The 230,686-nt window shown below is 53.5% G+C and carries 196 protein-coding genes, 5 tRNA genes, 5 pseudogenes, 1 riboswitch and 1 other annotated feature (1 of these 208 cut by a window edge); of the genes and pseudogenes, 136 read left to right on the top strand and 70 right to left on the bottom strand.

The features are described from left to right. Both ABD796_RS08515 and ABD796_RS08510 read right to left on the bottom strand, forming a co-directional pair. A protein-coding gene (locus ABD796_RS08515) for a DUF58 domain-containing protein (RefSeq protein ID WP_344905852.1) crosses the window boundary here: on the bottom strand, positions 1-722 show its 5' portion. It extends 484 nt beyond the left edge of the window; 722 of the gene's 1,206 nt are visible here — the first part of the coding sequence; it begins with the start codon at positions 720-722; the stop codon falls past the left edge of the window. Between the two features lie 5 nt (positions 723-727). Then, on the bottom strand, positions 728-1,693 hold the full coding sequence (locus ABD796_RS08510; RefSeq protein ID WP_344905849.1) for an AAA family ATPase: 966 nt from the start codon (positions 1,691-1,693) through the stop codon (positions 728-730). Positions 1,694-1,871: 178 nt separating this feature from the next. Between ABD796_RS08510 and ABD796_RS08505 the strand changes: the two genes are divergently transcribed. The 3 genes from ABD796_RS08505 to ABD796_RS08495 all read left to right on the top strand — a co-directional run bounded on the left by ABD796_RS08505 (position 1,872) and on the right by ABD796_RS08495 (position 5,556). Beyond that, positions 1,872-2,768 (top strand): CPBP family intramembrane glutamic endopeptidase, encoded by an 897-nt coding sequence (locus ABD796_RS08505; RefSeq protein WP_344905846.1) that lies wholly within the window; start codon positions 1,872-1,874, stop codon positions 2,766-2,768. 204 nt (positions 2,769-2,972) lie between these two features. Then, complete coding sequence (cls, locus tag ABD796_RS08500; RefSeq protein ID WP_344905843.1) at positions 2,973-4,403, top strand: cardiolipin synthase; 1,431 nt, start codon at positions 2,973-2,975, stop codon at positions 4,401-4,403. A gap of 142 nt (positions 4,404-4,545) precedes the next feature. Beyond that, positions 4,546-5,556, top strand: a complete 1,011-nt coding sequence (locus ABD796_RS08495; RefSeq protein ID WP_344905840.1) for a protoglobin domain-containing protein — start codon at positions 4,546-4,548, stop codon at positions 5,554-5,556. A 76-nt stretch (positions 5,557-5,632) separates the two neighbouring features. Here ABD796_RS08495 and ABD796_RS08490 read toward each other — a convergent pair whose 3' ends face one another. The 3 genes from ABD796_RS08490 to ku are packed head-to-tail and all read right to left on the bottom strand — an operon-like array spanning position 5,633 to position 8,397. Further along, entirely contained in the window at positions 5,633-6,523 is an 891-nt protein-coding gene (locus ABD796_RS08490; protein WP_344905837.1) for a DNA polymerase domain-containing protein, read from the bottom strand. Between the two features lie 13 nt (positions 6,524-6,536). After that, positions 6,537-7,502, bottom strand: a complete 966-nt coding sequence (locus ABD796_RS08485; protein ID WP_344905834.1) for an ATP-dependent DNA ligase — start codon at positions 7,500-7,502, stop codon at positions 6,537-6,539. A gap of 40 nt (positions 7,503-7,542) precedes the next feature. Further along, positions 7,543-8,397, bottom strand: a complete 855-nt coding sequence (ku, locus tag ABD796_RS08480; protein WP_344905831.1) for a non-homologous end joining protein Ku — start codon at positions 8,395-8,397, stop codon at positions 7,543-7,545. Between the two features lie 225 nt (positions 8,398-8,622). On the opposite strand from ku, the gene ABD796_RS08475 reads away from it, so the two are divergent. Further along, positions 8,623-8,787: a hypothetical protein gene (locus ABD796_RS08475; RefSeq protein ID WP_344905829.1), complete on the top strand. Its 165-nt coding sequence runs from the start codon at positions 8,623-8,625 to the stop codon at positions 8,785-8,787. A gap of 147 nt (positions 8,788-8,934) precedes the next feature. Here the strand turns inward: ABD796_RS08475 and ABD796_RS08470 are convergent, their stop codons facing one another. Together ABD796_RS08470 and ABD796_RS08465 are read right to left on the bottom strand one after the other, a co-directional pair. Then, complete coding sequence (locus ABD796_RS08470) at positions 8,935-9,642, bottom strand: AIM24 family protein (RefSeq protein ID WP_344905827.1); 708 nt, start codon at positions 9,640-9,642, stop codon at positions 8,935-8,937. Between the two features lie 28 nt (positions 9,643-9,670). After that, positions 9,671-10,201, bottom strand: coding sequence for a hypothetical protein (locus tag ABD796_RS08465; protein ID WP_344905825.1), 531 nt, complete (start codon positions 10,199-10,201; stop codon positions 9,671-9,673). Positions 10,202-10,402: 201 nt separating this feature from the next. On the opposite strand from ABD796_RS08465, the gene thiL reads away from it, so the two are divergent. The 8 genes from thiL to ABD796_RS08425 all read left to right on the top strand — a co-directional run bounded on the left by thiL (position 10,403) and on the right by ABD796_RS08425 (position 19,829). Beyond that, positions 10,403-11,458 (top strand): thiamine-phosphate kinase, encoded by a 1,056-nt coding sequence (thiL, locus tag ABD796_RS08460; RefSeq protein WP_344905811.1) that lies wholly within the window; start codon positions 10,403-10,405, stop codon positions 11,456-11,458. Beyond that, positions 11,448-11,945, top strand: a complete 498-nt coding sequence (gene tsaE / locus ABD796_RS08455; protein ID WP_344906314.1) for a tRNA (adenosine(37)-N6)-threonylcarbamoyltransferase complex ATPase subunit type 1 TsaE — start codon at positions 11,448-11,450, stop codon at positions 11,943-11,945. The genes thiL and tsaE overlap by 11 nt, the downstream gene beginning before the upstream one ends. Next, positions 11,942-12,766 carry a tRNA (adenosine(37)-N6)-threonylcarbamoyltransferase complex dimerization subunit type 1 TsaB gene (tsaB, locus tag ABD796_RS08450; protein WP_344905809.1) on the top strand — a complete coding sequence of 275 codons (825 nt, stop codon included), beginning with the start codon at positions 11,942-11,944 and terminating at the stop codon, positions 12,764-12,766. Before tsaE ends, tsaB begins: the two co-directional genes overlap by 4 nt. A 34-nt stretch (positions 12,767-12,800) precedes the next feature. Then, positions 12,801-13,259, top strand: coding sequence for a ribosomal protein S18-alanine N-acetyltransferase (gene rimI, locus ABD796_RS08445; protein WP_344906311.1), 459 nt, complete (start codon positions 12,801-12,803; stop codon positions 13,257-13,259). Beyond that, positions 13,256-14,317 (top strand): tRNA (adenosine(37)-N6)-threonylcarbamoyltransferase complex transferase subunit TsaD, encoded by a 1,062-nt coding sequence (tsaD, locus tag ABD796_RS08440; protein ID WP_344905807.1) that lies wholly within the window; start codon positions 13,256-13,258, stop codon positions 14,315-14,317. The genes rimI and tsaD overlap by 4 nt, the downstream gene beginning before the upstream one ends. A 450-nt stretch (positions 14,318-14,767) precedes the next feature. Beyond that, the gene (locus ABD796_RS08435) at positions 14,768-15,265 is read left to right on the top strand and encodes a hypothetical protein (RefSeq protein ID WP_344905804.1); all 498 of its coding nucleotides are present in this window, start codon (positions 14,768-14,770) and stop codon (positions 15,263-15,265) included. A 253-nt stretch (positions 15,266-15,518) separates the two neighbouring features. Then, on the top strand, positions 15,519-17,096 hold the full coding sequence (locus ABD796_RS08430) for a 2-isopropylmalate synthase (RefSeq protein WP_344906308.1): 1,578 nt from the start codon (positions 15,519-15,521) through the stop codon (positions 17,094-17,096). A 306-nt stretch (positions 17,097-17,402) separates the two neighbouring features. Next, entirely contained in the window at positions 17,403-19,829 is a 2,427-nt protein-coding gene (locus ABD796_RS08425; RefSeq protein ID WP_344905803.1) for a hypothetical protein, read from the top strand. Here ABD796_RS08425 and ABD796_RS08420 read toward each other — a convergent pair. Next, a complete protein-coding gene (locus ABD796_RS08420) occupies positions 19,799-21,799 on the bottom strand; it encodes an ABC-F family ATP-binding cassette domain-containing protein (protein WP_344905800.1) in 2,001 nt (666 codons plus the stop codon). The genes ABD796_RS08425 and ABD796_RS08420 overlap by 31 nt on opposite strands. 294 nt (positions 21,800-22,093) lie before the next feature. On the opposite strand from ABD796_RS08420, the gene ABD796_RS08415 reads away from it, so the two are divergent. The 7 genes from ABD796_RS08415 to ABD796_RS08385 all read left to right on the top strand — a co-directional run bounded on the left by ABD796_RS08415 (position 22,094) and on the right by ABD796_RS08385 (position 29,645). After that, entirely contained in the window at positions 22,094-22,723 is a 630-nt protein-coding gene (locus ABD796_RS08415; RefSeq protein WP_344905797.1) for a 5-formyltetrahydrofolate cyclo-ligase, read from the top strand. 249 nt (positions 22,724-22,972) lie between these two features. After that, on the top strand, positions 22,973-23,461 hold the full coding sequence (locus ABD796_RS08410; RefSeq protein WP_344905795.1) for a MogA/MoaB family molybdenum cofactor biosynthesis protein: 489 nt from the start codon (positions 22,973-22,975) through the stop codon (positions 23,459-23,461). Between the two features lie 633 nt (positions 23,462-24,094). After that, positions 24,095-24,358, top strand: a complete 264-nt coding sequence (locus ABD796_RS08405) for a twin-arginine translocase TatA/TatE family subunit (protein ID WP_344906305.1) — start codon at positions 24,095-24,097, stop codon at positions 24,356-24,358. 93 nt (positions 24,359-24,451) lie between these two features. After that, positions 24,452-25,246 (top strand): twin-arginine translocase subunit TatC, encoded by a 795-nt coding sequence (gene tatC / locus ABD796_RS08400; protein WP_379116454.1) that lies wholly within the window; start codon positions 24,452-24,454, stop codon positions 25,244-25,246. A gap of 322 nt (positions 25,247-25,568) precedes the next feature. Beyond that, a complete protein-coding gene (gene groES / locus ABD796_RS08395) occupies positions 25,569-25,850 on the top strand; it encodes a co-chaperone GroES (protein ID WP_190930411.1) in 282 nt (93 codons plus the stop codon). Positions 25,851-25,964: 114 nt separating this feature from the next. Next, on the top strand, positions 25,965-27,596 hold the full coding sequence (gene groL / locus ABD796_RS08390) for a chaperonin GroEL (RefSeq protein WP_344905785.1): 1,632 nt from the start codon (positions 25,965-25,967) through the stop codon (positions 27,594-27,596). 972 nt (positions 27,597-28,568) lie between these two features. Then, a complete protein-coding gene (locus ABD796_RS08385) occupies positions 28,569-29,645 on the top strand; it encodes an acyltransferase family protein (RefSeq protein ID WP_344906299.1) in 1,077 nt (358 codons plus the stop codon). A gap of 490 nt (positions 29,646-30,135) precedes the next feature. On the opposite strand, the gene ABD796_RS08380 is transcribed toward ABD796_RS08385, so the two are convergent. The 6 genes from ABD796_RS08380 to ABD796_RS08355 all read right to left on the bottom strand — a co-directional run bounded on the left by ABD796_RS08380 (position 30,136) and on the right by ABD796_RS08355 (position 41,282). Further along, a complete protein-coding gene (locus tag ABD796_RS08380; RefSeq protein ID WP_344905783.1) occupies positions 30,136-31,815 on the bottom strand; it encodes an S-layer homology domain-containing protein in 1,680 nt (559 codons plus the stop codon). A 177-nt stretch (positions 31,816-31,992) separates the two neighbouring features. After that, positions 31,993-33,591 (bottom strand): S-layer homology domain-containing protein, encoded by a 1,599-nt coding sequence (locus tag ABD796_RS08375; protein ID WP_344905780.1) that lies wholly within the window; start codon positions 33,589-33,591, stop codon positions 31,993-31,995. Positions 33,592-33,898: 307 nt separating this feature from the next. After that, positions 33,899-36,298, bottom strand: coding sequence for an S-layer homology domain-containing protein (locus ABD796_RS08370; RefSeq protein WP_344905776.1), 2,400 nt, complete (start codon positions 36,296-36,298; stop codon positions 33,899-33,901). A 144-nt stretch (positions 36,299-36,442) separates the two neighbouring features. Beyond that, positions 36,443-38,926 carry an O-antigen ligase family protein gene (locus tag ABD796_RS08365; protein WP_344905772.1) on the bottom strand — a complete coding sequence of 828 codons (2,484 nt, stop codon included), beginning with the start codon at positions 38,924-38,926 and terminating at the stop codon, positions 36,443-36,445. A 103-nt stretch (positions 38,927-39,029) separates the two neighbouring features. Then, entirely contained in the window at positions 39,030-40,115 is a 1,086-nt protein-coding gene (locus tag ABD796_RS08360; protein ID WP_344905769.1) for a glycosyltransferase, read from the bottom strand. A gap of 24 nt (positions 40,116-40,139) precedes the next feature. Then, positions 40,140-41,282 (bottom strand): glycosyltransferase family 4 protein, encoded by a 1,143-nt coding sequence (locus ABD796_RS08355; protein WP_344905766.1) that lies wholly within the window; start codon positions 41,280-41,282, stop codon positions 40,140-40,142. 740 nt (positions 41,283-42,022) lie between these two features. Here ABD796_RS08355 and ABD796_RS08350 point away from each other — a divergent pair. The 9 genes from ABD796_RS08350 to ABD796_RS08310 all read left to right on the top strand — a co-directional run bounded on the left by ABD796_RS08350 (position 42,023) and on the right by ABD796_RS08310 (position 51,984). Further along, entirely contained in the window at positions 42,023-43,099 is a 1,077-nt protein-coding gene (locus ABD796_RS08350; protein ID WP_344905763.1) for a mannose-1-phosphate guanylyltransferase, read from the top strand. 23 nt (positions 43,100-43,122) lie between these two features. After that, entirely contained in the window at positions 43,123-43,908 is a 786-nt protein-coding gene (locus ABD796_RS08345; RefSeq protein ID WP_344905760.1) for an ABC transporter permease, read from the top strand. Beyond that, positions 43,905-45,134: an ABC transporter ATP-binding protein gene (locus ABD796_RS08340; RefSeq protein ID WP_344905757.1), complete on the top strand. Its 1,230-nt coding sequence runs from the start codon at positions 43,905-43,907 to the stop codon at positions 45,132-45,134. The genes ABD796_RS08345 and ABD796_RS08340 overlap by 4 nt, the downstream gene beginning before the upstream one ends. A 12-nt stretch (positions 45,135-45,146) precedes the next feature. After that, positions 45,147-46,715, top strand: coding sequence for a methyltransferase domain-containing protein (locus ABD796_RS08335; protein WP_344905754.1), 1,569 nt, complete (start codon positions 45,147-45,149; stop codon positions 46,713-46,715). An 18-nt stretch (positions 46,716-46,733) separates the two neighbouring features. Beyond that, positions 46,734-47,933, top strand: a complete 1,200-nt coding sequence (locus ABD796_RS08330; protein ID WP_344905751.1) for a glycosyltransferase family 4 protein — start codon at positions 46,734-46,736, stop codon at positions 47,931-47,933. After that, complete coding sequence (locus tag ABD796_RS08325) at positions 47,930-48,988, top strand: glycosyltransferase family 4 protein (RefSeq protein ID WP_344905748.1); 1,059 nt, start codon at positions 47,930-47,932, stop codon at positions 48,986-48,988. The genes ABD796_RS08330 and ABD796_RS08325 overlap by 4 nt, the downstream gene beginning before the upstream one ends. 17 nt (positions 48,989-49,005) lie before the next feature. Beyond that, on the top strand, positions 49,006-50,196 hold the full coding sequence (locus tag ABD796_RS08320; protein WP_344905745.1) for a glycosyltransferase family 4 protein: 1,191 nt from the start codon (positions 49,006-49,008) through the stop codon (positions 50,194-50,196). A 61-nt stretch (positions 50,197-50,257) separates the two neighbouring features. Next, complete coding sequence (locus ABD796_RS08315; RefSeq protein ID WP_344905743.1) at positions 50,258-51,373, top strand: hypothetical protein; 1,116 nt, start codon at positions 50,258-50,260, stop codon at positions 51,371-51,373. 11 nt (positions 51,374-51,384) lie between these two features. Then, positions 51,385-51,984, top strand: coding sequence for a DUF7024 domain-containing protein (locus ABD796_RS08310; protein WP_344905740.1), 600 nt, complete (start codon positions 51,385-51,387; stop codon positions 51,982-51,984). A 262-nt stretch (positions 51,985-52,246) separates the two neighbouring features. On the opposite strand, the gene ABD796_RS35635 is transcribed toward ABD796_RS08310, so the two are convergent. The 3 genes and pseudogenes from ABD796_RS35635 to ABD796_RS35625 all read right to left on the bottom strand — a co-directional run. Beyond that, positions 52,247-52,528 carry a transposase gene (locus ABD796_RS35635; protein WP_425566855.1) on the bottom strand — a complete coding sequence of 94 codons (282 nt, stop codon included), beginning with the start codon at positions 52,526-52,528 and terminating at the stop codon, positions 52,247-52,249. Between the two features lie 4 nt (positions 52,529-52,532). Next, a complete protein-coding gene (locus tag ABD796_RS35630; RefSeq protein ID WP_425566861.1) occupies positions 52,533-53,057 on the bottom strand; it encodes an IS256 family transposase in 525 nt (174 codons plus the stop codon). Between the two features lie 19 nt (positions 53,058-53,076). Further along, positions 53,077-53,208: pseudogene (locus ABD796_RS35625) on the bottom strand (transposase); the annotation flags it as partial. Between the two features lie 413 nt (positions 53,209-53,621). Here ABD796_RS35625 and ABD796_RS08300 point away from each other — a divergent pair. The 10 genes and pseudogenes from ABD796_RS08300 (at position 53,622) to rffA (ending at position 64,091) form a co-directional block, all read left to right on the top strand. Further along, complete coding sequence (locus ABD796_RS08300; protein WP_344905737.1) at positions 53,622-55,094, top strand: hypothetical protein; 1,473 nt, start codon at positions 53,622-53,624, stop codon at positions 55,092-55,094. Between the two features lie 160 nt (positions 55,095-55,254). Then, positions 55,255-55,533: pseudogene (locus tag ABD796_RS35620) on the top strand (hypothetical protein); the annotation flags it as partial. A gap of 819 nt (positions 55,534-56,352) precedes the next feature. Continuing rightward, positions 56,353-57,246 carry a glucose-1-phosphate thymidylyltransferase RfbA gene (gene rfbA, locus ABD796_RS08295; RefSeq protein ID WP_344905735.1) on the top strand — a complete coding sequence of 298 codons (894 nt, stop codon included), beginning with the start codon at positions 56,353-56,355 and terminating at the stop codon, positions 57,244-57,246. Between the two features lie 35 nt (positions 57,247-57,281). Next, positions 57,282-58,313, top strand: coding sequence for a dTDP-glucose 4,6-dehydratase (gene rfbB / locus ABD796_RS08290; RefSeq protein ID WP_344905732.1), 1,032 nt, complete (start codon positions 57,282-57,284; stop codon positions 58,311-58,313). Beyond that, positions 58,300-59,268 (top strand): glycosyltransferase family 2 protein, encoded by a 969-nt coding sequence (locus tag ABD796_RS08285; RefSeq protein WP_344905729.1) that lies wholly within the window; start codon positions 58,300-58,302, stop codon positions 59,266-59,268. The genes rfbB and ABD796_RS08285 overlap by 14 nt, the downstream gene beginning before the upstream one ends. Next, positions 59,268-60,179, top strand: a complete 912-nt coding sequence (locus ABD796_RS08280) for a methionyl-tRNA formyltransferase (protein WP_344905725.1) — start codon at positions 59,268-59,270, stop codon at positions 60,177-60,179. Before ABD796_RS08285 ends, ABD796_RS08280 begins: the two co-directional genes overlap by 1 nt. A 13-nt stretch (positions 60,180-60,192) precedes the next feature. After that, positions 60,193-60,558, top strand: a complete 366-nt coding sequence (locus tag ABD796_RS08275; RefSeq protein WP_344905722.1) for a DMT family transporter — start codon at positions 60,193-60,195, stop codon at positions 60,556-60,558. A gap of 15 nt (positions 60,559-60,573) precedes the next feature. Continuing rightward, the gene (locus ABD796_RS08270; RefSeq protein WP_344905719.1) at positions 60,574-61,989 is read left to right on the top strand and encodes an NDP-hexose 2,3-dehydratase family protein; all 1,416 of its coding nucleotides are present in this window, start codon (positions 60,574-60,576) and stop codon (positions 61,987-61,989) included. Next, positions 61,986-62,957, top strand: a complete 972-nt coding sequence (locus ABD796_RS08265; RefSeq protein ID WP_344905716.1) for a Gfo/Idh/MocA family protein — start codon at positions 61,986-61,988, stop codon at positions 62,955-62,957. The genes ABD796_RS08270 and ABD796_RS08265 overlap by 4 nt, the downstream gene beginning before the upstream one ends. Next, positions 62,958-64,091, top strand: coding sequence for a dTDP-4-amino-4,6-dideoxygalactose transaminase (gene rffA / locus ABD796_RS08260; RefSeq protein WP_344905713.1), 1,134 nt, complete (start codon positions 62,958-62,960; stop codon positions 64,089-64,091). A 23-nt stretch (positions 64,092-64,114) separates the two neighbouring features. Here the strand turns inward: rffA and ABD796_RS08255 are convergent, their stop codons facing one another. From ABD796_RS08255 to ABD796_RS08215, 9 genes and pseudogenes are all read right to left on the bottom strand, one after another. Further along, positions 64,115-64,471 (bottom strand): IS3 family transposase, encoded by a 357-nt coding sequence (locus ABD796_RS08255; protein ID WP_344905710.1) that lies wholly within the window; start codon positions 64,469-64,471, stop codon positions 64,115-64,117. A 257-nt stretch (positions 64,472-64,728) separates the two neighbouring features. Beyond that, positions 64,729-65,314, bottom strand: a pseudogene (locus ABD796_RS35615) (IS1634 family transposase); the annotation flags it as partial. Between the two features lie 108 nt (positions 65,315-65,422). Beyond that, entirely contained in the window at positions 65,423-66,166 is a 744-nt protein-coding gene (gene istB / locus ABD796_RS08245; RefSeq protein ID WP_344905704.1) for an IS21-like element helper ATPase IstB, read from the bottom strand. 2 nt (positions 66,167-66,168) lie between these two features. Then, positions 66,169-67,242 carry a Mu transposase domain-containing protein gene (locus ABD796_RS08240; RefSeq protein WP_344905701.1) on the bottom strand — a complete coding sequence of 358 codons (1,074 nt, stop codon included), beginning with the start codon at positions 67,240-67,242 and terminating at the stop codon, positions 66,169-66,171. Between the two features lie 51 nt (positions 67,243-67,293). Further along, positions 67,294-67,719, bottom strand: coding sequence for a helix-turn-helix domain-containing protein (locus ABD796_RS08235; RefSeq protein ID WP_344905698.1), 426 nt, complete (start codon positions 67,717-67,719; stop codon positions 67,294-67,296). Between the two features lie 144 nt (positions 67,720-67,863). Continuing rightward, positions 67,864-68,019: a hypothetical protein gene (locus ABD796_RS08230; protein ID WP_344905695.1), complete on the bottom strand. Its 156-nt coding sequence runs from the start codon at positions 68,017-68,019 to the stop codon at positions 67,864-67,866. 107 nt (positions 68,020-68,126) lie between these two features. Then, positions 68,127-68,406 (bottom strand): annotated as a pseudogene (locus ABD796_RS08225) (hypothetical protein); the annotation flags it as partial. Positions 68,407-68,410: 4 nt separating this feature from the next. After that, positions 68,411-68,542, bottom strand: a complete 132-nt coding sequence (locus tag ABD796_RS08220; RefSeq protein ID WP_344905690.1) for a hypothetical protein — start codon at positions 68,540-68,542, stop codon at positions 68,411-68,413. Next, a complete protein-coding gene (locus tag ABD796_RS08215; RefSeq protein WP_344905688.1) occupies positions 68,539-68,787 on the bottom strand; it encodes a DUF4277 domain-containing protein in 249 nt (82 codons plus the stop codon). Before ABD796_RS08215 ends, ABD796_RS08220 begins: the two co-directional genes overlap by 4 nt. Positions 68,788-69,559: 772 nt before the next feature. Between ABD796_RS08215 and ABD796_RS08210 the strand changes: the two genes are divergently transcribed. Continuing rightward, the gene (locus ABD796_RS08210) at positions 69,560-70,621 is read left to right on the top strand and encodes an acyltransferase family protein (protein ID WP_344905685.1); all 1,062 of its coding nucleotides are present in this window, start codon (positions 69,560-69,562) and stop codon (positions 70,619-70,621) included. Positions 70,622-70,709: 88 nt separating this feature from the next. On the opposite strand, the gene ABD796_RS08205 is transcribed toward ABD796_RS08210, so the two are convergent. Then, on the bottom strand, positions 70,710-72,215 hold the full coding sequence (locus tag ABD796_RS08205; RefSeq protein WP_344905683.1) for a sugar transferase: 1,506 nt from the start codon (positions 72,213-72,215) through the stop codon (positions 70,710-70,712). 181 nt (positions 72,216-72,396) lie between these two features. Between ABD796_RS08205 and ABD796_RS08200 the strand changes: the two genes are divergently transcribed. From ABD796_RS08200 to ABD796_RS08180, 5 genes are all read left to right on the top strand, one after another. Beyond that, positions 72,397-73,617: an outer membrane lipoprotein-sorting protein gene (locus ABD796_RS08200; protein WP_344905681.1), complete on the top strand. Its 1,221-nt coding sequence runs from the start codon at positions 72,397-72,399 to the stop codon at positions 73,615-73,617. Between the two features lie 341 nt (positions 73,618-73,958). Beyond that, a complete protein-coding gene (gene alr, locus ABD796_RS08195; protein WP_344906295.1) occupies positions 73,959-75,119 on the top strand; it encodes an alanine racemase in 1,161 nt (386 codons plus the stop codon). A gap of 773 nt (positions 75,120-75,892) precedes the next feature. Next, positions 75,893-76,174, top strand: coding sequence for a CopG family ribbon-helix-helix protein (locus tag ABD796_RS08190; protein WP_344905678.1), 282 nt, complete (start codon positions 75,893-75,895; stop codon positions 76,172-76,174). A 3-nt stretch (positions 76,175-76,177) separates the two neighbouring features. Beyond that, a complete protein-coding gene (locus ABD796_RS08185; RefSeq protein WP_344905675.1) occupies positions 76,178-76,528 on the top strand; it encodes a type II toxin-antitoxin system PemK/MazF family toxin in 351 nt (116 codons plus the stop codon). 518 nt (positions 76,529-77,046) lie between these two features. After that, positions 77,047-79,290: a Tex family protein gene (locus tag ABD796_RS08180; protein ID WP_344905672.1), complete on the top strand. Its 2,244-nt coding sequence runs from the start codon at positions 77,047-77,049 to the stop codon at positions 79,288-79,290. Between the two features lie 98 nt (positions 79,291-79,388). Here ABD796_RS08180 and cmpA read toward each other — a convergent pair whose 3' ends face one another. Further along, positions 79,389-79,532: a cortex morphogenetic protein CmpA gene (gene cmpA / locus ABD796_RS08175; RefSeq protein WP_332090748.1), complete on the bottom strand. Its 144-nt coding sequence runs from the start codon at positions 79,530-79,532 to the stop codon at positions 79,389-79,391. A 534-nt stretch (positions 79,533-80,066) separates the two neighbouring features. Then, positions 80,067-80,420 carry a hydrolase/acyltransferase gene (locus tag ABD796_RS08170; RefSeq protein WP_344905667.1) on the bottom strand — a complete coding sequence of 118 codons (354 nt, stop codon included), beginning with the start codon at positions 80,418-80,420 and terminating at the stop codon, positions 80,067-80,069. A 142-nt stretch (positions 80,421-80,562) separates the two neighbouring features. Here ABD796_RS08170 and ABD796_RS08165 point away from each other — a divergent pair, with 142 nt between their 5' ends. From ABD796_RS08165 to ABD796_RS08155, 3 genes are all read left to right on the top strand, one after another. Further along, on the top strand, positions 80,563-81,036 hold the full coding sequence (locus tag ABD796_RS08165) for a SprT family protein (protein ID WP_344905665.1): 474 nt from the start codon (positions 80,563-80,565) through the stop codon (positions 81,034-81,036). Between the two features lie 17 nt (positions 81,037-81,053). After that, positions 81,054-81,126: transfer RNA gene (locus ABD796_RS08160), tRNA-Asn, on the top strand. 4 nt (positions 81,127-81,130) lie between these two features. Then, positions 81,131-81,216: transfer RNA gene (locus ABD796_RS08155), tRNA-Ser, on the top strand. Positions 81,217-81,423: 207 nt separating this feature from the next. On the opposite strand, the gene corA is transcribed toward ABD796_RS08155, so the two are convergent. Further along, positions 81,424-82,353 (bottom strand): magnesium/cobalt transporter CorA, encoded by a 930-nt coding sequence (corA, locus tag ABD796_RS08150; RefSeq protein WP_344905662.1) that lies wholly within the window; start codon positions 82,351-82,353, stop codon positions 81,424-81,426. 173 nt (positions 82,354-82,526) lie between these two features. Here corA and ABD796_RS08145 point away from each other — a divergent pair. The 7 genes from ABD796_RS08145 to ABD796_RS08115 all read left to right on the top strand — a co-directional run bounded on the left by ABD796_RS08145 (position 82,527) and on the right by ABD796_RS08115 (position 86,934). Continuing rightward, positions 82,527-82,598 (top strand) — tRNA-Glu (locus ABD796_RS08145). Positions 82,599-82,627: 29 nt separating this feature from the next. Next, positions 82,628-82,700: transfer RNA gene (locus tag ABD796_RS08140), tRNA-Lys, on the top strand. 32 nt (positions 82,701-82,732) lie between these two features. Next, positions 82,733-82,815 (top strand) — tRNA-Leu (locus tag ABD796_RS08135). 90 nt (positions 82,816-82,905) lie between these two features. After that, entirely contained in the window at positions 82,906-84,003 is a 1,098-nt protein-coding gene (locus tag ABD796_RS08130) for a lactonase family protein (protein ID WP_344905659.1), read from the top strand. Between the two features lie 177 nt (positions 84,004-84,180). Then, the gene (locus tag ABD796_RS08125; protein ID WP_344905656.1) at positions 84,181-85,545 is read left to right on the top strand and encodes a sensor histidine kinase; all 1,365 of its coding nucleotides are present in this window, start codon (positions 84,181-84,183) and stop codon (positions 85,543-85,545) included. Positions 85,546-85,562: 17 nt separating this feature from the next. Continuing rightward, a complete protein-coding gene (locus ABD796_RS08120; RefSeq protein WP_344905653.1) occupies positions 85,563-86,240 on the top strand; it encodes a response regulator transcription factor in 678 nt (225 codons plus the stop codon). Positions 86,241-86,391: 151 nt separating this feature from the next. Next, complete coding sequence (locus ABD796_RS08115; RefSeq protein WP_344905651.1) at positions 86,392-86,934, top strand: thiol-disulfide oxidoreductase DCC family protein; 543 nt, start codon at positions 86,392-86,394, stop codon at positions 86,932-86,934. 156 nt (positions 86,935-87,090) lie between these two features. Here ABD796_RS08115 and ABD796_RS08110 read toward each other — a convergent pair whose 3' ends face one another. The 3 genes from ABD796_RS08110 to ABD796_RS08100 all read right to left on the bottom strand — a co-directional run bounded on the left by ABD796_RS08110 (position 87,091) and on the right by ABD796_RS08100 (position 89,627). Further along, positions 87,091-87,630, bottom strand: coding sequence for a DinB family protein (locus tag ABD796_RS08110; protein ID WP_344905648.1), 540 nt, complete (start codon positions 87,628-87,630; stop codon positions 87,091-87,093). Positions 87,631-87,693: 63 nt separating this feature from the next. Continuing rightward, positions 87,694-88,650: a helix-turn-helix transcriptional regulator gene (locus ABD796_RS08105; RefSeq protein WP_344905645.1), complete on the bottom strand. Its 957-nt coding sequence runs from the start codon at positions 88,648-88,650 to the stop codon at positions 87,694-87,696. A gap of 35 nt (positions 88,651-88,685) precedes the next feature. After that, positions 88,686-89,627, bottom strand: coding sequence for a helix-turn-helix domain-containing protein (locus ABD796_RS08100; protein ID WP_344905642.1), 942 nt, complete (start codon positions 89,625-89,627; stop codon positions 88,686-88,688). Between the two features lie 133 nt (positions 89,628-89,760). Between ABD796_RS08100 and ABD796_RS08095 the strand changes: the two genes are divergently transcribed. Further along, positions 89,761-92,025: an FAD-dependent oxidoreductase gene (locus tag ABD796_RS08095; RefSeq protein ID WP_344905640.1), complete on the top strand. Its 2,265-nt coding sequence runs from the start codon at positions 89,761-89,763 to the stop codon at positions 92,023-92,025. 118 nt (positions 92,026-92,143) lie between these two features. Beyond that, positions 92,144-92,761 (top strand): DUF1697 domain-containing protein, encoded by a 618-nt coding sequence (locus ABD796_RS08090; RefSeq protein ID WP_344905637.1) that lies wholly within the window; start codon positions 92,144-92,146, stop codon positions 92,759-92,761. Positions 92,762-92,915: 154 nt separating this feature from the next. On the opposite strand, the gene ABD796_RS08085 is transcribed toward ABD796_RS08090, so the two are convergent. The 3 genes from ABD796_RS08085 to ABD796_RS08075 all read right to left on the bottom strand — a co-directional run bounded on the left by ABD796_RS08085 (position 92,916) and on the right by ABD796_RS08075 (position 96,809). Continuing rightward, entirely contained in the window at positions 92,916-93,908 is a 993-nt protein-coding gene (locus tag ABD796_RS08085; RefSeq protein WP_344905634.1) for an ABC transporter substrate-binding protein, read from the bottom strand. Between the two features lie 115 nt (positions 93,909-94,023). After that, the gene (locus tag ABD796_RS08080) at positions 94,024-95,766 is read right to left on the bottom strand and encodes an AraC family transcriptional regulator (protein ID WP_344905631.1); all 1,743 of its coding nucleotides are present in this window, start codon (positions 95,764-95,766) and stop codon (positions 94,024-94,026) included. Between the two features lie 140 nt (positions 95,767-95,906). Beyond that, entirely contained in the window at positions 95,907-96,809 is a 903-nt protein-coding gene (locus ABD796_RS08075; RefSeq protein WP_344905628.1) for a helix-turn-helix domain-containing protein, read from the bottom strand. A gap of 252 nt (positions 96,810-97,061) precedes the next feature. Between ABD796_RS08075 and ABD796_RS08070 the strand changes: the two genes are divergently transcribed. Then, entirely contained in the window at positions 97,062-98,387 is a 1,326-nt protein-coding gene (locus ABD796_RS08070) for an ABC transporter substrate-binding protein (RefSeq protein WP_344905625.1), read from the top strand. Positions 98,388-98,591: 204 nt separating this feature from the next. Beyond that, positions 98,592-101,297 (top strand): hypothetical protein, encoded by a 2,706-nt coding sequence (locus tag ABD796_RS08065; protein ID WP_344905622.1) that lies wholly within the window; start codon positions 98,592-98,594, stop codon positions 101,295-101,297. 95 nt (positions 101,298-101,392) lie between these two features. Here the strand turns inward: ABD796_RS08065 and ABD796_RS08060 are convergent, their stop codons facing one another. Further along, the gene (locus ABD796_RS08060) at positions 101,393-101,821 is read right to left on the bottom strand and encodes a DUF2621 domain-containing protein (protein ID WP_344905619.1); all 429 of its coding nucleotides are present in this window, start codon (positions 101,819-101,821) and stop codon (positions 101,393-101,395) included. A gap of 110 nt (positions 101,822-101,931) precedes the next feature. On the opposite strand from ABD796_RS08060, the gene ABD796_RS08055 reads away from it, so the two are divergent. The 5 genes from ABD796_RS08055 (at position 101,932) to ppnP (ending at position 107,912) form a co-directional block, all read left to right on the top strand. Continuing rightward, complete coding sequence (locus ABD796_RS08055; protein WP_344905616.1) at positions 101,932-103,059, top strand: deoxyribonuclease IV; 1,128 nt, start codon at positions 101,932-101,934, stop codon at positions 103,057-103,059. Positions 103,060-103,118: 59 nt separating this feature from the next. Continuing rightward, positions 103,119-104,018, top strand: a complete 900-nt coding sequence (purU, locus tag ABD796_RS08050) for a formyltetrahydrofolate deformylase (RefSeq protein ID WP_344905613.1) — start codon at positions 103,119-103,121, stop codon at positions 104,016-104,018. Between the two features lie 201 nt (positions 104,019-104,219). Next, positions 104,220-104,353: riboswitch (cyclic di-AMP (ydaO/yuaA leader) on the top strand. A 7-nt stretch (positions 104,354-104,360) separates the two neighbouring features. Then, positions 104,361-105,218 carry a CAP domain-containing protein gene (locus ABD796_RS08045; protein WP_344905609.1) on the top strand — a complete coding sequence of 286 codons (858 nt, stop codon included), beginning with the start codon at positions 104,361-104,363 and terminating at the stop codon, positions 105,216-105,218. 222 nt (positions 105,219-105,440) lie between these two features. Further along, on the top strand, positions 105,441-107,456 hold the full coding sequence (gene tkt / locus ABD796_RS08040; RefSeq protein WP_344905606.1) for a transketolase: 2,016 nt from the start codon (positions 105,441-105,443) through the stop codon (positions 107,454-107,456). 135 nt (positions 107,457-107,591) lie between these two features. Further along, positions 107,592-107,912 (top strand): pyrimidine/purine nucleoside phosphorylase, encoded by a 321-nt coding sequence (gene ppnP, locus ABD796_RS08035; RefSeq protein ID WP_344905603.1) that lies wholly within the window; start codon positions 107,592-107,594, stop codon positions 107,910-107,912. Here ppnP and ABD796_RS08030 read toward each other — a convergent pair. Continuing rightward, entirely contained in the window at positions 107,882-109,423 is a 1,542-nt protein-coding gene (locus ABD796_RS08030) for an NAD(P)-binding domain-containing protein (RefSeq protein WP_344905600.1), read from the bottom strand. The genes ppnP and ABD796_RS08030 overlap by 31 nt on opposite strands. Here ABD796_RS08030 and ABD796_RS08025 point away from each other — a divergent pair. The 3 genes from ABD796_RS08025 (at position 109,411) to ABD796_RS08015 (ending at position 113,794) form a co-directional block, all read left to right on the top strand. Beyond that, positions 109,411-110,766 carry a glucose-6-phosphate isomerase gene (locus ABD796_RS08025; RefSeq protein ID WP_344905597.1) on the top strand — a complete coding sequence of 452 codons (1,356 nt, stop codon included), beginning with the start codon at positions 109,411-109,413 and terminating at the stop codon, positions 110,764-110,766. The genes ABD796_RS08030 and ABD796_RS08025 overlap by 13 nt on opposite strands. A 137-nt stretch (positions 110,767-110,903) precedes the next feature. Beyond that, positions 110,904-111,533 (top strand): YigZ family protein, encoded by a 630-nt coding sequence (locus tag ABD796_RS08020; RefSeq protein ID WP_344905594.1) that lies wholly within the window; start codon positions 110,904-110,906, stop codon positions 111,531-111,533. 383 nt (positions 111,534-111,916) lie between these two features. Further along, the gene (locus tag ABD796_RS08015; protein ID WP_344905591.1) at positions 111,917-113,794 is read left to right on the top strand and encodes a NosD domain-containing protein; all 1,878 of its coding nucleotides are present in this window, start codon (positions 111,917-111,919) and stop codon (positions 113,792-113,794) included. Here ABD796_RS08015 and ABD796_RS08010 read toward each other — a convergent pair. The 5 genes from ABD796_RS08010 to ABD796_RS07990 all read right to left on the bottom strand — a co-directional run bounded on the left by ABD796_RS08010 (position 113,745) and on the right by ABD796_RS07990 (position 118,291). Beyond that, positions 113,745-114,686, bottom strand: coding sequence for an AraC family transcriptional regulator (locus tag ABD796_RS08010; RefSeq protein ID WP_344905589.1), 942 nt, complete (start codon positions 114,684-114,686; stop codon positions 113,745-113,747). The two genes, ABD796_RS08015 and ABD796_RS08010, sit on opposite strands and share 50 nt — an antisense overlap. Positions 114,687-114,855: 169 nt before the next feature. Next, positions 114,856-115,119 (bottom strand): hypothetical protein, encoded by a 264-nt coding sequence (locus tag ABD796_RS08005; RefSeq protein WP_344905586.1) that lies wholly within the window; start codon positions 115,117-115,119, stop codon positions 114,856-114,858. 271 nt (positions 115,120-115,390) lie between these two features. Beyond that, entirely contained in the window at positions 115,391-116,605 is a 1,215-nt protein-coding gene (dnaN, locus tag ABD796_RS08000) for a DNA polymerase III subunit beta (RefSeq protein ID WP_344905583.1), read from the bottom strand. Continuing rightward, the gene (locus tag ABD796_RS07995; protein WP_344905580.1) at positions 116,602-116,856 is read right to left on the bottom strand and encodes a ribbon-helix-helix protein, CopG family; all 255 of its coding nucleotides are present in this window, start codon (positions 116,854-116,856) and stop codon (positions 116,602-116,604) included. The genes dnaN and ABD796_RS07995 overlap by 4 nt, the downstream gene beginning before the upstream one ends. A 373-nt stretch (positions 116,857-117,229) precedes the next feature. Further along, positions 117,230-118,291 carry an acyltransferase gene (locus ABD796_RS07990; protein WP_344905577.1) on the bottom strand — a complete coding sequence of 354 codons (1,062 nt, stop codon included), beginning with the start codon at positions 118,289-118,291 and terminating at the stop codon, positions 117,230-117,232. 153 nt (positions 118,292-118,444) lie between these two features. Between ABD796_RS07990 and map the strand changes: the two genes are divergently transcribed. From map to ABD796_RS07975, 3 genes are all read left to right on the top strand, one after another. Then, positions 118,445-119,212, top strand: a complete 768-nt coding sequence (gene map / locus ABD796_RS07985; RefSeq protein WP_344905574.1) for a type I methionyl aminopeptidase — start codon at positions 118,445-118,447, stop codon at positions 119,210-119,212. A 127-nt stretch (positions 119,213-119,339) separates the two neighbouring features. Beyond that, positions 119,340-120,305 carry a D-2-hydroxyacid dehydrogenase gene (locus tag ABD796_RS07980; protein WP_344905571.1) on the top strand — a complete coding sequence of 322 codons (966 nt, stop codon included), beginning with the start codon at positions 119,340-119,342 and terminating at the stop codon, positions 120,303-120,305. Positions 120,306-120,325: 20 nt separating this feature from the next. Then, positions 120,326-121,519 carry a glycerate kinase gene (locus ABD796_RS07975; RefSeq protein ID WP_344905568.1) on the top strand — a complete coding sequence of 398 codons (1,194 nt, stop codon included), beginning with the start codon at positions 120,326-120,328 and terminating at the stop codon, positions 121,517-121,519. A gap of 74 nt (positions 121,520-121,593) precedes the next feature. Here ABD796_RS07975 and ABD796_RS07970 read toward each other — a convergent pair whose 3' ends face one another. Next, positions 121,594-121,752 carry a hypothetical protein gene (locus tag ABD796_RS07970; RefSeq protein ID WP_344905565.1) on the bottom strand — a complete coding sequence of 53 codons (159 nt, stop codon included), beginning with the start codon at positions 121,750-121,752 and terminating at the stop codon, positions 121,594-121,596. A gap of 300 nt (positions 121,753-122,052) precedes the next feature. On the opposite strand from ABD796_RS07970, the gene ABD796_RS07965 reads away from it, so the two are divergent. After that, positions 122,053-122,274 carry a DUF1128 domain-containing protein gene (locus ABD796_RS07965; protein WP_344905562.1) on the top strand — a complete coding sequence of 74 codons (222 nt, stop codon included), beginning with the start codon at positions 122,053-122,055 and terminating at the stop codon, positions 122,272-122,274. 52 nt (positions 122,275-122,326) lie between these two features. On the opposite strand, the gene ABD796_RS07960 is transcribed toward ABD796_RS07965, so the two are convergent. After that, the gene (locus ABD796_RS07960; RefSeq protein ID WP_344905559.1) at positions 122,327-123,517 is read right to left on the bottom strand and encodes a glycosyltransferase family 2 protein; all 1,191 of its coding nucleotides are present in this window, start codon (positions 123,515-123,517) and stop codon (positions 122,327-122,329) included. Positions 123,518-123,668: 151 nt separating this feature from the next. Between ABD796_RS07960 and yyaC the strand changes: the two genes are divergently transcribed. Continuing rightward, positions 123,669-124,226, top strand: a complete 558-nt coding sequence (yyaC, locus tag ABD796_RS07955; protein ID WP_344905556.1) for a spore protease YyaC — start codon at positions 123,669-123,671, stop codon at positions 124,224-124,226. Positions 124,227-124,296: 70 nt separating this feature from the next. On the opposite strand, the gene ABD796_RS07950 is transcribed toward yyaC, so the two are convergent. Continuing rightward, a complete protein-coding gene (locus tag ABD796_RS07950; protein ID WP_344905554.1) occupies positions 124,297-124,542 on the bottom strand; it encodes a hypothetical protein in 246 nt (81 codons plus the stop codon). Between the two features lie 255 nt (positions 124,543-124,797). On the opposite strand from ABD796_RS07950, the gene ABD796_RS07945 reads away from it, so the two are divergent. Further along, a complete protein-coding gene (locus ABD796_RS07945) occupies positions 124,798-126,552 on the top strand; it encodes a methyl-accepting chemotaxis protein (RefSeq protein WP_344905551.1) in 1,755 nt (584 codons plus the stop codon). Positions 126,553-126,636: 84 nt separating this feature from the next. On the opposite strand, the gene ABD796_RS07940 is transcribed toward ABD796_RS07945, so the two are convergent. The 3 genes from ABD796_RS07940 to ABD796_RS07930 all read right to left on the bottom strand — a co-directional run bounded on the left by ABD796_RS07940 (position 126,637) and on the right by ABD796_RS07930 (position 128,849). Continuing rightward, positions 126,637-126,963: a winged helix-turn-helix transcriptional regulator gene (locus ABD796_RS07940; RefSeq protein WP_344905548.1), complete on the bottom strand. Its 327-nt coding sequence runs from the start codon at positions 126,961-126,963 to the stop codon at positions 126,637-126,639. Between the two features lie 130 nt (positions 126,964-127,093). Further along, positions 127,094-127,618: a signal peptidase I gene (gene lepB / locus ABD796_RS07935; RefSeq protein WP_344905545.1), complete on the bottom strand. Its 525-nt coding sequence runs from the start codon at positions 127,616-127,618 to the stop codon at positions 127,094-127,096. 28 nt (positions 127,619-127,646) lie between these two features. Next, positions 127,647-128,849 (bottom strand): glycoside hydrolase family protein, encoded by a 1,203-nt coding sequence (locus tag ABD796_RS07930; protein WP_344905542.1) that lies wholly within the window; start codon positions 128,847-128,849, stop codon positions 127,647-127,649. 197 nt (positions 128,850-129,046) lie between these two features. Here ABD796_RS07930 and ABD796_RS07925 point away from each other — a divergent pair, with 197 nt between their 5' ends. Continuing rightward, on the top strand, positions 129,047-130,093 hold the full coding sequence (locus ABD796_RS07925; protein WP_344905539.1) for a sensor histidine kinase: 1,047 nt from the start codon (positions 129,047-129,049) through the stop codon (positions 130,091-130,093). A 29-nt stretch (positions 130,094-130,122) separates the two neighbouring features. On the opposite strand, the gene ABD796_RS07920 is transcribed toward ABD796_RS07925, so the two are convergent. The 4 genes from ABD796_RS07920 to ABD796_RS07905 form a co-directional block, all read right to left on the bottom strand. Continuing rightward, positions 130,123-130,890, bottom strand: coding sequence for a sulfite exporter TauE/SafE family protein (locus tag ABD796_RS07920; RefSeq protein WP_344905536.1), 768 nt, complete (start codon positions 130,888-130,890; stop codon positions 130,123-130,125). Between the two features lie 78 nt (positions 130,891-130,968). Further along, the gene (locus ABD796_RS07915; protein WP_344905533.1) at positions 130,969-131,934 is read right to left on the bottom strand and encodes a type I phosphomannose isomerase catalytic subunit; all 966 of its coding nucleotides are present in this window, start codon (positions 131,932-131,934) and stop codon (positions 130,969-130,971) included. 39 nt (positions 131,935-131,973) lie between these two features. After that, a complete protein-coding gene (gene mnmM / locus ABD796_RS07910) occupies positions 131,974-132,561 on the bottom strand; it encodes a tRNA 5-(aminomethyl)-2-thiouridylate-methyltransferase MnmM (protein WP_344905530.1) in 588 nt (195 codons plus the stop codon). A 201-nt stretch (positions 132,562-132,762) separates the two neighbouring features. After that, complete coding sequence (locus tag ABD796_RS07905) at positions 132,763-133,992, bottom strand: Gfo/Idh/MocA family protein (RefSeq protein WP_344906292.1); 1,230 nt, start codon at positions 133,990-133,992, stop codon at positions 132,763-132,765. A gap of 213 nt (positions 133,993-134,205) precedes the next feature. Between ABD796_RS07905 and ABD796_RS07900 the strand changes: the two genes are divergently transcribed. Continuing rightward, positions 134,206-135,081 (top strand): AraC family transcriptional regulator, encoded by an 876-nt coding sequence (locus ABD796_RS07900; protein ID WP_344905528.1) that lies wholly within the window; start codon positions 134,206-134,208, stop codon positions 135,079-135,081. A gap of 62 nt (positions 135,082-135,143) precedes the next feature. On the opposite strand, the gene mnmL is transcribed toward ABD796_RS07900, so the two are convergent. Continuing rightward, positions 135,144-136,109: a tRNA modification radical SAM protein MnmL/YtqA gene (gene mnmL, locus ABD796_RS07895; protein ID WP_344905525.1), complete on the bottom strand. Its 966-nt coding sequence runs from the start codon at positions 136,107-136,109 to the stop codon at positions 135,144-135,146. A gap of 136 nt (positions 136,110-136,245) precedes the next feature. Continuing rightward, positions 136,246-137,547, bottom strand: a complete 1,302-nt coding sequence (locus ABD796_RS07890; RefSeq protein ID WP_344905522.1) for a DUF6612 family protein — start codon at positions 137,545-137,547, stop codon at positions 136,246-136,248. 88 nt (positions 137,548-137,635) lie between these two features. Here ABD796_RS07890 and ABD796_RS07885 point away from each other — a divergent pair, with 88 nt between their 5' ends. Together ABD796_RS07885 and trmB are read left to right on the top strand one after the other, a co-directional pair. Further along, a complete protein-coding gene (locus tag ABD796_RS07885) occupies positions 137,636-138,112 on the top strand; it encodes a hypothetical protein (RefSeq protein WP_344905519.1) in 477 nt (158 codons plus the stop codon). Positions 138,113-138,274: 162 nt separating this feature from the next. Then, entirely contained in the window at positions 138,275-139,018 is a 744-nt protein-coding gene (gene trmB, locus ABD796_RS07880) for a tRNA (guanosine(46)-N7)-methyltransferase TrmB (RefSeq protein WP_344905516.1), read from the top strand. An 82-nt stretch (positions 139,019-139,100) separates the two neighbouring features. Here the strand turns inward: trmB and ABD796_RS07875 are convergent, their stop codons facing one another. The 3 genes from ABD796_RS07875 to ABD796_RS07865 all read right to left on the bottom strand — a co-directional run bounded on the left by ABD796_RS07875 (position 139,101) and on the right by ABD796_RS07865 (position 141,792). Beyond that, complete coding sequence (locus tag ABD796_RS07875; RefSeq protein WP_344905514.1) at positions 139,101-139,844, bottom strand: sulfite exporter TauE/SafE family protein; 744 nt, start codon at positions 139,842-139,844, stop codon at positions 139,101-139,103. 246 nt (positions 139,845-140,090) lie between these two features. After that, positions 140,091-141,206 carry an MGDG synthase family glycosyltransferase gene (locus ABD796_RS07870; protein ID WP_344905511.1) on the bottom strand — a complete coding sequence of 372 codons (1,116 nt, stop codon included), beginning with the start codon at positions 141,204-141,206 and terminating at the stop codon, positions 140,091-140,093. Between the two features lie 58 nt (positions 141,207-141,264). Then, the gene (locus ABD796_RS07865) at positions 141,265-141,792 is read right to left on the bottom strand and encodes a phosphatase PAP2 family protein (RefSeq protein ID WP_344905508.1); all 528 of its coding nucleotides are present in this window, start codon (positions 141,790-141,792) and stop codon (positions 141,265-141,267) included. Positions 141,793-142,499: 707 nt separating this feature from the next. On the opposite strand from ABD796_RS07865, the gene ABD796_RS07860 reads away from it, so the two are divergent. The 9 genes from ABD796_RS07860 (at position 142,500) to ABD796_RS07820 (ending at position 153,914) form a co-directional block, all read left to right on the top strand. Next, positions 142,500-143,738 carry a glycosyltransferase family 2 protein gene (locus ABD796_RS07860; RefSeq protein WP_344905505.1) on the top strand — a complete coding sequence of 413 codons (1,239 nt, stop codon included), beginning with the start codon at positions 142,500-142,502 and terminating at the stop codon, positions 143,736-143,738. A gap of 60 nt (positions 143,739-143,798) precedes the next feature. Next, positions 143,799-143,932, top strand: a sequence feature (ribosomal protein L20 leader region). A 223-nt stretch (positions 143,933-144,155) separates the two neighbouring features. Beyond that, the gene (gene infC, locus ABD796_RS07855; RefSeq protein WP_344905502.1) at positions 144,156-144,656 is read left to right on the top strand and encodes a translation initiation factor IF-3; all 501 of its coding nucleotides are present in this window, start codon (positions 144,156-144,158) and stop codon (positions 144,654-144,656) included. A 22-nt stretch (positions 144,657-144,678) separates the two neighbouring features. After that, positions 144,679-144,879, top strand: a complete 201-nt coding sequence (gene rpmI / locus ABD796_RS07850) for a 50S ribosomal protein L35 (RefSeq protein WP_344905499.1) — start codon at positions 144,679-144,681, stop codon at positions 144,877-144,879. A gap of 71 nt (positions 144,880-144,950) precedes the next feature. Continuing rightward, on the top strand, positions 144,951-145,310 hold the full coding sequence (gene rplT, locus ABD796_RS07845) for a 50S ribosomal protein L20 (protein ID WP_344905496.1): 360 nt from the start codon (positions 144,951-144,953) through the stop codon (positions 145,308-145,310). Positions 145,311-146,046: 736 nt separating this feature from the next. Next, positions 146,047-147,792, top strand: a complete 1,746-nt coding sequence (gene ilvB, locus ABD796_RS07840) for a biosynthetic-type acetolactate synthase large subunit (protein WP_344905493.1) — start codon at positions 146,047-146,049, stop codon at positions 147,790-147,792. Then, entirely contained in the window at positions 147,789-148,280 is a 492-nt protein-coding gene (ilvN, locus tag ABD796_RS07835) for an acetolactate synthase small subunit (protein ID WP_344905490.1), read from the top strand. The genes ilvB and ilvN overlap by 4 nt, the downstream gene beginning before the upstream one ends. Before the next feature lie 147 nt (positions 148,281-148,427). Beyond that, a complete protein-coding gene (gene ilvC, locus ABD796_RS07830) occupies positions 148,428-149,420 on the top strand; it encodes a ketol-acid reductoisomerase (RefSeq protein ID WP_344905487.1) in 993 nt (330 codons plus the stop codon). Positions 149,421-149,674: 254 nt separating this feature from the next. Next, positions 149,675-153,064, top strand: a complete 3,390-nt coding sequence (locus tag ABD796_RS07825; RefSeq protein ID WP_344905484.1) for an Ig-like domain-containing protein — start codon at positions 149,675-149,677, stop codon at positions 153,062-153,064. Between the two features lie 70 nt (positions 153,065-153,134). After that, positions 153,135-153,914, top strand: a complete 780-nt coding sequence (locus tag ABD796_RS07820) for a GNAT family N-acetyltransferase (RefSeq protein WP_344905481.1) — start codon at positions 153,135-153,137, stop codon at positions 153,912-153,914. A 204-nt stretch (positions 153,915-154,118) separates the two neighbouring features. Here the strand turns inward: ABD796_RS07820 and ABD796_RS07815 are convergent. Continuing rightward, positions 154,119-155,304, bottom strand: a pseudogene (locus ABD796_RS07815) (aminotransferase-like domain-containing protein). A 338-nt stretch (positions 155,305-155,642) separates the two neighbouring features. On the opposite strand from ABD796_RS07815, the gene ABD796_RS07810 reads away from it, so the two are divergent. From ABD796_RS07810 to ABD796_RS07765, 10 genes are all read left to right on the top strand, one after another. After that, the gene (locus ABD796_RS07810; RefSeq protein ID WP_344905478.1) at positions 155,643-156,665 is read left to right on the top strand and encodes a stalk domain-containing protein; all 1,023 of its coding nucleotides are present in this window, start codon (positions 155,643-155,645) and stop codon (positions 156,663-156,665) included. A 213-nt stretch (positions 156,666-156,878) separates the two neighbouring features. Then, on the top strand, positions 156,879-157,958 hold the full coding sequence (gene leuB / locus ABD796_RS07805) for a 3-isopropylmalate dehydrogenase (protein WP_344905475.1): 1,080 nt from the start codon (positions 156,879-156,881) through the stop codon (positions 157,956-157,958). A 260-nt stretch (positions 157,959-158,218) separates the two neighbouring features. Further along, entirely contained in the window at positions 158,219-158,767 is a 549-nt protein-coding gene (locus ABD796_RS07800; protein WP_344905472.1) for a peroxiredoxin, read from the top strand. A 116-nt stretch (positions 158,768-158,883) separates the two neighbouring features. Beyond that, positions 158,884-159,339 (top strand): redoxin domain-containing protein, encoded by a 456-nt coding sequence (locus ABD796_RS07795; RefSeq protein WP_344906289.1) that lies wholly within the window; start codon positions 158,884-158,886, stop codon positions 159,337-159,339. Positions 159,340-159,407: 68 nt separating this feature from the next. Further along, positions 159,408-159,791, top strand: a complete 384-nt coding sequence (gene gcvH / locus ABD796_RS07790; RefSeq protein ID WP_344905469.1) for a glycine cleavage system protein GcvH — start codon at positions 159,408-159,410, stop codon at positions 159,789-159,791. Positions 159,792-160,012: 221 nt separating this feature from the next. Continuing rightward, positions 160,013-160,447 (top strand): hypothetical protein, encoded by a 435-nt coding sequence (locus ABD796_RS07785; RefSeq protein WP_344905466.1) that lies wholly within the window; start codon positions 160,013-160,015, stop codon positions 160,445-160,447. A gap of 206 nt (positions 160,448-160,653) precedes the next feature. Beyond that, a complete protein-coding gene (gene sigI / locus ABD796_RS07780; protein WP_344905463.1) occupies positions 160,654-161,448 on the top strand; it encodes an RNA polymerase sigma factor SigI in 795 nt (264 codons plus the stop codon). A gap of 6 nt (positions 161,449-161,454) precedes the next feature. Beyond that, positions 161,455-163,062, top strand: a complete 1,608-nt coding sequence (locus ABD796_RS07775) for an anti-sigma-I factor RsgI family protein (protein WP_344905460.1) — start codon at positions 161,455-161,457, stop codon at positions 163,060-163,062. 241 nt (positions 163,063-163,303) lie between these two features. Beyond that, complete coding sequence (locus ABD796_RS07770) at positions 163,304-164,674, top strand: two-component system sensor histidine kinase NtrB (RefSeq protein ID WP_344905457.1); 1,371 nt, start codon at positions 163,304-163,306, stop codon at positions 164,672-164,674. Positions 164,675-164,731: 57 nt separating this feature from the next. Next, on the top strand, positions 164,732-165,745 hold the full coding sequence (locus ABD796_RS07765; RefSeq protein ID WP_344905455.1) for an aldo/keto reductase: 1,014 nt from the start codon (positions 164,732-164,734) through the stop codon (positions 165,743-165,745). Positions 165,746-165,801: 56 nt separating this feature from the next. Here the strand turns inward: ABD796_RS07765 and ABD796_RS07760 are convergent, their stop codons facing one another. Next, positions 165,802-166,347, bottom strand: a complete 546-nt coding sequence (locus tag ABD796_RS07760; RefSeq protein WP_344905453.1) for a hypothetical protein — start codon at positions 166,345-166,347, stop codon at positions 165,802-165,804. 136 nt (positions 166,348-166,483) lie between these two features. On the opposite strand from ABD796_RS07760, the gene ABD796_RS07755 reads away from it, so the two are divergent. From ABD796_RS07755 to ABD796_RS07745, 3 genes are all read left to right on the top strand, one after another. Next, positions 166,484-167,791 carry an MFS transporter gene (locus ABD796_RS07755; protein WP_344905451.1) on the top strand — a complete coding sequence of 436 codons (1,308 nt, stop codon included), beginning with the start codon at positions 166,484-166,486 and terminating at the stop codon, positions 167,789-167,791. Next, complete coding sequence (locus ABD796_RS07750) at positions 167,788-168,729, top strand: Gfo/Idh/MocA family protein (protein ID WP_344905449.1); 942 nt, start codon at positions 167,788-167,790, stop codon at positions 168,727-168,729. The genes ABD796_RS07755 and ABD796_RS07750 overlap by 4 nt, the downstream gene beginning before the upstream one ends. Before the next feature lie 207 nt (positions 168,730-168,936). Then, on the top strand, positions 168,937-170,391 hold the full coding sequence (locus ABD796_RS07745) for a SulP family inorganic anion transporter (RefSeq protein ID WP_344905446.1): 1,455 nt from the start codon (positions 168,937-168,939) through the stop codon (positions 170,389-170,391). 127 nt (positions 170,392-170,518) lie between these two features. On the opposite strand, the gene ABD796_RS07740 is transcribed toward ABD796_RS07745, so the two are convergent. Further along, on the bottom strand, positions 170,519-171,607 hold the full coding sequence (locus ABD796_RS07740; protein WP_344905443.1) for an acyltransferase family protein: 1,089 nt from the start codon (positions 171,605-171,607) through the stop codon (positions 170,519-170,521). 247 nt (positions 171,608-171,854) lie between these two features. Between ABD796_RS07740 and ABD796_RS07735 the strand changes: the two genes are divergently transcribed. From ABD796_RS07735 to ABD796_RS07685, 11 genes are all read left to right on the top strand, one after another. Continuing rightward, on the top strand, positions 171,855-173,006 hold the full coding sequence (locus ABD796_RS07735; protein WP_344905440.1) for a metallophosphoesterase: 1,152 nt from the start codon (positions 171,855-171,857) through the stop codon (positions 173,004-173,006). 260 nt (positions 173,007-173,266) lie between these two features. Next, positions 173,267-175,498, top strand: a complete 2,232-nt coding sequence (locus tag ABD796_RS07730; RefSeq protein WP_344905437.1) for a helix-turn-helix domain-containing protein — start codon at positions 173,267-173,269, stop codon at positions 175,496-175,498. A 228-nt stretch (positions 175,499-175,726) separates the two neighbouring features. Next, entirely contained in the window at positions 175,727-177,295 is a 1,569-nt protein-coding gene (locus ABD796_RS07725; RefSeq protein ID WP_344905434.1) for a type 2 periplasmic-binding domain-containing protein, read from the top strand. Between the two features lie 196 nt (positions 177,296-177,491). Further along, on the top strand, positions 177,492-178,355 hold the full coding sequence (locus ABD796_RS07720; protein ID WP_344906286.1) for an ABC transporter permease: 864 nt from the start codon (positions 177,492-177,494) through the stop codon (positions 178,353-178,355). A gap of 25 nt (positions 178,356-178,380) precedes the next feature. Then, complete coding sequence (locus ABD796_RS07715; RefSeq protein ID WP_344905431.1) at positions 178,381-179,265, top strand: carbohydrate ABC transporter permease; 885 nt, start codon at positions 178,381-178,383, stop codon at positions 179,263-179,265. A gap of 107 nt (positions 179,266-179,372) precedes the next feature. Continuing rightward, on the top strand, positions 179,373-180,455 hold the full coding sequence (locus ABD796_RS07710) for an enolase C-terminal domain-like protein (RefSeq protein WP_344905428.1): 1,083 nt from the start codon (positions 179,373-179,375) through the stop codon (positions 180,453-180,455). A gap of 151 nt (positions 180,456-180,606) precedes the next feature. Next, the gene (locus ABD796_RS07705) at positions 180,607-181,509 is read left to right on the top strand and encodes an aldo/keto reductase (RefSeq protein WP_344905425.1); all 903 of its coding nucleotides are present in this window, start codon (positions 180,607-180,609) and stop codon (positions 181,507-181,509) included. A gap of 17 nt (positions 181,510-181,526) precedes the next feature. Beyond that, positions 181,527-184,223 (top strand): right-handed parallel beta-helix repeat-containing protein, encoded by a 2,697-nt coding sequence (locus tag ABD796_RS07700; RefSeq protein WP_344905422.1) that lies wholly within the window; start codon positions 181,527-181,529, stop codon positions 184,221-184,223. Next, complete coding sequence (locus ABD796_RS07695; RefSeq protein ID WP_344905419.1) at positions 184,220-185,659, top strand: hypothetical protein; 1,440 nt, start codon at positions 184,220-184,222, stop codon at positions 185,657-185,659. The genes ABD796_RS07700 and ABD796_RS07695 overlap by 4 nt, the downstream gene beginning before the upstream one ends. Positions 185,660-185,687: 28 nt before the next feature. Then, entirely contained in the window at positions 185,688-187,427 is a 1,740-nt protein-coding gene (locus ABD796_RS07690) for a DUF5107 domain-containing protein (protein ID WP_344905416.1), read from the top strand. A 105-nt stretch (positions 187,428-187,532) separates the two neighbouring features. Next, the gene (locus tag ABD796_RS07685; RefSeq protein WP_344905413.1) at positions 187,533-188,327 is read left to right on the top strand and encodes a 3D domain-containing protein; all 795 of its coding nucleotides are present in this window, start codon (positions 187,533-187,535) and stop codon (positions 188,325-188,327) included. Between the two features lie 64 nt (positions 188,328-188,391). On the opposite strand, the gene ABD796_RS07680 is transcribed toward ABD796_RS07685, so the two are convergent. After that, a complete protein-coding gene (locus tag ABD796_RS07680) occupies positions 188,392-188,916 on the bottom strand; it encodes a hypothetical protein (protein WP_344905410.1) in 525 nt (174 codons plus the stop codon). Between the two features lie 291 nt (positions 188,917-189,207). Further along, positions 189,208-191,625, bottom strand: a complete 2,418-nt coding sequence (locus tag ABD796_RS07675) for a type IA DNA topoisomerase (protein ID WP_344905407.1) — start codon at positions 191,623-191,625, stop codon at positions 189,208-189,210. Between the two features lie 212 nt (positions 191,626-191,837). Between ABD796_RS07675 and ABD796_RS07670 the strand changes: the two genes are divergently transcribed. After that, entirely contained in the window at positions 191,838-194,168 is a 2,331-nt protein-coding gene (locus ABD796_RS07670; protein WP_344905404.1) for a helix-turn-helix domain-containing protein, read from the top strand. Between the two features lie 31 nt (positions 194,169-194,199). Here ABD796_RS07670 and ABD796_RS07665 read toward each other — a convergent pair whose 3' ends face one another. Then, positions 194,200-195,081, bottom strand: a complete 882-nt coding sequence (locus tag ABD796_RS07665) for a helix-turn-helix domain-containing protein (RefSeq protein WP_344905401.1) — start codon at positions 195,079-195,081, stop codon at positions 194,200-194,202. Positions 195,082-195,644: 563 nt separating this feature from the next. Between ABD796_RS07665 and ABD796_RS07660 the strand changes: the two genes are divergently transcribed. From ABD796_RS07660 to ABD796_RS07640, 5 genes are read left to right on the top strand one after another with little or no spacing between them, the layout of a single operon-like run. Beyond that, positions 195,645-196,859: a hypothetical protein gene (locus ABD796_RS07660; protein WP_344905398.1), complete on the top strand. Its 1,215-nt coding sequence runs from the start codon at positions 195,645-195,647 to the stop codon at positions 196,857-196,859. Positions 196,860-196,885: 26 nt separating this feature from the next. Next, on the top strand, positions 196,886-198,187 hold the full coding sequence (locus ABD796_RS07655) for an ABC transporter substrate-binding protein (protein ID WP_344905395.1): 1,302 nt from the start codon (positions 196,886-196,888) through the stop codon (positions 198,185-198,187). Further along, a complete protein-coding gene (locus ABD796_RS07650) occupies positions 198,188-198,955 on the top strand; it encodes an RraA family protein (RefSeq protein ID WP_344905392.1) in 768 nt (255 codons plus the stop codon). Between the two features lie 36 nt (positions 198,956-198,991). After that, positions 198,992-199,915, top strand: a complete 924-nt coding sequence (locus tag ABD796_RS07645) for an N-acetylneuraminate lyase (protein ID WP_344905389.1) — start codon at positions 198,992-198,994, stop codon at positions 199,913-199,915. A 30-nt stretch (positions 199,916-199,945) separates the two neighbouring features. After that, positions 199,946-201,016: a sialidase family protein gene (locus ABD796_RS07640; protein ID WP_344905386.1), complete on the top strand. Its 1,071-nt coding sequence runs from the start codon at positions 199,946-199,948 to the stop codon at positions 201,014-201,016. A 132-nt stretch (positions 201,017-201,148) separates the two neighbouring features. Here ABD796_RS07640 and ABD796_RS07635 read toward each other — a convergent pair whose 3' ends face one another. Then, complete coding sequence (locus ABD796_RS07635; protein WP_344905383.1) at positions 201,149-201,352, bottom strand: helix-turn-helix transcriptional regulator; 204 nt, start codon at positions 201,350-201,352, stop codon at positions 201,149-201,151. 94 nt (positions 201,353-201,446) lie between these two features. Beyond that, positions 201,447-201,803: a hypothetical protein gene (locus ABD796_RS07630; RefSeq protein WP_344905380.1), complete on the bottom strand. Its 357-nt coding sequence runs from the start codon at positions 201,801-201,803 to the stop codon at positions 201,447-201,449. 309 nt (positions 201,804-202,112) lie between these two features. On the opposite strand from ABD796_RS07630, the gene ABD796_RS07625 reads away from it, so the two are divergent. The 5 genes from ABD796_RS07625 (at position 202,113) to phnE (ending at position 208,124) form a co-directional block, all read left to right on the top strand. Beyond that, complete coding sequence (locus ABD796_RS07625; protein WP_344906284.1) at positions 202,113-203,006, top strand: ABC transporter permease; 894 nt, start codon at positions 202,113-202,115, stop codon at positions 203,004-203,006. Between the two features lie 24 nt (positions 203,007-203,030). Then, on the top strand, positions 203,031-203,903 hold the full coding sequence (locus tag ABD796_RS07620; RefSeq protein ID WP_344905377.1) for a carbohydrate ABC transporter permease: 873 nt from the start codon (positions 203,031-203,033) through the stop codon (positions 203,901-203,903). Between the two features lie 23 nt (positions 203,904-203,926). Beyond that, positions 203,927-205,453, top strand: coding sequence for an extracellular solute-binding protein (locus ABD796_RS07615; RefSeq protein WP_344905374.1), 1,527 nt, complete (start codon positions 203,927-203,929; stop codon positions 205,451-205,453). Between the two features lie 323 nt (positions 205,454-205,776). Then, positions 205,777-206,550, top strand: a complete 774-nt coding sequence (gene phnC / locus ABD796_RS07610) for a phosphonate ABC transporter ATP-binding protein (protein ID WP_344905371.1) — start codon at positions 205,777-205,779, stop codon at positions 206,548-206,550. A gap of 32 nt (positions 206,551-206,582) precedes the next feature. Beyond that, the gene (gene phnE / locus ABD796_RS35610) at positions 206,583-208,124 is read left to right on the top strand and encodes a phosphonate ABC transporter, permease protein PhnE (protein ID WP_379116579.1); all 1,542 of its coding nucleotides are present in this window, start codon (positions 206,583-206,585) and stop codon (positions 208,122-208,124) included. Between the two features lie 124 nt (positions 208,125-208,248). On the opposite strand, the gene ABD796_RS07595 is transcribed toward phnE, so the two are convergent. Beyond that, on the bottom strand, positions 208,249-209,196 hold the full coding sequence (locus ABD796_RS07595) for a phosphate/phosphite/phosphonate ABC transporter substrate-binding protein (RefSeq protein ID WP_344905368.1): 948 nt from the start codon (positions 209,194-209,196) through the stop codon (positions 208,249-208,251). 210 nt (positions 209,197-209,406) lie between these two features. Between ABD796_RS07595 and ABD796_RS07590 the strand changes: the two genes are divergently transcribed. The 13 genes from ABD796_RS07590 (at position 209,407) to ABD796_RS07530 (ending at position 225,859) form a co-directional block, all read left to right on the top strand. Further along, positions 209,407-210,972, top strand: coding sequence for a bifunctional metallophosphatase/5'-nucleotidase (locus tag ABD796_RS07590; protein WP_344906278.1), 1,566 nt, complete (start codon positions 209,407-209,409; stop codon positions 210,970-210,972). Positions 210,973-211,262: 290 nt separating this feature from the next. Then, a complete protein-coding gene (locus ABD796_RS07585) occupies positions 211,263-212,996 on the top strand; it encodes a dihydroxy-acid dehydratase (RefSeq protein ID WP_344905365.1) in 1,734 nt (577 codons plus the stop codon). Positions 212,997-213,088: 92 nt separating this feature from the next. Further along, positions 213,089-214,255, top strand: coding sequence for a M20 family metallopeptidase (locus tag ABD796_RS07580; protein ID WP_344905362.1), 1,167 nt, complete (start codon positions 213,089-213,091; stop codon positions 214,253-214,255). A 505-nt stretch (positions 214,256-214,760) separates the two neighbouring features. After that, on the top strand, positions 214,761-215,051 hold the full coding sequence (locus tag ABD796_RS07575) for a CD3324 family protein (RefSeq protein ID WP_344905359.1): 291 nt from the start codon (positions 214,761-214,763) through the stop codon (positions 215,049-215,051). A gap of 143 nt (positions 215,052-215,194) precedes the next feature. Then, a complete protein-coding gene (locus tag ABD796_RS07570; RefSeq protein WP_344905356.1) occupies positions 215,195-215,572 on the top strand; it encodes a response regulator in 378 nt (125 codons plus the stop codon). Positions 215,573-215,586: 14 nt separating this feature from the next. Then, positions 215,587-218,616 carry an ATP-binding protein gene (locus tag ABD796_RS07565; RefSeq protein WP_344905353.1) on the top strand — a complete coding sequence of 1,010 codons (3,030 nt, stop codon included), beginning with the start codon at positions 215,587-215,589 and terminating at the stop codon, positions 218,614-218,616. Beyond that, a complete protein-coding gene (locus ABD796_RS07560) occupies positions 218,609-220,324 on the top strand; it encodes a response regulator (RefSeq protein ID WP_344905350.1) in 1,716 nt (571 codons plus the stop codon). Before ABD796_RS07565 ends, ABD796_RS07560 begins: the two co-directional genes overlap by 8 nt. 264 nt (positions 220,325-220,588) lie before the next feature. Beyond that, positions 220,589-221,398 (top strand): metallophosphoesterase, encoded by an 810-nt coding sequence (locus ABD796_RS07555; protein WP_344905347.1) that lies wholly within the window; start codon positions 220,589-220,591, stop codon positions 221,396-221,398. A 78-nt stretch (positions 221,399-221,476) separates the two neighbouring features. After that, positions 221,477-221,893, top strand: a complete 417-nt coding sequence (locus tag ABD796_RS07550) for a DUF2203 domain-containing protein (RefSeq protein ID WP_344905344.1) — start codon at positions 221,477-221,479, stop codon at positions 221,891-221,893. Continuing rightward, positions 221,890-223,545: a copper resistance CopC/CopD family protein gene (locus ABD796_RS07545; protein ID WP_344905342.1), complete on the top strand. Its 1,656-nt coding sequence runs from the start codon at positions 221,890-221,892 to the stop codon at positions 223,543-223,545. Before ABD796_RS07550 ends, ABD796_RS07545 begins: the two co-directional genes overlap by 4 nt. Positions 223,546-223,674: 129 nt before the next feature. After that, positions 223,675-224,484, top strand: a complete 810-nt coding sequence (locus ABD796_RS07540; protein WP_344905339.1) for a sensor histidine kinase — start codon at positions 223,675-223,677, stop codon at positions 224,482-224,484. Further along, positions 224,481-225,158 (top strand): response regulator, encoded by a 678-nt coding sequence (locus ABD796_RS07535; protein WP_344905337.1) that lies wholly within the window; start codon positions 224,481-224,483, stop codon positions 225,156-225,158. The genes ABD796_RS07540 and ABD796_RS07535 overlap by 4 nt, the downstream gene beginning before the upstream one ends. A gap of 80 nt (positions 225,159-225,238) precedes the next feature. Further along, positions 225,239-225,859 (top strand): YcnI family copper-binding membrane protein, encoded by a 621-nt coding sequence (locus ABD796_RS07530; RefSeq protein WP_344905334.1) that lies wholly within the window; start codon positions 225,239-225,241, stop codon positions 225,857-225,859. A gap of 111 nt (positions 225,860-225,970) precedes the next feature. Here the strand turns inward: ABD796_RS07530 and ABD796_RS07525 are convergent, their stop codons facing one another. Then, complete coding sequence (locus tag ABD796_RS07525) at positions 225,971-226,327, bottom strand: Rpn family recombination-promoting nuclease/putative transposase (protein WP_344905332.1); 357 nt, start codon at positions 226,325-226,327, stop codon at positions 225,971-225,973. 23 nt (positions 226,328-226,350) lie between these two features. Further along, positions 226,351-227,163 carry an AraC family transcriptional regulator gene (locus ABD796_RS07520; protein ID WP_344905330.1) on the bottom strand — a complete coding sequence of 271 codons (813 nt, stop codon included), beginning with the start codon at positions 227,161-227,163 and terminating at the stop codon, positions 226,351-226,353. Positions 227,164-227,353: 190 nt separating this feature from the next. Here ABD796_RS07520 and ABD796_RS07515 point away from each other — a divergent pair, with 190 nt between their 5' ends. From ABD796_RS07515 to ABD796_RS07505, 3 genes are all read left to right on the top strand, one after another. After that, positions 227,354-228,535, top strand: coding sequence for an MFS transporter (locus ABD796_RS07515; RefSeq protein WP_379116576.1), 1,182 nt, complete (start codon positions 227,354-227,356; stop codon positions 228,533-228,535). 156 nt (positions 228,536-228,691) lie between these two features. Continuing rightward, the gene (locus ABD796_RS07510) at positions 228,692-228,865 is read left to right on the top strand and encodes a hypothetical protein (RefSeq protein ID WP_344905325.1); all 174 of its coding nucleotides are present in this window, start codon (positions 228,692-228,694) and stop codon (positions 228,863-228,865) included. Between the two features lie 474 nt (positions 228,866-229,339). Then, positions 229,340-229,570, top strand: coding sequence for a hypothetical protein (locus tag ABD796_RS07505; RefSeq protein WP_344905323.1), 231 nt, complete (start codon positions 229,340-229,342; stop codon positions 229,568-229,570). A gap of 93 nt (positions 229,571-229,663) precedes the next feature. Here the strand turns inward: ABD796_RS07505 and ABD796_RS07500 are convergent, their stop codons facing one another. Beyond that, the gene (locus ABD796_RS07500; protein ID WP_344905320.1) at positions 229,664-230,584 is read right to left on the bottom strand and encodes a DMT family transporter; all 921 of its coding nucleotides are present in this window, start codon (positions 230,582-230,584) and stop codon (positions 229,664-229,666) included. Positions 230,585-230,686: the final 102 nt, after the last annotated feature.

The raw sequence follows: 230,686 nt of genomic DNA, 5'->3' as shown, positions 1-230,686 counted from the left end.
ATCGTCACAGCCCCCCACATCGTTTCCGTAATTTCCATATTGAGCACGATCATAATCCGGTGGTCGGCGGTGAAATCCCGCCGGTGCACCTGAAGCGAGCCTGCCCGAGCAGTAGCGCTCCAGTTGATCATATTCATCGTGTCCCCGTAGCGGTATGGCCGCACCCCGGCGATCCGGAACGGATCGTCGACGATCCAGCGCTGCACCGAAACGTCGCCCTGCCAGCTATGAGAGGGCAACGGGATGTCGCCGAGCGGGATTCTCGGCGGATAGACGAGCAGACGCGTCTGTCGTTCGAACGACAACATCCGGTACGTCGTGAACAGACCGAGCAGATCGCCGCTCGTCATCGTCGCCGATTGCAGGTCGTAGCAGCCTCGTTTCAGGCAGAGGATGCGGTGACGGCGCGTAATTTGCGTATAGGGCATCAGACTGAACAAGCTCCGGTGATTTTGAAACAGTTCCCCGCTCGAAATATCCAGATTCGCTTGGCTGTGAAAACGCAGGCCGGACTGCATCAGCGATTCCAGCCGCAGCCACGGAAGCGGCAGCAGCTTGCGGTTGGCAATAACCTCGATCAGCTGCACTTCTTCCCCCTGAAAACAGGCGGGAACATCGAAGCGACGACTGTAACGGACATGACGCAGACCGAGCCATTGGTACAGTTTCCCTTGCGCAAACAGCACGAGCGCGGTGACGAGCAGCAGCCAATGTACGCTCATACGGATCAACCCGGCTTTTCCGAGAGATCTTCCGCCGGTACGGGAAGCTCGCGCAGCAGCTGATCGAGGACCGCTTCGGCCGCATGCTCCTTCAGCCGCGTCGCATGCCGGAGCAGCAGACGGTGGGCGAGCACCGGCTTGGCCATCGCCTTAATATCATCAGGCAGCACGTATTCGCGTCCTTGCAGAATAGCACGCACTTGCACGGCTTTGAGCAGCGATTGGCTGCCGCGCGGGCTTACGCCCAAAGCGACGTCGGCATGGCTGCGCGTCTTCTCCACCAACTGTACGATGTAAGCGAGCAGCTCGTCGTGGACAATGACTTGCGAGTACGCCTGCTGGGCTTCCGCTATCGTCTCGCCGTCGGCTACGCTCTCCAGCGCATCGAGGGGATTGTCCTGCTTGAACCGTTTCAAAATATCGATGCCGTCCTCGCGCGTCGGGTATCCCATGCGCACTTTCAGCAGGAAACGGTCCAGCTGCGCCTCCGGCAGCGGAAACGTCCCCTGATTTTCCACCGGATTTTGCGTGGCGATGACCATAAAGGGCCGACTTAGGCTGCGCGTCTCGCCGTCGATGCTCACCTGCCGTTCCTCCATGCATTCCAGCAGGCTCGATTGCGTGCGCGGCGTTGCCCGGTTAATCTCGTCGGCCAGCAAAATGTTCGTAAAGACAGGCCCGGGACGGAACTGAAACTCCCCTTCCTTCTGATTGAAATAGTTGATCCCGCTCAAGTCGGAGGGCAGCAGGTCCGGGGTAAACTGGATGCGTTTGCACGAGCAGCGCAGCGATTTGGCCATCGCTTTGGCCAGCATCGTCTTGCCGGTGCCCGGCACATCCTCGAGCAGCACGTGCCCGGAGGCGATCAGCGCGATCAGCAGATGTTCGATAACCTCCTCCTTGCCGACGATCACTTTGCCGATATTGCGCTTCACGTCTTGCGCCAACAGGCGAATATCCGCTACTTGCATAGAAGGGCACGCTCCTTTGGTGGGCAGGTATGTAAACTGCGGCTGAATCGCGGTCGTTCCCCCTTAAATGACGCCGATAAAGGTTTTTCTTATTTTACCATACATTCAGTGGTGTGTATAAAATCAAACAGGTACAATGGGATGGATAATGCTTGAAAGAAAGGGAGGGATTTGTCCTATGGAGAAAACCGTGCAGGCCGCCGTCGTAGTGGGCAAAATCGGGTTGGCGTTCGTGATGGCCTTCGTGCTGACGCTGATCGGAATGATCCCGGTGGTGGCGATGCTTGCCGTCGGCCAGGGAGACGGAGCGGACGGGACGCTTACGATCGAAAAGCTCGTTTCCGATCCAACCTTTGTATACGGCTCGACGATCGCACAGGCTGTCGGCTTTATCGCCGCCGTCCCCCTGATGTACGCGCTGTTCGAGCGCCGGAATCGCTGGCCGATCGGCTGGAAGAAACGGGGGGCAACGGCCGATCTGCTGCGGGGAGCGATGATGGGTATCGTGCTGATGTCGGCGATATTTGCGGTTATGTGGATCGGCGGCGCGGTACGGATCGTGTCGTTCAGTCTGGATGCTCCGATAGGGAGAGAGCTTGCCGCATATGTGCTGTTTTTTGCCCTCGTCTCACTGAACGAAGAGCTGTTCAGCCGTGGCTACGTGCAGGGACTCATCCGTCATCGCTTCGGTGCGATCGCGGCCGTGGGCTGCTCCTCCCTGTTTTTTGCGCTCATGCATGCGTTCAACCCTGGTGCGCTGGCGCATCCGCTGCCCTTATTCAATATATGGGTCGCGGGCATTTTGCTTGGCATATGCCGGGAGGTGTCGGGATCGCTCTGGCTGCCGATCGGACTGCACTGGACATGGAATTACGTACAGGGCAACATATTCGGCTTCGAAGTATCCGGTACGAAGGTGATAGCTCCGTTGAAGCTGGAGCCGTTGGGCTCAAGCGTATGGTCCGGCGGTTCGTTCGGGGCGGAGGGAAGCCTGATCGCGACGGTAGTCATGGCGACGGCTATTTGGTATTTGTGGATAAGGAGCAGCAAGCGGCGCGGCATCGAAGCGAAATAAGCGTCAGGGATAGTGGGGGGGCCTTCAGGGACAAAAGAGATGTCGATCGAAACGCGCGCGGTGACCGGAACGGAGGCGAATAACGGAACGTCTGCCGGCGAATGCTAGTATACAAAGGGACCGCTAAGGACATGACGGTTGAGGTATGGCTTGGTTCGCATGGCATTTATCGACTGATCGATAGGCCGGGAGGTGAAGGCGGTTTTGCTCTGGGTAAGCATTGCATTGGGATTGTTTATATTCCAAATCGCTACCATTCTCGTGCTCGATTTCCGCAATCCGTCCAAAGCGGTAGCCTGGCTATCGATTTTGTTCATTTTTCCGGTGATCGGCTTTTTCATGTATTATTTCTTGGCCAAGGAGTATAAGCAGCGTAAAAAAATGCAACGGAAAGACCGCAGAGTGATCAGCGAAATCCGCCGCGCTCACCGGGTGAAGGCGGAAAAAGCGGCTGCGGGAGACGCTGCGCGCCGTTGCGAAATATTCGGCGAGCACCGGCTGCTCGGTCTGCTCAGCAACATTCCTGGCTCGCCGATAATCTCGGGCAACCGAATCGAGCTTTATGATAAAGCGGAAGAGCTGTATACGGACTTGTTGAAGGGGATGGAACTTGCCCGCTCCTTCATCCATGTCCAATTTTATATTGTGCGGGACGACAAGGTCGGCGAACGGTTCAAGCAAATGATGATCCGCAAAGCCCGGGAAGGGGTTGCCGTCCGGCTGCTGTACGACGGCGTCGGCAGCTACAAGCTCGGGCGACGTTATATCGAGGAATTAAAGCGGGCCGGCGTGGAGGTGCACGTCTTCCTGCCGCCTTTGATCGCGTTCTTCGACAAGCGGATCAATTACCGCAATCACCGCAAAATTGTCGTCATCGACGGCAAGGCGGGCTACCTGGGCGGCATCAATATCGGGAACGAGTATATCGGGGGCGATCCGAAGCTCGGCTATTGGAGAGATACGCACATCCGCATCGAGGGGGGCAGCGTTTACTACATGCAGCATACGTTCGCCGCGGACTGGGCGTTTGCAAGCGGTAAAACGTTGATCGATCCGAAATATTTCCCCGAGCAGGAGCAGGTAGGCGACGAGACGGTGCAACTGATCGCAAGCGGCCCGGACGCACCGTGGGATGCCGTTCTCGAAGTGTTTTTCGGAGCTATGGCGGTGGCGCGCAACCGCATTTACATAACGACACCGTACTTCATTCCCGATTCGAGCATTGCGATGGCGCTCAAGACGGCTGCCGTCAGCGGAGTAGACGTGCGTATTATTTTGCCCGGCGTGCCCGATGCGCGCATCGTTCATTGGGCGTCGTTGTCCTACGTGCCGGAGCTGCTGCAGGCGGGGGTACGCTTTTATCAATACCAGAAAGGGTTTATTCACGCCAAGACGCTAATTATCGACCGGATGCTGGCGACGGTCGGCACGGCCAATATGGATATGCGCAGCTTCTTCAGCAATTTCGAGATTATGGCCGTCCTGTACGACCGCAGCACGATCATCCGGTTGGAGCGGCAGTTTTTGACCGATGTGGCCGACAGCAAGGAGATCAAGCCGGCCGAGTTCGAGAGCCGCTCGAAGTACCAAAGGGCGAAGGAAGCGGCCGCTCGCATGCTGGCTCCGTTGTTCTAACGGGACTTGGGGCATATCCGGCAGGCGCAGTTAGATTAAGATTTTGCGAAAATTGTCGCTTTCCCTCCGAAAATGGAAGGATAACCCTGCCTTCATGTCGAATGATGACTTTTAGGCAGCTGCCATCATCAGGGGGGACATTATGATTTCATTATCGGAAGCAAGGAAGAAGCAGGTCGATTTTATCGGACTGACCGATGCCGACCTGAACCGGCTGCAAGCGAAGCAGCCGCAATTCGAGCGGGTGGTCCAGGCGCTGGTGGACGAGTTGTACGAGCGCATCTCGGCGCAGCCGGAGCTGCTAGAGATCATACGGACGCACAGTACGCTGGAGCGGTTGAAGCAAACCCAGCAATGGTACTTTTTATCCATTGCCTCCGGGGTGTTGGACGAGGAATACATAGGCAGAAGGATACAGATCGGGGAAATTCATTCCCGCATCGGTTTGACCAGCGAGTGGTATCTGGGTACGTACATGCTTTATTTGAATTTGGCCACCGCCCATTTCCAGCAAGTCATGCCCGACGATTGGCAGCAGGTCGTCTTTTCCGTATCCAAAATGTTCAACCTCGATTCGCAATTGGTTCTGGAGGCGTACGAGCGATCGGAGAAGAATAAAGTCGAGCGCCTTGTCGAGGAGCAGCAGGACATATTGCAGGTCGTGACGACGGCGGTACAGGAGCTGGCGGCGATGATGGTGGAGCTCGGTGAAAGCAGTCAGGCGGTTGCCGACACGGCGGAACGGACGGCGGCCTCTCAGGAGAACGCCAACGAGCTCGTGCGGGAGCTGACCGACGAGATCGCGCAAATTCACGGGATGGGCGAGCTGATGCAGGAAATATCCGATCAGACGCACTTGCTTGGTCTGAATGCGGCGATAGAGGCGGCGCGGGCTGGCGAGCACGGACGGGGCTTCGAAGTAGTGGCCAACGAGGTACGCAAGCTGGCGTCCCGCTCCAAGGATGCACTCGTTCAGGTCGAGGATAAGCTGGGGGCGATTGCCGCCAAGCTGGAGCGGGTCCGTTCGGAGTCGGAGCAGACGGCGTCCCATGCCCGGATGCAGGCCAGCAGCTCGAAGGAATTGTCCTCTTTCGTGCTGATGATCGAGCGGGTGACGGCGGAGCTGGAAGGCTTGAAGAAGACGGCGGATTAACCTTGAATCCGACAACAGAAAGGAACGGCAAGCGGCGAAGCTTCGGGGCTTCGGCGACTGCCGTTCTTTTTTCTTGTCAGCTGTTGGGAATGAATGAGAGCACCCGGTCCAGCGTCTGCGGAGGCGTGCGGGCAATCAGATCGCCTTTGGCACGCAGCCGTTCCTCCATATTGAGCAGATGGAAGTCGCGCGGATCGGCATTGCCTTCGACCTCGCTCCACTCCAGCGGAGCCGATACCGAGGCGGCTTCGCGGGCGCGCGGCGTATAGGGACTGGACAGTGTTTTGCCGTACCAATGCTGAAGGTAGTCCACGTAAATCAGGTCGCCGCGATTTTTTTTCAACCGTTCGATCGTGAACAGCTTGGGATATTGCTGCACCAAATATTGCCCGAGGAAATGCCCGATGCTTCGCAGCTGCTCGAAGGTGTAAGGCTTGGCAAGCGGAATGTACAGCTGGATGCCTGTAGCGCCGGACGTCTTCGGCACCGCACGGATTCCCATCCGGTCGAGCGCTTCGCCGATCAGCAAGGCGGCCTTCATTAGGCGGGGTTCTCGCTCCAAGGTCGGATCAACGTCGATCAGCCATTCGGCCGGCAGCATCGAGCCGATTCGGTGGAACGAGGCGTGGAATTCCAGACAGGCGAGATTGCCGAGCCAGAGCAGCGTTGGCAGCGAGTCCAAATGCACGTATTGGATGCCGTCCAGCGGTGCGGTGCGAACGAACTCCGGCGTAGGCTCGGGGCAGTTTTTCTGGTAAAACGATTTTCCGTGCACGCCGTTCGGGTAGCGGATCGTCGTCAGATGCCGGTCCCGGCAATAGGGCAGCAGGTAAGGAGCGAGTCCGATCAGCTTCTCCAAATAAACGAGCTTCGTAATCCCTCGCTCCGACCAAAGCATTTTATGCGGATTCGTTACCGTAATCTCGTGCCCCTCCACCGTGATGGAGCCCTTCGTGGCCGTCGCCATTTTCGTTCCTCCTTCAACCGTCCGTATCGCTTAGCTGCCGTGTCGTGCACAGAAGTTCAAGATGATCCGCATCGAGCAAAGACTGGATCGTCGGATGGCGCATGACGCCATCGGCAGTCCAGTTCAAAAATTGTACCTTCACGGCAATTTCGGGGCGCACCCATATGGCATCCTTGCTTCTTTCCGGTTTATTGGCGAACGGGCGCTCCTCGGCTCTTATCGTCTCGATGCGCCGGGTAAGCCGCTCCCAATCCGCTCCGGTTAGCTTGGCCGATCCGGCATGACCGATATACACCAAGGCTCCCCGCTCGTCGTAAACACCGAGCAGCAGCGCATTGACGATGTTGTCCCGGAAGGTAACGCCTCCGATGACGGCGTACAAATCCCGAAACAGCTTTATTTTTTGCCAACGCCGGTCTTTGCCGCCCCAAGGATACAGGCTCGTCAAGTCTTTGCAGACGATGCCCTCCATGCCGTAGCCGCGCATGACGCCGAGCAGCACCTCCCCGTCCTGCGCATTGCTTACGAGCTGCACCAGTCCGTTCGGCACCACGATCCGTTCCAGAAGCTGCTGGCGTTCGGAAAGCGGCCGGTTGTTGCACCAATTACCGTCGCAGTACAACACATCGAACACCATATACGAAACGGGAATGCGGTTGAGCGCCAAGCGGATTTTTCCGTCCGAACGCAGCTGATCCCGCTTCATGATCTGCTGGAAGGAAGGTTTGCCGTTCTCCAGCGCGATCAATTCCCCGTCCAGAATAACCGACCCGGCGCGGCAGTAAGAACCGACGTCGGCCAATTCGGGGTACTGCATCGTCCGGTCGTTGCCGCTGCGGTTCCACAGCTTGACGTTCGTTCCGTCATAATAGACAAGCATGCGCACCCCGTCCCACTTGACTTGGGATATCCATTCCGGGCCGCTGGGCACCCGTTCGACGCGAATCGGCTCGAACGGTACAATCGGCTTTAGCTCCATTATTTCCTCCTGTAATCAGTTGAACCAACTTATCAGCGGATCAGGAGACGGTTTCTTTTTTCGTCTTTTTGCTTGCTTTCGGTTTTGCGGCCGGTTTGGTCGGCTCTGCGGCTTGGGTCGGCACGTTAGCCGGCTTTGCGGCTTCCAGGCTGGCCTGCAGTGCGGCCATTAGATCGACCACATTCGTCTGCGGTGCTTCCGGCGATATCCGGATCTCTTCCCCGGCGATTTTTTGCTGAATCATCTCCAGCACCTTGTCCCGGTAATCGTCCTTGTACGATTCCGGCGCGAACGGAGTGGACAACTGCTCAATGAGCATCTTGGCCATCGTCAGCTCTTTTTCGTTCACCGACGGATTTTCCGGCAAGTTGGGCACTTGGGAGATCGAACGGATTTCGTCGGGATAGAAGATCGTCTCCATGGCAATGCAGTCCTCGATGATGCGGATTGCCGCCAAGCTGCTTTTGGAGCGGATCGATACTTTGGCGATGCCAATCTTGCCGGTCTGGCGCATGGCTTCCAGCAGCAGGCTGTAAGCGTTCGTTCCGGTATCGCTGGGGGCGAGATAGTACGTTTTTTGAAAATAAATCGGGTCGATTTCCTGCAAATCGACGAAATCCAATATTTTGATTTCTTTGTTCGCTTCCGACAAGCTGTCCAGCTCTTCCTTCTCGAACAGCACGAACTTGCCGGGCTCGTACTCGTAGCCGCGCGATATTTGCTCCCACTCTACGGCTTTCTCGCAATGCTGGCACGTGCGGACATACGACAGCGGCGTTCCGCACTCCTTATGGATGTATTTCATCGCAATGTCCTTGTCTTCCGTGGCGGTAAACATTTTGACCGGCACATGGACCAGACCGAAGCTGATCGCGCCCTTCCATACCGTATGCATGCCGTTTTTCCTCCTCTGCCTGACGCCTGCTCCAAGCGGATTCATGCGCCGGTTTATTCCAATTTCCGTTTTGGTTATCCTGCTTATCAGTGTTCACCAAAAACGACCGTTCTACACCCTGCCCTCCCATCTAACAGCATATGAGCGGCGCGTTTGCCGTATGCCCCCGGCCGGTTTGGGCAACCTAAGCTCGCATGCCATAACCGTTTCGGGAGGAGGGAGCGAATGGACGAGCGGCAGCAGAGCGATGCCGATCACGAAGGTCGCGAGCAATACGATATGGACGTCGACCGGATGATCAACGAAGGCTTGGGCGGCGGCAATGTAACGCTGCATAACGGACTGATAGAGGAAACGTCGACCGACACGATGACAGACGGCGAATCCTGAGTCGAAGCAAGCCGTCGGGGTTGCAAGGAGCCATCATCGTATAAGTAACGGAAGCGGGCAGCCTTTGACTGGTGCCCGGAAAACCAACAAAAAAGAACGAAAAAGAACGAGATCCGAGGGGAGCTTTCCCCAAAGATGCTCGTTCTTCTATTTAAACCAAACTCCGCCGAACGGCACGATCTCGCGCAGCAGCCGCTTCATCAAGCTATCCTGCTCGACGAACTGCTCCAGCCGGGCGTCGGGCCTGCCGACCTGCAGCAGAGCGCTACCCGCTCCGGTCATTTTCCATTGGAAGCTCATATGCTGGCTGGCGAGATGGTTGCCGTACACGCTCAGATCGATGGAGGCGTTGTGCGGATAGGCAATCAGCGAATGCGTATCGATGTAGGAAGGCTTCTCGGGGTCCAGCTTCCATTCGCGAAGCGGTCCGGCGGAGATGATGCCGATCGTGCCTTGTCCAGAAAATTTCATGCGCATGACGTCCTTGGTAGCTATCATATTTTTGAAGCTTTGCAGAACGCTTTTCATCTGGACGCCTTCGGAGTAAAAAAGCAGATGGCGAAATTCGAACAGCAAATCCTCGTTGCCGGCAAGCGACAGGCAGTGCAGCGAATAGCCGCCGGGGAGCGCCAGCATCAGCCGCGCCGGTCCGCTGAGCCGGGAACGGATCAGCTTTTTTTTGCGATACATGCCTTGCAAATTCATCAACTTGTCCTCGCGCTGCGCCGACTCGCCCTCGAAGGCGATAATTTGCTGCGGATGCAGCACGTGCAGCGCTTCGCCCCGCTCCAGCGCAAGCTCGGCGAAAGAGGCGTGGGGGACGGTCCCGGACATGCTGTCGGAGCGGATCTCCATAGGTCAAGCCCCCTTCGTCATGACAAAATTACAAATGTCTGCTCCTGAGCAGCAGCCGGAACAGCCGGGACGAGACGAAATAAAGAAAGACAAGAATAACGGCGGTCCATATGAGCGTCCAGGTTCGTTTGGAGCGCTCTGTTCTTGTTTGCTCGGCCTGTTGCAGCCCATTGACGGCTTGCGTCAAATGCTCGTTTTGCAACGCGAGCTGTTCGTTTTGTTTAGCCAGCCGTTCGTTATCGAGACGTAGCTGCTGCTCGGCTTGGCGGTACTGCTCGACCGTCTCCTGCGATTTACGCATCGCCTCGTCGATTTGCTTGGAGGCATCCTCCAACTGCTGCTTGGTCGTATCGTACTGATCGCGCAGTTCGTCCACCTGACCGGGCAGCTGCATCCAGCCCTTCACCTTGTCGATGACGTTGGCCTGGGCCGGAAGCGGGGCAAGCGCAGTCATCAGTAAGGCGGCAATCGACAGCGCGAGCAATCGAACGCCGGCTGCCCATCGGACGCCCGTCCGTGCCGGGAGGCTTGCTTTATCTGGAATTCGCTGTTGTCGCATACTGTCGAACACCTCCGAATCTTTTTACTCCGTTCTATGTCTTCATCTATCATTATACGAAAAAAATGTCGATTCGTTTCTTTGAATCTGCCATTTTTGCAGAAAAACCGCCTACTTCGACCCCTGGTCGCGCGGGCGAGTTGTTGCGGCGTTCCGGCCGTACCGATATAATAGGTACAAGTTGAAACGGGAGGACGTCGTGTGGCGGGCGTGGACGAATTTGCATTGATCCGCATGCTGAACCAGAGCGGAATGAAAGGTGTGCCCGGCCCTGCGGGCTCGGGCGTAAGCGTAGGCATCGGCGACGATGCGGCGGTGCTGCGCTCCGCCGGAGGGACCGAGCTGGTCGTCTCCTGCGACACGATGGTCGAATCGGTCCATTTCAAGCCGGAAACGATGACATACCGGGATATCGGGTATAAAGCGATGGCGTCAAGCTTGAGCGACCTGGCGGCGATGGGAGCCAAGCCGCGCTGGGCGCTTGTTGCCTTGGCTTCCTCGCGCGGACTGTCTGCTGCCCGGCTCGGGGAGCTGTACGACGGATTGTACGCCTGCGCCAACCGTTATGGCGCGACGATAGTCGGCGGGGATACGACATCGTCTCCGGGCGGATTAACCGTCACGGTCACGGTCATCGGCGAAGCCGCCGTAGGGCGGGCGCTGTTGCGTTCCTCCGCCAAGCCGGGGGATGCGGTATTCGTCACCGGCCCGCTCGGGGCGTCGGCCGCCGGGCTGCGGTATTTGCTTGCGCAGGGCGAAGCCGCTCCGCTTCTGGAGGCGCTGCCGGACGCGATTCGTCCGCTCGCCCGCGCCCATCGGATGCCGGAGCCGCGCATCGTTGCCGGTCTGCTGCTGGGTGAAGCCCGCACCGGATTGTGCGGGGCGCTGAACGATATTAGCGACGGCTTGGCTAGCGAGGCGTGGGAAATCGCCGAAGCGTCGGATGCGCATATCCGGCTATTCGGACATTGTATCCCGCAGCTGGACGAGCTTCGCGCTTATGCCGCCGAGACCGGACTCGACCCGCTCGATTTGGCTTTGTATGGCGGAGAGGACTACGAGCTGGTCGGGACGGTGCGGGCCGACGGCGTGGACGAGCTGAGCGGGATTTTTGCACAGGCGGGGCTGCGGTTCTGGGTTGTCGGCGAAGTCGCCGAAGCTTCTCCGTACGGGAGTCCGGCCGGAGTCACCTTTATTCGGGAGCCGGGCGGCGAACCGGTTCTTCTGGGCAAAAAAGGCTACAATCATTTCGCATAAGGGGGAGACGGCTACGAGCACGTATACGTATGCCTCGAACGGGGAAGAGCAGACGACCAGACTGGCCGAAGCGTTGGCCGGCCTTATGGGCGCCGGTTCGGTCATTGCGCTGGACGGCGACCTGGGGGCGGGCAAAACCCGGTTTTCCCAGGCTGTAGCCAAGTCGCTCGGCGTGCCTGGCATCGTGAACAGTCCGACGTTTACGATCATCAAGGAATACGAGGGAGTGCGTTTTCCCCTTTATCATATGGACGTTTACCGGATTACCGGGAGGGAGGCCGCCGACCTCGGGCTGGACGATTATTTTTACGGCGGCGGGGTGACGCTCGTCGAATGGGCGGAGCGCATTGCTGATCTGCTCCCCCCCGACTTTCTGGAAATCCGCATTCGCCACACGGGCGAACGGGAGAGGGATATCGAGCTGACGCCCCACGGGGAGCCTTATGAGACGTGGTGCAGGCATATGAAGGAGAACGGAACGCTATGAAGACGGAACATAATCGGGCAGCGGGCATTAGCCGGCTGCTCGCTATCGATACATCGACCGCGATGCTGACGGTCGCGCTTTCCATTGAAGGGGAGCTGATCGCCGAACGCAGCTCGATGGCGGAGCGCAATCATTCGATCCAATTGCTGCCGGAGATCGAGACGCTGCTTGGGGAAGCGGGCCTTGCGCCGTCCGAGCTGGACGCGGTGGCGGTCGGGACGGGTCCGGGCTCGTATACCGGCGTGCGCATCGGCGTTACGGTGGCGAAGACGTTCGCCTGGGCGCTCGGTATACCGGTCGTTGGCGTTTCGGGACTCGAGGCGCTGGCGCTCGGAGACTCTGTTCTGACCGGTCGGGATGCTGCTGCGGGCGAGGAGGAATGTTGGTTCATTCCGCTGCTGGACGCCAGACGCAAGCAAGCGTATTGCGCCGTATATGCATCGGCTGGAGAGGTCTGGCATACGGTGGTGAAAGACGGGATTCGGATACTGGAAGATTGGCTGGAATCGCTTGCGGATGGTATCGACGGCCGCGGTCGCGACGGAGGCATCCCTCTTCGCCTCGTGTTCGGAGGCGAAACGGCCGGATTCCGCGAAACGATTGAAAGCTGGAGCAGCCGGAGCGTTCCCGGAGTACGTCTCGACATTCGCGCCAGCGAGATTGGGGCCGCATCTGTCGCGAAGCTCGCTTGGCGGCGTCTTGCGAATGGGGATACCGACGACATGCACGGACTGGTGCCGAATTATACGCAGCTGGCCGAAGCTGAAGTGAAGCTGCTGCTGAAGGAGAAGCGGGGAGGCGAACCGTTTGGAGCCAATTGAGCGGGTCGGAGGCCGGGAGCTGCAGTTTCGTTCGATGCGCGTCGAGGATATCGATTCGATCTGCGACATCGAACGGGAGTCATTTACCACGCCGTGGTCGGCGGGGGCTTTTCACAACGAGCTGACGAACAACCATTTCGCCCATTATCTGGTTATGCAGCTAGACGGGGAAATTGTCGGCTATGGCGGCATGTGGATGATCGTGGACGAAGCCCATGTCACCAATATTGCTGTCCGAACGGCCTATCGCGGCAGGAAGCTTGGCGAGCGTCTGCTGATTCAGCTGCAGTCCGCCGCCGTGTTTCTGGGGGCCGAGCGCATTACGCTTGAAGTGCGGGCGTCCAATACGATTGCCCAAAGGCTGTACGCCAAGCTGGGCTTCATTCCCGCCGGTCTGCGCAGAGGCTATTATACCGACAACGGGGAAGACGCGATCATTATGTGGGCGCATTTGCGCCGGATCGCCGAGGAAGGAGCGGAGGCAGACGAATGACAGCGGGACAGAACGAACATAGGGAACCGCGGCCGGGGCTCATTCTCGCTGTGGAAACAAGCTGCGACGAAACGTCGGTAGCCATCGTGGAGAACGGCATGATTGTCCGCTCGAACGTCGTATCGAGCCAGGTCGAGACGCACAAGCGGTACGGCGGAGTCGTCCCCGAGATTGCATCGCGCCAGCATGTCGAAAGCATCACGCTCATACTGGAGCAAGCGGTAGAAGAAGCCGGCGTCCGTCTGACGGATTTGTCGGCCGTAGCCGTGACGCAGGGACCGGGGCTTGTCGGAGCGCTGCTCGTCGGCGTCGTGGCGGCGAAGACGCTTGCCAGCGCTCTGCGGATTCCATTGATCGGCGTTCATCATATCGCCGGACATATTTACGCCAATGCGCTCGTACATCGGCTGGAGTACCCGTTCGTGGCGCTTGTCGTGTCCGGAGGGCATACGGAGCTGGTCGAAGTGACTTCGCCGGGCGTATTTCGCATTCTCGGCCAAACCCGGGACGATGCCGCCGGGGAAGCGTACGATAAGGTGGCTCGCGCCATGGGGCTGCCATACCCGGGGGGCCCGCACGTGGACAAGCTGGCCGGAGAGGCTGGCGAAGGAATCGTTCTGCCGCGCGCCTGGCTGGAAGCGGACAGCTTCGATTTCAGCTTCAGCGGGCTGAAGTCGGCGGTGCTGGCTGTACTGAATCAGGCTTCGATGAAGGGCGAGACGATTGAACCGCAGCGAATCGCCAAAGGGTTTCAGGAATCGGTCGTCGAGGTGCTGGTCGAGAAGGCGATCCGGGCGGCGAAAGCGCGCGGCGCCAGACAACTGCTGCTCGCCGGAGGCGTAGCCGCCAATCGCGGCTTGCGCGCCGCGCTGGAGGAACGGTGCGGGAGGGAACGGCTGCCTTTGCTTGCGCCGCCGCTGTCGTTGTGCACCGATAATGCGGCGATGATTGCCGCAGCCGCTTACCTGAAATGGGAGCGCGGCGAGCTTTCGTCGCTCGACCTGAAGGCGGAGCCGGTGCTGTCGCTGGAAGCATGGTCGGTCCAATCGGGAGCTTAAAGCTTACCGGAGTTGGCTTTTTTGGAAGAGGCGGGTGCTTAGGCACGCCGCCTTTTTGCGGACCATTGCGCCGATTTTGCCGCCGATTTGTTTCACGGGATTGCTCTGCGGATTTTGAGAAGACGTGTTGACAAGGCCAATATGGCGTGCTATATTCTTAACCAATATCTGAAACGCAAAGAACGGGAACAGTAAGGAAAACCATTCGACCAGAGAGCTGCGGTCGCGTACAATGCCTGATAACGGCGTTGATGACGCTCGGTGCAACGCAGCCGGATGCTATCCTGAAGCTCGCCCGGGAGCGGCGGAACGGAAGGCTCGGAGCGTGCCCGACAGCAGCAAAGGTCAAGGGAATCGATCGATTCCACTACCGGCGATCGTCGAGCATATACCGTAGCGGTACGTTTCGACGGCTAACCCTCGTGATCGGGTTCATGCGAAGCAAGGAAGATGCGTCCTTTCGTCATAGCCCCGGAGCGGCAAGTTCCGGACGGGTTGCAGACGATCGGCGTTCGGAAGGCGCGCATGGTGGAGCGGGTTCGACGCTCGGTAACGGGCATACGTCGAACCAACGAGAGTGGTACCGCGACAGCACAGCCTGTCGTCTCTTCTGGAGACGGCAGGCTTTTTGTTTTACCCGCCGCCACTCGAATGAACCATATCAACAAGGCAATGAACGGGAGCAGTAGGATACGCGACTTCGTACAGAGAGCTGCGGGAGCGGGACATATCGCCGAATTCGGCGATTGGCTTGCCAGGTGCGACGCAGTCGAAGGCCGTAACCGAACTCGCCCGGGAGCAGCAGGACGGAAAGCCGGTGCCGCATGCACGCCGGGGTTGACGTCCGCCGGTCTGGCCCCCGATATCGGGCTGACGCGGCTGTATTCGCCTGTCCCTTTCAGCAAGCGAGCCCGACCGGCGGCAACGACCGGCAGGCATTGCGGATGAAGGCGGCGACGGCGGAGGACGGACGCGCGCGAGGTGGATCCGAGCTTTATCGGCCGGGTCAAGCGGAGTGGTACCGCGACGGGCTTGCAAGCCTGTCGTCTCCTGCATAGGGGGCGGCAGGCTTTTTGGCATGCTTTTCGCCGAACATTCGTTCCTGTCGGTTTGTCGCTCCCAGCTTAACGTGACTAACGTTTAACCCCATCAACCAAATTCATATTCGGAGGGATTCCCCATGACCGATTCCAATATTGCGATGAAAAAAATTAAAATTTTCGATACGACGCTGCGCGACGGCGAGCAGTCTCCGGGCGCCACGCTTCAGCCGGAGCAAAAAATCGTGCTGGCCCGCCAACTGGCCAAATTGGGCGTAGACGTGCTGGAGCCGGGCTTCCCGATCTCCAGCCCTGGCGATTTCTCCGCCGTTCAGCAAATATCCCGCGACCTGAACGGATCGGGCGTGGAAATCGTCGGCTTCGCCCGGGCGGTCACGCAGGACATCGATGCCGCCGTTAAGGCGACCGCGGACGCGGAGCTGCGCCGGCTGCATATCTTCATCTCGTCCTCGCAAATTTTGCTGGAGCATCAGCTGCGCAAATCGCGGGAGCAGGTCATCCAGATCGCCCGCGACATGGTCGCCTACGGCAAACGGTTCGTCGATCGCATCGAATTTTCGCCGATGGATGCATCCCGTGCCGGCGAGGAGTTTCTGTTCGAGCTCATCGAGGCCGTAATTGCCGAAGGCGCCACGGTTATCAACATCCCGGATACGCTCGGCTACGCGCTGCCGGAGGAATACGGCCGGCTGTTCCGCCGGGTGCGGGAGCAGGTGCGCGGCGGGGACAGCGTGGAATACAGCACGCATTGCCATAACGACCTCGGCATGGCGGTGGCCAATAGCCTGGCTGCCGTGCAAGCAGGTGCGACCCAGGTGGAGGTGACGGTGAACGGAGTCGGCGAGCGGGCCGGCAATTGCTCGCTGGAGGAGCTGGTCATGGCCATAGAGACGCGCAAGCAGACGCTCGGCGTGGAGACGTCGATCGATATTGGGCACATTTACGAAACGTCCAGGATGATGAGCCGGCATATGCATTTTCCGATCGCCTACAACAAGCCGGTTGTCGGGCGCAACGCATTCCAGCACGAATCCGGCATTCATCAGGACGGTATGCTGAAAAACCGCAACACGTTCGAGATTATGGAGCCGGAGAAGATGGGTATCCCGCGCAACATGATCATTCTCGGCAAACATTCCGGGCGCCACGCAATCAAGCATCGCGTCGTGGACGAATTGGGCATATCGATGACCGAAGAGCAGCTGGAGCAATTGTTCGTCGACTTCAAGAAAACGGCTGACGAATTGAAGCGGGTTACCGACGATCAGCTGATCCAGCTTGTCGGGAAGACGGTTAACCGCCCGCTGGAGCGGTTCTCGCTGGTCGAGGTGCAGGTAGTCGTCAGCAGCCTGAAGCATCGCGTCGCTTCGGTCACGGTGCGCGATCACGAGACCGGCCGGGAATCGTCCTACTCCGAGATTGCTGAAGGCTCGATCGAGGCGTTGATCCGCTGCATCAAGCGGGCCATGCCGTTCGATTTGGAGTTTGTCGATCTGGAGCTGCAGTCGATGTCTCACGGCGAACAGGCCAATGCCGAGGCCGCTGTGGAAATTGCCGTCGGAGAACGGTTTTTCCAAGGCTCGGCGATCGACCGGGATGTGGTGGTGGCGGTGGCCCGGGCATGCATGGGGGCCTGCAATCAGGCCGTACGCGACGGCGGGGTTGCCGAAGCAAAGGAAGACGGGTACGAGAAGCGGAAAAGCTCGGGGCAAGGCTGATCAGGTGAATGCGAAGGATGTGGATAAAGTTATCCACAACCCATGTGCACAATGTGTATAACGTTGAGAAAGCCAGACAGATCAACGGATTATTAATGACATGAATTCTAATAAGTTTAGGTCGTTAAATTGTGGATAATGGGGATAGTTTTTTTGGTGGAGGCTGAGTTCCCTTGATGCGCAACGATTTTTCTGATCCTTAATCCTGTTAATGATATTGTGGATATCCACAGTCATCGTAAAAAGCGGCGATCCGGGCATTCTAGTAACAGGATCGTTCCACCTTTTACCGGGAGTTGTGGACTTATGGAAAAATACGAAGCGGATCAATCTGAACGAAAATGGAGGAGGCCCCTGCTCATCGTTCTGCTGGCGGCTGCCGCTATAGCGGGTCTGACTGCGTGGTTGTTCGGGTCGCAAGGCTATAGCGGAGCTCAGCGGGACAACGAATCGACGGTGTCCGTTCCCATGGCGGAGGCGACTGAAGGCGGAAATGGCCCTCTCGATGCACCAAAAGGGCAGGTTACGATCGTGGCCGTTCCGGGCTGGTCTTTTCTCGATTGGACTGAGGAGGCTTTGCGCGAGCAGCCGGCATTGAGCGACTTGATCCGCCGGGCGGCTATCGGAGCGATGAATGTGCGTACGCCGGAAAAAGGGCTGGAGGACAGTTACGCCACGTTGGGCGCAGGGGCTCCCGCGATCAGCGGCTCCGGCTATATCGCGCGTAATACCGGGAAAGCATCCGGATCCGGGGACGGCAATAAGGAGCCGGGGACGGAGGCGGAGGCGCTGTACCGGCGGATGACAGGGCTTGCTCCGGATGGGGCGGAGGTGGTCGTGCCTGAGATTGCGGCGATTCGCCGGCGCAATCATATTCGTTCCCAGCACGTTCGCCCTGGTCTATTGGGAGAGCTGCTGCGCAGCTATGGCCTATTGACGGGCGTCTACGGGAACAGCGACATGGGGGAGCAGCGGAAACGGTTTGCCGCCCTGATGGTGATGGACGAGCAAGGAATCGTTCCGCGGGGAAACGTATCCGGCAGCATGGTAACGGCCGACGAAGGGTCCGCGTTCTCGACACGGGTCAACGCCGACGAGCTGCTGCGCGCGAGGGACGGTTTCCCCGCTCGATCGGTGCTGCTTCTGGAATGGGGCGATTTGCTGCGGCTGGAAGGAGAAGACTCGGTATACGATCCGGAGCATGCTTTGCGGAAGAGGCGGGAGGCGCTGCGGGAATTGGACCGGTTCATCGGACAACTGCGGCAGCGGCAAGAAGGAGGAGACCGGCTGTGGATCGTCTCGCCGTACGTGGGCGCAAGGGCATCCCGGGAAAAGTGGCAGCTCGCACCGGTCGTGTATGCCGGGCCGGACTTGGCCGGAGGAGCGCTGCTCACCTCGCCGAGCACGCGCCGGCCGGGGATTGTGACAGCCTCCGATTTTGCTCCTACGGTGCTGGCGGGCTTCGGTATCGGGGTCCCTGCCGAAGTGACAGGCCGGCCAGTCCGCATGATCCGGAAGACTGAAGCATGGATCTTTCTGCACCGGGAGCTGAGTTTCATCCGCGAAGTGTACCGTATTCGTCCCAAGGTGCTGGTGCCGTTCGTATCCGTCGAAGCCGCCGCTTTGCTGGCCGCGCTGATCGTCGTATGGGCCAGGCTGGGCAAAGCCGTACGCTGGATCGAGGTGCTGCTGCTTGCGCTGCTTACCGCTCCGCTTTCCCTGCTTGCCGTAGGCTGGCTGAATCGGTTTCATCCACTGTCCGGCGGCAAGCAGGCGGCTTTGTTCGTCGCTGTCGCCGTACTGGCGGCCGGCTTGCTTATGATCCGGCGGTCTGCTTTATCGTCCGCCTACCTGATCAGCGCCATAACGGCCTTGGCGGTGCTGCTGGACGGGCTGCTGGGAGCAGAAGGGATGAAGCGTTCGGTGCTCGGCTACGATCCGGTCATAGGCGCGCGTTATTATGGAATCGGCAATGAATATATGGGTGTGATCGTCGGAGCTGCCGCCTTTGCTTTCGCGGCTTTTATGGAAAGGGCGGAGGTTCGGCCGACGGACGGCGAGGCGACGAGGGTCGTGGTGGCCGCGGCGGCCAGCCAACGTCGTGTCACCCTGCGGGTCTCCGTCGTAGCCGCCGTAGGATTCGCAGGGGTTACGCTCTATTTGGCTGCCCCCGGCCTCGGCACCAATGCCGGCGGAGCCATTACGGCCGCCGTCGCCTTCGGTCTCGTCTGGCTGCGCTGCCGCTCGCAAGCTGAGGGGACGAAGCTGAATGTGCGAAGGCTGATGCTGGTCTGTCTCGGTTTGATCGCGTTGGCCTTCGCCTTGTTATGGCTGTTGAATGCGGCGATCCCGGCGGAGGAGGGGAGCCAGAGCCATATCGGACGGGCGATGAACACGCTGAGCCAAGGCCGAATGGACCTGATAGCCGCGATCGTCGTGCGCAAGCTGCAAATGAATCTTCATTTAATCAATGTATCCGTATGGACCAAGGTGCTGGCCGCCGGCCTGATCGTCATGACGGTCGCCGTCGTCCGTCCGCGTGGCGCGCTGCGGCGTTGGCAGGCGCTATATCCTCATTATATGAGCGGTTTTCTGGCTATTGCGGTCGGCTCGGTCGTCGCCTTAGTCTTCAACGATTCCGGCATCGTCGCCGCCGCGACGATGATCGTATACGCCGCCGCCCCGATGCTGCTGCTGCGCTTTCAGGAGGAAAGCAGCTCCCACTCCTCGTAAAGCGGCTCCAGCGCGAGCTTTTTTTGCTCAAGCTCGGCATTTACTTTCTGAACGGCCATGTAGTCGTTGAAAATATCGGGTGTAAGCAGGCTTTGCTCCAAAGCGGCTATTTCGCCCTCCAGCAAGGCTATGCTCTGCTCAAGCTGCTCGATTTTGCGCTGACGGCCGCGTTCCTCGCGCTTCTGCTGCTTCTCCGCCTCGTAGTCTTTCGGCTTCGGGGCGGAGTCTTTGTCTGCGCTGGTCTCCTTGTCGCTGCGGGCCGGGTTTCGTCCTGCGGAGGCGTTATCTACGGCAACCGCTTTGCCGCCTTTCCCCGCGCTTGCTTCCGCCGCCCGTTCAGCGGCAATGGCGGCCAAATCGCGTTTCTTCTCGACATAGTCGTCGTAATTGCCCAAGTAGTCGTCGATACCGTCGGGGTGCAGCTCCAGCATGCGGTCTGCCATCTTGTTCAGAAAATACCGGTCGTGGGAAATAAACAGCAGCGTGCCCTCGTAATCGAGCAGGGCCGACTCCAGCACTTCCTTACTGTACAAGTCCAGATGGTTGGTCGGCTCGTCGAGAATGAGCATGTTCGCTTGGCGCAGCATCAGCTTCGCCAGTGACACGCGCGCTTTTTCCCCGCCGCTTAATGCCGCGACCTTCTTCAACACGTCCTCGCCGCTGAACAGGAAGCTGCCGAGCACGGTGCGGATGCGAACCTCCTCGAGATGAGGATATTCTCCCCAAAGCTCCTCAAGCACCGTGTTATGCGGATTCAAGCCTTGCTGCTCTTGATCGTAATAGCCGATCGTAACGTTCGTTCCCCATTCGAACAGGCCGGTATCGGGCGTTTTTTGCCCGGTCAATATTTTCAACAGCGTCGACTTGCCGACCCCGTTTGGTCCGATCAGAGCGGCCATATCGCCGCGGCGCAGCTCGAAGGAAGCGCGGCGAAACAGCCGCTTCGTTCCGTCATAGGAAGCCGACAGTTCCTGCGCGCGCAGCACGTCTTTGCCGGATTGCCTTTCGATCTCGAATTGGAACGACGCTTTTTTCAGTTCTCCGGCAGGCTTGTCCAGACGGTCCATCCGCTCGAGCGCCTTGCGGCGGCTTTGGGCGCGCTTCGTGGTCGTGGCGCGGACGATGTTGCGGCGCACAAAGTCTTCCATGCGGGCGATTTCGTCCTGCTGCTTCTCGTAATGCTTCAGCTCGATTTCATATTCCGCGGCCTTCAGCTCGATAAAGCGGGAATAGTTGCCCGTATACCGTTTGCATCGCGTACGTTCGATTTCATAAATAACATTGGCCATCGCGTCCAGAAAAAAACGGTCATGGGACACGACCAGTACGGCCCCGGAATACCCGCGCAAATAGTCTTCGAGCCATGTCAGCGTCGGGATGTCCAAATAGTTCGTCGGCTCGTCAAGCATCAGCAGATCGGGCTCCTGCAGCAGCAGCCTGGCCAGCGCCAGCCGCGTCTTCTGGCCGCCGCTCAGCGTGCGGATCGGCGTTGCCGGATCGAAGGAGCCGAAGCCCATCCCGTGCAGCACACTGCGCACGCGCGTCTCGATGCGAAAGCCGCCGGAATCGCGGAACAAGTCCGATTTTACCGAATAGCGGTGCAGCACATCCTGGTAAGCCTTGTCGTCGGCAATCAGGAGCGGATCGGACATGCGCGTCTCCAGCTCACGGAGCTCGCGCTCCGCCTCGAGCAGATCGGCGAATACGCCCATCATTTCGTCCCAGATCGAACGCTCCGATTGCAGACCGCTGTTTTGCGCCAAATAGCCGATGCGGGTTTCCTTCGAGCGGAAAATCTCGCCCTCGTCCGCCGACATTTCCCCGGCTATGATTTTCAGCAGCGTCGATTTGCCGGCACCGTTCACGCCGACGAGACCGATCCGGTCGCGTTCCTGAATTTGCAGCGATATATTCGACAGCGCGGTAGCCGTGCCGTAATGTTTACCCAGTCCGTTTACTTGCAGAAGCATAAGTCGCGTTCCCCCACCTGTATAGCTTGGCGTCAATCCGCCGCCGTCGTTTTCCGCGAACGGTCGGGTGCGCCTGTTACAGTTCCAGTTTACCGATGGCCAGGCTTTTTGTAAAATGACACTTTTTCTTCAAGCGAACATGCCGGGATATCTCGAAGGACAAAAGCGGGGAGGCCGACCCAAAACCGACCCAAAACCGACCTGCCGCTCATTCTACTTGGCTGCGAATATGTGATACACTTGAGAGAGAAGGAATCGGCGGAAAGGCCAGAAACCATGGAAAGAGGTAGCAGCATGTCTGTTCAGTCGTTCAAGCGGGAGCTGCGCCAGCAGGCCGAAGCGGCTAGAGCCGCGATGTCCGCAACCGAGCGCGCAGCCGCATCGGCGGTCGCCTGCGATACGGCGATACGAATGCTCGAGAAGCGGGGGACGGAGCGCGGAATCGGTTCGCTGACTCTGTTCAGCTATATGCCGTTTCGCACAGAGCTCGACGTCAGGCCGGTCATGGACTGGTGCCGCGGACAGAGAGGGACCGTGCTCGTCCCGAAAGTGGAGCCGAAATCGATGCAAATGTCGCTGCATGCCGTTAACGGTCCGGAGCAGCTGGAGGAAGGAAAATGGGGCATTCTCGAGCCTTCGGCCGACGCGCCGCGATGGAACGGGACGGATCGAATCGACGTCATGCTCGTTCCCGGTCTTGCTTTTGATCTCCGCGGAGGTCGCCTCGGCTACGGCGGCGGGTATTATGACCGGTTTATCGCAGGATGCAGGGGCCGCGGAGTCGAACCGTTCAAGCTGGCAGTCGCCTTCGATGCGCAGCTGATCCCCGACGTTCCGATGGACGAACACGATTTCCGGATTGATGGAATTGTGACGGAGAAGCGCCAATGGGTTGCCGGGAAGCAGGCACCAATCGGGAACTGAAGCCGCAACCTTTTTTTGCGATTAAAAAAAGGACATGGCTCCCGAATGTCGAATGATTCTTTTAGAAGACCGGTTTCGTTTATACAAGACGTTGCCGGTATCGGCGCAGATTCGAGCGCCTTGCCTGGAGAAGAAGACACATAGCACAGACGATTCATACTGAGGACGACGCTTCCGGGCAAACGCTGAAGCTTTAGCTTCATTAAATAGAAGACCGCCATATTCGGAAAACAGGGGAGGGAAACGCTGATGCGCTGGAAGGTTGGCCTTTTGACGGCAAGCGATCAAGGTTCTCGCGGCGAACGGGAAGACACCAGTGCTCAGGTGATTCGCGAACTCGTGGAGGAGGAGCTTCAGGGGGACATTATCGAATACCGGATCGTTCCAGACGAGAAGGACGAGATTATCGCCGCGCTGATCGAAATGACCGATTATTACAAAGTCGATTTGATCTTGACGACAGGCGGGATCGGCATGGGGAAGCGCGACGTTACCCCCGAGGCGACGCTCGAGGTGCTGGACCGGCTGGCTCCCGGCTTTGCCGAAGCGATGCGGGCCGCCCTCATGAATAAAACCGGACTGGGCATGCTGACCCGCGGCGTTTCGGGTATTCGCGATCGGACGCTGGTGCTGAATTTGCCTGGCGATCCGAAAGGCGTTCACGAATGCATCGTCGCGGTGATTGATCAACTGCCGGCCGCCCTAGCCGCTACTCGCGGCAAGAGAGTGGAGATCTGAGAGCCCTCCGGCGGGACATGATTCGGAAGCCGAGATTGAGGCTGACCGAAGCTGCCCTTCCCTCCGTATTGCCGCACCTGACCGAGTCGCATTAATGGGATTTCGAACTTCAGTCGCAAGTCCAAGCTGGATCGTGGACGAGTATTAGAAAACGGTCAAGCCGAGGCTAGTCGCGTCGGAAGTATGAAATGGGAGAAGGTCCCATAGCGGTGAAACCTTTCCGAACATTGCGCTCCGTCTTCATTGTAATCGGCTGCGAAGTGTATAATGGTTAGGTCCAGGATTTGAACTTACCCGTTAATTCAGGAGAAGAGGCGGCCGTCATCGATTCGGTGCCATCGGACTGCGGCCCTTCTGCAAGACGGGGCAAACCTGCCGCTCGGGATCCGCTGATTTAATCATTGATTCTGGTTACGGGAGGGATGTCCGTCGATCCGGACGACCGGACACCGGGCGCCATCAACAAACGGGAATGCGGATTGCCGGCTCCGGCGCGGAACAATGTCCGGCTGCTCGCCGGCCCGTTAGCGCGATATGCTGTTTATCCGGCTTGCCCGGAGCTTAATGCAGGACCGCGAGACTGTATTGTGGTGCAGCCGCGCCCGCCAATATAATGATCAGGAGGAATGAATGATGCCTAATATCGGCGCAACAGGTTTTATTTTAATTATTTTGGTCGCTTTGCTTTTGTTCGGACCTAGCAAGCTTCCCGAGCTTGGCCGCGCTTTCGGCCGTACGCTCCGCGAGTTCAAGAACGGCGCCAAAGAAATTATGGAGGACGACTCCGAACGCAAAGAAGTGCAGCGCGCGGAAGCCGCTAAGCTGGACACCGCCAAAGCGGAACCGGCACCTTCCGTACAAACCGCGCAAAGCAGCGACAAGCGTTTGCCGGAGTAAGCAAGTTTCCGCGGCTCGGGCTGCTGAGCGGTCAGTGGAGTACTCTGCAGCCGTGCGTGTTCGCAGCCCCCTATTGGTACCGCTATATGAACGATGAGGTTGGTGAAGTTGGTGCAAGAACAAACGGCATCCTTGGTTGAACATCTGACCGAGCTCCGCAAGAGACTGATCTGGGTCGTCGTCGTGCTGGTTGTGGCAATGATCGGGGGCTTCTTCGTAGCCAAACCGATCCTCCTCTACTTGATGCATGCGGAGCCGGCTTCGAGCATCATTTCATTGAATACGTTTTCTCCGTGGGACGCGATTCGGCTATATATGCAATTTTCTTTTGCTATCGGTCTGGTCGTAACGCTTCCGTTCACGCTGACGCAAATTTGGCTGTTCGTGAAGCCGGGCTTGATGCCGCATGAACAGAAAGCTACGTTGCGCTACATTCCCGGAGCCGTGTTCCTGTTTTTGCTTGGACTATCGTTCGCGTATTTTATTATTTTCCCGATGGCCTTTTATTTCACTTCCTCGGTGACCAAAAGCTTGAGTTTGACCGAAACGTACGGGGCCGCGCAATACTTTACGTTCATGTTCAATATCTTGCTGCCGATGGCGCTTTTGTTCGAGCTTCCGGTTGTCGTCATGTTTCTGACGAAGCTAAGAATTCTTAACCCGATCCGGCTCAAGAAGCTGCGCCGCTATGCGTATTTGATCCTAGTCGTGATCGCGACGATCGTCACTCCGCCGGATCTTATTTCGGATATTCTCGTGGCGATTCCTATGATTCTGTTGTATGAGATCAGCATCGTACTGTCCGCACGTATTTATAAGGTTCAGCAGGAGCGGGACAAGCAATGGCTGGGCGAGGCGGACGACGGCGGACTGACCGGCGCCAAATAATGCAAGGTCTGCGCCGGTTTGAGCGCAGACCTTTTTTGTCGAAAGCATGCATATTTCGACACGAGATAGCGACAGCCGATAAGGCCTGAAAGCGGGAAACCGTTTAACCGATCTTTCATCGTATAGAACGCAGCGGAACGGGAGAAGCTAGCTTTCGTGTGAAAAAAGGGCAGCGATTAAAATTTTATGAAATCCGGCAAAACTACTTGCAATGACGCATCGAAATGTTTATGATAAGTATTGTTATTAGCACTAACCACATACGAGTGCTAACAGACCCTCTAAAAACCAAACCACTTTATTCAAAGGAGGCAGTTTTCTCATGATCAAACCGTTGGGTGATCGCGTAGTTCTTGAACCTATTGCCAAGGAGGAGACTACGGCTAGTGGTATCGTATTGCCGGATACGGCAAAAGAAAAGCCGCAAGAAGGCAAAATCGTTGCTGTTGGCAGCGGCCACGTGAAAGACGGACAACGCATTGCGCTTGAAGTCAAAGAAGGCGACCGCGTCCTGTTCTCCAAATATGCCGGCACCGAAGTGAAATTCGAGGGCAAAGAACTGCTCATCTTGCGCGAAAGCGACATCCTGGCTGTATTGGCGTAAGGAAACGTTTCGTTTTCTTAACGTTGCCGTACAACCGGTAAACTATACTTAAGCAATTCCTGGCAACACTTCGCAAGCTGTACCCAATCCAAAAATTCGGGAGGTATCCGATACATGGCTAAGGAAATCAAGTTCAGTGAAGACGCTCGCAGAGCGATGCTCCGCGGTGTGGACGCATTGGCTAACGCGGTAAAAGTGACGCTCGGACCGAAAGGCCGCAACGTCGTGCTGGAGAAAAAATTCGGCAGCCCGCTTATTACGAACGACGGCGTAACGATCGCCAAAGAAATCGAGCTGGAAGACGCATTCGAGAACATGGGTGCTCAGCTCGTTAAAGAAGTCGCTACGAAGACGAACGACGTTGCAGGCGACGGCACGACGACCGCTACCGTTCTGGCTCAAGCGATGATCCGCGAAGGCTTGAAAAACGTAACGGCCGGCGCTAACCCGATGGTCATCCGCAAGGGGATCGAGAAGGCAGTTAGAACCGCTGTTGAAGAGCTTCAAAAGATCTCCAAGCCGATCGAAGGCAAGCAATCCATCGCTCAAGTTGCGGCTATTTCCGCAGCTGACGAAGAGCTGGGCCAACTGATCGCAGAAGCTATGGAAAAAGTCGGCAACGACGGCGTCGTTACCGTTGAAGAATCGAAAGGCTTCGTAACCGAATTGGAAGTCGTCGAAGGCATGCAGTTCGACCGCGGCTACCTTTCCGCCTACATGGTTAACGATACCGACAAGATGGAAGCTGTTCTGGACAACCCGTACATTCTGATCACCGACAAGAAAATCTCCAGCATTCAAGAGATTTTGCCGGTATTGGAGAAAGTGGTTCAATCCGGACGTCAGCTGCTGATCATCGCTGAAGACGTAGACGGCGAAGCTTTGGCGACTCTCGTGGTCAACAAGCTGCGCGGTACGTTCACTTGCGTTGCTGTTAAAGCTCCTGGCTTCGGCGACCGCCGCAAAGCTATGCTGGGCGACATCGCCGCTCTGACGGGCGGTCAAGTGATTACGGAAGAGCTTGGTCTGGACCTGAAATCGACTACGGTCGACTCGCTCGGCAGCGCGCGTCAAATCCGCGTTTCCAAAGAAAACACCATCGTCGTTGACGGCGCTGGCGACAAGAAGGACATCGGCACTCGCGTTTCTCAAATTCGTGCGCAGCTCGAAGAGACGACTTCCGATTTCGACAAAGAAAAATTGCAAGAGCGTCTGGCTAAGCTGTCCGGCGGCGTTGCCGTTATCAAAGTCGGCGCAGCTACGGAAACCGAACTGAAAGAGCGCAAACTGCGCATCGAAGACGCCCTGAACTCCACGCGTGCTGCTGTGGAAGAAGGTATCGTCTCCGGCGGCGGTACGGCCCTCGTGAACGTATATAACGCAGTATCCGCGGTAAATGCTAACGGCGACGAGCAAACGGGCGTAAACATCGTTCTGCGCGCTCTGGAAGAGCCGATCCGCATCATCGCTACGAATGCTGGCCAAGAAGGCTCTGTTATCGTAGACCGCATCAAAAAAGAAGCAGCAGGCATCGGCTACAACGCCGCTACCGGCGAATGGGTAAACATGTTCCAAGCGGGCATCGTCGACCCGACTAAGGTTACGCGTTCGGCATTGCAAAACGCCGCTTCCGTCGCTGCTATGTTCCTGACGACCGAAGCCGTTATCGCCGACAAACCGGAAAAAGACAAGGCTCCTGCTATGCCTGACATGGGCGGCATGGGTGGCATGGGTGGTATGATGTAATATAGGCTGAAAAGCCTGTAGCATCAAGGTATTTACCCCCAACGCTTCAGCAAAGAGCACATTGATTGATTTTATAAGCCTCTCATAAGTTCACTGAACTTTTGGGAGGCTTATTTCTTTTTGTGTTTCGTTATTAAGAAATAGACGTGTCGTCATTTATGTGACATAATCGATTCATTATTTTCGTGCAGTTCGGCTCGGGCCTCATAAAGTAACGAAACGATCATTGCGCCAGAAAATCGAATCGGACCGCTTGAAGGGAATGTTTTTAGCGGATTTAGTGATTCGTTTGTTGTTGGTTTACAAAATGTAATTGTTTCAAATGGTATTGTCACAGTAGTGAATTAGTATGGTATAATTTTACCGCAAACGACGCGTGTGATGGGTTAATTAAGTTTGAATTCATGGGTGCAACGACTACCTGTAACAGACAGACCGGCGACTGCTGCCTATCCAGTGCGGCACGGGAATGCCCGGGGATCGAGTAATGCCGCACGAACCGACCCGTCCGTCGTACTGTAGAGGCAGCAGTAGTCAGCGGCTCACTCGGCTTTAGCGCATTTGGCAAGCGCGTAATACAAATGACATGCCTGTCTACATGCGTATTCGACCTGGTTTTGCTCTATTGCATGATTCAACTTGGACTGCAGGTGGAGGCAGCCAAGCTGTTAAGATGTTGACGAACTGTGTCGGTGCTCTCGTTGAAGGCAGGGGTTTGAACGTTGGAGAATAAAAGGGTTCGGATGAACTCTACCGTCCGAGGCACTCCGAGAGAAAATGACAAGCACCCTGATTCCTTAGCCTTAGCAACGTGTTTGATTAGGGAAGGAGAAAACCTTCAGGTCCACATGTAAATTGCACCAGTTAATATATATTCAAATTGCAAGGACATTTAACGAAATGCGTATAAAACATAGTGTTAATATGTAAAATGAGTTCAAATTACACGAAAGCTGAGGGTAACCATTGAGTGTGAAACATATTAATAGATTATTGCCTCTGGACTCGTTAAGAGGATTAGCAGCTCTAGGTGTTGCTTTTTTCTGGCACTATCAACATTTCATTTCTATAGAATCAGCACCTTTCAGAAAAGTTGGTTACTGGTTTTATCACTTCGGATGGAATTTGGTGGATCTATTTTTTGTACTATCCGGTTTTATCTTCATGCATGTCTATTCACAAAGAATTAAGGAAAAAAGAATCTCTTTTAAGGAGTACGGAATCCTACGTTTAAGTAGACTATATCCTCTACATATTGTTACTTTAGTTATAGTATCAATAATACAATTCATCAGAAGTCTTGAGTTAAATAACTTTTTTATTTATCAGTATAATGATGTATATCATTTTGTATTAAATATTTTCTTTTTGCAGCACGGATGGTTTGATTATGGTTTTTCATTTAATGCACCAACATGGTCAATTTCAGTTGAAATTGTCGCATATATTTTATTATTTATTGTTTTGTTTAAATTCCCAACAAGTTATAATTATTTACTCGTAACAATAATATTAATAGGTTTATCTATTACAAAAATGAAGCTGAGTTTGCCTCTACTGAACGATGGGATGGGAAGGGTGTTTATTGGTTTTTTTGTTGGGTGCTGTACGTTTGAAGTAAACAAATTATTGAACTCTCAAAGATTAAAGAAACTAGCGGCATGTATAAGCTTATTTTTGCTAGTTGTACTTTTCATAATTGGTTTTTTTATTGGTCATTACGCTTTGGGTAACTGGCCTATAGTTTATACTGTTGTAGTATTTCCATTAATTGTAATTATGGTATTGAATCTAAAGTTTTTGACACGGATTCTATCTTTAAAGCCAATAACATATTTAGGCGATATTTCTTATTCGATATATTTATGGCATTTTCCAGTTCAACTCTTGATCAAAACGACAGATGATATCTTAAAATTAAGTCTTGATTATTCTTCTCGAGTTGTATACTTGAGCATTGTAATTATTACATTAGTTGTTTCTTCTTTATCGCATGAGTTTTTTGAAAAGCCTGTGTTGAAATTTCTTAGAAAAACTAAAAAAACTTGAATTTCGAAAGACAGCCCATAAGATCAAGATATTTGATTCGTTTCCAGGAGTAGCGTCCAGCGAAGTCCATCATCAGTTTAAGCACTACAGATCAGTCATGCTGAATGAGATTCGCAGCACACTGGAAGATTTCCAGACGGAGTCGGGCAAGGGCATGTTGTACAAATTGGATCAATGGATGGAAGCGAAATTTAAAAATGCTGATTACTTTGTGATGTGATACTATCTCATCGCTCAACGCCTATGCAGTGTAACGGGTTGTAAGAGCCTACATCGACAAGTACAACCAATGCAGCCTCAACAGTTGATAGCTTGTACGCAAGACCAATTGAACATCGTCAACACAGCCATTAATTCAATCTGCCAAAATACTAAACCGTGGGAAGAACTGAGCTTATTTTTTGAAAAGAGTGTCCGACAACTGAGCTCATTACAACGTGTTAACGAATAGCAGGCCTATGCGCATGATACGCATAGGCCTGCTCGATTATTAATCAATAAAGCGTACCGAAGTCAGAACCCGTTTCAGCATGGCAACCGTCTGGGCGCGTGTGGCCGTCGAATCGGTCTCCAGCGTATGGGTGCTCATTCCTTCCATAAAGCCGGCAGATATCGCCTTGGCGACTTCAGTGTGGCCCCATACGATCTCATTCGCATCGTAGTAGTCAGAGAGCAGCTTCGCTTGCTCGGAAGCGTCGACCGTTACGCGTCCGCCTGCATAATTGTAGGCTCTGACGATAATAGCGGCCAGCTCTTCGCGAGTAATCGGCGCGTTCGGACGGAACGTATCGTCTTCGTATCCGTCTATAAGGCCGGCTTTCGCTGCAGCCCCAACCATGCCGGAATACCAGCTGCTCAGTCCCACATCGCTGAAGTAGGTGCCATCCGTCACGTCCACCAGTCCAAACGAACGTGTAGCCAAAGCTACAAATTCAGCCCGAGTGAGCGGACGGTCGGGTTGGAAGGTCGTGTCTGTCATGCCTTCGACGATAAGCTTATTGGTGAGCAGCTCGATATCGTTTTTAGCCCAATGTCCGGAAATATCGTTGTAAGAGTTATTCAGTTCCAAGACTGTGTAGATGCTGTTGCCGGTGCGCCAGAACGTTGCTTTACTATCGCTCGCAGAAATGGAGCCTGGCACGAAGCTCAGCCGTTTGGTATCCGGATTGTACAAAGCGATTGTAGCAGATTGCGTCGGTGTCTCCGTCAATGGGATGATTCGTTTGACATATTGATCGAAGTTGGCAATGTTTTTCTTGGCACCGCCCGTTCCTTCGATCGCAAAAGTCATCTCATATGCGGCGGAAAGCGGTTTGCCGTCCAGTTGTTGGATAGCTACCTTGACTGCGGAAGCCGCATCTCCGGACAGCTCCTGGATACCGACATGAATCTTCATTGCGTTTACATCGGTTTCAACCTGACTTGCCAGATCCGATAGAGAGAAGGCGGATAACGGCAGTATGTAAGAGCCGTTACGGGTTACAATGTTCAAGATAGAATTCGGTTTGGCGTAGGAGATACCGGCGGCTGGAATCGCAACCGAATCGCCATCCACCTTGATGGTAACTTCGGTATACTTGTCTAAAGCTGCCTTCAACTGTTCGGCATCTACCGTACCGTTAACCGCATTCAGCGTATCGGTGACATCGCCGGTTTGGCCGGAACCGCTGCCGCCGGAACCGCCGCCGCTCGATCCGCCACCATTCGTGCTGCCGTCACTGGAGCCCGGGCTTCCACTGCCGCCGCCCCCAGAATTTCCACCGTTGCCTTCCTCAGGATCGGTGTTGGAATCGTCGGATTGGCGGTAAATCAGACCGGTTACATCGGTAGCGCCATATTTGAAATATACGGCGTCGTAAACGGAATGAAGCACCGTGTCGTCCGGCAACGAGTAGTTCGATGCACCGTCCGCGTAAGAAGCAAAGGTCACGGTTACATCCTGCAGGTGCTGTCCGTTAGCGTTGTATACCCCCAGCGTCACATTTTGCTGACCGTATACCTCTTGGCCGACCGTTCCATCGAAACGGAGTTGGCCTGTGATGCTGCCGTTACTGGCGTATGTACCGCTGAATACGAGTGCGGCTGAAGCCAATACGGGAACGAGCATGGATAAGAGTATAGCGATAAGTAAAAATACAGAAGTTTTCTTCATGAACTTGTTTGTGGACAATGCATCCTCGCTCCTTTTGCACTCATTTTTCATCTCGCTTGCTCACCTCCCCTCAACGTTCATCCTCTACCCATTAACCAGCGTTAAATTGTTCGAAACAGGGGATCACGCTTATAGGCAGAAAAAAATGAAAACCTTGCTTCCAACAGGAAGACAAGGTTTTCATCCGGTTCGAATTTACGGGTTCGTGAAGTTTACTTTTACCAGGAAACGCTTCAGCATGGCAGCTGTTTGCGCTCTTGTTGCTTGTCCGTACGTTTCCAGCGTGCTGTCCGTCATGCCGTCCATCAGTCCGGCTTGGATAGCCTTGGCGACTTCAAGTTGTCCCCAGACGATCTTGTTGGCATCGGCCCATTTGGATAAAATGTCGTTCTGCGTGGAAGCCGTAACGCTCGATTCACCACCTGCATACTCAAAGGATCTGACGATCATTGCAGCCAGCTCTTCGCGGCTAATCGCAGCGTTCGGACGGAACGTTCCGTCTTCATAGCCTTCGATCAAGCCGGCTTTGGCAGCGGCGTTAACGACGCCGGTGTACCAGCTATCCGAACCTACGTCGCTGAACGTAGATGTACCATTGACGAGGTTCAGACCGAGCGAACGGACGACGAGAGCGGCAAACTCGGCGCGGGTGATGTTGCGGTTCGGCTCGAATGTCGTGTCCGTTACGCCATCAACGATCAACTTGCTTGCCAACAGCTCGATATCAGCTTGACCCCAATGGGACTGGATGTCGTTGAACGATTTGTTCAACTCGATCACCGTGTAGATGCTGTTGCCATTCCGCCAAAACTCGGCTTCGGTCGAAGAGACAAGGCTCGGGACGAAGCTGAGCGTTTTCGTATCGGCATTGTACAGAGCGACAGTCGCCGTTTTCTTGGCTTCTTCGGTCAAAGGCAGCTTGCGCTTCACATAGCGGTCGAAGTTCGAGATATCGGCTTTTTTGCCGTCCTTGCCCTCTACGCCAATGGTGAAGTCTACAGCATCGGCGAGAGACTTCGCGCCTGCGGCCGTAACGGCAGCAGCCACTGCATCCGCATCTGCTCCTGTAAGCTTGTGAATGCCGATATTCAGCTTAAGATCCTCCACATCGGATTCAACCGAGGTGGCCAAAGCCTTAAAGTCGAATGCGGCTAGCGGTAAAATGTAAGCACCATGATCCGTCACGATGTTCAGGATCGCGCCTTCCTTGGCGTTCAGCAGACCGGCTACCGGAATCGATAAGGTATCGCCGGATACTTTGATCGTTACTTCGGTATAGGAAGCAAGAGCGTTTTTCAATTCGCTTTCGCTAACCGATCCGTTGAAAGCAGTGATCGTGCTGCCGCTGCTCGACCCGCCACCACCACCACCGCCGCCACCGCAATAGGTGCAGCCGGTAGGAGGTGCCGATTGACGATACACATTGGAAGTTACGCTCGAAACCGCGCCATCGTCATACCCGAAATAGACGGCATCATAAACGGAGTTAATCACGGTGCCAGGAACTGTATAGTAGGATTTACCATCGCTGTAAGACGCGTAAGTGACGGTTACAACACTGATAAATTCTCCGTTTTTGCCGTATACGGATAAGGTGACATCGTCGCCATTCTTGGCATAAACGGCATCCCCCACTTCACCGTCAAAATAAACCTGTCCGGATACGGTACCGCCGGAAGTAAAGGTACCGTTGAAATACATGGCCGCAGAGGCCAATACAGGAACAAGCATAGACAAGAGCAATAAAGCGATAACAAATCCGGATGTTTTTTTCACCAACCTATGTTTCGACAAGCGTCTCCCACTCCTTTCCTTACTCTTTATCTCTTGAGGGACTGGCTCTCTCATATCTGGGATCCACCTCCTTTCTGGAGACTGCCATATTCATATTACCCTAGCTATATAGGTTCGAAACGATAGAGAGAATATGAGGGGGTTGGAAGAAAAAAACATTTTCTATTTTTTTATAAAGCTATAGTCATAAAATGGGAGGGGGGTACGAAGATCTGTAAGGAAAGTAGAGATATAAGTGTCTACCTATGTAGAAAACCCCCGCTTTCCGTGAAGGAAAGACGAGGGTTTTGGGTAAGACAGATTAAGCTTAGTTGATGAAATTTACTTTCGACAAGAAGCGTTTCAGCATCGTTGCCGCTTGAGCGCGAGTAGCTTGTCCGTCGGTTACCAAAGTCGTATCGGTCATACCGTTCAACAAACCGGAAGACAGGGCGATAGCAACTTCTTTTTGACCCCAAACGATGTTTTTGGCATCGCTGTAGGTGGACAATGCTTTAGCGATTGCAGCGCTGTCGATGGCTGTTTTTCCGCCAGCATACTCGTAAGCGCGGACAACCATAGCAGCCAGCTCTTCGCGAGTAATTTGCGCTTGCGGACGGAACGAACCGTCTTCGTAGCCGTTAACGATGCCAGCTTGTGCAGCGGCACCTACAACGCCTGCGAACCAGTCAACGGACTTCACGTCGTTGAACTTGGCCGTGCCGGAAACCGGGGACAAACCAAGGGAACGAACGACCAGTGCTGCGAATTCTGCACGGGTGATGTTACGGTCTGCTTGGAACGTCGTGTCGGTAACGCCGTCGATAATCAGCTTGCCAGCCAATTGCTCGATGTCGGCTTTAGCCCAGTGAGTCGCGATATCCGAGAACGATTTGCTGTGCTCGATAACCGTGTACACGCTGTTGCCTTTTTTCCAGAACGTTGCTTCCTTATCGGAAATCGATGCAGGTACGAAGCTGAACGTTTGAGTCGTCGGATCGAACAGAACTACCGTTGCGTTTTTGGAAGAAGCCGTCAAAGGAAGAACGCGTTTCACATACGAGTTAAAAGTCGTGATTTCCTTTTTCTTGCCGTCTTTGCCTTCAAACGTGATGCTGAAGTCAACCGCTTCGGAGATCGCCTTGCCGCCTGCTTTTTTCACAGCGTCTGCAACAGGCTTTGCTGCATCGCCAGAAAGTTTCTTGACGTTAACTGTGAACTTCAAGTCGTTAACGGTCGTGCCAAGCTCTTTAGCCAGAGCTTCGAAATCAAACGTCGACAATGGCAGTACATAAGTACCGTTATCCGATTTGATCGTCAAAGTCGAACCGGCTTTCTTCGCAGCATCTACAAGCGCGGATGCCGGTACGGAAACCGTATCTCCTTTAACAACCAGCGTAACTTCGGTTTTGTTAGCAAAAGCGTTTTTCAACGTCGTTGCGTCCACTTGACCGTTCGTCACACTGATCGAGCCGTCAGAGTTGGTAGTGGTGCCGGTCGAACCGCCAGGACCAGAACCGCCAGAGCCAATGCTTCCGCCACCGATGCTTCTCGTCGTAACGGAAACAGTCAACGGCGTCGTGTTTTCATTGCCCAAGGAATCGATCGCATAGACGCTGAAGTTGTAGCTCGTGCTGGAAGACAGGCCGGTAACGTTGTAAGTTACTGCGGTTACCGTGTTCAACAGATTAGAGCCTTGGTACACTTTATAGCTGACTGTGTTGGCATCCGTTGCAGCAGTCCAGTTCAATGTCAACGTTGTTTGATTGACATTGGTTGCCGTCAGCGATTTGTTGGCCAGCCATACTGGTGCGGTGGTGTCCTTTACTGCATTAACCGTCACATTGACTTGTTTCGAAATACCGCCGTAGGTGACAGTAATGGAAGTTGTACCAGGAGCAACAGCAGTAACTACACCGGTAGTGCTCACATCAGCAATTGCAGAGTCGCCAGAAGTGTAGGACGAGTCAGCCGTTACGTCGCGAGTAGTGTTATCCGAATAGGAAGCTGTCACAGCTGTCTGATGCGACTGGCCAATGTCAAGGGCATAGGAGCCGCTATCAACATTGATTGAATCCAAGGTTGCTGGTTGTTGAGGCGCATTAACCGTCACATTGACTTGTTTCGAAATACCGCCGTAGGTGGCAGTAATGACAGTAGTACCTGGAGCAACAGCAGTAACTAAACCGGCAGTGCTCACAGAAGCAATTGCAGGGTCACCAGAAACAACATAAGATGAATCAGAAGTTACGGTGCGAGTAGTCTCATCCGAGTAGGAAGCTGTTACAACCGTCTGATGCGACTGGCCGACATCGAGAGAATAGGTCTCACTGTCAACAGCAACGGATGTTAATGTCGCCTGATAACCCGGATTCACAAGATACTCTATAGTGTCGCTCGGCAGTTCTTTAAGGCCAATTTTGTAAAGATCAACTGGAGACACTGGTTGCGAAGCATTAATACTGTATTCATACAGCTTGGTCACAGTATTGTATGTAACATACGATGTTGTGAGTTGGCCACCTGTAGAAGTACCGTTCAAGTTGTAAACATACAAGGTAACTCCAGTTTCATTGTATGTTTGAGTATAGACAGAACCCGACACATTTTTACCATCAAACTTAGCATCGTATTGTGCTGCAAATGCAAGTATTGGTACTAATGCGGACAAAAGCATTAAGCTAACCAATAAACTGGAAACTTTTTTCATAAGGGCCGGTTTCGACATATGTATCCTCCTCCTTTCTCTAGTACTTTTAGATGAATTCTCAGGAACCATAGTAGTGGGGTTCACCTCCTCCGATTATCTATTGTACCGGATGGAAGAAGTTTTGGAAATATCTAATATTTGAAAAAAACGAAAAGCCGCGCATTATGGCGCGGCTTTCAGCAATTTGTCGATTTCAACCCTTTCATTGGCATTTTTGGCAATCAATTTGTTATACAGGTCCAAATCGGACTTTCCTTGCTTCATAATAGAGGCCAGGTACAGACGAACTAGAAGTTGCGTATTGGCCTCATCGATATTACCGCCTATCGAACCTTTCAATATATCCTCTGCAGTATTAAACTCCCCGCGACTGAAATAAACTTGAGCTGCCGATGAGAGAATGGGAGGAGTAAGCGCAAATGCTGCTCCTTGCATTTGTCCCTTCGGCAAAGTTTCCAGGTGCTTCACTTTTTCTTTAACCATGTCGTAAGCCTGAATGACTTTCTCGCTGTATTGGTTGGCAGCAGCGTTGTTTGAAGCACGTGCCTGATCATAAAGAGCTAAATTAATAGTAGCGCTGCGCTCATACAAAGAATTATCCCAAGGAAACTGCTCAAGCCCTTGAGCGACGAGATTGGCAATCTTGGTAACGTCATTTTTCATGGTATACAACTGCAATTGTTGGCTAAACAGTATTTTGTTGTTTTTTTCATTAAGTGCTGTTTTATCGAGCAACTGAATGGCTTCATTGAACATATTCTCGTCTTTATTTTGCGTGTATAGCTGAGTCAGAAATCCGACTTTGGTGGATACGTAGTCAGGATGATTCGGTTGAAGCTCCAAAGCTCTGTTGAGCGGCGTCATAATATCCTGCAGCGGCTTTTGCGAACCGGCATTTTTTAAGGAAAGTGAAAACTTGCTATTGGCATTAAATTGAATAGCCGCGATCACAAAGGTAGTAATGGCTACAACTCCAAGAAGGACCGGATAGGAAATTCGCGCTTTGGCCAGAAAAGGGCGATTTGCCCAAGAAAGCTCCTCATTAGATATTCCCGCAGCCATTCCGCCCAAACATAGATAGACGAGAGCGGCGATAAATCCATAACTCATTTCAAAGTCGATTGTACTATGAATAAGTAGAGACAACGCGACTATATAAAAAACGAATTTGGCTGATCGTGCAGCCTCGTTGCCTTTCACGTAACTGCGAATATATTGGTAGAATACATAAATCAAAAACACGGCCAAGATAAGGATTCCCAATGTTCCGGATTCGATCCAAAACTGGAGGAAGAAGTTGTGGGCCTGCCTGCTTGTATAAGGGTTGTTCTGGTACTTCTCGTACAAAGCGGCCCAACCGCCGCCACCAGCACCTAGCACCGGATAGTCTCCAATTAATTTGAACGCATCCTTGTAAAAAGTAACGCGCTCCAAAACGCTGTGCTGCTCAAAGTTAATGTTGTCAATCCGCTGCTCTAGAGTATCGGGGAGAAGCTTCCGGATAGGTGAGTCTCCGAACAACACATAGGCCCCAATCAATCCGACTACAAGTGCAATTACGGGCAACAGAAACGCTGAGTATTTGAAAGATAGCCACGAAATGGTTTTATCCAGAAACCGCAGCCCCAAAAACTTGTGAAATAACGTAACAATAGCAGCCAGTCCCAAAGTGGCGATAAGGACATACATCCAACCCTCTAGTACTTTGGAGTCGGATAAACCAAGTAGGGTTACACTTCCGGATGGCGTTCTTGTAGCCAAAACCCGTTTTACGATATCGTTGCCGATTGCATCCATCCGATCCGTTATCAACAGAGAGGCTAGAACTGCTGCCAATAAGTAACCTAGAAACAAAATTTGCTTTTTGAGAGTGCTGAACGGCAGGATGAGCAACAGAATTATAGGAAGAATGACAAGTCCGCCACGAGACAAAGTAAGGAAAAACGATAACAGTATCGGAACCAGCATGACGCTATGCAGTGCGATGGAATACCATTTACGCGAATTCACTAACAAGTAAAGACCGGCAAATAGCAAAGCCATGAGGAAAGCTGCATACGCATTAGCGTATTGAAACACCGAAGTCATCCGCATGCCTTGGTCGGTAAGCATGACTCCGTCTCTGGAGTAAGCATTGCCCAGTAAGTTCAGTATTCCATAAACAACTACGGCATATCCGCTAGTCATAATCGAGTTAATCAAAATGCTGTTGCCAATAGGGTTTCGTGTTAAGTAAATACCCAGAACGAAAAAGGTGGCATACAGCACCTGCAGCAGCACCATTTTCATTGACAAATGAGCCGATGCGGCAGAAAATGAAGACAAGACATAGGCCAAAGGAATCAGCCAAACCAACAAGGAAAGCAGGTCATAGCGGGTTTTTAATGACCAACGCTGGAAAAAATAGACCGCAGCCAACATGAGAATGACAGAGCTCCATAAAACGGCTGTAATGATCGGTCGTTCGAAGGAGTTGACTACATAAGCTTGGTTGGATTCTCCGTTAAAGAGCGCAGTTTGAAATGCTGAGAAAAACAAAAAGAAAACGACGAAAAATAAAGTGAGCCAGTAGATCATCGATGTCGTCTCAGAAGTCGCCAAATGGGTCTTAGGATTCTTGTTTTTACCATACACTGGTTTACTCATGCTTGTATAATAACCTCGTTTCTGTTCTCCTTTTTACGACATCAATTTTAACAGAGGAGGCACATAATTGAAAGGCGAAAGAAATGATGGATAATTTTAATCTTTACTTCCTCATTAATTGATCGATGCACACTTTTATTTCTTTTTTAAACCGTTCCTCGTTAAACTTGTCAGCGTGGGTTCTGATCTGCAATGGATCAAATCTCACATTCTGAAATCGAAGAAGAGCGCTTATGAGACTGTCTACGGATGGTTCATTAAAAAATAGCCCAGTAGATTCGGCTACTACAGTCTCAAGCGCGCCTCCTTTGCCGAACGCAATAACAGGTTTACCATGTGCTTGAGCTTCCAAAGGGGTAATGCCGAAGTCTTCTTCCCCAGCCAGAATGAAAGCTTTGCATTTTGCGTAATGCTCATGAATGATTTGATCGGACTGATAACCGAGGAGTTTCACGGTAGGGCCGGCCAACTTTTCCAATCTGCCCTTGTCATAGCCATCACCAATGATCACTAATGGCCAGTTCAACTTGTTAAAGGCTTCGATAACCAAATCAATCCTTTTATAAGGAATCAGTCTCGAAACAATAAGAAAAAAATCCTCATTTGTGGTTGCAGCACTAGGTTTGGCAAAGGAGACTGGCGGATGCACAACCGTACTTTCGCGGTTGTAATATTTGCGTATACGGGCCGAAACATTATGAGAGTTGCTTATATAATGATCGGGCCTTTGCGAACTGACTCGGTCCCAAATTCTGATTTTATGAAGAATACGGGGTAAGGCCATCGAAAAAAATGGATTGGTGATTTCCTCCAAGTACTGATGATATAAGTCCCATACATAACGCATTGGCGTATGGCAATAACAAATATGAAGTTGATTGGGATTAGTTAATACTCCTTTTACAAAAGCGCTTGAAGAACTTAGAACAAGGTCGTATCCTCTCAAATCCATTTGCTCCACAGCCAGAGGGAACAGGCTAAGCATTTTTTTATAATGATTTTTAGAGAAAGGGATGTTCTGTATAAACGATGTACGAACATCGGCTTGTCTAAACCGTTCCGGCATTTTTTCCAGGTTGGCAATCAGCGTGTAAACAGGCGCTTCCGGGAACATGTTCATAAAGACTTCAAGTACTCGTTCCGCTCCCCCGTGCTGATTGAGATAGTCGTGTACTAACGCGATTCGCATATCACACCAACTTTCAAATTTCTATTAGTTGAGCATTTTCTCGTATAATGTTTTTGTCTCATGTGCAGTTTTTTTCCAACTAAAATTTGTAGCACGTTGAAGTGATAATTTTTTATAACCATTTTTTTGTTCTTCGTTTGAAAGTAGCGTGCAAATGTTAGTAGCCCATTGTTCGTAATCATCGTGTGGAAGTAAGATTCCATTAGTATCAATTATTTCACAAATGGATGAATTATTTGATCCAATAACCGGGGTTCCGCATTGCATTGCTTCAAGAATAGGTAATCCAAATCCTTCATAGAGGGATGGCATCAAAAAAACATCTGCCCCATTATATATTGCAGGCAAGTCTTCATCTTCAACAAAACCTGTGAATATAACCTTTTTTTCTAGCCCATTATTTTTAACCCACTCAAAAATAGGGTTATATTTCCATCCCTTCGCTCCAACAATAACTAATTTATGCGGGAAATTGCAATTTTTATTTAGTAGAAGAAAGGATTCAAGTAAACAAATTAAATTCTTACGGGGTTCTAGTGTTCCTACAAATAACAAGTATTGATCTGGGAGTTGATACTTATTTAGCACTCTATGAACAGCATCTTTATCAATAGGGCGAAATCGTGCTTCAGCAGCGAGGTAAATAACTTCAATTTTTTCTTCTGGCACGTGAAGTAAATTCATAATGTCGTTTTTTGTATGAGAGGAAACGGCAATTATTTTAGTAGCTTGTTGGGCAGAGTATGGAACCCAATTGCTGTGATGACGGTATATTTTTTCGTTAGTTGTTTCTGGATAAATCATGTAGGCCAGATCGTGAATTGTAATAACTGTCTTTTTATTAGTGGAAGGAATGTGGGTGAAATTCGTTCCATGAAAAATAGTCGATTCTTTTTCGCAAAAAAAGTCAAAGGGAATATTATATAGAAAATTCGGAGTTGTCATCCTTCGTATTATTTTATAGGGATACCTCGAATTATAGTATTGAGTATTGTCTCTAATCTTAATTGGTAATTTATCCAGGGTAACATTTTTAGAAATTCGATTAAAAAAAAGAATCAACTCATTATCATTGTAATTTAGTAAATTATCGTATAGATTACGAATATAATTTGAAATACCAGAAACAGCCCCAAGGAGGGGCTGAGCGTCTATAAAGATATTCATCTGTTTATTTTCCTCTCATAAATAAAAATTAATCAAACGAAAGATTTGTCTAAAGCAGCTAAGCTGCTTCGCGAAAGAATTTGTTATATAGATGCTGAATCCCGACCGTAAGGATCGTCGCAGTCCGATACATTCCTGCTGCTTATTTGTTCGGCCTCCTAGTCGCTAGATCGCTGCGATAGATCGTTAGCAACCTTCTCTTTACTAAAAGAATTAGTGCAACGGAATAAACATATCTGGGCAGGATGCCTCGAAAATGTTATCTGTTTTTAGAGACTTCGATGTCAAAGCTGAAGGTAAAAATGAGAATTATCACGCGATCAATACTTACAAGAGGTATCCTACTTCATGATAGAGCATCACTTGTATTGAATCAACTGTAAAAAATAAAGCTGGGATTCCAAGGGACATCATTCCGTAATTAATTGGCTTAAACGACTCGTCTGTTCCAGCTCGCCCTAACCCTTCGTCTTATGAAAGAAAAGAGAGACTAACAGCAGAAACGACTATTAGTAGGGGGATTTTTCTCTCCTAATTTAAAATATTAAGTTGAGTGGATTGTAATTTCAAAAAAAAGTAATAATTGACTTAATAATAGAAATAAATTCCGGAAGTACTTGAAGAGTCCAGTTCTTATTGGCGTAAGAATTTATTGGTGTTATAATGATTTGAGTTAAGGGAATGTCGAGAAATGGAATATCATGTTGTCGTTGTAAAATCATCTTTAGGAGGATGCGAAATTGACTTTAATAGCAGTCATAATGGCCGGGGGCAAAGGAGAACGATTTTGGCCAAAAAGCAGAACGAAACTGCCAAAGCAGTTTTTAAATATTGCCGGAAATAAATCGATGATTCAGCAAACTGTTGAAAGGCTAGAAAGATCGATTCCTGTTCATCAGATTATTGTAGTAACCAACGAGTTGTATGCAGAACTTATCCATGTACAAATTCCTCATCTGCCAATTAATAATATAATTATTGAACCTGTTGGTCGTAACACGGCACCATGTGTCGGATTAGCATCTATTATAATAGAAGACCGTTATCCGGATAGTACGATGGTCGTTTTACCGTCTGATCATGTCATTAAAGATGAACAAGAATTTACGAATATCCTCCTTGCGGCAACCAAAGTGAGTTATAGAGACGGCAATTTGGTTACCTTGGGAATTACTCCAACTTATCCCGAGACAGGATATGGCTACATCGAGAGTACGAAAGAAGTAGAACTGGTAGACAACATGCCAGTTTATAAGGTTAATAGATTTGTGGAAAAGCCGGACTTACCTACGGCAGAGCAATATTTTGAAAATGGGAATTTTTACTGGAACAGTGGGATATTTATTTGGAAGACGGCGACTATTCGTGGGTATATTCAGAGTTTGCTTCCGGATGTTCATGATATACTTGAAACGATGAAAAAGGACTTTCATAATCGAGATCAGAACGAAGTGATTAAATCTGAGTTTCCTAGAATGCCTGATCAATCCATTGATTACGGAATAATGGAGAAAGTAGAGAATATTTATGTTATTCCAAGCATATTGGGTTGGGACGACGTGGGAAGTTGGACTGCACTCGAACGAATAAATGAGTTAGACGATCATGGTAATGTGATAAAGGGCAATGTGCTTAATCTAGATACGAAACGATGCATTATAGACGGCAATGAAAAGCTGATCGCTACATTAGGAATAGAAGATATGATTATTATCGATACAGAAGACGTTACGCTAATCTGTTCAAAGGATAAGGCCCAAGAAGTTAAAAACATCATAAAAGTGATGAAAAATCAGAAGATGGAGAAATACCTGTAAGAAAGTCGGAAAGTGAGGAAGCTATGATACACGCAATCTGGAATTATCGCAACTTTATTCTAGGAATGGTCAGGCGTGATTTCAAGTCTCGTTATCTTAACTCGATATTAGGTTCAAGTTGGGCCGTGCTAAATCCACTTGCCACTATTATCGTGTATACGGTTATTTTTTCACAAGTGATGAAATCGAGATTGCCTGGAGTCGATGATACGCTAGCATATAGTATATACTTATGTGCAGGTTTGATACCTTGGCAGTATTTTACTGAAACACTTCAACGGACAATGACGGTGTTTTTAGATAACAGTAATATTATTAAGAAAGTGAGTTTTCCTAAAGGTACACTCCCTATTTTCGTTTTATTGTCTACTACTATTAATTTCATAATAATGTACGTGATTTTTTTGGTATTTCTTTTTATTATTGGAAGGCCTCCAGGGGTTGAAATATTAGGAGTTATCCCTCTGTTAATTGCACAGCAATTTATTGCAGTAGGTCTGGGTGTTTTTGTCGGATCGATTAATGTGTTTTTTAGAGATGCTGGACAGGTTATGGGGATTGTTCTTCAGTTTTGGTTTTGGCTTACACCGATCGTCTATTCCATTCAAATACTCCCGGATAAAATAAGGGCACTTTTTTCATTAAACATTTTAGCGCCAATCATAGAAGGGTATCAAAATCTCTATTTGCAGAAAACAATGCCGGGTTTAGGTGCTTTTTTAAGCGCTTTTGTGATTGGTATCGTATGTTTATTTGTTGGATTCATTGCTTTTAAAAAGCTAGGGAAAGAAATGGTTGATGAACTATGAGAATAAAACTCGATAATGTTGGGAAAAAGTACAAAGTTTTTAATGGGGCTTTTGCGAGAGTCATAGAATGGGTTATTGCAAAAAAAATGCATCGGGAAAAGTGGGTTCTGAGGAACTTAACGTTTGAGGTGGGGGAAGGGGAATCTTTAGGAATCATTGGCCATAATGGAGCTGGAAAAAGTACACTTCTAAAAATTCTTACTGGTGTATTGCCTCCTTCTGAAGGAAGTTTTTCTACTAGCGGCAGCATTGCTGCATTGCTCGAATTAGGCATGGGCTTTCATCCTGATTTTACAGGTATTCAAAACATCAGGATGTCTTTGCAATTAACAGGGGTAGATAATGAAAAAATTGATCGATTAATACCAGAAATTGAGGCGTTTGCTGAAATTGGTGATTATGTCAATCAACCACTTCGGACTTATTCGAGCGGGATGTCCGTAAGACTTGCCTTTGCAACGGCTACCGCAATTAGGCCGGATATCCTGATTGTGGATGAAGCACTTTCAGTAGGAGACGTTTATTTTCAGCATAAATGCTTTGATCGGATTAAAAAATTTAGAGAAGAAGGAACTACATTGCTTTTCGTTTCTCATGATCCCGGTGCAATCAAAAATTTGTGTGATAGAGCTATTTTACTCGATCAGGGTGTATTGGTTAAAGAAGGGACGCCAGAGGCTGTACTAGACTACTATAACGCAGTTGTTGCTCTTCGTGAAGTTGAATACAGTATTACTCAAAGTGTTGGAGAAAACAATCGGATCAATACACGCTCGGGCAGTGGAGAATTAACAATCACGAAGGTAGATATCGTTGACAAGAATGATCGCCTAGTTCATGCGATTCAGGTAGGGGAACGGATTCAAGTCAGAATCGCATTCCAATGCAGTAGAAAAATTGTTAATCCAACAGTCGGATTTGTTATCAAGGACCGTTTAGGGAACGCAATATTTGGAACGAACACTTACCAATTAAATGTGAATGCAGGTGAAGTTGAAGATGGGACAGAAGTGATTGTCTTGTTTTCTCTTTCGGCAAATATAGGGATGGGAACGTATAGCGTTACCGCAGCAATACATGAGGGACTAACACATATTTCAAAAAATTACGACTGGTGGGACCATGCATTTACTTTCCAGGTTATAAAAGGTCAAGAGCCAGCTTTTGACGGTACTATTTATTTACCCTCAAGTGCAACTTTCCATGTCTTCAATGAAAGCAGATAGGAAGTGAAAAAAATGAAGATTGAGTTCAACGATAAAGAAATTGATGTCAAAGATCTAATGCGTCAAATCAAAGCGAATTTGTCCAATCGTGGCTATAAGAAAGAAACATTTGAGTTGCCGCGTGAGAGCTCTTACAATTTTACTGATATTGAGGAACATCATTATATCTTAAATCGCATTTGGGGTTATTCCCCTGATTCCCCAATATTTTCGCATCGAAGATTTATTGGGAAAATTATTGTATTCTTCAAGAAAGTCATTAGAAAAATGCTTAGATGGTATATTAGCCCCATTGTAGAGAAACAGATCGATTTTAATGCAAATGCCGTACGAATGTTTAATAGTATGGTTGATTTGATGAAGCAAATGGAAAACTCAAGAAACAAAGACTCCGCAAGTATAAATATTAAAGAAATGCTTCAGGAGGTGGCGGCCGAGCGAGAACAGAATAACCAACAAACTGAACGGTATGAAATCCTTTTTGAACGTATCGATAAACTGGAAGAAGCGAATGAAGAGCTGACCCAGAAGTTGCAAGAAGCGAATGAAGAGCTGGCCCAGAAGTTGCAAGAAGCTCATAATGAAATGACAGAGCGAATGGTGTCGCTTCAAAACCAATGGGCAGAGCAAGCCCTTGACAGTGATCACCGGCTGGATGTTCTTCGGATGAATACAGAGCAGAATGACGAAAGGATTGCTCACGAACTTCGCAGCTCTTCGGATGTTCTCAGCTCCGAGTTGCGTGGAATACGGGAACAAACAAACCAATGGACATCCTCAGCTCGTATATCTGCCGAGCGGCTTCGGCGAATAGAGAGGAACGTGCGAAAAGTGAGCATGCTCCAAAGTACGTCTGTTTTGCCAACTGTTGAGGCAAACGATTCTGAGTCGCAAGAAGATTCACTGGATTTTGATTATTTTTTGTTTGAGGAATATTACAGAGGGACCCGAGAGCAAATTAAAGAAAAACAGAAGCACTATCTACAGTATTTTAACAATGGGTCCAAGGTTTTAGATTTGGGGTGTGGACGAGGAGAATTCACGGAGCTGCTCCTTGAGCAAGGAATTCTTGTAACCTCCGTAGATCTCAACGATGATATGGTTTCGTTTTGTCAAGAAAGAGGGTTTCCTATCATTCAATCCGATATTCTTAAATACCTTCGAACTATGGATGATGGCAGTGTTGATGGTATTTTTTTAAGCCATGTTATTGAACATTTAGGTACAGGGCAACTTATAGAACTCATCAAGCTATCGCATCAAAAGTTGAAACCGACAGGCTGGTTTATTGCAGAAACACCGAATCCTCAAACGATGTCAGTTTTTACACAAAGCTTTTATATGGATCCAACACATATAAAGCCAGTGCATCCACTTACATTAAAATTCATTTGCGAAACAGCAGGGTTTGTAAAAAGTGAAGTAAACTACATGTCTCCAAATGACGCCTATTTACAGCTGCCCAAATTGGAAGCTAATGGATTGCCTATTGGGAATCTAGATCTCTTTAATGAAACGATTGAACACTGGAACCGGATTATTTTCGGATGCCAAGACTACTACATCGCTTCTCAAAAATAACGGGGGTGAAAATGTAAAGTGGGTTTAAAGATTGCCTTTGTGACCCCTTGGTATGGAGCGAATATTTCCGGCGGGACTGAATCTGCATGCAGAAATCTATCGGAGCGACTTAGACAATCCGGAGTGGAAGTATACGTTCTCACGACATGTGTAAAACAGTTTCACAGTGATTGGAATGTAGATTATCATAAACCTGGACTGGAAATCATTAATGGTGTTCATGTACTCCGTTTCTCTGTAAGGAAAAGAAACGTCCAGCTATTCGATTCGATAAATGCCAAATTAATGAAGAATATTAGCGTGTCTCTTAATGAAGAGGACGCTTATCTTGCTGAATCGGTGAACAGTCCTGATCTTGAAAAATATTTACTGGGGCATAAAGAACAATTCGACGCATTTATTTTTACACCGTATATGTTCGGTACTACGTACCATGGAGTTCAACAAGTATACGATAAAGCGATTCTATTCCCGGCTTTCCATGATGAAAGCTACGCATACTTTACTAGATTTAAAGAAGTATATTCACGAGTTAAAGGAATCATTTTTAATTCGATTGCAGAACAAGAGTGGGCTGCTGCCCACTACAATTTCGGATGTGTTCATCAGAAGGTAATCGGTTTGGGTGTAACGGACTTTAAGCCTATCCCCGGACAGTTTCGCGAGAAATATAAAATTCCATATCCATTTATTTTATACGCGGGAAGAAGAGATGATGGAAAAAACGTTGACATTTTAGTGGATTTTTTTAATCGATACAAAATAAATCGCCCGAATTCTACGCTAAAGCTTGTGCTGATTGGAGGAGGAGGTGGGGATCGTTCTTACCATTCTGAAGATGACATTTATGATCTAGGCTTTGTGACGGAAGAAGATAAATACAATGCCTATGGAGCAGCACAAGTTCTTTGCAATCCCTCGTCGTTTGAAAGTTTCTCATTAGTCATTATGGAAAGCTGGCAAGCGAAGCGACCTGTACTCGTCTATGAGAAGTGTGAGGTTACGAAGCGTTTCGTCGAACAGTCAAACGGGGGACTATATTTTTGTCAATACGATGAATTCGAAGCCTGTTTAGATTTACTTTTGACTCATTTAAACTTAGGAGATGCTTTAGGGAACAACGGATATAGCTTTGTCCAATCCAACTTTACATGGGACTGTGTTATAGAGAACTATCAACGTTTTATTGAAGCTTGTATGGATGGTGAAGCAAAATGATGATAAACCAGCTATTGCCGACAATCAGTTATGGAGATGCTGTCAGCAATTCAGCGGTGAATATGATGAAAGTTCTTCGAGATATGGGGATAACGTCGAATATATACGCTCAAAATATCCAACCGAAAATGTCAAAACATGCAAAACATTTTATGGATTGCCCGAGTGATCAACCGGTAATTTATCATATGTCGACTGGGAGTGAGGTTGCGGAGGTTTTGCACCGTTTCACCTCGAAAAAAATAGTCTATTATCACAATATTACTCCACCACATTTTTTTAAAGGATACAGTGGAGTTAGTCGGATGCTTTGCGAGCAGGGGAGAAATCAACTGGAGAGACTTTCTTCACTTTTTGATTTCTCTATGGCAGTTTCCGAATATAACAGTCAGGAATTGAATCAATATGGGTATAAAAATACGCAAGTTGTTCCCATCATTATTAATTTCGAGGATTACGATTTACAACCAGATCGCGGAATCATAAACAAATTCTCAGATGATTGGGTGAATATCGTATTTGTCGGAAGAATTGCTCCAAATAAGAAACAAGATGATATTATAAAGGCTTTTTTTTACTACAAAAAATATATTAATCCGAAATCTAGATTGACTTTGGTAGGTTCATATCATGGATTAGAGCGTTATTATGATGAATTGACACGTTTGATCGATTCATTACAGCTTCAAGATGTAGTAATTACCGGGCATTTGCCTTTCGAACACATTCTAGCATATTATCGAACTGCGGATTTATTCTTATGTATGAGTGAACATGAAGGGTTTTGCGTGCCTCTTCTAGAAGCAATGAAATTCGATTTGCCGATTGTAGCTTTCAAGAGTAGTGCCGTCGGAGAAACATTATCGAATGCGGGCTTGCTTCTATTAGAAAAAGATTATATGTATGCAGCGGAATTAATCGATTTGGTTCTGAAAGATGATAAGCTTGGGTATCGACTAAAAGTAAATCGAGAGGAGCGTCTCCAACATTTCTCTAAGGATCATACAAAGCTAATGTTTAGGACTTATATCGAACAAATCGTCGGAATAATATAGGGGGACGTAATAAAGTCATGAAGCAAAGAGTAGCTTTTGTGGTTCAAAGATACGGCTTGGAAGTGAATGGAGGGGCTGAATATCACTGTAGGCTAATTGCGGAACTTCTGGCCGATGAGTTTGATGTTGATATTCTCACCACTAAAGCGCTCGATTATATGACTTGGGAAGATTTTTATGAAACGGATATTGAAATCATAAATAACGTAACAGTTCGCCGGTTCTCTTCTAAAACAAGGGATGTAAAGAGATTTAATCAGTTTTCGGAAAAGTTGTTTCGAGATGTTGAAACTAGTACATTTTTTTCTGAAATGGAATGGATAAGGCTTCAGGGGCCCGAGTGCAACGACTTGCTTGATTTTTTGGGCAAACACAAAAATGAGTATAGTGCAATATTCTTTTTTACTTACTTATACTATACAACATTCTTTGGGCTGCAAGTTGTCCCGGAAAAGGCGGTTTTGATTCCGACGGCACATGATGAGCCTCCGATTTATTTAAAATCATACAAGTCGCTTTTTTATTTGCCAAGATTTATTTTGTATAATACACATGAAGAAAAGCAATTGATTGATCGAATATCTCCCCAATCGAATAGATCAAGCGAAATTGTAGGTGTAGGAGCGTACACACCCCAAGTGGAATTGTCTTATCACGAATTTCTAGAAAAATACCATATTGAATCACCTTATATCGTATATGTGGGAAGAATAGACGAATCGAAGGGCTGCAAGGAAATGTTTGAGTTCTTCTTAAAATATAAAGTTGAAAGAAAAACAAAGGTAAAACTTTTGTTAATTGGTAAATCAGTAATGGATATTCCGGTTCATCCTGACATCGTTTCACTCGGATTTGTCTCTGAAGAAGATAAATTCGCAGCAATCTCGAATGCTGAATGCTTGGTAATGCCGTCAAAATATGAAAGCTTGTCAATGGTAGTACTTGAAAGTTTTTTGATGAAGAAGACAGTATTGGTTAACGGACATTGCGATGTGTTACGAGGCCACTGTGAGAGGGGAAATTCCGGCTTATTTTATACCGATTATGAAGAGTTTAAAGCTTGTTTAGAACTGCTTATTCAAGAACCGGCATTATCCAGCCGACTTGGAGTTAATGGATATAAATACGCGACTCAAAACTATGATTGGAACGTGATTAAAGAGAAGTATGTCCATGTAATCGAAGTAGTCTCCCGTGAAAAAGTGTGATGTTATATTAAATAATTAATTTAATTAATCTAATATATGAGTTATGAGGGAATGAGCGAAATTGCGGTCGGAAAAATTAATGGTTTTTTACTTAGCATGTGCAGTAATGTTATTGTCAAAGGGAATATATTTGGTTTCAGGATATATATGGAGTTCTATTCATGATTCACATATGTCGATTTTTGATATTTTAAATCAAGGACACTCAGGATGGTATGCTAGCGTTATTGAAAACGGATATTTAAAGGAACCGACTACTGAGGAAGGAATTACAGCTAATTCGGCTTTTTTTTCTTTGTATCCTTTGTTAGTGACTGGGTTAGTTAAAATAAGCAACCTTTCGACTAACCAAGCTGGAGCAGTTCTCTCAACAGCTTTCCTGACAGTAGCTTTATATTATACTTATCGATACGTTTCCTTAACAAGAGGTAAAATTAGTGCAACTACAGCCATATTGTTGATAGCCTTAGGTCCATATTCTTTTTATTTCTCTGCATTGAGTACAGATTCTCTATTTATATTGCTAGTGATACTGTCTTTTTATTTTTTAGAGCAAAAAAGATGGATTATGTCGGGGATTATTGGTGCACTATTATCCTTTACGAGACCTTTGGGGGTTGTTATTTTAATACCATTAATATTTAAGATGTTCTTGGAAAGCCAGAGAAAGGGTGAAAAACCACGAGAATTTCTAGTAAATGTTCTTAAAAATGAAAAAAAGTTGCTTTCTTTATTATTAGTTCCCTCTGGACTGTTTTTATATATGACTTTTTTATATTTTTACATTGGTGATCCATTAGCGTTTAAAAATACTCAAACTGTATTGAGTGACATTTATAGTAATGTATCCATATCAGTTTTTAGGGGCTTAGTAGGTAGTATTTCAGATCGTTATTTATTAGTTTTGGGGATTTTTGGGTTTATTGGTTCGTTATATTTGGTTAGAAAGAAACATTATTCTGAAGGATTATTCGGTGCTTTCATTATGCTAATCCCAATGATTTCAGGCCTCGAAACAGTACCAAGATATATCATTGGATCAGTAGTACTGGTCTTAGCTGTTAATGATTACATCAGTAGATTCAATAAATACAAATGGTTATTAATAATTTTATTGGGAGCTCTCAATATTCTACTTTTGTTTATGTGGTATTTAACACAACCGCTTGCACCTTAGGAGGATTTAAATTGATAAGAAAGACATCTTTTTATGCATTCTCTGTATGCCTGATTGTTTGGTATTTGCAGGTACTTTTCTGGTCAATAAATCCCAATGTAAGCCATGCATACCGTCTATATTACATTGAAAAAGAACTGGTTGAATGGTCTGGTAATGATGCATTAGATTATACAACTGGGGAAACCGTTGATTTTGGAAGTGGGTTAAGTGGCAAGGAAAGTATTAAATTTCTCGGTACTGGATGGTCGCATATGGAGGAGTGGGGCACGTGGACTGATGGTGAATGGGCTAACGTATTCTTTGTTATGAATAAAGATGCAATAAATGCCGATCAGGTTTTAACTATAAATGCAACAGCCTTTTCTAAGCAAGGCCCAAGAAAAATAAATATTTTTATTAATCAAAAGTTACTTCAGGAGATAAGTGTTGAGCCGGAAATTCAACAAGAACTTAAAGTGAAAATACCCAAAAACTTTATTGAAGCAGATGGTTTTTTGCATCTGCAATTTCAGTCAAAAGATCTTGTTTCTCCAAAACAATTAGGAATTTCAGAAGATAATCGTTTAATAGGTCTTTGGGTGCACTCGTTGAAAATTGATAATGATTGATTCTTGAATATATTTAATAAGCAACGAGTCATAGTCGAAATATGAGCGTGAGAATAGTATGGAGGCCAGTGTTTAAAACTAGAATTCATTCATTAAACTGTATTTCCCTATCAAAAAAAACGATCTGGACAACATAAATAGGTAGCGTCAAGAAGTTTGTGTAAGTAAGGTATCTCATCGTTATGTGCGTACAGATATCGTGAAGCTGGAAAGCGTAGCCCAAGCGAAGGCGCGGGAGTTCGATTCCGCTTTTGCCCTTTCATCAGCGGGGGGACCGTTCCTCAAACATCTCAGCGAGTTTTTTCCTTACAGCAGGATCTCCAAAGCCACGGATGACGGGGCTCTTGAAGCGTTCGTTATAGTCGATGACCTCGCGATATAAAATCTTTTCGGCAGCATCCATGTTGGTCAAACCGTTCATCGGTTTAAGCCGCTTGCGAATTTCTTTGTTCATCCGCACGATTGGATTGGAGGTGTAGATGGCGTCCTTGATTAAAAGCGGATATTTGTAGAAGGTAAGCAGCGTCGGCAATTGCTCCTTCATGCCTTCATTTCTTATGGAACGTGGCCCGAACCTTGTGCACGACGCAGTGCTGCACGTCCGATTTCGGATACGTCTCGCGGAAAGCCTCCTCAAGCCCCGCCAGGCCGTCAAATACGCCGAGCAGGACCTCGGTGGCGCCGCGGTTGTACAGATCCTTGAGTACCTCGCGCCAGCCGTTTGCGCTCTCCTGGCCGCCGACGTAAAAGCCGAGGATCTGACGGCTCCCGTCCTCGTCGACGCCCATGGCAAAGTAGATGACTTCGCCGCTCACGGTGCTGCGTTTGAGCTTGACGTAGAGACCGTCCAAGTAAATGACGGCGTAACGCTTTTGCAGCGGGCGCTGCTGCCAGGTCTGAATGTCTTCGAGGACGGTTGCCGTAATGTTGCTGACCGTTGTAGGCGAATAGTGGCTGCCGAACATACCCTCGATAAAGCGAGCCACGTCCCGGATTCCCATGCCGCCTTTGTACATCTGGATCACGGGCTTCCTCCAGCCAACCGTCTCGACGTTGGTACGGCTCGAACACATGCGTCTGAAACTGGCCATTGCGATCCCGCGGCACTTCGAGGTCTTCAATGTGTCCGTACTTGGTGTGGAGGCTGCGTTTGTAGTAGCCGTTACGGCTGTTACGCTGCCCTTCCTGCTCGTCTTCCATGAAGTGCTTCATTTCCGCCTTCATGATCGACTCCAGGTTTTCCTTTACGAATTGAGTGACAACATTTTCAAATAGATCTGAAAGCAGGTTTTCGGGTATAGTAGTCATCGAGTAGGGTTCCTCCTTGGTGGTGTCGCAGTCCCGAGGATACCCTACTTTTTTTGTGCCGGTTAGGCCCAATACTTGGTACACAAACTATTTTACGTCATTGATAAATATTGAATGTTTTCTAATTAATATAATGGTGTATTGTCATTAAGTACTCTTTATGAGAGATAGAACTTTTTCATATTTTCTCAGAATTAATCCACTTCCTAAAATCCTAATTTTAACTTTGAGTAGCTTCAAACTAAATCTTAAAGGTATTGTTATCCCTAGTTATAAGGCAGTATCACTACTATTTAAGTTCATAGCATTTTTAAATAGCGGAGGCGTATATGAAACTATTTAGGTTTATTGGCCTAACACTTGTTTTTATTTGTTTTGTATCTTCTTATTACTATTTTCTATCTCTTAGGGTTCCGATGAATTCAGATGGTGCAAACAGTGTGCTACAAGCTAAAGATATGCTTGAAGGGAATATTTTCTTAAGAGAGTGGTACTTATCGACTGGAGCCTATATATCTACAGATTTGCTTATTTATTCTTTGATGATACCTATAGTAGGTTTTTCAACTAACGTAATTTATGTTAGTAGCGCTTTATTGTATGGTTTATTAGTTGTCATAAGTGTGTGGATAAGCGCAAAAAGTGGCGAAAAATTTTCTTATAGAGGAGCAATAGTTACATTTTCCATTCTTGCGGTCCCTAATTTGTTTCTTTCAAATATGGTATTTTCTGGTCCAATGCACATAAGTTCGCTTGTTTACTGCTTAATTGGTCTTTTTGTTTGGGAACATGCCCATAATATATATATTAAGTATGGTTCCTTATTTTTTTCGACAACAATAGTACTGATTTCTGATCCTTTTGCTATATGGTTCTTTGTACTTCCATTCTCACTTGCTTGCCTGTACCGGATTTTCAGAGATAGGCATGAGATTTACTCACTATTAACAGTAATAATGTCTTATGTTTTATCGAAAATAGTACTTATTGTTATAGATCTCAGCATTCCTAGTGTTGGAACCATACGTTTTTTAGAAATTGAGGAGTTAAAAAAGAACTTGGGGTTAGCCCTAAAAGGTATTTTAGAATTATATGGAGCTAACTTTACTGGGAAACCAATGTCAGTTTCCACGCTAATCATAATTATTCATTTGTTTACTTTTATTTTGATTTGCTGGGTGTGTTATCGAGCAGTTAGAGCTATAAATATGAAAGTATCAACATTTGAATTATTCTTGATTCTTGCAGTTTGTCTAAATGTAATTGAATATGTTGGCAGTAACATGCCAATTGATCTAGCGACAACAAGATATATTATACCTGGGTTTGTCTTTTTTTCTATTTATCTTGGTAAATATGCTTTAAATAGATTAGAAGACAAAAAAATAACTGCAGTGTTATTCATACTCCTAGCCTTTTATTTTGTTACAACTCTTCAAAAGGTAGAATACAAGAAGCCCGTGGCTTTTCATGCGGAAGTTACAGAATTTTTGCGGGGTAAGGGATTGAAATATGGTTATGGATCATACTGGAATTCGTCTATAATTACTTTAGAGAGTGATGAAGAAGTTAGAGTAAGACCAATTGTAAATGAAAAAGATATAACTCCGTATCCCTGGCTATCCAAAAGCAGTTGGTATAATGATAAGGCGAATTTTGTTGTTTTTGATAGTTCCAATTGGGGGAATATTAACCAAGATGTTTTAATAAGAAAGTTTGGTGAACCGGAGAATATTTATCAAATAAAAGATTTTACGATTCTAACTTGGAATAAGGATATTTCTTATATTTTAACTAAGTAGGAAAAACATTTAAAAAGCAAACCTATCCCCTCTACTTTTTGTAAGGAAGTTATCCTATGCGTATTGAATAATTAGGACTTATAGAATCTCGATTCGCCAATAAACAGCATAACAACAAGGAGTTGAGGCAAGTTTGTCGAAATCTTATGCAAAGATAGCTCTGGAAACTAGCCAAAATCTTTGCACATGGAGTGATGAGCTTGTTCAGGCGGCTGATCATCTAGACAATCAATTTATCCTCTAGGCGATTTCTTTTTACCTTTCGGCGTATTCTCGATGAAGTTAATCGATGGCTACGATTGGGGGGCTGGAACTATAGGGGAATTCAGAAAAAAGATTTTTCATAAACACTTTTCGCGGTCTGTAGATGATCAGTATGCGGATGGGGCTTGGAGCGATCAACATTCAAGAGCGAATGCCATTGACCGACATAGAAAGCGGCAAGAAGCTCGAAGCGATAATGGGATACACTGCACTAGACAGTAAAGGATAAATCGAGAAGCCGTACTTAATGTGAAAAGTGCGCAAGCACCGAAGACAGAGAACAAAGTGATTTAGAAAGCAATTCGATAGTAGCTTGGCTTCATTGAAAGGGACCTCATCATCATCGTCGGGCAAGTTAAGATGCGTTGAGGATTCAAGAGTCGTATGTCAACAGTTGAGAGTCTTTACAGGTTCGGCGGCACTAGAGCGAAGACTGATTGTGAGTATTCATCTGCCAACTATCCGCCCTATCGTGTGTGGGAAGTGAAAGCGAACGTAAAGGTTGTCGCGGAAATCACCGTCAGAATTGCGAACGGTTGCGGACTTGTGGATCGTATGTCTTGGAACAACCTCAACGTAAGTACAACGCTGATGAAGATGATTGAAAACTACCTCTGTGGTGTGTGATTGTTATCCGGCTGCTATTAAGGCGGATAAAAAATTTATCACATCAAGTTTAGCTTCCCGGTTTGGGGGCGACCGCTGAAAGATAGGTCGACAAGCAAGCAGCGGAACTTGAACAAAAAGGATATCGTTGAATGTAATGCGTTCGAAGGGAAATTCGAAAAGTCAAGTTCAAGTGTGGCCTTGACCTTATTTGAGTGTGCCTTTCACAGATGAGCCTTTCCATCAATACTGTTCATTTGCTGATGATTACTCTTGAACGCAGGCTTGGTTTTCTTTTTTTCTCTTTACGTTGCGGCCTTATCGCCCCACCCTGAATTACGGATACAAAACTAATAAGTCCTAATTAATTATTTTATGGAGGTTACCAATGAAAGGTATAGTACTTGCTGGCGGAAGTGGGACTAGACTCTACCCCTTGACAAAGTCAATTTCAAAACAACTACTCCCAGTTTATGATAAACCGATGATATACTATCCTTTATCAGTTTTAATGTTGGCAGGGATCAGGGAGATTCTAATTATATCAACGCCAGAGGATACACCACGATTTGAGCAACTACTAGGTAATGGTGAAAATTTGGGAATTAAGTTATCTTATTTAGTTCAGGAAAAGCCTGAGGGACTAGCACATGCATTTATTATTGGTGAACAGTTTATTGAAGATGATAATGTGGCACTTATACTTGGAGATAATATATTTTACGGTCAAGGTTTCACGCCGGTTTTGCAGAGAACAGTTCAGCGCAAAAAGGGAGCCACTATTTTTGCGTATCCAGTAAAAGACCCCTCCCGCTTTGGTGTTGTCGCTTTTGATAGCAAAAATAAGGTAACTTTAATAGAAGAAAAGCCTTTACACCCTAAGTCAAATTATGCTGTAACAGGTTTGTATTTTTATGATAACGAAGTTGTCCGTTATGCAAAAGAAATAAAACCATCCAATAGAAATGAATTAGAGATAACAGACCTCAATAATATTTATTTAAACAATGAACAATTAAATGTAGAATTATTAGGTAGAGGATTTGCCTGGCTAGACACTGGGACTCATAATTCTCTTCTTGAAGCTTCTCAGTTTATCGAAACTATCGAACAGCGACAAGGGCTTAAGGTCGCTTGCTTGGAAGAAATAGCTTATAGACTGGGCTATATTAATAAGGAACAGCTAATTGAGCTTGCCAAACCTCTAATCAAAAGTGAGTATGGTCATTATTTATTAAGCCTTATAGAAAGTAACAATACTTTTCCTTATTACTACTCTTAAAAGGGCTCTTTACTTATTTGAAAGGGGATACTGATATGAAGTGTATTTTAATAACAGGTGGAGCTGGGTTCATAGGCTTAAATTTTATTCCGATTTTTTTGAAACAAAACCCTAAGTATAAAGTTATTAACCTAGATTTATTAACCTATGCCAGTAATACTTCATATATTTCGAAATTAAGGAACAACGAGCGATATTATTTTGTTAAGGGAGATATATGCAATAGACAACTGTTGGAGCATTTATTTGCTCATTTTGATGTTAGAGGTGTCATCCATTTTGCAGCAGAGTCACATGTTGATAACTCTATCAATAACCCAGAAGTGTTTATGAAAACAAATGTAATTGGTACATTTAATCTACTAGATGTGGCTAGGAAATACTGGATGTCGGAACCGTTTCAATGGAAGGAAGGATATCGAGATAGTAGATTTCATCATATATCTACAGATGAGGTTTATGGCTCACTTAGTGAAACTGGATACTTTACAGAAGAAACTTCCTATGCCCCTAATAGTCCCTATAGTGCAAGTAAAGCAAGTTCTGATTTAGTTGTTAGGAGCTATTTCCACACATATGGTATGAATGTTGTGACTACAAACTGTTCAAATAATTATGGCCCTCATCAACACTTAGAGAAGCTTATCCCAACCATTATTACAAAAGCTTTATCTTTTAAGGATATACCTATTTATGGTGATGGTAAAAACGTTAGAGATTGGTTATATGTAGAGGATCATTGTAAAGCAATTGACTTAGTCTTTCATAAGGGGAGGTCAGGTGAAACCTATAATATAGGTGGAGATAATGAACGTAGTAATAATTATATAGCGAATTATGTATGTGAACTATTAGATTACTACAGACCTTTACCAAAAGGTAGCAACACAGGATTCTCATCTTATAAGCAGCTTATTAAATTTATAAAGGATAGGCCCGGTCATGACAGGCGTTATGCTATTGATGCTTCAAAAATTAAAGAAGAATTGAAATGGCACATAGAAGAGGGTTTTGAAAGTGGAATAAAGAAGACAGTGGAGTGGTATTTGTCAAATGAACATAAATAATAATATATGTATCTCTGTTGTGATTCCGGTATATGGTTCGCCTCAAAGTTTAATTCCCTTATGCTCAAGATTAAAATCTAGTATAGGTATAATCTCAGAGGACTATGAGATTATACTAGTAAATGATTGCAGTCCAGATGATTCTTGGAGTATTATCAAAAAAATAGCAGAGCAAGATGAGAAAATAGTTGGTATAAACTTATCTCGTAATTTTGGGCAGCACTATGCAATAACTGCAGGATTGGACCATGCTAGAGGTGAGTGGACTGTTGTGATGGATTGCGACTTACAAGATCCACCCGAAGAAATATTAAATTTATACAAGAAAGCTTGCGAAGGCTATGACATTGTAATTGCTCTAAGGAAAAATAGAAAAGATAGTTTTTTGAAAAAAATGTCTTCAAAAGCTTTTTATCATTTTTTTAGTTATTTAACTGATACGAAACAAGATGGGGAAGCTGCTAACTTTGGTATTTATAACAGAAAGGTAATTAATGCTATAGTTAGTATGAAAGAGTCCCTGAAATATTTTCCAACCACAGTTAAATGGGTGGGTTTTAAAAGATCATCTGTAAATATTAACCATCAAGAAAGGGAGCACGGTAAATCAAGCTATTCACTTTCCAAACTATTTAAACTTGCTTTTAATGTTATTATTGCTTTCTCTGATAAGCCTTTAAGACTAGCAATTAGATTAGGTTTTTTTATTGCTACTATATCCTTTTCATACGCTGTGTTTATTGTTATTAGAGCATTAATGGGGATAAAGGGTTTCGAAGGCTGGCCAAGTCTTATTGTGTCAATTTGGTTTTTGTCTGGTCTTATTATCTCGCTTTTGGGTATTATTGGGGTATATCTATGTAGAACATTTGACGAAGTCAAAAAAAGACCTGTATACATTATTTCAGAATTTATAGCTAAAAAAGATATCAATAATGAAAGGATGCTGATGTAATGAAAAGAATATTATTTTTGGTAGCGACCCAGAAAGGTTATGAGGTTATTAAAGAAGTTTACTCTAAAAGGAAAGAGTTTATTGGGTTAGTATCTACTTTTAGAGAAGTTAATGTAAGAGAAAGCTATTCAGAGAAGATTGAACAATTTTGTAGTGAATCTACTATAGAGTTCTTGTGGTGGAGAGATTTGAAGAAAGACTTAATAGGGTTTATTGAAAAATATAAAATAACAGAGGTAATCACAATAGGGTGGCGCTATTTGTTACCATTAGAAATTAACAATCATCTTGAAAATAAATTCATAATATTTCACGACTCTTTGTTGCCTAAATATAGAGGTTTTGCACCTACACCTACAGCAGTAATATGTGGAGAGAAGGAAATTGGGATGAGCGTAATCTTTTCCCATCAAGATGTCGATAGTGGACCGATATTAATTCAAAAAAGAATAAAAGATACTTCCGATATGTATATTAAAGAGATTATTTCGTTGCAATCCGAATTGTTCAAGGAAGCCGTAATAGAGTTGTTGGATAGAATAGAGAAAAATGATTTAGAAGGAATAATTCAGGATGATTCTAAGGCGACTTATAGTGCATGGAGAGGTCCTGAGGATTGCCAAATTGATTGGAATAAATCAAGTGAAGAAATTTTCAATTTTATAAGAGCAATAAGTACCCCTTATCCAGGAGCATATACTTATTTAGATAACAACAAAATTATTGTTTGGCAAAGTGAAGTTCAAGATGATATCAATTTTGCTATTAGATACCCTGGGAAAATATGGTCAATCGATGCTGTTGGAAATCCCACTGTTGTTTGTGGTAGAGGGATGCTGAAGTTATTACATGTTACTAATGAGGCTATGGGAAGTGTAGAGTTTAATTTTGTGAGAAAAACTATGAAATGACATGAGGTTAAATATGGGATATTTTTATATTATCGGTACGATCCTCTTTACTGTATATGGTCAGTTGATAATTAAATGGAGGGTAGGAAGATATGGAGCATTGCCTGAAACTTTGATAGAAAAATTAAGATTTTTAGTAAAAGTATTTTCAGATATTTATATTTTATCTGGATTTCTGTCAGCTTTTGTAGCCTCAGTCTTATGGATAGGGGCAATGACGAAATTTGAGATTAGTTATGCTTATCCATTTATGAGTCTTTCTTTCGTACTTGTATTTTTCTCTTCTATATTTCTATTCAATGAATCAATATCCTTATTAAAGGTAGTAGGTTTATTAATAATTGTTTTAGGCGTTATTATTACAAGTAAGTCTTTATAAGTATAGGGGGATAACATGGAGCATTTTAATCTTTCTTTCCTAAGAAGTATGTTATCAACAGAGTATATTGAAAATACAAGTAAAATAAGAGATGATTTAGAACGCGAACGGCTAAATTGCAAATTTCATTATGAAAGAATCGAATTTAATAAATTAAAACTTTGGTATAAAGATAGTGGAGGAAATTTAAGACATAATACTGGGAAATTTTTTTCAATTGAGGGCATTAAAACATCTTTTAAAGAAAACAATGATATAATATATCAACCTATTATTAATCAACCAGAACACGGAGTTTTAGGTCTTATTCTAAAGGAAATTAATGGAGTTGTTTATTGTTTAGTACAATTTAAAATTGAACCTGGAAATATCGGAAATGTGCAAATATCTCCTTCAGTACAAGCAACAAAAAGTAATTATACAAAAGTTCATAATGGAAAATCTGTGCCTTATATCGAATATTTTTTTGAACATCCCTCTGTTAATATTATATATAGTCAATTACAATCTGAACAGGGCTCAAAGTTTTATTGTAAAAGAAATCAAAATATTATAGTGCAACTGAAACCTGGTGAGGATATTAACTTACAACAAGGTTATAAATGGATAACCTTTAGACAAGTAACAGAACTTTTGAAATTTTCTAATATAATTAATATGGATTTACGTAGTATATTTTCTGCAGTGACTTTTACTGAAAAACCGGTTTCGGTAAACAATTTCTATGAATTTATCAAGAAAAGTGGTATTGCAGAATTAGGTAATTCAGATTTTCTTTTCTCTTCTTTGAATGAAGATTATGCGGTGCATACATTATTTGAAATTAGACAGTGGCTACAGAATAAAAGAGATTCTCACTCTCTCAAAACAGAATTGGTAAATTTAAATAATATTTTTGAAAGCAATAACTGGCTGGAAAATGAAGTGGGAATATATTCTCCGTTAAACCCCAATTTCGAGGTAAACTACCTTGAAGTATTTGCTAGAGATAGGGAAGTAAGTACGTGGTCTCAGCCTATAGTTTCAGATAATAATCCGAAAATAAATGGTTTTTTAATTAAAAAAATTAATGGAGTTCTCCACTTCCTTGCAAAATGTTGTGAAGAACCTGGACTATTCAAAGGTCCAGAAATTGGTCCAACTGTTCATAATTCTTCATCTGATGATGATTTGTTTATTTCTTATTTTCTTCAAAATAATAGAGAGGGAACTGTATTATATGATCAAATGTTATCTGAGGAGGGAGGGAGATTTTTCCAAACGGAAAATAGGTATATGCTGGTTTTAACTACTGAAGATGTTGAAATTGATAATAACGATTATATGTGGATGACTTTATATCAGCTTAAGAGATTATTAGAGGAGGAATGTAACATTAATGTAGAAGCAAGAACTATAATATCTTGTGTTGATTTTGGTGAATCAATATGAGGGAGTTAAATATCGGTATTATTGGGTTTTCCAGTATTGCTAAAAAAGCAATAATTCCTGCCTTAAAGGAAATTGATTACTTTAATCTTAAACTAATTGGAACTAGAAATAAAAAAAGTGAGCTAAATACTGATTATCCAAATGTTATTTTTTGTTCTTATGATGAAGTTATTGCCTCGGAAGAGATTGACTGTGTATACGTATCACTTCCAGTTTCACTGCATTTCGAATGGGCAAAGAAAGTCATTGAGTCTGGAAAGCACTTATTATTAGAAAAAACATTTACTGATTCATTAGATAAAGCGAAAGAACTTATTGCTCTTGCTGAGGATAGAAAAGTAATTTGTATGGAAGCATTAATGTATATTTATCACCCTTTATTCAAAAAAGTAATGGAGTTATTGGATAATAAAGTTATTGGTGAAATTCGTACAATTGAGGCTTCATTTGGATTTCCGTACTTAACTTTTTCAGATATAAGAAATTCACCTGATTTGGGAGGGGGAGCGATTTTAGATGCACTGATATACCCCTTAAGCTTATCGTTAAAAGTAGCAAAAAAAGATAATATTAAAATGAAGTCTGAGTTATTTGTTAAAACAGATGCATTTGATGTAGATACTCGTGGATTTCTACTTCTAAATATTGGAGGTATTACAGCTTATATTTCATATGGATTTGGATTTTATTATAGAAACGAATATTTTATTTGGGGAACAGAGGGTTATATTAAGGTAAATAGAGGATTTTCTAGGCCGTCGGATCTTTCGAATAGTATTTTCGTTAAAACGAAAAATTTGGAACAAGAAATTAATGTTGAGCCCGCCAATCATTTTATTGGTATGCTAGATGCTTTTAAAAATAAAATTCATGGTATTGACCAAAGTGGCACAAATGAAAAAGAAGATATTTTGTTAAGAATGGAGATTATATCAAAATTATACGAAGAAGCGAAAGGGATGGTGTAATTGAAAATACCATTTGTAAAACCTCCACTTTTAGGACATGAAGAAGGCTATATTTTAGAAGCCATTAGATCCGGGCATCATGATGGCAATGGCCCATTTACAAAAAAATGTCATTCTTTTATCGAATCACAATTTGATGTAAAAAAAACACTCCTAACAACTTCTTGCACTGATGCCTTGGAGATGGCAGCTTATTTAGTAGATGCTCAGCCGGGAGATGAGTTTATTGTACCATCATATACCTTTTCGAGTACAGCAACAGCCTTTGTTAGTAGAGGTTTAAAACCTATTTTTGTAGATATAAGGAATGATACTTTGAACATTGATGAGACGAAAATAGAAGCACTTATTACTAAAAAGACAAAAGCTATTGTACCGATACATTATGCAGGTACTGTTGCCGAAATGGATACGATAAACAATATTGCAAAAGAACATAATTTAGTCGTAATAGAGGATGCTGCTCAAGCAGTAAATTCGAAATACAAAGGCAATTTTGCAGGAAGTTTAAGCGATATGGGAACTTATTCGTTTCATGCGACTAAATCGTACTCATGTGGTGAGGGAGGAGCGCTTACATTAAATAATGAGAATTTTTATGAACGTAGCGAGTATCTTTGGGAAAAAGGAACTGATCGAAGCCAGGTAATAAAAGGACTAAAAAATAAGTACTGGTGGGTAGATTACGGATCTTCTTTTTTACTATCGGATATTCTTGCCGCAATGTTGTTAGCACAACTGGAAGTAAAAGATGAATTACAACTAATGAGAAAGAAGTTATATGATTCCTATTCAACTGTATTGTCTCCTTTGAAAGAAAAAGGACTAGGATTGCCTTATGTACCGGAAGAATGTGAATCTAATTTTCATGCCTTTTATTTGGTTTTCCCGACACCAGAGCAAAGATCAAGATTTCTTGACCTAGTTATAAGTAATAATGTAGTTTCTTATATAGGTTATATACCTCTTCATTCCTCGCCTATGGGTGTCAAGTTAGGGGGGGGCAGATTTGTTCTTCCTGTAACCGACCATGTAAGTGAAAGAGTTGTGAGACTGCCTTTTTATTTAATGTCCAATGATGAAATCAACTATGCTTGTGATGTTATACATAGTTGTGCTAAAAAGGTTTTGTGAAAAACCATGTTTAACACTTTATTTTACAAGCCCCAGACGTGATTGGGATGTTCGATACAGCCTAAAGCAAGTAAGGGCGCATATAGAGGGGCATGAAGCCGTTTACTGAGGTTGGGCTTTGGATAGATCGCTTTCAGGCCCATAACCTGCATAAGTCGACGTACGGGCTTGCGATTCATCTCATGCCCTTGATCGTGGAAGGCCCTTGTCATGCGCCGATAGCCAAAGTATGGATGTTTCATGTATAACTCGTCCATACGGTGCATAAGCTTGACATTTTCTTCACTTTCACGCTTTTCTTTGGCTCTATGATAGACGCTTGTTCGATGTACACCCAGCAGTTCCTTTACGGTAATCGCAGCATTGTCTCGCTCTACCATCGGCTTACGTGCCTCCTGTAGTTCATTTGAGGCCAGTTTCGTATTATTAGGTTAACCAGAGTTTTCTGGTTGGCTTTTCTTTATGTTCGGTTTAGGGGTGGTAATCACATTCCGCCCCCCATGCACGTGGTAGCGAATGGGATTTTAGGGGTCGACAAGCCATGAAATGAATGTAGCGATGGTTCAAGTGATGCAACTCGATTAGATTAGCCAAGATCCACCGATTCATCCAAGCCGAGACTGGTCAACATGTGTTTCTATTCTTTGGTCAAGGGACGGGCGAATTGTCGGGTTCGGGTACCGTCCGGCATGCGAAACACGACGACCTTGCGGTACTTGAAGATCTTGAAGATGGCAGCCGCCGTGGGTTTGCGCAGGTTACGGCCGCCCGATCAGTGCATCGGTTTTGGCTCGGTGATGTGCTGCCTGATGCGTCGCTGGAACATACGGTAAATCGTGAGCGCAAACAAAAACAAATACCCCAGCACCTTTACTCGCTCTGGCTTCTTCAGGTAGATTTCATCGGTTTATTCGGGATCTCTCAGGAAGGAGAAGTTCATCTCGATATGATTTGTCCATTATACAGGCCGAGCAGCGCGGTCCCATCCATCGTTTCCCCGCGCTACTCCGGCGGTAAGGTGGTGGCCAGCACAAGCGGGATGCCCGTCGGCGCGCTTCCTGAAACCGTGCTTCGTCCGGTGTCACTGTGACCTGTAACACGTAGACTGTATCTACTTGCGGGACTTCGCCTTGCTTCGTCCGTCCGCGTTTTTTGCGAACGACTTCCTGCGGAACAACGGTCACGTCTACCTGACGAAACCGGGACAACTGCCTGAATATTTCTATGAAATAGAGCCACTATTCCGGTTGTGAGTGAGCCACGTCTCCGGAGAAAATGAGCCACCCCTCCGGAGGAGAGAGCCACCGTATACAGAGGTGGCTCCTGAGCCATTAATTGATGAGGCCTTTGCGTTTTCGCATGGAATCCGTTCCTTCAATTGTTATCGTGTAAGAAGAATGCACAATGCGGTCGAGAATGGCGTCGGCCAGCGTACTTTCTCCGATTTTACTGTGCCAACCGCCTGGAGCGAACTGGGAGCAAAAGATTGTGGAGGAAGTTTGATGGCGCGACTCCACAATCTCCAGCAAATCCCGGGCCTCACTTTCCTTAAGGGAAACCAGCAACCACTCGTCTAGAATGAGGAGCGGCACTTTCTTGTAGGTCTTCATGACGCGCCCGAAGATCCCTTCGCCTCGCGCAACTGCCAACTCATTTAACAACTCCGGCAGGCGGATATATTTCACGGGTAGGAAGTTGCGGCAAGCTGCGATGCCGAACGCGCAGACCAGATAGGTTTTCCCAGCACCCGAAGCGCCCATGATAATGATATTGAGTTTGTCATGAATGTAGGCGCTTGTTCCCAAGCGAAGAATCTGGGTGCGATCCAACTTGCGGTCAACGTGATATTCTACGTCTTCAATACAGGCGTTCGTTTGTTGAAAGTCTGCCTTGCGGATTAATGTGGTCAGCCGATTATTCTTTCGTCTAGCCCACTCCAAGTCCACAAGCATACCGAAGCGTTCTTCAAACGACAGTTCCTGAAAGGCAGGGTCTAGCAACTGAGCTTGGAATGACTCTACCATCGCACTGAGGCGCATCTCATGCAGCTTGCGTACCGTCGGTTCATTCACCATGATCAGCCCCTCCCGTAGTAATCCGCGCCGCGGACGAAGCTGTGGCTCTCGGAAGAAGATGAGGCGGAGGAGGTTTCATCCGCGATGGGCTGTTCTTTAAGACGATCCTGTCCGGTCGCAAGGATGGTTTTGATGCTTTGAAAATTAGGCCTCGGCGTGTAAGACAGCGCTCTTGCGCAGGCGGCCTCAATGCGAGTGAAGCCATGTTTGTCGGCAAGCTTCAGGAGGGCCATACAGCTTCTGTAGCCCTGCTGCTCGACCTTGTGAGAACTGAGAATGGCCTGCACGGCAGTGCTTGTGTAAGGACCAACCTGTGCAGCCCAAGAGACGAAGCGCTGCGCATTCCATTGGGTGAACTGCTTATGACTCTCCGGCATGTGAGCCTCTACGGTGCTATACTGTCCGGGTTTCCCGTGAAGCCTGGGATGGGAGCAAATCCGGCTATTCTGATAGAACACCTCAATGACAGCTCGTGTCATTCGAACATCTACACGGTGCTTAATGTACTCGTAAGGGACCGAGTAGTGCATTTTTTCTACGCTTAGGTGATAATTAAATTGGACCGTGGCGGTTTTCCATACCGCCATCTCATAGGGGGTAGCCGGCAAGGCTAGCAGATATGGCTTTTCTTCTGCCATAAACACGCTGCGCCGGCTCCCCTCCTTTTTCTGAAACGGCTTGGCATTCAAAATCTCAAGCTTGTCGCGGATCGACCGGTTTAGTTCGGATGCGCTGAAGCACTGCAGATTACGCAACGCCGCTAGCACCCAAGTGGAGACGACACCAACCGATCCTTCTACATTCGGCTTGTCTTTTGGCTTACGTACACGGGCAGGAATGACAGCGGTGTTGTAATGCTCGGCCATCTCGTGATAGATCTTATTGATAACAGGCTCATGCCGCGTTGCTTTCTCTACCCCGGTCTTGAGGTTATCCGGGATGAGGATCCGCGTAGAACCGCCGAAGGCTTGATACATATGGATGTGCGCGGTGATCCAGCTTTCCTGATCTTGCGAGAGGAAGGCTTCTACATAAGCAAACTGGCTGTAAGAAAGCACGCCTACAAACACATACATCGTCACAATCTCGCCAGTGTCGCGGTCAACGATGGATGCTGTTTGACCCGCTCAGTCCACTTCAATCTGCTCGCCGGGCTTGCGCTGAATCCGCATTGTGGCATTTGATTTTAAGGTGTACTGCTGGTAGTGATAACAAAACTGCGAATACATGAGTGGAATCTCTTGGCTCGACCGGCATTGCTCACAGTACTCGTTCCAGAGCAAACTAAGCGTTACGCCGCTTTTCGCCATCTCTTTGTGGATGTAAGCGTAATCTGGTTGCTTGCGGCCGGAGGATTGGACTGGTTCGGCAAAGAGGCGCCCTCGAAGCTCACCATCTGTGAGCTCCATGCCTAACGGCCAGGCGATTCCCAGTTCGTTTGCGCGTTCAATAATCTTGGAGACGGTGTTGCGCGAGCAGGCGCAACTGAGGGCGATGTTACGTTGGCTGATTCCTTGGCTGTGTAGCCGCAGGATTTCACGGTATTGGGTCATGGTGACCTCCTCTGAATGATTAGCGTCATCTTGTAACAACGCATAAAGTTCATTCTAACAGGAGGTCATTTGGGTGGCTCACATCGCCCGGAACGGTGGCTCAAAAACGCCGGAGACGTGGCTCTCATTCACCGGAACGATGGCTCAATTTGCCCCGGAGTATTCACTGCCCGCCTGGAAGGCTTCGGCGGCTTGCTCCGCATCAGCCTGACAGTGAAACGGAGTTTGGGCGGCTTCTTTTGCGACTTGCATCAGCCGGTAGCCTTCATCCTCCCGTTCGCGGGTTAACTCACATTCCACTTTCCACACCCCCGACACGTGGTAGAGAATGGAGTTTTTTGGGCAATTCAGCCGTTAAACGGTTGTAGCGATGGTTTTAGAAGCAAACCTGAGGCAAGTCGATTCAATTAGCCGAGATAAACTGATTCATCCAAGCCGAGACTAGTCAACACGAGCTTCTCCTCTTTACTCAAGGGGCGAGCGAATTGCCCGTTTCGAGTGCCATCCGGCATACGAAGGACGACGATCTTACTTTCATCGGTGTATACGGGATCCTTCAGGAAGGGAAAATTCATCTCGATGTGAATTTGCTCCTTATACAGGCCGAGCAGCGCCGTCCCATCCATCGTTTGGCCCGCCATTCGGGCGGCAAAGTGTCGCCAGCACAAAGCGAGATGACCGCCGGCGCCGATCAACCCGAATCGGATTTGTTTGCGCCTCGCCGGTCCCGACTGTAGACTTCGACAATCTGCAGCGCCTTGCTCGGTTTCGTGTATGCGCCGTAGACGGACATACTCGTCGTAGCGCCATGAAACACGCTCATCGGAATGCGCTCGTGAAGCCGGGACGGAGCAGTTGATCCAAATCTTGCTCCTCTGCCCATTTGTCCACATTCATCAGGGCATTTCGACCGCTCAGCATGTCGAGCACGTGCAGTTGGACGGCTTCGCCTGCGGTCGTCCGGCATTGCCGATCCACCGTTACAAGTTCATCGATTTTCCGGCACAACCCCAGATCGTTCATGAGACCGCTCAGCAACGGCAGGTAGCCGACTTTTTCGATTTGCATATTAGCCATCGGCTCCCAGTCCGACTCTCGATTCTATGACTCTAGCATACAGCATAATTCGTCATTTTCAGAGTCATAGAGGTTCGGAATGTGAGTCTTAAGGAACACTTTTCCACACCATCAAGAACGGTACCCGTTATGTTGCTTACGGTCGTTAACAAGTACTACGCCCCGAACATGCTTTCAAAAAACAATGACAACTCGGGTACTCACTCCGTCTTTAAACGGATGAAGGTCTCTTCGAGCTAACCTTTGAGACCGGTGGTAAGGTTCGAAGAAGCTGTGTCTGAAACTCATTATTGTAGAGTGTTGGCATGATCCTCACGAACAAGGAACAAATCGGGCAAGCGAAGTTGCTTTTTGTATTTCAGGTTCGGTTTGGTGATCAGCGTAGAATCAGCCACATAACATAAAGCAGCAGCCTGCTAGTCTGCCTGGACAAGCGTTTACCGCAGCTTACGAATGCCCGTGAAGCGTTTCATTTTTTGTCCAATGTTCGCGGTTCTTAGCATTCACAAGTATAGGATTACGCTCGGTAGGGGGGTGATCCCGAGTATGATTTAATGCCTGAGATGAGGCTGGTAATCCTTGCTTTATCCGTACACGATTTGCAGTAGGCCTTGCCCATGTAGTACCCTTTAGATTAATGTTGTCTCACTATGCTGGCCTCGGTGGAAGCGTACAAAGAAAGCCCTAGATAGGTGCAGAATGGAAATAGATTTATATACTTTTATCTTCATTACCACAATTTTTTGAGTTATGGGGGATTAGCTTGCAATTAGAGCAAAAAGAAAGACTTGAGTTTTTGGATATGTTACGAGGGATTGCAGCTTTAGCTGTGATGATCGAACATATGGGGGAAAGATTATTTCCCGGATTTGTTTATTTTATTAGCACTTATTTTCAAATGGGGCAATTCGGCGTGGTTCTCTTTTTTTTAAGTAGTGGTTTTATTATTCCGGATTCATTAGAGCGATCGAAAAGGTTGAAATTTTTTTGGGTAAAACGGTTCTTCCGGTTATATCCATTGTATTGGTTTAATCTGGGTGTGGCTGTGATGTTATATTATTTTTATATTCATCCAGCAGATATGCCTTCTATTTCAACGATTTTGGCAAATGTGACAATGGTTCAAAAGTTTCTTGGGAAGCCTGACATAATTGGGCTGTATTGGACATTAAGTACGGAAATGCTTTTTTACTTAATTTGTTCGATTTTATTCTTTATAGGTATGTTTAGACGAACTGTTACAATAGTATTTGTATTTTATATACTTGCCCTTGTCGCTTCTGCTTCTCCTATTGTGGGTATAAGGATTCCTGGTTGGGGTATGTTTTTCAATTTGTTTACAATGTTTATAGGAACTATCATGTACCGTTACTATCAGAAAAAAATCAGCGGTAAGGTCTTTTTCGTCGTGTTCGGCTTTTCATTCTTATTGATTTTGGCTGTTTGTTATAATGTTTTTTGGGAAGATAATGATCCTAAATATTTGGGAACCCATTCATTTTTACCTATGCTAAGTGCATGGACTATTGCTTATGTTTTGTTTTTTTTAAATTTGAGTATTAAAAGCATAAAGAGTCCCAAGATATTACTTTTTCTCGGAATGATTAGCTATTCTATATATTTAATGCACGCTCTTATTATTGAGATAATTCCAAAGTTAGACAGTGAATTATTGACGTTTATTATTTGGGTGGGGGCAACCCTTGGAGTTGCAACCTTGACTTATTTTGCAATAGAAAGACCTTTTATATCTATTGGAAGAAAAGTATTAGTTAAAAAAGCAATCACAGCCCCTGCAGGACCACATCTTGTTGAAAAGGGGTAATGTTAAGAGAGTAGCTAAGAGAACACAAAAGCTTAGTTACGGACAATAAGAGTAGACCGTCGATCAAAGACTCGACGGACTACTCTTATTAATAAGCTCCTTCACCCTTCAAGACAACAGGGAGCGTTTTAAGCAATATCCTAAACTCCAACCCCAAACTCCATCTCTCAATATAATAAATATCCAGTTTCACCCACTCTTCAAAAGGCAAATCACTTCTCCCACTTACCTGCCATAGCCCAGTAATCCCCGGCCTAACATCAAATCTCCGCCATTGGTAATCGGTATACTGCTCCACTTCATTAGGAAGCGGTGGGCGGGGCCCTACAAGGCTCATCTGCCCCATCAATACGTTGAACAGCTGAGGCAGTTCATCCAATGAATACTTCCTTATAAACCGCCCTACGCGCGTGATACGAGGGTCATTTTTAATTTTGAAAACCGGGCCGACCGCTTCGTTTTTGTGGGCGAGCGACGCCTTTAAAGCCTCCGCATTAGCAACCATGGAGCGAAACTTCAGCATGTTGAAGGGAGCGCCGTTTTTGCCAATCCGTTTTTGCTTGATCAATAAAGGTCCTCGAGAATCCAACTTAATGGCAATAGCTACGGCGGCCAGTATAGGCGAAATAAGAAGGATTCCGATCGCTGATACTACGAAATCCGCACTCCGCTTCATAAACCAATTGAGACCCCGCAGCGGTGTTCTGACGATCTCAATACAAGGATAGTCGAAAGCATGATCAAAGGAGACGCTGGACGTAACCAACTCGAACAGTTCGGGAATAATTTTGATCTGGACGTCGTACTTGCGGACGCTGGAAATCATTTTGTTAATAAGGCCGCGCTCGGATGGAATCGTGATATAAATTTCATGAATTTTATGCTTCTGCACCAATTGCTCGATGTCGGGTATAGAGCCGAGGACTTGATGGCCTTTTTTGTAATCGTCCAGAAATCCGATAAAGCGTGTCCTGCCGGTTTTGTTGGCATTGAGGTTGTCCCGGATCTGTTCCCCGACCCGACCTGCTCCGATAATGAGCACGTTTTTGTCGTAGTGGGGGGTGCGTTTCAATAAGATCAATACTCCCAAGCGAAGAAAACGCGAAGCCATGAAGCTTACTACCATCAATACGGCCAGAACGAGAATCAGCACGCGAGAGTAAATAACGCTTGTTTTTAGGAAGAAGATAAGGCCCAATGCGATTAAAAAGGAGAATGCCACCGCTTTGGCGGCGGTAAACGTATCGTCAATGATCTTGATGTCGCGATTCCATTTGAACATTCCGCGCTGATACAACCAGCCCGTATAGACGGCAAAGATGACGCCAATCAGCATCATGTACTCGCCGAGGACTGGAATTTGCTGAATGCTGGATAAAATGTCGTTCCATCTCAGTTCGTCGTAATCGGACACTACTTTGAATAGAAAGAGGACGATGAAGCATGTCAAATAAAGCAGGTATTCAACAGCAATCATGCTTATATTGAGCAACCTCTCCAGACGAAGCGTCTTCTTCTTATAAGAGACGATATCTTCGGCAATGAGCAGGTGGCCCGGCTTTATGTTTTTGTTCATTTGAATCTCCAGACTCATGGACAGTACGCTCCTTGACAAACTTTGATAGTTCCTAACAATTATAGCATAGAACTGCCGATTTAGTCCCCCAAAAGGTAGCCCAGCCCATTTTCTCTTTTTGTGCTTGTTCCGCATATTTGTCCAACCCCCTACATAGAGTTGTACAAGTAATCATTATTTCGTGTGAGGGGTTGATGAAATGCGTCGGGTCACATGGATGCTGGCCATCGTGATGTGCGTGGCATTAGTTGCAGCGGGTTGCGGGACGAGGAATGCGGAGCAAGTAGTCAAAGATTTGGATCATGTGATCGGAAAGCTCGATAGCTATCAGGGCTCGGGGACGATGACGCTGCAAACCGGTCAGCAAGCGCAGGAATACAGCGTCGATGTGTCGTACCAGAATCCGCACTACTACCGGATCGCATTAACGAATGAGGCGAAAGATATTACGCAAATCGTGCTGCGCAACGATGAGGGCGTGTTCGTGCTCACGCCGCATTTGAATAAAATGTTCCGTTTCCAAAGCGATTGGCCGGAAAATTCCGGACAAGTGTACCTATACCAGTCCTTGGTGCAAAGCATCGTGATGGACAATGAACGACAATTTGCCGAAGAAAAGGATGCCTATGTGTTCGACGTGGCGGCGAATTACCAGAACGGACTGTTGGCCCGCCAGAAAATTTGGCTGAACAAGAAGGACTACGCACCCAAGCAGGTGCAGGTGGCGGACGAGAACAACAATGTAATGGTTTCGGTGAAGTTTACGCAGTTCGAGTTCGGCAAAAAGTTTGATAAAGATTCGTTCGATATGCAGCGTAATATGACGAGCTGGAACCTGCAAACGATGCCGACCTCGGTCAAAGCAGCGGATGCCGGCAAGCTCGGGGCCGTTAATGGAGCTACGACACCATCCGGAACAAAAGGTACGGAGACCGGCAAGGAAACACCAGCCGCCAAGCCGACCGGCGCTGCAGCGACCGGTACGCCTTCGACAGGTTCAACAGCTCAAGGGACCACGGGCGCTCAACACCAGCAGCAAGGCACACCTACAGATAAGGCGACTGCCGCCGCTGCGCAAAGCTTTGGAATCGTGGAGCCGAGCTATGTGCCGCAGGGGGTCAAGAAGCAAGAATTGAAGGAAGTGAAGCTTGGCGAGGAGAAAGCGATTTTGTTCCGTTACTCCGGAACCTACAACTACACGCTTGTCGAATCGATGCCGCAAGCGAAAACGGTCACCTCTTTAAACGGAACGATTCTTGATCTGGGTTATACGATCGGAGTGGTAACGGGAGAAGAAAAGGGCTTGAGAACGCTGACCTGGACCTATGACGGTATGGATTACCGGCTCTCGACAGGGGACCTTTCGCCGACGGAAATGATCCGAATTGCCCAGTCCGTTCAAGGACAGGTTGGCAAGTAATAGGATCGAGAACATTAAGTAGTATGAAATTAAGCAAAGCGCAGTTGCTTGAAGAAAGATAGAACAAAGGGAAACTGTGAAGATGATCAGGCTGCAGTAGGCTGCAACTTTAGAGAAGCTGGGAATTCACATTGGATTTTATTTTCCCCACACCCCTCCGCCAGCCGAACGTCACCCGGCCAAGGACCGGGTGTTTTCCTTTATTTGTCCACCGCTTAAGGGGGAATTGTGAGGGTTTGTTCATTGACAGTGCAGGGGCATCGCCTTTACCATAGATGAGGGGATTCAGATCGGGCTTTCCATGAGAGGGATTGCGCAGGAAAAAGAAGAAGGTGAGCAGCTTGGAGACGTTTTATCGCCCGACTTGGGTGGAGGTATCGCTGGACGCGTTAAGGCATAACATTCAGGCATTTCAACAGGCTTTGCCCGCGCAAGTGGGCTTGATGGCGGTCGTAAAGGCGGACGCCTACGGCCACGGTGCAATCAAGGTGGCGCAGGAAGCGATCGATTGCGGCGCGGTCTACATCGGGGTCGCCTTTCTGGACGAAGGTTTGGAGCTGCGGAGAGCCGGCGTGACCGCACCGATCCTGGTGCTTGGCTATACGTCGCCGGAAGGCGTGCTGCCCGCCATGGAGCACGATATTACGCTGACCGTCTTTCACGAGGAGCTGTGGGATGCCCTGGACGATCTGGGCGAAAGCAAGCTGAATGTGCATATCAAAATAGATACGGGCATGGGGCGGCTCGGCCTGCGACCCGACGATGAGGCCATTGCTTATATGGAGCGCGCACTCCGGCATCCTTCGCTGAATGTGGAAGGGATTTATACGCATTTTGCCAGCGCGGACGAGACGGATAAGACGTATACACGGGAACAACACGCCAAGTTTGAACAGGTCGTCAAACACTTTCGCGAGCAAGGCGTCGTTTTCCGTTACGTGCATACGGGCAACAGCGCCGCCGGGATTGAGTGCCCGGAGCTCTCTTACAATATGGTACGGCTTGGTATAGCGATGTACGGCCTCTATCCGTCGGAGGAAGTAAACCGGGAACGCATGCAGCTTGAACCGGTAATGAGCATCAAAACGAAGCTGTCGCACATCAAAACACTACCCGAAGGTTCCGGGATCAGCTACGGTACGATATACCGCACGCAAGGGGAAGAGGTAATCGGTACATTGCCCATCGGGTACGCGGACGGCTACAGCCGCATGCTGTCTCAGAAGGTGCAGGCGCTTATACGCGGCCGGCGGGTGCCAATCGTCGGGCGAATTTGCATGGACCAGTGCATGGCGAATTTGTCCGGGGTCGAAAATCCGACGAAGGACGAAGAAGTGGTGCTGCTGGGCCGCCAAGGGGCGGAGACGGTGTCTGCGGAAGAACTGGCTGCCTTGCTCGGCACGATCAACTACGAGGTGACGTGCATGGTCTCCCATCGCGTTCCGCGAGTATATATCCGCAACGGGGAGCGGGATTGTGTCTTGAACCCGTTGGTTCGTTGAATTACTGAACGGGAGAATCTATTTTCCGGTACGGGCAGCATACATGAGAAAGCGGCGCATACAATGAATCGAGCGCCCCGGAACGTCTTGAATATGCAGCGGCCGCCGGGGCGGTTTTATACAATGTCTACACGTTGACAAAAGACCTGCAAAAGCGTCACCGTCCGATCGTGGAGCGGGAGAAACATTTTCCAGTTCCTTTTTCGACAGGGAGCGAAGGAATTAATCGACTTTTAGCGAATACGTATAGACGGAGATTGCGCGGAGTTGACGGAGTAAGTAGGCCGGAACTGCGACGGCGCTTCGTCGGGCAAGAAGGTAAGCAGCGTCCGAGCCAACGACGGTTCGCATTCGGTAGTGATTTGAACGAACTGAACGGTTCCGTGTATGGATTCAGGCAACTTCAGTCTGTCGGAGCAAGCGGATCGGCTCTAATACCGTCAGACCTAATCGTTTACAAGAAATAAGCAGATTTCTTGGGTGGCACATGAGTGAGTTTTCCAGATACACACATTTGGCAGCTCTGAAGATGTGTCTGATCACGTGCAGAGCACGAGACAGCCGGTATGCAAAGTGTATCTACTTTGCTAGACCTGCGGGGGAGAGTTTTCCCCGTCGGATGTATTTGCCCTGCCAATGTTCCGAAGGATGCTTTTTGCGAAGGATACACATACGTGATATATCCGAAGCATATACTTGTTCTTGTATAAAATGACTGTATTATCGACATAATGGAAGTATGGGTTTGGGAATGTTTTGGGGGTGCGAGATCGGTGGCCAATGCGCATAACACGAAAAGGATCATGATTAGTCTTCCGGATAACTTGCTGCAGGAAGTGGACGGCATCGTGGAGAAGGAAAACTCCAATCGCAGCGAATTCATTCGTCAAGCCATGAAGTTGTATTTGATGGAGCGCAAGAAGCGGCATTTGCGCGAGTCGATGCAGCGCGGTTATATGGAGATGGCCAAAATTAATTTGCATATGGCAGCGGAGGCATTTCAAGCGGAGGAAGACGCGGACGGTACCCTCGATCGCTTAGTTAGCGGGGTGTAGAGCTTGATTGTGAAACGTGGCGATGTATTTTTTGCGGACTTGTCACCGGTGGTGGGGTCCGAACAAGGCGGCGTAAGGCCCGTACTGGTCATTCAGAATGATATTGGGAACCGTTTCAGTCCCACTGTCATCGTTGCGGCGATTACGGCGCAAATCCAGAAAGCCAAGCTGCCAACACACGTAGAAATCGATGCGGAGTCGCACGGGTTCGACCGCGACTCGGTTATTTTGCTCGAGCAGATTCGGACGATCGACAAGCAGAGGCTGACGGATAAAATTACGCATCTCGACGACGAGTCTATGCGCAAGGTGGACGAAGCGCTGCAAGTCAGCGTAGGCCTTATTGAGTTTTGAAATCGGCTGCAAAGGACACGCAAACGAGGAGCCCCCTCGTTTTTTTGTCGTTTTCATTTTTAATGATTGGTTCTGAAACGAGTCTTGAGGCATTCCACGGGGCATCTTTCGAAGGACGGATGTTCCATCGTGCTTTTTTGAATCGGGAGAAGCATTCCGCCTGACCGAACGTACTCCATACATAAACAGACGATTTGTGAACAAGATGGGGATAACTATTGCGAAATATGTGGATAACCCTCGTTGTATTGTTGATTATTTGTGAATAATGTCCTTCTTTTTGTGGATAAGGATAAAAACGGTTCATAAAACGGCTGTTCCAAACTGCAGCGACAGATCGGTCCAGTCGTCCGGCTAAGGAGCGTTATGGTATAATAGGGGTCAGCAGAACGAAGGTAGATGGGGAAATTAGGTTAAAGCATCGCGGCATCAAGCGGAATAGGCGGTTATTAGCGAGCAAGCACCGCTTTAATCGTCGCTAGGTAGAACGCCAATTCATGAACAGAAAGAGGTAGCGCATGGCAAAAGAGCTGGAAACGAAAGAAACGGCCGTTCTGGGGGAGCAGGCCGGCAAGTACGAGCTTACCGAGGAGCAGAAGACGCTCCGTCAAGAACGCATCCTGAAGCAGGTAGCCAGGGAGCTGGAGCTTCCGCTCGGCAAAGTTCGGGCTTCCGTCGGTTTGTTGGACGAGGGGAACACCATTCCGTTTATCGCCCGTTACCGTAAAGAAATGACCGGAGAGCTGGATGAGACGCAGCTGCGGGATATTGAAGAACGGCTGCAATATTTGCGTAATTTGGAGGACCGCAAGCTGGAGGTCATCCGGCTAATCGACGAACAGGGCAAGCTGACCGCGGAGCTGAAAGGCGCGATCGAGCAGGCGGTGAAGCTGCAGGAGGTCGAAGACCTGTACCGTCCTTACCGGCAAAAGCGCAAGACGCGCGCCAGCGTAGCCAAAGAACGCGGACTGGAGCCCCTCGCCGTTTGGATCATGACCCAGCCTCGGCAAGGCTCTCTGGAGCGGGAAGCGGCAGCTTATATCTACCCCGACAAGCAGGTGAATACGGCCGAGGATGCCATACAGGGCGCATCGGACATTATTGCCGAAAACTTGGCGGACGACGCGAAAATCCGGGCATGGGTGCGCCGTTTTACGCAGGAGCAGGGAATCGTCGGAACCGAGGCGAAGGATGCCGGGGTCGAGTCGGTCTATGAAATGTATTACGCCTACCAGGAGCCGATTCGCCGTCTGCCGCCGCATCGGACGCTGGCGATTAACCGGGGAGAGCGCGAAGAAGTGCTGAAAGTCCGGCTGGAGGTGCCGTCCGAGCGCATCCACGATTACATAGCCAAACAAACGATCAGAGGGGAATCGATCGTAAAAAGCACGCTGCTGCTCGTCATTGAGGACGCCTACAAGCGCTTGATCGCGCCTTCGATCGAACGCGAAGTGCGGGGAGAGCTGACCGAGAAGGCGGAGGAGCATGCGATCCGGATTTTTGCCGAAAACTTGCGCAATTTGCTGCTGCAGGCCCCCATCAAAGGGAAGGTCGTCCTGGGCGTCGACCCGGCTTTCCGGACGGGTTGCAAGCTGGCGGTCGTGGACGAGACGGGGAAAATGCTGTACATCGACGTCGTGTACCCGACGGCGCCGCACAACAAGGTTGCCGAGGCGGAAACGAAAGTAAAAGCCGCCATCGAGAAATACGGCGTAGAGCTGATTGTCATCGGCAATGGGACGGCGTCCCGCGAGACCGAGCAGTTTATTGCCAGTCTGATCGCTAAGATCAAGGCACGCAAGCTGCAATATTTGATCGTCAATGAGGCTGGAGCGAGCGTCTACTCGGCTTCAAAGCTGGCTGCCGAAGAATTTCCGGCGCTTGACGTGGCGGAGCGGAGCGCGATTTCGATCGCCCGTCGTTTGCAGGATCCGTTGGCCGAGCTGGTCAAAATCGAACCGAAGGCGATAGGGGTCGGGCAGTACCAGCACGATGTGGCTCAGAAGCATTTGGAGGAAGGCTTGAAGGCCGTTGTGGAATCGGCGGTTAACCATGTGGGCGTGGATTTGAATACGGCCTCTCCGTCCCTGCTGTCCTACGTGTCCGGGATTAATGGCACCATTGCCAAAAACATCGTAAAGTTCCGCGAGGAGAACGGCAAGTTCAAGGACCGCAAGCAGCTGCAAAAGGTACCCCGGCTGGGTGCCAAAACGTTCGAGCAGTGCGTCGGCTTTATGCGCGTCAGCGAGGGCGCGAGTCCGCTGGACAATACGCCGATCCATCCGGAGTCCTACGAGGTGGTCGACCGTCTTTTCCGCGAGCTGAAGCTCGATCTCGGGAAATTGGGCTCGCAGGAGCTGAAGGAAAAACTGCAGCATGCGGATACGGAGGCTTTGGCCGCAAAGCTGGATGTGGGGGTTCCGACGCTGCGCGATATTATGGATAGCTTGCTGAAGCCGGGGCGCGATCCGCGCGAGGAGCTGCCGTTGCCGATTTTCCGCACCGACGTGCTGCAGATCGAGGATTTGACGCCGGGAATGCAGCTTCAGGGAACGGTGCGCAATGTAATCGATTTTGGCGCCTTTGTGGATATCGGGATCAAGAACGACGGCCTGGTGCATATATCCCAATTGAGCGATACGTTCGTGAAGCATCCGATGGATGTCGTGTCGGTCGGCGACACGGTAACGGTATGGGTGTTGAACGTCGATCTGAAAAAGGGACGCGTCGGCCTGACCATGAAAAACCCGAGCAAATCTTGATCGTTGTAGGGTATGCAGCGCACGCATGGCCGGCGGCGGTTCCCCCAGGGCTCCAGCCGATACAAGAAAAACGCCCCGAGGACGTTTTCCTCGGGACGTTACGGTCGGGATATATGAACGGACTCTTTGGAGTCGGTGATTTTGGTTCGATAGAAGAACCAGCAGTCGTTCAGCAGCCGTATTTGCCGGATATCCTGCTTGCGGAACGCCTTCTCCAGTTGATGGCAAAGCCACTGCGGCATAACTCCATCCCCTCTTTCCCAAGGTCTCGTAACACTGTGCTCTTACCTATAGGATATGGGGAAATAGCGGAGACGGTGCAGGTCCTTTTGCGAAAAAATCATCCCGGCCAGCGTGCGCCGCTTTTTTCGGAGCACAACATGCAGGTATCCGGGCAAGGTGAGCTGTGCGCTATGGCCCTTGTTGAGCTTGCTGAGTAAAAAGGCTGTCGCCTCAAGCAGAATGATCTGCTTTGGCACAGCCATTTTCCAAATGTACCTGAACCGTTCTGACTATATAAGTTGAACGAATGTTTGGGAAGCCCATTTCATTCCGAAAAGAACTGCCTTGCTGCTCAGACATGTTGTTTTCAACTCCTGGATTGAAAAAAAGACTCAGCGGAATGGAGTTGAAAGCGGCCATTTCCAGGAAGTGATTTCGTTCAACTTATGTAGTACAAAGCTAGGCCTTAAACGGTATCCGTGAAATGGACCGAATCCCTTGCACCGCAAGGGATCGAGCCTTCCGGAATACACAGAGGTGGCTCTGATTTTGTACTAAGCGTCTTCTTCCTCTTCGTACCATTGCTCTAGCTGGGCCTGCAGAGCGCGAATTTCGGTAAGCAGCGAGATAAGCGGGTAAGCCTTCTCGTCCAACGCGGCAAACGCTTGCTCCAATTCATTCATGTATTCGAGTCCGTGACGCACGGGACAGGCGTTGTCCACGATATCCAGCGCGTCGCATTCGGCGACCACATGCGGCAGGCTCGGGACATTGGAGGCGGTCAGCTTGTCCAGTTCCTTATGCAGACGGCGGTTGAGTGCGGTCAGCTGGTACACGTGGTCTGCGGGCATTTCCACGAATTCCAGGGTGGAGCCGAGCAATAATACGGCGTATCTCATTTTCGGCATGGCGGTAGTTGTTCTCCTCTCGGCGTTTTCCGGGCGTCGTGATCCGTTTCCGTTTCGTTCTACTTGACAGTGTAGCGTAAGAACGAGTTAAAATTCAAGTACAGGTTATACCCGGAAGTCTTGTTTGGAGGGAGGGGCAGGTATGGACGACAAGGAGCTGCAGCAGTGGATCGAACGGGTGTCGTTGCAATACTTCAAACGGCCCTTTCTGCATACGGCGTCATTCAATCACCGTCTTCGGACGACCGGCGGGCGGTATTTCATGAAGTCGCACAATATCGATATTAGCTGGCACCAATACGAGGCGTTCGGAGCGGAGGAAGTCGAGAAAATCATCAAGCATGAGCTGTGCCATTACCATCTGCATTTGCAGCGGAAAGGGTATAGGCACCGGGACGATGATTTTAAAAGGCTGCTTGCCGAGGTCGGTGGCACCCGGTACTGCCAGTCGCTAGGCATGCGCAAGCCGGCGCAGCCGTTCCGATACAAGCTTCAATGCGTCTCCTGTGGAACCTCTTATTTGCGCAAGCGGCGCATGGATCCGGGCAAGTATGCGTGCGGCGCATGCAGAGGGAAGCTAAAGCTTGTCACGCTTGACTTGAACTCCAATTCGTGATAAATTCAGTAGTACATTCCCTGATAGCTCAGTTGGTAGAGCACTCGGCTGTTAACCGAGTTGTCACAGGTTCGAGTCCTGTTCGGGGAGCTTTGGAGAGATACCCAAGAGGCCGAAGGGGGCGCTTTGCTAAAGCGTTAGGGTGTAACAGCCGCGAGGGTTCGAATCCCTCTTTCTCCGTCCAAGAAAAGCCGCCGCTAGGCGGCTTTTTGCGTTGAAGGAGAGAGGGAGGAGAACCCGAGAAGAGGGGGCGTCGGAGCGATGCTTCGATAGGAAAGGCTGCGCAGTCTCGGAGGCCGGAGAGTATCCCTCTTTCTCCGTCCAAGAAAAGCCGCCGCCATGGCGGCTTTTTGCGTTTGAAGGAGAGAGGGAGGAGAACCCCTCTTCTCATAGCCACTTCTTCTTTTTAAAATACATCCAGAGGCTGAGCGAAATGGCGATCATCACGCCCCAAATGCCAATGTAGCCGTATTTCCAATCGAGCTCCGGCATACCTTTGAAATTCATCCCGTAAACGCCGGCTATAAACGTTAAGGGCATAAAAAAGGTGCTGGCTACGGTCAGCGTCTTCATAATCTCGTTCATCCGGTCGGACCTCATATTCATTTGCAGCTCAAGCAAGCCGTTCAGCGATTCGCGAAAAATATCCATCGAATCGACGATTCGCGACAGATGGTCGTACACGTCCATAAAATAGGCGTCCGACTCCTGGCGGATGTACGGAAAGTTTTGATGAACGATGGAGCCCACAAGCGTTCGTTCCTCGGCAAAAATACGGCGGAGCAGATGAAGCGTCCGCTTCATTTTAAAAATCGGCTGAGCGATCTTGGTATAAGGGTTATGATGAATGGACTGCTCCAACCGGTCGATTCGGTCGTCCAACTGGTTCGTGTGATTGGTATATTCATCGACGCACCGGTCCAAAATGCGGTACAAGATCGCTCCGGTCGATTCCATCAACTCTTCGAGCTGTTCGCATTCCTTTTCCAACGTCTCGAAAAACGGAATTTCATCCCGGTGGACCGTGATAATGAAGCTGTCGCCGATGACGGTGGCGAATTCGCTCGCTTTCAGGTGCTCGTCCAGCGCGTAAAAGGAAATAAAAATACGGTCCTGGTACCGGTCCATCTTGGCACGCTGGTTCAGGTGCATGCAGTCTTCGACCAGCAAAGGATGGCAATGAAACATATCGTGCAAAACGTGCTGCAGCTCGTCCGGCTCCGGAGAACGCAGCCGGATCCAGACAACCTCGTCCGGACCGGGCACGCGGATCTGTTCCCGGGTCACGCGACCGGTGGACTTCGTATAAATGAGCATGGCCGGGGCACCTCCATTATGGCAACAGCATACCACACGGCGGAGCGATTTGAAAAAGGAGCGGGGGATGCTTGGCGCTACAACGCATCCGAAAAAAAGAGCTTGTCTTTGTATTCGATATCGGCTATAATAACTCTTGTCGCTTCGAAGGGCGACAACATAATGGTAAACGAGGCCCGTTGGTCAAGGGGTTAAGACACCTCCCTTTCACGGAGGTAACAGGGGTTCGAATCCCCTACGGGTCATTTTAGCAAGTTGAAGCATTGGCTTCCTCGAGCCATTAGCTCAGTTGGTAGAGCACCTGACTTTTAATCAGGGTGTCGTAGGTTCGAGTCCTACATGGCTCATCTGTAGAGTTGATCCGGACAACTCTCAACCTGCGGTCGTGGTGGAATGGCAGACACGCTATCTTGAGGGGGTAGTGGGCGTACGCCCGTGAGAGTTCGAGTCTCTCCGACCGCATCGTACACAAAGAGTCCTAGACGCATAGTCCGGGGCTCTTTTCCTATTTTGCAGAAACAGGAGATCCCATTCCCAAAGGAGGAACTTTCGATGGCACAAGATTCCCAAGGTTATATGCTCGTATTTGTCGGTTCTTATGCGGAGGCGGCGAATGACGGCGTATATGTGTACCGGATGGACAAAGAGAGCGGGGCTCTGACGCCGCTTGACCGCGCGGCGGGACTGCAGAACCCGACCTTTCTCAGCTTGGATGCCGATCGCTTGCGGCTGCATGCGATTGCCGAGCGGTTTGTGGACGGACAGCGGCAAGGGGCGGCGGTATCGTTCGCGATCGATCCGGTTTCCGGCAAGCTGACGGAGCTGAGCCGGAGCGGTACCGTCAACACGACGACCTGCCACATCCAGCGCGACGGAACGAACTGTTACTTTGCGGTGGCCAGCTACTCGGGCGGGCAGGTCGGCCTGCTAGCCTCCGGCGAGAACGGTACGGTAGGCGAGCTGCTCGATGCGAAGCGGCATGAAGGAAGCAGTGTCGATCCGGAGCGTCAGGACCGGCCGCATCCGCATTCGGTCTTTTTCAGCCCGGATAACCGGTTTGCTTTCGTACCCGATCTGGGAATGGACCGGATTCGCGGATACCGGCTGCTGGCGGATGAGGGCAGGCTGGAGTTCCACGGCGATACTTCGGTGCCTCCGGGTGCGGGTCCCCGTCATCTGGCTTTTCATCCGAGCGGAAGATTCGTTTATGTCATTAACGAGCTGGATTCGACGGTCGCTTCGTTCCGGTACGAGGCGGAGGAAGGCATCCTGCAGCCGTTGGAAGTCGTGTCTACGCTGCCGGAAGGCTTCGCCGGAGAGAGCGCATGCGCGGAAGTGCAGGTTTCGCCGGACGGGAACTACTTGTACGGCTCTAACCGTGGACACGATTCCATAGTCGTGTATGCGATCGATGCGGGAACGGGCAAGCTGAGGACGGTAGAACACGTATCGACCCGCGGCGGTCATCCGCGGCATTTCTCGCTTTCGCTGGAAGGGGATTTTCTGCTGGCGGCCAACCGGGATTCGGACAATGTGGTCGTGTTTAAAGTTGACAAGGCAACCGGACGGCTGGAGTATACGGGAGTGACGGTCGAGGCTTCCAAACCGGTATGCGTGAAAATGGCCTGGTTCTCTGCGCCTCAGCAATAGGCGGATGTTCTTCCCGAGGGGCTTGGGTATATAGAAACAACAATGAAGCGGTTTTCCGATCGATCCGGAGAACCGCTTTTTGGATTGATTGCCGGATGCCCGGCATTCGGCTTGAAACCGTGGACGAATCAAGGGTATGATTTGGCTAAGAACCGGCATAAAAGGGTGTGAGCGGAATTGCTCGTTTATTTTGTGGCGCTGCTTACGGCAGCGTTCGTGCTGTTCCTATTGCATCGGAAGCGAATGGCGAACCGGTGGGCTGCTTTTTTCTTGTTGTTCGCGAGTGTTGGCGGCTTGGTAGGCTTTATGCGGGGGACGGCGCTGCCTCTGCTGGCGGAGCGGCCGGACGCAGCCGGATGGCTGGGGCCGCTGAACGCAGCAGCGCAGGTGCTGGAGGCGGTCAACCACACGCTGACTCCGTACGGCGTCCTTGTGTTTTGCGCGGTGTATGCCGGCCGATTCTCCTCAACCCGTCTTACCCGGCTCAAGCTGGCGCTGCTCGTACCGGTCGCTTTGTCGGCGGCGGTATATGCGGCGGTCGGCGCATCGCGCAGCTTTTTCCTTATTTTATTGTTGTGGGCGGTGCCTTACTACGCTGCTTCCTGCTGGCTGCTTATCGCGGGCTGGCTTCGGGAAACGAATCGCTGGAGAAAAAAAGAACGGCTTGCCGTCGCGGTGCTGTCGGTGCCGACGCTGGCGGCCATCGCCGGGTTTATCAATGTGGGGAGTCTTTGGCAGCCGGGTTATTATTTTTTCGATTACGTCGCGGTGTTCATTGCCTATTCGCTGCTCGCCGGCGTGGCGTTCGCCTTTGGCTCCGGCGTGCTCGGGGTGAGGGTACGGCTGGAGCGCGATCCGTTGGATAGCGCCGTATCCGCAGTCAGCTCGGGAACGGCAATGCTCAATCATACGATCAAGAACGAGATTGCCAAAATCTCCATGTGCGCGGACAATGTAAAATTCGCTCTCGGTCCGGAGCATCCAGACGCCTCGGAGCAGCTCGGGCTGATCGAGAAATCCGCCGAGCATATGAGGCGAATGGTCGAGCGTATGCACGGCCAGACCCGGGAGATCGTGCTGCGGGAGGAGCCGCTGCGTCTGGCGGAGCGGATCGGCGAGCAGTTGGCGGGCATGAGCCCGTGGCTGACGGAGCGCCGCATCGCGGTGGAGCGCCTGACGGAATGCGATCCGATCGTACGGGTCGACCCTGTGCATGTAGGCGAGGTCGTGACCAATATCGTCCATAATGCGGCCGAAGCGATGCCTGAGGGCGGTACGCTTTACGTCCGTATTGCCGAAGCGAAGCGAGGTATAGCCGTTTCGTTTCGCGACACCGGATCGGGGATTGCCAAGGACCGGCTGGAACGCGTGCTGGAGCCTTTTTATACGACAAAGGCGAGCAGGGGCGGCGGCAATTTCGGGCTTGGTTTAACGTACGCCTACCAGGTGATGCGGCAAAGCGGGGGCTCCATCGAGCTGAACAGCGTTGAAGGGGAGGGGACGACAGTACGGCTGCTGTTCCCGACGGGAAAACGGAAGTAAGGAAGGGGGATGGAGCCATGAGCCCGTGGAGAGTGTTGATCGTGGAGGACGATCCGGACTGGATCAAGGCGATGACGGTTTTTCTGAACAAGGAAGAGGATCTGCTGGTCGTAGGGGCGGCAACAAGCCGCGAGGAGGCGTCCAAGCTGGCCGGTACGCTGGAGTTCGATGTGGCCTTGATGGATATTTGCCTCACGCCGGGCAGGGTGGACGGAATCTATGCGGCTATGGAGCTAATCGAAGCCCGCCAGGGCCAGGTGAAAGTCATTATGCTAACCTCGCTGGACGACGAATCGGTCATTACACAGGCTTTTACCGCCGGAGCGGTCCAGTATGTCGTCAAGTCCGAATACCGTACGCTTCCCCAGACGATTCGCGGAGCGGTCCGAGGCGTCAATCCGTTGGAGGCCTTGCTGAAGGAGTTCGCCCGCCTGAAGCGGGAGGAGCAGCTCAGGGAGCTTACGGGCGCGGAACGAGAGCTGTTCGAGCTGCTGGAGGAAGGGTACACGCAGCCGCAGATCGGGAGGAGGCTGTTCAAGGCGGAGAGCACGCTGAAAAACCAGGTGAACAAAATGCTCAAAAAGCTTCGCGTCAAAAGCAGCAAGGAAGCGGTGGAGAAGGTTCGGAGGGGAGGACTGCTGCCGGACCCTGATTCGGCGGGACGCGAGGACGGGAACGGCGAAAGCAAACGCTAATTTTCCCCCGTCGCGAATCGCTCCTGGCGGCCCGCTCCGTACCATAATCCGTAGTACCTTGGCGGAGAAGCGTTGCATGAAAGTTGGAACTGTGGCCGAAGGTTTCCGGCACGTACAATAGAGTTACAAACGGCGGGAGGATGAGGACATCATGAAGGGACAGGGCGATACGGGCAGCATCATATTGTTCGACGGCGAATGCAACCTGTGCCACGCTGTGGTGCGGTTCGTTATCAGCCGAGATCCGAAGCGGAGATTTCGGTTTGCCGCCCTCGATTCGGAAGCGGGCTTGGCCCTTCGCGGGTCGAACGGGATCCGTCCGTCCGGACCAGCCGCCGTTCCCCCAACGGGCGGTATGACGGCAGGCAAAGCCAGCTCCGCAGAAGAACGCTCTCCTCGTACAGCCGGAGCCGGAAAGGCGCAGGACGCTGCCGCTGAGAGTGAAGACGGGGGCGACCCGGGTACGTTCATGCTGCTGAGGAGCGGCAAGTTGTATACCAAATCGCGGGCGGCGCTGGAAGTATTCCGCTTGCTGCGCGGTTTGTGGCCCTTGCTGTACGTCTTCGTCGCGGTGCCGGCGGCTATTCGCGATCCGGTATACGACTTTATCGCGCGTCGCCGGTACGGCTGGTTCGGCCGCAGCGACCATTGCCTGGTGCCCGGACCGGAGGAAAGAGACCGGTTTATCGGCTAACGCGGCTAGGTTTCTTAACGATACAAAAGTTTAACTTCGCTAAAGGTAAAGGGATAAAGCGAAATGACACGTTCTGTACCAAGAAAAGAAAACTTCTAAGGCTCGGATGTACTTCGGCGAAATGGCTTCGCTCAGAGGCTTTTGCTATGCACCTGGCTACTCCGCTCCAAGAAAGACGTCCAGCCGTTCCTTTTGACGAAGATGGTGGCGATAATGCATCTCGATCAAAGAAAACCATTCCTTCGCGTTCAGTGCGCCCAGGCGGGGATGAGCGGCCGTACGGGAGAGCGGGATGCTGTCCAACTCGGGCTCGATCTGCCGCATGCGCCGGACGACCTCCTGCAAGCCTTCGGTCAGTTGCTGTTTGCTTTCGGGCTGGGAAGGGGTATAGGCCCGGGAAGCCGGCACGCGAATGCGAATGGGCGGTAAGGCGCCTAGCGCGAAGACGGCCAAGCCTTCTTCCGTTTTGCTTCCGGCCGTTTCGTTTGACGCCTGTTGCCCCGGTTCTCGGCACGATTCGATATGACGTAAATGCATGTGAAGAGCGGATTGAATCAAATGGACATACATTTGACCGAGCGACCATTCGTTCTTCTCCGGCGAGCGGGTCAATTGCTCCATATCGTACCGCTCCAACTGCCGCTCGTACAAGCCGGCCAGTTCCTCGAATTTTTCCAACGTTTGCTTAGCATGCATAGGGATAAGCTCCTTTTTGGTTGAATGTCCCCATCGTAACAAAACGCTGCTGACAGCTGTATGTCAGTAGCTTTCGAGCATGCTCCGGCATTCCTCCGCCATACGCAAACGCAGCGGTTCCGGCGCAAGTACCGTAACGCCGGCCCCCCATCCGAGCACCCATTGCAGCGCTTCTTCGGGTTGCCGCACCCGCAGAGTAACGAGGATGCCGTTATCCACCGATTCGATGGTTTCCAAATAATAATAGTCGTTTTCATGAAGAGCCGCTTCCAACTCCGGACGAAATAGCAGCTGAACCGCGACATTCCGGTCGTCGACGGGCCGGTACGCTTGCAGATCGAAGCCGGCGGGCCGGGAAAAGCGCTCGTCCCGCAAGATCAGCTCACGGATTCGGCTCAGACGGAAATGCCGTATGTCCTGGCGCTGCCGGCAATGGGCAACCAGCATCCAGGCGCCGCCTGTGCGCACCAGCCCGTAAGGCTCGGCTTCGCGGACAGTCTCCCGTTCGCTGCCTGCCGCGGGCCGCGTCTTCGTATAGAGGAACTGTACGACGCGTTCTTCCAGAATGGCTTGCCGGAGAAGGGGCAGCCCGTTCGAAGCGGCCTCCCGGTCCCGACTGCCGGATGATGCGTTTCTTTCGATCATTTTCCAAGCCGAGCGCATCCGGCGAGACTCTTCCAGCACGGTTCCTGGTAAAATCGCTTCGATCTTGCTTCGCGCCATTGTGGCTTTGGCGGCATACGAGGCGTCGAACTGCCCAGTCACCATGTCGAGGCCAAGCAGCAGCGTAACCGCTTCTTCGGCGGTAAAGCCGACGGGCGGCAAAAAATAGCCGTCCATCAAGGAGTAGCCCTGACCTGGCGAGCCGACGACCGGTACGCCTGCCTCGCTTAACGCCTGTACATCGCGGTAAATCGTTCTTGCGCTCGTCTCGAACTTCTCCGCCAAGTCGGCGGCGCGGAGCGTTCCTTTGCGCTGCAGCTCGAGCACGATGGCCAACATCCGGTCGGTTTTATTCAAGGCGCGGATCTCCTCCCCGTTCTATCGCAGGTTTCTTATACGCGGTGCCGCTTTCGGTATTCCGACGGAACGATGCCGAAACGGGCGGCGAATAGGCGGCTCAAGTAATAACCGGTGGCGTAGCCGCAGGAAGCGGCGATCTGCTCCACGGTCATCCGGCTTTCGCGCAGCAGCCGGCACGCCCGTTCCAGCCGCAGCCCGGTCAAGTAATCGCCTGGCGTAATCCGGTAAGCGGCGCGAAACCGGCGAATGAGCTGAACCGGGCTAAGCCCGAGCTCGCCCGCCAACTCCTTGACGCCGAACGGAACGGAGCATTGCTGCTCCAGCCGCCGCGCCGCCCGCAGCATGAGCTTGTCGCTGCACGGCTCGTCGTCCGCAAGGCGGTCGGGGCGGATGCGCTCCAGACACCACGTTTTCCATATATCGTTCCAGTAATGGGTGATGAACGATAAACGATCCGGTAGTGCTAAGGAGCCGCAGCGTCTCCACTGGCCGAATGTATCGAACAGCCGCTGCCGGTTCTCCGGCTCGAAGCGGACAGGAAGCGGGGGACCCGTCTCCTTATTGACGTTCTTCCAATCGGCTGCTCTCCAAGCTTCGGATAAAAGCGTGAGCAGCACAAAATGGAAGGTTAAATCTTCGGTTATCATACGGCGCCCGAAGGCTACGGAAGGCGGACACAGCACGAGGCTGCCGCTGTCGGCGATTCCCTGCTCCTCTCCGATCCGGTAGGCGAAAGAGCCCTGTTCCACCGCAAACAGACACCAGGTCGGATATGTATCCACTGGGAGGGCAAATTCCCGCTTGCTTTCCCAATACGTATAGCTGCGGGCGCTCCATTCCAGGACGGCCAACCGGAGCGGGGAGGTGGGGGACTCCGCGTGCGCGGAATCCGTCGGCGGAAGAGAGCCGGAAGAGTACCGGTATAAGCTCCAATCCCCGTCATGCGGGCCGTTTCGGCGATCCGGGTCGGTCATGGCTGCAGTCCTCCTTCGCAGGTGATGAAATAAAAGACACAAAAGATGATCGTATCGTGCATTTAATGGCGTAGATGAGCTGGTATGATGAAATTATATATATCATCATATACCGACTAAGGTGGTTTTGGCTATGCGCAATGAGACAGTATCGACGGACATTACAGTAGTCGGCGGGGGCTTGGCCGGCGTATGCGCGGCAATTGCCGCCGCCCGCCTCGGGCAGACGGTGGCTCTGGTGCAAAATCGTCCCGTGCTCGGCGGCAATGCAAGCAGCGAGGTGCGGGTATGGGTATGCGGAGCTACGGCTCACGGCACCCATCGCTACGCCCGGGAAACGGGCATTATGGGCGAGCTGTTCGTGGAGAATCAGTACCGCAATCCAGACGGCAATCCGTATTTGTGGGATTTGGTCGTTCTGGAGGCCGTCAAAGCGGAGAAGAACATCAGCTTGTTCCTGAACACCGACGTGCATGAGGTGGAGGCCGACGGCGACGAGCATGACCGGACGATCCGATCCGTAACCGGCTGGATGATGGCGTCGGAGCGGCGCATCCGCTTCGAAAGCGCGGTTTATCTGGATTGTACGGGAGACGGGCTCGTCGGCTTCTTGGCCGGAGCCAAGTACCGGATCGGCCGGGAAGCGAAGCAGGAATACAACGAGGAATGGGCGCCGGAGATCGCGGACGACATTACGCTCGGCAGCACGATCTTGTTTTACACAAAGGATGTCGGCCGCCCGGTCAAATTCGTACCCCCGTCCTTTGTCAAAAATATCGAAGAAACGACGATCCCGATCAAACGCGTCATCCGCAGCGGAGATTCCGGCTGTCATTATTGGTGGATCGAGTGGGGTGGCGAGCTGGATACGGTTCACGACAACGAGCGCATTCGCGACGAGCTGTGGTCGGTCATTTACGGCATTTGGGACTACATTAAAAATTCCGGCAAATTCGAAGCCGCCAACATGACGCTGGAATGGGTCGGAGCGCTTCCGGGCAAGCGAGAATACCGCCGCTTCATCGGCGACTACGTGCTTAACCAGAACGATATTATCGCCCAACGCCCATTCGAGGACGGCGTCGCCATCGGAGGCTGGTCGATCGATCTTCACCCGCCGCAAGGCATGTATTCGACGGAAAGCGGCTCTAAGCATCTGCATATCGATGGCGTCTACCACGTTCCGTTCCGTTCGCTGTACTCCGTCAACGTGCGCAATATGCTCATGGCCGGGCGGGATATTAGCGCTTCTCACGTTGCCTTCGGCACGACGCGGGTCATGGCGACGTGCGCGGTCATCGGCGAAGCGGCCGGGACGGGCGCGGCGCTGTGCGCGGCCAAGGGCGTGACGCCGCGCGAGCTGCACGACAGCCACCGCGAGGAGCTGCTGCAGACGCTGCTGCGCCAGGACGCATCGATCGTCGGACTGCGCAATACGGACGAAGGCGACTTGGCTGCAAAGGCACGCCTGACGGCTTCAGGTTCGCTCACCCGTCTTTCGGTGGAGCGTCATGAGCAGGAACGTCACCGGCTCGATCAGGATGCGGCGCTGCTCTTTCCCGTAGATCCGCGTCTGGACGGCCTGGAGCTGCTGCTGGATGCCGATGAGGTGACGACCGTCGAGCTGGAGCTTTGGAGTACGGGCCGCAAGGAAAACTACGTGCCACATACGCTGCGCGCGGAAGCGGCCGCCGCCGTGGAGCCCGGAACGGAGCAATGGGTTCGCTTCGATCTGAAGTGGGAACCGGACGAGGCACAAAATGCGTTCGTGATCGTCCGCACCAACAAAGCGGTTAGCTTGTATCATTCTAGCGAGCCGATGTCCGGGGTGCTGCCGTTCTTCAATGGTGGGGCACCGCACGCTCCGTCCAAGCTGGAGGACCACCGGCCCGACCAGCCGGTCGTGCAATGGCGAATGGCCCGCAAAGCGCGCAAGCCGTTCTGCTTCCGGGCGCTCGGAGATACGGCCGCCTATGCGCCGGATAAGGCGACAAACGGCTACCGCCGTCCGTACGGCGGACCTCAGCAGTGGATGTCGGCGGAGCTGCAGGACGGCTCGGAGCAATGGCTGCAATTGGATTGGGACAAGAGCGTTGCCCTGCGGAACATCGAGCTGACCTTTAACGACGACGTGAACGAGGACTTGATCAATCTGCATCACCACCATACGCCGTTCGAGATTATTCCGGAGCTGGTGAAGCAGTACCGGATCGAGGCCCGGGACGGCTCCGGCTGGAAAACGCTGCTGCACGTAACTGACAACCGCAAGCGCACGCGGGTTCACCGTCTGGAGGCGCCGGTGGAGACGGACGGACTGCGTATTGTGGCGGAAGCGACCAACGGCAGCGCTTATGCAGAGCTGATCGAGGTTCGCGTGTACGACGGTGAAGGGCGTTAATCATTAGCAAGGCTAAACGATACGGGTAAAATGAAGTGCAGGGCAAGCGGCTGTCGCGAGACGGCTCCGCTTGCCCTATTGGCTCTTGCGTTGTATTTCGTGGCGGGAATAGCCGATAATGGATCGTAGAAGAAAACCGTCTGCAAAGGGCAGCGGTATTCCACAAGCGGAAAAGGGAGTGAAACCGGTGGGCGATACGACCTACATTGCGCTGCTGCGCGGCATTAACGTAAGCGGACAGAAGCTGATCAAGATGGAGCGACTGAGGGAAATTTTCGAGACGATGGGCGTCGGGAAGGTGAGGACGTACATCCAGAGCGGCAATGTCGTGTTCGAAGCGGGGCAGCAGTCGGAGCCGGTTCGGGTCATGATCGAAAGCGCCTTGAAGGAGGCGCTGGGCTATAGGGTCGAGACGGTGGTGCGAACGCACGCCGAACTGGAGGACGTCATCGCCCGCAATCCGTTCGGTCAGGAAGATGACGCGGAGGAAGCGAAGGTGTATGTCTCGTTCCTGGCCGAGGCACCTTCCGCCGCAGCGGTGGACGTGCTGTCCGGCTTCCGGAGCGAGGTTGATGAGTACCGGGTATCCGGTCGGGAGGTGTATATCCGCTGTCGGGGACAGTACGGAAAGTCGTTGTTTTCCAACAATTTTCTGGAGAAAAAGCTGCGCGTAACGGCCACCACCCGCAATTGGCAAACCGTCGGCAAGCTGGCCGCCATGGCGCGGGAGGACTGAGGGGGGCAGGAAAAGAAAAAGCGTCTGCCGTTCAATTCCCGGAGGGAAACACGGCAGGCGCTTTTGAGTTCCGTTCGAGATACCGCTGCTCCTGCCCGCAACTTAGCGCCGGCAGGGCAAACCGTCTTGGAGCGGAATCCGGAAGAAGCTTCGCCTATTTGACGAGAGTTTTCAGCACGTCGTCGATCTTGGCGGTGTTGGCGATGGCGCCGCTGGCCATCCAGTAGTTGCTCGGCATTTCGTAGATATGCCCGTTTTTGACGGCAGGGATGTTTTTCCAGAGCGGGCTTGATTGGAACTGCTCGAGCAACGGTCTTGACGTTTCGCTTTGGACGAGGACGAAAATATAGTCGGCATCCAGCTCCGGAAGCTTCTCCAGCGACAGCGTCTGGGCGCGCTGCCAGGACCATTCCTTGACCAGCTTGTGCGGAGTCAGAGCCAGATCGGCATACAAGACGAGACCGCTATAGAACGAGCCGTCCATTAATTGGATTTCCTTCGGCTTGGCGCGGATGACGGCGAACGTCTTATCCTTGACGAAAGGCTGCAGCTTTGTTTTGGCGTTCGCCACCTTGCTGTCGTAAGCGGCAATGGCTTTGCCCGCTTTGTCGGACGTGCCGGTCATGTCGCCGAGCGTCTTCAGCGTCTGCTTCCAGTCGACGGTCGCGTCGTTGAACACGTAGGTCGGGGCGATTTTCGAATATTGCTCGTAAGCGCCCTTCTCGGCCAAGTTGGTCGTATACAATACGATCAGATCGGGATTCGTGGACAGAAGCGCTTCGTTGTTCAGCCCGCCGGTAAAATCGAGCTTAGGTACGCCCTGCAAATGCGGCTCCAAATAGTCCTGCACGAGATCGCCGAGCGACCATTTGGCAGCCGGCTGGATGCCTAAGGTGATCAGCGCGTCTTCTATATACGGAGCGACGATCCGTTTGGGCTGACCGGTCAGCTTCATCGTGCCGAGCGCATGCTTGAACTCACGCTCTTGCGGTGCGCTTGCGGTAGAGGAAGGGGCGGGAGCGGCTTCGCCGCCTTGCCGTTTCTCTTCGGCGGGAGTCGGCTTGGAGCCGCAGCCGCTCGCCAGCATGGCGAGCGCGAGAAAGGCAATCAGGAACGGATGGAGTAAAGTGCGAATACGGTGCGGCATATTGGAAGTCTCCCCTTATGATACTAATTCTCATTATCAATTAGTATTGTATCATCGGGTTTGCCCCGACCGCCAGAGCGAAACGTGCGCGAATCGGGGGGCATTTTGTGCGATTTCACCGATCGTAGGCGAACAGGCGGGGAGCGTCGTTGACGATCATAGCGTGTGCGTAAGGGGAGTATTCCAGCCATGGCGTCTCTTCAATCAGCCGCACATGTCCTCGGCGGGCGAACTGCATGTTCGGCCATACATACCCGGTCCGAAGCTGCTGCCACAGCCGCAGCGAAGCGGGGTCGCGGTCCACGACGATAAGCGCGTGATCGGCATCGTAAAGGGGCAATTGCTCTTCGGTTACGACCCGGAAGACGGCGATGGTCTGGATGTCGCAGGCCGGCGTTAGCCGGAGATCGCCGTACAGGACCGAGCCCCCGTTTCTTTGACCGTAGATGACAAGTTGGCCGGCCATGATGTGGAACAAAGCGACGGTCTCCTGCCCGATCAATCCGCGGATGCGTTCCCTGGCATCGGCGGCTTTGCGGTCATAGTCGGTTATCCAGCGGTCGGCTTCCTTTTCTTTGCCGAGCAGGGCGGCTATTGTCCGGAAGTGACCGCGCCACTGTTCCTTCATCCAGGGGACGACGACCGTCGGAGCGATCTGCTGCAGCTGTCTGCCAATTTCCGGTGGGATGACCTCATCGCACAAGATCAGCTCCGGTTTGGCGTCGGCCAAGCTCTGCATATTTTGCCGCCATAGCTCCGCAGGCAAGCTTTTGCCGCGCAGCAGATGTACCGGAATGCGGTCGTGATAAAGACTGCGGTGGCGCTCCCGTTCCTTGTCGACGGGGGCGGCGTACGGGATAATACCGAGCGTGAGCAGGTGCGCCGCGTAATGGTAGCTGACTGCGGCGACTTTGTCGCGCTTGCTTCTCGCGAATGCCGAGGGGGAGACGCCGACCAGCTCTTTAAACGTGCGCCGGAAGTGGGATTCGTCCCCGTAGCCTACCTGATGGGCGATATCTCGCAAAGCCGTTCCGGTCAGCAGAAGCTCCTTGGCGCGGCGGATGCGGATTTCCGCCAAATACCGGTTCGGGCCGAGTCCGGTCGTTTTTTTGAACAGATGGGAGTAATGCCAAGGGCTTAGCCCGGCGATTTGGGCTAGCTCGTCCCGTCCGGGAGGATCGAAATAGCGGCGCTCCATCACTTCGATCGTACGCAGCACCGCCTGACGGGAGCCGCCGTCCTCCGCTTCTCCCTCCAATTCCATCAGCATATAGACAAGCTTGTAAAAGGCAGCCTGGTCCCTGTGGCTCCGCTCGACAGAGGGCAGCTTGCGGCATTCCGCGATCCGGCTGATCTGGCTTAACAGCTCCCGGAAGGAGGCCTTGGGCAGCCGTCCTCTGCAGGAAAACGGATTCGAGGCTATCCGGTATTGGCGGATGGTGCCGACGAAACCGTCCTCGCGCAGAGCCTCGAACGTAAGCAGATAGCCTTGCGGCGGCTGGGACGGATGCGGACGGAACCGGGCGAGCGTGCCGGGAGGCAGCAGCAGGCTCGTTCCGGCTTCCAGCGAATAGGCGGAGCCGTCGGCGGTCAGCTCGCCCGTCCCGCCAGTGACGACCAGCAGAGCGCAGCAGTCGGCGAATATTCGGGTGAGCCATGGTTCCGGTAATGGAGGGCACCTGGGATCGGTTTTGCTTATGCAGTCCGTCAGCGGCACGGATGCGGCATTGAGCCACGCGGAAGGCGATGCGTTCGCGTCAGCCGGGAGCGTCTCCAGATCGACAAAACGGAAAAGCAGGCTGTTGGAATCCCCGCCGTCGCCACCGCTGCCATACACGCTGTCAGAAGCTGCTTTCATACCGTGTCCCTCCTATCAGTAAATGATAACCGTTCTCAATAAACTATTGTAATCGATTTTCCCATGAAGGACAATGCAAAGCGGTAAGAGGTCTTCGGTATGTGCAACCGCTGGGCAGCCCTAAGGATTCCATAGGTGATTTACCGTAAAAACGTTACGCGATCCGACGGGGATGCGAATCGATTGCTGCGAAACTGCTGAGGCGACAGACCGATCGTTTTGCGAAACACTTTACAAAAATAGTTGCCGTTCGCATACCCGATCGATTGGGCGATCTGCTCGACCGTTTGTTTCGTATCGAGTAGAAGCTGAATGGCCCGCTGCATTCGGATTTGCGTGACATACTGCCCTGTAGTCAATCCGGTCGTTCGGTGAAACAGCCGCAGGAAATGATATTTCGACAGTCCGGAGTACGCTGCAAGCTCATCGAGAACGCCGAGCTCGGCATAGTTTTCCCGCATCAAGGCTACCGTTTTTCGTATGCTTTCCGGCCAAGTCTCCTCTTCGGCCCCCAGCACGAGGAAGTGGCGGCTGCACGCCATTAAAAACCGGTAAGCAAGCTCCGAGCAACGGTAAAGGTCGGCAATCGGGTTGCTGCCCGCTTGTGCATAGAGATTTAAAAACGTCCGGATTGGCAGGCTCTCCGCCGGTAAAGTTAGAAGTTCCCCATGTCTGCGCGTCACTTGTGACCAGCATTCCTCCGCAGCCGTTCCTCCGAGCACAATAAATAAAAATTTCCAATAACCGCTGTCTTGCGGCAAATAATACCTATGATCGCTTGGCAGCTTGACAAAAAAAGCTTGTCCCTGCTTGACCTCGAACGTATGCTCCCCTAAACGAATCGCACCGTGTCCGGATAACGTATATTGAAAAACGAAGAGGTTGTCGGGAATGGCGCGCTTGAATCCGTTATGGTCGTAGGCGGTAGAGGTCTGCTCTTCGATTCCCATGGAATGAATATGTGCCGGGATGCTGGACATACCGATTCCGTTCAGGAGCAGAAAACAGAAATTGCCGGTCGGAGTGAGCTTGGCGTCGATCATGGGAATCCCTCCACATCGAATTATGAGCAATTTATTACCTATTGGGAGCATATTGTTATCGTTCTCACCTGGACGAAACAACTTTATAATAGGCTTATATTAGCATTTTCGCAGTTCCTATGAAAGGACTTTGCACATATAAAAAAAGCAATAATAGGAAGATGGCGAATGCGGGAAAGGAGGCGATAGTTTGGGGGGCAGGGGCTTGAAGAGGAATGCTTAGCTTTCATACGGTGTTGGGGAGGACTATCGATGTTGTTCAAGCACAGATGGGTGCCGTTGACGCTAGCAGGCCTTGCAGCCGCCGTAACAGCCGCCGGCTGCGGAGCGGGGAGCGGTACAGGCGCCGACAAGGAACGCGAAGTACCCAAGACGGAAGCGAAACAAGAGCCAATTGCGTTAAGCATTTTTACGGATGGCGTTAGCAAGGAGGAATTCGACAAACGGTTCCGGGGAGCGCTGGAGAAAAAGTACCCTCATATAACGATCCGCTACCAGACTAGCAGCGTGGGAAACAAAATGGCGGATCTCGTTGCGCGCGGGGAAACCCCCGATATTATTCGGACGGATATCCCGGCGCTGCGAATCGGCTACCTCGATTTCAACCTTGGCTTCGATCTGACTCCGCTCGTGACGAAATACAAATACGATTTGAGCCGATTCAATCTCGCGTTCATTCAGGAAATCAAAGATTATACGCGCGACGGAAAGCTGTACGGCCTGCCTGTGCCTCCCTATTTCCCGAACGTGCTCTACTACAACAAAGATTTGTTCGACAAGTTCGGTGTGCCTTACCCGAACGACGGTATGACCTGGGATGAAGTGTATGAGTTGTCCAAAAAAATGACCAGGACGGACGCCGGCAAACCTATTCGCGGTTTCAGCGCCAATGTGACGGGCATGCTTCGCGATAACCCGTTTTCGCTGCCGATCCTCGATCCGGAAAAAGACCAGTTGGCCGATCCGGACAAATGGCGGTCCATTTTCGCCAACCTTCAACGTTTCTATGACGTACCGGGCAACGCCTATCCCGATACAGCCGCTGAAGATATGGCCATGTTCGGCAAAGGGAATGCCGCTTTATCCGCCAATCTGCACAGCGTCTATCTCACCATCCCTCCGGAAATCAACTGGGATATCGTATCGCTCCCGACGATGGAGGGCGCCCCGAAACGGGTAAGCCAACGCGGACCTGCCTATTGGTCCATCTCGGAAACGAGCAAACACAAAGAGGAAGCGTTCCAGGTCGTCATGGAAATGCTATCCGACGACATTCAAATGGAGGATTCGAGGCAGGGACTTCCGACGACGCTGAACGACAAGGCGGTACAAGACGCGCTCGGCAGCGGAAACGCGATTTACAAAACGAAAAATATGAAAGCGGTTTCGTATTATCCGCCTACAGACCCTACCCCAAAACGAAAACCTGGACTTATCGACGTTCCGCTCGGAAACCAGCAAGCTTCCGTCATCGCTGCATACCTGGACGTCGTCAGCGGCAAATCGGACATGAACACTTCGCTCCGTCAGTTGGACGAAAAGCTGAAGAAGCTGCTGGAAGAGCAGAAGAAAAAGTAACTTTGCCATTTCATAGCGGCAAGGAAAACAAATGCGACCGCGGAGGGAGAAGCTTGCCGTTCTTGAGCGAAAATACGGACGAACAGGAGAATAGGTATGATCTTATTCAGGACAGTTCGCATGGTTTCCATGCTGTTAGTTACCGTCATTTGTTGGAGTACCGGTGCCTTAGCACAGACAGAAGGAGAGACGGGGAGGGACAGCATGGGGAAGCGGACACCGGCGCCAATGGTCAATATGCTGACGAATCCCGGCTTCGAGCAGATCGCGGCAGGAGGCATTATTCCCGGATGGACTCCCGTCCGTCAAGGGGGTGCGACCGTTTCGGACAGCGTATACCACGGGGGGCGCTACAGTCTGAAAGTTGAGGATTTGACGGGATCGGTCAACGGCGGTGCATGGAGCGACATCTTCGCGGCGCAGCCCGGCGAGCGATTCCGTGCCGAAGCGTACGTGCGGGTCGAGCAGGGTACCGCTGTCTTGTACATGGAATTTGTCAATGCGGCCGGGCAGCATCATAGCTTTGCCGACCCATGGAAGAGCAGTCCCACGTCCGGCAATTGGGTGTATGCCATCGTGGAAGGTACGGTGCCGGAAGGAGCGGCGGGCGTGCGAATCATGCCCTATTCCGGAGTCAGCACAACCTGTGTCGGTTATTTCGACGACATCTCGCTCGTACGAAGAGGGGACTTTTCAGTGAAGCCTCAATTCGGACCGGTGCAGACGATTCCCGATGCCGTCATGAATAAGCTTGGCAATTCGGGAGCCGTCGGGCGGGCTGCGGACGGAACGCCGGAAACGTACTTTTTCGGGAACGGGGCACCGGGTACGTTCTACGCGCTTAATGCCGCAACGGGGGAGAAGCTTTTTTCGGAACAACTTCCAGGAGAAAATATTGTATGGGGGATGACATTCTCGCCGGACGGCAACGTTTATTTCGCCAGCCTGGAAAACGGACGGCTGTATCGCTATTCGCCAACCTTGCGGAAGATCGACAATCTCGGCGTTAATCCGTCTGGTACGTTTGTCTGGGATCTCGGGGCCTCCCCGGATGGCCGCTATATTTATGGCGGGGTGTACCCGACAGGCAAAATGTTCGAGTACGACACACAGACGAGCACGTTCCGGGATTTAGGCGTCATGAAGCCAGGCAAACAATATGTTCGCGGACTTGGCGTTTCCGATTCCTACGTATACGCCGGTCTGGGCACTTACGCCGATTCCGAATCTCGGGTGGTGGTTCGTTACGATCGGCGGACAGGCGCGAAAACGGACATTGTCGTGCCGACTACCGCAACGTTCATTAATGACGTTTATGCTTATGGCGCTAAACTGTTTGTAAGCGCAGGCTCGCTCTACGTGCTCGATGCAGCGACGTTTGGACAAATCGATGCATTCCCCTTTAGCGGGAAGCTGTCGCCGCCTTCGCCCGATGACGCGAATCTGGTCTACTATACGAACGGGAAAAACATATACAGTTATCTGCTCGACACGGGCGCGAAGCAGGACGTCGGCACAATGCCTTCCATGTCCGCTACAGGAATGGTTGCGCTGGACTGGGTCCATCCGGCGGCAGGACCGTTTGCCGGCAAAAACGTACTTTCGGGCACGTCGTTGTACGGAGACGGATTTCTGTTCGATCCGGTAAGCGGCAGCTCGGTTTCGGTAAATCTGGCCATAGGCGGTTCTCCGGTGCAGACGCACGTCATGAAAGCGGCCCCGGACGGCAAGCTGTATCTTGGCGGTTACCATCAAGGGGTCAGTATCTATGATCCGCTGACGAGAAGCTTCCTTGTCCAGCAATTTCATACGCCTCAACCGGAAAGCATCGGATTTTTGAACGGCAAAGTGTATTACGGCATGTACACCGGCGCTCAAATATTCGAGTACGATCCGGTTCGGCCATGGCAGTTCGGAACGGCAGCGGGCAGTAATCCGTATCTCGCATACGATATTCAGGACGAAGACCGGCCGTATGTCATGGCCTCAGGGGATAATAAATTGTTCATCGGAACGTTCCCCAACTACGGGCACTTGGGAGGCAAGCTGACCGTCCACAATACGGTCGACAACACATGGAAAGAATATACCAATTCGAGCCTCGTCCATAATCAAAGCATTACGGGATTGGCTTATCGGGACGGGAAATTGTACGGAAGCACCTCCATTCGCGGAGGACTGGGCATAGAGCCCACAGAGGCGCAAGGTAAACTGGTCATATGGGATGTGGCCGGCGAACGGAAAATCATGGAGCGTTCCTTGGATCTGCCCGGCCACCAGCCGCCGCTTATCGGCAATTTGGCCTTCGGTCCGGACGGGCTGCTGTGGGGAGTGACGGGAAGCGCCATCTTCGCGCTCGATCCGGTTACACTGGATGTGGTCAAGAGCCGCACGCTCTACTCGCCGAACTTGGACAATCTTGGCGCTTACCGTCCCTTCGAGCTGTATGTCGGGGATGACGGGTATTTATACACGACGATCGGGCTGTCGATTACGGTCATTGATCCCGATACGCTGGAGTTCGAGCAATTGGTTCCGAAGGCGGATTTTAGCGCATTGGGGAAAGATGGGAGCATCTATTACGCTTTCTCGAAAGGCAAGGACCTCTACCGGCTTCCGGTTAAACTGCAGTCCGTCACGATCAGCACATATGCATCCGCACTTCCCTTGCACGGTTCTGCCGTAATGGGGCTGGAAGGCTTGCTTGCGAACGGCAAGCAAGCGAATCTTGGCGCGGCGACGATCCGTTACACGTCGAGCGATCCGCAAACGGTATCGGTGGACGTGTACGGCCGAGCAACCGGGTCTGCCATCGGAGAGGCGGATATCCGGGCGGAGGTATCGCTGGACGGAACGACGGTGGAATCGGCACCTATACGGATCCGGGTTGTCGCCGACGCCCCTTACTAGAAAATTTCGCCGGCGCGTAAGGCATCCTGTTGAAAAAGCCCCCCATTCGACGTTCGAATGAGGGGCTGCTTCGTTTTAGGCGTACGGCAAGCGCTCTAGTGCAGCAAATGCTTGTAAGGGCTATAATCGATGCCGTTCTTGTCGAGAAACGACACGAGGCTTTTGTAATCGCGCTTCGGCGTGGCCAGAATATATCCTTCGATGCACAGCTGCTCGGTCACTTCAGGCGCGCCCTTCTCCAGAGCGACCTGTCCGATGCGGGCGGCAATGGAATGGCGGGCAATATCGCGGAACGCGCCGGGGACCGGAGACACGAGCTTCTCCAGAAACGCCTTGGAGGCATCCGTCCACAGATGACGGGACGCATCGACATAATGATTTTGCCAATCGAGCTTCGACTTGCCGTCGGCCTTCGGCAGCACCTTCATGAACTTGCGGAACATGAAAAATCCGCCAATGGACATAAAGGCGAGCAGCACGAAGCCCCAAAACAGCAAAAACAGCATGAAACTTTGCGAAGGCATGATTCATTCTCCTTGTCCGGCTGGTGTTACTGGAATTATACCGCATTCCTAGATTTATTTGAAGTTTCTTAGTACAATAAAGGGAAGTACAAGCAAAGGAGTCGAAGACGATGTTGAAAATAGGCTCGCACGTCTCTTTTTCCGACAAGGGGCTGCTGAATGCGGCGCAGGAAGCCGCCATGTATGGCTCCAGCACGTTTATGATCTATACCGGAGCGCCCCAAAACACCAGACGCAAACCGATCGAGGAGCAATATATCGAGGAAGGCAGAGCTCTTATGGAGCAAAACGGCATCGGTGAAATCGTCGTTCATGCCCCTTATATTATCAATTTGGGCTCGTATAAAGAAGATACGTTCGAGCTGGCCGTCCGCTTCCTACAGGAAGAGATCCGCCGCACGGACTATCTCGGTGTGCGCAATATCGTGCTTCATCCGGGCGCTTACACGGACAAGGACGCCGAATACGGCATTGCCCGCATCGCCGAAGGGCTGAACGAAGTACTTCGCGGCACGAAGGACACGAACGTCAACATTGCGCTGGAAACGATGGCAGGCAAGGGCTCGGAGATCGGCCGTTCGTTCGAGGAGCTGGCGCAGATTATGGACAAGGTCGAGGACAACAAGCGGTTGACCGTCTGTCTGGACACCTGTCACGTGCACGATGCCGGTTACGACATCGTGAACGATTTCGACGGCGTATTGGATCATTTCGACAAAACGGTCGGATTGGACAGGCTGGCCGTTATCCATCTAAACGATAGCAAAAACGTCCGCGGGGCCGGCAAAGACCGCCATGCTCCGGTCGGCGCGGGGCTGATCGGCTACAAAGCGATGAACTATATCGTGCACCACGACAGTCTGCAGCATTTGCCGATGATTTTGGAAACGCCGTGGATCGGCAAAGAGGACAAAACCGTCCGTCCGATGTACGAAGCGGAAATTGCCCTGCTGCGCGGAGATTTGAACGGGCGCTTCGGAGGGGATTTCCTCGATCATCTGGATCGGCTGCATCATTATTTCGGCAAGCAGGAGATCGATCACCGCGAATTTATTTTGTCTACCTGGGACGTTCTGAAGAACGATGCAAAGGCGAAGAAGGCCGACCCGCGCGAGCCGATGGAACGGCTGTACGATATGGTAGAGGAAAGCCGTTTGTTCCCCGACCTGAGCGAGGAGCAGATCAACCATCGCATTACGGCATGGTTTGCCGGCAAGGAGCTGTTGGCCTCAGTCTGATCGGCGGGCAGCTTGATCAAGAAACAAGCGGAGAAGAGAGAGAGGAACGAGAAGCCATTATGAGTCCATTGGTTACACCAACGAATCATCCCCGTTCCGACCGTCATCGCGAGAGGGCGAGGATGCTGATCTCTTGCCCGGACCGCCCGGGAATCGTCGCGGGCGTTTCGCAATTCTTATCCCGGCACGGGGCGAATATCGTCCAGTCGGACCAGTATACGATGGACCCGGAGGGCGGACTGTTTTTCATTCGGCTGGAATTCGATCTTCCGGAGCTGGAGGAGCGCTTGCCCGCTCTGAAGCGCGATTTTGCCGAGACGACTGCCCGTGAATTTGCCATGGACTGGCGGGTGACGCAAGCGGGTCGGAAGCAGCGCCTGGCCATCTTCGTCTCGAAGGAGGACCACTGCCTGCTGGAGCTGCTGTGGCAATGGAAATCCGGCGACTTGTACGCCGATATCGCCATGGTCGTCAGCAACCACCCCGATATGCGGGAGACGGTCGAAACGTTCGGTATTCCGTACCATCACGTTCCGGTTACCGCCGAAACGAAGCGTGAAGCGGAGGAGAAGCAGCTGGAGTTGACCGGGGGAGTCGATACGATCGTTCTGGCGCGGTATATGCAGATCATTTCCCCGACGTTCATCGAGCGTTTCCCGAACCGGATCATTAATATTCACCACTCGTTCCTGCCGGCCTTCGTAGGAGGTAAACCGTATGCGCAGGCTTATGCGCGCGGCGTGAAAATTATCGGGGCGACGGCGCATTACGTGACCGAGGAGCTGGACGGAGGACCGATCATCGAGCAGGACGTGCAGCGAGTAAGCCATCGCGACAACGTAGACGCGTTGAAGCGGATCGGCCGGCATATCGAACGCATCGTATTGGCCAGAGCGGTCGCATGGCATGCCGAGGACCGGATTTTAACCCATCAGAACAAAACGGTTGTGTTTAATTGAATCGGTTTTCATAGAAAAGATAAGGACATCTTTCGCCGTCTTCCGGACGCGCAAGATGTTCTTTTTTTGTATGCGCAGCAAGGCTTCCCGGCCGAATGGAAAACATTATGCAGTGACCCGTCCATAGAGCCATGTTACGATGTAGAAACCGCAGAGGAGACGGCAGGCCGCAACAAGCTTTTGCCGTTTTTTCATGGGGAATACAACAACAGGCCGAAGCTTCTTCGGAAGCGCGGGGAACCCAATGTTCCGGGGTGAAGCCCATCGCAGGGCAGGGGGATTGCTCTTTGACCCGAACCCGTCAGCTAACCTCGCAGGCCCAAACAAGGAGAGGATTTTTACATGCGTTTCAAGAAAACCGTAATGACCGGAGCACTCGCCCTAAGCGTAATCGTCGGTACAGGTTCCGCGTACGCTTCACCCAGCACGTCGGCGGATCGTGTGTCGAATGGAAATATAGCCGATTGCTACGGACTGTCCTTGAACGGTCAAGCTCTAAACGTTCAGTCCTTGAACGGGCTGAAGCTGAACGGTCAATCGCTGAGCGATTTGCTAAACGGTCTGTCTCTGAACGATCTGCTTCAATCGATCCAGCAAGGTAAGACGACTATAGTATGGCCGGGAATGTCGAACGGTATTCCGGGTTCGCAAGGCGGCGGTGCTGACCATAACGGCAGCTCCGGAACCGATCAAGGAAGCGGAGACGACGGGACGAACGGCGGACAAGCCGGAGGCGGTACGGAAACGGGAACGGTTCCGAGTCCGGGGGCCGGTACAGGTAACGGAACCGGCACGGGCGGCACCCCTACCGGCAACGAGAATGCTCCGACATCGGCTTATGCCGAGCAAGTCGTGTCGCTCGTTAACCAGGAGCGCGCAAAAGCCGGTCTGAAGCCTCTTGCCAGCGATGCGGCCTTGACGAACATGGCGCTGGACAAAGCGAAAGACATGTACAACAATAACTATTTCGATCATACGTCCCCGACCTACGGATCGCCGTTCGATATGATGAAGTCCTACGGCATTCAATATTCGTATGCAGGAGAGAATATCGCCAAGGGCCAACGCAATCCGCAGGAAGTCATGAATGCATGGATGAACAGCGAAGGCCACCGGCAAAATATTATGAGCCCGAACTTCACGAAGATCGGCGTAGCGTACTATAACGGCGAATGGGTGCAGGAATTTATCGCCAACTAATTCGCAGATTCTGAAACAAAAATCCGACAGCCGAAGGTTTCCTTCGGCTGTTTGGCTTGTATTGAATATTGAGAACGGTTTTCAGTCATAGATTGTGGTAAACGGCGAAAGCAAATGGTACAATAATGCAAAGCGACTGCAAGTGTCCGCTGGACAAAGAGCAGGGTTCGCGTCCGGTAGACAACCGCGATGCGCAATACCGATTTTGGGAGGAATGGAACGATGACGTCTCAAACGAAATCAATCGACCAGTTGGCGATCGATACGATCCGTACGCTGTCTATTGATGCCGTGCAAAAAGCGAATTCCGGGCATCCCGGCATGCCGATGGGGGCAGCGCCGATGGGGTACGCCCTATACGCGCGCCTGATGAAGCACAGCCCGGACCATCCGGAATGGATCGATCGCGACCGGTTCGTACTCTCGGCCGGCCACGGCTCGATGCTGCTGTATAGCCTGCTTCATCTGAGCGGCTACGATTTGTCGTTGGACGAGCTGAAAAACTTCCGGCAGTGGGGAAGCAAAACGCCGGGCCATCCGGAGTACGGCCACACGGCAGGCGTCGATGCCACGACGGGCCCGCTCGGACAAGGCTTTGCCAGCGCAGTGGGCATGGCGCTCGCCGAAGCTCACCTGGCTGCGACTTATAATCGCGATCAATTGAATATTATCGACCACTATACATATGTTATTTGCGGCGACGGGGACCTGATGGAAGGCATCTCCGGCGAAGCCGCTTCGCTGGCCGGCCATTTGCAGCTGGGCAAGCTGGTCGTGCTGTACGATTCGAACGACATCTCCCTTGACGGCGAGCTGAATTTGTCGTTCTCGGAAAATGTTAAAGCCCGCTTCGAAGGCTACAATTGGCATTACAGCCTCGTCGAGGACGGCAACGATCTTGCTGCCATCGAGCAGGCGGTTCTGGCTGCGAAGAACGATCCGCGCCCGTCGCTGATCGAAGTCAAAACCGTAATCGGTTACGGCAGCCCGAACAAAGCCGGCAAGGGCGGTCATGTCGGACCGCACGGCTCCCCGCTTGGCGTTGACGAAGTCGTGCTGACCAAAAAAGCGTACGAATGGCCGGAGGATCAGCATTTCCACGTGCCGGCGGAAGTGTATGCGCATTTCGCCGACGCGAAAGCGCATGGCGCCCAAGCCGAGCAAGCGTGGAACGAGCTGTTCGCCCGCTACGAGCAAGCGCATCCGGAACTGGCGCAGCAATTCAAGACGGCCGTTGCCGGCGAGCTGCCGGAAGGCTGGGACGCCGATCTGCCGACTTACAGTCCTGCGGATAAAGGTATCGGCACGCGGAACGCTTCCGGCAATGCCATCAACGCGTTCGCGGCCAAAGTACCTGCATTCATCGGCGGCTCCGCCGACCTGGAGTCTTCGACGATGACGCATATGAAGGGGCTCGGGCAGCTGACCCGGAACGATTATAGCGGCCGCAACGTCTACTTCGGCGTACGCGAGTTCGCTATGGGAGCGGCTTTGAACGGGATGGCGCTGCATAAAGGCGTCAAGCCTTACGGCGGCACGTTCTTCGTCTTCTCCGACTACTTGCGTCCGGCTGTTCGTCTTGCCGCCATTATGGATCTGCCGGTTACGTACGTGCTGACGCACGACAGCATCGGCGTAGGCGAAGACGGTCCGACCCACGAGCCGATCGAGCAGTTGGCCGCCTTGCGCATTATTCCGAACGTGACTGTCTTCCGTCCGGCCGATGCCAACGAAACGACGCAAGCCTGGCGCTATGCGCTGGAAAACAAAAACGGTCCGGTTGCACTCGTCCTGACCCGTCAAGCCGTGCCTAACCTGGAAGGGACGGCGGAGAAAGCCCGCGAAGGGATTAACCGCGGCGCATACGTCGTGTCCGAAGCGGCAGGCGGAGAAGCCCAAGCCATCATTCTAGCTACCGGCTCGGAAGTATCGCTTGCGGTCGAAGCTCAGGCGAAGCTGGCCGAGGAAGGCGTGCGCGCGCGCGTCGTCAGCATGCCGAGCTGGGAGCTGTTCGACAAGCAATCCGACGAGTACAAGCAGTCCGTACTGCCGTCCGGCGTGAAGGCCCGTCTTGCGGTAGAAATGGCGTATCCGCTCGGCTGGGACCGTTACGTGGGCGACGGAGGCGCGGTGCTGGGCATTGACAGATTCGGCGCATCCGCTCCGGCGAACAAAATCATTTCCGAATACGGCTTTACGGTCGACAATGTCGTCGCAAAGGTAAAAGCTTTGCTGTAAGGCTTTCGGCCCGATTGACCAATAGAGAAGGCTGTCGAATCGCGGAGTAGCGCTCGGCAGCCTGAAATAAAAGAGTCCGCGAAGGACTCTTTTTAACAATTCCATTTCTACGAAATCAGGGAGAGTGCGAAAACCATGTCTCAGTTCAACAACGTCAGCGTGGCAACCAAAGCGAACGTATACTTTGACGGAGGCGTAACGAGCCGGACCGTATGGTTCGCCGACGGGTCGAAAAAGACGCTCGGCTTGATGCTGCCGGGCGTCTACGAATTCACAACGGATACGGTGGAAATTATGGAGTTTACGTCAGGCAGCCTGCTCGCCTTGCTTCCCGGAGAAACGGAATGGAAGCCGTTCGAGGGCGGAACGCAGTTCGAGGTACCGGCGCATGCGACGTTTAAGATGGACGTCAAGACGGTAACGGATTACGTTTGCTCCTTTATTACGGGCTCCTGAAGCTTTTCCTGAATGTACTCCTCCAGCTTGATGCGCGTGTAGGGAGGAAGCCCGGAGAGCATACAGCCGTACCGGAACAGACCTTCGTCCGCGAATACGCGGATGATGCGGGCTGTAATCGGGGGCAGATCCGCTTCCTGCGGAAAATGAATCACGATAAACATGTCCTCGGCGAGCGGAAACGTACTGGTCACTTGCAGGCCGCTGTCGGATAGATCGTATAGCGTGCCTTCGATATTTTGCCCGGAGAACGAGCCCTCCTGCTCCCACTGGTAGACGGAGAGAAGCAGCCGGATATTCATCGGCACGCGTATGCTGCGGCGGCGTTCGATGTTCAGATCCTGGGTGGAAAGCAACGCCTCGGGATGTGTTTCCGGCTTGTCGCAGGCTTCGATCTTCTTGTCCATCCATTCTTCGTAGCACTGCACGATCGCGGACAAGTCCTGGTCGCCGAGACCTTTGCTCAAGCCCATCTCGTACACGTTTTTGGCCAGGCCGAGCAGCGGTGCGGTAAGCTGCAGCTGGTCGGTCAACTGCGAGGCCAGACGCAAGTCCTTGTGCATCAGCTGCATGGAAAACTGGTTCGAATAGTCCCGCTTCAACAGCTTCGGGCCTTTCAGCTCGGCCTGCTTGCTGCTGGCGCCGCCGGCCAGAACGATTTCGTAAAATTTCTCGAGATCGATGTTGGCTTTGGCCGCAAGAGCCAATCCTTCCACGAAGCCGATGGCGTTAATGCCGACAATCGTGTTATGCGCCAGTTTTGCATACGAGCCTGCGCCCGAGGAGCCCATGTAGACGATCCGGCTGCCCATCGCTTCGAAGACGTCCCGGTGCGCGTTCAAAGCCTCTTCGTTCCCGCCTACCATGAACAACAGCGTGCCGCTTTCCGCGGCCGGCTTGCTGCCCGTGACGGGGGCGTCCAGAAAATGAACGGCGTGCTCGGCCAGTTCGGCCTGGAGCGTTTTACTCATATGCGGGGAAATCGTACTGCAATCGATTACGGTCATGCCCGGACGGATGCCTTCCAAAATGCCTTTCGGTTCGTAAAATATTTGCCGGATGGCTGTATCATTGCTGAGCATTGTAATTAAGACGTCCGCATCCAGGGCGGCATCGGCGGGAGTTGCGGCAGCTTCCGCTCCAAGCCGCACCAGTTCAGCGTTTTTGTCCGTCGTACGGTTGTACACGGACAGGGTGAAGCCTTTGCGCAGCAAATTCGCCGCCATCGGCTGTCCCATCGTTCCCAGGCCGATAAAGCCGATTTTTTTCATCGTATTCACCTCGAAATAGTTGGCAGCGAAAATAGTGCCTGGTGTGCTGCTGGTCCTAGAACCATTGTAGCATTTCCGGCAACCTCTGTGAATCTTCTCTGCCTGACTTGTACGGCGGGGCGGCGCTCCGTCCCGACCGGAAGGCAGGCCTGGCTTGCTTTTGCCGGCAGGATTCCAGTATTCTATCTGTATTCCAAAACTAATAGGGTGTGGGAGGAAAGACACATATGAGCCAGCCATTGAAATTTGATTACAGCCGGGCACTATCCTTCGTGCAGCAGCACGAAATCGATTATTTCCGGGAGCCGGTTCGGCTCGCGCACGAGCAGCTTCACCGCGGAACCGGAGCGGGCTCGGACTACTTGGGCTGGATCGAGCTGCCCAATCAGTACGATAAAGAGGAATTCTCGCGCATTCAACAGGCGGCCAAGCGGATTCAGGACGATTCCGACGCGCTGGTCGTGATCGGGATCGGCGGATCGTACCTGGGCGCGCGGGCGGCGATCGAGATGCTGTCGCATTCCTTTTATAATATGCTGCCCAAGGAAAAGAGAAGCACGCCGGAAGTATACTTCGTCGGCAATAACATAAGCTCCACCTATGTGACGCACCTGCTGCAGCTGCTGGAAGGCAAACGCATCTCCGTCAACGTCATCTCCAAATCGGGCACGACGACGGAGCCGGCAATCGCCTTCCGCTTGTTCCGCGAGCTGTTGGAACAACAATACGGCAAGGACGGTGCGCGCAAACGGATCTATGCGACGACCGACCGCGAGAAGGGCGCATTGAAAAAGCTGTCCGACACCGAAGGCTACGAGACGTTCGTCATTCCCGACGACGTTGGCGGCCGCTATTCGGTGCTGACGGCGGTAGGCTTGCTGCCGATCGCGGTGGCGGGAATCGATATCGGGGCAATGATGCAAGGGGCGGCCGACGCTTCCCGCGCTTACGGGCAACCGGAGCTGGGCGCCAATGAGAGCTACCAGTACGCGGCCGTGCGCAACGCGCTGTACCGGAAGGGCAAAGCGATCGAAATTCTCGTCAACTACGAGCCGTCGCTTCATTACGTATCCGAATGGTGGAAGCAGTTGTACGGCGAGAGCGAGGGCAAAGACCAGAAGGGCATTTATCCGGCGTCGGTCGACTTCTCCGCAGACTTGCATTCGATGGGCCAGTTTATCCAGGAAGGCGCCCGCAATTTGTTCGAAACGGTTATCCAAGTGGCCAACGTACCCGAGCAGATCGTCATCGGCACCGACCCGGAAAACCTGGACGGGTTGAACTTCCTGGCCGGCCAAACGATGGACTTCGTCAACAAGAAGGCATTCCAGGGCACGATGCTGGCGCATACGGACGGCGGCGTACCGAATCTGATCGTCACGATTGACAATATCTCGGCGTATTCGTTCGGCTATATGGCCTATTTCTTCGAAAAGGCATGCGGCGTGAGCGGCTACCTGCTCGGCGTCAACCCGTTCGATCAGCCCGGCGTGGAGGCTTACAAGAAAAATATGTTCGCGCTGCTCGGCAAGCCCGGCTTCGAGAAAGAGAAGGCGGAGCTGGAGGCTCGTCTGGGCCAATAAGCGGATATCGAAGGAGGCGGGCAAGCCGGGACGAGCGGTTCCGGACTGCCCGTTTTTTCTGTGCGGCCACAGGCATGGAGCGGCATTAATGTGCGTTTCTAGGCATACGGCCAGTTTCGGACAAAGAGGTGAAACGCATGCTGGAACGGTACCGGACCGTCAAACGGCAGGCATCGGCGGAAATCGTGATCAAACGGTCGCGTTTTATCGGTCATGTCAAGCCGGTGGAAAGCGAGGAGGAAGCGGTCGCCTTCGTCGAACAGATCAAGAAGGAGCACGGCACGGCAACGCATAATTGCTCGGCTTACGTCGTCGGGGAGCGTGACCAGTTTCAGAAGCAGTCGGACGACGGCGAACCGAGCGGCACGGCGGGCAAGCCGATCCTGGAAGTAATCAAGCAGCAAGGGTTGAAAAATACGGCCGTTGTCGTAACACGCTACTTCGGAGGGGTTATGCTGGGGGCGGGCGGTCTCATTCGCGCGTACACGGAAGCGACGGTGGAGGGACTGGCTGCAGCCGTGCCGATCACGCTTGCGCTGCACCGGGAGGTGCTGGTGGAGATCGACTACACGTGGCACGGGAAAGTCGAGAACGGCTTGCGCGGCAAAGGGACCATGCTTGGCGAGACGCTATTCGCCGACAAAGTTACGCTGCAATGCTGGCCGCTGGAAGCGGAGGCGGATTCGTTTATCGCCTGGATGACCGATTTGACGCAAGGGCAGGCCCATATCGAATCCGGCGAGACGGAGTACAGGGAAGTCGAATAATTCGGCTTCTGGTGATGCCGCTCACGGGAGCCAGAGGAGCATAGGGAAGAGAGGGCATAAGCCGCTCTCTTTTTTTGTTGTGGACAAGTCCGGGGATATTCTGTTGATAACATTGTGTATAACTTGTGGAATCTTTTCTTTTTGAATCGAGCGAATCGTTTTTATTTTTAGAAAATGAAGGATTTGTGGATACATTGTGCATATACCTATCATTTAGTCAGTAAAACAGTTAACAACCTTGTGAATAATTTGTGGGCAATTTCATTTTCTGTGGATAACATGCCGAACTGGCATTCCGCCTGCAAAGTTTGGCGAATTGTCCAAGAGGGCTTGACCCGACCTGTAGTAGGATGAGTGGGAATACATCCGAACTGGAGGAATTTATGATGAGAAATGATCGCGATCATTCAAATGGAAGCGTTATCAATGGGGAGTCGGAATCGCCGCTAACCGTGCCTAACTCTGCGAAGGGGGAAGGAAGAGAGGCGCTGCCCGATCCGGGTAGAGGCGTCAGCCGCCGCAAACTGGTTGCCTCCTTCGGCATGGCCGGGCTGGCGCTGATCGCCGGAGGCGTCTTGAGCTCCGCCGAATCCGGGGGGAGCGTCGCCGCTCAAGTGTACGGCGAAGGAGAAGGAGAAGGCTGCTGCGACCACGGTTGCCCGGCTGTGACGCTGGCCGAGCTGCGGGCGCTGCCTGTTCCGGCATACCCGGCGCTTTATTTTGTCAAGGATAACGGGCAGGAAGGGATATTCTATTATGATCCACTGGACATGTCAGCGGCCGACAATACCGGGCTTGTCGTCGTATCCGCCGGCGGAGCCCGGTTCAAGCGGCTGACGGAAGAGCAGGGCGTCGACATCCGGTGGTTCGGGGCCAAAGGTGATGGACTGACCGACGATACGACCGCGATCCAATTGGCCGTCAATACCGTATCGGCGGCAGGAGGGGGGACGGTATACGTGCCGGCTTCAGGCACCTTCCGTTTTACGAGCATTCATGTCAAAGCGCGTGTCGCCCTGATCGGGTACGGCGGCGTCCTCAAGCTGAAGGACAATCACTGCGTTTCCTCGTCAACCGCCTATTATTTGCTTCACAACATGAACCCCGCAGGAGGGAGCTTTTCGGATGTGAAGATCGAGGGCATCGTGCTGGACGGCAATCGAAGCGGGGGGAATACGAGCTTTTCGGTAGCGGACGGCATGACGATCGGCGGTGAGAACGCGGTCATACGCAATTGCACGATCCGGAATGCTCCGGACTCGGGCATCATGTTCTCCGGCGCGACCAATTCCGTATGTGTCGGCAACCGCATCGAGACGGGGGGCGATGTGGGCATATACGTCAATGACGGCAACGGCACAAAGCATTACGAGAACGTGATATCGGATAACCGGATAACGGGGTTCCCGTTCGGCGGAATTGCCTTGAAGCGCATTTGCCAGCGAACGCTGGTCGCGCACAATACGATTTACGACTGCGGCAACGGCATTACGCTGGAGCATGCTTCCACGTCGTCGGACTACTCGCGGAACGTCTCGATTATCGGCAACCGGCTGCGCAATATCGGCTATGGCAGTCCGACGGCAGCGCAGGTCGGCATTAACTTGCGCTGCTCCGACTATACGATCGTGGCCGACAACCGGATCGAGTGGAGCAAACGGAGAGCGATTCTGATCGAGGCATCCCAATACTGCTCGGTGTCGGGCAATGTTATCGAGATGAAACCGGACGGAGACGCGACCCATAACCATGGCATTCAGCTTATTCCCCGCGACGGCAATGGATGCCATTTCAATACGATTCGCGGCAATGTGATCGTCTCTCCCGTGCGTCACGGCATCTATTTGTCATCGGCCTCTACGACGTCGCAGAACAACTCCATCTGCGGCAATATCGTCCGGTCGGCAGGCGGCATTGCGCTTCGTCTGGAGGCAGGGTGCAGCAACAATGTGCTGTCGGATAACGTTCTGGAGGGGACGTACGATATGGAGTACTACTCCGGCGCGCTGAACAACAGCTTCGCCAATAACCGGCTGGTGAGCGGCAACGTGTCTGGCTCTCCGGACCAGACCAATGGAGTCGCCTATGCGCAGATGAACGGCAAGCGGCACAGCATCGGAACCACCGCTCCGACTGCGGGGACTTGGAAGCAGGGGGATCTGGTCTATCATGCCGCTCCCGCTTCCGGAGGATATATAGGCTGGGTATGCGTTACGGCAGGTTCGCCGGGGGTGTGGAGTCCGTTCGGGCCGATTGCTTAACCGCAGATCCCGGCAATCTCGATTTGATCCGGTATTCTCGGGGTGTCAAGCCCGTGTGCAGCTTGAACAGCTTGTTGTAGTAGCTTAAGTCGCTGATGCCGACACTCTCCGCTATGGCTATAATCTTGTCGTCGGTTTCGCGGAGCGGCTTTAGAGAAGCGTGGATGCGCACTTCGTTGCGGTATTCGGTAAACGTTTTGCCCATCGTCTGTTTGAACTTGGCCGTAAAGCTGGACAAGCTCATGCCGCTCATGCGGCACACCTGCTCCAGGCCGATGTCCTGGGCGTAGTGGTGCTCGAGAAACTGGCAGACGGACTGGATCGCTCTGGACGGATTCGCGTGAAACGGAGGAGGAACGCTTCGCTGTTCGTAACGGCGGCTGAGCCATACGAGCATTTCGATGACCAGCGCTTTGATGGAAATCCGGTAGCCCAACGCCTTCGTGTCGTATTCCTCGACAATGCGTTCCAGCCGCTGCCGGATTTCTTGTCCTTCGAGTACGGATAGCTTCATATGCGATTCGAAATCGAGCGTTTGGCGAAAAAAAGGCTCCACATAAAAAAAGTCGAAAAAGGGCGTGGACTGTGATAGCGCTTGCAGCTCGGATGTCAGAAAGGACGGCAAAAACATGACGTTGAATACGTCAAGAGGTGCATCGCCAAGAACGACATAATCGTGCTCGACGAACGGGGGAATGACAAAGATGTCTCCTTTGGATATCGGGTAGGAGGAGCCCTTGTATACATGCTCTCCGCGTCCTTCGGCGACGTAAACCAGCTCGATGAAATCGTGGTGGTGAACTTGCTTTTGCCTGTGCGGCATCGTCTTGTACAGAAAGGAACGGAACGGGAATTGTTCGCATTCCAGATAAATTGTTTTGGAATAAAGCATGGCCTTGCTCCTCCCCTTAGCAGAAAACCCGCTGCCATCCGTCCGGTTCGATATGCGCCCCGGTCCGGCGAGCGCAGCTTGCCATGTGTCCGGCAAGCGCATGCCTACGCTTCTTGTTTTAACGAGCGTGCGCAGTCCGTGCTTGCTATTGAGTAAGCCTGAAGGCCGATTAATCGCGTTGTTTGCCGCCTTCTCGTGACGTCTGTTCGTTCCGAGGGACGTAAGCGTCGTAACGGTCGTCAATTTCCCGGACGAAGGTGCGAACCCGCTTCGTTTCTTCGACGATGGGATCCCACTTCGCTTGCGTGCGGATTTCGTATCTCGGGCTGAGGCGCCGGAGCGCCGCGACGTCCGGCTGTTTCTCCGCCATTTCCCCTTCTATTAACGCATTGGCCAGGTCGAGCTCCAACTGTTCCTTGCTTTTGTGCTCCATAGCAGGTTAACCTCCATGTTCCGGTTTTGGAAATGTCCGACTTATGTTTCCCGGAGAGCCGGAAACGATTCGTTCGGCGCCCTGAACCGTACCTCGCCGCGTGAAGCAGAGTCAACCCCAGTATAGCAAAATCCGGCGGAAAGCCGCCAGCCCTAAGTCGAATGATCTCGTACTTAAACACAATGGCGCAAATCTGTCATCATGCTCGCGGGGCACGAGATCCAAGCAAGCGGCCTCGAGCAGAGGCCTTCACGCATCGAGTAATCGGTCGCTAGATCGCCGTACGGATCGGAGTTAACAAGTACAAAGCCGACGGATGCGGTTCGGCCGGCTCTGCCGCAAGGGGGGCGAGCTTGCTGGTAAACCTCAGCCGGACCGCCGTGCCCTCCATCGCCCGGAGGATGTCCGCCATATATTTGCCGTTGAAGGAAATCGTCAGAGGCTCTCCGTTCGACTGCTCGACGAGAATTTCCTCCCGTACGTCTCCGATCTCCGCCGATCGGGATAGAAGCTCGATGATCGTTCCCCTCTCTCCCGAAATGATGCTAGTGCCGTCATGACCGTTGTCCGTGCCGGATCGGTTTTGCCGGGACAAGTCGTTTCCTGCAGCGGGCATCATGCGCAAATGAACGACGCAACCTTCCCCGGCCAGAAGCGTAACCCGTTCGATCGCCTGAAGCATCGGAAGCTTGCCGACGGTGACTTCGGCCGCGAACGACCGCGGCACCAGCTTATCCACCGGCGGGTAAGAACCGTGAAGCAAGGCACAGCCCAAGGTCAGGTTGGCAGTAGAAAAAACGATATGCCCGTCATGCGCCGCAATAGCGGTTTCGCCTTGCTCGTCGTGCAGCAGTCTGGCCAGCTCGTTCAAGCCTTTGGCCGGGATCACCGCTTCGAAGGAGCCCGAAGCCCGTTCCGGCGGAAGCAGGGAGCTGCCGGAGGCGAAGCGGATACTGTCGGTTGCCGTCAAAATCAGTCTTCCGCCGTCGCAACGGCACCATACTCCGGTTAGTAGCGGCCGAGTATCGGAGGCAGATGCAGCAAAGGCTACTTGGCGGATCAGCGATTTCAGAAGCGCATTAGGCAGCGTCAGCAGCCATGGCGAGGCTCCGGATGCCGGCTGCTCGGGAAACAGGTCCGGATCGGCCCCGCAAAGACGATAAAAGCCGCCGCCTGCCCGAATAAGCAGCGTGAAGGGCTCGGTCAGCCCCAACTCCACTTGCGGAGCGGACAGCTTCCGGACAATATCGGCGAAATAACGGGCCGGAACGACAAGGGAGCCCTCCTGCGTACGATTCGTTCCCGACGGCAAAGGAATATCGGCGCGGATCGACAAGATCCCGTTGCTAGCGGATAGCGTCAGCCGCTCGCGCCTGAAGTGCAGATGCATGCCGGACATGACCGGCAGCGGACTGGAGGTAGGGACGGCACGAACGACATGCTGAAGAGCTTCGAGCAGCGAGGCTTGCGGGACGACGGCTTTCATGCGTCCTCCCGGTTTTGCGGCGCAAAGCGCTCGAGAAGAAGCTCGCGCAGCAGCTCGGACTTGGACAGACGATGCTCGGCGCAGTAGTGCTCGAACTGCTCCCACGCGTCCGGAGGCAGCGTAACCGACACCTTCCGGGTATGGCCGATGCCCCGCCGGCCGGCTCCTTCGCGCGGTCCGCCGCGGGAAAATAAAGCGCTGATCTGTCCTTCGCGCTTTGGAATACTCAGTTTGATTTCATCATGGCTCATACGATACGCTCCTTTTTTAGAATAAGGTTACCTTATTCATAATAAAAACTATATATAGCGTATCATACACGCGTCGCGACTGGCAAGAACGGTTTGGCCATGTACAAGGCCAAGGAGACAAAAAAAGAGACCCGCAAGCAACGGGCCGCGGGTCTTCCAAATTTATATATGAAAAAGGGGGTCGATTATTAGTATAGGGCTTGAACCTTAAAGAAAGGTGAAGAACATATTGCAGTTCCATTACAGTTTCGGAGGCGCTTCCATCGTCTGCACCCGATCGTGCCATCACCGGCTGCACCAAGGGCTCGGATGCCGCAAGCCGAGCATTCGAGCCCTTGGTGCGCCGAATGGAGAAGTGGGGAAGGCTGCGGATTTATTTGCCGAATAGCAGCCACGATCCCTTCACCCGTTTCAGCAGACTGACGATCGCCCACGGAACGGTGGCTATAAGCGCAATGCCTCCCCATACGGTCAAGTGATACGCGGCTTGTCCGGGTACGGCGTGCATCTGGACGCTGTAATAGCCGAGCAACGCGGGGTGGATGAAATAGATGCCGAACGAAGCTGCGCCGAGCGACGACAAGACGGCCGATAGGCGCGGGGCGCTGGCGAGCAGATGACGGCCGATCCAGATCAGGCTGAGCGCCATCAAGATCGGGTAGCCGTTAAACAACAGCTCGAATTCGTAAGCTTTCAACCGCATGCCGTATTGCGCCTGTAGGCTGAGCAGCAGGAAGACGAACCCGGCGGAAGCGGTCGCTCCGGTAACCCACCAAATGTTGCGGTTCAGCCATCCGATCAGCCGTTCGTAGTTCATGCCAATCGAGCCGCCTATGCAGAACAGCGCAAAATAACTAACGAACAGGCGGTCTCCATGCGGAATAGGCTGCTCGGCGTACTGGCCATATAAGTATACGGCGATCTGCACGGCCACCCCGAACCAGCCCAAATAGCGGCCTAACGGGCGCCACAGCTTGGCCAGTGTGACCAGAAGTGGAAACAGCGCATAAAATTGCATAATGAGCGTCATGAAGTACAGATGGTAGCCGGCTTCCGCCCAAGGCAGCAGCGAGACGAAGTCGGAGAACGAGAATTGCACCTTGACGGCCGGGTTGAGCCACTGGTCGAACAAGTAATAAAAGCACGACCACAGCAGATAAGGAATCAGAATGAACTGCAGCCGCTTGAAGTAAAAGCTTGGCGCGCTGCGGACGGTCCATTTGTCGTAATAGCTGTAGAACAGCACGAGTCCGCTCAGCAGCACGAACAACTGTACCGGGAAATAGCTCAAATTGTTGATGGCAAAATAGAGCGTATGCGATCGCGAGCCGAGCGGCAGCTCGACTCTGGGGGTGGAAGTACCGTGGATGAGCAGCACGGCCGCAATGGCGACTCCGCGTACGATATCCAGCTCCAGCAGTTTCGGTTTGCGCAAAGTCAATCTCTACCTTTCGCGGCGTAATTCACGCCTCAACTCGTCAATAAACCAAAGTAAGTATACTTCAAAACAGGCGGATTGCCTAGCGGAGGCGCGAGGACGCCCGGGGGCACCGGACTCCGTCTGTCGGACGATCAGGAGGAAGCGCGCATGGCACCATGGAGAACGCCGGAGGATATCGCTGGCATAGCTAAAGCAGGCGCGATACTTGCCGCTTGCCGGAACCGTTTAAAAACGCTGATCCGACCGGGCTTGACCCCGCTGGAGATCGACGCCCATGTGGAGCGTTTTCTGGCCGCTCACGGCGCCACGCCGGAACAGAAAGGATATAACGGCTACCCCCGCGCCACTTGCGCGTCGGTGAACGAGGTGGCCTGCCACGGCATACCGGACGGGAGACCGCTCAGAAGCGGGGATATCGTCACGATCGACATGGTCGTCAATTATGCCGGCTGGCTGGCCGATTCGGCATGGACGTTTCCCGTTGGGGCGGTGTCCGATTCGTCGATCCGGCTGCTGCGCACGGCTAAAAGCTGCCTGTACGCGGGCATTGCCCAAGCGAAGCCCGGTAAGCGGGTTGGCGATATCGGCCATGCGATCGGTCGGCTCGCCGCGGCAAACGGGTATGCCGTATTCGAGCAATTTACCGGCCACGGCATCGGCTCGTGGATTCACGAATGGCCGTCGATTTCCCATGTCGGCAAGCCGGGGCGCGGCGTGAAGCTGGAGGAGGGGATGGTGATTACGATTGAGCCGATCCTGACGTCCGGCACGACGAAGACCCGGATCGGGGCGGACGGCTGGACGGCGCGTTCTGTCGATGGCCGGTGGTCGGCCCAGTACGAGCATACGCTTGCCGTTACCCGGGAAGGCCCCCTTATTTTGACCTCCTTAACGCCTGAGCTGGTCAGGGGCTAAATGCCGTCGTTTCGGCGACCGCAACAAGCCTTGTCCGAAAAGTCCGTCCCCCGGAAATGGCTGGCGCTTGCAGCAGGCATGCGATACAATGCAGCTATACGGTGCAGATGTCGAGGAGGTCACATTCATGAATATCGTAGTATTGGACGGGTACACGCTGAACCCCGGCGATTTGAGCTGGCGAAGCCTTGAGGAATTGGGGAATTTAACGGTATACGATCGTACGCCCGCCGAGCTCGTGGCGGACAGGGCGCGGGATGCGGATATCGTCTTGACGAATAAAACGCCGCTTCGCTCCGATGTGCTGGAACGGCTGCCGAAGCTTCGCTATATCGGGGTGCTGGCTACCGGATACGACGTCGTCGATACGGCAGCGGCTGCCGCGCGAGGAATTGCGGTGACGAATGTACCCGCTTACAGCTCGGCTTCGGTCGCTCAGCTGGTCTTCTCGTTGTTGCTGGAATTGTGCCACCGTGTCGGTCTGCACGATGAAGCGGTCCGCAGCGGCGGCTGGGCGTCATGCCCGGACTTCAGCTTCTGGAGGACGCCGCTTGTCGAGCTGTCCGGCAAAACGCTCGGCGTTGTCGGCATCGGCGGCATCGGCGAACAAGTAGCGGCGATCGGACAAGCGTTCGGAATGCATGTGATCGCGACCAACCGCAGCGGCAAAGCTCCCGCCACGCCAGGCGTCGTTCTCGTGCCGCTCGAGCGGCTGTTCGAAGAAGCGGATGTCATCACGCTCCATTGCCCGCTGACCGCCGATACCGAAGGACTGATCAATGCCGAACGCCTGTCTCGTATGAAGCGTACGTCGCTGCTGATCAATACCGGACGAGGCAAGCTTGTCCGCGAAGCCGATCTGGCCGCCGCGCTGAACGACGGCGTGATCGCCGGGGCCGGTCTGGACGTATTGTCCGCTGAGCCTCCGCAGGCAGACAACCCGCTTTTGACGGCCCGCAATTGTGTCATTACGCCGCATATCGGCTGGGCGACGCGGGAAGCGCGCGGCAGACTGATGGAAACGGCTGCGGGCAATGTGGCGGCCTTCTGCGCGGGGACGCCGGTCCATGTCGTGAACGGGGTAGGTATATAAGAAGAGCGGGGGATGCGTAGATGAGTGCTGAAACGGCGAATGCGAAAGAAAAGGCGGAACAGTTCCGCGTCGTAGTGGCGCCCGATTCGTTCAAGGGCAGCTTGTCTTCGGTGGCGGCAGCGGAAGCGATCCGCATGGGCGTGCTTCGGGCGGCGAAAGGCGCCGAGGTGACCATCGTGCCGATGGCCGACGGCGGAGAAGGTACGGTAGATGCCGTCCTGGCAGCAGTAGGCGGCGGGGAGCGGATAGCATTGACGGTAGTGGGACCGCTTGGCGATCCGGTCGTAGCGGAATACGGCATGCTGCGGGACGGGAAGACCGCGGTGATCGAGATGGCAGCCGCATCCGGTTTGCCGCTTGTGAAAAACGAGGACCGGGATCCGTGGAAAACGACTACATACGGGACGGGGCAATTGATCGGCGATGCGCTGGAGCGCGGAGCGGAACGGATCTTGATCGGATTGGGCGGAAGCGCGACCAATGACGGCGGCATGGGAATGGCCCAGGCGCTGGGAGTGCGTTTTATCGGAGAAGACGGGGAAGAAATGACCGAGCGAGGCTGCGGAGCCCTTCTTGAACGCATAGCGTCCATTGATGCGGGCGGCTTGAACCCGCGTGTTGCCCAGGCGAAGGTTACGATATTGAGCGATGTGACCAACCCGCTATGCGGTCCGAACGGAGCGTCGGCCGTCTATGGGCCGCAGAAGGGCGCGACGCCGGAAATGGTCGAACGGCTGGACGGCGGCTTGTCCCGTTATGCCGCACGGATTGCCGAGCTAAACGGAAGGCGGGTAGCGGACTCCCCAGGAGCCGGGGCGGCGGGAGGCTTGGGAGCCGGGCTGTTGGCCTTTTGCGAGGCGGAGCTAAAGCCGGGTATCGAGGTCGTCATCGATCTGGCGGACTTTGATCAGGCGGTGAAGGGAGCGGACTTGGTTATTACGGGCGAGGGGCGGACGGACGGACAGACCGCTTTCGGCAAAGTGCCTGCAGGCATTGCCGCGGAAGCCGGCCGCGCAGGCGTTCCCGTCGTCTGTTTGTCCGGCGGACTGGGCGACGGGGCGGCCGATTTGTACGATCACGGCATCGCCGCCTTATTCAGTATCGCCAATCGGCCGATGACGCTGGAGGAAGCGATGCAAGACGCCGGCGGGCTGCTTGCCGATGCGGCGGAAAATATCGTCCGGCTTTACCGGCAAGGACTGGCGCGGCTTTAGGGGGACGGCCCGGGGGCAGGATGTGGAACAATAGCCCCGCGCCGAAGTGCTTTCCGGAAACGAAGAACGTTCACTTACTCGGAACGTTCCTCCCCGTTATCTTGAGCGTCGCTGCGGATCGTTTGCTCGGACGCTTCCTTCTCGATGACGTCGTTGACGAACGCCATGTCCTGATTTTCCGCTTTCATATGCGCGGTGCCTTTGTAGTTGCCTGCGTGCGTTTTATTTTCCATAGTGGTTTCTCTCCTTTGCCGGCATATATAGCCGTTGAAATGCGTACACGTAATACTGTGCGCAACGGGGCTGCGGTTTATGCTTGGACTGCCGTCCCCTCCAGGCTGCCGGGCATCCCCGCGACAGCCTGCTACATAACTTAAAGCTTTCCGGACGGCGGAGCCCCGTCGCAGCGACGAGATGGCAGCAAGATAAGGCGTTTTCGTTTGCGGGAAGGTGCGGGAAGCTCTCTCAGGCTGGGCATTCCCGACCGGTCATGGTACAATTGAACTAACGTTAACGGGGAAAGGATGTCGTGGATGGATCTGACCGTCAAGTCCGAGAACAATGTAGCGTACATGGTGGAAGGCATCAAGGGCAAGCTGAAGGTCGTGGCTGCACAGTCGATCAAGGCGGATCATTTCGATCTGGAGAAGTACGAGGATTTGCTGGATATGTACGACGTCGTCATGAGCAAGCAGCATTTCAGCATCAGCGAAATTGAGGCATTGTGCGACGAGTTGCGACTGTTGAAAAAGTAAAAGGACAGCCGGAGAGCTGTCCCATTCTTTGCCGCCGGAGCAGGCCGCCCGTTTAAGGGCGGCCTTGCTTGTCTCGCAGTCGGGCAAGGGGATAGAACGTGCCTCGCCAATAAATGCCGCCGCGGCGCATGGTCAAGTAGACGGACCGGGACAAGGCGGCAATAAGCAGCCATACCGATACCGGCAGCGCCCAGGCGTCCTTTCCGGTATGTACGGACAGGCGGCGCGTGCTTAATACATACAGTCCGACCAAAATTGCCGCGCTTGCGGCGGAAGCCAGGCCGCTTAAGCGGGGGAGCAGCAGCAGTCCGGCGAACGGCCCGAAAAATGCCAGCAGTTGGCCGATAACAGCGCCAATCGCTGCGGGGAGACGGTAGCCGAAGCCGGAGAACATATTTTTCTCCAACCCCCGGAATGCCTCACGGAGAGTCGGATACCATTCCACCTCCAGGTGGCGTTTGCCGACCAGGAGCCTTTGCTTGAAGCCGGCTCGCTTGACCAGCTGGCCGAGCTGCAGATCGTCGTCCGGCCGCATCGCCAAAGCCCGGTGCGTGCCGATCGCTTCGTAGGCTTTGCGGCTGATCAGGTTGAACGCGCCTATGCCGGTTCCGAAACGCTGCTGACGGTCGTCGTTGGCCCGCCATAGCCGCAAAAACAAAAACAGCGAAAACATAAAATAATGCACGAAAGCGCGCAGCCAGTAGTGACGGGCGACCATAAGCGGCGCCAGCGTCAGATGATCTACGGCGTTAGACTCGACGTAGCCGACGGCATCCCGGATGCAGACCGGACTGAAGTTAACGTCTGCGTCCGTGAACAGGACATATTTTCCTTTGGCCTGCAAATAGCCTTGATAAAGCGCGTGATTTTTGCCGAGCCAGCCTTCCGGCAGCGATGTAATGTGCACGACCCGAAGCGGGATGCCAGTGTGCGGCCGCTGCTCGGACCAGCGCTTCAGCTCGTCCAGCCGCCGTCCCGTCCCGTCGACCGAACGGTCGTTTACCGCAATGATTTCCAGACGGGGATACTGCTGCTCCAGCAGATGGCGGACCGTGTCCCCGATCGAGGATTCCTCTTCCTTGGCGGCGATAATGACCGAGACAAGCGGCGTATGGTCGGGGCGACCAGACGGTTGCGGAGAGGAGGGAAGCGGAGGCAGCCGCTTCAAGCCGCGGACGGTCGTCCATAATAGGACCAGCCAATAAAGAAGCGTAACGTATGTCAACAGATCGAGCCAGCGCATGGCGGAGTCTCCCCTTACACGTTGCAAATTCGCCATATCAGCGTACGAGTATCAAGTTGAATTGTATCATAATAGCGGACGGCGCCGCGAGACAATGCCCGCAATCGGGCGAAACGAAAGCGGATCACAAAAGGGGGATGGCGGAAGTTCAATGAGCATCGAAAGCAGGGAGCAAGCAGGAGGCGGAGGCGAAGCGGTCCGTCATAAGGTGGACAGCGGCAATCTTGCCGATTTCTTTCGATATATTCGCCGGGAAGGGGTCGGGTTGGAGGACCTTGTGTTCGTCTGCATCGGGACCGACCGATCTACGGGAGACGCGCTTGGACCGCTGGTCGGCACCCTGCTGCGGGAAGCCGGCTACGACCAGGTCATCGGCACGCTGGAGGCGCCTTGCGACGCGAGCAATCTGGTCGGGAGACTGGAGGAAATCCCGGAGGACAAGATTGCCGTCGCGATCGACGCTTGCCTCGGCTTGCCCTCGTCCGTCGGCTTGTACCAGGTGTCCAACCGTCCGCTCGCTCCGGGCAAATCGGTCGGACGGGCTCTGCCTCCGGTCGGACGGTATTCGATCGCGGCTATCGTGAACGCGGACGGTCCGAGGCAGTACGCGATTTTGCAAAACACTCCGCTGTACCGGGTTATGACGATGGCTCGCGGCATTGCCGCAGCCGTCTGCGAAGTGTACCCGCTGGGGAAGCCCGGTCCATAACGAGTGGGCGGTCGCGGTCGCCCTTTACGCCAGAAGAGCCCCTCCGGCGGGACGGAACGTTATTCCGTCTTCAGGAGCGGGCTCTTCGTCTGTAGCGGAGATGGTCGCCGATCATGCCAAACAGGGCGTAGGAGGCGATGGTCAGGGCGTAGACGCCGAATACGTTGGCGTTATGGATGTCGTTGACGGCTTCGATCAGCCACACCGGCACGCTGAACATGAACAGAAAAATATTGTCCGGGTCGAGGCCGGAGTAGTTGAACAAGCACAAAGCGCACGCGAACAAGGTAAAGATCATCGTTACTTTATATCTCATGGCAGACACCTCCGGGTATAAAGGACGGCAAAAAGTAAAGCTCGTACGAGTAGTATTCGGGCGACGGGGCCGTTTTATGCATCGGGTGGAAGTCCGGCGCATCGTTGCGTTGTGCAGACATGGCTCGAATCCGCTGTATAATAGGTCTGCTACTTTCTGCCTATATTCGGCCACAAATCAGGCCTAAACCGTGTTGTAAAGCGAAGAAATATGAGTTACGATGTCGGAAAAAGATAAAAAGGGAGAGGACCGGAATTGAGCACTTCCGTATTGCGACAACGCTGGAAAATAAGGCAAAAAATGATTGTCGTCTCCTTGCTGCTGTTGGCGCTTCCTACGTTAATCGTAGGCCTCGTCAGTTACCAGGTGGCGAAGATGGAAACGGACAAGCTGATCGAAAGCAAGCTGCAGAGCAACGTCCGCCTGGCGATGGAAATGGTCGGTTTGATGGACGATGCTGTGAAGAGTGGAAGGATTCCGCTGGACGAGGCCAAAGAGCAGGTCAAGAAGATGCTCATCGGAGAAAAGAATGCCGAAGGTAAACGCTCGATCAACCCGAAAATCGATATCGGGGAGAACGGTTATTTCTTCGTTCTGGACAGCAACGGAGTGCTGCTCGCGCATCCGCTGCTCGAAGGCGAGAACATTTGGGACAAGAAGACGAGCGACGGCCATTACTACATACAGGATTTGATCAAAAAGGCGCAGGCCGGAGGCGGAAACACCTATTACATGTGGCCGTTGCCGAAAAGCACGAAGGAAGCGATGAAAATATCGTATGCCGAGCTTGAGCCGAGATGGAACTGGATTATTTCCGCCGGTTCCTATATGAAAGACTATAATGAAGGTCAAAGCCATATTTTAACCAACATGCTTCTAACGCTTGCAATCTGCCTTGTCATCGGGGCGGCCATCATCTGGCTGTTCGCCGGCCATATCGCCGGGCCGATCGCACGCGTGGCCCAAAGGACGAAACGGATTGCCGGAGGAGACTTGACCTCGCCGCCGCTCGCTGTCACGAACCGGGACGAAATCGGACAGCTTGCCGCCGATTTCAACGAAATGAACGAGCAGTTGAAGACGCTCGTCGTGCAGGTGCAGTCGGGTTCGGAGCAGGTGTTGTCCGCTTCGAATGGGCTCGCTTCCTCGATCGACGAGACCACGAAAGCTTCGAGGCATATTGTTTCTTCCGTACAGGACATAGCCGCCGGAATGGATTCCCAGGCCCAGTCCACCGAGGAAAGCTCGCGCGCGATGGAGGAGATGGCGGCCGGCATTGGCCGTATCGCTTTTACCTCCTCGAACGCTTTCGACGCGTCGCTCCGGACGTCCCAAGCCGCGGAGGACGGCCAGGACAACGTTCGCCGGTCGGTCGAGCAGATGAACCGGGTTAGCAGCACCGTAACCGATCTGGCTTCCGTCGTGCACAAGCTGGATCAGCGCTCCCGCGAAGTCGGGGACATTGTGGAGGTCATCACGGCTATCGCCTCGCAGACGAATCTGCTTGCGCTGAACGCTTCGATCGAAGCGGCGCGTGCCGGCGAGCAGGGACGCGGATTCGCCGTCGTGGCCGGGGAAGTCAAGAAGCTGGCGTTGCAGTCGGAAGCTTCGGCGCAGGAGGTCATCCGGCTCGTGCAGGCGATTCAAGCGGATATCGGGTATGCGGTGCAGGAGATGGACCGGGGCGAGCGCGATGTCGGCGAAGGAGTCGAACTGACCAGAAAATCCGGGGAGTCGTTCGAACGGATCATGGAGACGACCCGAGACGTTGTCGAGCAAGTACAGGAGGCGTCCTCCGCCGCCGAGCAAATGTCTGCCAGCTCCGAGGAGGTCGCCGCTTCGTTGCAGGAAATGGCCCGCATTACCGCGCTTGGTGCGGAAGGGACGCAGAATATATCCGCTTCGACGGAAGAACAACTGGCGACCATGGAGCAGCTTAGCAGCCAAGCGGACCGGTTGAATCGTCTCGCCGAACAGCTTCAGAAGTCAGTTACCCGTTTCCGGGTTTAAATCGCAAGAACAAATAAGGACATTTCCGCATGCCGTCGGGTGACGGAGGAAATGTCCTTATTCATTGTGCGCCGATGTCAGGTTTCATTTGCAAATCCAATCGTCTCCCCAGACTTGGACGGCATCCATGACCGGACGGAGCGCTTTTCCTTTCTCCGTCAAGGAATATTCGATGCGAATCGGCATTTCCGGATAGACGTTGCGGACGACGATGCCTGCCTGCTCCAATTCCTTGAACCGCTCGGTAAGCATGCGGTCGCTCATATCGGGTATCATCGACGATATATCTTTGAACCGCATCGGGCCGTTCATCAATACGCGGATGATCAAGCCGGTCCAACGTTTCCCGAGCAGCTCGAAGGCTGTCTCGAACTTGGGACACAAATGCATGTCATGGCCTGCGTTTTCCATACTCTCATCTCCTAAAACGTAAACTACATCTTTATTTTAACATAGTTACTTGACAAAAGTAAGCCTTACCTTCCATTTGTAACTTACAAAAAGAAAGGGGGATCCCGGAAGCCAAAAAAAAGAACCGCCGCTATTGCAACGGTCCGGCATGGCTGAGCGGATAAAAACGGAACATGATTTTGCCGACAAGCTCGCTCTTGTCGACAAAGCGATTCGGCCACGAGTGTCCGTCGTAGCTGTTATTGCGGTTATCGCCGAGGAAGAAATAATGATTGTCGGGCACGGTCACTTTGGCGAACGTGTAGTTCATTTTGTTTTTCAAATAAGGCTCGTCGACTTTCTCCCCGTTGCGGAACAAAGAGCCTTCACGCACTTCGATCGTATCGCCGGGAAGCCCGATCAGCCTTTTGACGTAGCGGACCTGGTCCTTGTTCTCGGCCGCATGGTTGAAGACGACAATGTCCCCATGGTCGAAATCGGTAAACTTGATCAGCTTCTCCATCACAAGCCGGTCGTTGATCATGATATTCGGCTCCATGGAGCCGCTCGGTACTTTCACGGCTTGGGCTACGTACGTTTGAATAATCAAGCTTAGGATGACCGCGATGGCGAGAGGCGGCACCCATTCTTTCAAAATCGCTTTCCAGCGCTGCATGGCGGCAAGGCTCCTTTTCCGGGCGTAATTAAAGCAGCTGCTTCCAGGAACCGTAGTGGAACAGGCAGATGCCGTCCGCGCCACTGTCCCCGGCACGACGGACATACTCTTCGAACTGCTCCTGCCCGATGTCGTATTCCGCGGTTTTCAGCAACCCGGCGTAAACCGGTACGCGTCCTGCCGCTTTGCGAATTTGCCCTTCGACGATGCCTGCGAAGCTGCCGGGCTTCATCCAGTAGTCCATCGGGCAGACGAAGTCGACGTAGCCGCGCTCCGCCCATTCCCACCATTTTTGCCCGAAGCATTCGTATTCGCTTTCCGGCAGGAACGGTTCGCCGCGCAGCTCGTTTCCGTAAGGGGCGTTGTACCAGACGGCGGCGGACAATTTGGCGTCGGCGCGCACGTCTCGTAAGGCTTGGCGAATCGAGCCGACAAGCGACGTAATGAGCGAAGCGCGGTATTCGGCCCACTCGGCGGGATGACGGTCGAGCAGCCAGCGGGATATGCTTGCCGTATCGCCGGGCGTTCGGGGAATGGCAATTCCGCTATGCCGCTCGAAGCCGTTCAGGCAATCGTCGCAGAAGCAATATCGGTACGAGCGGGACAATACGAGCTTGTCCCCGATCGGAGGATCGTTGTACGCATTGCGGGCCTCGTCGATAAAATAGGTCGTGCGGACGCCGTCGGCGGTTTCCAGACGGATGGGCTGACCGGCTTTTGGCAGTCCGATCCAGTGCCCGGCACTCTTCGTATCAATCTCAAGCCTGCTGTCGTAATGGTAGTAACGGATAAAATCGAGATGAATGCCGCTTAATCCGGGAAACTGGCGGAGCAGTTCCGCGCATTTTGCCGGAATGGTCGCTTTGACGTCGGGATGTCCAGGGTCCAGCACATAGCCGTGCCCACAGATGGGCTCGTCGTAGGTGGAGATGCCGTGCGCGTCCACGCAGTAACAGGCTTTGTCGTTCAACAGTAATTGATCGCGGCTGCCGACCCGCTGATGCAGGGTAGAAACCATGCCGTGAACCTCGATATTCCGGCTTGCCGCCGCTTCGGCCAGCAAGGCTACCCGTTCCGGGACGGTTTCCGCATGCCGTCCGTCCAGGCTCAAATATACAATGATTTTACCGACGCTGCCTCGTTCGCACCAATCCAGCAGAGCGGCGATTTCTTCGGCATTGCGGGCCTCGGAGCCGAGGTACAGCCATACGGCATTATGTAACGATTTCATGATGCACTTAATGCTCCTTTCACCCTTAAACAAACTCCTGTTTGATTTCTCTCCTATTATACCGGACGATTCGCGGGAACGGAAATAGCTTTTTCTTTGCCGCCCTGCATGGTACACTCGAAGTGATTTCAATTCGAGATTCCCCGAATCAAGCCCGCTGGGCCGATCCAGCTACTAGCCTAAAGGACGCTGAATGCATGGACGTTATCGACTTCATTACAAGATCGCCGGATATCGATTTCAGCATCGCCTCATTCGACGGGCGGCTTCAATTGGTGACGGCCAACGCCAAATTTAAAGACATGTACCGCATATCGGAGCAGGAAGCGCTGCCGGAGCCGTCGCAGCTTCGCAAGGTCGTCGAGCTGGCAGCGAGGCAGAAGCAGGACGTTGCCGGAGTCGTGATTGATGAGATGATTGAGGGGCGCAAGCTTCAACTGATGCTGTACTGTTACAAGAGTGAAGAAGAGGACGAGCGTTACCACACGGCTCTTTTCGACATTACCGTACTGTGCCAGTTTTACGAGATGAAGCTGGCCAACGAGAAGCGCAAGCTGATCGGAGAGATGGCGGCAGGAACCGCCAATAGCATTCTAAATCCGCTCGCCGTCGTCCGGGGCAGCCTTCAGTTGATCGAGACGACGCTCAAGACGAATCTCGCCTCGAGCCATTTGTCCGATCATCTCGTCTCCCAGAGCGTCGGGCATTACATTACACTCGCCAATCACCAGGTTACGGAAATCAACAATTACGTCCAGCGCTGGCTGCATCTGGGCAAGCCGTTTCATCTCGATCTTCGTCCGGTGCTGCTATCGTCGTTTTTGGAAACGTACGTGCCTAACCTGCAGCGGGACGCGATCAAGAAACGGGTTCCGCTCGTTTGCGAATTTCCTTCGGACGACGGCCAACTGCTGATCGATCCTCATTACCTGCGCGAGGTCATCAACGAGTTTATTAAAAATTCGTTCGAGGCATCCCACGAACAAAAAGGCATCGTCCGCTTATCCGTTCAGGTGTCGGACCGAACCGCGACGATTACGATCCGCGATTCGGGGCCCGGCATCGCCGCCGATATGATCAAGCTGGTGAAGGACCCTTTTTTTACGACCAAGGAGGATTCGATCGGCCTCGGTCTGAATTTCTGCGAAGTCGTTCTGCAAAAGATGGGCGGCCACTACGAGCTGTCCGGCGATCCCTCGGGCACGGAGGTGCGCATCGTGCTGCCCCGCGTGTCGGCGGACTAAACCGGACAAGTCGAGCCCACGGATCTAATCTAACCGTGCAGCAGGTCCCATATTTGTTTGCCAATCAAGAGGGTCGTTACGGCGACGAACAACGGCTTCACATAGCCGGCACCGCGGCGGATCGCCACGCGCGAGCCGATCAAGGCGCCTGCCAGCATAGCCAGCCCGAGCGGAATGCCGTAATACAGGTTGACGTTGCCCATGAGCGCGAAGGTGACGAGACTACCGGCGTTGCTGGCCAGATTGAGCGCCTTGGCGTTGCCTGCCGCGACGACGAAATCGAAGCGGAGCAGGAGGAAGGCGAACAGCAAAAAGGAGCCCGTGCCGGGGCCGAAGAAGCCGTCGTAATAACCGAGGATCAGGGCGACCAGAGCGCCGGCGGCAATCATTTTGCCGGATAGGCGCGGAGCCGAAGAAGAGGCCGTGCGCTTTTTGACGAGCAGCGTATACAAGGTAACCACCACAAGCATGACGACGACGAGCGGCTTCAGGAAGTCGGGCGGGATGAGCCGTACGGTATAAGCGCCGGCGACCGAGCCCAGCAGCGATAGCGGAAACCATTTGCGGACGAGCCGGATATCCATCTTGCCCGACAGTAGAAAGGATACCGAGCTGGTCAGCGACGAGATCGTGCCGCCCAGCTTGTTCGTGCCGAGTACGACGGCCGGAGGCAGGCCGGTCCATAAAAGAGCGGGAACGGATATCAATCCGCCCCCGCCGACAACGGAATCCACGAATGCTGCGACAAACCCGACCGACAACAAAAAAAGGATCATTTCAAGAGATGGTTGTTCCATAAAGGTCGCTCCCGTGCGGGCTAAGCCGCGTAATCTGTAGGCGTTGCAGTTCGGTCGGAAGCTTCGGACGCATGCCGGTTACGGCAAATAGCTGCGCAGCACGGTTATGCTGCCGTGCAGAGAGTAGGCGCCTAGGTCGGCGGGCAGCAGAAAGCAATCGCCGCGCTTAGCGGCGAGAGAGCCGTCGGCCCAATCGAGCGTCCCCGTTCCGTCGCATACGACGATAATGGTGAAGCTTTCGGGAGACGCAGCAAGCTGCCAGGAGCCTTCTACGACGCCTTTATCGACTATAAAATAAGGGGCGGAGGCAAGCCGCAGCCATTCGTTTGCGGACGCCACAACCGTCTTCATGCGGGTCGCCCCGCTCTCCCCGTAGGCGGTTACGTTCAACGAATCCTCGATATGCAGCTCGCGAGGCCGTCCGTCCAGCCCCGGCCGGTCGTAATCGTAAAGCCGGTACGTCGTATCGGAATTTTGCTGGATCTCGGCCACCAGCACCCCTGCGCATAAAGCATGCACCGTGCCGGCCGGAATATAGAACGAATCGCCTGCCTGCACCTCGACGGCTTGCAAACAATCCATGATCCGGTTATCGGCAATGCCTTGCGCGAACGATGCGCGGTCAAGTCCCGGCTTCAGCCCGTAAATGATCCGGGCTCCCGGCTTGGCATCAAGCACGTACCACATTTCCGTCTTGCCCAGCTCGCCCTCCGGCAATCCGGTATAGTCGTTGTCCGGATGCACCTGCACGGACAAGTCGTCGTTGCAGTCGAGCAGCTTGATTAGCAGCGGGAAACGTTTGCCATCGCTGGTGTCGCTTTTCGCTCCGAACATCGTACTGCCGTACTGGCGGCGGACCTCATCCAGCCCCATGCCGGCCAGCGGACCGTTGACGACCTTCGTCGTGCCGTTCGGATGATCGCCGATCATCCAGCCTTCGCCGATCGGGCCTTCCGGCAGCTCCAAACCGAATTGCTCCAGCGCCCGTCCGCCCCAAACCCGTTCTTTCATTTCTGCCTTGAATTGAAGAGGATATGATTTCATGCGGCATTGTCCCTCGCTTCCTCGTTGTAGCCGATGCTTTTAACTGTACACCTTTCTTTTTTCGATCGCAATAACGTATGGCGGATTGTTGCTCCGGTTTGCAAACCGGTACAGAAGCGTCTGGAAAGCCGCCTCCGGCAGCGCAGCGGCCCATCGCTGGACGCTTTCGGCTTCCTCCCGGCCTCCGTCATGTCCCGGATACAATACGACCGTAAGAATACCGCCGGCTCTCAGTACGGAGACGGCCGCGTCAAGCGCCGGCAACGTCGATTCGGGCCGGGTGATGACGGTCTGGTCGCCGCCGGGCAAGTAGCCGAGGTTGAACATCACGGCGCCTACGCGGCCCCGCTCGTCGGGCGGCAGCGCCTGCTCCAGCTCGGCATGGCTTTGCAGCAGCAAATGCAACCTAGGGGCGGTCGCATGGAGAGCCGCGACCCGTTCGGCCGCGCGATCCAGCGCCTCCTGCTGAATATCGAAGGCGTAAACGGTACCTGCGGATCCGACTGCGCCGCATAGAAAGGCCGTATCCGCGCCGGTGCCTGCGGTTGCGTCCACCGCGATCTCCCCGGGACGCAATCGTTCGGTCACGCAGCGGTGGGCAAAGCTCAATACCGACATAAATCCCATAGGGCGGCCTCCGTTTCCTGCCGCAATGCGATTGCAGCACGATTTTTCAGCGAAACGATACCATATCCTTCCGGGGAATACAAGCTTGTCCGTATGTTGGACGCATTCTATCCATAAAAAATCCAGGCCGTCCGGAAAAAAGTCGTCCGGCCTGCCTGGATTCGTATTCGTATGACATCCTATGTCTTGCCTCTGTTCCCGTTAGAGAGCGCTAATCGCCACAACCCGGTTTTGCAGCCGCGCCCGATCGGCCAAAAAGCCGATTTGATGTCCGTAGATGGACTTGTCGAGCGAGGTGGAGGACAGCGAGGGCGTCTCCCCGCGCAGGGTGCTGACGAAGTCCGCCACGAGGCGGAGGTCGCCTCCGCCGTGCATATCGTTGGAGACGTTAAGCTCGACAAGTTCCTCAGTATACCGGTCGACGGAGCGCAGGTCGGGACGCCGTACCCGGAAGCAGCCGTCCTCCAAAATGCCGGAGATTTCGCCTTTCGTGCCCGTAATGTGGATGGAGCGGTACCCTCTGGAGGTGGCGCCCGTCATATTATGCGAAGCGGTGCTGCCATCCTCGAATTCGATGATGACCGTCTGGTGATCCACCACATCATTGTCGCATCGCCATACGCAGCGTCCGTACGGGTTGGTCGTCCGCAGCGACTCCAGTTGTTCTTCCTTCGAAGGCGTTTCGCCCAGGTGCATATTGTCCCAGGCGTATGGCCCCCACATCTTCTGCTCCAGGTACATTTGCCGGGCGGAGTAAGGACACGACGCCTCAATCCGGCAATCGACGACACAGCGCGTTCCGGAGCCTTCCGGAGCCTTTTCCGAGCGGAACTGGGACAAATTACCGAAGCTGTTTACTTTGACCGGACGCACATTTCCTTTCATCCATGTAATCAGGTCGAGGTCGTGGCAGCATTTTTGCATCAGCATCGACGAGCCGCCGTCCTTCAAATTGCTCCATTTGCCCCGGACGAACGCGGTTGCCATATGGTGATAGCTGACGTTCTCTTCCGTTTGCATGGCGACGATGTCCCCGATGTCCCCATTCGCAACCCGCTTGCGGATCTCCGCATAGAACGGCGCATAGCGCAGCACGTGACAGATGAGCACAGTCCGGTTGTAGGTTTGCGCGGCCTCGTAAAGCTTCAGCACTTCCTCTTGGCTGATCCCGATCGGCTTCTCCAGCAAAACGTCGTATCCCGCCTTCAACAGAGGCAAGGTTGTCGCGACATGGAGCGAGTCCATCGTTCCGTTAATGGCGGCGTCGGCCTGCTTAGGGGCGGCAATCAACTGGTCTACCGACTCGAAGACCGCTTCATCCGCGAGGCCGAATCGATTGGCCGTCAGCTTCCGGCGCACCGGGTCGGGCTCGACCACGCCGACGATTTGCAGCTCGTCGGGGTGGCCTTTGGCGTAAGAGGCGTATACCAGACTGCGGTGTCCCGCTCCGACAATAACGGCACGAACAGCCGCGTAGCAGGTACGACAGGTTTGGAGGAAGGCTCGATAGATGGCATGAACTTTCAGCTTCCTTTCTAATCTGTGCTATAATATTGTTGTTCATTTTGAACTATATTCTTAAAGTTACTCTGCTCTGTAGAAGGTTTCAACAGTAATAAATTGAGATTGGAGTAGTAATTTATTATGCATACTTCCTATGGGTTTCAAAGGGGCGAGCACGTTTCGGAGCGGTTGTACGCGATAGAATCGATCGGCTGCGGCGTAGCTCTCGACGGCTCGTACGGACAGGACGGCATGAGACGTCCCGGAGGGGGGCATTTGTTCCAGTACACGCTGTCCGGAGAAGGGGCGATTGCGATCGGCGGAGAGACTTACACGCTGCCGAAGCATCACGGCTTTTTCGTCACGATTCCGAGCGAGCATCGTTACTTTTACCCGCCGAACGGCCAGAAGCCCTGGGAATTTATATGGATTCGTTCGACGGGCGGCGAGACGGCCTCGTATTGGCAGCATTTTATCCGCTCCTTCGGGGCCGTCGCCTCGTTCCGCGAAGATTCCGAGCCGATCCGGCTCATGTGGAGCATGTACCGGGATGCGGCAGAGCAGGAATTCCGCGACAAGTACCGGATGTCTCTGCGTTTGTTCGAATGGATAATGGCGCTGGAGAGGCTTGCGGAGGGACGTGACCGGATCGCCGAGCCGATGCCCGAGTCGCTGCAGACGGCTAAGCGGTATATGGAACGGCATCTCGGCGTTCCGGTCAGTCTGGACGATATCGCCGCCTCGGCCGGGTTGTCCAAGCATCATTTTTGCAAAGTGTTCAAGATGTATACGGGCATCTCCCCGGTCCACTATCTGCGTAAAATCCGCGTTGAGGAAGCGGCGCGGCTGCTGAGGAATACGGCGCTGCCGGTGGAGGATATATCGCGCCGGCTGGCGTTCGACAACGTCAGTTATTTCGGCAAAGTATTCCGTCAGTATGCCGGAGCTTCGCCGACAGATTACCGTAAAGGCTTGAACGATCTGCACGATCATCGTCATCTGCAAATTATCGATTGACAGGTCAAAAAACCTCCTTCTCCCGACGGTTGCCGGAAAAAAGAGGTTTTTGTCGTACCCGTTTACTTAACGTCGGCGCCGGTCCATTGCTTGCCTTGCCAAGTGCTTCTGGAGACAAGCTCGGCATCGATCGCGTTCAGCACTTCCCATTTCTTCAAGCTCCACATCGGCCCGATTAGCAGGTCGCGCGGAGCGTCGCCGGTGAGGCGGTGCACGATCATATCCGGCGGCAGCAGCTCCAACGTATCGACCACCAGCTTGACATATTCGTCCTTCTCGAGAAAGCGGACGAGCCCCGCCTCGTACTGCTTGACCATCGGCGTCTTGCGCATCAGGTGAAGCAGATGCACCTTGATGCCCTGCACGTCCATACGAGCCACAGCCCGGGCGGTATCGAGCATCATGTCATGCGTCTCGCCCGGCAAGCCGTAGATGATATGCGCGCACACGCGGATTCCGCGCCTCCGCAGCTTCTCGACCGCTTCCTCGTAGCAGCGCGTGTCGTGAGCGCGGTTAATGAGCACGGACGTGGTCTCGTGCACCGTCTGCAAGCCCATCTCCACCCACAAGTAAGTACGTTCGTTCAGCTCGGCCAAGTAATCAACTACATCGTCGGGCAGGCAGTCCGGGCGCGTCGCAATCGACAGGCCGACGACGCCCGGCTGCTGCAAAATGACTTCGTAATATTCGCGCAGCTCATCCACGGGCGCATAGGTGTTCGTGTACGCCTGAAAGTAGCCGATGTACTGAGCTTCCGGCCATTTTTTGTGCTGCAGGTCGCGGATTTTGTTAAATTGGGTGACCAGGTCGTCGCGGCGGCTGCCGGCAAAATCGCCGGACCCTCTGGCGCTGCAAAACGTACAGCCGCCCGTGGCGATCCGCCCGTCCCGGTTCGGGCACGTAAACCCGGCATCCAGCATGACCTTGAACACTTTAGTGCCGAATTGCTCGCGCATTTCGGTATTCCACGTATGAAACCGCTTGTCTCCCCAGAGACGGGGCGTGACGGCGGAAGGAAGTACGCTCATCGTCCTGTCTAGCTCCTTTGCATATGAGAGAGCGGGATCGTTCCCGTTCGATTCCTCTATTGTACCAGAGTAGCGGGCAACTTAAAAAGCCCTCCCCGGCCTTCAAAGCGCCGAAAAGGGCTTGCGTTCGATGCGATTACTTGGTTGCCGGGGCGACAGCGGCATCCGGGCCGTTGGGGGCGTCCGGAGCGATCGGAAGCGTATCGGCAAGTTCCGGAGCCTTTTTGGCTTCTTCCGGCAGCACGACCTGTACCGGCTTGTCGTAATCCGAGTACGTCGCCGAAACAGTCATATCCATGCCTTCGAGCGGCATCGCTTCCGTAGCACCATAGGCGACGTTCATCGAAAGCTCGGTCTTAGTCGTAAGCTGGGTCGCGTCGTCCAGCCACAGCGTGCCGTTCATCGAAAGCGACATGTTTTTCAGCTCTTCGGCGCCCGACTCCAGCATTTGCGAAAAGCTTGCGTCGTTCAAGGACGAGCCGAGGGAAGTCATGATTTGCTTGAAGTCGTGTATTTTCCCGTTCACGGCAATTTTCCGCAGCGTCTTGCCGTCAACCTGCTCGGTTCCGAGATCGCGGTAGAAGAACGTGTTTTGCAGCAAAGCCTGGTTCATCGAAGCGCTATCCTTCTGCAATTGCATCAGCTGCTCGAAGCTAAACGGCATTTGCTTCGACATATTCACCCAGCCGCCCGAGGCGGTGATGCCGGGCATTTTCATGAAGCTGCCCTCGGGCACGATGTACTGCTCCATCTCGAGCGTATCCGATGCGCCGGGAACGGGATTGGTCATGTGGGTGATCATATGCATCCCTTTCTCCATATCGAAGGCGATGGAGCTTTTGGCCGACGTCCGCAGACCGTCCGCTCCGAGTCCCGCCGCCTCGGCTGCGCCGTCTTTCAGCCGCATGTTCATGACCTGCTCCATGTCGACCTTGTACGTTTTCAATCCGGCTTGCTTCAAGGAAGACTGCTTCAGCCATTCGAGCACTTTGGCGTCGTTCTGCAGCGAGGTGCGGATCGCTTGCTGCGCCGCGTCCGGCAGGACGAGCGTCGCGTCGGCGAAGCGAATGCCGAATTTGGATTCCAGCTGTGTCAGGGCGTTGTTGTCGTCGAGCCCGAGGAATCGGGCCAGTATGTAGCCGGCTTCCAACTGCGTGATCGGCTGATCCGGACGGAACGTACCGTCGGGATAACCGTCAATAATATGTCTTTCGATCAAGGCGCGCACGGGCGCGGCATATTCCGATTGGGCTCCGACATCGCTCGGCAGGGCGGCGTCTTTGGATTGAGGCGATAATTGCAAATAGTCGGCGACCTGTTTCATAAATTGTCCGCGAGTGACAGGCGTGTCCTTCGCAGCATCCGCAGCAGAGACGCTTGTGGCGGTCAGCGCCAAAGCCAGCAAAGCGGCAGAAGCGACAGGTAAAGATTTTTTCATGTGCACTACTCTCCTATCCGTAAAACCGGTTTTCCGACACGAATATCCCTGAACGGACAGGCCGTGCCGGTCTTAAGTTAATACGATTTTGACGGCCAAAGGTTTCGAAAAGGCCGGAAACGGGGCTTTGGAGAAGGGGGAAACGCAACTAAAATCAGGGCCAGGTTTCGACGCGATTCGAGGAAGTCCAAACCCGAAAAAAAGGCGCAGCGGCGCGGTTTTTCCGCTTGCAATACCTTACATGATGTGTTATATTAAAACCAAGAAAACCTTTACAAGTCGCAATTTCTCGCAGCTTCTTCTGCAATTCGTTGATTCAGGGCATACTGGTACAAAATCCTTTATCGAGGTGAGGTCCATGAACACGACGTTTGAGATTCCAAACGGCAACGATACGGTAATGGTTGAGCTGACGGTGAAAGAAGCGATGGCGCTCAGCGGCGGAATGCGTTTCCGTCCGGAGAGCAAGGTTGCTTTAAGCGCGAAGAAGAAAGTGCAAAAGGTACTGGAACGCAAAATGATTCCGCAAAGCGACCACCTGCATTACCATTCGCTTGATTTATAAGTCCCGCAGCAGGGACATGGAAGAGAGCGCCGTCTACCCGCGGTATCGTTTCGATGCGGGAGGAGGCGCTCTTTTTTTGCGCGAACCGGCGCTTTTCTTTTGCCGGAAAATCGTCTAAGATGAGAAGTCGTACAGGCAATTCATCAGTGGAGGATAATGCGAATGCGTTTGCGAGGCAGGAAAGGGATACGCGAGACGATCGAGAAGCAGGAAGATCTGGTCGTCATGAATCCGGCGGAATGGAAAGGCCGTTGGGCCGAATGGTTCGGCAACGACAAGCCGATTCATGTCGAGCTCGGCATGGGCAAAGGGAAATTTATAAGCGGGATGAGCGTGCTGCACCCCGAATACAACTTCATCGGCGTGGACATGTACGACGAGCTGATCCGCCGGGCGAGCGAGAAGGCGAGAATCGCCGCGGCCCGCGAGGACGGAAGCGCTCCGGACAATCTGGCGCTGGCGCTGTTTAATATCGAGCATATCGGGGACGTATTCGCCGAGGGCGAGCTTCGCCGCATCTACCTGAATTTCAGCGATCCGTGGCCGAAGAAGAAACACGCCCGCCGCAGGCTGACCCATGCCGGCTTCATCGAGCAATACATGCACGTGCTGGACCGGCTCGGCGAGATCCATTTCAAGACCGATTCCCGTTCCTTGTTCGAGTTTTCGCTCAATTCGTTCGCGGATTTGAACATCCGGCTGCGGCATATTTCCTTGGATCTGCATAAGGACGGACCCGCTGCGGACAATGTCATGACCGAATACGAAAGCAAGTTTTACGAGCAGCAGATGCCCATCTACCGGTTGGAAGCGGTCATCGGCCCGGACGCCCTGGCGGCGGACCGCGAACGGATGCGCAAGGAAACGGCAGCAAGTCCGGATACCGCACAAACGGTCGGCTCTTGAATAAATGAACAAGCCCAGCATGAGGGAGACGGAATCGCCGTCGTCCCTCGTACGGGGCTTTTTGCGCAGAAATGGACCAGCCCTAGACGAAGAGCAGCCGGACCGCTCCGAGGGCGGTCAGGATCAGAATGGCGGCTTGGAACGCCGCCTGCGGTATTTTCGGGACGATGCGGATACCGGCCCAGGCGCCGAGCAGAATCGGAACGGCCATCCAGGCGGCGAAGACGAGGGTGTCCGCCGTAATCAAGCCCAGGTAGGCGTTGAACGGTACTTTGATCAGGTTGACGGCCAGAAAGAACCAGGCCCCCGTGCCGATAAATTCTTTTTTCTGCAGCCCTCTGGACAGCAAATAGAGCGTCATGATCGCTCCGGCCACATTGCCGACCATCGTCGTAAAGCCGGCCAGAACGCCCATGGACGCCTGAAAATAGACGGTTTGCGTAAACGGGAAGTTGAGCTTGCGCTCCAGCCGGTCTTTCCCGAGATGAAGGGCAAGCAGGGACAAGATCAGCACGCCCAGCATGACAGAAAGCGAGCCGTCTCCGATATGCTCCATAACGAAGAAGCCTAGGACGATTCCCCCGAGTACCCAAGGAATGAGCACGATCAGATGCTTCCAAACGACGGCTTTGCGGTAATACGAGACGGCCACGATGTCCGCGGTGATCAGCATCGGCAGCAGCATGCCGACCGATTGCTTGGCCGGAAAGATCGAGGCCATGACGGCAACGCCGAATATACCCGCTCCCGGTACGCCGGTCTTGGAAAAGCCGGTCATCACGGCGGCCAGCAGGGCGAGGATGAGTTGCGTCCAGTTTAATTCCATAGTCGAGTCCACTCCCGATTCGCGCGTCAGTTCTGTTGCCGCAAGGCATAGGTCACGTTCGATCTTGCGGCAAGCCAAGAATACCATAGCGGGCAAGCCTGCGGATACTGCAAATTTCGCAGCGCTGCGATCGTGCTTCCGGCCAAAATAGGAAAACGGAGCAGTGCCCGAGTCGGTTCGGGACAGCTCCGTTCTTATTTCGCATTTGTCTTCAACGCCGCCGAATGCGGGCGAGGAGCCGCAGCATTACGACAGCATTTGCATGATAGCCTGATGGCAAGTAATCGGGTTGTAAGCCGGAGGCGGATCGGGGATAAAGGAGCTCTGCCGTTCCGCAATCGGGGCCGAGCCGGTCAGCTTCCCGAACCAGTAATCCACGGTCGAGAACGATTTGATCTGCTCGCCGAAGCCCATTTCCGTGAAGTAGTGGCAGTTTTCTTCCTCTTGGCCGGGAATCGGGCTGTAGAACAGCATCGGCAAGCCTTTGGCCAGCCCTTCCGTACACGTCATGCCGCCGGGCTTCGTAATCAGCAGATCGGATACTTCCATCAGCTTGTCGATTTCTCGCGTAAATCCGAGCAATTTGACGTTCGGATGGTCGAACTGGGGATCTTCCGCGAGCCGGGCAAGCGCCTTCTCATTGTTGCCCATGCACAGCAGAAATTGCACGCGGTCGCGCCAGCCGAGCATATGCTGGAGCAGCTCTTCGTGCTGCAGCAGGCCCCATCCGCCGCCCATGACCAACACGGTCGGCAGCGGCTTCAGACCGAAGCGGAGCCGCAGCTCCTCCTTGTTGTGATGCTGCCAGAAGTTCGGGTGGACCGGAATGCCGGTCACCTCGATGCGGGATTCAGGAACGCCGCGCAGCAGCAGCTTCCGTTTCACTTCCTCGGTGGAGACGAGGTACTTGTTCACTTCCGGATTGATCCAGGTTCCATGCGCATCGTAGTCGGTTATGACGGTGCACAGCGGCACCGACAGTCCGGCGCGCTTCAAACGTGCGACGACGGCGCTTGGGAACGGATGGGTGCAGACAATCGTATCGGGCTTCAATTGCTTGATCACTTCCATCGTCTGTCCGTAGAAGAGGCGATGCAAGGCCAGCCGGGCAAGCCGGTTCAACGATTTTTTGTATTGCTTGCGGTAGACGAAGCCATACAGCTTCGGTTGGGATATGATCGTTTTCCGGTATGCCGAAGCGGCCAGGCGCGCAAGCGTAGGGTGCAGGAAAGCTCCCAGCTCCAGTACGCGCGTCTGCAAATCCGGGGAGAGCTGGCGGAGTCCGACGGACAAGGCGTGCGCCGCCTGGGTGTGTCCGGCCCCGAATCCTTCGGAAAGCAGCAAGATCCGTTTCTTTCGCAAGATCGTCACCTGACCTTTAACAATAAAGGTTGTTAGAATATCCTAACAATAATCGATTTCAAGCGAACATTGCAACCACCCCGAGACCCGCGCACGTGCCGAGCGTGATGCCGGCCGCGCAATCCGACGGATAATGCAGGCCGAGATAAATCCGCGAAAGGCTGACCAGACCGGCCAACGGGAGCAGGAAGAGTCCGCATCCCGGAACGGCGGCGATCAGCGGGGTGACGACGGAAAAAATCGCGGTGGAGTGTCCGGACGGAAAGGAATGGTCTTTCAGCGGCTTGGTGCAGGTATGTGCTTCGGGTAAGACGAGGTACGGGCGTCTTCGCGGGTAAGCGCGCTTCATGACGGCCACTGGAATGTGGCTGAACGCCAGCGCGGCCAGGCTTTGCCATCCCGCCGAGCTCCATGTATCGCCGCCGGACAGGCCGATCAGAATGGCGGCCGTAATCGTGAACGTCGCGCCGCCCATATGAGTGATCCAAGAAAATATCGTATCGAAGATTGAATGCTTCATTTTGTGGTTAAAGACATAAAAAAGCCGATGTTCCGTCTGCAGCAGCCATCGCGCCATTCGGCCCATTTTCCGACCCCTCCCGTTTCTCATGCGGTTTAGAGCGTTCTTACGCTCCCATTGTAAGCCGCAAATGTTTCCGGAGTGTTAAGCCGGCATCAAATCGATGCTGCGGAAAACGGGCCGTGATTTGTGTCTTGGCGCATTAAAATGAAGGCGGATGCAACCATTTGGCATCCAAAAGCGTCTTAGCTATTGAAGCCGGCTATAGGCGAGGGTCGCGGTCGGAGGAGAGGCTGCAAGCGGCTTCCACGGGGCAGAAAACCGCGTCATCCGTAGGAAAAAGTCGAATCCGTCCGAACTGTATGAACAAAAATAGGACCTGTACAAGGTTGTTTGGGGGCGGGCTGCCAAGTATAATAATGGGGGCGGCGGCATACGCGAAAAAAATATTTTTGTAATATTTCTGTAATATTTCTGTAACGAAGTAGTAAAATGAGCGTAATTTGACGAGAATAAGAAGGAATCTGCTGGAACGCGCGAGCCTGCGTTTCCCAATCGCCGGAATACCGTTTTCTTCATCAAACCGACAGAATCAAGACCTATAGCGATTTTGACAAAACCAAACAAAAAGAGGAAAATCATATTCGGCTACGTCAAATTCAACAAACGACCCGTGTACGTTAAAAGGCCGGTACACAATGACGGAAATGAATCGATCGAATTATGAGCGCAGGTAGAGAGAACATTCGGAAGTAAGGGGGTCCCACATCAACATGCTGGACATCGTCATTCTCACCGTGCAGGTGCTTCTGGCCATTCTCGGAGGATACGCTTTGTTTTTCTCGTTCTTCGGGTTTTATCGGAAAAAACGCACCTCGCACTTCAACGCCCAGAAAAGGTTTGCGGTCCTCATAGCCGCTCACAACGAGGAGAAAGTCGTCGGGGCGCTGATCGATAATCTGAAGCAGTTGGATTACCCGAAAGAGCTGTACGACGTATTCGTCATTTGCGACAACTGCTCCGACCGTACTGCCGAGATTTCCAAGCAAATGGGCGTTTACGCCTGTGTACGCAACAACCCGAGCCTGCGCGGCAAAGGGTACGCCATCGAATGGATGCTCAAGGAATTATGGAAAATGCCGAAATCGTACGACGGCGTCGTCATCCTCGATGCCGACAATCTGGTCAATGCCGATTTCCTGCAGCATATGAACAACGAGCTGTGCTCCGGCTCGCGCGTCATCCAGGCTTACCTGGATACGAAAAACCCGGGCGATTCGTGGATTACCGCCGCTTACGCCATCACGTACTGGTTCTGTAACCGGTTGTGGCAGCTGCCCCGCACGAATCTGAAGCTGGCGAACTTCCTGGGCGGCACGGGCATGTGTTTCGAATCCGCTCTTCTGAAGGAAATGGGCTGGGGCGCTACGAGCCTCGTCGAGGATCTGGAGTTTACGGTCCGCTGCGTCAAGCGCGGCATCAATCCGACGATGAGCTACGAGGCCAAGGTCTACGACGAGAAGCCGCTGACGTTCAAAGCTTCGGCGAGACAAAGACTGCGCTGGATGCAAGGGCATTTCGACGTCGCGCGCCGTTACTTCTTCCCGTTGCTGTGGCAGGGCATCAAAGAGCGCAGCTGGGCGAAGATCGATACCGCCATTTATACGTTTAACGTTTATAACGTGCTGCTCGGATTCGTATTCAGCGCCATCCTGTGGGTGGACGTCGCTTTGCCGGGCACCCGCCATTTTACGTCGCTGTACGATTACTTGCCGACGTGGCTGATGATTGTCGTCACCGCGCTCGTCTATCTGGGCTTCCCGCTCGCAATGGCTTTCGAGAAAGTCAAGTCGTGGAAAATGTACGCATCCTTGATCCTGTACCCGGTCTACCTCGCTTCTTGGTGGCCGATTACGCTATACGCGTTCTTCACGCAAAACAACAAGCAGTGGAGTCATACGCAGCATACGCGGGTCATTCGTCTGGAAGACGTGAAGAGCAAGCAAGTATAAGGAACAGGGCTGTTGACATCGGTCATGACCGGTGGTATAGTGTATAAGGTGTTCATAAGCGTAAACAAGCAGAAGCGCCCGCTTCTCACCTTGGCCGAATTTATCGGCGGGTACATACGACGGAACGGAACCTTAGTTGTTCTATTTGTCATCGTAAGATGTGGGCGTATTACCGTCCGCATCTTTTTTGATTTTATATGCGCAAGCGGGGTCGTCCCCTTGAGCGGATCGGGCTGTTCCGGGTTGCCCCGAAAGTACCCGGAATCACCTTGAAGCATAGCGCCGCTTTTAGGGTAAAGGTTGATGGGAGGCGAAAGTTTCCGGGGGCTTCCCCCGAACAGCGCCCGGAACGGCCTCGAAGTCTGGCGTTACTTTCGGGGAATACTTAGGAGGTGGAATACGATTAGTAAAGACCATTTGATCAATGACGAAATTCGCGCGAAGGAAGTCCGTCTTATCGGTGCCGAAGGCGAGCAGCTTGGCATTAAACTGTTTCGCGAAGCGATGCAGCTTGCCGCCGAAGCCAGTCTCGATCTTGTGAATGTCGCGCCGACAGCAAAGCCGCCGGTATGCCGCATCATGGACTACGGCAAATACCGTTACGAGATGCAGAAGAAAGAGAAAGAGGCACGCAAAAATCAAAAGATCGTGGAAATCAAGGAAATTCGTCTGACGGCCACGATCGACGAGCACGACTTCCAGACCAAACTTCGCAACGTCATTAAATTTTTGAGCGAAGGCGACAAGGTGAAGCTCTCGGTCCGTTTCCGCGGCCGCGAAATCACCCACGCCGATATCGGTCAAAAGGTGCTGGAGCGAATGGCGGCGGAGGTCGAGAACGATTCGGTCGTCGAACGCCGGCCGAAGCTGGAAGGCCGCAGCATGATCATGATTTTGTCTCCGAAACCGCAAAGCTAATCTTACGAGGAGGACTTTCCATATGCCTAAGATGAAAACGCACAGCAGCTTGAAGGACCGCATCAAAGTTACCGCTACCGGTAAAGTAAGAAGACAAAAAGCTTACCAAAACCATCTGATGCAGGGCAAAGCCAAGAGCCAAAAGCAGCGTCTCGGCAAATCCCCGATCATGGCAAAAGGCGACGTGGCTCGCTTGAAGCAGCAAATCGCCAACCTGAAATAAACCGCTTCTTACTAAGATATTGCAGGAGCCTCGTTCGCAAGGCTCAATAACGCTCAGGAGGTATCCCACACATGGCAAGGGTAAAAGGCGGAATCGTCCGCGCACGTCGTCGCAAAAAAATATTGAAATTGGCAAGAGGTTACTACGGTTCCAAACGCACGCTGTTTAAAACAGCCAAAGAGCAAGTTATGAAGTCGCTGCTGTACGCATACCGCGACCGTCGTCAAACGAAACGCAACTTCCGCAAATTGTGGATCGTGCGGATCAATGCGGCTGCGCGCTTGAACGGCTTGTCCTACAGCAAGCTGATGCATGGCCTGAAACTAGCCGGTATCGAAGTAAACCGCAAAATGCTGGCCGACCTGGCCGTTAACGATTCGAAAGCTTTCACGAGCCTGGCCGACACTGCCAAGCAAAAAGTGAACGCCTAAATCGTATAGATTTCCGGTAAAGCCGGTGCGCCCGCGAGGGCGTACCGGCTTTTGTTCGTGTTGCGGAAGCGTGAAGCGCTCGCTACCTTCCGTCTTCAAGCACACCGGCGAACGCTTGGTATGCAGGCTCACCGAGGTGCCGGCGCTTCTGTTTCGGACAATTGCAGACAGGGTATTGACTATTCCGCAGCGAGTGCTATAATAAAGTCTAACATTATTACTTATTGCGTTATCGGCTATGAAGAGGACGAAGTGATGAGGGCTCTTATGTACCAGAGAGCTTATGGATGTGCTGAAACCTAAGCCATAATCCCTTGTCGACGAGCTCACCTCGGAGCTGTTTTCCTGAAAAACGGTAACCCCTTGCGGATGCCGCGCTATTAGGGAAAATCGGAATGGCACACGTTACCGTGCTGTAAGTATAGGCGATCTCGAGGCGTCTTTTACTTGCTAAGGCTATGTGCTGTGAAGCGCATGGCAAAATTGGGTGGTACCACGGAAGAATGAACCCCTTTCGTCCCGTTCGCGCATATTGTGCGCCACGGACGAAAGGGGTTTTTTGGACGTTAAAGGATTGTTTACTTTCGCTAAAGCGCTAAAGCGGAATGCAGCATCTTTTACCAAGAAAAACTTCCGATAAAAGCGGACGTTCATCACCGAAATACATCGATAGATGGTTTTCTTGTTTCATGTCCGACGCATGACGTTTGTCCAAACTTTGAGAGGAGGGTCACTTATGTGTGCTCAATTGGAAGCTGCACTGTCTAAGGAACAACTTCGCCGCAAGCTGCTTCAGCCGGATACGATCTCCGGGTCGGAAATACTGCTTCGTTCGCTGCTTTTGGAGGGAGTGGACTGCGTCTTCGGCTACCCGGGCGGCGCCGTACTGTACATTTACGACGCGATGCACGGCAATCCCGACTTCAAGCATTTGCTTACCCGCCACGAACAAGGCGCGATTCACGCGGCCGACGGATATGCGAGGTCTACCGGCAATGTGGGCGTCTGTATCGCCACATCCGGTCCTGGAGCCACCAATCTGGTGACCGGAATCGCCACCGCTTATATGGATTCGGTGCCGCTTGTGGTCATTACCGGCAATGTGGCCACGAACCTCATCGGGACTGACGCCTTCCAGGAAGCGGATATTACTGGCATCACAATGCCGATCACGAAGCATAGCTATCTGGTACGCAACGTCGACGATTTGGCGCGTACGATTCACGAAGCGTTCCATATCGCCAATACAGGCCGGAAAGGTCCGGTTCTGATCGATATACCGAAGGACGTATCGGCGAACAAAACAACGTTCACTTATCCCGATTCGGTCGAAATCCGCGGTTACAACCCGACAGTTCAACCGAACAAGCTGCAAATCGACAAGCTGCTTCAAGCTATCGAAGCGGCGGAACGTCCGGTCATCATTGCCGGCGGCGGGGTTGTTTACGCGAACGCGGCTCCGGAGCTGATCGAATTTGTCGAGAAGACGAATATTCCGGTCACGACGACATTCCTTGGCCTGGGCGGCTTCCCAAGCGCTCATGCGCGGTGGATGGGCATGCCGGGCATGCATGGCACCTATACGGCGAACCATGCGATCCAGCATGCGGACCTGCTGATCTCCATCGGCTCGCGTTTCGACGACCGGGTAACGATGAATCTGGACGGTTTCGCGCCGAACGTCAAGATGGTCGCTCATATTGACGTAGACCCGGCGGAAATCGGCAAAAACGTCAAAACCGACATTCCGGTCGTCGGCGACATCAAGGCCGTTCTTCAGGCGGCGAATCTGAAAGCCAAGACGGCCCGCTCTGCTTCCTGGATCGGGGAGATCGATGCGCTGAAGGCTCAATACCCGCTGAAGTACAAGGACTCCGAAGACGAGCTGAAGCCGCAATTCGTTATCGATATGATCAGCGAGACGACGAAGGGCGAAGCGATCGTGACGACCGACGTCGGCCAGCATCAGATGTGGGTGGCGCAATACTACAAATTCCAAAATCCGCGCTCGCTTATTTCGTCCGGCGGACTCGGCACGATGGGATTTGGATTCCCTTCGGCGATCGGCGCGCAGATCGGCAATCCCGATAAGCTGGTCGTCTCGATCAACGGCGACGGCGGCATACAGATGTGCTCCCAGGAGCTCGCCATATGCGCCATCAACAACATTCCGGTCAAGGTCGTCATCATCAACAACCAGGTGCTCGGGATGGTACGGCAATGGCAGGAAATTATATACGACCGCAAGTACAGCCATATCGATCTGGCGGGAAGCCCGGACTTCGTCAAGCTGGCGGAAGCTTACGGGGTGAAAGGACTGCGGGCGACGAACAAAGAGGAAGCGCGCAAAGCTTGGCAGGAAGCGCTTGATACTCCCGGACCGGTCGTCATCGACTTCGTCGTGCCGAAAGGAGAGAACGTGTTTCCGATGGTAACGGCAGGCAGCACGTTAAGTCAGATGATACTGGGGGATTCGGAATGAGTGCGACAAAACATACCATTTCCGTCTTGGTCAACAATCAGCCCGGCGTTCTGCAGCGGGTTTCGGGCTTGTTCGGACGCAGAGGGTTCAATATCGAGAGCATTACGGTAGGCGAATCCGAAGAATCCGGCTTGTCCCGCATGGTGATCGTGACGACCGGCGACGAACGGACGCTGGAGCAAGTACAGAAGCAGCTGTATAAACTGATCGACGTCATCAAGGTCGTCGACCTGAGCTCGCATCCGATGGTTGCCCGCGAGCTGGCGCTGATCAAGGTAAGCGCCGAACCGAGCATGCGCCCGGAAATTCTCGGCATCGTCGAGACGTTCCGCGCGGCCGTCGTAGATATCGGTCCGTCTTCACTGATCGTTCAGGCGGTCGGGGATACCCACAAGATCGATGCAATGGCCGAGCTGCTCAAGCCTTACGGCATTCGCGAGTTTTCCCGCACCGGCGTGACCGCGATGATTCGCGGAGCCGTGAAATAAAATGATAACGACGACTGCCCCGTGAGCGGGGGTCCGAGAGGACGAGCTGTGATCGACTTGTACAGGAGAAACGATCGGCGTCCCGGTTTCGCCCGTTCGGACGCCCGCTCACAGGGTTGTTAAAAAGATCGAGGAGGAAATTATCCCATGGCAGTTACAATGTATTATGAAAAAGACGCAGACTTGAGCATACTTTCCGGCAAAACGGTTGCCATTATCGGTTACGGCAGCCAAGGACATGCCCAAGCGCAAAACCTGCGCGACAGCGGCGTAAAAGTAATCGTCGGTCTCCGTCAAGGCCGTTCCTGGGAACAGGCGAAAAACGACGGTTTCGAAGTTGTATCCGTAGGCGAAGCGGCAAGCCGCGCCGACCTCGTGCAAATTTTGATGCCGGACGAAACGCAAGCGAAAGTATACAATGAAGAAATCGCTCCGAACCTGAAAAAAGGCGCGGCTCTCGTTTTCTCCCATGGCTTCAACATCCATTTCGGCCAAATCGTGCCGAACGCTGACACGGACGTATTCATGGTCGCTCCCAAATCGCCGGGTCACCTCGTTCGCCGCGTATACGTAGAAGGCTTCGGCGTACCGGGCCTGATCGCCATTTACCAAGACGCATCCGGTAAAGCGAAAGATCTCGGATTGGCCTATGCAAAAGGTATTGGTTGTACCCGCGCAGGAGTTATCGAAACGACGTTCCGCGAAGAAACCGAAACCGACCTGTTCGGCGAGCAAGCCGTACTGTGCGGCGGTACTTCCGCTCTGGTTAAAGCAGGCTTCGAAACGCTTGTGGAAGCCGGTTACCAACCGGAGATCGCCTACTTCGAATGCTTGCATGAGCTGAAGCTGATCGTCGACCTGATGTACGAAGGCGGCCTCGCGGCTATGCGCCATTCGATCTCCAACACGGCTGAATACGGAGACTATGTCACCGGGCCTCGCGTCGTAACGGACGAAACGAAGAAAGAAATGAAGAAAGTGCTCGAAGATATCCAAAACGGTACGTTCGCGCGCAACTTCATCCTCGAAAACCAATCGAACCGCGCGTTCTTCACTGCTACACGCCGCCGCGAGTCCGAGCACCAGCTCGAAACCGTCGGTCGTCAGCTGCGTGAAATGATGCACTGGATCAAGAAGTAAGAAGCGATAAAAGGTCCAATCCCCCGTTCAGGGGGATTGGACCCTTTTTTGTTGTTAGGCATAACCTTATTAGACGATTGGGTGGAGCAAAAGGTTTACGGATGAAGAAAAAGAACGATCTAAATTTTTTGGCTGAATGTGTCGATAAAGAGAGTTAGGGAGACTTTGCTCAGAAAGGGGCATCGATTGGGTACGCATTTAACGGAGACGCCCGTGAGGTGTTTCTCTACATGGGAAGGGATGGGAGAACAGGAATGACCCAAGTGACTGAAACGAGAACGGCGAAAGCCGGCAAACGCCGCTTCCGCGGCTTCCATGCGCCGAGGCTGCTGATGCAGCTGCTGATCATGCTTGCGATCGCCATCGGTCCGGCAGCCGGACAAGCTTTGGCCGCAGACGAAATTTCGCGTCTCGTGTTATCCAAGAATGAAGTGAACATTTCTGTAGGCGATACGTATACCTTGACCGCTACGGCCATCTTCGTGAGCGGCTCCACATCCGATGCGACGATCAAGACCGATTGGAGCAGCGACAACGCCGCCATCGCAACGGCTTATGCCGGAGCCATTGCCGGCAAAGCGGAAGGAACGGCACTGATCAAGGCTACTTATATGGGTAAGACGGAGTTTGTGAATGTCAAGGTCGTGAAGAAGGTCCGCAGCTTGAGCAAGAGCAAGCAGGAGCTGTCCATGAGGGTCGGCGTCTCCGAGCAGGTGAATTTGACGGCTACGTATACGGACGGCAATGTGGCTGACGTGACGAACCAGTCGGAATGGTCCTCGGAGAACCAAGGCATTGCCGACGTCATTAACGGCAAAGTGACCGCGATCGCCTCGGGCGATACGAACATCTTCGCCACGTACGGCGGCAAAACGGTAACGATCCCGGTTAGCATCGACAAGGTGCGTCGGCTCGATCCGGACCCGACGAGCATCGATTTGCGGGCGGGTACCCAGAAGACGGTCAGCTTGATGGCGATGTTCGAGAACGGCGTGTCCGAGGACGTATTCGACAAAGCGGTCTGGTCGTCCACGAACGGCAGCGTCGCCGATGCGTTCAAAGGTGTCATTACCGCCTACGGACCGGGCCAGACGACGATTAAAGCTTCTTACGGCGGGAAAAGCGCCGTCATTACGGTCAACGTGGAGACGGTCCGCAAACTGGAAACCGACGTGACCGATCTGTTCCTCCAGCCGGACGGCACGAAGCAGGTGAAGCTGACCGCGACTTATGCGGACGGCTCTTCTGCCGACGTGACGGACAAGGCGGAATGGGATAGCAGCGACGATGCGATCGTTGAGGTGGAAAAAGGACTTATTTTGTCGAATACGATTGGCCGGGCGACGATTACGGCCAAATACGGAGGCAAAACCGCCAAAATTAACGTTGATGGCGGAGTCGCGCGGAAGCTGGAAGCCAGCGTTACCGATCTGCAGATGCGCAAAGGCAAGACGGAGTCGGTCAAGCTGACCGCTACGTTAGCCGACGGCAAAACCGAGGATGTAACGGCCAAAGCCGACTGGTTCTCCGACGATGACAGCGTAGCTTACGTTTCCAAGGGGACCGTATACGCGTATTCCAAAGGGGAAGCAACGATAACCGCCAATTACGGTGACAAGACGGTTACGATTCCGGTGAGCGTGGATACGACTCAAACGTTGAAAGCGGACAGCGCCAAGCTGGAGCTGAAGCTGAATGCGTCCAAGCAGATTACGTTGACGGTCACGTATGCCGACGGCAAAACGGAGGACGTCACCCAGCAAGCGGAGTGGAGCTCCGATCATAAAGACATCGCCAGCGTATACAAAGGGATGGTGACCGCGTTGGACAGCGGGCAGGCTGTCATCACGGCCGCCTTCGGCGAGAAGACGGTGACCATTCCGGTTTACGTGGAAATCGTGAAAAAACTGAAGATCAACAAAACCGATTTGTTCTTGAAAGTGAACGGCAGCGAGAAGTTGGAGCTAAAGGCTACTTATGCCGACGGCAATGAAGTCGATATTACCGACGCCGCCGAGTGGAGCTCGGATGCCGGCACGGTCGTCGGAGTCGACAAGGGCAAGCTTGTCGCGTACAAATCGGGCCAAGCGACCATTACGGCCACCTATGGCTCTCAGACGGCTACCGTTATGGTAGATGTCAGCGTAGCCCGCAAGCTGACTGTCGATCCAAAGTCGCTGTCCATGCGCAAGGGCGAGACGAAAGCGTTGAAGCTGGAAGCGACTTATGCCGACGGCTCGAAGGAGACGGTGACCAACGAAGCGGAGTGGACGTCCGACGAGATGGGCACCGCGGTCGTTACGAAGGGAAGCGTTAAGGGCATCGATTCGGGAGTCGCGACGATTACAGCCAAATATGGCGATAAAACCGTCACCGTTAGCGTGGAAGTGGATCCGGCGACGAAGCTGATCGCGGATCAGGTTAAGTTCGATCTGCAGCCGGGCAATACGGCGAAGGTCAAGCTGACCGCTACCTATTCCGACGAGACGACAGGCGATGTGACCGAGAAGGCAGAATGGACGACAAGCAACGCGGCGTTCGCCACTGTCGTGGACGGAACGATTACGGCCGTCGACCGCGGCGAAGCGACGATAACGGCTAAATACGGCAGCAAAACGGTGAAAATTTCGGTCAGCGTCGGAGCGTTGGACACGCTCACGATCAGCGAGAAGACGCTTGTGATGAAGGAAGACGAGCGCAAGCAGCTCACCGTTACGGCCAAATACAAGGACGGCACGATCAAGGATGTAACCGATACGGCGGAGTGGTCAAGCTCGTCGGCCGCGGTGGCGGAAGTATCCCGAGGTGTTGTTACCGCCCTAAGCTCCGGGAAAGCGACGATTACCGCCAAGTTCGGTGAGAAAAGCGTAACCGCCGCGGCTCAGGTCGAGCTTGCGGACAAGCTGACCGCCAGCCACCGCAGCGTTGTGATGCGTAAAGGCCAAAGCGAGCAAGTAACGTTGACGGCGACCTATTCGGACGGCACGACGGAGGATGTAACGTCGAAAACGAACTGGTCGGTGCAATCGACGAAAGTTGCCGATGTGTCCAACGGTCAAGTGACGGCCTACGATCGCGGCAAAACGTCGTTGGTCGCCAAATACGGAAGCAAAAGCCTGACGATACCGGTTGAAGTCGACTATCCGGTCAAGCTGACGGCTAACAAAAAAGAGCTGCAGCTGAAATCAGGTCAGACCGAGCGTCTGGTGTTGACCGCGACGTTCTCCGACGGTACGACGCAGGACGTCAGCAATGAGGCGGAGTGGACGTCCCGCAGCTTCAAGGTGGCGGATGTCTCCGATTCCGGACTCGTATCCGCGGCCGGTTACGGGAAAACGTCTATTACCGCCAAGTTTGGCGGCAAGAGCGTATCCGTGGCCGTTGAAGTGGACGCGCTGAAATATTTGAAATCCAACGTCAAGACGATTGAGATGAAGGTTGGCGAGAAAAAGAAAGTAACGTTGTCTGCCACTTACAAGGACGGTACGATCGGCGATGTGACCGATCGTTCGGAATGGAAAAGCTCGCGCGATACATTGGTCGATGTGATAGACGGCACGATTACCGCTTACGAGAAAGGCAATGCCTCCATTACGGCCAAGTTTGGCGGCAAGTCCGTTGCGATTAAAGTCATAGTGAAATAAGACGAAAAGACCTTTTGCCCTTCGTGGCAGAAGGTCTTTTTATTCAAAATGATGGCGGAGGAAGCAAGCTATGGAACATGGAGCCAATGTGGTAGAGCTGTTGGAGAGGGACTTGATGGCAAACGTCACGCTCCTGAAGATGATGGATATGTACCAGAACAAGGTAGAAAGCCATATCGTCCGGAAAAATAATCATGCCGGTGTACTGCTCCTCCTTCCTACGGAGGCTTCGGTGTATGATTCGCACACGTATCCGGAGACGCGGTATGTCGTCTTTCTGGACTATTCGGACGATGCCGTACTTCCTTTGCTCCTCGAGCGGTTGCCTGCGCAAACGAAAGTGGTGCTGAAGCTGCAAAGAGCCGGGTGCGCCGAGCGGTTGTCCGGGTGGATGCAGCTTCGTCATGCGAGAACCTACTGGTCGTATACTTGTTCCCCGGCAGCTGTGTATAAATCCGATGCCGGAGTAACGGCGAACCATGAGCTTGATGAGGAGTTGGTCGAGTTGTGGACGGGTCAAGGCTATGGGCGAAAGGAGATCGAGAGTTATTTTAAAGGCGGGGCCGTATCTTATGCGATTTGGGAGCGTGGGGCGGCAGTCAGCGCTTGTATGGCGTTTCCGAACTACGGACGCATATGGGAGGTCGGGGCCGTTCATACAGTCGAGCGGCGAAGAGGGAGCGGACTTGCGAAGCGCGTAGTCGGCACGGCTCTCCATCATCTGCTGCGGAAAGGGCTGACGCCGCGGTATCAGGTGGCGGAGACGAATGGGGCGTCGATTCGTCTGGCGGAATCGCTCGGACTGCTTCCGTTCGTGAAGCTGGATCATTATGTAGCCGATACGAAATAAAAAACTCGCCAAGACTGATCGGGATAGCGTTACTACTATCCTTCAGACTTGGCGATGTCGTCTCAGGCCGGGTATGCTGATGCGTTCTAGTACAAGTCAGAGCCAATCCTATGTATTCCGGAAGGCTCGATCCCTTGCTGTGCAAGGGGTTGGTCCATTTCACGAATACCGTTTAAGGTCTGACTTTGTACTAGTTCATACCCCCTATTTGTAGGAGATAAGTGCTTCGGCCAGCCGGTCGAGGCCGATCTTCATATTGGCGCTGTCCGTATGCGTAAAGTTCAGGCGCAAGGTGTTGCGGCGCGGATGCTCGGCGTAAAAGTCGAGGCCGGGCACGAAGGCGACGCCTTGCTCCACGGCTTTCTTGAGCAGCTCGGAGGCGTCGATCGCTTCCGGCAGCTCGACCCAGAAAAACATGCCGCCTTGCGGCTCGTTCCAGCGCAGCTCCGAGAAGCGGGCGTCCAGCAGCAGCGACTTCATCAGCTCCATCCGGCTGCGGTACTCGTCGCGAATCGTCTGGATATGGGCGTCCAGGTCGTAGTGGGTCAACAATTGGTAAAGCGCTTGCTGATCGATCGTGCTGGAATGGAGGTCGACCGCCTGCTTCGCTTTGGCCATCTGGCCGATAACGCGGGTATCGCCGACGATCCAGCCGGTCCGAAGAGCCGGAACGACTGTTTTGGAAAACGTGCTCGTGTACAGGACGGCGCTGTTTTCCGGATGCTCGTCCAAAGAAAGGATGGACGGATAGTGCGCATTCGCATTGAACTGGATCTCGCCGTAAGGATCGTCTTCCAGAATGAGCACATTGTTCGGCTTACAGAGCGCGAGCAGCCCTTTGCGGCGCTCCAAGCTCCATACTTTTCCCGTCGGGTTGGCGAATGTCGGCGTTACGTATACGAGCTTCGGCCGGTACTGCTTCAGCTTGGTTTCCAGATCGTCCATGCGCATGCCGTCCTGATCCGCGTCCACGCCGACGACCTGCACTCCGCTTGCCTTGAATATTTGCAGTGCTGCCAAATAAGTCGGATTCTCGACGAGCACGACGTCTCCGGCACTCAAATAAATGCGGGTGAGCAAGTAAATCGCCTGCTGGGAACCGGTCGTAATGAGCACGTTCTCCGGCTTGGCGTGAATGCCTTTGCGGGACATGCGGTCGCAGATCGCTTCGCGCAGCGGCGTGTAGCCTTCTGTCAGCCCGTATTGCAGCGAGCCCGCCCGTCTGAAAGACGCGTTCAAACGCTTCCTTCACGGCCTCCATCGGGAAATAATCCTCGGCCGGAAGCCCGCCGGCCAGCGAGATGATCGAATTGCCCTGAGTCAGCTTTAAAATATCGCGTACGGCGGACGATTTTAAACCGTCTGTAAAACTGGAAAACGTATAGTTCATGCCAGTTGCTCCCTTCGCCAATGTGTGGTCACATACGGTCATTGTACTCCTTTTTCCGACCGTATTCTAATGCCGTTTAGTCTTGAGGCGCAAAGGAACGCCGCTTCTGATGATTCGTCTCGGCAGCTTGGTAAATCCGTTGAAAGATATAGAATTGTTTCTGTAACAAATGACCTACACTGTGGTAAAATGTTCCTGATATTCACTCATAATTTGTCGAAGCTTAGAAAATGATCCGTACAAGCCGGGGCCTGTCTCGCGTATTCGGAAGTTTACTGTTCGAATAGGTTTTTAGGTCTGACTTTGTACAAGGACAACAACGAAGGAGAAGAGAAAGTATGCTGAAAAAATGGATCGTCGGATGCGTAACGGCGGCAGCGCTTCTGCTGCCCGGGACGGCTTTGGCGGAAAGCTCGAAAACAATTCCGGTCGCTTTCAACGAAATTCATATCAAAGTGGATGGCAAAGAGGCGACGGGAAACACGATTTTGTATGACGGGACGACGTATGTGCCGATTCGCAACCTGGCGGAAATGATGTACAACTTGCCGGTCGCGTTCTACCCTAAGGAGAAAATCGCCAATATCGGCTTCGTGCCCGCAGGTCAAAAAGAACCGGGCGTCCGCGCCGCTGAGACGGATAATGCGAAGGATGACGTGCTGGAGCCCAAGAGAACGGAATCGATACCGGTCGAATTCGATGCAATTACGCTTATGGTAAACTTGGAGAAGGTCAAAACCAGCAATTTGCTGTATAACGGGCGCACCTACGTTCCGCTGCGGGCCGTGGCCGATATTCTGGAGCTGGAGCTTTTCTATGACGCGCCTTCGTCGACGGCCTACATCGGCAAAATCCCGCCGGGGGCCATTCAGGAAACAGCTCCGGCCGTAGAGCAGGTTTCGTCTCCCGAGCAGCCGGTTCAACCCGAGCAGCCCGCACAGGCGGAGGGCGGAAGCGGCATGTACGCCGTGCCCGCCGACGGCGATATGACCGGATGGAACTTGCTGGTGGGCCATCCGTACGAAGGGGTCGTCCACATTTATTTCAAGCTTAATGGCTCGATCATGAGCACGAAGATAGTGGATATCCGGCAGGTCGATCTGAACCAAAAGGTGACGTGGATCGACGACAGCGGGGTCACCCGCACGAATACGGTCGGCCAGATTTACCGGCTGTTCGGCAGTTTCAGTCAGTATACGAGCGAATGGTTCTCCGAGAAGTTCGGCGACCTCTACGCTGATTGGCTGCTGACGAGCACGATTCAAGCCGATAAAATCGTCGATCAATATTTGACCGAGAACGGACTCAAGCAGCCTTCCCGCAGCAACATCACGCTGACGCCCGGCGCCAATGTGCGCTAGTGCAAAGCGAGGAATAGTCCTTTAAGGAGCCGGGAAGGTATCGTCCTTTGCGGTGCGGGGAATCGATAAGCGCCCGGAAGAGCGCTTATTGTGTTTGCCTATAAGGACAATAGCTTTTATATCTTTGCTGTTTAAAGGTTTTTGTGTGACAATGAGAGTATTGCGCTAGGAGCAGGGTTTCGAGAACATTTCATAGGCAGGAGTGAGTCAATTATGGCAGAAACCAAAAAGATTGCAATTATTCCCGGCGACGGCATCGGACCGGAAGTGGTCGCCGAGGCGGTCAAAGTATTGAAGAAAACCGAGGAACTGTTCGGCTACAAGTTCGAGACGGAAACCGGTCTGTTCGGCGGCATCGCGATCGACGAAACCGGCACGCCGCTGCCGCAAGACACGCTGGAGAAGTGCCAGCGCGCGGACGCCGTGCTGCTTGGCGCCGTAGGCGGCCCGAAATGGGACAACAATCCGAAGGAGCTCCGTCCGGAAACCGGCTTGCTCGGCATCCGCAAAGCGCTCGGACTGTTCTCGAACATTCGTCCGGCCGTTATTTTCGACTGTCTGAAGGAAGCGTCGACGCTGAAGCCGGAAGTGCTGGAAGGCACCGACCTGATCGTCGTGCGCGAGCTGACCGGAGGCATCTACTTCGGCGAGAAGTTCCGCCGCGACACCGACAACGGTCAGGAAGCGGTCGACACGTGCGTATACAATGTAAAAGAAGTGGAGCGCATCGTTCATCAAGCGTTCCAAATCGCCCGCACCCGCCGCAAGAAGCTTTGCTCGGTCGACAAGGCCAACGTGCTGGAAACGTCCCGCCTGTGGCGCGAGACGGTCAACAAGATCGCTCCGGAATACCCGGACGTTGAGCTGGAGCATGTGCTCGTGGACAACTGCGCGATGCAATTGCTGCGCCGTCCGTCCAGCTTCGACGTCATCGTGACGGAAAACATGTTCGGCGACATCCTCAGCGATGAAGCGGCCATGTTGACCGGTTCGATCGGCATGCTGTCGTCGGCTTCGCTCGGCGAAGGCAGCTTCGGGCTGTACGAGCCCGTACACGGCTCCGCGCCGGACATCGCCGGACAAGGCATCGCCAATCCGATCGCGACCATTCTGTCCGTCGCTCTCATGTTCAAGCTGTCGTTCGGCTACCAGGAAGCGGGCGACATCATCGAGAATGCGGTCAAATCGGTGCTGGACGCCGGGCATCGCACTGGAGATATCGCAGTCGACAAGAGCAAGGCGATCGGCACAACCGCGATGGGCGATTTGATCGTTGCCGCTATGAGCAAATAAATAAACAAGCCTCGCCGAATCCCCCCTTGCAAGCTTTCTTGCGAGGGGATTTCTTCAAAAATTAATAATAATAAATATTAACTACTAGTTCTTATCGTTATTGACTTTCGGTATACGGAATGATACGATTTTAAGCGTGATAGACATAAACCCAATCATTAGTTTGGTCCTATCCGCGTTGATAGACGGGTGAAGCCGCGCAGCCGTATTCGCCGCATTATCGACCCTAGGATTCCAACCCCTATAAGGAGGCAGCACTCATGGCAGAACGTTTGGTAGGTAAAAAAGCGCCTTATTTCGAAATGGAAACTGCGCTTGGCAACGGTGAAGAATTCGGTAAGGTATCTCTGAACGACTACAAAGGCAAATGGCTGGTTCTGTTCTTCTACCCGCTCGACTTTACCTTTGTATGCCCGACGGAAATTATCGCGATGAGCGATGCATACGAGCAATTCCAAGACCTGGACGCTGAGATTTTGGGCGCCAGCACGGACAGCAAGCATTCCCACCGCGCTTGGATCAACACGCCGCGCGATTCCAACGGCCTGGGCCGTCTGAACTACCCGCTCGCTGCCGACTACACGAAGTCGGTTGCCCGCGACTATGGCATTCTGATCGAAGAAGAAGGCGTCGCTTTGCGCGGATTGTTCATCATCGATCCGGAAGGCGAATTGAAATATCAAGTGGTCAACCATCTGGACGTGGGCCGCAGCGTGGAAGAAACGATCCGCGTGCTGCAAGCTCTCCAATCCGGCGGCTTGTGCCCGGCCAACTGGAAACCGGGTCAAAAAACTTTGACCGCCAAGTAAGACGGGAACGGCGATAAGCGATCCCCCTTGTCTGCACTTGTGCAGGCAGGGGGATTTTGTGCAATACGGGCTTCGTACAAGCCCGATCCGAAGAAGAGAGGTGAATGTTCATGCCAATGCGTTTGCGGGAACAAATGCCGGAATTTCAAGGCGTAACGGAGTGGGTAAACGGGGAGGTAGACAAGGCCGCATTGCAGGGCCGGCCCGTACTCGTTCACTTCTGGGCCGTCAGCTGCTACATGTGCAAGGAAAGCTTGCCTTTGCTGAATGAATGGAGAGACAAGTTCAAGGAACAATACAACTTGCAGATCGTCGGCATTCATATGCCCCGCTCGGAGAAAGATACCGATCTGGAAACGGTCAGAGCGACCATCAAGCAATACGAGATGCAGCATCCGATTGCGATCGACAACGATCATGCGGTTACCGATTCGTATCAGAACGAATTTGTGCCCGCTTACTACTTGTTCGATGCCGAAGGGCAAATGCGCTTTTTTGGCGCCGGCGAGAAGGCGATCGGCATGGTCGAGCAACGGCTTCATAAAATTTTGGGACCCAAGGAGCAGGCCTAACCGCCCGCCCCAAGCTAACGGCAGCGCCACTGTCGGACAAGACCGCATATATCGGGAGGAATTAGCCAATGAATGTACCAGCAGAGCTGAAGTACAGTGAAGAGCATGAATGGGCGAGGACTGAAGGAAGCCGCGTCACGATCGGCATTACCGATTTTGCCCAAAGCGAATTGGGAGACATCGTCTTCGTCGAACTGCCGAAGGCAGGCGACACGGTCGAATACGGCGAGCCATTCGGCAGCGTCGAATCCGTCAAGACGGTATCGGAGTTGTACTCCCCGGTAACGGGCAAAGTGGTGGAAGTGAACGGCGGCCTGGAGGATTCCCCCGAGCATGTCAACAAATCGCCGTACGGCGAAGGCTGGATGATCGTGGTTGAATTGGATGATGCGGCCGAGCTGGACAAGCTGTGGAGCGCCGATAAATACAAAGAAACGTACGGACAAGGATAAGGCTTTCGGCCTTCCCGAGTCTTACGGCCATACGCGAAGGCATCGTCCGGGAACGGACCGAGCGCCTTCGCGTTTTTTGCTTTAGGCGAAAGGAAGGTTTCCTGATAATGGCCGAAATCGTGAAGAGGAATTTTCATGGTCAAGGGCGAATACGTTCTTAGAAGAAAATGAAGAGGCAATTCGCGAAAAGGTCGACGACCGCGGAAGGAGGATGCATGGCGATGAGCTTTTGTTGCGGAGCCAGCATGATCGGCACGAAAGGTACGCTGCGGCATATCGGGACGCATATTCATAATGTCCCCCTGCTGTTTTGCCCGGTTTGCCATCGCGTCGAAGTTCATTATATGGTGGAAAGCGAATACGAAATTCTGGCCGAGTACGCTCATGGCGACGGTGCTCCCGAGGTCGATTTTCAAGATTACGTGGACGACAAGGCCGGGGCCGGCTTGTACGAAAACTGCGTCAATCTCGAGTCGGAGGACCCGTCCGATGTTGTGCGAAACCAGATCGATACGGCTCTGGACCTGCTGTCGGTTGCCAAACGCCTGCAGGACACGGAGTGGGAAATGCAATTGAAGAAACGGTTAACGGTGTTAAACGAACGCCGTAACAAAATGCATAAAAAAGCGTTCTCCGCCGGCAACCGTAAAGGCTAACGTCGTAAGCGTCCCTCCTTGACGGAGGGGCGCTTTTTTAATCGTCCGGTTGGCATATTCGGTGCGCTGCGAGCCAGTCTGCCCGGGCGAATGAGGCAGGTTTGTTAATGGGCCAAAATTGTGTGGTATAATAACTAGAATCGGGTCTGGTAGACCCCCCTATCTGTTGGGGATGACTCGAAACATGTAAGTGTGGGGTGGAACGTTTGCTGTTGGTCTTATTCAAGAAATTTCTCGGAAAACGCCAGTCTCACGACTCTTCCGCTATTCCGGATACACCCGAACGCAAAGTGCTGCAAATACAGGAAGGCAACATTCGGCTGCGCAATCAGTTCATTACCGATTATCAGCCTTACGTGGCCAAAGTGACGAGCCGTTTTTGCAAACGGTACATCGACCCGGCTCGGGACGACGAATTCAGCATTGCGCTCGGAGCCTTTAATGAAGCCATCAATCAGTTTTCGCCGGAATCGGGAAGATCGTTTTTGAGTTTCTCCGAAACGGTCATACGCCGGCGTCTGATCGATCATATCCGCAAGGAGTCCCGTTTCACCGGGCAAATTCCTTACAGTTCCTTCGAAGTGGAGGATGATGAAGACAGTATTGTCAATCCTGTGGAAGTCCACCAGGCGATTGAACAGTACGAGAAAGAAAAGACAATTGAAGAACGCCGAAACGAGATTGTGGACTTCAACCGTAGTTTGCAGGATTTCGGGATTTCGTTCAACGATTTGGTCGAGGCTTCTCCCAAGCACAGCGATTCGCGAGAAGCTTTATTTAAGATCGGGGGTATTTTGGCGCGCGACGAAACGATGATGTCCATCATTTCGACCAAGCGCATGCTGCCGATCAAGGAATTGCTGGACCAAGTCAAAGTATCCCGGAAAACGCTGGAGCGCAACCGCAAGTTTATTATTGCCGTCGCTCTGATTCATAGCGGGCCTTATCCGTATTTGAAGCACTATTTGAACATTCCGGAAGCAGATGAAGGAGAGGGGTGAGAGAGCATGCATAAAGGCGTCGTTATGGAAATGACCGAGGCGGATCTGGTTGTACTTACACCGGACGGTCAGTTCAAGAAAGTTCCCCGTATGGGGCGTGCATGCCAAGTTGGAGAAGAAGTTTTGTTCTCCACTCCTCCCTATCGCCTGAAGAGACCTGTTTTATCCGCCGTATTTGCTTTAAGCGCCGCAGTCCTCTTCTGTATCGTTTTGTTTACCGGTCTGGGGAGCAATCTGGAAGGGGTCAAGCCGATCGTGGCTTACGTGACGCTGGACATTAATCCGAGCGTAGAGTTCGGCATCGACCAGGATAACGAGGTGCAAGAAGCGAGGGGACTAAATGATGACGGCATCAAGCTGCTGTCCGGCCTCCAGGTGAAAGGCAAACCGCTGAATGTGGCTACTGAAGCGGTTATGAATCAAGTTGAGCAAAAGGGGTATCTGAATCAGGAAGAAGGGGATGTCATCATCTCCAGCACCAAAGTGTACGAGGAAGCGAAAATAGACGAAAGCAACCTCGGGCAGATCGTCAAGGACACCGTTGCGAAACATATCGAAACGAAGCATCCGCTGACTTCTTCAAACATTCAGGTCACCTCCTTCGTTACCCCGCCGACCATACGCGAGGAAGCTCTCACCAAGGGGGTTTCCGCGGGTAAATATGCGGTTTATTTGAGCGCCAAGGACAATGGAAACGATATTGACCTGAACACCCTCAAGGACGATTCCGTGCACAAAATCGCCCAGCAGGCTGGCGGCTTGAGCAAGCTGATCAATTCCGGAGAAGTTCCCAAAAAAGATGCGCTGTCGCGCTTGCTGGAACAGGAAAGAACGGGCGAGCTCGACGCCAAGGTCAAAGAGAAGAACGATAAAAACAAGAATGACGATAAAAACAAGAATGACGATAAAAAAATATCTACAAGACCATCGATCACTTCCTCTACGAAAACGGATGAGAAGAACGACAAGAATGATAAGAATGACAAAAACGACCGGAATACCGGGAACAACGGCAAGACGGATAGCAAAACCGACAACAAGAACAGCGGCAAAACCGACAACAAGACGGATTCCAAAAATACCGGTAAAACGGACAACAAGTCTGACGGCAAAACCGACAACAAGACGGATACCAAAAACGGTGGCAAAACCGACAACAAAACGGACAACAAGAATGACAGCAAGACCGACAGCAAAACAGACAACAAGACAGACAACAAGACTGATAACAAAACGGATAACAAACCCGACGGTAAAACGGACAGCAAGAACGATAAGAACGACCGCGGCGGAGACGGGAACGCGGGGTTTAAACCGATAGGCGACCGTCCGAGCTGGACCGGTCAAACGCCTCTAAAACCTGTAACCTCGAAAGACGACGAGAAGAAGAAGCAAGAGGAAGAGAAGAAGAAGCAGGAAGAGGCGAAGAAGAAGCAAGAGGAAGAGAAAAAGAAGCTGGAAGAAGCGAAAAAGAAGCAAGAAGAGGAGAAAAAAAAACAGCAGGAGCTAGATAAAAAGAAGCAGGAAGAAGAAAAGAAAAAGCAAGACGACAAGAAGAAGACGGACGACAATAAGAAGAGCGATTCGGACAAAGAGGAAAAAAGTCGCCGGTAAAAGCTTGCCTCACCGGTCGGCCCGGACTTTGCATTAGCAAAATTTGTCGTATCTTGCAAGGAAGCGTACGGTAGTTCCCAAGTTGGAGGGGCTGCAGTACGCTTTTCTTTTTTTCGACATTATTCCCATTTATTAGCCCTTATTTGCGATTGACGGAGTTGGCAAATAACTCTATGATTACTGGTAGTTCGGAAGGGGTACATCCGACCAGCCGCTACACATTCCGATAAGAGGTGTGCATATGTCCGAGTTAAGAAAGCAGTATTTGCGGGCCCTGACCCAATATTTCGAATATGGCAGCAGCGGTTCCCACCACTTGGGCACATCGCTTCTGGAGGCGCTGCAGACGATCGAACCGGAAGAAATCATCCTGCTGCACGAGCAGAGCATACATACGATTACGGCCAGCGTCGATCCGGAGGAAGCGCTGCGCTGCTACCGGCTATCGTTCGTGTTTCTGATGGAGCTGCTGGCCCATTACCGATTCAAAGCGCAGCATATTCCGAACAAGGAGCGGGTGCTCGAAGAGCTGCGAAGCACGCTTGCCAAAACGCACAGCTCGTTTCAGGCCGTCGCCAGCAAATATGAAAACGTTTTACAACATATGGATTGCGGGATTGTCTTATTTAACAGCGAAGGGTTCGTTTCCTTCGTCAACGTGTTGATGGGACGATTTCTGGGCGTTCCGCGAAAATCGCTCGTCGGACTTGACGTTCCCGGACTGGCCTCGTATACGGGACTGTCCCGACCGTTCCGCAAGCTGGTTATCAAGCTGCACCGGGAAATGTTTTTGTACCGGCTTCGCTTTCAGGAGGTCATCGACGAGAACGGCCGCCATTACCTGGTCACAGCGACGTATGGCGAAGAGCTGGACGGCGACATTCTGATCAGTGTGAAGGACGTTACCGAATTCAAAAAAATCGAGCAGTCCGCTTACCAGAACGACAAGCTGGCCATGCTCGGCAAAATCGCCGCCGCCATTGCCCACGAAATTCGCAACCCGCTTACATCCATCCGCGGTTTTATCCAACTGCTTCGCCCTCACCTGGTTCAGCTCGGCAAGGAGGAATACGCCAAAATCGTTATTGACGAGATCGATCGCGCCAACGAGATTATTTACGAGTTTTTAAATTCGTCCAAGCCGTCTACGCCGGACAAGCAGGATATTCACGTCGCTCCTCTGCTGAAGGAGGTCAAGCTGCTGTTCGAGAGCGAGGCGATTCTCAAAGGCTGCGATATCGAGCTGGCGGAGATCGACCCGGCATTAACCGTCTGCGTGGATACGAAACAGATGAAGCAGGCGCTGCTCAACATCATCCAGAATGCGCTGGATGCCATCGGCGGGACGGTTTGCCAAGAGCGAGGCATGATCCGCATTTCGGCAACCGGACAAGCTTCGCAGGTAATCATATCCGTTCAGGACAATGGCTCGGGCATGGATTTTCATACGCAATCGAAGCTGTTCGATCCGTTTTTTACGACCAAATTGGACGGAACGGGATTAGGATTGGCGGTTTGCTATCGGATTATTAAAAATCATGGCGGGCATATTCAGGTCGACAGCGATATCGGGCTTGGCACCCGTTTTAAAATAACGCTGCCGCTGTGCTGACGCGGTATGATACAATAAAAGAAGATTGACAATGTGCCAAGTGAAGGAGAACGAGAGATGAGATATCGGGCATTCGGCAAAATCGGATTTCAGGTGTCCTCGCTTGGGTTCGGGGCTATGAATTTGCCGGGAGTTCCTCTAGAGCAAGCGCGGGACGCCTTGAATTACGCTCTGGACAACGGTATCAATTACATCGATACCGCTGCGGCTTACCGGAATAGCGAAGAGATTATCGGGGAAAGCATCTCGCACAGGCGAGACGAGTTTTTTCTGGCTACTAAAACGAACAAACGGGATTACGCTTCCGCCAAGGAAGACATCGAACGCAGCTTGACGCGGCTGAAAACCGACGTCATCGATTTGCTGCAAATTCACTATGTCAATTACGTGCATGAATTTAAAGCCGCGATGGAGGAGGACGGAGCATACCGAGCGGCAGTGGAGGCGAAGGAAGCCGGCAAGGTACGTCATATCGGCATTACCGGTCACCGGCCGGAGCTAATCGCCAAATGGATTCAGAAGGACCAGTTCGAGCAGGTGCTGTTTCATCTGAACCTGGCTCAGCCGTTCGCGCTCAACGAGCTGATTCCCGAGATGGTTCGCCGCGATATGGCACGGGTGGCGATGAAGCCTTTGTCAGGCGGCTTTATTCGCCCGGTGGACAAGGCCATCCGCTATCCGTACAGCCAGGACGTCCATGTCATCATTTCGGGCATGGTTAGCGTCGACGAGGTCAAGCAAAACATCGCGGCGATGGAGCGGGAGGTCGAGGAAGCGGAGCGTCTGGAGCTCGAACAGATGGCTCAGCAGCTAAGCACGCACAATTGCCGGCGCTGCAACTATTGTTCGTGCCCGATCGGCATTCCGATTCCGGACGTGATGATTTCCAGCGTCGTTCGCCAGCAGATGGGTTTGCTGGCCAAGGGCGACGGATTTTACGAGAAGCACCGGGAGAAAATCCTCGCCTGCGCGGATTACGAGCCGTGCAAGGAGACTCCTCTTTGCCAGAAGCAATGTCCGTACCAGCTGCCGATGCAATCCGTCATTCAGCGCACGGCGGCCAGCTTCTAGCACACTGCCAATAGAAAGAAGCCCGCCGGGAAAGGCGGGCTTTGCAGTGTCAAGCATCAGGCATGCAGTTCCACGTTGCGCGAAGCGACGGGAGGCGGGGCATTGGTCGGCTCGGATTCGGTAAAGTCGGCGAGCGCGATGACGAGCCGGTTGACTTCATGAACCGTGAACGGCATGCCCGTTATCCGTTGCGACAGGTTGGGAAGCGAAACATCGATGCGTCCCGGTTTTCTGCGAATGCTCATATCGTAATTCAATACGGTAAGAGCGGCCGTATAGTCGTCAGCATCCACCGTTTGGACGGTAGGCGCTTCTTTGTAAGAAATAATCAGCTTCTTGCGGTTCCAATATACCGTGCCGGGCTTGAAAGAGACGACCAGCCATTCGGGCTCTCCGGTTTTTCCGGTAAGCTTCACAATGTTTACGCCTTTGCGTTGGGAACGCAGCCGCTGGTTCGTTTTAAAATCGGGAAGAAAAGGGACGATAAAGATAGGGATTGCGCTGGCGATGTAGAGCAGCATGGGCGATTCCTGAACAATGCTGGCAATGAAAAACGCGCCGAAAACTACTATTCCTAGTGCCAATAACCATTTGTTTTTCATGAATCAGGTTCCCCCATATCGAGTCGAACTTTCGGCAAAATACGCTATTTATTATAGCATATGGGCGAGTGCCTTTGAAGATGCAGTTGCTGGCATTGAGGCTGGAATTTGTACAAAATAAAGCGAGGCTGACACCATGGAGCTATTCCGCCGCCGTCGACGCGGCCGCAAGCCTTCCTCCTACCGCCGCGGCATGCTTGCCGCCATTCTGGAGGGCATACCGTCCATACTCCTTTTTCAATTGCTCGGGGGACCTTTCGTCACGGGCTATTTGCTTTACCTGGGGGCTTCTTCCTTCCAGGTCGGAATCGTGCTGGCCATACCGAGCCTAGCCAATACGCTGCAAATCATTGGGGCCTTGCTCATCCAGCGCTATTCGAACCGGAAGCTGCTATTTACGATGCTCTGCGGCGCTCACCGCATCCTATGGGTGCTGGCAGGCGTCGCTCCGCTGCTGCTTCCCAAGGAGTACGGAGTAGGCGCTTACATTGTCGTCTGTATGCTGGCCTTCGTCGGGCAGGCGATCGGCGCGGTGTTCTGGACGTCGCTAATCGCCGATATGGTGCCTGCGCAAGTAAGAGGACGTTACTTTGGCATCCGCAACACGATATTATGGGCGGGCGGCTGCATCGCGATTCTCGTGTTCGGTCAACTGCTGGACCGGCTGCCCGAGCCGCAAGGCTTCCACGTTTTGTACGCGGTGGCCGCGGTATGCGTCGTCATCGATATCTTTTTCTTTTTTCAATACCCGAATCACCCGTTCGAAAAATCGGAGCAGAGCGGAACGAGGGCGATGCTGGCCGTTCCGTTCCGGAACAAAGCTTTTCTGAAATCGATGCTGTTCATCGCCTTATGGCTGTTCCTGCAAGGGATATCCGTTCCGTTCTTCAACTATGTCATGCTCAATATTATGCAGCTCGGCTACAAGTGGATCGCCATCGCCACCATGACGCAGAACGTCGCCATGATGTTTGGCTACTACATGTGGGGCAACCTGAACGCCAGATACAGCTCAAGGAAGCTGCTCTTCTGGACACTGCCGGTCATAGCCGCTTCCTGTATGGGCTGGGGCCTGCTGTCGGCCCTGCCGGCAATCGGCGTGCTGCTGCTCGTGCATATTCTGGTTGGCGTCGGTACGGGAGGCTTCAACCAGCTTATGTTCAATTTTGTGGTCGGCGATACGCCGAAAGCCGAACGGCCGGTGTTTATCGCCGTGTTTTACGCCTTGACGGGGATGGCCGGCTTCCTCGGCCCGTTGCTGGGCGGTGCGCTGTATCGTTTCACGGCGGGCATGCCCCAATGGGTGTCGCTGTTCGGCATCTCGCTTGCGGTTGGCACGATGCTGCTGATCGTGGCGGCGGTCATCGGCTCCGCCGTGCTGTTGGATCGCAAGCTGGGATTCCCCCGCAAGAGAGGAGCGACAGAATGGAGGAGAGAAGGATGAGGAAACGAGTTGCCATGATCGGTCTTGGAGATATTGCCGCCAAAGCGTATTTACCGGTGGTTGCCCATCACCCCCGCATCGAGCTGGTTGCGGTCATGAGCCGCTCGCGGGAGACGGTGGACCGGATCGGCGAAGCATACCGGATCGCCGGGCGGACGACGAGTCTGGACGAATTGCTGGACTTTAAGGCGGATGCCGTATTCGTGCATAGTCCGACAACGACGCATGCGGAGATCGTGATGGCTTGTCTCGACCGCGGGGTGCATGTGTATGTGGACAAGCCGTTGTCCTATAAGCTGCAGGAATCGGAGCTGATGACGGAGCGGGCTGCCCAAAGCGGACGACTGCTGGCTGTCGGCTTCAACCGCAGATTTGCGCCGTTGTATGTGGAGGCGAAGCACTGGCTGGATGAAGTGGGCGGCTTCGATCTGTGTATGGCGCAGAAGCACCGTACGCGGCAGCAGCAGCTGTCGGCAAAAGAAACGATGTACGACGATATGATTCATATGATCGATCTGCTTCTATGGCTTGGGGCCAAGCCTTACGAGCTGACGGATTGGCTGTGCGAGCAGGATGAGACCGGTCGACTGCTGCACGCGTCCGGCAGCCTGCGATTCGGACGAGCGTCCTCGCTGTTCAGCATGAACCGTCGCAGCGGCAGCGATATGGAGAAGCTGGAGCTGCACGGGGGCGGACGCTCGGCGGAGATCGTGAACCTGGAATCCGGTCTGTTCCGGGACGGGCAGACAGGGGAACGGGCACGCCGGTTCGGCAGCTGGGAGACGATCGCCGAGCGGCGGGGCTTCGCGGGAATCGTGAATCATTTCCTCGATTCATTGGATCGTCCCGAGCATTGCAGCATACGCGCGGACTTGGTGATGGACACCCACCGTCTCGTAGAGCGGCTTGCATCGTTAAGCGAAAGCCCGGCGAAATAGTCGGGCTTAAGGATCTGACTTTGTACGGGAAACCATAGCGCAAACGAAGCTTTCGTGGCCGCAGCAGCAGAGTCGATTAACGATATGAACTTTTCATAGAAGGCCGGTTCCGGATTGTGTATAATAAATGCTTGAACACATCGGCCCCGGCCTTTCTGAGAGTGGAAGGCCACGATTACGCAAGAGAACAGGAGATGAAAGGAAAGGTTGAACGTTCAAACATGGAAGCAGGCGTGGCTGTCCAATCCGCGCAGGGACGTCTTGTCGGGCATGACGGTGGCGATCGCGCTCATTCCGGAGGCGATCGCTTTCTCTATTCTGGCGGGAGTTGACCCGATGGTCGGTTTGTACGCGTCCTTCGTGATCGCCGTGACGATTTCCTTCACCGGAGGACGTATGGGCATGATTTCGGCGGCGACCGGCGCGATGGCTTCGCTGATGGGACCGATCGTGGCGAAGTACGGCATCGAATATTTGTTCGCGGCTTCGATCTTGACCGGCGTCATTCAATACGGGATGGGCGTGCTGAAGTTCGGCAGGTTTATTACATTTATTCCGCATTCGGTCGTGACCGGCTTCGTGAATGCGCTGGCGATCATTATTTTTATGGCGCAGTTTCCGAACTTCCGCGGGGCAAATATGCAAATGTATGTGCTTCTGATCGTCACACTGCTTATCGTCTATTTGTTCCCGCTGCTGACCCGGGCCGTTCCGTCCGCGCTTGTCGCTATCGTGGTCATGACGGCGATCTCCATCGGCATGAAGCTCGATGTGCGCACGGTAGGCGACATGGGCGAGCTGACGCAGGCGCTGCCTTTTTTCCATCTGCCGGATATCGAGGTAACGCTGCAGGCGTTCTGGCATATATTGCCGCATTCGCTTGCGCTGGCAGTCGTGGGCATCACCGAGTCGCTGATGACGGCAACGATCGTAGATGAAATGACGGAGACGCGCAGCGACAAGAATAAGGAGATACGCGGGCAAGGCATTGCCAACGTACTGTCCGGCTTGTTCGGCGGAATGGCTGGCTGCGCGATGATCGGTCAGACGGTAATCAATGTGAAATCGGGCGGACGTACGCGCCTGTCCACCTTCGTGTCCGGCGTATTCCTGCTGCTCCTTATTCTTGCGCTTGGCCCTGTCGTCAAGCAAATTCCGATGGCTGCGCTCGTTGGCGTTATGTTCATGGTATCGTTCAGCACGTTCGACTGGAGCTCGCTGCGGAATTTGGCGAGGACGCCTCGCAGCGACGCGCTCGTCATGGTGATGACGGTGGCGGTCGTCGTTGTCACTTCGGACTTGGCGATCGGCGTATTGACCGGCGTGGTGCTGAGCTCGCTAATTTTCGGCTGGAGATCGGCTACCATTAAAGCCTATGCGGTTATGGAGCCGGACGGAACGAAGCGTTATGCAATATCCGGGCAGCTGTTCTTTGGTACGATGGCTCCTTTCGCGGAGCTGTTCGATTACCGCGGCGACCCGGATGAGGTGGTGATCGATTTCGCAGCTTCCCACGTATGGGATCATTCCGCCGTGACCGCCATCGCCAAAGCGACGCAGAAGTACAGGCAGTTAGGCAAACGGGTTACGGTTGCAGGCCTTAACGAAGAAAGCCGACGGCTGATCGATCAGGCTGGTTTGGCTGCCCCTTCGGGACATTGACGGAAAAATGGAAACGTAAGCAGCCCCACCGAAAAGAGGGGCTGTTTGCATTCCATGGATGCAGCTGGATTTCCCGGAGATTGCGTCCGCACAAGTCAGGCTTCCGTCTGGATAAGGTTCTGCGACTTTAACGGTTAGGCCGCGCAAAAGGCCGCTTCGTCCCCGGTTGAACGGCGCGTTGGCCGGACGTAAATCGCTTGCGAATAAGCTCGTTCAACGGCCGCTCGATCCATCGGTAGAACAGCAGGCACAATCCGAGCGCAAGCAGGAAGCAGACCGTAATCGTCATGCTGGCGCCCGCCCAGTCGGGAACATGGGCCGTTCGGGCCAGCTTGAAGGTGACGGACATGGCGGGAAGACTGACGAGCAGGATCGAATAAGAGGCGTCGCCCATCGCGGCGAGCGGCTTCAGCAGCTTGGGCTGCGGCCCTCTCCATGTTACGATGCCGAGCAACAGCAGAGCCGAGGGAACCGTATGGGCCATGTCCACTTGGAGAAAATCCGGCCATTCATGACGGACGATCCAGAGCAGGACGAACAGCGCCGTCCCGGCGGCCATCCACCAGCCGTCGTGCGACCATTTGCGGCGCTTAACGGCCACGGCGACCGCGACGCCGACGAAAAACTCCAGATGAATCGGGTTGAACAGAAACTGGATCGCTGCGCTTTGCTTAATGACGATCCATCCGGCCGCATTCAGCGCGATGATCGTGATCCAGGACGAGCCGATAGCGACAAGCACCTTTTCCTTCAGCAGGAAGCAGAGGGAGAAGGCGAGATAAAACATGACGATGTAGCTCAACGACCACGCCACCGGCAAAATAGGTCCGTTAGCCTGCGGCCACAGCAGAAGTGATCCGACGATCGCCGAGGGCTCCCGCTCGAAGCCGACCCCGAACGACGGCATAAGGATAAAGACCGGAACGACAGCCGCCATAATGAGAATGTACAGCGGATAAATGCGCGCAAGCCGCTTCAATAGAAACGTCCCGAACATGGAGACGTCGCCCCGGTGTTTGCCGTAGATTGCCGTCATCAAATAACCGGTAAGCACGAAAAAAAACGTATAAGCGCCCGAACGGCCCATCCGGCTAATGCCGAGAAAGTCCGTATCGAAGTAGTGCAAGCCGGTCTGGGCGGCATGGAACAGCATCACGAGGAAAACGGCGATCCCGCGCGAAGCCTGAATCATGCGTTTGTTCGCGGAAGGATTCATTCGGGTCTTGGCCCCCTTTACTCGGATAACGGTTGACTTGAGCATTATGACAGGTGAACATGACCCATACGTGAACGGTTGCTGAAAGGAAGCTTAATACAAGCTTAAAATCAGCTTAAAACGAACGAGGAATGCAAAAGGCGAGGAATGACTCTTCAAAACGACGAAGCGCGGCGATGATGGCATTCCGATCCGTTATGTGCGAAAATAAGACAGGCAGCACTTATCGGACAGGGGACGGAGCATCATGAAAAATCGCATGATTTCGATCATTTTTGGATTTCTGCTGTTGTATGTGGCGATTACGCTATATATCGGCTGGAACGGCCGCGTGTTTTGGAACACGGTATTCGGCCCATCGACGGGTTGGGCATTCACGACCGTTTGGGCGCTGCTCGCTTACGGCTATTTGGCGGCCATGCTGCTGCGCCGCATACTGCCGTATCCGGTTTATTCGGCCGTCAAGCTGATCGGCACTTACGGACTCGGCATTTGTATGTACGCGCTGCTTTCGCTCCCTATTGCGGATGTGGCGGTAGCGCTGCTCCGCTGGAGCGGCATGGAGACATCGGCTGCTGTTTCCATCGTCGGCTGGATCGTCGTACTGCTGATTGCGCTGGTGCTGGCGATCGGCTCGCGCAATGCATGGAGCCCGGTCGTCCGTCGGTACGATATCCGCATCGACAAGGAAGCGGGGCCGCGCAAGGAGCTGCGCATTGCGGTCGCCTCGGATCTGCATCTCGGCACGACCATCGGCAAGCCGCATCTGGCCCGGCTGGTGGAGCGGGTGCAAGCCTTGCAGCCGGATCTGGTGCTGCTGCCGGGCGATGTGCTGGACGACAGCATCGAGCCGTTCGTGCGAGAGCGCATGGGCGAAGTGCTGGGCCGGCTGTCTGCGCCGCTTGGCGTATACGCTTCGCTCGGCAATCACGAATATATCGGCGGTCATATCGACGAATATGTGGAGCGGATGAAGGCAATCGGCATTCGGGTGCTTCTTGACGAGGTCGTGCTCGTGGAAGATTCCTTCTACGTGGCAGGCCGCAAGGACGCTGCCGTGGCCCGGGTCGACAAGAGCGGACGCCTGAGCGTAGCCGAACTGCTGAAGGGAACGGACCCGGTTGTGCCGGTCGTGCTTTTGGATCACCAGCCGCGGGATTTCGGCACCGCTGCAGCCGCCGGAGCCGATCTGATGCTATCCGGCCATACGCACCGCGGTCAGCTGATGCCGGGACACCTGATCACGCGAAGGATGTTCGAGCTGGACTGGGGGTATCTGCGCAAGGAGGCGATGCATGTGATCGTTTCCTCGGGCTTCGGTTTCTGGGGACCGCCGATACGCATCGGCAGCCGTTCGGAAGTGCTGGACATTCGGGTTACGTTCGGACGGGAAGGATAGAACGAAGTGTTTGGGAAAAAGCAAGCGGCTTCGCTTACGGGCGGGGCCGCTTGCTCGTCCCTCCGGTCCGACTCGCGAATGCGCTGCCTTTTGAAGGTTCTTTTGGCTTGTCATAACACTGCGACAAAGGCTCTGCGGCAAGGCGCTCGACGATAGTGAACAAGATTCAAAGAAAATATAATAGCCAGATCGCCTTCGATCCTTTAAAATAAGGGAACGTCTGCAGTTCTGAAAGCGTATCCATCAAAGGAGGGCGACCTATGGGGGTAATGGCAAAATACAAGAACAGCTACCTGGTCCGGCTTCTGATGTCCTACATCTTGTTGGCCGTCGTCATGATCGGGTTGTTCGGGGGCATTCTCTACACGAGGGCGAACCAGACGGTCGTCAAGGAAATGTCGCAAAGCAGCAGCAGAAGCCTGGAAAGCATCCGCGACTATACGGAAAAACAATTTTTGCCCAAATTCGAGGACACATACAAACTGATGGCTACGGTCATGCCCGAGATGCTGAAGGAAATCGCTTACCTGCTCGATTATCCTTACCGTGACAACAGCTATATCATCATGACGTTCAATCAGCATTTGAAGCTGGCTTCTCTCGCCAATCCAGGAACGCAAAATATAACGTTTTATTATTTGAAGGACAACATTATTGTCGATTCCAACTATTTTTACGAATCGCCCGAGCGCTCCCCGGACCAGACGTTTCTGGACGGCATCCGGAACGTGCCGGTGCAGCAATGGTTTTTCCGAATGTCCGGGGCTACCGACGAGGGGCAGGATGCGGAACTGCGCCGGGTGCTCACGTATGTGTCCACGCTGCCGCAGCGGGCTGTCGGCGAACAGGTTAAAGGGTATATGTACGTTGACGTCGACATGGACTATTTGGAGAGCACGCTCAAAAACATGCTCGCGCCACAGCTGGAAACGCTTACGGTGATCGGGCCGAACCAGCAGCTTCTTCTGGGCAGCCTCCCGAACGAAGAAGCCGCCGTCAAGGCCATTCAGCGTTACTCGACGGAACCGGCTGCCGGCTTCGAGATCAAGAAAGGCAAAGCGAACCGCGAGGTCGTTTCCTACTTGCCGGAGTCGTTCTCCTCGGTCGGCTGGACGTATGTCGTCAAGAAGCCGATGAACGCCTTCTTCCTGTCGGCGAATGCGTTCAAGCTCGATATTATACGGGGCTGCATTGCGCTCCTGGCTTTGGGCGTGCTCATAGCTCTGGTCGTGTCGCAGCGGTTTTATTTGCCGGTCAAAAAAATAGTGGCCTATATTCGCAAGCAGCACGGCCAGATGCTGCCGCAGACGAGCAACGAATATAAAATGATCGACAACGCGCTCCAGACACTGGACCGGAATTTGATCTACCAGATGAAGACGAGGCGGCTCTACGATCTGCTGCACGGAAACCCCGACGCTTCGAAAGGGGCAGGATTGCTGCATGGCGATTCGCATTGCGTCGTCGCCGTCGTACGGACGGAACGCGGCTCCAGCGACGAGTTCCAGCGCTGCTACGAATGGTGGCCGAAAGCGCATGCTTGCGATTATGTCGCTTTGAATGGCAAGGACTTGGCTTTTTTGTTTTATGTGTACCAGGAGGAAGCGAGCGAAGGTCTGGCCCAAGTGCAAGCGCACTTGGCTGAATTCGATTCGGCCCTCAACCACGAACTGGCGTTCAGCGTTGGACTCGGCACGATCGTCACGGCGGAGGCGGATATTCACCACTCCTTCAAGCAGGCTCTGCAGGCATTGAAATATACGTTTCTGTTCGGTGGGACCCGGATGATTGCGTACGAAGATATCGCCCGGCGGCAGGGGATGCAGGACAAAATGCCTTACGATCAGTACCAGAACGCGCTGCGGGCGGGGAATGTCGAGGCGCTTGAGCGCTTTATCAACGAATTTGCCGGATTGGTCGAACGGACGCCGCTGCAGATCGAAATCGTCGAATTCGAGCTGGTGCAGCTCGTGTCCCGGTTGTCCGAGGTGATTATCGATCTGGATCTGCATGAAGCGGTCATATCCAGCTCGGATTTGCTGGAACGTTACCGGAAAAGCACGATCGACGAAACACTCGAGTGGTTGCGGGAAATCAGCCTGCACATCGCCGAGCACTTACGCTCGCGCAGCGACAATCCTCATTCCGCGGTGATCCATCGGCTGAAGGCGTATATCGACGCCCATCTGGACGAGGACATTTCCCTCGATATTTTGTCTCGGCAGGCTGCCTTATCGGCTTCGTATATTTCGTCGCTGTTCGGCGAAATTTTGCATGTATCCTTCTCGGAATATTTGACCGGCGCCAGGATCAAGAAGGCCGCAGAGTTGTTGACCGGCGGAACGATGTCGGTGACGGAAATCGCCGCGGCGGTCGGGTATCGCAACATCCAATATTTTTGCCGCAAGTTCAAGGAAGCGTATGGCGTCACCCCGACGCAATACCGCAATTCCCGGCCGGGCGATAGCGGGCTGCTCGCTGTGGAGGGGTAACGGCCAATGGGTGCAAACAGGTGTGCTGCGCAACAAGCCGCAGTTCACCTTTTTTGTTTTCCGAAGGCGGGATCGAAGGTGTATTATCTTTGCGGGCGCGCCGTTCGAGAAGTTATAAAGCGTTTTCAAAGAAAGTAACCGTAATTCAATAAAAATGCAATTGTGATCCGGGCGATATATTGGGTAAGATGCGGTTGATCGTACATTTCAAATAAAGGGGCTGAACGAATGATCACGATGAAAAAGTGGCCTGCGCTTGCGGTGGCATTGGCCGTCATAGCTGCCGGCTGTTCCGCGAAACCCACGGATACGGGTCCGAAAGAAGCGGCGCCTGCCGCAAAGCAGGAAAGTCCGATCGAGATTTCATGGGCCGGTCTGTATCCGCCGAACGACAACAACACGAAAGTACAGCAATATTTAGAGAAAAAGTTTAACGTGAAGTTCAAGAACATGAAGTTCGACCGGTCCAACTGGGCGAGCCAGTTCAACGTCAAGATCGCCGCGGGGGAAATTCCCGACGTGTTCCTTTATGAAGGCGGCCTGAACGTACAAACGCTGCAAAAGCTCGGCGTATTGGCTGAGGTCAAGGTCGACGAAATCAAAAAGTATATGCCGAAATATACGCAAGCGGCCCTGGAGCTGGAGCCGAATGTTTGGTCGATCAGTACGATTGATGGAAAGAATTACGGCGTTCCGCATTTGTATTTGTTGGGAGCCACCCCTTTCCTGCCGGCATACAACGGCAAATGGTTGAAGGCAGTCGGCTACAATGAGCCGCCGAAGACGATTCAGGAGTTCGAGGATGTCATGTATAAGTTCCGCAACAACGATCCGGACGGCAACGGGAAGAAAGATACGTACGGCCTGAGCGCGCGGGGCAAGGACCAGAACGGCAACTATTGGTTCAATTCGGTATTCGGCGCGTTCGGAGTCAATCCGTTCCAATGGACGCCGGATAAGGACGGCAACCTGCGCTTTGGCATGGTTACGGAAGAGTCGCGTCAGGCGTTCAAGCTGTTGAGCAAATGGTACAAGGACGGCGTCATCGATCCGGAATTCGTTACGGAGGACGATGCCAAGCGCAAGCAAAACTGGGCCAACGGGCGTTACGGCTATATTGACGGAGGGCTGTGGAGCCATTACTTGCCGGGAACCGGGGCGCTGACTATCGATTTCAAAGCCAAAAATCCGGACACCGACATCGTTGTCGGTCCGATCTTGTCGGGACCGAACGGACCGGGCGTCGGACTTGCCCAAGGCATCAAGCAGCAGCCGTTCTCCATGGGCGTTCAGGTCGAGAAGGATGAGAAGAAACGCATCAAAATCTTGCAGATTTTGGAAGCGCTCGCTACGGACGAAGAGGTTTATTTGTATACCTCCTACGGCGAGAAGGGCGTAGATTGGGAGAGCAAGAACGGAGTGCCGACCATGATCAATCCGGATATGAACGATGATGCCAAGCGCGGAAGCATATTGGGGGCGGGAACGTTCTATTCGTTCTTCCGCGGCAAGTCTCCGCTGATGGATAAATATTCGTACAGCCAGGAGCAGCTCGCTCTGCGCGAGAAATGGACGAAGGGACAGAAGGTTACGATCAATCAGTACCCGCCGGAAACGAAGCCGAAGGCCGAGCATCCGAACCTCAGCAAGATGCAGAATGAATTTTTCCTGAAGTTTATTCTCGGCCAGGTTGATCTGGATAAAGGCTTCGACGACTTCGTAGCGCAGTGGAAAAAAGAAGGCGGCGACGATGTGACCGAAGCGGCCAATATCGCTTACAAGGCGATGAAAAAGTAACAATCGGCAGCACAGCGGCCGGGGCGACGTGACGACAGCGTCGTCCCGGGACCGCGCACTCCATTATAAAGCAGAGGATGTGACCGCTTTGGTTTCAGCAGGCGCAGCACGCCCGGACACTCGCGTCCCAAAGGGCGACGCATCCCGAAACTGGCGTACGGTTTGGAGGCAATACAAGAAATGCTCTTATTTGTTCATGATGCTGATTCCGGTCATCGTGTGGTATCTGGTGTTTTGCTACGCTCCGATGTACGGCATCGTCATTGCGTTTAAAGACTTTAAGCCGATTCTCGGCATTTTCGGCAGTCCTTGGGTCGGGCTGAAAAATTTCGAGCTGTTGTGGGACCCGTACAGCGGGTTTATCCCGGCGGTGCGGAACACGCTCGTCATCAGTTTCTATCATATCATCTTCGGTTTTCCGGCCCCAATCATACTGGCACTTTTGTTTAATGAGCTGCGGTTTCATCTCTTTAAACGCATTACGCAGTCGATTTCCTATTTGCCGCACTTTTTCTCTTGGGTCGTCATGGCCGGTTTGCTTAACGTCATTTTGTCTCCTTCGACCGGAGCCGTCAATACGATCATTCAATGGCTGGGCTTCGACTCGATTTACTTTCTCGGCGACAAGGATTGGTTTCGCTTTACGCTGATTACATCGGCTATCTGGAAGGAAATAGGATGGGGCACGATCATTTATTTGGCGGCACTCGCTTCGGTGGACCCGCACTTGTACGAAGCGGCAGTCATGGATGGGGCCGGTCGCTGGAAGCAGATCTGGTACATTACGCTGCCGTCCCTGCTGCCCGTCATCTCGCTGCTGTTTATTTTGCGGATCGGTCATTTGCTGGACGGGGGCTTCGATCAGATTTTCAATCTGTACAATCCGGCAGTATCCGAAGTGTCGGACATAATCGATACGTTCGTATACCGGGCAGGTTTGACTTCCATGCAGTACAGCTTCGCGACGACAGTGGGACTGTTCAAAAATGTCATCGCATTTATGTTGATTCTTCTGACGAATCAGATCATCAAGAAGGCCGGGCAGGAAGCCTTAATATAGCGGTTCTTCGTTAGGGGGTTTAACGATGTCAAGCAAAATGGCTTTAAGCGAGAAGCTGTTCCAAACGGCGCTCGTTGCGTTCATCTCCCTGATGTGCGCGGCAATGCTGTATCCGTTTATTCATGTGTTGTCGGTTTCTTTCAGTTCGTACGAGGAATCGCTTCGTCCCGGCATCCATTTGTATCCGCGCGGATTTTCGCTGGATGCGTACAAGCGGACCTTTGCGTCGGGCGATATTTTTATCGCATTCGGCAATTCGATATTCCGCACGGTCGTCGGTACCGTCTTATCGGTATTCGCCATGGCTCTCGGAGCGTATCCTTTGTCCAAAAAATATTTGCCGCACCGTACGTTTTACACGATGTTTTTCGTCTTTACGATGTTTTTCAGCGGCGGAATTATTCCATCGTACCTGCTGATCAAATCGCTCGGCTTGATGGATTCGCGCTGGGTGCTCATTCTTCCGACCTTGTTTAGCACGTTTACGATGTTCATCATGCGCAATTTCTTCATGAGCATACCGACGGAGCTGGAAGAATCTGCGCGGATCGACGGAGCGAACGACGTGCGTATCCTGTTGACGATCATTATGCCGCTATCGAAGCCGATTCTGGCGACCGTGGCTCTGTGGACCGCGGTATCGCACTGGAATGCGTGGTTCGATGCCATGCTCTATATAAGCGATCACTACAAGATGGTGCTGCAGCTTTATTTGCGCAAGTTGATTATCGAGAACCAGGATCAGGTGATGCAAGACATTATGCTGCATTCGACCGGAGAGGCTCCGCTGACTCCGGAAACGGTTAAAGCGGCGGTGCTGATGATCGCGACAGTCCCGATCGTCATTGTTTATCCGTTCCTGCAAAAGTATTTCGCCAAAGGCATTATGGTCGGTTCCTTGAAGGGGTAACCGGGAAGGAGGTCCGGTATGAGCGTATCGCTGTACCGTTCCTTGTTTATGTCGCAGTTTGGAGGAACTGCTCAGCTTCTGAACGATAAGGAGTGATCGTACACATTATGAAAATTATAGACGTGAAAGCTTACGGCATCGAAACCCCCGTTACGACGCAATTTAATTGGCGCAAAGGGTTGCCCGGCTCCGGAACGGTCCGCGAGCAGGGCATCGTGCGCATTTTGACCGACGAGGGCATCGAAGGCGTTGCGGTTACGCAGCGGGCCGGAATGACCGTCGAATACGTGCGGCGGAGATTGAAGGATATGCTGATCGGCAAAGACCCGCTGCTGAAAGAGAAGCTGTGGCACGAAATTTGGGAAATGGACCGGCTGGAGGAATTCCAGATTATGTACATGGGGCTGATCGACATGGCGCTATGGGATATAACGGCCAAAAAAGCGGGCATGCCCTTGTACCAACTGATCGGCGGCAACAGCGATCGCGTACAGGCGTATGCCTCCACCGTCACTTATGATACGACCGAGCAATTTCTCGAAGCGGCCGATGCCTGCATCGAGCGCGGCTACAAGGCGATCAAGCTGCACGCTTGGGGCGACGCCCGTCAAGACGCGAAGCTATGCCAGGATTTACGCAAGCATGTCGGCGACGGGATCGAGCTGATGTATGACGGCTCGGCCGGATTCAACCTGCAGGAAGCGATCTACCTTGGCCGCGCCCTCGAGGAAGCGGATTACCGGTGGTACGAGGAACCGATGCGGGAGTCCAGCATCTGGACGTACAAGCGGCTGTGCGAAGAGCTGACGATTCCCGTGCTGGCGGCGGAAACGTCAGACGGCTGCCATTACAATGCCGCGGATTTTATCGTGCAAGGCGCCTGCGATATGATTCGTACCGGTACGCTGCTGAAGGGCGGCATCACCGGTTCGCTGCGCATCGCCCATCTGGCGGACAGCTTCGGCATGAAAGCGGAAATTCACGGCGGCGATCAGGCGAACGTCCAGCTAGCCTGCGGCATTCCGAACAATTCGTTTTTCGAAGTGCTGGTTTGGGGATCGGGGGACTCCATCGGTTTCGGCTATCCGAATGTGGACCGGGACGGTTATATTAGCGCTCCGCAGGGCCCCGGGATCGGCTATCGCTTCGATTGGGAGGAAGTGGAGAGGACGGCCCGCTACAAATGTTAACCGCCTAGTACAAAGTCAGACCTTTCACGGTATACTTGGAATGGGCCGAATCCCTTGCACCCCAAGGAATACAGCCTTCCGGAGTAGGCAGGATTAGCTCTGGTTTTGTACGAACTGGCAGAATACAATGCTTTTTCCGGGGATGGTGACTATGGAATATTCCGTATTGGGCAAAACGAACTTTTGGGTTTCGAAGCTGGGGCTCGGGGGAGCTCCTCTTGGCGGCGATTTCGGAGGGACGACGGATGAAGAGGCGTTTCGCGTCCTTGATGCGGCGCTTGATCTGGGCATTAATTTTATCGACACGGCGCCGTTGTACGGGGCGGGCGAAAGCGAACGAAGAATCGGCCAAGGGCTGAAGGGGAAACGGGACCGCGTTATTTTGGCGACCAAGGCGGTCGTTCGCGGAGTGCCGTATACGTACGACAATACGATAAAATCGGTCAAGGAAAGCCTCAAGCGGCTGCAAACCGACTACATCGATCTGATTCAGCTGCACGAGCTGGAATCCGTCGACTACGAAGCCGCCATGGAAGGGACGGTCGCCGCTTTCCTGGATTTGAAGCGGGAAGGGATCGTTCGCGCGATCGGGGTGAATGCGGGCAAAATCGAGCTGCTGCTGCCGTTCGTGCGCGACGGTATCGTCGATACGATCCAGACGTTCGGCCGCTATACGCCGATGGACTATACGGCCAAGGCCGAGCTGTTGCCGCTGGCCCGGGCGAAAAATATCGGCGTCATCCATGGAAGCCCGCTCGGCATGGGCCTGTTGACGGATCGCCCCGCTCCTTTTCTCGCGAAATACCCGGATATCCTGGAGGAAGCGGCGAACCGGAAGCAACAGCTGGAGTTTCTGCACCGCGGCGAGCCGAACGGCCTTGTGGAGCCGGCCATGCGGTTTAGTTTGACGTGCCCGGATATAGCGGTAACGCTGACCGGCACGACGTCGGTCCAATCGTTGACGCGAAACGCGTCGTATTGCGACGGAATAGGATTAACGCCCGAGGATGAAGCGAGGGTGCTGTCGCTATTTCCGGGAAAAAAATTGCTGTAAACCAGCGGAGGTTCGAAATGGTTGAAACCCAAGGAAACGTATACTACGTCGCCGTGAATGGCGACGACCGTAACGACGGCCGGTCCGAGCAAAGTCCGTTCCGCACGATCGGCAGGGCGGCGGAGACGCTGAAGGCCGGAGATGTGTGCTATATCCGCGAAGGCGTCTACCGGGAAACCGTCGTACCTGGGAACAGCGGCCGGGACGGAGCGCCAATTCGCTTCGAGGCTTACCGGCAGGAGCGAGTGGTCGTCAGCGGCTGCGACGAAATCAAGGAATGGGCGCATCATGAGGGCAACGTCTACAAAGCAAGTCTCGCTTGGGAGTTGGTTGACGGCGGCGACAATCTGGTATTTTTCGACGGGGAGCTCGGCATGGAGGCGCAATGGCCGAACATGAGCGACCGGCTGGACAAAACCCAGTACGCCACCGTGGATTCGGCTACGAACGATTATACGGGCAACACGCTGTTTGATGCGGACCTGCAAGCGTTCCCGGACGGGTATTGGGACGGGGCGATGGTCGCTTGCGTGAACGGCGTCAGCTATTTTATGTCAACGGCCAAGGTGAACCGGTTTCAGGACGGCACGCTGCATCACGACCAATGGATCAATTCGGCCGAACACTACCATACCGAGCCGGGCAATCTGTATTTTATAACGAGAACGCTGCGAGCGCTGGACAGCGAGAAGGAATGGTATTACGACCCTCGCGAGCGGCTGCTGTACGTCATCGTCCCCGGAGGAGGCCATCCGGCCGGCCGTACGGTCGAGGCGAAGCGACGCGACTATGCGTTCGATTTGAGCGGCAAGCAGCATATTCATATCGCCGGAATCCATTGCCGGGGCGCTTCGATTACAACGAAGGCGGCCAGTCATTGCCAAATCAGAGGGGGCAGCATCTACGGCATGGACCGCTCCTTCGGTTGGCGTCAGACGATTTACGGCCGGACGAACGGGGTGGAGCTGGGCGGATCGGATAATGTGCTCCGGGATTGCGAAATCTCTCATTTTGAAGGGATCGGGGTGCAGCTTTCCGGCGAACGGAACACCGTGGTCAACTGCTTCATCCATGACGGAAATTTCGAAGCCTCGTATGCCAGTATGATCTGGCTCACCGGCTTTGGGCACCGCGTCAGCCGCTGCACGATCTCCAGATCGGGACGGACCGCGATATCCGGCGTATTCGCGCGCTCGGTCATCGAGTATTGCGATATTTCCTTCGCCAACGCGCTGACCAAAGATTCGGGCATGATCTACTTGTTTAATCACGATTTCGATAGCACGCATATTCACCACAATTGGCTGCACGACAATTTGTCCGATCATCTGAGCTTCGGCTTCTATATGGACGCCTGGACGAGCGGCGTCAGCTTTTACCGCAACGTGGTGTGGAACATCCCCGATCGGGGCATGGTGCTGAATCGCCCGCTGCAGCGGACGCTCATTTACAATAATACGTTTTACCGTCGGGGGATCGCGGATTCTACCATTTTTTATTTCGATGATATGTACGGAACCCACATGGCCAACAATTTGTTTGCCGCCGGGGAAATCCGCAAATGGGGCAACCATAGCGTCGTGTCCCATAACCGTTTCGACGAGGACCCTCGCTTCGAGAATGCGGAGCAGGGGGATTTCCGGCTTCGGCCGGAATCGCCGGCGATCGGCAAGGGTATCCCGATTGAAGGTATAACGGACGGCTTCCTCGGAGAAGCGCCGGATGTGGGCGCCTACGAGCAGGGGGGCGAGTCGTGGGTTCCCGGCCACGATTTTGACCGCTCTCAGGAAGCGGGAGAAGGCTTCGCCGTATTGGACCATGAAACGCGTATTCGCAACGGCGGCTTCGAGACGGGCGATCTGGCCCATTGGAGCGTCGCGTCCGGTTCTCCCGCGACGGTATTCGAATGCGGTTGGGATTACAGTCGCAACGGTTCCTATCCAGCGGTCGTCCGCAGCAATAAATATGCCGCGGTTCTGCAGCCGGGGGATCGGATCGAGCAGAGGGCAGAGGGCTTGAAGCCGAATACGTCCTACATTGCGTACGCGGCCATCCGGTCCAGCGGGGAGTACCGGCTCGCGGTCGAGCATTCGGACAGCCGTTCGACCGGTTCGTGGGAGCAAGGCCCCGACGGAGGCCGGGCGATTTATCGGGACGTTCCCTATATCGGACCGGCGAAGAAGGGGGAATGGCTGAAATTCGCCGGAGTGGACTTTGGTTTGAAGGGCAAATACGACAATGTTTCGATCGGGTTGAACAAAGTGGTCGGTCCGGTCTCCATTGAATGCAGACTCGATCATCCCGACGGGCCGTTGATCGGCGCGATTACCCAGCAGACGAATTACGACTCGACTTGGCGCCACTTCACCGCCCCGATCGGTTTCGTTGAAGGGATGCACGATGTATATTTGAAATTCGTCGGAGAAGGCCGCTGTCTGATCCATAATGTACTGTTTCATCATGCGACCCGAGCCGGTTCGGCACGGATGTCCGTGAGCGGACACGGCGAGGCGGAAGCTAAGCTGCTCGTCAGCCGCTGGAACTGGGAAAGCACGATGTCCGAGCTGCACTTTACGACCGGCCCCGAAGCGACAAGCGCAACGGTGGCGATCGAGAACGGCACGGCTGCGGAACTGCAAGGATATTCGATCTATGTGGACGATTGCGGCCTGTGGGCCAAACCGGAGCAGGGCGGAGGGGAGTGGAAAGGATGAAACCGAATGCAGGCAAGCTGGCCAATTGGCTGCTGACATGGGTTCAAGAGCACGGGACGATTCACGGGTTTCACAATCACTCCGTGTGGGGTTCGAATCCTTACAGATGGAGCGATTTCACGTGCGACCACAGCACTTGGGCCAGCCCGCTGCTGCCCGCGCTGGCGCTCATGCTGAATAAGAAGCGCGATCCCGCGCTGGAAAGCAAGCTGCTCACCCTCATCCGGTTTCAAACCGGGTCGTTTCAGCCGGACGGGCAATACGCGCATATCGGCTTCCAGATGGGCGAAAGCTTGGCGCACGGCCTGATTCACAATATGATGCCGAACGCCGCGCTCGGCTTGACTGCCTTGTATGCGAAGGATTGGCTCCCCGCAGACGATTTGCAGCGCATTCGCGCCAGCATGGAGGCCACCATGGACGCGTGCGACCGTATTTACCCTTTCGGGGTTATGTATACGAACGGGAGAGCGATCAGCAATCAGGAATATGCCCGCCTATGGGGGAAGCTGCTGTACGAGAAAGTGTTCGGCGAACGGCGGTGGGGCGATGAGCTGCGGCGGCAGGTGGATGAGATGATCGGGCAATTTCACGTCGGCGGGCTTCCCGATCCGGACTGCATCGCGTCCTACCGGTATGCCGGGGATACGACGAGCACCGAGCCGGCGGAATATTACGGCCTGCTGATTGCGCCGCTCGTACTGGCGTCCGAGTTGTACGGAGAGCCCGCTTACCTGGAGCAGGCCGGCGGGCTGTGCCGCCATCTGGCCCGCTCGGCCTGGCATGACGGCAGGGGGCAGACCCGGCTGCATCGCGTGTTTTACCATTCGGGCAGCCGTTGGGTCCGGATCAACGAGCCGATGCTGATTGCCGGAATGGGGATATCTCTGTTCGGCATTCACGAGTATCTGGAGCGGCAGGAGGACACGGAGCTTGCCGCCTTTCTGGCGAAATGCGATCGTACTTACGCGGCGTACCAGAATCCGCGGGGATATTTCGCCTCCGCCACAGGCTGGTGCAACGAGGCGGACATCGCGCCGAGCAGCGCCTGGCACGCTCACGATCTGCTGTACCTGATCGCGCGCCACGGCGCGGACGACGAGGTGTGGAGCGGGCTGAATGAAACCCATGAACAAATTTCCGTCCTGCTCGGGGACCGCTGCATCTGGATGGAACGGGGACCGCATTGGACGATTACGGATTATCAGAGCATTGACGTGTACCAGCTTCTCGGACGCAAGGATGAAACGCGGTTCGGCCGCGATATGAACTGGGTCGGCGGGGAGCGCGCGCTGCCGGAGCGGTTCACTTTTGCGGACCGCCCCGTGTTCGTCAAGACGGACGAGGGCATTTTCCTGCGCAAGGGCGGCATCGCCGAGACAGACATTCAGTTGTCGTCGGTGGCGTCGGTTCCCTACCTGGGCGTATGGTCCTAGAAACCAGCCGGCGAAAGGGGCGTGTCCGATGCTCGACATTCGCGAATTTACCGACGAACTGCTGACGCACCCCATGGTCGGCTCCGGACCGATTCCGAGCGCGCAAGATCCGGACGGGGTGTACCCTTACGAAAGCTACGCGGAGACGAGCCGCAGGCCCGTCATCCGAACGTATCGGTTCGTGGTCATGGAGAACGACCATATCAAGGCAACGATATGCCCCGATCTGGGCGGGAAAGTGTACTCCCTGATTCATAAAGGCTCGGGGAAGGAAACGCTCTTTGCCGTTCCCGCGGTCCGTCCGGTGCGCATCCTGCCGAGGCAATTTTTTATCGGCGGGGGCATCGAAGTCAGCTTTCCGATCTCCCATTCGCCGGTACAGATCGTACCGGTATACTATCAGACGAATAAGACCGGTGAGCGATTGTTCGTCTGGTGCGGCGAGCGGGAAGTCCGGTTCGGGATGCAGTGGACGGTCGAATATTCGCTGGGCCAAGACGATTCGTTCCTGACACAGCGAACGTGCTTCCACAATCCGACTTCGGAGCCGCATCCCTGGATGGCTTGGTCCAATGCGGGGGTGCCCGCGCGCCCCGACACGGAGTTCTGCTTCCCGAACGGGCCGGTGCTATCGCACGGAGAGGCGATGCGCACGATCGACTGGGCGGAGGAAGGCCCCAAAAAGCAAGGAGAGCTTGGACGCATGACCGGCTTTTTCTGGCGCGAGCCGGACTGCCAGGCGTTCGGGGTATACACGCCGAGCCTCGGAAGCGGTTTGTTCCATGCAGCCGACCGGCGGCTGACGCCCGGCATCAAATTATGGTCGGACGGTGTAGGCCGCGACGAGGAATGGGTCAGCCAATACGCTTTGGACAAGGAACAATGTTTGGAAATTCAAGCCGGTCCAATTGTGGATCAATCGATCAAGAATGAGCTCGTTCCGGGAACATCGCATGTTTATGTGGAGTTCTGGTTTCCTACCGACAAGCGTCTGGATATCCGCACGTTGGAGGTGCCGGAGGTGGAGCTGCCGCCTTTGGCAAGCGTGCCTTTGTTCGGCTTTGCCCGCAGACGGGAAACGGAACTGTGGGAGCAGGTTGTGGAAGCTTGGCAGCGGCGGCAGCCGGAGCTTCTTCCGCAGCCGCCGGCTCCGGAAGACAATCGCTGGGCGATCTCCGGCTGCGAGGAGCTGGAGGGCGCGCTCAGCTGGGCGGCCGAAGCCAGGCCGGAGCAGGCTTCTTCCTGGAGCATGCAACTGGGTGCCTGGTATGCCGGCAAGGACCGGATCGACGAAGCGCTGACGGAGCTGGAGCGCTCTGGTGAGGACCGGGCGCTGGCTTTGGCAGGGAGGCTTTACCGCCGCAACAAAGGGGATTGCTTCCGAGCCGCTGCATGCTATCGCCGAATACGGTCGCAGGCCGTCGCCTTGCATCCGCAGGTGACGTGCGAAAGGGACGCCGCGCTCGCCGGCATCGGGCCCGAGACGATAACGGAGAGGCAGACGTGGCTTGCCAAGACGAGCGCCCTTCAGGACGAATGGCTAATCGAACGGCGCGCGACTCTGCTCGCCGATCAAGGGCAATTCGCCGAGGCCGAGCGGCTGCTGCGGCAAACCGTGTTCCAACTGGTGCATCAGCGCTATGCCCGGACGAGGCTTTGGCGCCGTATTATGGCAGGGCTTGGAAAGCCGGAAGAGGAGGCTCCGTCTTCTCTGGGTGAAGACGATCTGTTCGAATTCGGCGCCTATCGCGAATATGTAGAGGACTGAAGCGGCAAGCACGCGGACGGATATACGTTTAAAATGCGCCAACGCAGGCAACTCTAGTAACATCCCGAATCTACCATTGCGACTGCAAGGGAGGATGTTGCTAGAATGCAAAGCTGGATCAAAGTTTGTATATGCCTGTGTATGGCTGTCCTTTTAGGCGCCGCCACGGGAGAACCGAAGGCGCTGGCGTACAACAGCCAGGACGAGGAATGGGCGATGGCCGACAATTGGATGTATGTGGACGGGAGCTGGACATACGCCGGGCCGGACGAACCGGGGGCGGCGGGCCGGAGCGGTTCGTCCGCCATACAGCCGGAGGCTTCCCCCGAAGGACGGCCGTCGCAGGGCGGGGCGGACGCAGATGCAGCCGCAGCAGATATTCATCTTCTACAATATCAAGTTCAATCCGGAGATACGCTTACGAAAATATCGCGGGCGTTCGGCCTGACCGTTCAGGATTTGCTGGCGGCCAATGCGCTGGAAAGCCCGAACCGGCTGCGCGTCGGCCAGCGGCTCGATATTCCGCAGCTGGATGCAAGCTGGAGCGCCGAGGGCGGAGAAGGCGAGCGCCGGGTTGTCCAGCGCGTGCTCAGCTCGACGCTGACCGCGTACACGGCCGGGAAAGAATCGACCGGCAAGACGCCGTCCCACCCGGCGTATGGCATTACGCGCAGCGGCAGCAAGGCGGAAGAGGGACGCACCGTGGCCGTCGATCCCTCCATTATTCCGCTCGGCTCGACCGTCCTGATCGAAGGAATCGGCCTGCGCACGGCGGAAGACACCGGCTCGGCCATCAAGGGGGCGCGTATCGACATTTATATGAACGATCTGAACGAAGCCGTCGAATTCGGCGTGAAAAAAAATGTAAAGGTGTTCGTGCTCAAGGAACGCAGTGTATAGGCGGAGCACAATCATTCCAACGGACCCGGGTCGCTTGCGATCCGGGTTTATTCCATTGTCCGGCTCATCCCGTATATTCGCGAAAAAATTCATTATAGTATACATGCTTGACGCCGGGTATGCGGAAGCCCATGGCAAAGCCGGATTCGATTAATGCGACTGAATGTAAACGGGGTGAACGAACGCGGCTGCGGACGAGCCGTTCGACGAGCGGGCGGTTGCCCCGGCGAATCGCATGGACGAGCGCGGAGGCGAAAGGGGGACTGTCGCGGATCGTCCGGTACAACGGCAAAATGGCGCAGGCGATCGTCCGGTGAGCCTTCGTGCTGAATTGGAACTGGGCTTCTCCCGGCTGAATCGAGGTACCGTTCGTATACAAGTACAGCGGGGCGGCAAACGGAACGTCGAGGAAATAGCCGATGCCGTTCGTGGACAAATTCGGACTGCGCAGCTTCACCGTCTGCCGGAACAGCCGCAGCAGCTTGTCGAGATCGACGTTGCGAACGGCGGATGACCATTGTCTCGCGTAATGATTGTCGCGGGCGATTTTGCGATAAAACGGAATCATGATGGCAGCTGTTCTCGCCATGTTTCTTCCGGAAGGATAAACAGATTTCCGACGAGATTGTTTCGTGTTGACGCTCATCCTGACTCGCTCCCTTGCGTTGTTCCTTCAGCATATGCCAGGGAGCGTGGAGGGCTACCGCTTGGGGGCAAAAATCGCTCCTATATAAGTTGAACGAATGTTTGGGAGCCCACTTCATTCCGAAAAGGAATGCCTTGCTGCTCACATATCTCGCTGCAAGGCAGATCCCTTTCTTCATTTCACTTGGCCATTCCGACTAGGTGGAACAGGTCTCCGGCTTCGCGCGCGAACCGATCATGTCACGGTTTCGATCTCCACCTGACCGAGATTGCGGTCCTTCAACACGATGCGGCCTTCGATCGGCGCGCCGGAGCGGTCGATCAGCTTCAGCTTGCTGGTGCGGCCTTTTTCAATCAGGCTTTTGATCATGGACGGCGTAAGCGTCTTGCCGAGGCTTTCCTTCCAGATGACGAATTTGCAGCCGAGCTTGTAGTTGCTGCAGCCGTAGCCTTTGTTGCCCATGAAAATATGGCCGCCGCACCCCTCGCCCGGGCAAGAGGCAATCAGCTCGCGCTCGCCCGCGCTGACGGGGGCCGTCGTCCGGACCGGGCCCCCGTCGCTGCCCCCGGCCGACCGGGCGGAAGCAGCCCGCTCATTGCTTGCGGCGGCGCTTCCGGAACGCGCGCTGCGGGAAGCGCCCTCGCCGCTTCGTAAAGCTTTGCCCGCAGAGGCTTTTGCCCCGCCGCGCCGGGAATTGCCCTTCGCTCCGGCGTCGTCGCCGGCGGATTTGCCCGATGGAGTTTGCTGCGCCTCAAAGGCGGTTTTCGCCGCACGGGGCTGGACGCGCACCTTATCGATAATCGAGCGCGTGAATTTCTTGACGTTCTCGATAAACGTTTCGTTGGAGGCTTGGCCGCGGGATATTTCGTGCAGCCGTCTTTCCCATTGCCCGGTCATCTCGGGCGAGGTGAGCAGCTCGACGCCGGCGCCCCGAATCAGCTCGACGGCAGTACGGCCTTTAAGCGTAACGGCAATGCGCTTGCCCTGCATCGTGACATAGCCCACGTTCTTTAGCCGTTCGATAATCGCTGCCCGCGTGGCCGGCGTTCCGAGCCCGGATTCCTTCATCGCATCGCGCAGCTCCTCGTCCTCAAGCTGCTTGCCCGCGCTCTCCATCGCCTTCAGCAGCGTCCCTTCCGTATACGGCTTCGGCGGCTGCGTCTCCTTCTCCTTGGCGGACGAATCGCTGCAATGGACCGGCTCGTCCGGAGCCAGCGCGAAGGGAGTCTCAATGAGCTCTTCCTCCGGCTCCGCCGGCCCGTCGCCGTCGCCGTCCTTGCCGTCTTTGCCTGCTTCGGCAGGCTTGCCCGATTTTCCGGACTTCTTGCCGTTGTCCTTGCTTCCTGTCTTGTCGTCCTCGTTGAGGATTTTCCAGCCTAGGCTGAGCAGCTGCTTGATCGTCGTCTTGAACGTCTCCTGCTCCGCTTCGGTCAGGATGGTGTGCACCTTGTATTCGGCGGGAGGATAGAAGTGGGACAGAAAGCGGCGAATGATGAGATCGTACAGCTTCTGTTCTTCCGGCGTCAGTGAGCTTGCCCGTTTGCCCGTCGGCAGGATGGCGTGGTGGTCCTCGACCTTGGCCGGGTTGCACACCGCCTTGTTGTTTTTGTGTACGCGCTTTTTGTCCGCGCCGGCGGCCAACTGTTCGTAGGGCGTTCCTTTCAGGGCGTCAAGGGCGCGGTACATTTCGGGAATGTTCTGCTCGTTGACGTAGTTCGAATTCGTCCGCGGGTACGAAATGACCTTGTGCTTCTCGTACAACGACTGGGCGATATCGAGCGTCTTCTTGGCGGAAAAGCTGAACCGGGCGTTGGCGTCCCGCTGCAGCAAGGTCAGATCGTACAGCCGGAACGGATATTCCTTCGTATCCTTGACCTCGTAGCTCAGTATACGGCCGGGCTTGTCCTTTACCTTGGCGGCCAGCGCCTGCGCTTTAACGGCATCGGTCAGCCGGTCGCCCTGCCACAGCCCGCGATAACGGGTGTCTCGCTGATCGAAATACGCTTCCACCTCGTAGAACTTTGCCGACGAGAACGCCTCGATCTGCTTCTGCCGATCGTACAGCAGCGCCAACACCGGCGTCTGCACGCGGCCGACGGACAGCAGCTCGTTGTGCTTCGTCGTGAAGGCGCGCGATCCGTTCATCCCGATCAGCCAATCGGCTTCGCTTCTCGCCCGGGCGGCCCGCGTCAGCGGCTCGTAGACGCTGCCGTCCTTCAACTCCGCGAAGCCGCGGCGAATCGTCTCCGGCGTCAGGTCGGATATCCACAGCCGCCTGACCGGCTGGCGCAGCTTCAGGTGCTGCTGAATGTAGGCGAAAATAAGCTGTCCTTCGCGTCCGGCGTCGCAAGCGTTGACGATATCGCCGCAATCTTTGGCGAGCGTGGCGATTACCTTCAATTGATCCTTCGTGCGCGGGTTCGGCAGCAGCTTGAACGTGTCGGGAATAATCGGCAAATCGTTAAAATTCCACTTTTTGTATTTATCGTCGTACAAATCCGGCTCCGCCAGCCCGATTAAATGTCCGATTGCCCACGTGATGACAAAGCGTTCCCCTTCAAGGTGAGTGCGCTTGTTGGCCGCTTTCGGTTCGATGGCAGCGGCGATATTGCGGCCCATATCCGGCTTTTCGGCGATAATCAATGTTTTCAAAAGCGTTTCCCCCGGTAATCAAATCCGGCGCATGCGTCGGCATCCGCCGGTTCACTGGTCAACCTCCATAGTACCATAAACCGACAACATAAAGCAGGGGCATCGGACGGGGCTATTGCATCACGCGGGAAGTGATGCTACCTTGAAAACAGGGAACCTGTTTTGCCAGCCCGAACGAATCCGCACGGTACGTAAAAGAGGGGAGTGGCTTCATGCTCGCAGGATGGAAACACCGGCTTCGCACATTTCCGCGATATATGCTGCTATTGGTAGCGTTTACTACGCTGATCGGGGCCATTCCCGTTCTCGCTCTCGGTCTGTTTTCTTATTATACCGCCGCGAGCGACGTCGAACATAAAATGCGGGAAAGCAGCATGCAGGTGCTGCTGCAAACGCAAATGCGCGTAGAGCAGGTTATGAAGACGCTGGAATTAACGGCGATGCAATACGCCAACTCCCCGCAGGTCACCTCGGCGTTGAACGGGCCGATCGACGTGACGGATTTTGTACGGATTCGCAATCTGTACACGGGACTTTATAATTTGCAAACGCTTTCCGGCATTAAGGAAGGCTACTTGATCAGCAATGAGCACAACTGGGCGATCAGCTTCGCTTCGGTCACCCCGTTAAGCGAATTTCCGCTGCGTCGCCAGCTGGAGCTGTATGCGAAGCATCCGAACAATTTGTTCTGGGATATCGCGCCGCTGCCCGAGGAAGACGACGGGGGCGAAGCTCCCGCCCGTCCGCAAACGATCCGAATGGTATACAAGCTGCCGATTCTCCCTTTCACTCAGCAGCCGAAAGGCTTTCTTGTCATTGAAATGATGAAGAGCCAGTTCCGTACGCTGCTGGAGGCGGATAGCGGCAAGTCGGGGGACATGTTCGTGCTGAACCGGGAGGGCGAAGACTTTCTGAACGCGTCCGAAAGCCGGGGAAGCTCAAGCCTGTCGATCAACGCGCGGATTGCCGAAGCCATTCAAGCTTCGGGCGAAACCTCCGGCTACTTTCACGACAAGGTCAATGACCGCCGGATGGTATTCACGTACCGTGGCTCCGGATATAACGGCTGGATATACGTGTCGGCGGTCCCGCTGCAGACGGTGACCGAGCAAACCGGCAAGATCGCGGTGGCCACCGCCGTCGTGTGCACCGTCATCTTCGCGGTCATCGGGATGCTGGGGCTTATCATCAGTCGACATATGTATTCGCCGATTAAGCGCTTATCGGAAATGACCAAAGCGATTTCAATCGGGGAGACCGGCGGTCGCGACGAGTTTTCCTCCCTCGAGGAACGGTTCCGGATGCTGTTCAGCACCGGCCAGGAGCTGAAGCAGCAAATGCAGGGCCAGTTTACGCAGTTGAACGAATTTTTGATGCTGAAGCTGTTTGCAGGACAGCTGTCCGAGAGCGACTTCGCTTACCGCAGCCAGCTGTATGGCTTTCCGTCCGGATGGAGGAGGCTGGCGGTGCTGACGCTGCAGATCGATACGCTGCACGAAACCCGATATCGCGAGCATGACAAGGAGTTGCTGCTGTTTGCGGTCCACAATATCGTGTCGGAGCTGATTCCGCAAGACAGCCGCTTCTCTCCGGTGCTGCTCGATCAGTCACAGGTGACGCTTATTGCGAGCGAGCTGGAGGACGAGGCCGAGCTGAAGACGCAATTGTACCGCACGGCGGAGCAGATGCAGGCGAAGGTGCACGAGTATTTGCAGGTGCGCGTCAGTATCGGGATCAGCAAGCCGTTTTCGAAGCCGACGGAGGCGATTCGCGGGTATAACGAAGGGCTTGATGCGCTGAAAAGCCGGATTCATCTTGGCACCGGCATCATCCTGCATTACGGGGACGTGGAGACGGAGCGAGGCGGGTTCGCTTCGGCCGCGTTCGCGCAACTGAAAAGCGCCGAGGACCAGCTCGTGAAGGCGCTGAGGTCGGATGATCCGGGGAAAGCGCTCGAGATGTTCGACCGGTATATGATGATGATTGCCGAAGGCGGCGCAGGTGCAAACGAATACCCGGTTCTGATGATGCAGCTCATTTCCCGGCTGTATCAGATCGTTCAGGAAAAAGGCGGGCTGGTGCATCAGGTGCTAGGCGATCCGGGTTCGTACAAACAGCTGATGAAGCGAAATACGCCGGAGGATATCGCCGAAGCGTTCAAGCGGGATTTGCTAACGCCGATTATCGGCTTCCTGAACCGTCAGGCCGAGTCCCAATACGGCAGCATCGTGGAGCGTATGGTCAAGCAAATCGAGGAGCGCTACGACCGGGACATTTCGCTCGAAGGCTGCGCCGAGGCGCTGAACTTTCATCCGGTGTACCTCAGCCGCGTATTCAAGAAGGAGATGGGCGTTACGTTCAGCGACTATTTGGCCGAATACCGGATGAATATCGCGAAGGAATGGCTGGAGACGACGACGATGCGGCTGTCGGAGGTCGCGGAGAAGCTGAATTATTCGAATACGACGGCGTTCATCCGCATTTTCCGCAAAGTCGTCGGGATGACTCCGGGGCAGTATCGGGAAAGGTATCATAACAACTAGCGCGGCTTAGCTTGTCCGGCTGCCGGACGTACTATTCGTCCTCCTGAAGCCGGCCAGACCATCGTTTCCGATAAGCCGAAGGAGAGATGCCTTTCATATCGCCGAATACGCGCGAAAAGCTGGCGAACGAGCGAAAACCGGCTTCCAGCGCAATATCCGTAATCGTCATGTCGCTCGAGCGAAGCAGGCTGCAAGCTTGACGGATTCTAAGCTCGTGGACAAAATCGACGAAGCTCGTTCCGAGATGGTGCTTAAGCTGCTTGCTCAAATTCGGCACGCTAAAATGAAACAGCCGGGCAAGATCGGCCAGCGTAAGCGGCTCCTGATAATGCTGATGAATGTAGTGGACGATTTCCCAGATGGCGGACGTCTCCGGTTTCCGGCCGGCTTCGGCCGGAGCGGAACGTTTCTCCAGACGAAGCCGGTCGAACCGTGCCAGCGCCTCGAATAGCATGGATGTCAGGATGAGCTTCTTCCAGGGCTCGTCCTTGTTGTATTCGCGCTGCATCCGGTCGAACAGGGCGAACAGGTCCCGGTGCTGCTCCGCCTCGGATCGGACAAACGGAGCCGCCTCCGTATCGCCTGTATGCAGCAGGCAATGTCCGAGTTCGCGTTCTGGCGCGTTGAGCAGTATCCCCATATCGAAATTGCACACGTGCAGCAGCAGATTCGAGCCTGCGTCGGCGCGAATGTCGTGAATTTGGTACGGCAGAAGGAAGGTGATCGTTCCCGGTCCCAGGCGATGCTTCACGCCGTTTACCGTTTCAGTGCCGGTTCCTTCGACGACGAGACTGAGCTCCAGAAAGTCGTGCCGGTGTGGCGGGATGTTGTTGTTTACTTTTTTAATAATGTAAAATGGAAACCGGTCCTTGTTCGGATAATCGGTTAGCACCGGCGGAATGATGGGCGGCATGACCAGACCTCCTGACTTTATCGGCCTTTGCCGTAGGCCCACGGGCGCGAGAAAAACAATAACGAAAAAAATGAGAGGAATCGTAAAATTATTGGACGCCAAAATCGAAGCGCACGGGTATGATAGAGGCAAGGTAAGCGCTTTAATCAACATTAGTTGATCAAACAAACGGATTGTGGCGGAAGGAAGGAGCGATTACCTGCAGAGAGCAAATATTCATTGTGAATTTTATCACATGCGACGTTTCTTGTAAATGAAAATCACTCCGAGTCCGTACCTACGAAAGCAGGCGTTCCAATTGATCGCATCGGCTTTGCGTCCTGCCGAGGAGAAACGAATCAGAACTGTAGCAGCCAAGAAGAAGCATCAGGGACGATGCAGCGACTGCCGTAAAAAAGCGACTGCCGCTTCATCGAAAGGTTTCGCCAATTCCCTATATATCGGAGGAAACGAGCGATGAATCATCTACCCGATCCTAAAAAGCTTGGCGACTCGACCCGCGAAGGGGGTGCGGAGGATCTAATAAGCCGAAGCGACGGTTACGAACCAGGTTTACACCCAGCATGGTAAGCAATGTAGCGGTCTCGCTTGTCAATCTGGCCAGACATTCTTCGCTAACGCGGCCCGACTATGGCATTACGTTCGTCGGCAACTCCAACATCCGGCTGCTCTTATCCAACCTGGACATGTTCGGTGCGGGGAAAGGGTTAACGAGCCCGGCAGGGTACAACATCGTAGACGGGAAAATTTTATCCGGCTCCTCCAGTTTCAATAAGTCGGTTCCGTATCCGAAAAAAAATATGCTTAAAAACGGGAGCCATTTCGTAAAAGGGATCGGTTCGGACGACATCCCGCTGTATTGGCACAAAACTGGGGGAACGATGACGGTTTATTACTTGACGAACGGCAATATGAAACTGGCAACGGTGGACGCTTATCCCAGAAACGAAGGCATTGTCCAAAGCTGCACGTTGACCGAAGCCGGGAGTTATCGGGTTGTCGTAAAGGCTGCGAATCCGAATCCGCGTTCAGGATTGCTTGTGAGAAAGTGGAACGCCGGGAAAACGAATGCCGTGGAAAATACGCCTCTCTTCGATCAGGACGGCTTCTGCAAGCTCGATCTGACCGGCGTCTTGGCGAATGAAAGTGTCGATGTGCTGATTCATCCGGGAACGACGGCAGGAGATGCGATCGAGATCGAGTACGCTTTGCTGGTGAAGGGGACTGCATGGTACGACTACAGACCTGTCCCGTCAGGACTGCCGGCACAGCAGGAATTTACGCTGCAAGGCGTCGCCGCTCCCACGTTCTCTCCCCATTACGTCGGCGAACAGTATATCGACACCGCGAATAGAATCGTGTACACGGCGACAGGTACGTCTACCGGCTCGGATTGGGTGCAAAGCCGGGGAAGCCTGGGGCTGCATGCCGCGCTGTCACCCGCGGACGGACTGGCTCATACGTACGGAGCTGCGCTAACGGTTGCGCCGGCGGCAGGCTTTTCCGGCATCGAACTTGCGAAAGTAAAAATCGGCTGGGACGGAACGTTCGGTCCGGGTCAAACCGATACGATAAAATTTCGCTGCGAGTATAGCGATTCCACGAACGTTTTCATGGAAAAATCGGCGGCGGCTGCGGGGGAAGAATGGTTAACGGATGACGAAATCGCGGGCTTCATTAAAGACGGCGCGGTTCTCGTTTCCGTAAAGGTGTATGCCAAATCGTCCCTGCCGGGCGGCGTAACCAAGACGGTACGGCTTGTAGGGTGTTCCAGATAAATCATTCGAAACAAGGGGGTTCGACTATGAAAAAACATACAGTATTGTCTATCGCATTTTTGCTGGCGGCCGCTTCTTTGACGGGCTGCGGCAGCAAGTCGGGGAGCAGCGGGGAACCGCAAGCCGCCAAAGCAAACGATAAACCGATTGAAATCGTGTTTTCCGGCATTCCGCTCACAGAAGCCGAATTTGAAACGCAGTTCGGCAAGCCGATTCACGACAAGTTCCCGCATATTACGGCGAAATTTATCCCGCCGGGCAAAGGCACGGAACTAAAAGATCTGGTCAGCGCCGGAACGCAGCTCGACGTTTACATGACCGCGACGGTTAACCTGCCGATGTTCCTAGACATGAAGCTGGATCAAAACTTGAACGAGCTAATCAAGAAATACAATTACGATCTAAGCAAGCTGGAGCCGAGAGCGATCCAGTCGATGAAGGATATGACTTCCGATCAGCGGGTATTTGCGATTCCTTATCAGAATGCGTCGCTGGGTTACGTTCTTTACTATAACAAGGATTTGTTCGACAAATTCGGTGTCTCCTATCCGAAGGACGGCATGACCTGGGACGACGCATACGAACTGGCCAAACGGTTGACACGGATCGAGGGCGGTATCCAGTACCGGGGATTCAGCGCCAACTGGTCGAATATTTTCGTCATCAACAACCAACTGAGCTTGCCGGTATTGGACGCCAGCGATAAAGCGGTCATTCAAACGGATGCTTGGAAAATGGTGTTTAACAATATTAAGCGTTTCTATGAAATTCCGGGCAACGGAGTGACGGTAGACAATCTTCCGGACAAGGTGCAGGAAGGCGATTTCCTGACCGGAACCGTAGCGATGACGGTTGGAGGGGGAGCGGCCGCGGCCGCGGATAAAGCGATCAGCTTCGATTATGTGGCGCTTCCTACTTACAAAGAGGCGCCACAAACAGGAACCAAGTCGGCCGCAAGATATTTGCTGCCAACCAATACGAGTAAGTATAAAGATGATGTGTTCCAAGTCGTCGCGTTCCTGACATCCGATGAATATCAGCTAAATGCGTCCAAGGATGGGCGGTCAACGGCACTGCAAAGCAAAGAAATTCAACAAACGTACATGCAAAACAACCCGAAATTAAAAGACAAAAACAACTACGCTTACTTCTATAATAAGCCATCGGCCGCTGCGAAGATGAATCCGGAACTGATCAGCCTGAACCCGTATTTGTTCCCGGCAGGGGAGCTGGCGAAGGTCTTACTCGGCGAGAGCGATGTTGCGACCGCACTTCGCACGGCTGAGGAAAAATTGAATCAGGCCGTAGTGGCCAGGAAGAAGCAATAAATGAACGAGCAGCGATTAAGCCATAGCGAATTGTTGAAGCTGAAAAGATGGAATACGCCGACCGTCTATAACGGCTGGGAAGCCATTACGAAGCATGACATTACGAAAGGGTTCAACTTGGAAGAGACGCGGGATTATATGCCGCAAATGGGACCGATGGCCGGTTATGCGGTAACGGTGCAAATCGAACCGGGAAACCCGGCCCATGCGAAAAATAACCCGACGGCATGGAGCGAATACAGACATTATGTGGCCGGCGTGCCCGGCCCCAAAATCGTCGTCGTTCAAGATTTGGACTCTCCCCGTGTGGTCGGCGCGTTTTGGGGAGAAGTGAACAGCAATATTCACCGCGCCCTGGGCTGCGTCGGAACGATCACCGACGGGGCGGTCCGCGACCTCGACGAAATGACGAACGCCGGCTTTAAGGCGCTTGCCCGCCGATTGTGCGTCGGCCATGCGTTCAGCACGCCGGTCCGCTGGGGCTGCGACGTCGAAGTATTCGGCTGTACGGTCCGGCCGGGTCAGCTCATTCATGCGGATAAGCACGGTTTCATAGCTATTCCGCAGGAAGACGAGCGCCGCTTGCTGAACGCCGCCCGCTTCATGGACGACAACGAATGCGATACGCTGATTCCCGCGGCGAGAAGTTCGTCCGGCGTGTCCGTTCGGGAACTTCTTGAGGCGATCGATGCCGCTGGAAGCCGATTCGGCATCCGGGCCAAACAAGCTTACGGCAATAGCGGAGAATGGTACAACGATTCTAACTAAAGAGAAAACGTACAAACGGATAGGACAGGTGAAAGCATGTTTTCAGTCGATTCATTTTACGGCATTATTCCGGCGCTCCTGACGCCGTACGACCCATCGGGAGCCATAAGCGAGCAGGCGACCCGCAGGCTGGTCCGGCATTTGCTGGAGAAGGGCGTTAACGGTTTCTATGCGGGGGGAAGCACAGGCGAAGGCTTGCTGCAATCGAGCGAAGAGCGCGAGCGGTTTCTGGACATTATCGTTGACGAAGTCCGGGGAGCCGTTCCCGTTATCGCCCATGTCGGAGCATTGGATACGGCGACCTGCATCAGGCTGGCGAAATACGCGGAACGCGCTGGAGCCGACGCGGTATCGTCGGTCGCCCCGTTTTACTATAAGCACGGCCAGGAGCAGGTTCGCGGCCACTATCTCGATATTGCGATGGCAGCGGATATACCGCTTATCCTGTATCATATTCCCGACTTGACGGGCGTCCGGTCTACCGTGCGATTTTACCGGGAACTGGCGGAGTCGGACAAAATCGTCGGCGTCAAATATACGGCCAAGGATACGTTCGAGCTGCAGCAGCTGATCGAAGCGTGCGGACCGGATTTCCGCGTGTTCAACGGGCCGGACGAAAGCTTGCTGGCCGGACTTGCCGTAGGCTGCTGCGGCGCCATCGGCAGCACGTACAACATGATGCCGGAATTGTTCGTAGAGCTGTATCAGACATTCCAGGCGGGCGCCATCGGCGAGGCGCGTAGTCTGCAAGCGCAGGCGAACCGGGTCATTGCCGAGCTGCTGAAATACGACTTCATTTCCTTCGAGAAAGAAATACTGCGTCTGCAGGGAATCGACGTCGGTTTGCCGCGCAAGCCGCTCCAGCAGCTGACGGACGAAGAGCGGGCGCATATTGGCGCATTTGCACGGCAATTCGCCATTCTCGGCATCGGCGGCGCAGCGACGGAACGGTCTGCGTAAATGTGGCCCGGGAATAAGGAGGAAGGAACCATGATCGAATATGTAACGGTAGCCGAAGCGGGGGCGGGCAATCCGCGAAACGATACGGCCAGCATCATGCCGCTGAATAACGGCCGGCTGCTGCTCGTTTGGCATAAGTACGAGGACAGTCCGGGAGGAGGAAGCGATTTCGGTCTTTGCCGCATTTACTCGAAAATTTCGCGGGACGGCGGAAGGAGCTGGGGCGAGGAAACGATGCTCATCGACGTCATGGCGGGAGATCATAACGTACAGGCACCCGGCTTGACGAGGCTTCCTTCCGGCGATTTGCTGCTGCATTGCCTTCGCGGGCATAATGGCGCCAGCAGCTCGAGCATGTGTTTGTTCCGCTCGAGCGACGACGGCCTCACATGGCGCGAAGCCGGAAGCGTATGGGAGCGAAGCGAGGGACAATGGCTGCAAGGCGGCGCGAATCATATGAACGTCCTCGCGGACGGACGCCTGCTGCTGCCATTTCACTTCGGCACCGGGCATCAAGGGAGCCAGCACAATACGATCGGCTGCTTCCTTAGCGACGATGAGGGGCGGAGCTGGCGGCAGGCGGACTCCGTGGTCGATTTGCCGATGCGGGGGGCGATGGAAGCATCCGTTGCCGAGCTTGCGGACGGCAGGCTGATCATGTCGATCAGGACGCAGCTCGGAGCCGTGTTCCTGTCCCATTCGGGGGATCGCGGAGAGACATGGTCGCTACCGCAAACGTCCGGCGTACCGGCTCCCGAATCCTGCACCTGTCTCAGAACGATTCCTTCCACCGGAGATCTTGTGCTGTTTTATAACGGCAGCCAGTACGATCCGGCCAGACACCACTTTGGGCTGCGTACGCCGCTGTCGGCAGCGCTGTCCCACGACGGGGGGAGCACATGGCGCAAAATCGGAGATATCGAGAACGGCCCGTACGAATATATGAATCTGAACTGCCGGATGACGGAAAGGGGAGGCGCCCTGCTGACGTACGCGAAAGTGGAGGACCCGCAGCTCGTGCACAGCGACGGCAGTCTGCCGTTCAAACGAAAGGGTCTCGATTTGTGCCTCGCTTTGATCGAGCCGGAATGGTTTTATTGAATATCGGTTTGGCGAATAATGTACACACAGAAAACCCCGACCTTCTACAAGTCGGGGTTTTGCATGCTGGGCTATGGGCGGCTGCTCGGCGTTTGGCGTGGCGCTTTGGCCTCGCAGCCTTACAGCCGGTGCTCAAGCCGGTACATCTTCGGCGTCGTGCCGCAGTTGTTTTTGAACACGCGGCTTAAAGTAAAAACCGTTCTGGTAGCCGCAGCATTCGGAGATTTGATCCAGCGTCAAATTCGTCTCTACGAGCAGTTTCTTCGCCTTTTCCAGACGCAGCGCGGTGGCGTATTGATCGGCGTCGTTCCGAGCTCCGTCTGGAATTTGTGGCACAGCTGCATGCGGCTGACGCCGAGCGAGCCGGCGATCGTTTGCAGGCTGAACCGCTCGAACGCTTGCTCCCGAATCAGCTGCGTTGCTTTTTCGATCAGCGGATCGGACGAACGGGGCGGCTCCGCCGACGGCAGCTGTTCCGTTTGCTCGCAGATCTGCAGCATATATGGTGCAAATGATGGTTTCGGCGGATCATGCTCCAGCGCTCGTCCAGGAAGTTGTGACGCTTCATGGCGGCGTAATCGTCCGTCAGCTTGTCGGTGTCGCGCATGCTCACCTTCCCGACGGGAAGCCGCTCCAGCCGCAGCGGGTCGATCTCGTTCACGATTCGCTCGGCGGCATGCGCGGCGGGATGGGATTGCTCGGTGCGGGACGTTCCGCTCGAAGAGCTGCGCGAGCAGTTAGAGCGGTTCGGTGCGATCGTACCGGACGTTCCAGTAGTCGCAAACAAGCGGCAGCATTCAGATCAATAACTTGGGTTGACACGAACGGCCCGTCTTTCGCCGTAAAGACGGGCTTTTTCGTATGTAGTTAAAATCGGCATACTCCCGGTTAAAATCGGTGGATCGGCATCTCGCCTGACCGCACCGCCGCCCGGTTTGGTGGCGTTCGCCTCATTTGGTTGCATTCGGTGCATAGCATGTTCCGGCCACGGGGGCCATAATAGGGCTCAAACACGACCGAAAGGAGGTCCCTCATGAATACGCAAACCGGGGCGCAGGCGCCGCCCGGCCGCAGGACGGCAAACAAATCGCAATGGATGAAAGACGTAGCCAAAGACCGATGGCTGTATTTGATGGCATTGCCCGGCATCGTTTACTTCCTTATTTTCAAATACGTGCCGATGTACGGGATCATAATGGCATTTCAGGATTTCAAGCCGCATCTCGGCTTCATGGACAGCCATTGGGTCGGGCTCAAACATTTCCAGCGTTTTTTCGGTGAAGACCAGTTCTGGATGCTGTTTCGCAACACGTTTCTGCTCGCGATATACAATTTGGTTTTCTTTTTCCCGCTGCCGATTATTTTGGCGCTCATGCTGAACGAGGTACGGTTCGACAAGTTCAAACGGTTCGTTCAAACGTTGGTGTACATTCCCCATTTCGTGTCGTGGGTCGTCGTCGTCGGCATTTTCTACATGCTGTTTACGACCGAGGGCGGGGCCGTCAACGAGCTGCTATATGCGGCGACGGGACAGAAGATTCCGTTTCTGCTCGAGCCGGGGTGGTTCCGTACGATGATTGTCAGCCAAACCGTTTGGAAGGAGGTCGGTTGGGGGACGATTATTTTTCTGGCGGCGCTTGCCGGGGTCGATCTGCAATTGTACGAGGCGGCCCGGATGGACGGCGCCGGCAGATGGCGGCAGCTGTGGCATATTACGCTGCCCGCAATCCGCAGCACGATCGTCATCCTGTTCATTCTTCGGCTCGGCAGCTTCCTGGACTCCGGCTTCGAGCATATTTTCCTGATGCTGACCGCAACGAATCGGGAGGTCGGCGAAGTGTTCGACACGTACGTGTATGTGAAAGGGCTTACCCAAGGCCAGTTCAGCTATAGCGCGGCGGTAGGTTTGTTCAAGTCGGTCGTCGGTCTGCTGCTTGTCGTGTCGTCCAATTGGCTGGCCAAGCGGTTTGGGGAAGAAGGCATTTACTAAGGGGCGGCGAAAGGAGAGGAAGTCATGACTCATGATAAAACGCGAAGCAGCCGCATCTTCGACGCGGTCAATTACACGCTGCTCGTCATCATCGCGCTGACTTGCATCGTCCCGTTCGTATACGTGCTGGCCGTCTCGTTTACGGCTCCGCATATCGTCGCGCAGGGCGGGTTTATTTTGTACCCGAAGGAATTTTCGCTTGCCGCTTACCGGTATATTTTCTCCACCAGCACGCTTGTGCGCAGTATGGGCGTTTCCATCTATATCACGACGCTCGGGACGCTGATCAATCTGGTTCTCACCTCGCTGCTGGCTTACCCGTTGTCCCGTCGGACGCTGCGGGGGCGCAAGGCGATGATGCTGGGCGTGCTGTTCACGATGTTGTTCAGCGGCGGCCTCATCCCGACGTATTACGTGGTCAAGTCGCTGCATATGATCGACACGCTGTGGTCGCTAATGATCCCGACGGCAATCAGCGCGTTCAACCTCATTATTTTAAAAAACTTTTTTCAGCAAATTCCGGATGGCTTGGAGGATTCGGCGAAGATTGACGGATGCAACGATGTGGGCATCCTGATTAAAATCGTGCTTCCGCTGTCGCTTCCGGCGATCGCCACCTTCGGATTGTTTTACGCCGTTGACCATTGGAACCGCTACTTCAACGCCATTATGTACATTAATGACAACAACAAGTGGCCGGTGCAAGTATTGCTGCGGGAGATCGTCATTAACGCCAGCAGCCGAATCGGCGACACGAACATCGAAGAGATGTACATCCAGCCGCTGACGATCAAAATGGCCGTCATCGTGTTCGCTACATTGCCGATTATCGTCGTATTCCCGTTTTTGCAAAAGCATTTTGCCAAGGGAGTCATGCTCGGTTCGGTAAAAGGATAACATTTTATTCGGGAGGTCGTTTCATGAAAGCCTATAAGAAGCTTGTCCCTTTATCCGCGGTTGTCGTCGCGGCCTCAATGCTGACTGTCGCTTGCAGCAATTCCGGCAAAACGGATGCTAACCCGCCCGCTCCGGCTTCCACTGCGGAAGCGCCGCTTGCGCTAAGCATCGCCATCGCGCAGGTCGGGGATATTCCCGCGAAGGGAAGCGCGGTCGAGCAGGCCATCGAGAAATATACGAATACGAAGCTGGACATCCAATGGATTCCCAGCGCCGCCTACAACGATAAAGTGAACGTGATGCTCGCTTCGAACGAAATGCCGAAGGTGCTGAAGGTCAACCAATCTCCGGGCGTCGTTAATGCGATCGAATCGGGGCTGTTCTGGGAAATCGGCCCGCTGCTCCAAAACTACAAAAACATGAGCGCGCAAAACGGGCAATTTTTCCAGAACATCTCCGTAGAGGGCAAAATATACGGGGTGCCGCTGTACCGCAATATGGGACGGGGGGCTATCGTATACCGCAAAGACTGGCTCGATGCTCTCGGCTTGTCTGTTCCGAAATCGATCGACGGTTGGTACGAGGTGGCGAAGGCATTGACGCTGAACGACCCGGACAAGAACGGCAAGAACGATACGTACGGTATCGTGCTCAACAAAACGTACAACCAAGGGGCTGCTTCCATGCTGACCCGGTTGGCGGTGGCGATGGGCGGCGTCAACAAATGGAGCGTGGACAAGGACGGGAATTTCACCCCCGAATTTATGACCAAGGAGTTCACCGACGTATTGAAGCTGTTCCGGCGCCTGTACGAGGAAAAGTTGCTTAACCAGGATTTTGCGGTGCTCGATGCCACGGAGGCGGAAAAAATGTTCGATACGAGCCGCGTCGGCATCCGCTTCGCCGTGGCCACCAACGGCAAAAGCCAGCAGGACCGTCTGACGAAGACGACGCCCGCCGCCGTGGTCGATGTGGCCAACTTCGAAGGTCCGCAAGGCATCCGCATCTCTTCCGAGAACGGCAACAACGGCTTCCTCGTCATTCCGAAATCGTCGGTTAAGACGGAAGCGGAGCTGAAGCGGGTACTCGGCTTTCTCGACAAGCTGATGGACCCGGAGATGTCGACGCTGCTGCTGCGCGGCATCGAAGGCACGCATTACGGGAAGACGAGCGACAACCGGCTCGAGTTTATCGGCGACGGCTTCAACGTATTCCAGCGCGAGGTAAAGCCGTACCGGGATAACTTTCCGGTACTGGAAGGCTATAACGTCGCTCCGCTGAAGGATGTGCCGATCGGGGAAAAGGGAACGAAGATGGAGTCGGACGGCATCAAATATATCGTCTCCAACCCGGCCTTGACGCTGACGTCGACGACGTTATCCGAAAGAGGCCAGGAGCTGGAGCAGCAGATCAACGACGCCCAGACCAAATACATTATGGGTAAAATCGACGATGCGGCCTACCAGGACGAAATCGCCAAATGGAAAAAAGCCGGCGGCGACAAAATTATGGCCGAATACAAGGCCTCCTACGTGAAGCTGAAAAAGTAAAAGGTCCTCTTAAAGACCGGATGAGTCGGAACCGATCGATCGGCTGCCTGGCCAATAAACCTCCAAAACCGTTGTGAGCAGAAGGGGCAGGCAGCGTCTATGAACCTTGCGAGGTTTTCTGTATGAATATCCTTAGCGATATTCATCTTTTTTTTGTTGAACTTGGAAACGAACAACGATGTTTGGGGCGAGGACCACTTCGACTATACTGTAGATAAGGAAGCTGGTATTTGTAAATATTATTTCAAGCAACAGGAAATATCCACGGAATGTCGAATACTGTCCAACGTGGTGAAACCTTAGGAAAAGAAGGACGGAATCTAATGATCGAGTTTAAGCATGTGAAAAAGGTGTACGCGAATGGAACGATTGGATTGAACGATATCGACCTGACGATCGGCAAAGGAGAATTCGTCGTAATCGTCGGCTTGTCCGGCGCGGGAAAATCGACGATGCTGCGATCGATCAACCGGCTGCACGACATATCGGAAGGCGAGATTTTGATCGAAGGCAAGTCCATTACGGCGGCGAAGGGCGAGAGCCTGCGCAAGATGCGCCGCGGCATCGGCATGATATTCCAAAGCTTCAATTTGGTGAAACGGTCCACCGTACTGCGCAACGTGCTGTCCGGTCGCGTCGGCTACCACTCGACGCTGCGAACGATGTTTGCACTGTTTCCGAAGCACGATATCGATCTGGCGATGAAGGCGCTGGAGCGCGTCAATATTGCCGAGAAAGCCTACGTGCGCGCCGACCAGTTGTCCGGCGGCCAGCAGCAGCGCGTCTCCATCGCCCGGGCGCTGGCGCAGGAAGCCAAGATTATATTGGCGGACGAGCCGGTGGCATCGCTGGACCCGCTAACGACGCGGCAGGTTATGGACGATTTGAAGCGGATCAATCAGGAGCTCGGTATTACCACGATCGTGAATCTGCACTTTATCGACCTGGCTCGCGAATACGCGACGCGGATTATCGGCTTGCGAGCCGGACAGGTCGTGTTCGACGGCCCGGTCGCCGAGGCGACGGATGAGGCGTTCGCCGATATATACGGTCGCGCCATCAAGCGGGACGAGCTGTTGGGAGGCGGTACGCATTGAAATCGCCCGCACCGGTCACCCGTCCTTCCCGTATGAAGTTGTACAGCTGGCTCGTCGTGCTGCTCGTCTTGTTCATCGGCAGCGCCTATCAGACGGAAGCGACATTGACCAAGCTGTTTACCGGAACGCCGCAAATCTGGTCTTTTATTAAGGAAATGTTTCCGCCGGACTGGTCGTTCACCCCTAAAGTATGGAAGCCGATGAAGGAAACGCTGCAGATGGCGATTATCGGCACACTGCTTGGCGCCGTGTTCGCTTTCCCGACCGCTTTGATCGCGGCGCGGAACGTCACGAGTACCCCGTGGCTGTATTACCCGGCCCGGCTGATCATGAACCTGCTGCGGACGATACCGGATTTGCTGTACGCGGCCTTGTTCGCCGTAATCGTCGGATTCGGTCCTACGGCGGGGACGCTCGCGCTGTTTTTCTTTACTTACGGCATTATTTCGAAGATGGCGTACGAATCGGTAGAAGCGATCGACCCCGGACCGCTCGAGGCGATGACGGCGGTCGGGGCCAATAAGCTGCAATGGATCCGCTTTGGCGTGCTGCCGCAGGTAGCTCCTACGTTTTTGGCGCATCTGCTGTATACGTTCGAGGTCAGCATCCGCGCCTCCGCCATTCTCGGTCTAGTCGGGGCCGGGGGCATCGGGTTGCTGCTCAAAAACGTGCTTGACCTGTTCCGCTACGATCAGGCCGTCGTCTTGATTCTGATGACGCTTGTCGTCGTAATCGTGATCGATACGATCAGCACGCGCCTTCGGACGCTCTTGCTTAAGGGCGCGAAGAGGCCGCTGCGGCCTTCGGCCAGCCGCTGGGGCTGGATCGCCGGTATCGGGGTGACGGTGCTGCTCGTCGTCTGGTCTTTGGCCGGTCTGGAATTCCAAGGCATTCAGGAGACGGCCAAGGTTATGTCCAAAGCGATGATCAGGGGATTGCTGCATCCAGACTGGAACTACGTATGGCTCCCGGAAGGCGAGGACTTGGTTCGCAACCTGCTGATGACGCTGTCCATCTCGTATCTGGGCAATATCGTATCGATGATCATTTGCGTGCCGCTCGCCTTCTGGGCCGCGGCGAATATGAGCCGTTCCCGGCTCGTATCGGGTAGCGGCAAAATCGCCCTGAGCATTATCCGTACCGTACCGGAAGTCATTATGGCGATTGTGTTCATCAAAGCCGTAGGACCCGGCGCTTATGCGGGTGTGCTAGCGCTGGGCGTTCACTCCATAGGCATGCTCGGCAAGCTGTATGCCGAGGCGATCGAAAATATGGACATGGGGCCGAGCGAGGCGCTCACCGCGTGCGGCGCCAACCGCTGGCAGACGCTGTCGTTCGCGGTCATTCCGCAGGTGCTGCCGGATTTCCTGTCCTATGCGCTGTTCCGCTTCGAGATCAACGTCCGTTCGGCGACGCTGCTCGGGATTATCGGTGCGGGCGGGATCGGTACGCCGCTGATCTTCGCCATTAACGGCTATAGCTGGTCCCGCGTAGGCATTATTCTGATCGGGATCATCGTTACGGTGTCGATCATCGACTACATCTCCGGGTCGCTGCGCAAACGAATCGTGTAAAACAAAGAGGCGGGGCCGTATGCGGGCCCCGCCTTTATTTGTATCGGTCAGAAGTTCATATAAAGAAACAGCCGCACCGAGCGCGATAGCGCGCGTCGGGAACGGCTGTTTTCAGTTCGGCTGCTTACTTGCCGCTAAGCTGCTTATTGGCGTCGCGAACGAGGTTGAAGTTTTCGTCTTTGCCTTCGACGTAGCCTTTATGCGTGTATACGTCGAAAATAATTTTTTGGCCTTCCGTGTCTTTGCCGATGGCGATAAAGGCGTCGGAAATTTTCTTCTTCCATTCTGCGCTCATGTCCGGGCGTACGGCGATCGTATCGTTCGGAATTTTATCCGTAAAGGAAAGCACCCGCGTTTTTTGCATAACGTCCGGAACGTCCTTTTGCATTTGCGCGCGAATGTCTTGGAACACGGCGACAGCATCGACTTGACCGTTCAGCAGGGCGATAACCGCTTTGTCGTGGCCTTGGAACTGTACGCCGGTCACGTCGGATACCGGGTCGACCCCGTTCTTCTTCATCAGGAGAGCCGGGTACGTGTAGCCTGCGGCGGACGTCGTTCCTTGCCAGCCGATCTTCTTGCCCTTGAGATCCTTGATTTCCTTGATCGGCGAGTCGGCTTTGACGACGATCATCGCCTTATAGGAGTCTACCAGTTCGGTGGTAGGCTGTCCGGTTTTATCGTCGACGCCGAAGCGTGTCGCTTGCAGCAGCAGATCGGCCGCTTTCTTCGTGTCATGGGCGACTACGTAGTTGGTCGGAGGAAGAAACCCGATATCTACTTGCTTGGCGGACATGGCCTCGATAACGGTGTTGTAGTCCGTCGATACGCTCACCTTGACCGGGATGCCGAGCTTGTCCTGAAGCAGTTTCTCCAGCGGCTTGGCTTTCGCTTCCAGCGTCTCCGCATTTTGCGAAGGAACGAATTGCACTTTCAATTCTTTGGGGGTGTATCCTGCAGCAGCCGGAGTTTTGCCCGAATCGGCCGGTGCGGTTTCCTTCTTGGCACAGCCTACTGCAAGACCGGCTGCCAGAATAACCGAGATGCCGATGGCGGAAGCTTTCTTGAACATTTTTTGTCCTCCCTTTTTTTCCCTAACATCAAGGTAATGCAGAACATAGCATATCACAAATTGGACGTGCTGGGTACAGTCCCTGTGTAAAATTGTCGTAAATCGGCAACGATTGTAAAGTTCCGAATGCCCTGCTATAGTGGGATGAGAACGAATCGCAGGAGGGAATCCGCTTTGCCGAACGGGAATAACGTCGTCCGCCTTGTACTGATGGAAACAAGTGACCTGCATGGTAGTATGTTGCCCATTCAATACGCAAATAATGAGTATAATGAAGTCGGATTCGCTAAGGTAGCCACGCTCATTCGCCGGGAGCGAGAGCGTGCCGAGAGCGAAGGCGGGCTGCTGCTCGCGATCGACAACGGAGACTTGATCCAAGGTACGCCGCTTGCTTACCATCATGCCCGGATCGACAATATCCCGGGTAATCCAATGGTGCTCGCCCTGAACCGGCTCGGTTATGACGGGGCGGTTATAGGCAATCACGAATTCAACTACGGCATGACCGTACTCGATAAAGCGGTGAAGGAATCCCAGTTTCCCTGGCTGTCGGCCAATATTGTCAAAACCGGCACGCAGGAGCCTTATTTCGGCACCCCCTATTTCGTCCGTCATTGCGGCGGCGCCAAAATAGCCGTGCTCGGACTGACGACCCCTTACATCCCGAATTGGGAAAATCCGCAAAATATCGAAGGACTTTCTTTTCTCGACGCGGTCGAATCGGCCAAGCGCTGGGTAGCCTTTTTGCGCGAAGAGGAGCGGGCCGATGTCGTGATCGTCTCGTATCACGGAGGATTCGAGAACGATCCGGATACCGGAGAGCCCTCGGAAGCTGCTACGGGTGAAAACCAAGGCTACCGGCTGTGCATGGAGGTACCCGGTATCGATGTGCTGCTTGCCGGTCATCAGCATCGCGAAGTTTCCGGGAAATCGATCAATGGAGTGACCATCTTGCAGCCCGGCTATCTGGGCCAGGTGGTCGGTTTAGTGAAGCTCACGCTTGTGCAGGATGCAGGCGGATGGACCGTTGCGGAGAAAACGTCGGAGCTGCTTTCCGTGGCGGGAGTCGAGCCCGATCCGGAAGTGGTGGAGCTGTGCGGACCGTACGAGAAAGCGACCCAGCAATGGCTCGATACGCCGATCGGCTCGATCGAGGGCGACATGACGGTCGGCGATCCGATGCAGATCCGCATGAAGGACAACGCGCTGATCGAATTCATCAATAAAGTGCAGATGGAGACGTCGGGCGCCACGATATCCAACACGGCTCTGTTTACCGACGAGTCGCCGGGGTTTCCTCCCCATGTAACGATGCGCCATATCGTCTCGAACTACATTTACCCGAATACGCTCAAAGTGATCTGCATTACCGGCCGCGACATGCGTGCCGCGCTGGAACGGAACGCGGAATATTTTATATTGGACGGCAGCGGTCGACCGGCGATTAATCCGAAATTTTCGCTGCCTAAGCCGCAGCATTACAATTACGACATGTGGGAAGGGATCGACTATACACTCGATATCTCGCGTCCCGAAGGAAGCCGCGTCGTTCGCCTCGCATACCGGGGCGAGCCTGTCGATCCAGATAAGGAGTACGACGTGGCGATGAACAATTACCGGGCCGGGGGCGGCGGAGACTATACGATGTTTCAAGGGAAGCCGGTCGTCAAGGATATCCCGACAGACGTCTCCGAATTGATCGCCAACTACATTCTGGAGAGGAAGACGGTTGTCGCCACGGTAGACGGCAATTGGGAAGTGATTGTCGGGAACTGAGCCTTGAAGAGCTTTCTTGAAGAATCCGTAATCCTGACGATAAGCGATAGAAGAGTCACGAACTGTTAATAAAGACGACTCCGGAACCACGAATGCACGTGGGGATGGGGCGTCTTTTTTTGAACTTGTTTCCACATATTGAATACGACCATCGGATGAAGGCAGATTATAGGGAGGAACTCTACTCTGAACCGGAAAAAAGAAGTTGACCCTTCAGGGTTCATTTCGTAAAATCAATATGATGATTAATGTTTAACATACTGAACTTCTAATATAAGGGGAGAAACGTCTTGAAATTACGCAGCAGCGAGTGGTTCGAGAACGAGAACGCCGAATTGACGTTTCAGCACCGCTCCGCCATGAGAGCCATGGGGCACGACCCGGAATCGTTCGTCGGCAAGCCTATTATCGGCATATTCAATGCTTGGAACGATTTCAACAGCTGCAACTATCCGCACAAGGAATTGGTCGAGCATGTGAAGAGAGGCGTGCTGCTCGCGGGCGGCTACCCGATCGAAATGCATACGATTTCAACCCCGGCCGATTTTATGAAGCCGTCCGATCTGATGTACCGCAACCTGCTGTCCATGGACGTGGAGGAAAGCATCCGTTCCCAGCCGATTGACGGCGTAGTGCTGCTGTGCGAATGCGACAAGACGGTTCCGGGCCAGTTGATGGGTGCGGCTAGCGTCGATCTGCCCGCGCTGCAGCTGGCAGCCGGTCACCGCTCTTCGGGAAGTTTCCGCGGCAAGACCGTCAATTACGGTACGGACCTGTGGAAATATTCCGACGACTACAAAGCGGGGCTGCTGTCCGACGAAGAATGGCAGGAGCTGGAGAAGTCCATATCGTGCAGCTTGGGCGGCTGTCCGGTTATGGGCACCGCTTCGACGATGAAGAGCATGTCCGAGATGCTCGGCATGATGCTTCCGGGCAGCTCGAGCATTCCAGCTACCCACGCATCCCGCAAAATGGCCGCCGAAGCGACGGGCCGCCGCGTCGTCGAGATGGTTCGGGAAAACTTGACGCCCTCGAGGCTGATGACGGAAGAAGCGTTCCGCAATGCGATCAAGTTGCTGGCCGCAATCGGCGGCTCGACCAATGCCGCGCTTCATTTGACGGCCATTGCCGGAAGGCTGGGCATCCGGATTCCGATTGAGAGCTACGAGGAATGGACGGAGGGCATTCCGCTGATCGTCAACCTGCAGCCAAGCGGCTTGCACAGCATGGACGACTTTTACAAAGCCGGGGGCTTGCGCAAAGTGGTACGCAATCTGCTGCCGCTGCTCGATTCGGATTGCTTGAGCTGTACGGGCGAGACGATTGGGGTTGTCTACGGCCGGGCAATGCCGGGCTTTCCCGATGCGGACGAGATCATCTCGACGCTGGACGCGCCGTTCAAGGACAAGTCCGGCCTGGCGATTCTCAAAGGCAATCTGGCTCCAAGCGGGGCGGTCATCAAGAAGTCCGCTGTTTCGCCCGAGCTGTTCAAGCATCGCGGACAAGCGGTCATCTTCGACGGCTATGAGGAGATGCTGGACCGGATCGACAGCGACGATCTGGACGTGACGGCGGAGAGCGTGCTCGTGCTGAGAAATTGCGGGCCTGTCGCCATGGGCATGCCCGAATGGGGTTCGATTCCGATTCCCGAGAAGCTGCTGAAGCAAGGCGTCCGCGATATGGTGCGGATCAGCGACGCGCGGATGAGCGGCACCAGCTACGGGGCGGTTATTTTACACGTGGCGCCGGAAGCGGTTATCGGCGGCCCGCTGGCTATCGTTCAGGACGGCGACTGGATCGAGCTCGACCTGGAGCGGTCCTCGCTCCGTCTCGATCTGAGCGACGCCGAGATCGCTTCGCGCCTCGCGAACTGGTCCCGTCCGGAGCCGATGCATAAGCGCGGGTATCCGCGGCTGTTTGCCGAGCATGCTTTGCAGGCGCCGGAAGGGTGCGATCTGGATATTTTGCGGCCGAACAACAAGGAAGAAGCCAAGTTCGTTCCGCCAATCGTCGGAAGAGGCTAATGCAGGGGCAAGGATAGTCCTTGCCGTCCACGGAAGAAAAGGAGCCGACCGCCATGAAAGGGCGAAGGTGATTAGGGAGAGGTGTAGCTATCATGTCCGATCTGCACAACAACGTCCGGGTAGACCGCATCGTGCAAGACGTTCTGGAGCTGGTGCGCATACCGAGCGTTACGGGGGATTGCCGGGAGGTTGCCGCCCGGTTCGAGCAAATGCTGCAAGAGGTCGGCTGCACGGTCGAACGCCACGAATTTTATCCGAACAATCCGACCTTGGTCGCCGTCTTCGGTGAGGGGAACGAAGGCAAGACGATTTTATTCAATGGACATATGGACGTGATTCCGCTCGCTCATGCCGAAGCCGAAGTACGCGACGGACGCGTATACGGAAGAGGCACCAACGATATGAAAGGCTCCTTAGCCTGCATCCTCGAAGTGCTGCGCGTGCTGAAGGAGTCGAATGCAAGGTTGCCCGGACGGCTGATGATCGTGTCCAACAGCCTGCACGAAAGCCCTGGCGGCCGCGGCGAGGACTTGATCGCCCTGACGGAGCGTGTGCCGCTGAAGGCCGACGCCGTCGTCGTCATGGAAGGAGCGACGAGAGACTGCACGGTCGCCCAGCTCGGTTCGGCTACCTTCGAGATTGCGATCGAGCGCGACGGCGAGCCGAGTCATCAGCTGCATACGGCTCCAGGCACGCCTCATCCGATTTCGGTCGCATCGGAGGTCGTGGCACTGCTCGACGAATGGAACAAAGAACTGGAAAACGACTATATCGAGGATATCGGCTACGCCTCGTATTTCGTCGGCTCCATTCACAGCGGCCAGTTCTACAATCAGATGCCGAATAGAGCGGACATTGTCGGCGTTCGCCGCTACAACCCGCTGGAGCCGTTCGACCGGGTGGAGAGCAAGTTCCGCCAAGGCTTGGAGGAGCTGGCGGCTCGCCGCGGCGTGCGCATCGCCCTCGATCTGAAAAAGGTGCGCGACGGTTATCGGATCGATAAGGACAGCGAAGCGGTAGCCGCCTTGCGGCGCGCCGTCGTATCGGTTCGCGGCGGGGAGTTTCCTTCGGTCGGCAGGAAGCTGGTCACGGATGCGGGGATACTGGCCAATGCGCTTGGCGTGCCGGCGTTGTGCCACGGACCGGATCAATCGACAGCCCACGGCGACGTCGAGTATGTGGAGATCCGCGAGCTGGAGCTTACGGCTCAGGCGTATATACGGTTTATCGAGGAATTTATGGGAGCGTCCGACGTTTGATCGCGGGACGTTCCAGCCGCAAAAAAGCAGCCGCCTTCCGGCGCAGAGACGACGGAGAATGCGCTGCTTTTTCGCTTATTCATCCAGCCCCGGTCTGAAGCGGCAAGTATCGCTATAAATAATCTTTCCGTATAAAAGGGTTGATGAAACCATTTTCATCCAATATAATTGTAATGTTACCAAAGGCTATGAATCTTACTTAGGTGAAAGGAGGCGTACGGCATGCAAAACATGTTGTTCAACGGCACAAATGAGGTATACCGCTTTTAACCGAATACAACCGTAACTTAACCTTCACCTGATGCGCAGGAATACATAAGACGACACAGGCACGATGCGGGTTATCGTGTTTTTTTGTTCCCTTTTTCGGGACGAATCCGCCGCTCGCGGCTTACGAACGAACCGTTCGATCCATTCTATAGAGGAGGTGAAAGGATGAAAGCGCTCAGTATTGTTCCAGTTGAGTCGGTTGTGGCGACAAACAATCTAGAGGAGGTTTTCATCAGTGAGTTACAAAAACGGAAAGGATTTTCTTCCGCCTAGCTTATTGAAGGAACTGCAAAACTACATTCAAGGCGAGCTTGTATATATACCTAAGCTTGAACAAACCCGGGCCGGTTGGGGCGAGAACAACGGAACGCGCAAGCTGATCGAGAAGCGCAACCGCGAAATCTACCAGATGTACAAGAACGGCGTCAGCGTACTAGAGTTGATCCAGCGTTTCCATCTGTCGGAAGACAGCATCCGTAAAATTATCGTCAAAACCCGAGACTTGGTGCAAAACGTGGCAAAGTGAAAGCAGGACGTATACCGTCTTGCTTTTTTTTTGTCGTTTTCCGAATCGTAAGATATCGGTACACCAGCTGGAAACAAGTGCTATAATGGAAGCAGTCTGAGAGAATAAGAATGCATCGGAGAGAAGGGAGCGGCAGGCAGAACATGAACATTTTAGTAGCTGACGACGAATCGGTGCTCCGCTTCCTGCTTACGGAGACGTTGGCGGATGAAGGATATGCGATAGCCGAAGCCGAAGACGGCCGGCAAGCTATGGAGAAGCTTGAACAGGAATCGTACGATCTGGTTATTCTGGACTACATGATGCCGGAGAAAACCGGGGTGGAGGTTTGCGAATGGTTGAGGGGGACGGAAACCCCGAATCGCGACATCCCGGTTATTTTGCTGACGGCCAAAGCGCTGGAAAAGGACAAGGAAAAGGCCAGAGCAGCGGGTGTTACGGCCTATGTCGTCAAGCCGTTCAGCCCGCTGCAATTGATCGATACCGTGGAAAGCCTGCTTGATGAAGCAAAGCGGCCGTGAAAGGAATTGACGCGATGGCTTTTCGGATTAGAAAAAGTATTGCAGCCAATGTATCCTTTCTTATTTTTGCCACGATGCTGCTGTTTGCCGTGCTGGTCACGGCGGTCGGCTGGACGATGAACAGCCATATCGAGGAGGCGAGGGATAATCTCGAGCTTGTGCTGCAGGACCAAGCGTTCGTCGAAAGTTTGCACAGCGATTCTCAGACGGTCGTATCCGACCTGAGGGCTTATTTGGCGTTCGGCCGGGAAGATTTTCTGAAGGAGTTTCTTGATATCCGGCAGACGTTCGACGCGAAGCTGACGGACGTGTCCGGCCATTTCCGCAGCCGTTCATACGGGGAGCCGTTCAACGGCGAGTGGGAGGCGATCCGCAAAGCATGGGACAGCTACCTGCAATCGAGCGAAACGATGATCGCTCTTCGCAAGAGCGGCAATTTGGAGCAGATCGAGACGATGTCCCGAACGGTCACGACGTCCAAAGTAACGGAGATGAGCCGTAATTTCCAGACGATTCTGGACGCCCAGAACGAATCGGTGAAGCGCGGCTTGGAGGACAACCGCCGGCGTACCGGCAAGCTCAGTCTGCTACCTGTATGGTTGATTGCGGTGACGGCGCTTGCGAGCGGTTTGCTGATCGTGTATTTGCGCCGCCGGGTCATTTCCCCGATCTTGCGGGCGGACGCTGCCGTAAACCGTATTGCCGCAGGCGATTATGCGCTGATGGAACTTAGCGGACGCAGCGACGAGCTCGGACGACTGGAACGCGGCATTAACTTTATGTCCGACGAGCTGCGCCAGCGTCATGTTGCCTTGGCCGAAACGAACAAGGAGCTGATCGATCAGCGGGATTTGCTGGAGGCGCAAAATGAAGAAATTTCCGCGCAGCAAATCGAGCAGCAGGAGATGCTGATCAAGCTGACCGATCGCGAACGCGAGCTGGAACTAATTACGATGTACCAGGAGAAGCTCACCGGCCATGTGGAGATGAACGCTTTTCTGGAGCATTCCATCCGCGCGCTGCTGCAGGCGCTGAATCAGGATGCCGTCGTGCTGATCGCGCAAAACCCGGAGACGGCCCTCTACGACGTCGTATACGCGTACGGCTATCCGCCCGGCGTGCTGCCGTCCACCTATACCGATCTCTACGGACCGGGCCGGCGCGCTTTGCAGGAGAAACAGCCCCTTTACCGGGTTCGCATGCTGCGCGACGACGAGCGCGGCATTCATAACGGCTACGACAAGGCGCTTGATCAATATTATCCGCTTCTCGACGAATATTCCCAAGTGATCGGCCTGCTGCTAATTACGGCGTACGGCACGGATGAGACGAACGATACGCTTCACCGGCTGACCAACGGGCTCGTGCGGCAGTTCGGTCTCGCTTATTTGGCGCAACGAACGAATGAGGAGCGCCGCAAGCAATCCTATCTGCTGGAGGAGCTGTACGAGGAGCTGTCCCAGGAGCGGGACAGTCTGGAGCAGCAGCGCGATCTGGTGCGGAGGATCATCGAATCGATTCATGAAGGCATGGTCATGTGCGACGGGCAGGGGCGCATTTTGTTTTCCAACGAGCGGATGAACGACATGTTCGCCTTCGACCGGTTTTCGGGCTCGAACGTGCGCGATTTCGGACGCCATCTGCAATCCGTATCGACCGATACGCGGCAGTTGGATGCGTTCGCCGAAGCGGTGCTGGACGGATCGCTCGACCAGCTGGAGGAACGGTTTTCCATCGTTCAGGAGGACGGACGCGAGACGCATTTCGAAATCTACGTCAATTCCATTGTCGATGCGATCGAGAATACGCGCAGCTTCCTGTTCGTGTTTCGCGACCGGACGAGCGAAGAGAGAGCGGACGAGATGAAAAACGAATTTATCAGCATCGTTTCTCACGAGCTGCGCACTCCGTTGGCCAGCGTCCTCGGCTTTATGGAAATTTTGCTGCACCGCGACATTCCGAAGCCGAAACAGCAAAAATATATGGAAACGATTTACAAGGAAGCGAACCGTCTGTCCAACCTGATCAACGACTTCCTCGATCTGCAGCGCATGGAGTCCGGCAAGCAAGCTTACCAGATGATTCCTTTCGACGTATCCGCGCTCGTGCGAGAAGTCGCGGAACAATGGCAAGGCAAGCAGGACCATCGCATCGAGCTGCGGATCGAGCCGGGCATCCATATGACGGGCGACGTCGACCGGATGACGCAAGTGATGCACAACCTGCTCAGCAATGCGATCAAATATTCGCCTGAGGCCGACCGGGTTGCCGTCCATATTGCGCGGTCCGGAGACGAGGCGGTGATCGAAGTGCAGGACTTCGGTCTCGGTATCCCGGATGAGGCGAAGGATAAGCTGTTTACGAAGTTTTACCGCGTCGATAACTCCGACCGGAGACAAATTGGCGGAACCGGACTGGGACTGTCCATCGTCAAGGAAATCGTGGAGTCTCACCAAGGCAGCTTGACCTTCGAGTCCGAGCTTGGCGTCGGATCTATATTCCGCATCCGGGTCGGAATGTACCGGGCTACGGGACTTGGGGACAAGGTGGTCATTATCGAGGACGACGAAAATCTGTCCAAGCTGATCGCCGTCGCCTTCGAGAAGCTGAACGTGTCGGCGGTACAGCTCCGCAGCGCCGAGGACGCGCTGCTGTCTCTCAACAAAACGACCGGCCATGGGCCGCTCATTTGCATTGTCGACGTTCAATTGGATGGACCGAAGACAGGCTGGGATTTTATAGCCGAGCTGCTTCGGCATCCGCAATACCGCAATACGCCGGTCATCGTCTCGACCGTGCTGGAACCGCCCAAGCATTACTACGAGACGGAAACGGGCAAATATTTACGCAAGCCGTTCACGATCGACCGGCTGCTTGAGCTGGCTGTAAGCTTGATGGAGCTGCCCCAGAGCACCCCTACGGTCGTCTTCCCCACCCAGGACGAGGCGGCGATCACCAGCCAACTGGAGGAAAAGGGCATTCGCGTTGCGGACTGGAAAGTCAAACAGGATATCATCGAAGTGGAAGTGAGGAAGCATGACTGATAGAAAGCAACGGGATGCGATGGAGAAGCACCGTTCCAACGAGCAGTTGATGAAAGAAGGAAAGAAACGGTTTTTGGAAGAGCTGCACAAGCAGATTCATACGATGGAGCAGTTGCTCCATCGTATGGAGGAAGACTACGAGGAACGGCTTCCGGCCCACTTTTACCGATACGCCCATACATTAAAGGGGAGCGCGCCCATATTCGGCTTCGCTCGGGTCGGGGCGGTGGCCGGCGTGCTGGCCGACGAATGGGAATGGGCGCTGGAGAACACGGCCGGCTGTCCGGCGCGGCAAAGCCTGCAGAACAGCAAGGCGAACCTGCAGCAGCTGATGATGGAAGCGGCCATCATCGAGCGCGAGCTGCAGCTGAACGAGAAGCGCGAGCAAGGCGGTCGCACGACAGGGTTAACCGGCAAGCTGCTTGTCATCGACGACGACGATGTGCTGCGATCTTTTCTCGTCCGGCGTCTGGAGCTTGACGGATATATCGTGCATGAGGCCGCTTCGGTGGAGTCGGCGCAACAGCGGCTGCGGGAAGAGCTTTACGATCTGATCTTGCTGGACTTGATGATGCACCCGCAATCGGGGTACGAACTGTTCGATTATTTGCGGGAAGACCCGACGCTGAAATGGATTCCGCTGATCGTACTGTCGGCGCGCAGCGGCGTTCAGGATAAAGTGCGCTGCCTGACGCTCGGGGCTAACGATTATGTCGTCAAGCCGTTCGATTACGAAGAACTGGCGGCCCGTATCTTCAGCCTGCTGTCGCGTGTGAAGAACTTCGAACAGCTCGCTTTTCGTGATCCGTTAACGGGCGTGTTCAACCGCCGCTACTTCGACCAGCAGATCGAACAAGAGCTGCTGCGGGTTTCCCGCTACCCGGCGCCGATTTCCATCGCGTTCCTCGATATCGATCGGTTTAAGCTGATTAACGATACGTACGGGCACGCCATAGGCGATCTCGTGCTGCAAGGGTTGGCGTACTTGCTTCAGCAGCAGCTGCGCACCAGCGACTTCCTGGCTCGCTTCGGGGGAGAAGAATTCGTGGTGGTCATGCCGAATACGGCCGGGGATCAGGCGAGAAGCTTGATGGAAACCGTGCTGCAGCTGACGCATCGGCAGCCGGTGGCCCAATACGAAGGACAGTCGTACTCGGTCACCTTCTCGTGCGGAGTTGCCGAATGGTCCCCGGACACGACAACGGAAGAATGGGTCGCTTTGGCTGACGAAGCGATGTACCGGGCGAAGCAGCAGGGACGCGACCGGGTATTGCTCGCCGGCGGCTCTGCGAATGCGGCGATGCGGCCGGCTCCCGATCCGAGCCTCAGACGGAAGCGGGTACTGGTAGCGGACGACGACGGCATTTTGCGTTCGATTCTTGCATCCCGTTTGAAGAAGCTGGCCTACGAGGTGACGGAAGCGGGCAACGGCGAGGAGGCGTACCAGTATTTGACCGAGAACGACGTCGACCTGTGCATCCTGGACGGAGTCATGCCGAAGATGAGCGGCTTCGATCTGCTCAAGAAGATGAAATCGGCCCCCGACGGGCGATTTCGTCATACCCGGGTGTTGATGCTGTCCGGCAAAAAACGCGACGAGGACATAGCGGCGGCGCTGCAGCTCGGCGCGGACGAGTACATGTCCAAGCCGTTTTCCCTGGTCGAGCTGGATATGCGCGTCAGCCAACTGCTGGAAGATGCCACGTAATGCTGGTCGGGCGGTTACCGTAAATCGATGCAACCTCCGTTTCCGTCTGACGGCTGCGGAGGTTGTTATTTTAAATGACAATTTCCTAATTCTGTCGTCAATACCAGTCAGTTGATGATAAAATAGAAGCAGTGAACCGGTTGAAGGGGGGGATATCGCGAGAAAAGCGGAAATGCGGACTGTCCCGTTTTGCGGAAACGGAGCGGCTCCAAGGCTGTCGGCATCATACCAATAAAATGCCACAAACTGGAAGGGGAATGACATTTGATAGTTGTATTCGCCGTGTTCGCCGCCATTGCGGCTGTCATTTATTTGTTCTATGAGACGGTCCATGCGGAGGTGGTGGAAACGAGAATCGTTTCGGAACGGATCCGGAGCGAGCTGAAGATTGTGCAGATATCCGACCTGCACGGCCGAACCCGGTTCTGGACCGGCACGATCGGCGATATTGTGGATTCGCTGAAGCCGGATATCGTCTGCGTGACCGGCGACTTGTTCAACCGGCTGGATCAGCTTCCCGAGGTGATGCGGGAGCTGTCCCGTCTGGAATGCGAATATTTGTTTTTCGTTCCCGGCAATCACGAGCGAGAAGAACGGAAGTACGGCATTCGCCGCAAGTTTTCCGAGGAGGAGTTTGTCCGCGTGCTGCGGGAAATCGGCGTACGCAAAATGCGGGTGCTTGCCAATGAAGGGGAACTGATCGAAGTGAAGCGTTCGGACGTCTATGTCTACGGCTTCGACAACTCGTTGTACGGCCGGGAGCGTTACGCCGCCGCCCAGGACGACACCGAAGGAGCGTTCCGGCTGATGCTTGCCCATTCTCCGGGCATCATGAGTTGGCTGGACAAGCGGTCTATCGGTTACGATCTGCTTCTGGCCGGTCATACGCATGGCGGTCAGATTCGTCTGTTCGGCAAGCCGCTCGGCCCCTACGGCCGTTACCATACGGGATTGAAAGAAGTGGCGCCGGGCCGTTTCGCCTACGTGAACAGAGGGCTCGGGACGGTTCATTTGCCTTTTCGGATAGGCTGTAGACCGGAAATCTCGCTGATCCGCGTCACGCCGCTGAGGTAGACTTCGCTCCGCGCGGCGCTGCCTCTTATTGGATTCGCCCCAACCGTTCTGGTACAATCGAGTTTAGGAGGGATGGGGATGGAGAAGAAGTGGTTCACGCTGGAGGAAGCCAATGCCATATTGCCGATCATACGTCAAGAAATCAACCAGCTTCAATCGATCAAGCGGGAATTTGAAAAAAGCTTTATGCGGCTGAGACAAGTGAAGGAGCATACCGGCAAAATTCGCGAGGGACAGCCGGACCTGTACTTCACGCTGGAAAGCGAGCTGGAGTTCATGCAGATCGAGGCCCGCACGCTGGTCCAGAGCATTCATATGAAAGGCGCCCAGCTAAAGGATCTGGATATGGGGTTGGTCGACTTTCCATCCCTTCGCGACGGCGAAGAGGTGCTGCTGTGCTGGCGGCTCGGGGAAGAGAAGATCGCCCACTGGCACGGCTTAAACGACGGGTATCTGGGCAGAAAATTGATCGAGGAGAACGGATGGCCTGAATGAAGGGAACGAACTTGCAGATGAATCATACAATCAATCGGCTATGCCGGATGCTCCTACTGCTTCTTTGCTTTGTCGCGGTGCTTGCGCCAAAGCCGGCGTCCGCCCACTCGGTGCTGACCAAGGCGGTGCCGGAGCCGAACAGCCAGCTCGCCGAAGCGCCTGACCGGATCGAACTGACTTTTAACGAACGGCTCGAATCGGAGCTTTATTATATTAAATTGTACGATGAGATCGGCCGGGTCGTCTCCGACCGCAAGGCGGCATTGTCGGAAGACCAGAAGGCGTTGTCGCTCGAATTGCCCAAGCTGTCCAACGGACGATACACGGTGACCTACCATGTCATCTCCGCCGACGGGCATCCGGTCGAAGGGACGTATGTTCTGTCCTTCGGTCCCGGCGGGGATGGCGGACTGATCGCCGATTCCTCCTCGCTGCATGCCGGACATCAGCTTTCGGCGGATATGAGCGTATACGACATTCTGAAATATGTATCGCGCATCGCCTATTTTTTCGGCTTGCTGGCCGTAGTCGGCTGGGTGCTATGGGGCGTGTGGGCCGACTTGCGGCAATCGCCGATAAGGGATCATTACCGCAACGGGCTGCTTGCCATGCAGCGGACGCATTTTCTTGCGCTGATCGCCTTTATTTATTTTCACTACCAGGACTTGCTTGGCGACCAAGGGCTGGGCGAGCTGCTTAGTCTGTTCACCGGCACATGGGTGGGGCGCTCATGGCTGGCCGCGCTCGTGCTGGCGCTAGTCGGGTTTGCTTGGCTCGGTCGCTCCAAAGCCGGGGACGCCGCCTGGATCGCGCTGCTGCTGGCGGCGAAAAGCGTCAACGGCCACGCCATGGGACACGAACCGCAGTGGCTGACCGTTTCGCTCGACTTTGCCCATCTGCTCGGCGCTGCGGTGTGGGTCGGCGGCCTGCTGTTGATCGTTCCGCTTTGGAACAAAAACCGGGCATGGGTGGACAGCTTCCTGCCGCGCTTCTCGAACGGCGCGCTGATCGCGATCATCGTGCTGGTGCTGTCCGGTACGGCGACGACGCTGCTTTATTTGCCGGGCCTGAATTACTTGCTTTATTCGCAGTGGGGCAAGTTCCTCATTGCCAAAGTCGTGTTCGTCGTGCTTGTCATTCTGCTCGGACTGGGTATTCGGATGGCGATGAAGCAGCGCAAGGAGAAAGACCTGCGCGATATGGTCCGCATGGACTTTGGCGCGATGGCGATCATTGTCGTCTTGGTCGGTCTGCTGACATTCATCAGCCCGGTACCCCCCAACGAGCCACTGTACTGGCATGAGATGGGCGAGACGGTGCATATGACGACGCAAATCACCCCGAAGGTGCCTGGAGACAACCAGTTCCGGGTCGACGTGTGGCTGCCGAAGGAACTGGGGAAGCCGAAGCAGGTGCTCATGAAGCTGCAAAATGTGGAAAAGCCGGATATCGCGCCGATCGAAGTTCCGCTGAAGGAGCATGTGAACGAGCAGCAGGACGCTTCGTTCGTCGCCGACGAGACGTTCGGGCAGTTCAGCTACAAAGCTGAAGGTCCGTACTTGCCGTTCGCCGGCAAGTGGAAGATGGAAGTGCGGATCATGGATAAAAACGACGACGAGACGGTGTACAAGACGGAGTCGCGGCTATACTGACGATTCGGATCGAAGAAAGAGGCTCCCTGCCGTTTGCGCGAACAAGCGCAGCCCGGCCAGGGGGCTTTTTTGGGAACGCCAAGACGCAGGCAAGCTCGTGCGGGAACAAGAAGACGGAGGTGGGGACGCGTGTCGTTCGAACGGTTAAAGCTGTTTACGATTTTGCTGCCGGCGATCGTGATCGGCGGCTTCGAGCTGATTCGGCACGAGCTGCTGCTCCATTATTTATCGATGGAGGTCGGCAACTTTTACATTATTATTTTGACCTTGCTGTTGTCCTACTGGTTCTCGACCTGGATGTTCCGTAAAATTCATGCGATGAACCGGACGATCGCCGAGGAACAGTCGCGCAGCGCGGTCTACGAGGAGCGGGAGCGGCTGGCCCGGGAGCTGCACGACAATATCGCGCAGATGCTGTTTTTCCTCAACGTGCAGCTCAAGCAGGGGAAGACGGCGGAGGCGCGGTCGGTCGTGTCCGAGATCGATCATCATTTGCGTCAGGCGATCTTTAACCTGAGGTCGCAGCCGGAGGACGGCACAACGTTCCCGGAGCGGCTGGACCGCTGGCTGCGCGAGTGGAGCGCGATCTCCGGCGTAGAAGCCGAGCGGCAGGGAGAATGGGAGGCCGGCACGTTTACGTTTTCCGAGGAGGTTCAATTGTTCGCCATCGTGCAGGAGGCGTTTACGAATATCCGCAAGCATTCCAGAGCGGACAGGGCAGTGCTTTCTTGGACTCGGGATGACCGTGACCGATGGGTGTTGACCGTGCGCGACAACGGAGTGGGAATCGCTTCGCCGCCCCCGGATGCGGGCAAATACGGCATCTCGATGATGCGGAAGCGGGCGGCGGAGCTGGGGGCTTCGCTCCGGGTAGCGCCGCTCCCCGACGGGGGAACGGAGCTTAGGATGGAAGGCGGGAAGGAGGGGAGGCGCCGATGAGCGCTTATCGCGTATTGATTGCCGACGATCATCCGCTGGCGCGGCAGGCGATTCGCAGCCTGCTCGAGGAGGACGCTTTGTTCGAGACGATTGGCGAAGCGGCGAGCGGCGAGCAGGCGATCGCCATGTGCGGCAATTTGCAGCCGGACCTTGTGCTGATGGACATCAGCATGCCGGATATGAGCGGACTCGAGGCGACGCGGCGCATCAAGCAGACGTACCCGCATGTGCGGGTCGTCATGCTGACGGTTTCCGATCATGTGGCCGATCTGTTCACCGCCATTCAATTCGGGGCACAAGGCTATTTGCTGAAAAATATGGACCCGGACGACTGGATGCACTACCTGCGGGCGCTCTTGGACGACAATGCGGCCGTGTCCCGCCAAATGGCGGACAAGCTGTTTCAGCATTTTCGCGGAGGAGCGGGCGGAGGCGGAACGGACGAAGCCGATGTCGGCGTGTTGACGCCGCGGGAACGGGAGCTGATCGCGCGCGTCGCCGCGGGGGATACGAACCGGCAAATCGCCGAACAACTGGTCATCGCCGAGAATACGGTCAAAAACCATATTAAAAACATTCTGGATAAGCTGAAGCTGGAGAACCGCGTACAGCTGACGGCGTACGCGGTCCGCCAGGGCTTGACACAGTTCAGTCAAAAACGCGGCGAAAAATAGCCCGGTCGAGTCATATTCACGGTCCCGCTTTTTCGTTACAGTGGTACATGGAAACCAAATTAAAAAAGGGGCTGATTGAAATGAAAAAAACAGCGGTGCTGTTCGCCGTTTGCTTGATGACGATGATGCTGTTCGCGGGGATGGCTAGCGCGCACGTCACAGTGCTTCCCAATGAATCGACGCAAGGCAAATACGAGGTGTTTACACTCCGGGTGCCGACCGAGAAGGAGATTGCGACGGTCAAGGTTGAAGTGAAATTTCCTGCCGGCGTGACCGTTTCGCGGTTCGAACCGAAATTCGGCTGGAAATACGACGTAACGAAGGACGGTACGGGTAAAATTACGAGCGTCGTCTGGACGGCTACCGGAGACGGCTTCGGCGCGACCGAATTCGGCGAGTTCAAAATGTCCGGCAAAGTGGAAAACGACGCCAAGGATTTGTCGTGGAAAGCTTATCAAACGTACAAGGACGGCAGCGTCGTAGAATGGGTCGGTGCGGACGGCTCGGACAAACCGGCCTCGGTTACGAAAATCAAAGCCGCCGCTCCAGGCGCCGATTCCCACGGCCACGATACGGGAGCATCCGCCCCGGCAGCGGGAGCGTCGGACTCTTCCGAGTCGAAGACACCGTTGTACCTGTCGATCGCCGCTGTCGTGCTGGGGGCTCTCGCGCTTCTGGTGGCGCTCCTGAAGAAAAAATAAGCGCACTATGATTTTCCGCGGCTCGCTTGATCCGAGATATTGCAAAAAGGACCTCTACTCCACTTCGTTAGTGGCATCAGAGGTCCTTTTTTCTTGAGCGTGAGCGTGTTTTTATTTCCTATTGTGTGCATCGAGCCGCCTTAATTCTTCAATAGGCAGCTTAGTGAACCGGGCGACCACCTCGAGCTCGAGTCCATCGCGCAGCATCTCCAGGGCAACCTCGACTTTGCCTTTCTCAATGCCTTTCTCGATGCCCTGCTGCTCCTTATCGGCGAGCATGCTGTTCAATTCAATGCGAGCGTGCTCCCGCGCTTCGTACAGCCTAATGGTTTCCGCGTCGTTGCTCAGCCATTCCAGCCGTTCTTCCGTTTTGCGAATAACGGGGTCCATCCGAGTCAACTCCTTTACCTGCTCTTCCGACAGACGCTCATCGAGAAACAGCATCCATCGATGCAGCGGATCGTTCAAGTTTTTTGGCGTCTTTCATGAACTTACCCTCCCACCCGCATCCGCGAGCGGTACAGCTCGGGGCTCATGCCGACGGCGTTCAGGAACGCTCGATGGAGCTGGCTCGTGGACGAGAACCCGACGTAGACACTGATGTCCACGATGGTCATGTTGGACGTCTTCAGCTTATGCTTGGCTTCCTCGATGCGCACCCGCAGCACGTACTGATAAGGAGACATCCCGACGGAAGCCTTGAACGAACGGATAAAATGGTAGCGGCTTTGCAGCGCCAACGCGGCCAGCTCGTCCAAGGTCAGCGCAGACCGGTAGTGGGTGTGAATATAATCGAGCACGCGGGCAAGATGAGGATCGCCGGTACGCTGCCGCACGGTCGGCATGTCTGCTTCCGCAGGACGGATATTCCCCCGCAGCGCATGATGCAGGTACGCCACGATATCCGCCTCGGTTTCCTGCTGGGCGATCGGATCAACGGGATCGCTGGCTAGCAGACGGCCGGTCCATCCGCGAAAGCGGCTGCGAATGTCGTGCGGATCGACGTACTGCCGCAAGGAGAGCTCGGGGGCTGGAGCGACCCCTCCTGTCCATATATCCGTTTGCAGCTGGATAATAATGACGCCTGCTCCGCCAGCCGTACGAAAATGATGCTCCTCGTGAGGATGCTGGACGAGGGCGCAGCCTTCCTGCAAAGCGTATTCCCGCCGTTCATGCGTAAAATGGCAAGTGCCTTGGATCGGCACCGTTACTTGAAGCCAGTTGTCGTGGACATGGGGGACGTTCGTGAACTCGTGTTCGATTTTCCACAACTCCATGCCCGTAGTTGCAATTCGTATTTGCATAAACATTCACCTGATGCCAGTATAGCAAAAATTGCGCGTTTTAGAAGCAACAATCGCGACGACAGCCCGACGCCTTTTCTCTATGATAAAACTTACAAAGAGAGAGGAGAGAAGCCTAATGCAGCCGCAAACGCAAACACAACTGCAAACGCCGTTGGAAAAAACGGCGGAACGGACCCGGTCGTATTCGATGTACGCCCTGGTTGGAGTAAGTCTGGCGCATCTGTTCAACGATGCGATGCAGACGGTCATACCGGCCGGTTTCCCGCTGTTCCAGCAACAAATGAATTTGAGCTTCAGCCAAATCGGATGGGTGGCGTTCGTGCTGAACGTCACGGCTTCGATTCTTCAGCCGTTGATCGGCGCTTACACGGATAAGAAACCGATGCCTTCGCTGCTTCCGCTCGGCATGATATTCTCGCTGCTCGGCATGATCGGGCTCGCCTATTCTTCCAGCCTGGCCACGCTGCTGCTTTCCGTGACGGCGGTGGGCATCGGCTCGTCCGTGCTTCATCCGGAATCGTCGCGCGTCGCCCATATGGCTGCGGGCAAAGGTCGGGGTCTGGCCCAATCCGTGTTTCAGGTAGGGGGTAATACCGGCCAGGCGCTCGGGCCGCTGCTGGTTGCGTTTATTTTGGCGCCGAGAGGCCAGCATGGCTTTCTTTGGTTCACGCTACTGGCTTTGATCGGACTTGCCATTCAATACGGCGTTAGCCGCTGGTATCGTCCACGCGTCATTCGCGCTCATGCCGCTTTGGCCGAAGCGAAGATAGCGAGCGCGGGGGCGGCGCAGCAGGCGCAACCGGCGGTAGAGCGGAAAACCGTCGTTTTCGTCATCAGCGTGCTGATTTTGCTGCTGTTCTCCAAGTTCGTCTATTTGGCCGGAATGAACGGCTACTATTCGTTTTATTATATGGAGCGGTACGGGCTGCCCTTGGAAAAAGCGCAAATCTGTCTGTTCGTCCTGCAATTCGCCGGCATGCTCGGCACGCTGCTGGGCGGACCGCTCGCCGACCGGATCGGCCGCAAAAGCGTCATTTGGTTTTCCATCTTCGGAACCGCACCGTTTGCGCTGTTTCTGCCTTATGTTGGCCCGACCGCAGCAATGCTTCTGTGCATACCGATCGGCCTTATCCTGATGTCGGGCTTCTCGGTCATTATCGTGTACGCTCAGGAGCTGCTTCCCGGCAAAGTCGGAACGGTAGCGGGCTTGTTCTTCGGGCTGTCGTTCGGCATGGGCGGCATCGGCTCGGTCGCGCTCGGCGGACTGGCCGATGTGACGGGCGTCCCGTTCGTTATTCAACTGTGCGCCTTCCTGCCCCTGCTCGGCGTCGTCGCGTTCCTGCTGCCTAAAGACAGGCGCCACGAGTAAAAGGGAGCTGACTGCGTCGTTCATACAATTTTTCATAGCAAGACTTGTTCCGTCCGGATCCGATCCGGACGGTTTTTCCTTTTTGGATGCAACCTGAACAGCGGGTTTTACGTCCTTTTATTTAAGAGGCGTATGATAGGTAAAAGGAGGGTGCATATGCGGAGAATACGGCTGGCCGTTATGACGCAGACGCTGCTGTTGGCTAACGCCCTGCTTCCTCCCGGCACCGTTCACGCCAAGCTGACTTTGCTGAAGAAGACCGGCTCCAGTATACGTCAGACAGCAACAATATCGCCATCGTCCCGGACGGCAACGTTAGCGAGCTGTTGAAGGGCATCGATGGAACGAAGCTGCCGTCTTAGGCTGTCTTCTATGGCTGCACAGAGAAGATCGGTACAGCGATAATCAAATCCGGTCTGAGCCGGACGGCGAACAGGGCCGGACTTGAGCCCGTTTGTGAAAAAGGTACAATTGTGCAGGTAGGCCGGCAGGAAAAACGTCATTTCGATGGAATATATTGTATGTGAAAAGATCGGTAAAAATAGCGATGGAGCCTGAAAGGGTCTGCGATTTCAGACTCTGTAACGAAATTGTCGATATTTTCACACTTGTGTAAAACTTTCTTAAGGTTGTTTTAATATTTGCAGTTTAAAATGTTTCCAACATGAATTTGGAGTATCGAATGAAGCGTCGTCGCAAAGCGGTATTCGCGGTATCAAGCGGGAGTTGGCCGGAGAAACGGCCGGTCGCATCGTGGGTTGCGAAGCTTCGTTCGTCCGTACGTTAAACGGAGGGGGATTTCGCATGAAAACAATCATTCATTTTCAAAACAAGCTGGTTCCGGTGTATGTCATAAACGCAACGTCCCCAAAATCGTTCAAACTGCTGTTGGCAACGCTGGAGACGAAATTCGCCACCGGCAAGTCGGCCATGAAAAAATGTTTGGCTTCTCTGATCAGTATCGAGATCGATGGTGGAGAAGCGATTCTGCATAGCTTCAGGGAAGAAGATTCGTTGGCTTTGTCGCTCTACTAAATCACTAACCATTCAAAAACGGCCGTCCCGGGTTCAGCGCCCGAGGAACGGCCGTTTTTTTGCATGATAGCGCGATAGAAACGAATATCCACCTTACATCGGGACTGATTTGTCAGGAAGGCGCTTCTTGGGCTCCAAGCTGATCCACACCAAACCTCCCGCCATACATAACGCGCCGGCGATCTGCCATACGGTGATCTGCTCGCCGAACAGCACATAGCCTGCAGCGACCGCGGCGGCCGGCACGACATAGCGGAAAAAGTTGGAGCGTGCCGCACCGATCTTGAACATGCAGCTGTTCCAGACGACGAAGGCGATGACCGTACAGAACAGGACATTGTATAAAATCGCGAAACCGTTTGCAGCCGTCAGGCCTGCCCAGTCGACTTTTCCCCATGAACCAAGCGTCAACGGGAACATGAACAGACTGCCGAATAAAATGAACCACGCGCTGACGCGAAGGGCCGAATACTGTTTCATGAGAGGCATGCAGGCCAGATTAAACAAAGCTCCGATCACGCTGGTTGCAAAAGCAAGCGCGTTGCCGAGCATATTCTGCGAGGAAAGATCGAGCCCTTCGCCGCCTCCGACGATAACAAGCGAGACGCCGACGATCGCGGCAGCCCCGCCCGCCAGCAGCCGTGAGGACACCGGTTCGCGGTAAAACAGCGGGGCCAGCAGCGCGGCGAATATGGGCCACGGCGCGACGCTCAACAGCGAGGCGTTGGCCAGCGTCGTATACTTGATCGAATACATGGCGGCGATTTCCAGCATGGTAACGCCGAACAGGCCGATGACCATGAGCAGGAGCGCCGTTTTGAACGATACGCCGATACTTCCCTCGCGTATTTTCAAGATGATGAAGAAGAACGGCACGGCCAGTCCGAACCGCAAAAACGTAAACAATGCCGGATCGAACGTATCCATTGCCAGCCGGGATATCCCGAAATTCGTTCCCCAAACCGCCGCAACAAAAACAAGTCCGGCTACGTACCAAAATGATGATTTCCCCATACTGCTCCCCATTTTTACGCGGGCGGCACGGAAACAGCCGCACCGTCTTCCGGTCCTGTTCCGTCGGTGCCGCTTGGCGTCCGAATCTGCTGGTCTTGTACT

Origin of the sequence: Paenibacillus hodogayensis (genome assembly GCF_039536325.1) — a bacterium.
GTDB classification, from domain to species: domain Bacteria; phylum Bacillota; class Bacilli; order Paenibacillales; family NBRC-103111; genus Paenibacillus_AB; species Paenibacillus_AB hodogayensis.
This window is presented reverse-complemented; position numbering and strand designations above follow the sequence as displayed.

What these genes read in the sequence shown, in the direction of transcription:
- ABD796_RS08510 (WP_344905849.1), bottom strand. Translation starts at nt 1,693, where the DNA reads ATGCAAGTAGCGGATATTCGCCTGTTGGCGCAAGACGTGAAGCGCAAT.
- ABD796_RS08505 (WP_344905846.1), top strand. Translation starts at nt 1,872, where the DNA reads ATGGAGAAAACCGTGCAGGCCGCCGTCGTAGTGGGCAAAATCGGGTTG.
- ABD796_RS08495 (WP_344905840.1), top strand. Translation starts at nt 4,546, where the DNA reads ATGATTTCATTATCGGAAGCAAGGAAGAAGCAGGTCGATTTTATCGGA.
- ABD796_RS08490 (WP_344905837.1), bottom strand. Translation starts at nt 6,523, where the DNA reads ATGGCGACGGCCACGAAGGGCTCCATCACGGTGGAGGGGCACGAGATT.
- ABD796_RS08485 (WP_344905834.1), bottom strand. Translation starts at nt 7,502, where the DNA reads ATGGAGCTAAAGCCGATTGTACCGTTCGAGCCGATTCGCGTCGAACGG.
- ku (WP_344905831.1), bottom strand. Translation starts at nt 8,397, where the DNA reads ATGCATACGGTATGGAAGGGCGCGATCAGCTTCGGTCTGGTCCATGTG.
- ABD796_RS08475 (WP_344905829.1), top strand. Translation starts at nt 8,623, where the DNA reads ATGGACGAGCGGCAGCAGAGCGATGCCGATCACGAAGGTCGCGAGCAA.
- ABD796_RS08470 (WP_344905827.1), bottom strand. Translation starts at nt 9,642, where the DNA reads ATGGAGATCCGCTCCGACAGCATGTCCGGGACCGTCCCCCACGCCTCT.
- ABD796_RS08465 (WP_344905825.1), bottom strand. Translation starts at nt 10,201, where the DNA reads ATGCGACAACAGCGAATTCCAGATAAAGCAAGCCTCCCGGCACGGACG.
- tsaB (WP_344905809.1), top strand. Translation starts at nt 11,942, where the DNA reads ATGAAGACGGAACATAATCGGGCAGCGGGCATTAGCCGGCTGCTCGCT.
- rimI (WP_344906311.1), top strand. Translation starts at nt 12,801, where the DNA reads ATGCGCGTCGAGGATATCGATTCGATCTGCGACATCGAACGGGAGTCA.
- tsaD (WP_344905807.1), top strand. Translation starts at nt 13,256, where the DNA reads ATGACAGCGGGACAGAACGAACATAGGGAACCGCGGCCGGGGCTCATT.
- ABD796_RS08435 (WP_344905804.1), top strand. Translation starts at nt 14,768, where the DNA reads ATGCGTCCTTTCGTCATAGCCCCGGAGCGGCAAGTTCCGGACGGGTTG.
- ABD796_RS08430 (WP_344906308.1), top strand. Translation starts at nt 15,519, where the DNA reads ATGAAAAAAATTAAAATTTTCGATACGACGCTGCGCGACGGCGAGCAG.
- ABD796_RS08425 (WP_344905803.1), top strand. Translation starts at nt 17,403, where the DNA reads ATGGAAAAATACGAAGCGGATCAATCTGAACGAAAATGGAGGAGGCCC.
- ABD796_RS08420 (WP_344905800.1), bottom strand. Translation starts at nt 21,799, where the DNA reads ATGCTTCTGCAAGTAAACGGACTGGGTAAACATTACGGCACGGCTACC.
- ABD796_RS08415 (WP_344905797.1), top strand. Translation starts at nt 22,094, where the DNA reads ATGTCTGTTCAGTCGTTCAAGCGGGAGCTGCGCCAGCAGGCCGAAGCG.
- ABD796_RS08410 (WP_344905795.1), top strand. Translation starts at nt 22,973, where the DNA reads ATGCGCTGGAAGGTTGGCCTTTTGACGGCAAGCGATCAAGGTTCTCGC.
- ABD796_RS08405 (WP_344906305.1), top strand. Translation starts at nt 24,095, where the DNA reads ATGCCTAATATCGGCGCAACAGGTTTTATTTTAATTATTTTGGTCGCT.
- tatC (WP_379116454.1), top strand. Translation starts at nt 24,452, where the DNA reads ATGAGGTTGGTGAAGTTGGTGCAAGAACAAACGGCATCCTTGGTTGAA.
- groES (WP_190930411.1), top strand. Translation starts at nt 25,569, where the DNA reads ATGATCAAACCGTTGGGTGATCGCGTAGTTCTTGAACCTATTGCCAAG.
- groL (WP_344905785.1), top strand. Translation starts at nt 25,965, where the DNA reads ATGGCTAAGGAAATCAAGTTCAGTGAAGACGCTCGCAGAGCGATGCTC.
- ABD796_RS08370 (WP_344905776.1), bottom strand. Translation starts at nt 36,298, where the DNA reads ATGTCGAAACCGGCCCTTATGAAAAAAGTTTCCAGTTTATTGGTTAGC.
- ABD796_RS08365 (WP_344905772.1), bottom strand. Translation starts at nt 38,926, where the DNA reads ATGAGTAAACCAGTGTATGGTAAAAACAAGAATCCTAAGACCCATTTG.
- ABD796_RS08360 (WP_344905769.1), bottom strand. Translation starts at nt 40,115, where the DNA reads ATGCGAATCGCGTTAGTACACGACTATCTCAATCAGCACGGGGGAGCG.
- ABD796_RS08355 (WP_344905766.1), bottom strand. Translation starts at nt 41,282, where the DNA reads ATGAATATCTTTATAGACGCTCAGCCCCTCCTTGGGGCTGTTTCTGGT.
- ABD796_RS08345 (WP_344905760.1), top strand. Translation starts at nt 43,123, where the DNA reads ATGATACACGCAATCTGGAATTATCGCAACTTTATTCTAGGAATGGTC.
- ABD796_RS08340 (WP_344905757.1), top strand. Translation starts at nt 43,905, where the DNA reads ATGAGAATAAAACTCGATAATGTTGGGAAAAAGTACAAAGTTTTTAAT.
- ABD796_RS08335 (WP_344905754.1), top strand. Translation starts at nt 45,147, where the DNA reads ATGAAGATTGAGTTCAACGATAAAGAAATTGATGTCAAAGATCTAATG.
- ABD796_RS08325 (WP_344905748.1), top strand. Translation starts at nt 47,930, where the DNA reads ATGATGATAAACCAGCTATTGCCGACAATCAGTTATGGAGATGCTGTC.
- ABD796_RS08320 (WP_344905745.1), top strand. Translation starts at nt 49,006, where the DNA reads ATGAAGCAAAGAGTAGCTTTTGTGGTTCAAAGATACGGCTTGGAAGTG.
- ABD796_RS35635 (WP_425566855.1), bottom strand. Translation starts at nt 52,528, where the DNA reads ATGAAGGAGCAATTGCCGACGCTGCTTACCTTCTACAAATATCCGCTT.
- ABD796_RS35630 (WP_425566861.1), bottom strand. Translation starts at nt 53,057, where the DNA reads ATGTGTTCGAGCCGTACCAACGTCGAGACGGTTGGCTGGAGGAAGCCC.
- ABD796_RS08300 (WP_344905737.1), top strand. Translation starts at nt 53,622, where the DNA reads ATGAAACTATTTAGGTTTATTGGCCTAACACTTGTTTTTATTTGTTTT.
- rfbA (WP_344905735.1), top strand. Translation starts at nt 56,353, where the DNA reads ATGAAAGGTATAGTACTTGCTGGCGGAAGTGGGACTAGACTCTACCCC.
- rfbB (WP_344905732.1), top strand. Translation starts at nt 57,282, where the DNA reads ATGAAGTGTATTTTAATAACAGGTGGAGCTGGGTTCATAGGCTTAAAT.
- ABD796_RS08285 (WP_344905729.1), top strand. Translation starts at nt 58,300, where the DNA reads ATGAACATAAATAATAATATATGTATCTCTGTTGTGATTCCGGTATAT.
- ABD796_RS08280 (WP_344905725.1), top strand. Translation starts at nt 59,268, where the DNA reads ATGAAAAGAATATTATTTTTGGTAGCGACCCAGAAAGGTTATGAGGTT.
- ABD796_RS08275 (WP_344905722.1), top strand. Translation starts at nt 60,193, where the DNA reads ATGGGATATTTTTATATTATCGGTACGATCCTCTTTACTGTATATGGT.
- ABD796_RS08270 (WP_344905719.1), top strand. Translation starts at nt 60,574, where the DNA reads ATGGAGCATTTTAATCTTTCTTTCCTAAGAAGTATGTTATCAACAGAG.
- ABD796_RS08265 (WP_344905716.1), top strand. Translation starts at nt 61,986, where the DNA reads ATGAGGGAGTTAAATATCGGTATTATTGGGTTTTCCAGTATTGCTAAA.
- ABD796_RS08255 (WP_344905710.1), bottom strand. Translation starts at nt 64,471, where the DNA reads ATGGTAGAGCGAGACAATGCTGCGATTACCGTAAAGGAACTGCTGGGT.
- istB (WP_344905704.1), bottom strand. Translation starts at nt 66,166, where the DNA reads ATGGTGAATGAACCGACGGTACGCAAGCTGCATGAGATGCGCCTCAGT.
- ABD796_RS08240 (WP_344905701.1), bottom strand. Translation starts at nt 67,242, where the DNA reads ATGTATGTGTTTGTAGGCGTGCTTTCTTACAGCCAGTTTGCTTATGTA.
- ABD796_RS08235 (WP_344905698.1), bottom strand. Translation starts at nt 67,719, where the DNA reads ATGACCCAATACCGTGAAATCCTGCGGCTACACAGCCAAGGAATCAGC.
- ABD796_RS08220 (WP_344905690.1), bottom strand. Translation starts at nt 68,542, where the DNA reads ATGAGCGTGTTTCATGGCGCTACGACGAGTATGTCCGTCTACGGCGCA.
- ABD796_RS08215 (WP_344905688.1), bottom strand. Translation starts at nt 68,787, where the DNA reads ATGCAAATCGAAAAAGTCGGCTACCTGCCGTTGCTGAGCGGTCTCATG.
- ABD796_RS08205 (WP_344905683.1), bottom strand. Translation starts at nt 72,215, where the DNA reads ATGAGTCTGGAGATTCAAATGAACAAAAACATAAAGCCGGGCCACCTG.
- ABD796_RS08200 (WP_344905681.1), top strand. Translation starts at nt 72,397, where the DNA reads ATGCGTCGGGTCACATGGATGCTGGCCATCGTGATGTGCGTGGCATTA.
- ABD796_RS08180 (WP_344905672.1), top strand. Translation starts at nt 77,047, where the DNA reads ATGGCAAAAGAGCTGGAAACGAAAGAAACGGCCGTTCTGGGGGAGCAG.
- cmpA (WP_332090748.1), bottom strand. Translation starts at nt 79,532, where the DNA reads ATGCCGCAGTGGCTTTGCCATCAACTGGAGAAGGCGTTCCGCAAGCAG.
- ABD796_RS08170 (WP_344905667.1), bottom strand. Translation starts at nt 80,420, where the DNA reads ATGCCGAAAATGAGATACGCCGTATTATTGCTCGGCTCCACCCTGGAA.
- ABD796_RS08165 (WP_344905665.1), top strand. Translation starts at nt 80,563, where the DNA reads ATGGACGACAAGGAGCTGCAGCAGTGGATCGAACGGGTGTCGTTGCAA.
- corA (WP_344905662.1), bottom strand. Translation starts at nt 82,353, where the DNA reads ATGCTCATTTATACGAAGTCCACCGGTCGCGTGACCCGGGAACAGATC.
- ABD796_RS08130 (WP_344905659.1), top strand. Translation starts at nt 82,906, where the DNA reads ATGGCACAAGATTCCCAAGGTTATATGCTCGTATTTGTCGGTTCTTAT.
- ABD796_RS08120 (WP_344905653.1), top strand. Translation starts at nt 85,563, where the DNA reads ATGAGCCCGTGGAGAGTGTTGATCGTGGAGGACGATCCGGACTGGATC.
- ABD796_RS08115 (WP_344905651.1), top strand. Translation starts at nt 86,392, where the DNA reads ATGAAGGGACAGGGCGATACGGGCAGCATCATATTGTTCGACGGCGAA.
- ABD796_RS08110 (WP_344905648.1), bottom strand. Translation starts at nt 87,630, where the DNA reads ATGCATGCTAAGCAAACGTTGGAAAAATTCGAGGAACTGGCCGGCTTG.
- ABD796_RS08100 (WP_344905642.1), bottom strand. Translation starts at nt 89,627, where the DNA reads ATGACCGACCCGGATCGCCGAAACGGCCCGCATGACGGGGATTGGAGC.
- ABD796_RS08095 (WP_344905640.1), top strand. Translation starts at nt 89,761, where the DNA reads ATGCGCAATGAGACAGTATCGACGGACATTACAGTAGTCGGCGGGGGC.
- ABD796_RS08090 (WP_344905637.1), top strand. Translation starts at nt 92,144, where the DNA reads ATGGATCGTAGAAGAAAACCGTCTGCAAAGGGCAGCGGTATTCCACAA.
- ABD796_RS08085 (WP_344905634.1), bottom strand. Translation starts at nt 93,908, where the DNA reads ATGCCGCACCGTATTCGCACTTTACTCCATCCGTTCCTGATTGCCTTT.
- ABD796_RS08080 (WP_344905631.1), bottom strand. Translation starts at nt 95,766, where the DNA reads ATGAAAGCAGCTTCTGACAGCGTGTATGGCAGCGGTGGCGACGGCGGG.
- ABD796_RS08075 (WP_344905628.1), bottom strand. Translation starts at nt 96,809, where the DNA reads ATGATCGACGCCAAGCTCACTCCGACCGGCAATTTCTGTTTTCTGCTC.
- ABD796_RS08070 (WP_344905625.1), top strand. Translation starts at nt 97,062, where the DNA reads ATGTTGTTCAAGCACAGATGGGTGCCGTTGACGCTAGCAGGCCTTGCA.
- ABD796_RS08065 (WP_344905622.1), top strand. Translation starts at nt 98,592, where the DNA reads ATGGGGAAGCGGACACCGGCGCCAATGGTCAATATGCTGACGAATCCC.
- ABD796_RS08060 (WP_344905619.1), bottom strand. Translation starts at nt 101,821, where the DNA reads ATGCCTTCGCAAAGTTTCATGCTGTTTTTGCTGTTTTGGGGCTTCGTG.
- ABD796_RS08055 (WP_344905616.1), top strand. Translation starts at nt 101,932, where the DNA reads ATGTTGAAAATAGGCTCGCACGTCTCTTTTTCCGACAAGGGGCTGCTG.
- purU (WP_344905613.1), top strand. Translation starts at nt 103,119, where the DNA reads ATGAGTCCATTGGTTACACCAACGAATCATCCCCGTTCCGACCGTCAT.
- ABD796_RS08045 (WP_344905609.1), top strand. Translation starts at nt 104,361, where the DNA reads ATGCGTTTCAAGAAAACCGTAATGACCGGAGCACTCGCCCTAAGCGTA.
- tkt (WP_344905606.1), top strand. Translation starts at nt 105,441, where the DNA reads ATGACGTCTCAAACGAAATCAATCGACCAGTTGGCGATCGATACGATC.
- ppnP (WP_344905603.1), top strand. Translation starts at nt 107,592, where the DNA reads ATGTCTCAGTTCAACAACGTCAGCGTGGCAACCAAAGCGAACGTATAC.
- ABD796_RS08025 (WP_344905597.1), top strand. Translation starts at nt 109,411, where the DNA reads ATGAGCCAGCCATTGAAATTTGATTACAGCCGGGCACTATCCTTCGTG.
- ABD796_RS08030 (WP_344905600.1), bottom strand. Translation starts at nt 109,423, where the DNA reads ATGGCTGGCTCATATGTGTCTTTCCTCCCACACCCTATTAGTTTTGGA.
- ABD796_RS08020 (WP_344905594.1), top strand. Translation starts at nt 110,904, where the DNA reads ATGCTGGAACGGTACCGGACCGTCAAACGGCAGGCATCGGCGGAAATC.
- ABD796_RS08015 (WP_344905591.1), top strand. Translation starts at nt 111,917, where the DNA reads ATGATGAGAAATGATCGCGATCATTCAAATGGAAGCGTTATCAATGGG.
- ABD796_RS08010 (WP_344905589.1), bottom strand. Translation starts at nt 114,686, where the DNA reads ATGCTTTATTCCAAAACAATTTATCTGGAATGCGAACAATTCCCGTTC.
- ABD796_RS08005 (WP_344905586.1), bottom strand. Translation starts at nt 115,119, where the DNA reads ATGGAGCACAAAAGCAAGGAACAGTTGGAGCTCGACCTGGCCAATGCG.
- dnaN (WP_344905583.1), bottom strand. Translation starts at nt 116,605, where the DNA reads ATGAAAGCCGTCGTCCCGCAAGCCTCGCTGCTCGAAGCTCTTCAGCAT.
- ABD796_RS07995 (WP_344905580.1), bottom strand. Translation starts at nt 116,856, where the DNA reads ATGAGCCATGATGAAATCAAACTGAGTATTCCAAAGCGCGAAGGACAG.
- map (WP_344905574.1), top strand. Translation starts at nt 118,445, where the DNA reads ATGGCACCATGGAGAACGCCGGAGGATATCGCTGGCATAGCTAAAGCA.
- ABD796_RS07980 (WP_344905571.1), top strand. Translation starts at nt 119,340, where the DNA reads ATGAATATCGTAGTATTGGACGGGTACACGCTGAACCCCGGCGATTTG.
- ABD796_RS07975 (WP_344905568.1), top strand. Translation starts at nt 120,326, where the DNA reads ATGAGTGCTGAAACGGCGAATGCGAAAGAAAAGGCGGAACAGTTCCGC.
- ABD796_RS07970 (WP_344905565.1), bottom strand. Translation starts at nt 121,752, where the DNA reads ATGGAAAATAAAACGCACGCAGGCAACTACAAAGGCACCGCGCATATG.
- ABD796_RS07965 (WP_344905562.1), top strand. Translation starts at nt 122,053, where the DNA reads ATGGATCTGACCGTCAAGTCCGAGAACAATGTAGCGTACATGGTGGAA.
- ABD796_RS07960 (WP_344905559.1), bottom strand. Translation starts at nt 123,517, where the DNA reads ATGCGCTGGCTCGATCTGTTGACATACGTTACGCTTCTTTATTGGCTG.
- yyaC (WP_344905556.1), top strand. Translation starts at nt 123,669, where the DNA reads ATGAGCATCGAAAGCAGGGAGCAAGCAGGAGGCGGAGGCGAAGCGGTC.
- ABD796_RS07950 (WP_344905554.1), bottom strand. Translation starts at nt 124,542, where the DNA reads ATGAGATATAAAGTAACGATGATCTTTACCTTGTTCGCGTGCGCTTTG.
- ABD796_RS07940 (WP_344905548.1), bottom strand. Translation starts at nt 126,963, where the DNA reads ATGGAAAACGCAGGCCATGACATGCATTTGTGTCCCAAGTTCGAGACA.
- lepB (WP_344905545.1), bottom strand. Translation starts at nt 127,618, where the DNA reads ATGCAGCGCTGGAAAGCGATTTTGAAAGAATGGGTGCCGCCTCTCGCC.
- ABD796_RS07930 (WP_344905542.1), bottom strand. Translation starts at nt 128,849, where the DNA reads ATGAAATCGTTACATAATGCCGTATGGCTGTACCTCGGCTCCGAGGCC.
- ABD796_RS07925 (WP_344905539.1), top strand. Translation starts at nt 129,047, where the DNA reads ATGGACGTTATCGACTTCATTACAAGATCGCCGGATATCGATTTCAGC.
- ABD796_RS07920 (WP_344905536.1), bottom strand. Translation starts at nt 130,890, where the DNA reads ATGGAACAACCATCTCTTGAAATGATCCTTTTTTTGTTGTCGGTCGGG.
- ABD796_RS07915 (WP_344905533.1), bottom strand. Translation starts at nt 131,934, where the DNA reads ATGAAATCATATCCTCTTCAATTCAAGGCAGAAATGAAAGAACGGGTT.
- mnmM (WP_344905530.1), bottom strand. Translation starts at nt 132,561, where the DNA reads ATGGGATTTATGTCGGTATTGAGCTTTGCCCACCGCTGCGTGACCGAA.
- ABD796_RS07900 (WP_344905528.1), top strand. Translation starts at nt 134,206, where the DNA reads ATGCATACTTCCTATGGGTTTCAAAGGGGCGAGCACGTTTCGGAGCGG.
- mnmL (WP_344905525.1), bottom strand. Translation starts at nt 136,109, where the DNA reads ATGAGCGTACTTCCTTCCGCCGTCACGCCCCGTCTCTGGGGAGACAAG.
- ABD796_RS07890 (WP_344905522.1), bottom strand. Translation starts at nt 137,547, where the DNA reads ATGAAAAAATCTTTACCTGTCGCTTCTGCCGCTTTGCTGGCTTTGGCG.
- trmB (WP_344905516.1), top strand. Translation starts at nt 138,275, where the DNA reads ATGCGTTTGCGAGGCAGGAAAGGGATACGCGAGACGATCGAGAAGCAG.
- ABD796_RS07875 (WP_344905514.1), bottom strand. Translation starts at nt 139,844, where the DNA reads ATGGAATTAAACTGGACGCAACTCATCCTCGCCCTGCTGGCCGCCGTG.
- ABD796_RS07865 (WP_344905508.1), bottom strand. Translation starts at nt 141,792, where the DNA reads ATGGGCCGAATGGCGCGATGGCTGCTGCAGACGGAACATCGGCTTTTT.
- ABD796_RS07860 (WP_344905505.1), top strand. Translation starts at nt 142,500, where the DNA reads ATGCTGGACATCGTCATTCTCACCGTGCAGGTGCTTCTGGCCATTCTC.
- rpmI (WP_344905499.1), top strand. Translation starts at nt 144,679, where the DNA reads ATGCCTAAGATGAAAACGCACAGCAGCTTGAAGGACCGCATCAAAGTT.
- rplT (WP_344905496.1), top strand. Translation starts at nt 144,951, where the DNA reads ATGGCAAGGGTAAAAGGCGGAATCGTCCGCGCACGTCGTCGCAAAAAA.
- ilvB (WP_344905493.1), top strand. Translation starts at nt 146,047, where the DNA reads ATGTGTGCTCAATTGGAAGCTGCACTGTCTAAGGAACAACTTCGCCGC.
- ilvN (WP_344905490.1), top strand. Translation starts at nt 147,789, where the DNA reads ATGAGTGCGACAAAACATACCATTTCCGTCTTGGTCAACAATCAGCCC.
- ilvC (WP_344905487.1), top strand. Translation starts at nt 148,428, where the DNA reads ATGGCAGTTACAATGTATTATGAAAAAGACGCAGACTTGAGCATACTT.
- ABD796_RS07825 (WP_344905484.1), top strand. Translation starts at nt 149,675, where the DNA reads ATGACCCAAGTGACTGAAACGAGAACGGCGAAAGCCGGCAAACGCCGC.
- ABD796_RS07820 (WP_344905481.1), top strand. Translation starts at nt 153,135, where the DNA reads ATGGAACATGGAGCCAATGTGGTAGAGCTGTTGGAGAGGGACTTGATG.
- ABD796_RS07810 (WP_344905478.1), top strand. Translation starts at nt 155,643, where the DNA reads ATGCTGAAAAAATGGATCGTCGGATGCGTAACGGCGGCAGCGCTTCTG.
- leuB (WP_344905475.1), top strand. Translation starts at nt 156,879, where the DNA reads ATGGCAGAAACCAAAAAGATTGCAATTATTCCCGGCGACGGCATCGGA.
- ABD796_RS07800 (WP_344905472.1), top strand. Translation starts at nt 158,219, where the DNA reads ATGGCAGAACGTTTGGTAGGTAAAAAAGCGCCTTATTTCGAAATGGAA.
- ABD796_RS07795 (WP_344906289.1), top strand. Translation starts at nt 158,884, where the DNA reads ATGCGTTTGCGGGAACAAATGCCGGAATTTCAAGGCGTAACGGAGTGG.
- gcvH (WP_344905469.1), top strand. Translation starts at nt 159,408, where the DNA reads ATGAATGTACCAGCAGAGCTGAAGTACAGTGAAGAGCATGAATGGGCG.
- ABD796_RS07785 (WP_344905466.1), top strand. Translation starts at nt 160,013, where the DNA reads ATGAGCTTTTGTTGCGGAGCCAGCATGATCGGCACGAAAGGTACGCTG.
- ABD796_RS07775 (WP_344905460.1), top strand. Translation starts at nt 161,455, where the DNA reads ATGCATAAAGGCGTCGTTATGGAAATGACCGAGGCGGATCTGGTTGTA.
- ABD796_RS07770 (WP_344905457.1), top strand. Translation starts at nt 163,304, where the DNA reads ATGTCCGAGTTAAGAAAGCAGTATTTGCGGGCCCTGACCCAATATTTC.
- ABD796_RS07765 (WP_344905455.1), top strand. Translation starts at nt 164,732, where the DNA reads ATGAGATATCGGGCATTCGGCAAAATCGGATTTCAGGTGTCCTCGCTT.
- ABD796_RS07760 (WP_344905453.1), bottom strand. Translation starts at nt 166,347, where the DNA reads ATGAAAAACAAATGGTTATTGGCACTAGGAATAGTAGTTTTCGGCGCG.
- ABD796_RS07755 (WP_344905451.1), top strand. Translation starts at nt 166,484, where the DNA reads ATGGAGCTATTCCGCCGCCGTCGACGCGGCCGCAAGCCTTCCTCCTAC.
- ABD796_RS07750 (WP_344905449.1), top strand. Translation starts at nt 167,788, where the DNA reads ATGAGGAAACGAGTTGCCATGATCGGTCTTGGAGATATTGCCGCCAAA.
- ABD796_RS07740 (WP_344905443.1), bottom strand. Translation starts at nt 171,607, where the DNA reads ATGAATCCTTCCGCGAACAAACGCATGATTCAGGCTTCGCGCGGGATC.
- ABD796_RS07735 (WP_344905440.1), top strand. Translation starts at nt 171,855, where the DNA reads ATGAAAAATCGCATGATTTCGATCATTTTTGGATTTCTGCTGTTGTAT.
- ABD796_RS07730 (WP_344905437.1), top strand. Translation starts at nt 173,267, where the DNA reads ATGGGGGTAATGGCAAAATACAAGAACAGCTACCTGGTCCGGCTTCTG.
- ABD796_RS07725 (WP_344905434.1), top strand. Translation starts at nt 175,727, where the DNA reads ATGATCACGATGAAAAAGTGGCCTGCGCTTGCGGTGGCATTGGCCGTC.
- ABD796_RS07720 (WP_344906286.1), top strand. Translation starts at nt 177,492, where the DNA reads ATGATGCTGATTCCGGTCATCGTGTGGTATCTGGTGTTTTGCTACGCT.
- ABD796_RS07715 (WP_344905431.1), top strand. Translation starts at nt 178,381, where the DNA reads ATGTCAAGCAAAATGGCTTTAAGCGAGAAGCTGTTCCAAACGGCGCTC.
- ABD796_RS07710 (WP_344905428.1), top strand. Translation starts at nt 179,373, where the DNA reads ATGAAAATTATAGACGTGAAAGCTTACGGCATCGAAACCCCCGTTACG.
- ABD796_RS07705 (WP_344905425.1), top strand. Translation starts at nt 180,607, where the DNA reads ATGGAATATTCCGTATTGGGCAAAACGAACTTTTGGGTTTCGAAGCTG.
- ABD796_RS07700 (WP_344905422.1), top strand. Translation starts at nt 181,527, where the DNA reads ATGGTTGAAACCCAAGGAAACGTATACTACGTCGCCGTGAATGGCGAC.
- ABD796_RS07695 (WP_344905419.1), top strand. Translation starts at nt 184,220, where the DNA reads ATGAAACCGAATGCAGGCAAGCTGGCCAATTGGCTGCTGACATGGGTT.
- ABD796_RS07690 (WP_344905416.1), top strand. Translation starts at nt 185,688, where the DNA reads ATGCTCGACATTCGCGAATTTACCGACGAACTGCTGACGCACCCCATG.
- ABD796_RS07685 (WP_344905413.1), top strand. Translation starts at nt 187,533, where the DNA reads ATGCAAAGCTGGATCAAAGTTTGTATATGCCTGTGTATGGCTGTCCTT.
- ABD796_RS07680 (WP_344905410.1), bottom strand. Translation starts at nt 188,916, where the DNA reads ATGGCGAGAACAGCTGCCATCATGATTCCGTTTTATCGCAAAATCGCC.
- ABD796_RS07670 (WP_344905404.1), top strand. Translation starts at nt 191,838, where the DNA reads ATGCTCGCAGGATGGAAACACCGGCTTCGCACATTTCCGCGATATATG.
- ABD796_RS07665 (WP_344905401.1), bottom strand. Translation starts at nt 195,081, where the DNA reads ATGCCGCCCATCATTCCGCCGGTGCTAACCGATTATCCGAACAAGGAC.
- ABD796_RS07660 (WP_344905398.1), top strand. Translation starts at nt 195,645, where the DNA reads ATGGTAAGCAATGTAGCGGTCTCGCTTGTCAATCTGGCCAGACATTCT.
- ABD796_RS07655 (WP_344905395.1), top strand. Translation starts at nt 196,886, where the DNA reads ATGAAAAAACATACAGTATTGTCTATCGCATTTTTGCTGGCGGCCGCT.
- ABD796_RS07650 (WP_344905392.1), top strand. Translation starts at nt 198,188, where the DNA reads ATGAACGAGCAGCGATTAAGCCATAGCGAATTGTTGAAGCTGAAAAGA.
- ABD796_RS07645 (WP_344905389.1), top strand. Translation starts at nt 198,992, where the DNA reads ATGTTTTCAGTCGATTCATTTTACGGCATTATTCCGGCGCTCCTGACG.
- ABD796_RS07640 (WP_344905386.1), top strand. Translation starts at nt 199,946, where the DNA reads ATGATCGAATATGTAACGGTAGCCGAAGCGGGGGCGGGCAATCCGCGA.
- ABD796_RS07625 (WP_344906284.1), top strand. Translation starts at nt 202,113, where the DNA reads ATGAAAGACGTAGCCAAAGACCGATGGCTGTATTTGATGGCATTGCCC.
- ABD796_RS07620 (WP_344905377.1), top strand. Translation starts at nt 203,031, where the DNA reads ATGACTCATGATAAAACGCGAAGCAGCCGCATCTTCGACGCGGTCAAT.
- ABD796_RS07615 (WP_344905374.1), top strand. Translation starts at nt 203,927, where the DNA reads ATGAAAGCCTATAAGAAGCTTGTCCCTTTATCCGCGGTTGTCGTCGCG.
- phnC (WP_344905371.1), top strand. Translation starts at nt 205,777, where the DNA reads ATGATCGAGTTTAAGCATGTGAAAAAGGTGTACGCGAATGGAACGATT.
- phnE (WP_379116579.1), top strand. Translation starts at nt 206,583, where the DNA reads ATGAAGTTGTACAGCTGGCTCGTCGTGCTGCTCGTCTTGTTCATCGGC.
- ABD796_RS07595 (WP_344905368.1), bottom strand. Translation starts at nt 209,196, where the DNA reads ATGTTCAAGAAAGCTTCCGCCATCGGCATCTCGGTTATTCTGGCAGCC.
- ABD796_RS07590 (WP_344906278.1), top strand. Translation starts at nt 209,407, where the DNA reads ATGGAAACAAGTGACCTGCATGGTAGTATGTTGCCCATTCAATACGCA.
- ABD796_RS07580 (WP_344905362.1), top strand. Translation starts at nt 213,089, where the DNA reads ATGTCCGATCTGCACAACAACGTCCGGGTAGACCGCATCGTGCAAGAC.
- ABD796_RS07570 (WP_344905356.1), top strand. Translation starts at nt 215,195, where the DNA reads ATGAACATTTTAGTAGCTGACGACGAATCGGTGCTCCGCTTCCTGCTT.
- ABD796_RS07565 (WP_344905353.1), top strand. Translation starts at nt 215,587, where the DNA reads ATGGCTTTTCGGATTAGAAAAAGTATTGCAGCCAATGTATCCTTTCTT.
- ABD796_RS07560 (WP_344905350.1), top strand. Translation starts at nt 218,609, where the DNA reads ATGACTGATAGAAAGCAACGGGATGCGATGGAGAAGCACCGTTCCAAC.
- ABD796_RS07550 (WP_344905344.1), top strand. Translation starts at nt 221,477, where the DNA reads ATGGAGAAGAAGTGGTTCACGCTGGAGGAAGCCAATGCCATATTGCCG.
- ABD796_RS07545 (WP_344905342.1), top strand. Translation starts at nt 221,890, where the DNA reads ATGAAGGGAACGAACTTGCAGATGAATCATACAATCAATCGGCTATGC.
- ABD796_RS07535 (WP_344905337.1), top strand. Translation starts at nt 224,481, where the DNA reads ATGAGCGCTTATCGCGTATTGATTGCCGACGATCATCCGCTGGCGCGG.
- ABD796_RS07530 (WP_344905334.1), top strand. Translation starts at nt 225,239, where the DNA reads ATGAAAAAAACAGCGGTGCTGTTCGCCGTTTGCTTGATGACGATGATG.
- ABD796_RS07520 (WP_344905330.1), bottom strand. Translation starts at nt 227,163, where the DNA reads ATGCAAATACGAATTGCAACTACGGGCATGGAGTTGTGGAAAATCGAA.
- ABD796_RS07515 (WP_379116576.1), top strand. Translation starts at nt 227,354, where the DNA reads ATGTACGCCCTGGTTGGAGTAAGTCTGGCGCATCTGTTCAACGATGCG.
- ABD796_RS07510 (WP_344905325.1), top strand. Translation starts at nt 228,692, where the DNA reads ATGCGGAGAATACGGCTGGCCGTTATGACGCAGACGCTGCTGTTGGCT.
- ABD796_RS07505 (WP_344905323.1), top strand. Translation starts at nt 229,340, where the DNA reads ATGAAAACAATCATTCATTTTCAAAACAAGCTGGTTCCGGTGTATGTC.
- ABD796_RS07500 (WP_344905320.1), bottom strand. Translation starts at nt 230,584, where the DNA reads ATGGGGAAATCATCATTTTGGTACGTAGCCGGACTTGTTTTTGTTGCG.